Genomic DNA, 230,686 nt, shown 5'->3' with positions numbered 1-230,686 from the left:
CCAGCGCCTCCAGCCCGGCGCGCACGGTCTCGCGCGAGCCCACCAGGGAGCGCGCCAGCATCCGCGAGGCCTGCGCCTTCTCCGCCGGGCTCCAATAGGCCTCGATGTCGTCGATCGGCGGGGGCAGGAGGCCGCGGGTGCCGCGCACCAGCCGGGTGAATTGCTGCTGCGCCGTGGTGAACAGACGCCGCGCCTCCCCGTCGGTCTCGGCCGCGACGACGTTGATGCCGACCATGGCGTAGGGCCGCTGCAACTGCTCGGAGGGCTGGAAGCGGGCGCGGTAGGCCGCGAGCGCCGGCAGCAGCGCGTCCGGCGCGAAATGCGAGGCGAAGGCGTAGGGCAGGCCGAGCAGGCCGGCGAGTTCCGCCCCGAACAGGCTCGACCCGAGAATCCAGAGCGGCACCCTGAGGCCCGCGCCGGGCACGGCCTGCACCGACTGCCCCTCCCGCACCGGGCCGAAGAGGGCCTGCAATTCGAGCACGTCCTGCGGAAATCGCTCCGCCGAACCGTAGTCGCGGCGCAGCGCCCGCAGGGTCGCCCCGTCCGTGCCCGGCGCTCGGCCGAGCCCGAGATCGATCCGGCCCGGATACAGCGCCTCCAGCGTGCCGAACTGCTCGGCGATCACCAGCGGCGCGTGGTTGGGCAGCATGATCCCGCCGGCGCCGACGCGGATGCGGGTCGTGCCCGCCGCGACGTGGCCGATCACCACCGCCGTGGCGGCGCTGGCGATGCCGGTCATGTTGTGGTGCTCGGCGAGCCAGAAGCGGCGGTAGCCGAGCCCTTCGGCATGCCGGGCGAGATCGAGGCTGTTGGCAAGCGCCCGTCCCGGCGTGGCGCCCTCCGGGATGAAGGCGAGATCGAGGACGGAGAGAGGAGGCAGGGGAGAGGGCATCAGGGAACCGCGCACCTTCGCTTCGCGCCCGTTCGGGCGCAAAATTCTGTTTCCCCTCGATGCGGACAGATCGTGTGCGGGACGGCCCGGCGCAAGGAAAAAAGGGGCTTGCGCGCGGCGCGCAAACCGTCCTAGCCTCCCCTCATCGGCGCTGCGGCGCCGCCCTGAGACAAGGAGGTCGGCCATGAGACATCACGGCATCACCGTCTCCCCCGCGCGCACTGCCGACGCGGATCAGGACACGCCACCCAACCAGGATCAGCAGGGATAGTGGCTCTCTGAACGCTGCGGAAGGTCGAGTTCCCCCGCCGGTCCGAGGGCGGGGCGGCAGCTCCCACCGCGCGCGAGAGTGTGGCCCCTGCAAAAGCCCGTCGGCGAAAGCCGGCGGGCTTTTTCATGCCGAGAGAAGATCGTGCCTGCCCGATCGCTCGGCAGGCAAGCGAAATTTCCACCACATCGCGTTGTATCGGCCATCCCGGCTCAAGGCTTGCACGAGCGGCTCCGAACGAGGCTCGGAGGTCGGCGCCGGATGCCACTCTTTCATTTCGAGCTCTGCCGGAACGGCCGGACCATCGGTGAAACGGAGACGCGCGACTGTCCCGATTGCGGCATGGCCTTCCGCGCCGCCCGCGACATGATCCGCACCCTGCGCGAGGCCGACACCCTGCCCGACGAGGCCCGCGAGCACACCCTGCGGGTCAGCTACGTCGATCACTCGACGCTGTTCGACCTGCCGTTCAATCTGGGGATCTGAGGGTGACCGAGGGCGTCACCCCTTCCAGTTCTTCAGCGCGGCGAACGGGCTGCCGGAGAGGTCCGGGGGCGGGGGGTTGAGCACCGGCTCGACCTGGGCGATCGCGTCGTCCCTAGAATGTGCGCTGCCGTTCGGCAGCTTGCCGCCGGCGGCATCGCGGTGGCCGCCGCCGCGGAAAGCGCGGGCGCCGTCCAGCGCCGTGCCGTCGATGGAGCGGAACGAGAGCGTGCCCGCCCGCTGCACGTTGACCACCCGCTTGGCCCGGCCCGCCTCCATCACCTGATCGGAGACCCGCTGGAACGTGCCGGAATCGAGACCGAAGGAGAGCAGCGTGCCGTCCGAGAGCGGTTGGAACAGCACGTCCGAGCGGGCCAGCGCCCGGGCCAGGCGCTGGCGCGCGGTCAAGGCCCTGTCGTCACCCGGCTCGTCCGCGAGCAGGGCGTCGACCAGGCTGGCGCGGAGTTCGCCCGAGCGGCGCTCCAGCTCGGCCGGGGTGGCGCCCGCCCGCAGCCGGCCCGCCGCCGCCATCAGCAGGTCGGAGACGAAGCGATCGTGCCAGGGATGGCCCGCCGGCACCAGGGTCGAGACGCTGTCCCAGAACAGCTCGTCGAGCGCGAGGCCGCCGGCGAAGTTCGGCTCGCCCTTCTTCCACAGGTCGAGCGCCTCGACCGCCTCGATCAGCGCCGCAAGGTCGGCCGCCTGCGTCTCGGGCAGCGTCGTCTCGGGGGCGTAGAGGGCGCGCTGGTCGTACGCCATCCGCGTGGCGCAATGCGCCTCGTCGATGAGCACGAACACCTCAGGGTCGCCGAGATCCGCCCGCAGCAGCCCGGCGCGCTCGGGATCGGGTCCGATCTCGAGGTTCTGGCGCTTGAGCTGGTCGATCGAGGAGGCGTGGTGGTCGAGCACCACGAGACGGTGGCGCGCCTCCTCCGCCCGGCCGCGGTTCATCGCGGCGAAGCGGCGCAGGAAGGCGACCGTCGGCTCCTCCAGCCCGAGATCGGTCATCAGCAGCGTCTCGGAGGCCGCCGCGCCGCGCAGGCGCTTCAGCTCGTCCTCCACCACCGGGCCGACATCGGAATAGCGGGCGACGTGGACCACCCGCGACACCGCGGCGAAGGCGGCGGCGACAGTCGTGGCACCGTAGCCGTCGAGGTCGTGATGGGAGATCTGCGTGACGATCATCGGCAGAAATCTCGACTCAAGGCTGGACAGGAGGCTCGCGGGACGCGAGACGGCGGGCGCCGCGGATGCGGCGTGCGAGGTTCGAGCCTCTTACGCCGGCCGGCCCCGAAAGGTCCACGGGCCTTCGGTCCCGATTCCCGATGCGCCGCCCCGATGCGCTGCAACGACCGGGCAAGCCCGGCAACCTTAACGCCCGGTTCAGGCGTTGAGATCCTATCTGCGACCGTCCTTCACCCGAGAACACCGTGAGAACCGGCGAGGCATGACGCATCCGACCGACCTCTCGACCCGCGATGCGCAGCGGACCGGCCCCGCCCTCGGACGCGCCCTCGGCCCGTGTCTCGATCGCCGCCGGCTGATCGGCGGCGCCGCGGCCGGCGCCGCCCTGGCCCTGCTGCCGGGACGGGCGGACGCCCAGGCCGCGGCGCCGGCGCTGCCCGCTTCGGGCTCGCCCTTCTCGGATGCCACCGTGCCGGACCTCGCCCGGGCGCTCGGCAACCGGGCCTTCGTGGCGCCGACCGCGAACGACATGCCCGACCCGCTGAAGAACCTGTCGCGGGAAGCCTACGAGGCGATCCGCCTCCGGCCCGAGGCATTGCTGTGGGGCGGCGAACCGCACGGCTTCGCCGTCGAGCCGCTGCTGCGCGGCTTCTACTACACCGACCGGGTCGCGCTGTTCCTCGTCGAGGACGGCGTGGTCCGTCCCGTCACCTACGCGCGGGGGGAGTACGAGGCGGGATCGGAGGCGGGCGCGGCGGCCTTGCCGGAGACCGAGCCGGGCTTCTCCGGCCTGCGCATCCGCGCGCGGTTCGGCGAGCGGCACCAGGATTTCGCGCTGTTCCAGGGCGCCTGCTTCTACCGGCTGGTGGGGCAGGGCCAGGAATTCGGCGTCAACGGGCGCGCCCTGATGCTGCGCCCGGCCGACCCGCGCGGCGAGGAATTCCCGCGCTGGCGGGCCCTGTTCGTGGAGCGCCCGAAGACCCCGGACGGCCCGCTGGTGATCCATGCCCTGATCGATTCCGACTCGCTCGCCGCAGCGCTCCGCCTGGAACTGCGCCCCGGCGAAACCTCGACCGCCACGGTCACCGCCACCCTGGTCACCCGCAAGGCGGTCGAGCATCTGGGTCTCGGCGGCATGCAGGCGCCGTTCCTGTTCGGCCCGCACGATCGGCGCGGCGCTGACGATGCCCGCGCCGCGGTTTACGCCGCGGGCGGCCTGCAGATCCGCAACGGCGGTGGCGAGGCGATCTGGCGCCCGGTGCGCAACCCGGAGACGCTGCAGATCTCGGGCTTCCTCGACAACGGACCGCAGGGCTTCGGCCTGATCCAGCGGGACCGGTCTGCCGCGACCTTCGAGGACGACACCCACCCCTGGCAGCGCTGCCCCTCGCTCTGGGTCGAGCCGGGCGAATCGACCGGTGCCGACAACCTTTGGGGGGAGGGCGCCGTGACGCTCCTCGAGATCCCGAGCGACGCGGAGATCAACGAGAACGTCATCGCCTATTGGCGGCCGAAGGCGGCCCTGCCCGCCGGTCAGGAGATCCGCGTCGGCTACCGGCAGAACTGGGGCGGCGAGCCGCCGGTCGGTCCGCTCGCGCGGGTCACGGGCACCCGCAGCGGTCGCGGCGGCGCCAATCCCCGGCGCCTGTTCCTCGTCGATTTCACCGGCGACCTTCTGTTCACGCCGGCAGGCACGATGGTGCCCGTCGAGACGGTGCTGATCGCCGGCCCCGGCCGGATCGTCGAGGGGGCGACCCGCTGGATCGCCCATCCGGAGACCCGCACCGTGAGGGTCGCCTTCGAGCTGGATCCCGGCAGTGAGCGGGCGGTCGAACTGCGCCTTGCCCTCAAGACGGAAGGGCGGCAGATCACGGAAACGTGGCTTTACCGCTGGACGCCCTGACCCTCCCCCGAATTCTCGCCGGAGCGACGATGCCCGACCCCGCCGCCAGCGTCTCGACCGTGATGGACCGCCCCGCGCCGGTGCCCGCGCCGGCGGAACACCGTGCCGAGGCGGGCCTCGACCGGGCCGCCATGCCGAAGCGGGCGCTGCTGCCCATGCCGGTGCAGGACCTGCGCAACCGGCCGGCGACGCGCCGCAACGGCGGCGGCGGGCCGCTGGCGGCGCGGCTGTTCGTGTTCGGTGGGGCCGCCGCGCTCACCGCCTACGGCGCGTGGCAGATGTACGAGGTGATCTCGGTCTCCGGCGGTGCGACGTGGCTGCAGTACGTGCTGCTGGTCCTGTTCGTCCTGAACTTCTCCTGGATCGCCCTGGCCTTCACCGCCGCGCTCCTCGGCTTCGCGGCGCTGCTGCGGCGGACGCCGCCGGCGCCGCTGCCTGCAAGCCTCGCCACCCGCACCGCCATCGTCATGCCGGTCTACAACGAGGGCAGCGCCCGGGTCTTCGCCGGGCTCCAGGCCATGCACGAGGCCGTCGAGGCCACCGGCCTCGGGCGCCATTTCGACTGGTTTGTGCTGTCCGACTCGACGCAAGCCGATGCCTGGATCGCCGAGGAGCGCGCCTTCCTGGAGTTGCGCGAGGAACTTGGCCCTGAGGCGCGCCTCTATTACCGCCACCGGGCGAAGAACCATCACCGCAAGGCCGGCAACATCGCCGACTTCGTCACCGGCTGGGGCGGCGCCTACGACCACATGCTGGTGCTCGACGCCGACAGCCTGCTCACCGGCGACTGCATCGTGCGGCTGACGGCGGCGATGGAGGCCGACCCGCAGGCGGGCATCATCCAGAGCCTGCCGCTCATCATCAACCGCAACACGCTGTTCGCCCGGCTCCAGCAATTCGCCGCGCGCATCTACGGCCCCGTCATCGCCACCGGCCTCTCGGTCTGGTCGGGCCGCGACGGCAATTACTGGGGCCACAACGCGATCATCCGGATGCGGGCCTTCGCCGAGGCCGCGGGCCTGCCCGACCTCAAGGGCCGCCCGCCGTTTGGCGGCCACATCCTCAGCCACGACTTCGTCGAGGCGGCGCTGATCCGCCGCGCCGGCTGGGGCGTGACCATGCTGCCGCAATTGGAGGGCTCCTACGAGGAGAGCCCGCCCTCGCTGATCGACCTCGCCGTGCGCGACCGGCGCTGGGCGCAAGGGAACCTGCAGCATGCCCGCGTCATCGGCGCGTCAGGCCTCGCGCCGGCCTCGCGCCAGCATTTCGCCACGGGGATCGCCGGCTACGTCGCCTCGCCGCTCTGGCTCGCGCAGCTCGTGATCGGTATCATCATCGTGCTGCAGACCGCCTGGGTGCGGCCCGAATATTTTTCCGCCGAGTTCGGCCTCTACCCCGTCTGGCCGCGCTTCGACCCGGTGCGCGCGCTCCAGCTCTTCGCGCTCACCATGGGCATTCTGCTCGCCCCGAAGGTCCTGGGCCTGATCCTCGCGCTGCTCGATACCGAGACCCGGCGGGCGAGCGGCGGAGCGGGGCGGCTGACCCTGTCCTTCCTGATCGAGATCCTGCTCTCGGCGCTGATCGCGCCGATCGCGATGCTGATCCAGTCGGGCTCGGTGTTCCAGATCCTGGCCGGGCGCGACACCGGCTGGAACCCGCAGCGCCGCGACGACGGCTCGATTCCGGTCTCCGACATCGTGCGCCGCCACCGCTGGCACACCGGCCTCGGCCTGGTCACGGGGATTGCGGCATTTGCCATCGCCACCTCTCTGTTCCTGTGGATGTCGCCGACGATCCTCGGCCTCGTCCTGGCGATTCCGCTGTCCTGGGCGAGTGGCCAACTGGCGCTCGGCCTCGCCCTGAAGCACCGCGGCCTCCTGATCACCCCCGAGGAGCAGACGCCGCCGGCCATCGCGCTGCGCGCGGGCGAACTCGCCCGTCGCAACGCGGCGCGCGGCTTCGACGACGGGGACGCGCTGGCCGCCCTCCATGCCGACGCCGCCCTTGCCCAGGCGCACGCGGCGATGCTGCCCGAAGGTGCGCCTCGGCCGCGCGGAAACATCGACGCGGACCACACGCTCGCCCGCGCCAAGATCGTGGAGGCGGAGACTGTGGCCGAAGCGCAGGCTTGGCTCACCCCGAAAGAGCGCTTCGCCCTGCTCCACGACCGCGCGGCGCTCGACCAGCTCACCCGTCTGCGGCCCGCCTGAAACCCACAACCCTACAAACTTCCTCCGCGCCCGGGCCGCACAGGCCCAATCCACGCCTCGAACGTTGACGCTGATCCCCCGGCGGCCATAGACAAGCATCGACCGCAGAGCCGGACGCGATCGCGCGGCTCCGACGGGCAGGGAAGGGTGGCCGAGTGGTTTAAGGCAGCGGTCTTGAAAACCGCCGTGGGGGCAACTCCACCGTGGGTTCGAATCCCACCCCTTCCGCCAGTTTTTCGATCTGCATGGTCATGCGTGGTTTTCCGGGTTGTCGAACCCGTTGATGCAGCACCATATTCTCGGGTGACGTGGTCGCGTGGGGGTATGTCAGGACCGCCAAGGATACGCGTCATGCTTGGGCAAACGCTTGGGCACTCTCGTACCGGGATCGGACCATGCCCACCATCAACAAGCTGACCGCAAAGCAGATCGTGACCCTCCCCCTCGGCCTGCACAGCGACGGCGGAAACCTCTACCTGTCAGTGCGCCCGGGCGGATCACGCCAGTGGGTGATGCGCTATCGGTTCGGCGGGCGACAGCGCGAACTTGGCCTTGGAGGAGCTGGCTCCCATGCGCTCACGCTCGCTGCCGCGCGGACGGCGGCCGAGGAGATCCGCTCGCAAATCCGTCAGGGCGTCGATCCGTTGGCGAAGCGTGAAGCGGACGTGAAGGTGTTGCGCATTCCGACCTTCCGGGAGGCTATGGACGATTTCATCAAGCGTAGCGAGAGCACGTGGAAGAGTAAGAAGAGCGCCCCGCAGTGGCGGGCCAGCCTCGACACCCATGCTGCGGCTCTGATGAAGCGGCCTGTCGATCAAATCGACACGAGCGACGTTATCGCTGTCCTCGACCCGATCTGGAGCCGCTTGCCTGAGACCGCGAAGCGGGTTCGCGGACGGATCGAGGCGATCCTATCGATGGCTAAAACGTGCGGCTTCCGCTCCGGAGAGAACCCTGCCGCCTGGCGCGATAACCTCAAGAACGTGTTCCCGGCCAAGCCGAAGCTCGTGCGTGGCCACTTCAAGGCGATGGATCACGACGAGATCCCAGCCTTCATGACCCAACTACGCGCCACCGATTCGATGAGCGCACTGGCGCTGGAGTGGATCATCCTGACCGTCCTACGCCCAGGCGTCGGCGTAAGCGCGCGCTGGTCGGAAATCGACAGGAAAAGCGGAACCTGGACGATCAAGGCGGAGCGTATGAAGAGCCGTAAAGAAGCGGCTCTCGTCGGCGAAGATCATGTTGTGCCGCTCTGCGACCGCGCCCTCGACCTTCTCGATCGAGTAGAGGCACTCCGGCTCACGAACAAGGGCGATGAGCTTCTCTTTCCGAGCCAGAAGCTCAAGCCGCTCTCTTTGACGGCGCTCGAACACTGCCGTGAGCGGATGGGTGTTTACGTGACGACTCACGGCTTCCGCGCGACCTTCCGGACCTGGGCCAGTTCCGCCACGTTCCACGAGGTGGAACTGGCTGAGAAGGCGCTCGGCCATCTGGTCGGAGACGAGACCGAACGCGCCTACAACCGTGGCCACCTGCTCGAGAAGCGACGACGGCTGATGGCCGATTGGGCAGACCACTTGGCCGGCACCCTGACCCCGAAGAAGAACCCGTTCGTCATCCAGGGCAGCGCGATCCCACGGCAGGTCGTGGATGAGATGCGCAGACGCTGGGCACGTTGAGGCCGGCAGAAGCATCCACTCGGCAGGATCCGATGTCCCCCGGGACGACGAGATGCCGCTCGGCAGCGCGCATATCCTTCCTAGCTTGACAGTTAGCTAATGCGGCCTACCTTCGATTGCATGGAAGTGCACGCGGTGTTGTATCGGCGGCAGGGCAAAGCGGCTGGTACAACTTGGCGTCTGAGCCAAACCGTAAGCATGGCGGCCCCTCTGAGCGACTGTTCCGGACACGATTGCGGCTGACAGAACAACCCGCCGAGCAAACATAGAAGCGGACTGGACCTGCAACCAGGCGTGACCGGATCAAAGGGTGTCCTCGCCAAGGGCACCTGGTGGCAATTGAGGAAGAAATCGGCGGCGTGACCAAAGGCCTATGTCGCGCAGTCGAGGCAATTCTACGGGGCGGTCGGGCAGGACCGCAGCAGCCTTCCGTAGTCTGATGGCATTCACGCGACCGGAGCCCGTCTACGGGCAACGGCCGAACGCTATCGGACCGACAACATGCCCGAAATCAATTCCAGCACCATTTTGATCAAATTTGTGACTATCGACGAGCTCGCTTCAATTTTTGGAGTTTCACGTTCAACCGTGAAGAACTGGCGCGCTCGCCGAATTATCAAACCGTGTGTAGCGATTGGGAGCGTCGTTCGCTTCGATCCAGCCGAATGCAAGCGTAAACTTGCGGAATTTGGAGGGAAAAACCTCAAATCAGAGATTAAAAAGGGACGTAATCCAGACTAGTAAATTTATATCATTGAGCCAATATCGTATTATAGAATACATTTGGGGATAGGTCTAGAATCTCCCGAGAAAGGCCTCATGCGCTCCATCACCGAGAGAAGCATACATTTAACCTATCCAGAAGTGGTTCCGCGTTCCCGGGATTTTGGACCATGCTCATACCTGTGCGGCAGGGGCTCCGCCAACTGACTTCTTGGTATGATCGCACCGAGCCACCGCCGATGAACTCTCATCGGCGGTGGTGCTGTTTTCGTTACGCGCTACGGCCGCGCAACTCGGAGATCCGCGCGTTCAGTATGGCACGCAGCTCTTGCACCTCGGTATAGGCGGCTTCCACCTTCTCGAAGGAGGCCAGCCCATCACGGCGGATCTCATGGGTCAGCGCTTCGATGCGCTTGACCGCGGCCAGGAAGCTCGGGGTCTCGGGGGGATGTGACATGGTATCGGCGTCCTTGAGTGATGTCAGTGAGTGGTTGAAGTGAAGGGTTCGACCCGGACGGGTACGACGCCGTCCGGGAATTGCAGCAGCAGCGGCAGGCCCGCTGAGATATCCTGGGCGCTGGTGACGATGCAGCCCGTATCGGTCGCGATCACCAGCGCCAGGGCTTTGCTTAGGAGGACGTCGTCCTCGGTGTCATTGAGAGGACCCACCTCGACGGGATCGGCATCCGGTTCTTTCCGCGTGATCCCGCCGACTGCCGCGCTCAATCCCAGCAGTAGGCTCTGCTCGACGGCCCGATCGAGCTGTCGCAGTCGTGCTTCGGCCGCGGTGACAAGATCTTGCAGCGCCATGTCGAAGGCGGTCGTGGCTCGTGCCAGGGCGATGCGGCTGGCCGCCCCAAGATCCTCCTCGATCGCAGCCTCAAAAGCGGCGAGCGCGCGCTCGGCCCGGAGCCCGGTGCGCTCGACGAGGTGGCGCACCAGCATCGCCGCCGCCGTCGGAGTCGGCTCGGAGCGCGCCGCCACTGCATCGAGGGCGGTGCGCGGCGTGCCGGCATGGCCGAGGCCGACGATCAGGTTCGGCACCCGATCTGCTGTCGCAGCATGCGCGATCGCGTAGCTGTTGAGCGGACGGAATGCTTCGATCGGCCCACCGCCGCGGCAGACCAAGGTCGCCGACAGTCCATACTCGGCATGCAGGCTCCTGACGCGGGTAAACGCTTCGACCAACGTGCGCTCGGCCCCGGCACCCTCGAAGTTGGCCCACACCCGGTGGAGGCGGAGGAGGCCGGCCCCTTCGATTGACTGCAGCACGTGCTCGACGTCGCGCCGCGCCTCGCCATGCTCTGAGACGACGAGCGCAACATGATGGAGATCCTCCGGCTCGACCCAGTTGTCCGGCCCGAAGCGGCCCCCCTCGAGCCTCAGCCGCTGCAGCGTGCACTCGCGCTCAATGTCTGCTTCGAGCGGGATCTGCCCGAGCGAGAGCAGGGCCATGAGCTTGGCTTGGACGCCGGCTCCGCGGCCGAACCGCTGACGCAGGCCGGTGCGTAACTGAACCTCGATGGTACGGTTGACGAGGTCGGCCGGATCGAAGTCAACGCCATGCTCCGTTCGGATTAGGGCGAGCTCGGGGGCATCGAGACGGACCTTCAGGCGCGGTGGATCGTAGCTCAGGCTCGCCTGCGCTTCGCCGAGCAAGAGGAGATAGCTGTCGGGACCGGCGGCCTCGACCGTGAGGACGCAGGCCCGCACGCTGTGTTCGCCGCGCAGCCGCTGGCGCAGCCAGCCGATCACGTCGCGCAGTTCGTGCACCTCGGCGGAGAGTGAGTCGGGTTCGAGCGCGCTGCCGCGGTCGTGACGGGCGCGCGGTGGCGCGTCGCCGCCGGGATGAGGCTGGTGTGGCGGCGTGTCCCTCCAGGCGGGGAATCGGTGATGTCGCATCGTGTCCGTTCGTGTGTCGTCGTGTGAATGGCGGGGCGAGCGGCCCGGCGGCCGTCATGCGGTCGCCGGGACTGTGGACAGGAGCGCGTCAGTCGAAGAGCGCTGCCCCGTTGACTGGCCGATCTTCGGCCGCCGGTGCCGGTTCGAGCTCGCGGGCGATCGCCTCGAGGCGGGGCCGGTTGGCCTCACGCAGCTCGCGGTGCAGGATCTCGATCAGCAGCGCGGCGAGGTCGGGCGCAGTGTCGAAGCTGCGGAAGGCGAGCCCGTCGAGCAGCGTCACCGGCCGCGTCCGCCGAGTCAGGATGGGGACCGGGAACTCGCACAGCCGCTGCGCCAGGCCCGGGTCCGACAGGGACCGGAAGGCGAAGCCCGTGCCCGGTTCGACGATCACTGCGTCGAGCGTGCCCCACTCATATTGATCGAGGGCGGCATCGAGAGCGCGGTGAAGCGCTGCCACCGAACCCGGCTCCTCGAACGCGAGAGGATGCCGGATCAGCGCGATCATTCCGAGTTCGTGCCAGCGAGCGAGACCGTCCGCGATCGCGTGCGGCGCGCCATCGTCCGGCTCGATCAGGAATGCCCGGCGGAGCCGGCGCGGCATCGGCAATTCGCGCTGCCGTTCCCATACGCCATTAGCGTCGAGCGCCTCTCGCACCCGCGCGTCGCGCTCGGCCCAAGCCCTCAGCATTAGCCCGCGATCCAGGCCGATGATCCGCCCGGTCAAGCCGAGCAGCGGATCGACGGTGAGCGTCAGCAGAACGGTGTGATCGCCGAGGAGATCTTCCTCGTGCAGCTGAATGCCAGAGACCTGTTCGACCTGCTGGGTGAAGTCAGCGGACATGAAGGCGGTAAGCCGACCGCTGCGGGTGGGATCGAGCGCCTGGAGGTCGAACAACCAGCCGTCGCGGTGCCGCCGGGGTCGGCTCGCCGTGGCGCGTACCCACAAGCCGGTGGGCTCGAGCGGGCAAGCGGCCGCGTCCGCACCGGCGGACATGTCGTGATGTGTCATTTCTAGAGGCCCATTGTCGGAGAAGAGATCGAAGGAGCCTCGCCAATGCGAAGCGGACGCTGTCTCAGCGCCGCCCTGCCTCACCCGTCCTTTCCGGGATTTTCAGCCAAGGTGCCTTCGCCCTTTCCTCTCTCGATCCCTATTCTCCCAGCACCCAAGCAACGGCTTGGGTGCGCAGGTCTTTTCTCGTCTTTCGTGATATCCAATGCAGGCGCGCGTGCTGTCAGGGGCAACCTCTCGCGACCTGTCTGATGGCATCCCCAGCAGTCCCGGTCTCCCACATCCAGCCTGCTGCGAGCCTGAGCCTGAGCAGCATCCGGTGGCTTCCAGCAGCACGGGCATTGCGCAGAGCTCGGATGCCCAGGTTATTGTCATAGGATAATTCCGGGCTCGTGACGGCTTGCACCCCGTGCGGCCAGACGGACGCAAATCTCCAGGGCATGCGATCACGGACGGATTTGCGAAGATGTAGATCCTGGCGTGCCGCAATCTGACCACAGACTGCGATCATCTCTCAAATGATCTATCCCGCGCGCGAATTTTCTTGCCTGGACGCTTGGCGCCAACGATGCGCACTGTCTCAACCGCCGAAGTCGCTGCCGGAGAGACAGACGCGTGCGCTGCGGCGACTGGCTCTATATGCGGAACCGGACGTGTCGCACCCTCATCATTCACCGAATCCGCAAGGTTCGGAGGCATCGGTTCACCGCAGCCTTCAGCTTCGTCCGCTGGCCCACGGCCGACAAGTGACCCGACGATCCCCGACGATGAGGGGACCGATGGGCCGTTGGCAGTCAGTCCAGGCTGTAACCGCTCGTCTTCCGATCCGGTCGCAGCGCCGATGGTGACACTGGGTGATACAGATCCAACCCCTTCACCACCTGCGCGGGCGGTCGCCGACTCGGTCGGGCGCTGACCCCGGTCGAGCGCTAGCGGAGCCACGGAGCGAGCTGGATGCGAACCCCGGCGCTGTGGGGCTTCCGGCTGTTCTGGCGAAGCCCGACCACCGCCGGGGCCGGCATAGCTAGCTGTCGGGACGCGCGATTCGATCGCCTCTCTAGTGTGTGTATCCGTAGCGCGTGGTGCGCCGGGCGATGTTTCGATCGGCTGCCCGATCGTCACCGGGGTCTCGAGTTGTGCCAGACTTGGAGCGCCGAGCCGATTGCCCGGAGTTGTATCAAGCATGCCGGGAGGCCCAGCGTCGTCTGCTTGAGCGTCGATCGGGCCGTGGGAGACGCGCGGCATTCCGGAACTCGGTTGCTCGTCTCGCGCACATGTCTCCGGGTGCATCGGCGCCCCGGCGGTCGGACTATCGTGTCCGAAGCGGCCCCCGGTATGCGGGAGCCCCGGTTCGGCTTGGGGCGATGTGAAAGCCTGGTGCGTCCGCGACGTCTCTCGAGTCGGCTCTGGGGGACGCGGCGCACCCGTGCCGACGGTCGGCCGATGCAGGAAGCGGCCGAGATCGGCATGTTCGGGGCGCGGGCGGAACCCGGTTTGGCCGATCTGCGGAGCTGGGCCGTCCAGCCGACCGGGCGTGTAGCGCGGCTTTGTACGACCACCCGAGGGCTTCGCGAGCGGGCTGGAGACCGTCGGCGATGCTGTGGCGACAGGCCGCTCCTTCTGGGACGCTGCGGAGGGCGGCGCAGCAGCGGGCGCTGACTGTGCAGCCTGAGGCAAGGAACGGTGCGCGAGTTCGGCTTTCAAGGCACGGAGGATCTCGGCGCTTCGGCTCTCTACCGCCTCGCGGAAGCCCTCCTGCAGCGCACCTCTCGAGCTTTCACGCCGCTCCGTGCGTGCCGGATCGTCGAGGCTCTGCACGGCCTCGGGAGCATAGCGGCGCGCGACTTGCAGCGGGCGGGCAGGCTCGGCCATCCAGGCCTTCAACTCCTGGACGATGAGGCGCACGTTGTGGCGTGCCGTCTCCGTGCGGCGGGCGTTCTCAGCGTCGAGCCGCAAGGCCCCGTCGTAGATCGTCGTCAGGAACCGAACCACCTCGCTCTGGTGGCTGAGCCCGAACAAGCCAGCGCCAGCGACCGGGCGATCCTGCGGCGGCGCGTCGAGCGCCTCGCCTCTCTTCTTCCGGTTTTTTTGTTCCTCTTTGTCGGCGGCATTCATCATGAGCTTTGGTCGCGAGGTGATCCGGTCCGTAACCAAGCGGGTCAGATCCTGATTCAGCTCCAGCAGGGCCAGCTGGAAGCTCGCCTTCACCCCCATCTCCCCCAGTCGCTTCACCTCGGCGACCCGGTGCGACCCATAGGATTGCGGCGCGACGAGGCGAGCGGCGTGATCCGCCATGCCCGCGATCGATCCCTCCCGCTTCCTCGCCCGGTCCTCGTGCTCCTTGACCAAGCGGTCGTGGACGGTGTCCCACTGCCGCCGGGCCAGAACCGGCCCCTCCTCGGTCAGCTCGCCTTTCCGCTCCTTGTTGAAGGTCCGCGAGTTGATGTGCTTCAGCGGCTCAAGATCGATGCCCATGCTCTCGTAGGTGCCGAGGTTGTAGCGCTTCGACACCCCGGCCTCTTCCAGCACGCGGTTCGACACCGTCTCCCAGTGCTTGCGAAGCTCCGTGACCCAGTCCTGGTCATTCGTCTCGCGGAGACGGTTCTGCTGGTACGGGCGGACCAGATACTTGGTCCGATTCGGATACCGACGCTCCTCCTGGATCTCGAAATCCCAGACATCGCCTTTGCCGCTTGATCCTTGGATCTTGGCGGCCGGCCGGTCGTAGTAGGCGATGTGAACGTGGAAGTTCCGGGCGTCGTTGTTGGCATCCGGCGCGTGGATGACCGCCCAGTACGGGAACCCCTTCTCGGCGAGCTTCTGCGTGAAGTCGCGCACGATTTGCAGGCGCTCGCGGCCATCGATCTCGTGCGGCAGTTCCGCGATCACGCGCGTCTGCGTGCGCCCGCCGCGCCCCGGCGAGATCTCGAGCGGAGCCTCGGGGTCAAGACCCACCGCCCACTGATGCAGGGCGAACGCCTTGTCGATGGTCAGCTTGATGTCGAACGGATCGCCGTCGTCCCGCGCCAGTGCATCGCGGATCGGTTTTTGCGCGGCCGGCGGGGCCTGATCGACGTGTTCGGCGACCCTGGCCCACCAGGCCGGGTTCTCGGCCGGCTTGATCGTGACGCGATCGCCCTTAGGCGTCGCTTCGGCCTCCTCGACAGCGAGCCAGAACCGCGTGCGCTCTTCGACGGTCTCGCCGATCGTGCCGAACGAAGCCTCGTCGAGGGCGTCCAGTTCCTCGTCCGTGATGCGATGGCAGGGCTTGCGCTCCATGCCCTCCGCCGCGCCGGCACGTTCGATATAGGCCTGCTGCGCGACCGCGGAGCGGTCGAGGCCGCGCCGCTCGATCTCGGCGGTGAAGGCCTCGCCGGACAGGCGCTCCTGGCCCTTGCCACGGATCTGCTCGGGCGCGCCCTCGCGTTCGACGTAGAGCACATGCGCGGCCGCGCGCGATCCGGTCAGCCGGCGGCCGCCACGCGCCGCCTTGATCATCTCGCGGATCGGCGAGGTCTTCGAGACCGAGGTCTGCGAGAAGTGGCAGGTCGTCTCGCCGGCGGACGAGGTCGGCCGCGCGCCGCCGCGCACCCGGTCGCCGAAGCGCACACCCGGGTTGTCGTAGGCCCGGTCGATCGCGGGATGGACCCCGGGGCTGCGGCTGAAGGCCGAACCCTGCGCCCGCGGCGTCACGGTGATCGCGCCGTAGCGCACCTTCGCCGGCATCGACTGGCCGGTGCGTGCCATGGGCATCGCAAGTCCGCCGAAGGCGGGGGCCTCGCTGTGCCGCACGGCCAATCCGGAGACCCCGGGGCTGCGCGACAGGCTCGTCGACCGATCCAGAACCAGGGAGAGGTTCTGCAGCGTGCTCAAGACGAGCGGGCTCGGGTTGAACAGCGCGGTCATCGGTCCTCTCGTGAGAGGCCAAGCTTATCAGGTTCACCCGTGTGAACCCAACCGGGCGATTCGTCCGAATGTTTGTACGGCCGCGTCTCGGCGGCCCACTGCGACCTGTCTCGGTCGCGATCGGCGAAACCTTGGAGTTGAGTGAGTGCGTGTCGATGCGCGTCCCCTGACCGGTAGCGGTCGGGTGGCATCAGCTCCGGGGCTGTCTCCACCGTCCCTAAGTCGGATCCGAAGCGGCAGCTTGATCCGGCGGCCCTGCAAGGAAGAGCAAGCGCAGGCTTGCACGACCGATCCCGTTGCCAGTGGACCCAAGCTGGGTCTCACGAACTCCCATGCGCAGGCATGGCGAGGGGCAGGACGATCCGAAATGGGGACGCCCATTTGATCGGCCAGGGAGGCAGGGGTAGGGACCGAAATCGGCTCGAAGGAGCCGTCAGTTTTTGCTGCGCCCGGCAGGGTGCACAAAAACTGAGGAATTGAGCCATCGAGCTTGCGAGACCTGGATCGTCGGATCCAGGGTCCTTCTGGGTCTCTTCTGGGATCGTCGTTCTGGGAAGCTTCCGGGCCGTCCAGACCCTGGTTTGGGAGCCGGAATTGCCCGTCGGGTGGCCTCGATCGGGCCCTTTCAGAGGCCGGGAATGGCCCTCGGAGCGGGAGGGACGAGGTCCAGGCACCGGATCAGCGCCTCGAGACCCTCTCAGGGCGCAAAAATGAGGTGCGGATCGGTTTCGATCGCCACCTCGCCGGGGTCCGCTCTTGGTTCACCAGCGTGACACCTGCCCTGCTGGAACAGTTCGCCTCGGGGCGAAAATTTCCAGCACCTGGTTGTCTCGCAGAGGTCGGCCATCGGGCTGGAAATGACCGGTCTCGATCCGGTCGCGAGGAGCGCCAGGATCCACGACGGCCGTGTACGTACGCCGGCGGTGACGTCCTGGGATTTGGATGCGTGACCGTGCTGTTGCGCACGCCCAAAAACCCATGCAAAAACACAGGCTTGGGTTGGCAATGTAAATGATGCCTTCGGCGTCTTTAGCGCCGGTCGCGGCGCACCTTAGCCGGGCTCTCAAGGGTGCGCATCAGCGCTGTAAATGATTCCGTCAGATTGTCCCACGGTGGGCGTGAGAGGCGGAAATGACCATCCGCATCCGATTTGCGCTTGAAGGCCGACACCGCTGTAAATGAAGCACTGTTTCCCATGTGCGCTATAGCCCAAGAGGCGGCTGCGTCTGGTGTGAATGAAGCTCGATCTTCCATGTGCAGCGCGACGGCTGCCGGGTGGAAATGGATAAGACCCGATCATCTGCATGTCCGGCGTTGGTGCCGTCATGGCCTGGAAGGCCTCGGTGCAAACGACGGCACGCGCGATTTTTCGCGCAGGTCCTCTCCAGCGCGAGATGAGAGGGGGCGGCTTTTTCGGCAGACGGATGGAAATGACGTCGTCGCGCTCATGGCCATCGGCCTCATCGGGGGGGCTGAGCCGGTTGCCGCTCTGGGGTGGCAGGCGGAATTGGACGGTGCCAGAGCTGTGAATGACCCTGCGGGCGCTATGTGCGCCTGCGTTGACCGGACCTAAGCGTGACCGGTACAATTCGCTGGAAGTGAAGCGACGGGATTCATCGTCGCCCGGAGGGTCGCATGGCCGAGGTCAGACGTATCAGGGGATCGGGGCGGCTGAAGTCACGGCTGGAGCGTCTGCGTCAGGCGTGCGCAGCGGAGGCCGTGAGGCTCGCTCAAGCGGATCCGCGCTTTCGGGCGGTGCTCGTCTCGCCTGCGGGGGTGAAGCCGGAAGGCGAAAACCGCGAGATTAGCTTGTGATCGTCTTCCGCATTTCGAGTGCGGTGCGATCAACCGGGGCTGGTCCGCTCTGGGATCTGCCTAAAATGCGACACCTGCGGGAGCACGACAGGCTCTCCCGGGTGGAAATGATAGACCTCTTTGGGATGTCGTGATGGCTGAGGTCAACTACTGCTGGGGTTCGGAACGGCCGTCGGCGCGGCGCGTCCGGCTGGCCCGTCAGATCGAGGCGACGCAGGCCCTCAAGGCCGCGGCGGAGCTTGAGTATCAGCGCAAGCTGGCCGAGATCGAGGCTCTGGAGGCGGTGCGGGTCGCCGATCTCGAGGAGGTCGAGGTGATGACGCACGGCGGTGCGGCTCCTTACGACCGGTCCCTTGAGGCTGATCCTCAGATCGCGGGCCGGACGCGCGCCGAGAACACGCAGGCGCTCTATGGGCGTGGCGCGAAGCTGACGCGCTCGACGATGGCGACGCAGGTCATTGCGGTGGGCGATGGCTCGCTGGACATCCGCAAGGGCGCGAAGGCCAAGGGTCGGAAGCGGTCGGGCCAGGCGGCGCGTGTCGCACCCGGTGCGCGCAAGCCCCGGGCGAGCGAGGTCGTCGACAGGGTGGAAATGGTGCCGGCGGAGGCTTCGACATCGGCTCCGGTCGCGGTGGCACCCGTGAGCGAGATCCTGGTGCCGGAGCCGCAGGTGGAGGCTCGGGCCGAAGCGGTGCGGGAGCCGGAGGTGCTTGCGCCCCGGGTCATTCTCCCCGCGCTGTCTCGGGAGATGTCGGACGTCCTCGGTGATGTCGATCGTCCTGAGGAGGATCAGATGGGACAGGTCGAGGCCGGCACGATCACCGACAAGGTGCTCGACGTCTTCTCCCCGGAGATCCTGGCCGAGCGGGCGAAGCGGCGTGACCCCCGGCGTCTGCCGGCGGGCTACGATCCGTCCTGGGCGGATTCCTGGGTGCGGGATCCGATCGCGCCGTTACCGGAGATGGTGCGGGAGTTCATCACCTTCGGCACGGCCGTCGACAAGCGGCCGGAGGAACTGACCGACGAGGAGGCACGTCTTCTGGCCGGTCCGGGGATGTTCCCGATGCCGCTCGGTTTCAACCCGAACGATTACAAGGACCGTCGGCCGCCGCGTTTCTTCACCCGGGAGAAGGACGTTCCGTCCTTTGAGTGGGAGGCCGAGATCACCCGGGCGGGTGGCACGATGCAGAAGCTCGTTGCAAGCAATGCCCTCTACATCGACGAGTTTCGGGAGATCGAGCGCTCGCGGATCCGGATGTGGCCGTACGCGGTCGCGCGCCGGGATTTCATCAAGGGGCTGATGGACGGTCTCGCGGTGGGCGAGCTCACCTTTGAGCCTGTTTCGATGGCGGAGGACGACCTTCTGCGCAGCGTGCGCTGGCGGGTGTTTGCCTCGGCCGATCACAACTGGCTGCAGATGATTCCGAACGCGGATCTCGACCTCTACTACACCCGCATCCTGGACAAGCTGTCCTGGCCGGCGGGCCTGTCGCGGCTCGAGCTTCTGCAGCGGTTCGGTCAGGGGGACGACCTGACGAATCCGCCCAACATGTCCTCGCAGGGGCGGCCGCCGCGCTGGCTTCTGCCGGATCAGGACTGGATCGAGGGTGAAGGCTTCGGAATCCATGCGGCTGACGGGACGCTGATCGAGATCCCCAGTTCAGGGTTTGAGCTGGCGGAGGATTTCGGGACGACGGACGACATGGCTCCGGTGACGCGCGATCCGAGCATTGATCCGAAAGCGTGGGGGTGATGGTGCAGCGCTCCCTTGAGGAGCTGGCTGCGCCGCTGCGGGATGTGAGCCGGTGGAACCGGCTTCTCAGCCTGCCGTCGGATCGGCGAAGCGGGTATCTCGGCTTCGCCGAGTCGGCCCGCTCGGTTCGGGACGCGCTGTCCCGGAGTAAGCGGGTCGCATTTAGCGAGCCTGTCCTGACGCTGCGCAACGACTGGTCGAGCGCGGAGCCGGGGACGCTGGATGCCGACGAGGCGCTGAGGCGTATGGTGCGTCTCGACGGCTTAGCCCGTGACATCGACGAGGAGACGGGCGTGAGCCCGCTGATGCTCGGGCTGGGGCTCGTGCTGTGGCGGGATGGCGAGCGCGTGCGCATCGCCCCGCTGATGCTGTGCCCGGTCATCCTCGACGGCGTGCCGGAGGGGCCGGGCCTGCGTCGGGCCGGGGTGCCGGTGGCGAATCCGGTCCTGCTCGATCGCTTGGAGATCGACCCTGCGTGTCTGCCGTCCGACCCGTTGACCTGGAGGGCGGAGGATCTTGCCGGCCACGGGGTGGTGTCGGTGTCGCCGGTCGCCGTGCTCGGGATCTTCGACGTGGTGCGCTATCGGCAGTGGGAGCGGCTCGATGCGCGGCGCGATCCGCGGCTGGCGAAAGACCCGCGGGTCCAGGCCCTGCTGACCGGGGAGGGCGCGGGGGTCTGGTCGGGGGCGGCGAAGCGGGCCCTGTCGCGCGAGGCCCGCATGGCGACCTCGCTCGATCGCAGTCAGGCGGTGGTGCTCGAGGCCAGTCGCCAGGGTTCGGACCTTGCAGTCCAGGCGGGTCCGGGAACGGGCAAGACGCAGACGATCGTGCACATCCTCGGCAACGCGGTCCGGGATCGGCGCACGGTGTTGTTCTTGAGCGGGCGGCAGAGCGCGTTCCGGTCGGCGCTGGCGCGCCTGGACGGGCTGCTCTCCTACGGGTGCCCCTCGATCGGGCAGCCGCGCTGTAAGTTGTATCCGCATCGCACAAAACCCGCTCAATCTCAGCCCCGCCCAGCACTCGCCGCGCGGGGCTTCTTCGTTTCAGCGCCGTCCCGGGACTTCGGCCTCGGAGCTTTTTTCGTGCCCTTTGATGTTGCGCTTGAATGCATTCCAGCGATGCATCTTGCCCACATCCCGCGGTTTCAGCCAGAAGATATCGGGTTAACGAGTTATCTGCGGTCGAATCTTTTCCTGCTCGCATTGGACAGCCTGCTGTGAGTCGGCGTGCCAAGCGGAAGCAAGAAACGGAATACTTCCAATCAACAGGCAGCCGACAGCGCCCCATGTTTTGCCATGTCGGGCGAGCCGAAAAGCCATGACGAAGAACCAAAGCGTTCCAGTTACGACCCCTGACAACACAAAAATTTGGTTAGATACCATAGCTACAGGTAGCACCCCTATTGCTGAGCCCGGACTATAAATCGCTCCATTATGAGGCCAATTGTCAAAGCACCAAATATCCATCCGAATATATAAAGATAATCGATCTGAACGGCATACGATGGCTCATAGCCCAGCCGAATCCATTCGATTATTTGTGTTATTGGATTCCATTTCATGTAATAGTAAATCTCGTCAGGCATGAATGATGCCACGAAATAAACACCGCTAGTTAAATAAAGGCTCAATGTCACTAATATATACCCTAAAATCCATCCTGGAAATATAGAGCAAATACCTACGTTGATAAATCCAACCCCAATGCCAAGTCCTATCGCTGCTAGATAGCCAGTTACCGCCTGAAAGATATCTTTAGGCACAGGATCTATGCCGAAGCATATTAGAACCATTAAGACAAGCATCAAACCCAAGAAGCTACTTACTATCTCAACAAGACAACGAGCTATAACTGTATCAAACTTTTTAACCTGCGGAAAATAAGTCAACGGCTTGTGGATCATATAACCTTTCATCACCTCGCGTGAAATATATTGGAAGGCCAGGGCAGGAAGCGCTCCAGTCGCAACAAAAAGAGCAGTGTCGCCGATAATCGGCGGATTCATACCACGAAAGGCCATAACCCCCGTAATAATTCCAAGGTGCGCGCACGGCCAAAGCACCTGCACTAGGTAGCCCCAGTAATTTCCACCGAACCGGCTGCGCATATCACGAAGCATCAGAGCACTGAGAACGCGCAGATAAACATCGAGATGGTTCGGCGGCTGCGGTCTGCTTCGGAGGGGCTGGACGTGAGCGGTCATCGGAGTCGTCACCAATCATCGATTTGGATGCGTTCATTGGCCATAATCGCGGCAAAATCCAGGAGCAGGCCACTGGCCTGTTCCCATTCGGTGGCCCAGGTGCGAAGTTAGTGCATTGTCGGTCGCATGACGACGGTGGGGCGAGCGGAGGACGAGGCTGAACCGCTTGGCTCTCCTGGCCAGATGAGGATCTCTGGCGCAGGCGGCTGGTAGCCCAACGCGGAGTGCGGATGGGTGCTGCTGTAGTGCGTCCGCCACTGCTCGATCACGACGCCAGTCTCCTTGAGGGTGTAGAACACCTCGCCGTTAAGGAATTCATCCCGCAGCTTTGCGTTGAAGCTCTCGCAATAGCCGTTCTCCCAGGGACTGCCGGGCTCGATGTAAGCAGTCTGTGAGCCGACCGCCGCGCTCCAGTCTCGGACAGCTTTCGCGATGAACTCCGGGCCATTGTCCGAGCGGATATGGCCCGGCACTGCGAGCCAGTTCGTCACCGCAGCGGCTGACGTTGCCCTGGATGTCGGTCTCGCCCGACTGGTAGCGGGACGGGGTCAGGCCAAGGTGCGCCCCCACATCCCGGGAGTGTCGGAACCGCTCCGGCCGGTCGATAGTGGCGCGGAAGGCCAGCGTGGTGATCGGGCCGACGCCCGGCACGCTCATCAGCCGCCGGCAGACCGCCTCGCCGCGTACGATGACGAGAACCTGCAGCGTCAGCTGGTCGAGCTGCTCCAGCATGGTAGAAAGGATCGCCACGAGGGGCGTGACGAGCGGCAAGACCAGGGGATCGTCGCCAGCCAACTCTCGCACGCGCCCGGCAAAGGCGGCGCGGGCCGGGGTGCCGAGCTTGATCCCGCCCTCGCGCAGGATGGCCCGCACCACGTTCTCGATGGCGCGCATCTCGTTGAGCACGGTGCGCCGCGCCACCAGCAGCGAACGCCAGAGCCGGGACTGGCGCGACTTGACGTGAACCTGCCGGTACCAGCCGGTCCGCATGATCTGGGCGAGCGCACGGGCATCGTTGCGGTCGGTCTTGTTGGGCATCGTCTTCATGGCCGCGTTGGCGGACCGTGTCTCGATGCAGATTGCGGGCAAACCCGCGGCACGAAGCTCGTCGTGCAGCCAGGCCGTCAGCGAGCAGGCTTCCAGGCCGACACGCTCCAGCGGCAGGCCGACCTCGTCAGATCCGCGATGTGGGCGCAGGGCCCGCTCGCCGAGCGCATCTCCTTGAAGATCCGACCCGTCTCATCGACGACGCAGATCGCGGTCTCTTCCAGGGAGACGTCGAGTCCGGCAAAGTAGGTCATGGCTGCTCCTTCCTGATGCTGTGGCGATCCGACGTCGACCACGATCTCACATCTCGACAGGAGCAGCCGCCTTCAGACGGCCCGCGGCAGAACCCCAATCACCCCATCTGTCTCATGCTCAGCCAGAAGCGGCCTCCGTCGCACCCCAATCCACCGAACCTGGCGAACAGCCACTTTTCAGGGGGCAGGCCACTGCGGGGATGAGGCGAAAACATCATCCTGACATCAAGACAAAGGAACTTAAGATGCGCCACTATCGCGCAGCAGCGCGTGACTGATACACGCCACCCGCCTAACCGCAGATACCGCTTGTTCGTCAGCTAGACATTTGGCACTATGAAGCTACGCACTGCCGTATCTAGCCAACAGCCTACTGCCACACCAAATATAACTGGGAAATAAAATGAGATATGAAGCCGTGGAAAGTCACCAAGACGCACTTGATATGCTAGAGTCTGAATTGATAACTATAAATGACTATATAAATATCTGTAATTTGAGGAAATGGCCTATCGATGAAAATAACAATATCAAATATCATAATAAAGATGAAAATAGTTCAGAATCCAATATAATATATTTCAAATATTATGATTCGAACAATTGACCCTGCAAATCAAAACATCAACACATTAGCACAAAACTATTTTTCATAAAATCGTTCTCTATCAATCAGTTGCTGTTGCAATATTCACTGGCGAGGAAACATGACCACTGCCGATTACTCACCTAATCGCATCGCTAAGCTGCGCGAGGAAAAAAATCTTTCCCAACATGAGCTAGCAAAGTTAGCCGGCATGCATTGGTTGACTCTATCTCAACTAGAGTCCGGCAAATCAAAATTGACCAAAAAAAGAATCGCTCAGCTGGCCTCCGCCTTAAATATAAGCGCATCCTATCTTATTACGGGGGAAAAAATCGAGATATGCGATGATAAAACAGTACATGGGAGATTAAAGATAGCCAGAATTGCTGCAGGGTACGCGACCATGACTTCAGCTGTACGGAAATTTGAATGGAGCAATGCTTCGTATCGACAACATGAAAATGGCAACCGAGATATCAACCTAGCAGAGATAAAATTATATGCGATCGCTTTCGAAGCAGATCCTGCATGGATTGCATTCGGGGTCGGAACGCACCCCGACCAAAAAAATGATATCTACCCGAATAGAGGCGATATATTTTTATTTGAGTTGGCAAGCTCGAAAACAGTTGGCTCAAGAATAGCGGCCTACCGTAAATACCTGGGTATTACACAATTAGGACTAGCCAATAAGCTAAATATTTCGCAAACTACAGTATCAAAGTGGGAAAATGAATTGTCGCCGCCAGCCGAATCTTTGCCTGAAATCGCAGCTGTACTCAATATAGGAGTTCTAGATTTACTTGGTCTTGGCAGAGACCCGGAATCATCTCTGACTACCTGTTTAGGCCCTGCTCATACCGAAGCTTTTCAGCTGCTTCACGGCAGAATGGCCAATCTTAAGGGGTCAGGAACAGCGGAAAGAGAGCAGGCCAGAAATACTATCATTATTTTAGCGGAGCGCTTAAAATTCGAGGCAGCACGCGGCTTATGCTAGATGTTTGGTCCCGGCATTTGGTGGAGCGGGTTTGACCTGAAGCGACCGGGCTCGGCGGACCATGCTTTGCAGATGGCCTCGTAGGGCGTGAGACCGCGCAGGGTCTTCAGGCGGCGGCCAAAGTTGTAGGCACTGACGAAGTCGCCCAGGTGAGCGCGGAGTTTCTCGTGGCTGTCGTAGTGATAGCGCTTGACCGTGGCGTCCTTGATCGTGCGGTTCATTCGCTCGACTTGACCATTGGTCCAGGGGTGACGCGGCTTTGTCAGGCGATGATCGATATCGTTTCGGGCGCAAGCGGACTCGAAGCTGTGGGCCCGGAATGTCTCGCCGGCTGCAATCGCTTCCCTGATGATGGAGGCAGCTGAAGCGACGTTGCCCGGCGTGGTGAAGTGAGCACCGTGTGCACCTTGTAGGGCACGGCCTCGATGAGATGCCGTAGGAAGTCGCCGCGTCGCCTTCTCGTGCAATTTCACGAAGGCGAACTTGGTCGTACGATCGATGGCGACGAGCAGGTAGAGCCGGTCTTCGGCCGTGTGAACCTCGGCCAGATCGATATGGAAGTAGCCGAGCGGATAGGCCTTGAAGCGCGACCGCTTGGGTTTGTCGCCGTCGACCTCCGGCAATCGGCTGATCCCATGGCGCTGCAGGCAGCGATGCAGCGACGAGCGGGTCAGGTGCGGGATCGTGGCCTGCAGCGCGTAGAGGCAGTCGTCCAGCGACAGGAGCGTGTGACGCCGAAAGGCGACCACCACCGCTTCGTCTTCGGGTGACAGCACCGTCGAGTGCGGATCCTTTGGACCGGTGCGCTGGTCGGCGACCGAGGTCCGCTGGCGCCACTTGGCGACCTCTTCGGGTTGATCCCATAGCGCTTCGAGAGCGCCCTCAGGCTCGCTTGACTATGCTGGATCGCTCGACGGATCGTCTCAGTCGTCGTGGCGCTGCCGTGAAGAAGGGGATGATGAACGTCGAGCCAGTCCTCGGAAACATCGAGGCCGATGACGAGCTGCTGCATCACGATCCCTGCTCCTGTCCTGCGCGATCGGCCGAGGCTGTCCCGATCAACTGTTCAGGCTGATGATCCATGACGCGGACGGCTCCCGATCCGGGAACTGGGCTCGGACACCCTGGAGGCTCCGCGGGATACCGTTCGCAAGCCTAGAGTAGGCCGATCTCGACAGACAGGAGGCTCCAACTCTTGAGAGGATGGAGCCATGACGAAGCGCAGCACACCCTTTTTGCCTGAGGTCCGCGAACGCGCGGTCCGGATGGTGTTCGACCATCAGGGCGAGCACGGCTCGCAATATGGGGCGATCCGCTCGATCGCAGCCAAGATCGGTTGTTCGGGCGAGACGCTGCGAAACTGTGTCCGGCAAGCCGAGCGGGACCAGGGCCAGCGGCCCGGACCAACGACGGACGAGCGCGAGCGGATCAAAGCACTGGAGGGCGAGAACCGCGAGTTGCGCCAAGCCAACGAGATCCTGAGGAAGGCGTCGGCCTATTTCGCGATGGCGGAGCTCGACCGCCGGTCGCGGACATGATCGCCTTCATCGACGATCACCGGGAAGCCTACGGGGTCGAGCCGATCTGCCGCTTGCTGCCGATCGCCCCTCAACCTATCACGCCCATGCCGCGTGGCGGGCCAATCCCGGCAAGCTGCCGGCTCGGGCTCGCTCGGACGCGGCGCTCATGGTCGAGATCCGGCGCGTGGTCGAGGAGAACTTCCACGTCTACGGGGTGCGGAAGGTCTGGAGACAACTCGGTCGAGAAGGGATCGCGGTGGCTCGTTGCACGGTCGCCCGGCTGATACGGGTCATGGGGCCTCAGGGCATCGTGCGGGGCAAGAAGGTTCGCACCACCATCCCGGACCCGGCCGCGGCCTGCCCGCTCGACCGGGTGAACCGCCAGTTCAAGGCGCCGCGTCCCAACGCCTTGTGGGTCAACGATTCACCTACGTCGCGACCTGGGCCGGCTTTGTCTACGTGGCCTTCGTGATCGACGCCTATGCCCGGCGCATCGTCGGTTGGCGGGTCTCCCGCACGGCTCATGCCGCCTTCGTGCTCGACGCTCTGGAGCAGGCCCTGCACGAACGTCGTCCCCTCCAGGGCGGCGGGCTCGTGCACCATAGCGTCAGAGGCTCGCAATACCTCGCCCTACGCTACACGGAGCGGCTGGCGGAGGCGGGGGTCGAGCCCTCGGTCGGCAGCGTCGGGGACAGCTACGACAACGCCCTGGCCGAGACGATCAACGGTCTGTTCAAGGCCGAGGTCATCCATCGCCGTGGGCCGTGGCGATCCTTCGAGGCAGTCGAGTTCGCCACCCTCGAATGGTTCGATTGGTTCAACATCCGCCGCCTGCTCGAACCCATCGGCAACGTGACTCCCTCCGAGGCTGAGGCGCGCGACTTTGCTCGGGCCGAGGTACAAGCCTTGGTCGCCTGACCCAGACCGAACGGCCTCCGGGAAATCCGGAGCGGTTCAGGCCGTGGACCACAAACCGGAGCAACTCCAAAAGAAAATCGAAGTAACTTCGCACCCGGGCCACCGAATGGGGGCAGGTCACTCCCTTGCCGACCATCAGGCCGAATGTCTCGAGCGTGCTGCGGATCTAGTTGGACAGGCCGATCGCCACGCCCATGAGCTGAGCGCGCGCACCGACCTCAGGCATGGCAGCTCTCCAGTGCCGGTAGAGACGCGGTCATCAGACCGAATCGCGCTCCGCTTGGCAACCTTCCGACTCATTCTCAATCCGGGTCGCTATCAGCGCATGCCGAGCGTTCCTTTGCCCTGGGGTCCCCGCTTCCGCCGGCTCGTCAAAGACTATGAACGCTACTCCGCACGTTGAACGACGAGCACACTGTTATCTCGGCATGACTTGCCCTCAAATTATATTTTCACTGGCGATGAATGCATAACAGTGTCTATAAGCAACGCACTACTTATCCCACAAACAAGAAACGGATATACTAAATTAAACTGACAGCGCGTATATCTATCAATCTAAATAAAGAGCCTACATGCAATTGAATTATTTTAGTCGCGCCAGCACTGCATCAAGCTCATCTTGCATGTAATCAATAAACATTTCAAGATCTTCGATCTCGGATTGGGCATCTTTCAACCGAGATTGCAGCGCACCAATATTGACTTGATCAGATACGAAGGATTTGATTTTGTCCTCATAGGCAGTGTGGCGATTTAGCATCTGCGCAACCGTATTATAGCCGCTCTGCTTATCTATCAAAGACTTTCTACCACGAGAGTTAGGCCAGCTATGGATATCTGATAAATGATTATCAATATTTATTGCTTGCGGTATAATGCCGATCTCATCAAGACAGTAGTTGAGAGAAAGCTGATCGCGACGGGAATAGCGACAGACATGGGAAAACCAACGCTCTTGAAAGTCGATAACTAATCGAGATCTGCTATCTCTAACAATTAACCCACCCCAAAAAGGCTTTTGCATCATCACACCAGGACTGGACACATAGTAATGCCCCATCTGCTCCATGATTCTACTTACATCATCAAGACCGATACGAGATACTTCGATAAACTCGTCCAAGACCGTGGAGCGAAAACTATGGGGAGCCAGCATTAGTCCGCATTCAAGATCAAATTGCTCCAACAGATGGACTGGGTCGCGAAGCAATAAAATGCTATTGTCTATGTATATTGTTACATCATAATCACCTAAGTAAACTTGTGGTTTTATTTTGATATGACGCTGACTTCTTTGTGGGTCATTGTCGAATAATGGAGTTATAAATTTGACGTCCCAGGTCCCGCTTTCGAGGGACTCTGAGTCTGTGAAGCAAATAAAGTCAAAGTGGGATTCATTCGCTACTTTCTGCTCATTCAAATCTTCATAGCCGCCCATGAGGGCAGTATAGACGCAAACTTTAGGAGAGGCGGGCTTGGCTCTTCTATTCATCGTAGCCTCACGGAGAAACACAAAATTAGCAATTTGTTAGGCCTATGATGTAGAACCATTTGATCAGGTGATGCCCGATTTCCAAAGTCCGTACGATATTATCTAGGATTTTTTGGCGGTGATCGATCATGATTATCGGAGGACAATATTGTCTAAGATGGACTCGCGCTTCCACGAGCCCATCTAAAACCGATGCAAAGCACTTGGTCAAATATTAAAAATACGTCTCCGCAAAAGTCTTTGGCCTGGATGTAATTTCATTAACATTTGACCGCTGAGACAAATTGACATTGTAAAAAGGGTCGGATCCAACAACTTTTGACCACCTTTCATTAAATAAATCGAAGTCTCCAACTGGATTCTCGCCCTTGCTTACAGACTCATAATGATATATTTCAGCGTACGGAGTGTAGACAATCCGCCCCAATTCAATCAACCGAAGACAAAAATCGACATCATTATAGTTGATTCTAAAGGCTGTATCGAACCCTCCGATCGCGATGTAGTCCGATTTTCTCACCATCAGACACGCACCAGTCACTGCGGAATAATTCCTTACCAACGCAGCGCTTCCAGCAAGTCCAAGTTCTTTTCGATCCAGCCCGTAGTAGATGTGGGACGGTCCCTGGCCCAAAAGAACCACGCCAGCATGCTGGATCGTATTATCAGGAAATAATAGTTTTGCTCCGACTCCTGCAACGCCAGGGCGCTTTAACCACAGCAGCATTTCCCCAAGCCAATCAGAACTTATAATAGTCATGTCGTCATTTAGTAGGACAATATACTCTCCAGTCGCATGCTCGACTCCTAAATTAATTTTGGCTGCGATATTAAACTCATGAGCATCGTAGTGAACGTATGTTATCTTAAATTCTTCCAGCTCACTCTGCAGGTCAGACTCAATATCACCATTGTGTACAATGACGAGCTCGTAATTAAGATACTCAGTTTTTGAAATCGATTTTAACAAGTCAAGAAGATACCAACGCTCTTCGCCTGCCTCGATTCTACGAGCCGCGGTGGGTATAACAATACTAATCTTTGCTTTATCTGACGAAGATCCTTTAATCCGGTGTGAACCAGGAAACGGTCCTTCGATAACGGTCCCCTTGAAGTCCTGTGAATCGATTGCAGATTGTACCGCACGCTGAGCGGCCAAGGCAGCAGTCGGCTTAGCATCTGCTGAGCTTGCTGTGGAGGACTCCAGTGTCCTCCAATGATAAAGAACATCAGGGATATGGACGATTTTCCGGCTACGCGAACTTACGCGCAAAGCAAGATCATAATCCTGCGCAAAATCGAAGTCTGACCTGAACCCCCCCACCTCGTCGACTAAGGCTCTCCGATACACGCCTAGATGACATGTGTACATACAGGAAAGAAAATACTCAGGCGACCAATCAGGCTTGAAGAACGGGTTCGATCTTATATTTTTCAGATCAATTTTGTCTTCATCTGAATATATCATATCCGCTTGGGGATTATGGTTTATTGCCTGAGCAACAGCGAAGAAAGCATGCGGTGCAATTTCATCATCATGGTCGACAAGGGCAATGAATTCGCCTTCACACAGTTTCAATGCGATATTGCTGGCACGAGCGATGCCGCCATTATTTTGCTCAATCACTACTTTTATGCGCTCATCCTTTTCTCTCCAGCTGAGCAATGCTCGATTCAAATCCTCGGAGTTGGATCCATCGTCTACAATGACGAGCTCCCAATTGCTGTACATCTGCACAACGATCGACTCAATTGCTCGGTCAAGAAAGTATATATTAGATTTGAAGACTGGCATAATGACTGAAATTTTCGGACAAATAGGAAATTCGTCAATGGTAGATTGAATTAATTTACGATCATTATCGGTAATTTTCCGCTTTTCGATCCAATTTTCGTAGAATTGCGCGCTATCGAGCTCGCAATTAGAACAATGGCGCACAAACTTAGTAATATCTTGCGATGAAACTAGTTTGTGCCTGGGTAAAGATTGTGCATAGTCCTGATTTGATTTTTTCCGGTACTTTTCCGTTAAATCGGCTATCGCCTCAAAGACATCCATTGAATAAATTTCAACATACTCGATTTGGAAGGAACCTTTCGTATCAATCGGGTCAAGACGTATGTGCTCTATGTTGTATGGGTTGAACAAGACGTCATCAACTATGCATACATTATTTACTATATGATACTTCCAAGAATTTTCGCTACGAAATCCGTACTTGTCTCCAATAAAAATTTCTAGCGAACTCTGGTCTGCGAACTGCTCCAGTATATTGTTATAGGTTAAACGCATTTTTATTTTAAAGAACCCGGCTGGAATAAATTTTTTGATTACAAGCTGTGGATCACTCCCCATTGCTGTATAACCAAACGGAAGGTGATTTGGTTTCAGCTGGTGCTGCATCATGAATATTTTGACTTGTGCATCGCAGCTTTCCCTTCTCCCGAGAAATTCGACAACTCGCTCAATTTCACCCATTAAAACTTGATGCTCGTGACGCTTCCTATTTTCGTTCCGTCCATGCGAAATGTAATGACTTAGAGGATTCATACCAGATTCTCTGACGTCTTTATACTCACTCAAATACCATCTGGTCGAGAAGTTAGGGCCGGGATCTCGACCTTCTACAGCTCCATGTAGCATATAATGTGTGATAGGACTTATACGCTCTTCTGCAACGTCAGCGTAATTAGACAGGTACCATTGGCTATCAAAGAATTCGCAGGGATTTAGTCCTTGACTGATGCCGTGAGTGATAAAATGTCTGAATGGGTCGGTCTTGCTCGTTGTGCTGCTGAGGTAGGTATCAGCATACCATGATTCGTCAAAAATACTTCTGTAGAGCTCTTTAGAGTTTTTCCTATCTCTGATCCGCCTCAAATAATTCACGATATGCTCCTGGTATTTGCTGATGATATTGCGGTATACCGCAACAAAAATTTGCATTTTGCTGCGTCTACGTTGGCTTCAACGCCGTTAGGCCAATAAAACTCTAGTCGGCGCGGTGTCTCCCGCTGGCAAGGCGCAGCAGGTTCTGGCCGTAGCCGGTCTTGGCGAATAGCTCGCCGCGCGCCAGCAACTGCTCGCGGCCGATGAAGCCCTGCAGGTAGGCGATCTCTTCGAGGCAGGCGACCTGAAGCCCCTGCCGGCGCTGCAACACCCGCACGAACTCGCCCGCTTCCAGCAAGCTGTCATGCGTGCCGGTATCGAGCCACGCGTAGCCGCGGCTCATCCGCTCGACATGGAGCTGACCGCGCTCGAGATAGGCTTGGTTGACGGAGGTGATCTCGAGCTCGCCCCGCTCCGAGGGCTTCACCTCGGCGGCGATGTCGAGCACCCCATTGTCGTAGAAGTACAGGCCCGTCACCGCCCAGGGGCTCTCTGGCGTCTTGGGCTTCTCCACCAGCCGCAGGGGCCGGCCGGTCTCGTCGAGGGTGACGACGCCGTAGGCCTCCGGATGATCGACGTGGTAGGCGAACACCGTCGCCCCGCTCTTGCGGGCGCGAGCCTTGGCGAGCAGGTCGCTCATGCCGTTGCCGAAGAACAGGTTGTCACCGAGCACCAGCGCCACGTCGTCGGTGCCGACGAAGTCGCGGCCGATGATGAAGGCCTGGGCCAGCCCCTCGGGCCGCGGCTGCACCGCGTAGGAGAAAGTTAGGCCGAACTGCTCGCCGGTGCCGAGCAGGCGCTGGTAGTTGCCGAGGTGCTCAGGCGAGGAGATGATCAGGATCTCGCGGATGCCGGCGAGCATCAGCACCGAGATCGGATAGTAGATCATCGGCTTGTCGTAGACCGGCAGCAGCTGCTTGTTGATCGCCAGCGTGGCCGGGTGGAGCCTTGTGCCGGAGCCGCCGGCGAGCACGATGCCCTTCATGCGAAACACGTCCTGATCAGTGGGAGCGGACCGGCCCGACCAGCCGGTCGAGGATGTCGTCGAGCGCCTGCTCCCAGGGGCGGGGCGCGATGCCGTAGGCGTCGGTCAGGCTCTGGGTGGAGAGGCGCGAGTTCATCGGACGCCGGGCCGGCGTCGGGTAGGCTGAGGTCGGGATGCCCTCGACCGGCACGATGCGCCCGCCGCGCCGGGCCGAGCCCGCGACGATGGCGCGGAGGAAGTCGCATCATGTTGTCGCGCTATCTCGGTCGAGACATGGACGAGCGGGATGCCCCTCCGCTTCGTCTCGGCGGCCAGAATGGCCGGGGCCAACGCGTTGAGCAGCCATGCTGCCACGACCTCGCCCTCGGTCTTAGCGACGGCGGTGTAGGCCGCCGTGTTGATCACCGCCGGGTAGCTGCCCGCATCGAGTGCGGCGGCGACAGTCGCCTCGTCGGTGATGTCGAGGCTCTGGCGGTCGGGCCAGGGAAAGGCTTGAAGTTGCGTGCCGACCTGACCGGCCCCGCCGAGGATCAGGATATCCATGCTCAGGCGCTCTTGCCCGCGAGGCCGAGGCGCTCGCCGGAATAGCGGCCCTCGCGGATCGGGCGCCACCACGCCTCGTTGTCGAGGTACCAGCGCACGGTCTCCGTCAGCGCCTCCTCGAACACTTTGGTCGGCCGCCAGCCGACCTCGGCCTCCGCTTTGCCGGGGTCGATCGCGTAGCGGCGGTCGTGGCCGGGCCGGTCGGCGACGAAGGTGATCAGGCGCTCGTGCGGGCCGTTCTCGGGCCGGAGCCGGTCGAAGGCGGCGCAGAGCCCCTTCACGACCTCAAGGTTGTTTCGCACCGAGCGCCCGCCGAGCAGGTAGGTCTCACCGAGCCGGCCGCGCTCCAGCACCGCGACGAGGCCGCGGGCATGGTCCTCGACATGGATCCAGTCGCGCTCGTTCAGGCCGTCGCCGTAGACCGGCAGCGGCTTTCCTTCCAGCGCCGCCAGGATCATCAGTGGGATCAGCTTCTCGGGGAAGTGGCGCGGGCCGTAGTTGTTCGAGCAGTTCGTCACCAGGACCGGCAGGCCGTAGGTCTCGTGCCAGGCGCGGGCGAGATGGTCGGAGGCCGCCTTCGAGGCCGAGTAGGGCGAGCGCGGATCGTAGCGGCTCTCCTCCGTGAAGAAGGCGTCCGGCGGCAGCGAGCCGTAGACTTCGTCGGTCGAGACATGGAGGAAGCGGAACGTCGCCTTGGCTTCACCGGAGAGGCTCTCCCAGTGGGTGCGGGCGCCGTCGAGCATCACCTGGGTGCCGATCACGTTGGTGCGCACGAAGGCACCCGGATCGGTGATCGAGCGATCGACATGGCTCTCGGCAGCCAGATGCATCACCGCCTCGGGCCTGAAATCGGCGTAGAGGGCGTGGACGCTGGCCGGATCGCAGATGTCGGCCTGCTCCAGGCGGTGTCGAGGGTCGTCCGCCAGCGGCTGCAGCGAGATCGGATTGGCCGCGTAGGTCATGGCATCGAGGGTGAGCACCTCGTGGCCGATATCCTGCACCAGATGCAGCACCAGAGCGGAGCCGATGAAGCCACAGCCACCCGTCACCAGAATGCGCATGCTGACCCTGCTCTCTCGATCTTGGACCGGCCATCACTGTCCTCTAGGCCGTAAATGACCGGATGCGTTGCGGCTATGCGAAAACGGGCTGAGGATCAACACGCTCCGCAAATGTTCTCGGCGAGGTTATGCGGCAGATCCGGTGATGCGATGATCGTGATGGCAGCGTATCAAGCCTGCCAGAATCGCTTATCCGGAGCGATGCGCTATGGACAACCCTAGGGATGCAGACTGTTTGAGGTATCGATTTCAGGCGGGATGTTGAGGGCGTTGGCGGCGATAAAGCTGGCGACGCATCGTGGTAGAGTTCCTCCCACCGATCGACCACCGCGGCGCGTGCAAGCATTTCGGCGGGTGCACGCGGATAGGCTCTGATGCGCTGGGTCGAGGGCGCTGGCGCCGTGGTCGCCGGCAACAGCTTCAGGCGTGGGTGGACACGGGCGAGCCAGCGCTCGATCATCTGGCGGGTGTTGAGCAGGAGATGCCAGCGGTCGGCGACCTGCACGGCCGTCGGCGCGCCCAGCGTGGTGCTGCGGGCGTACTCGGTCGAACGATCGCGCGCCACGAGCCGGATCTGCGGCTCGCGGCGGAGCCATGCGGCCCACGTCTCGGCCGAGCGGTCGGGCAGCAGGTCGAGAGGTCGTCGGCGTTCGAGATCGACGACGACGGTGCCGTAGGTCCGCCCCTTGCGCAGCGCCCAGTCATCAATGCCGACGACGCAAGGTCCAGGTGGCTTCGGCAACGGCATTCTCCGGATCGTCCGCAACAGGGTCGTGGCACTGGACGGCATGGCCAGGTGAGTGAGCAAGCGGGCGGCGGGCTACCCACCAAGTGCGAGACCGGTCCGGGCCTGTGCCGCAGCCAGCCGGCGGGTGCGTTGGGCATGGCGGGCGAGCAGCTTCGGGAAGCGCTCGGCAAAAGTTTTGCGGTGGCAGGCTGGGTCGCGGCAGTAGAAGCGCCGAACCTCAAACTGCAGCCGGATGGCCTCGCCGCTGGCCGGCAGATTGGCGGGTCGTCGCCGATACCGGCTATGGACCGAGGCGCTGACCGCCCGACATGTCGGGCAGCGGGCGTAATCGCGCTTCGCTTCGGCGAGGAGGGTGATCGCGGTGGGGCCGTGCCGCACGACACGCACGAGGCGGCAGCTAGGCAGAGGGAAGAGCTGAGTCATACCCCGATTTGCGAGGCCAAACCCACCACGCCAAGACCCAGCTGTCACGCTCCTCGATCCACCAAACTCGCCGATGAACCACCCCGTGGGGGGCCGATCGCCCAGCCGCATCGGGGCAAACTCGCTCCACCAAATGCCGGGACCAAACAGCTGGCGCGCACTCACTCATTGATCCACCGCCCAACCAGCCAATCAAACCCCATTTATGGTAACTTTAGTTGCGGTGCTACGCCGCCTAGAGTAACCATGCCGGCGCAAATTTCCGTGCCCGCTCGCGCCTTGATCGGCGTGGTGTCGGCGTTTAATGCTGGCACTGGGTTCGGCCAATTCCACATCGGTTCGCTAGGGCGCATCGCTGAGATTTGATCGTTTTGCCAGCAGCCGGATGGCCGCTACTAGAAAAGACTGTGTCGGGATCTGTCATGAAAGCAGTTATTCTTGCCGGTGGATTGGGTACGCGTCTTTCTGAAGAAACTGAATCGCGGCCGAAACCAATGGTTGAGGTCGGCGGCCGCCCGATCATCTGGCATATCATGAAAATGTATTCTTCATTTGGCGTCAATGAATTTGTTGTTTGCCTAGGATATAAGGGCTACCAAATAACGGAGTTTTTTGCTAATTATTATCTTCATTTGAGCGATGTCACTATAGACATAAGAAACAATTCTGTTGATGTCCACAACAGCAGGGCAGAGGATTGGCGCGTAACTTTAGTCGACACTGGTCCAGAGACAATGACCGGGGGGCGCCTCAAGCGCGTGCGCGATCATGTGGCATCTGACGATTTTTGCATGACTTACGGCGATGGTGTTTCAGACGTTGATATCGGCGCACTCATCGACTTCCACAAGCGCGAAGGGCGGGATGCCACGGTTACTGCCGTGCGACCTCCAGGGCGCTTCGGCGCGCTTGCCATCGAGGAAGGCCGCGTCAATGGCTTCATTGAGAAGCCACAGGGCGACGGAAGCTGGATTAATGGCGGGTTCTTCGTGCTGTCTCCAAAGGTTTTGGATCGCATAGAATGCGATCAAACTACCTGGGAGCGGGAACCGCTTGAGGGGCTTGCACGAGACGGGCAACTGTCTGCATTTAATCATGAAGGTTTCTGGCAGCCGATGGATACGCTTCGCGACAAGCGATACCTTGAAGATCTCTGGGCGAATGGGCAGGCAAAGTGGAAGCGCTGGTGACTCCGACTGCAACGTTCTGGGCAGGAAAGCGCGTCCTACTGACAGGACACACCGGCTTCAAAGGTAGCTGGTGCGCGTTATGGCTGCAGCGTCTGGGCGCCCAAGTTTATGGGCTTGCTCTGGCGCCAGACGCCGGGATGACGTTATGGGACGAGCTTGGCAGGCCTGGAGGCGATCATATCGGCGATATACGCGATCCCGCCACAGTTGAGGAGGCGTTCAATGCATCGTCCCCCGAGATCGTCATCCATATGGCGGCTCAGGCCCTCGTCCATCCCTCTTACGAGGATCCGGCCGCCACGTTCGATACAAACGTTATGGGACTCATCAGAGTCCTAGATAGGGCACGTCAGTGTTCGTCAGTACGCGCCGTCGTCAATGTTACCAGCGACAAGTGTTACGAGAACCGCGAGCATATCTGGGCTTACCGCGAAACAGAGGCTATGGGCGGATCAGATCCGTATAGCGCAAGCAAGGGCTGCGCCGAACTTGTGACAGCCTCCTACCGCCGATCGTTCTACAAAGAAATAGATGGCCCGTTTCTTGCTTCAGGCCGCGCTGGCAATGTAATTGGAGGTGGCGACTGGTCGAATGCTCGGCTGCTGCCAGACTGCGTGCGAGCCTTCGAGCGAGGATCCCCAGTAATGATCCGTAATCCACTCGCTACACGCCCTTGGCAGCATGTGCTCGAACCGGTCTCAGGCTACCTCGTTCTAGCTGAAACTTTGCATCGGAAGGGTTCGGAAGCGGCGGAAGGCTGGAATTTTGGGCCGTCCGACGATGATACCTGGACAGTCGGCAGAGTAGTAGCCAAGGTAGTCAGCCTTTGGGGCGAAAGCGCTGCTTGGCAGCAGGACGACTCGTCCTGGGCTAAAGAGGCCATGCTGCTGAGGGTTGACGCCGCAAAGGCGCGAATGCGCCTCGGATGGCAGCCTCGCTTGCATGTCAATGATGCGTTGCTCTGGACCGTGGAGTGGTACAAAGCTGTGCGTGATGGTCGCCCTGCGCTGGATGTAACAATCGAGCAAATTAAACGTTACGAAAGCTTGGCGCGACAAGTTCTGCCCTGATAGCTCAGTCGGATGGCAAGCTTAGCAACATAGATGTAATGCTCGAAAGCCGCATTGCTAACAGCCCTCTATCTCGGCCATGAAAACTAGGGCCGGAAGGACATTGATATGAAAGGCCGTTGCCGCTTCTGCGACACACCGCTTCAGACCAGCTTCGCAAATCTCGGTATGTCGCCAATCTCTAACGACTTCGTGTCTCTGGAACATGCACAGGCAATGGAACCGTTCTACCCTCTGCATGCATACGTTTGCGAGGAATGTTTTCTTGTTCAGCTAATCGATTTCGAGAAAGCTGAAAATATGTTTTCAGACGAGTATTCATACTTCTCATCCTATTCCGAATCGTGGTTGAGGCATGCGAAAGCGTACGCTGAAAGTATGATCGAACGCGAAACCCTGGGTCCCGAATCGTTGGTAATTGAGATCGCCTCGAATGACGGGTACCTGTTACAATATTTTAAACAAGCCGGCATCCCAGTGCTTGGAATTGAGCCTACGGCTAATACTGCTAGAGTTGCATTGAAAGATCGAGGAATTCAAAGCGAAATAGCTTTTTTTGGTCGAGCGACTGCATCACGTCTCGTTGAGAAAGGCTTTCGAGCCGACTTGATGGCGGCGAACAACGTACTCGCGCATGTTCCTGACATCAACGACTTTGTTGCTGGTTACCAAATTCTCTTAAAGCCAGAGGGTATCGCGAACGTCGAATTTCCTCATCTACTCAGCCAAATCGAAAATCGACAGTTCGATACGATTTACCATGAGCACTTTAGCTACCTGTCCTTCACTATCGCTAGACGAATTTTTGCCACTCATGGCATGCGAGTGTTCGACGTAGAAGAGCTAACTACACATGGTGGATCACTGCGGCTATCCATCTGCCACAATACAAATGTCGCGCGGCCCGATACGCGGCGGGTTGAGAATATGTTGGAGAGAGAGCTTGCTGCAGGCCTGAGTGATATCGCCACTTATCGTCGCTTCGCCGATGAGGTGGTGAAAATAAAATGCGATCTATTAGATTTCCTAGTGACTGCACGTCGTCAAGGCAAATCTGTAGTCGGATACGGCGCACCGGCAAAAGGCAATACTCTATTCAACTATTGCGGTGTTGGCCCCGAGCTCGTCGAGTTCACAGTAGATCGTAGTCCCCACAAAATTGGCCGCTTGTTGCCGGGTGTAAGGATTCCTATTCGGCCGCCTGAGGCTATCTTCGAACGCCGTCCCGATTATGTCCTAATCATGCCTTGGAACCTTAAAGACGAAATTATGGAGCAGATGGCCGGTGTGCGAGAATGGGGGGGGCAATTTGTAACGCCAATCCCGACAGTGCAGGTCCACCCGTGATCTTCCGCGAGACTGCAATCGAGGGAGTCTGGCGGGTTTTACCCGAGCCTCGCCACGACTTGCGCGGTAGTTTCGTAAGAACGTTCTGCGCCGACGAGTTCGCTGTACACGGTCTGCCACATCTATTTGAGCAATCAAGCATCTCACACAATATCAAGGCTGGAACACTGCGAGGAATGCACTTCCAGCCGCACCCATATGCGGAGGCAAAGTTTGTGCGCTGCGTGCGGGGCGCGATCTTCGATGTGGCACTGGATTTGCGGGTTGGATCTCGGACACGCGGCCGTTGGATCGGTGAGGAGCTAAGCGCCGACAATTGTATCGGTCTATACATCGCTCCAGGCTTGGCCCATGGCTTTCAAACTCTTGCGGACAGGACTGATGTTCTTTACCAGATTACGCCCAGCTTCAAACAGGGACTAAGCGACGGAATTAGGTGGGACGATCCCGCTTTTAAAATCGATTGGCCCATTGCCGAACCGATTCTGTCTGAGCGTGATGCGAACTATGCGGATTGGTGCCTATGAGGGTGCTAGTGACTGGCGCATCAGGATTCATTGGCCGGAATGTTGTGGCACAACTCGAGCGCCAAGGCGTAGATGTTGTTGCTGCCAGTCGACGGCCACTCGTTAGTAATCCAGCTGTCCGCTTCGAACCCATAGATCTCTTGACGCCAGGGGCTTCGGCCGATTTGGTCAGTCGCGTTAGACCAACTCATCTCATCCACTTAGCATGGAACGCTATCCCTAGAAAATTTTGGAGCGCTTCAGACAACCTCGACTGGGCTGCGGCTACGTTCGCCCTGTCTCGCGCGTTCGTCGACGCTGGCGGTGTTCGCGCTGTGATGGCTGGAAGCTGCGCCGAGTATGATTGGACCGGTATCGGTCGATTACACGAGAATTCGGGGATCGCACCTGCTACTTTGTACGGCAAGGTTAAGGATGCGACACGCCGGGCTGTATGTGCCTTCGGCGAAGAGTCAGGTTTGCCCGTCGCTTGGGGGCGCGTCTTTTGGCTATATGGGCCGGGTGAAGCCGCCGATCGGTTAGTGTCGGACGTTGCATCAGCATTGGCGAGGAGGCACCAGATCAATACTACTGAAGGTCGACAGCAGCGTGATTTTCTTCATGTCGAGGACGTTGCAAGCGCATTCATAGCCGCTTTGCACCACACCCATTGCGGCCCATTTAATATCGGCTCAGGCTCTCCGGTAGCCGTGCGTCACCTGATCGAAATTCTTGCAGAAGAACTCGGTGGACTCGACCTTGTCAACTTCGGAGTACGTCCTTCTACTTTAGGCGAACCGTCGCTGCTGGTAGCCGATACAAAAATATTGCACGAGACAATCGGATTTACACCACGCTACGGCCTCGAGTCAGGTTTGAAGTCGACTGCCGATTGGTGGCGGAATCATGTAAGCTAGTGATCGACAGTAGGCTTTGGCTAAGCGTATGTCGATCTGAAGTCACACCATAGATTTATCGGCATAAAATAACTATCCTTTGTCGCCACTTGAATCTAATTCCTAATGCTTAGCTCCGACATACGCCTTTGGGTCCCGCCGCCCCTCGCTGGGGTCGGCTGGTCTGCTGCCGGCTTAACGGACACCCGGTTTAGGTGTGATGATGAAGACGGAGGTGCTCCATGCAGCGACGCAATTTTGGGAGTGAGTTCAAGATCAAAGCGGTTTGCTTGGTTCAGGAGCGCGGGGTCAACGTCACGCAGGCGGCAGGCGACTGATCGGCCCCCACGGGGTGGTTCATCGTCAAGTTTGGTGGATCACGCTGCGAGTAGGAAGCGGCGACGCAGAAGGTCGAGCTTGGCCCGGCCGTACATGGCGCGCTTGAGGAGCTTGAGCCGGTTGACCTGCCCCTTTGCCTGTCCGCTGCTACAGGGCAGGCGAAGGCCGGCACGAACAGCGGCTCCATCCTGAGCGAGGCTGGCGGCGAAGCTCTGGACCACCTGCACACCGCAGGCTCGGGCATCGCTCAGCCAAGCGTCGAAGGAGGGGGCGATGGCGGGCTTGGCCGGCCCGCCGCGGCAGCGGCTGCGGACAATCCGACAGAATCGTCGGCCGAGGTTGACGACCTTGGCAGCCTCGTCATCCTGCAGCACACGCGCGACCACAGCAGCGGTTTCAACATCGAGATCGTCCAGCTCGCGCAGGAGATGCCACGACAAATGTTTCGGCGAGAGTAGCGGCGGCGGTGCGGCGGGCGCCATGAGCCGCGACCTCTGGAGACGCCAGATCGTGGTCCTGGCCGGGCGCGTGCGCCGCTCGGACAGCCAGCGTCTGACCTGCTTGACGGTGCCGGCGAAGCCGCGGGACCGCAGCTCGCGCCAGAGCTGCATGGCGTTCTCGCACCCCGCGGCCTGGTGGGCGTGTAGGTGATGGAGATGAGGATCGTGGATGCTGCGCCCCGGCCCGCGTCGGCCATGACATGGGAAGCGCTCGGCGAAGGCGTACTTGCGCACCGTGGCCCGCACCAGGCCGGTCTCTCGGTTGATCTGGCGGAGCGACTGCCCGCCTGCACGGCGGCGACGCATCGTGGTAGAGTTCCTCCCACCGATCGACCACCGCGGCGCGTGCAAGCATTTCGGCGGGTGCACGCGGATAGGCTCTGATGCGCTGGGTCGAGGGCGCTGGCGCCGTGGTCGCCGGCAACAGCTTCAGGCGTGGGTGGACACGGGCGAGCCAGCGCTCGATCATCTGGCGGGTGTTGAGCAGGAGATGCCAGCGGTCGGCGACCTGCACGGCCGTCGGCGCGCCCAGCGTGGTGCTGCGGGCGTACTCGGTCGAACGATCGCGCGCCACGAGCCGGATCTGCGGCTCGCGGCGGAGCCATGCGGCCCACGTCTCGGCCGAGCGGTCGGGCAGCAGGTCGAGAGGTCGTCGGCGTTCGAGATCGACGACGACGGTGCCGTAGGTCCGCCCCTTGCGCAGCGCCCAGTCATCAATGCCGACGACGCAAGGTCCAGGTGGCTTCGGCAACGGCATTCTCCGGATCGTCCGCAACAGGGTCGTGGCACTGGACGGCATGGCCAGGTGAGTGAGCAAGCGGGCGGCGGGCTACCCACCAAGTGCGAGACCGGTCCGGGCCTGTGCCGCAGCCAGCCGGCGGGTGCGTTGGGCATGGCGGGCGAGCAGCTTCGGGAAGCGCTCGGCAAAAGTTTTGCGGTGGCAGGCTGGGTCGCGGCAGTAGAAGCGCCGAACCTCAAACTGCAGCCGGATGGCCTCGCCGCTGGCCGGCAGATTGGCGGGTCGTCGCCGATACCGGCTATGGACCGAGGCGCTGACCGCCCGACATGTCGGGCAGCGGGCGTAATCGCGCTTCGCTTCGGCGAGGAGGGTGATCGCGGTGGGGCCGTGCCGCACGACACGCACGAGGCGGCAGCTAGGCAGAGGGAAGAGCTGAGTCATACCCCGATTTGCGAGGCCAAACCCACCACGCCAAGACCCAGCTGTCACGCTCCTCGATCCACCAAACTCGCCGATGAACCACCCCGTGGGGGGCCGCATTTTTCCTGCCCACTGAATCATCTACCTGCACGAACAAAAGCGTGAACAACCCGCTTGGGCAAATGCTTGGGCACAGCCCCTGATACGGCGAAAAACCTAGCATGTTTAGTACCCTGCGTCGGACACCCCTTCCGCCAAACCGCCTCTAAGTACCTGATACGGCGAGAAGCGTTGACTTTCAGAGGGTTGGCAGGCACCTGTGCTACAGGTCCTTGCTACAGGTGCTCCTCTCTAATGGGCCTCGAAACCCGCCTCGTTCGCCGCCCTAACGGCACCTACTCGTTCCGCGCTTGGGTGCCTCCCGAGCTGCGTGAGGTGATCCCTGGCGGGCGCAGTGGGCAGAAGTGGATTGCCCTCGGGACATCCGACCGGGCCGAAGCGGTGCGCCGTGCGCGCCTCAAGTCCGTGGAGTTTGATCGGCAGTTAGACGCCGCGCGTCGCCTCGTGGACGGCCCATCGCATGAACTGTCCGTAGCGGAAGCCGAGCGGCTCGCCTCTATCTGGCTGGCATGGGTGCTGGAGGAGGATGAGGAAACCCGCCGTGAAGGGCTCTCGGAGCGCGCGTTACGGCAGAAGGTCGAAGCCGCAGACATCCTCGACATGGGCGGTGGGGCAGCCCTGGCACGCGGCGACCAAAGCCTCATGGCCTTCGAGATGGAGGAGGTGCTCCAATCTCAAGGTCTCAACGTGCGTCCTGGGACGGAGGCGTGGAGCCGCCTCTCCTACGCAATGCTCAAGGCTCAGAAACGCTTCTCCAAGGCCCTGCAGGAGCGCAACGTGGGTGAGGTGGTCGACACACCGGCGCTGCCCTCAGCAGCCTCTACGCCCGGTTCCTGCACCGTCGAGGAACTCATTACGGCCTATCTCGCGGACCCGACCCGCAGCCGCACTCCGGGGACGCTGAAGACCTATCAGACCGTCTTCCGCGCCATGAGGGAGCTGTTGGGCTCTGAGACCCCCGTGGACAGCATCCACCGCATGGACTGCGAGCGTATCCGCAACGTCATCATGCGGCTGCCCCGAAACGCCACTCAGCGGCTCCCGAAGCTGTCCCTTGGGGATGCCGCGAAGGTGGCCGATGCGGAGAAACTGGAGCGCCTCGGGGTCGCGGCGGTCAACAACTACTCCACAACCTCTCGGCCCTGTTCAAGTGGGGCGTGAAGAACTGGAGAGTGGTCCGCAACCCGGCCGAGGGGCTGGCCCTGCCTGATGACCGGGACCAGCGCGACCTTCGCCAGCCGTTCAGCACGGAGCAGCTCCAGGCCATCTTCAACGCGCCCCTCTATACGGGCTGCCAGAATGATGAGGAGGGCTACGCCAAGCCCGGCCCGAACGTGACCCGACGTGGGCGTTTTTGGGTGCCCCTCCTGTCGCTCTGGACGGGGATGCGGCTGGGCGAGTGCTGTCAGCTCCGCGTGGACGACGTGGCCGAGCTTGAGGGCGTGCCGGTCATCTTCATTGACGATGCTGGCGAGCCGGGAGCCGACGAAGCGGACAAGAAGCGGGTGAAGACCGAGGCCGGTAAGCGGTTCGTGCCGGTCCACCATGAGCTTCAGCGCATCGGGTTTCTGGCGTTCGCTGAGGAGATGCGAGGGAGGGGAGAGAAGCGCCTATTCCCCGAGCTGAAGCCCGATAGCCTGGGGTACCTGTCAGGCCCATTCTCGAAGTGGTTCAACGACAAGCGCCGCTTTCTCGGAAAGCTCGACATGGAGGTGAAAGGGGTCTCCTTCCACAGCTTCAGACACAACTATCGGGACGCGCTGAGGGAGGCCGAGATTGGCCTTGAACGGGTCCGTGCGCTGGGCGGGTGGCGCCGTGATAGCGACGGTGAGGAGGCCATCTACGGCAAGGGACTCAAGGCCGCGACGCTGTACCGGGAGATTGAGAAGGTGCGTTACGCGGGCTTGGACTTGGCCCATTTGCAAGCACGCAACTAAGAAACTCAGAGCCCTCGTAGAACGAGCAATGAGCGTGGTATTTTAGCGTCTACAGGTGTCCCTCCGCAGGGGCATCCGCCAAGCTATCAAGTCCCGTAAGAGCCTCATCAATCAGGTGCCACGCCCCCTCAAATCCGCCGCCCCGCAAGCGGCCGATGTCGAGAGTGGCCCGTGTCTCATACCAGCGGCCCCGCTCACGAACCTCGTTGGGCGGCAGGACGTAGTAGGTCGGCGCAACTCCAATTTCGTTGAGGACCACGCAGACGTAAAGCACTCGGTCGATGATCTTCGACTTGTCGAAGGGTAACGGCCAGCCAACATTACGCTTATGGGCAATGGCCTTCACCTGAACGCAGATAGCCCTGCCGTTCCGTTCGGCGAATAGGTCCACTGCCTTGGCATTTCCCATGGTGAGTGAGACCGAGTAACCGCGCTTCGCCAATTCAGCCGCGACGAACATCTCACCTGCCATGTGGGTGTTCCCCGCATTGGAGCGGGCAGGCGAGACCGCTTTGCGCTTTTCTTCCATGACGTTAGCTGTGAGCCTCCCTATCGTGACGCTCGCCTCGCGCCACCTCCTTCATCATTGTATCAGGCAGCGGACGTTGCAGCCTCAGCGCCTCATCTGTGGGCGCCTCCCCGCGGCACCTTGCGCTGCGTCGAGCGATGCTGCCCGAGCGCCCGACAGGCGCGGCGCTCGGAGACGTCTAGGACGTTCATGACATGCGCGATGCAGGCGCGTCGGCGCGCGGGGCTGGTCAGTTTCCCCGAGCCGCCTCCTGCAGGATCAGCTTGTCGAGGGTGAGATCCGCAATCGCCTTGCGCAGCCGCTGGTTCTCAACCTCCAAGTCCTTCATCCGTCGAACCTGATCGCTCTTCAGGCCGCCGTACTCCTTGCGCCAGCGGTAGTAGGTCACATCCGTCACGCCGATGGCCCGGATCGCCTCCACCACGCTCTGGCCCTGCGAGACCAGAACATCCCCCTGCCGCAGCTTGGCGACCACGTCTTCCGGCTTATGCCGCTTCGTTCCCATCTGCCCGTCCTCATCTGGCTCAAAAGCCATACCTCAGGGCGGACCACTTCAGTGGGGGCGGATCAACATGCTGCCGGCCGCGAACAAGACGCCTTCTCCGAGCGTGACATTACCGTTGATGCTCACGGTGAGCGCGGCGCGGCCGCCGTCATCCACGAGGCCGCGGCTGCAGAACTGCTCCATCAGGGCGCGCACTTCGCCGACGCGATTGAGCACAAGGAGCGACTGCGCGAGCGCCAGCCAGTGGCGCGGTTGCTCGGGTTCCGCTCTCAGGGCGGCGACGAAGTGCGGCACCGCCGGTCCGGGCCCGTCCGCCTTGCTGGTCAGGAGGCCGAGTTCATGGTGCGCCTCCGCATGCTGAGGCGCGGCGTCGAGCAGGCGCTGAAGGTTGCTGCGGGCCTTCTGGAAGCGCCCGGCCACCCGGTGCGCGACGGCCTTGGACAGGGTGCGCTCGAACGGGTCCGGCGCGCCGGCGTGCTCGATCGTGCGTGACTTGCGGTGCTCGAGCATAGCCGACATTCCCGTAACGGCGGGACGGTATCGGCGGGATGCCTAACAAGTGATTAATTCGCCCAGTCCGGCGGTCGCGAACGATTCCCGGCCGGCCGCGTTTACGGCCATGCTTTCGAAGATCTCGCGACATCCGATCCGTGCCCGAACCGCGGGACTGGTCAGCGGCCTCGAGGCCCTTGATGTCGCAACCGGCGTTTCGCTGGCGCGGACGAAGGATCACCCGGCCAATCGCGCCCTCGGATCCGTCGGCGAGGTCGGCAGCTGGCAGTCCCTTCTCGCCCTGTCGGTCACGGTTCTGGCGTGCGGTACGGCCGTCGGCGACCGCCGTCTTGCCGAGGCGGGACGCGACATGCTCGCGGCCGGCATCGCGGCCAGCATCGTCAAGACCACGATCAAGCGGACGGTCCACCGCACCCGTCCCAACGTCCTGATGGACGAGGGGCGCTACGCACGCGGCCGGCCCGGAACCGGCATCGGTCCCTGGCAATCCTTCCCGTCAGGGCACGCCGCCTTGAGCTTTGCCGTCGCCCGGTCGGTGGCCCGCGCCTATCCCGGCCTCGCAGCGGCGGCGGCGATCGCCGCTGCCGGCGTCGCGGCGATACAGGTCGTCCGGGGAGCCCATTTCCCGGTCGACGTCCTGGCCGGCGCCGCGATCGGTGTCGGAGCCGAAGCGGTCAGCCACCGCATTCTGCGCCCGAAGCCTGACGATGCGGGTCACGATCCGTCGGTGTCCTGAGGCAGGGCCCGCCCGCCGGTTCAGGCCTGGCGGGACGCAGGGTCCAGGCTCAGGTCCTTGCGCGCCCCACCTCGCTCGTACCAGCCCCGGCTGCGGTTCACGATCCACACGACCGAGAGCATCACCGGCACCTCGACGAGAACACCGACCACGGTGGCGAGCGCCGCGCCCGAGTGGAAGCCGAACAGGCTGATGGCGGCGGCCACCGCGAGTTCGAAGAAGTTCGAGGCACCGATCAGGGCCGACGGGCCGGCGACGCAGTGCGGCTCGCCCGCGACGCGGTTCAGCAGGTAGGCGAGCCCCGAATTCAGGTAGACTTGGATGAGAATCGGGACCGCCAGCAGGGCGATGACCGCCGGCTGGGCCAGGATCTGCTCGCCCTGGAAGCCGAACAGGAGGACCAGAGTGGCCAGGAGCGCCGCCAGCGAAACCGGTCCGAGTCGGCCGAGCAGCCGGCCGAGCGCGGCCGGGCCGCCGGAGGCGAGCAGGCTGCGGCGCAGGACCTGCGCGATGAGGACCGGAATCACGATGTAGAGCCCCACCGACAGGACCAGCGTGCCCCAAGGCACCGTGATGGCCGAGAGGCCCAGAAGCAGGCCGACGATGGGGGCGAAGGCCACCACCATGATGCTGTCGTTGAGCGCCACTTGGCTCAGGGTGAAGTGCGGCTCGCCCCGCGTCAGGTTCGACCACACGAACACCATGGCGGTGCAGGGCGCGGCCGCCAGGATGATGAGGCCCGCAATGTAGCTGTCGATCTGGTCCGCTGGCAGGGAGGACCGGAACAGGGTGCCCACGAACAGCCAGGCCAGCGCCGCCATCGAGAAGGGCTTGATCGCCCAGTTGATGAACAGCGTCACGCCGATGCCGCGCCAGTGCCGCCCGACCCCGCGCAACGCGGCGAAGTCGATCTTGAGCAGCATGGGAACGACCATCAGCCAGATCAGGACGGCGACGGGCAGGTTCACCCGGGCGATCTCGGCCGAGCCGACGGCGTGGAAGAAGCCGGGCATGACGTGGCCCAGCGCGATGCCGGCCACGATGCACAGGGCCACCCAGAGGGTGAGGTAGCGTTCGAACAGGGACACCGGCGGTTCCTCAAGCGGTGGCGACGCGACGGCCGTGCGCGTCGACGACGCGCTCGCCGTCCTCCTTCACGAATTCGCCCTGCTGGCCCGGCAGCAGGTCCAGCACCGCCTCGGACGGCCGGCACAGGCGCACGCCCCGCGGGCTCACCACCAGCGGCCGGTTGAGGAGGACCGGGTGGGCCGCGAGGGCGTCGAGGAGTTGCGCGTCGGTGAGCGCCGGATCAGCCAGGCCGAGCTCGGCATAGGGCGTCCCCTTCTCGCGCAGAACATCCCGAACCGAGAGGCCGGCACGCGCCAGCATTCGACGGACAAGCGCCCGGCTCGGCAGTGTCTTCAGGTACTCGACCACATGCGGCTCGATGCCAGCGTTGCGGATCATCGCCAGCGTGTTGCGCGAGGTGCCGCAGGCCGGGTTGTGGTAGATCACGACGTCGAACGGCTCGGACGCGGGCTCAGACATGGGCGGTGTCTCCGGTGGGGCAATCGCAGGCGGAGAGGGCGGCGAGCGCGGTGTCGCAGACCTCCGGCCGGCCCTGGCAGCAATCGCGCATCAGGAAGGCGATGAGGTCCGACAGGCCGGCATAGGCGGCGCTGTAGATGACGGATTTGCCCTCCCGCTGGGACGTGATCAGCCCGGCATGGGAAAGCTCCTTCAGGTGAAAGGAGAGGTTGGTGCTCGCGACCCCGACCACGGTCGCGAGCGCGCCGGCCGCTAGCCCCTCCGGCCCGGCGGTGACCAGGGCGCGCACGACCCGCAGGCGGTGCTCCTGACCGAGCGCGGCGAAGGCCGCGAGGGCTTGCCGTTCGTTCATGATCGATCCATCATTTCAACACACGTTGAAACGTATCGGGATCCAACGCCTTGGACAAGCCTCAGCCTTCCTTCTCCGACGGGATGCCGAACCTCTCAGCGGCCCATTTCGAGGTGCCGACCTCGGAAGCGCTGGAGGCGCCGGCACCGCTCTCCCACGCGCCGCGCTTCCTGATCCTCTACGGCTCGCTGCGGGAGCGCTCGTTCAGCCGCTTCCTGGCCTACGAGGCGGCGCGGCTGCTGGAGGCGATGGGCGGCGAGGTGCGCCTCTTCCACGCCCACGGCCTGCCGCTGCCCGACGACGGCACGGCCGACCATCCGAAGGTGAAGGAGTTGCGCGCCCTCTCGATCTGGTCCGAGGGCCAAGTTTGGGTCAGTCCCGAGCGGCACGGCAACCTGACCGGGGTCATGAAGAGCCAGATCGACTGGCTGCCCTTGAGCGAGGGCTCGGTGCGCCCGACGCAGGGGCGGACGCTGGCGGTGATGCAGGTCTCGGGCGGCTCGCAGAGCTTCAACGCCGTCAACAGCCTGCGGGTGCTCGGGCGCTGGATGCGGATGACCACCATCCCGAACCAGTCCTCGGTGCCGATGGCCTATAAGGAGTTCGACGAGGCCGGCCGGATGAAGGCCGGACCGCTCTACGACCGAGTGGTCGATGTCTGCGAGGAACTGATGAAGTTCACGCTTCTCACCCGCGGACGGGCCGGGTACCTCGTCGACCGCTATTCCGAGCGCAGGGAGCGCGAGCCGGAGCGGCTGAAGGCAGTAGCCGCCGATATCGGCTTCGCCAAGGAATAAGGGCTTGCGGTAGGGCTTGCATGCGGGGGCGAGGCGCAGCTCGCTCGGTTGAGGTGTGGACCATGACGGCCGATCCGTTTCTGGCGGGCTTCACGCTTCACGACATCGATGCGGACGGCCTGCGCATCCGCGCGTCCGTCGGCGGGTCCGGGCCGCCGGTCCTGCTGCTGCACGGGCATCCGCAGACCCACGCGACCTGGCACGCCGTCGCCCCACCTCTGGCCGAGCGCCACAGCGTCGTGGCGATGGATCTGCGCGGCTACGGCGATTCGCAGAAGCCGGAGGGCGGCGAACGCCACGCCAACTACGCCAAGCGTGCCATGGCCGCCGACGCGGTGGCGGTGATGCGACGCCTCGGCCACGACCGCTTTGCCGTGGTCGGGCACGACCGCGGCGGGCGCGTCGCCCACCGCCTCGCGCTCGATCATCCCGACGCCGTCACCCGGCTCGCCGTGCTCGACATCGCGCCGACCGCGACGATGTACGCGCGGACCGACAAGGCCTTCGCCACGGCCTATTTCTGGTGGTTCTTCCTGATCCAGCCGGCGCCCCTGCCGGAGCGCCTGATCGCGGCCGACCCGGAATTCTTCCTGCGCACCCATGTCGAGGGCCAGTCGAAGACACCGGGCAGCCCGAGCCCGGAGCTCTTCGCCGAATATCTGCGCGTCTACCGCGATCCGGCCACGCGCCACGCGATCTGCGAGGATTACCGGGCGGCGGCGGGAATCGACCTGGAACACGACGCGGCCGATGCCGAAAGGCGGATCGAGGCGCCCCTCCTGGCCCTCTGGGGCGCGCGGGGGACGGTGGGGCGGACCTACGACGTGCCGGCCACGTGGCGCGAGAAGGCCCACGAGGTGCGCGGCTTCGCGCTCGATTGCGGCCACACCCTGCAGGAGGAGCGGCCCGACCTCGTGCTCGCTGCCCTTCGCGATTTCCTGGCTTGAGCGCGCCGCGGTTTCGCGACCGCGCCGACCGTCACACGAACGGCTTCACCAGCACGCGGCGGCCGCTGAGGTCGTGCACGGTGACGTGCCATTCCGACCAATCCTCGCGGTCCGCGAGGCTGCTCATCACCTCTTGAACCACCTCGTCGGCGCGCCGCACGAGGCGCTCGGGGACACGGATCTCCTTGCCCTGCGCGTCGAACACGCACTCGTAGCCATTCGTCGCGTGGAAGCGGTAGCGTGCCATGGGCGCCCTTTTCCTCCTGATCGACCCTGAAAAGACTTTCGTTCGCCTTTCGTTCCATATGGGGACAAGGCGTGGAAAAGAGCAATGCGGCCTTCAGCGCCGGCAGGGACTTACACTCAGTTTTGATCGCCAGGGCGGCTTGGGGACAGGCCGGCGCCAAGGCCTCCCGGCCCAGCCGCCTCGCGTATGTCGCGGCCCCGCGGATGTCGCCCGCTGCGGCAGCCGCTCCCGGACCAAACGCATCGACGTGATGGGGGAAGCCTCGCGATCACCGCAACGCGCGCTGTGAGATCAGTCCTTTTCCGGGTCGAGAAAAGACCATCGCCGTCTTGATCAAGTTTCCACCGTCGAGGCCCGCGTTTCGAACACGGTTCACTCCGATGTTGTATTCCACGCCACCGAGCATAAGAGCGCCCGACCCCGCCAAGACGCGCTGACGGTCCAGCGCCCGGACGGCGGATACCTCCGCCGTATCGCCGCGCGGCGGCAGCCATGATGCCCAAAACTCGCACATATCTTGCAACTTTTCTGGACAGCGCTGCTCGGATTCGCGCCACACCCCTGCCGGACGCACACCATTGCAGCGATAAACTGCCGGGACGTCGTCCGGCGCCAATAAAACGTCGCAATACGACAAGCCGCCTTGAATGACTGAAAATAACCTTTGATCGTCCAAGATAAAACTATAAAAATTTCGATCGAGGACAATATCGCTCCAAATCGAAAGGCTTTCCCCATGGGCCGGATCAATCTTGAAGGTATCAGCAAGATATTCGGCTCGAACTCGTCCACGGCGCTCGATCTGATCGCTCAGGGGAAGCAGAAGAGCGACATCGCTGCCGCCTGCGGTGGCGTCGTCGGGTTGCGTGACATCTCGTTCGACATCGAGGAGGGCGAGATCCTTGTCCTGATGGGCCTGTCCGGCTCCGGCAAGTCGACGCTCCTGCGCTGCATGAACCGGCTGGTGGAGCCGTCCTGCGGACGGATCGTCGTGGACGGGGTGGACGTCACCCGGCTCGGGCGCAAGGAACTGCTCGCCTTCCGCCAGAAGACTTTCGGCATGGTCTTCCAGCACTTCGCCCTGCTGCCCAACCGGACCATCCTCGGGAATGTCGGATTCGGGCTCGAGATCAAGCAGGTCTCGGCCAAGGAGCGGGTCGAGCGGTCGATGCAGGCGATCGAACTCGTCGGCCTCAAGGGCTGGGAGTCGAAGTATCCCAGCCAATTGTCCGGCGGCATGCAGCAGCGCGCGGGTCTCGCGCGGGCGCTCGCGGCGGATGCGGACATTCTCCTCATGGATGAGGCGTTCAGCGCCCTCGATCCGCTGATCCGGCGCGACATGCAGGCGGAGCTGCGCGACCTTCAGCGCACGCTCAAGAAGACCATCGTCTTCGTCTCGCACGACCTCGACGAGGCCATCGCGCTCGGCGGTCGCATCGTCCTGATGAAGGACGGCGAGGTGGTCCAGATCGGGCAGCCCGAGGACATCGTGGCCCATCCGGCCACCGAGTATGTCGAGCGGTTCGTCGAGCATATCGACCTCGCTGCGGTTCTGCGGGCGGAACAGGTCGCGGACCGCTCCGCGCCCCGGCTGGCGCCCACGCAGACGGTGGCCGAGGCGCGCATTGCCCTCGGCGGGGCGAGCGCCGGCTCCTGGCTCGTCGCCGACGGGGACGGGCGACTCGTCGGCCGCATCTTCGCCGACAGGCTCGCCGCCGCGCGACCCGACGAGACCGTCGCCGGCCTGCTCGATCTCGGGCAGCCCGTCGTCGAGGCGGATCGCCGGCTGGACACCATCCTCGCCACGATCGCCGCCGAGGAGCGCGTGGCCGTCGTCGGCAGGGACGGGCGCCTGATCGGCTCCGTCACGAGCCGCGACGTGGTGCAGGCGCTGGCCGCACGCCCGGGCACACACGGCCTGTCGCAGACAGGTCAACAGATCCTCTCGAAGCCGTCAGGAGCACCGCGATGGAGTGGAGCGTCCCCAAATTTCCCCTCGACACGCTCAGCGACAACGGTCTCGACTGGCTCACCGAGCATGGCAGTTGGCTGACCCGCGCCGTCAGCCGCACCGTCTCCGACTGGATCGAGACGCTGACCACCGCGCTCGTCTCGATCCCGCCCTGGATCTGCATCGCGATCGCGGCACTCGCCGCCTATCGTGTCGGCGGCCGCAAGATCGGGCTCCTGACGCTGGCCGGCCTGCTGTTCCTGTGGAACCTGAGGCTGTGGCAGGCGACGGTCGAGACCCTGGTCCTCGTCAGCATCGCCACCGCCGCGGCGCTGGTGATCGGCGTTCCCGTCGGGATCTGGTTCGCGCTCAGCCGACGGGCTTGGCGGACCTTCTCGCCGGTGCTCGACATGATGCAGACCCTGCCGAGCTTCGTCTACCTGATCCCGGCTCTGCCCTTCTTCGGGCTCGGTGCCGTCTCGGCCTGTTTCGCGACGATCGTGTTCTCGGTGCCGCCGGTCATCCGGCTGACGGCGCTGGGCATCCGCAACGTGCCGAGTGAACTCGTCGAGGCCTCCGATGCCTTCGGCAGCTCGGCGACCCAGAAGCTGTTCAAGGTGCAATTGCCGCTCGCGCTGCCGACGATCATGGCCGGCGTCAACCAGACCATGATGCTCGCCCTCTCCATGGTCGTCATCGCGGCGATGATCGGTGCCGGTGGCCTCGGCCGCGCGGTTTGGCAATCGATCCAACGCCTTGAGGCGGGGGCCGGGTTTGAGGCGGGCATCGGCATCGTGATCGTGGCGGTCATCCTCGACCGCGTCACCCAGGCCCTCGCAGCCCGGGCCCGCCCCCACGGTGTTGCCTGAAGGTTACACCTTCGGCCGGAGCGCAAACAAAGATTGCACTCCGGACGAAATACCATCATATATTGCAAAACCTAAATCATCACCGAACAGCCTCGGCACCTGAACTTCAGGCCCAGCGCCCGAACAGCAAAAGCTCGGCCCAATAACGCCGCACATCCTCAAACTATCCTGAAAGGTCCGACCCATGCGCGCTCCGATACTTGGTGTGATGGCCTGCCTTGCCCTGGTCCACACGCCGGCCGAGGCGGCAGGCAAGCAGGTTCGGATCGCCTACGTGGAATGGGCCGACGCCGTGGTCGCCACCAACATCCTCAAGCTCGCGCTCGAGGAGAAGGGCTATCAGGTCAAGACGATCCCGCTCGCGGCCGCCGCCATGTGGCAGGCCGTGGCGACGGGCGATGCGGATGCGAGCGTCGCGGCTTGGCTCCCCGTCACGCAGGGCGCCTATTACGAAAAACTCAAGAACCGCATCGACCTGATCGGCCCGAACGTCACGGGCGCCAGGATCGGCTGGGCCGTGCCCGCCTACTCGTCGCTCAACTCGATCGAGGATCTGGCGACCAAGGCGTCCGAGGTCGACGGCAAGGTGGTCGGCATCGATCCCGGCGCCGGCGTCATGAAGAGTTCGGAGGCGGCGATCAAGGCCTACGGCCTGAAGGTCAAGCTGCTCGACGGCAGCGATGCCACGATGACCAGCGCGCTCAAGGACGCGGTGCGGCAGAAGAAGGACGTGGTCGTCACCGCCTGGACGCCGCACTGGATGTTCGCGCGCTACGACCTGAAATACCTCGCCGACCCCAAGAAGAGCTTCGGTGAAGCCGAGAGCGTGAACACGCTGGCCCGCAAGGGGCTCAAGGCGGACATGCCGGAGGTCTACGGAATCCTCGAGAAGTTCAAGCTCACCATCCAGGACGAAGAAGCCGTGATGGCGGAGAACGAGGAGAAGGGCGCCAAGCCCGAGGAGACCGCCGCGAAGTGGATCGCGCGGAACCGCGCGACGGTCGACGGCTGGCTGAAGTGATGCCGCCGCCCGCGAGCTGAAAACGACCGGAGACAGCTCGGAAGACGATTCGGGAATTCGGTGGAGGGGGATCGGGGAACATGACGGCGAACGGTTTGGCGGCGGCCCTAGTGGCCTGTGCCGCGGGGGTGATGCTGTGCCCGTCGGGGGCAGCGGCGCAGGCGCGAGGCCCCGTCGAGGTCGATGCCGAGCCCAGCCAGGTCAACCGCGAGCAGCCGGTCGCGGTCCCCGACCCCCGCGACGCGCCCGATTCCCTGAGCAATTTCGACCTGGGGCCGCCGAAGGGCAAGACCAACACCGGCACCTTCACCTTCGGCGGCGCCATCCGCGCCCGCTACGACTGGCGCTTCGACGATGCCAGCCGCGGCGGCGTCCGCAAGGCGCGGGAGAACTTCGACTTCGACACCCTCGCGCTCAAGGCGGCCTACGATTCCGACACCATCTTCGGCGCGGCACAGTACCGGTTCTACGGCGGCAGCTCGATCTACGGCCCACGCAACGGGTATCGCGGCAATCCGGGCGAAGTCCACTTCCCGATGTTCGCCTATATCGGCTACAAATTCACGCCCGAGGACAGCATCACCGTCGGCCTCAACCAGTCTCCGTTCGGCTTGACCCCGTATTACGGGACGAGCTTCCTCGAAACTCTCGGCTTCGCCATGGGGCTGGAGGAAGTCTACAATTTCGGCGTCAAGTTCTCGCATGTCGAGCCGGACTTCAATTATCAGGTCGGCTTCTATCCGGGCGCCAATCCCAACGCCTTCGGCCTCAGCCTCGATAGCGCGCGTTACTCGACCAACATCGTTCGCGCCGACCCCTATGTCACGAACGGCACCAGCAACGCCGAACAGAACATGTTCATCGGCCGGGCCGAGTACTTCGTTCTCAAGAACGACACCGCCTCGCTCGCCTTCGGCGCCTCGATCTGGCACTCGGACATCTACAACTTCGACACGCGTCAGACCGGCACCAAGCAGCTCGAAGGCCTGCACGCACTGGGCACCTACGGCCCTTGGGGCTTCAAGGCGATCTACGTCCGCCAGGACATCGACCCGAAGAACCCCTTCCGCAACGACCTCATCACGATCGGCGGCTTCGACTTCTCGTACAATCTCGCCACACGCGGCAACTTCGTCTCGGGCGAGGTGACCTACAAGGTGCCCGATCCGATCGGACCGTTCACGGTCGTGCCCTTCGTCGGCTACAGCGCCTTCTACAAGGACAAGGCGGCGTTCCGGGCCAGCGAGCGCTTCACACTCGGCGGGGCCTGGACGCTGACGGCCGACCCGAACCTGATCATCTACACCGAGGCCGCCATCGGCCGGAACGACCCCTATGTCGGCGTCGGCGAATTCAACAACGGCCTCGCCCAGGGCGGCGAGAACCGTTGGAAGTCGCGCTTCATCATGAATATCGGGTATTACTTCTAGAGCATCGTCCCGAAAGGTGGCCACCGGCCTTCAGACAAAGTCGATGCAAAAATAATAATCTCAAGCATCGTCCCGGATCCGATATCCAGGACGATGCCCTATAGCGTTTTCCGACGAGGCGGTCTCCGGCTCGTCGGGAGCACGCGCAACGATCCGGAGACGCCGGCCCGACGTTCGCAAGGCCAGCCTCTCCAGAATACGTCATCTTCGCGAACGACACGCCGGCTTCCGAGGGAGCCGGCGTTCTCGTTTTCAGGCCGTGAGCCTTGCCGTCGTGCAACGGCGGCAAACGCGCTGAGCCTGGCTCGGCCGAATGCGATCCTGCCGAAGCCCAGCCTCATTGGAGTCGGGGGAGGGGGACTCGAACGGACGGCCGCCGCGGCTCAGGCGCGTGCGCCCTGCGCCGGTCCGATCTTCCGCTCGGCGCTCGGCGGCTGGCCGAAACAGTCGAGATAGGCCTTCGAGAAGTGCGAGGCCGAGGTGAAGCCGCACTCGAAGGCCACCGAGAGCAGCGGCATCGCCGTCTGCCGGATCAGGGTGCGGGCGTGCTCGAGACGGATGCGCAGGTAGTGCTTGGCCGGAGAACGGCCGAGATACTTCAGGAACAACCGCTCGAGCTGGCGGGTCGAGAGCTGCACCGCGTCGGCGAGCTCCTGGCTGCCGAGCGGTTCGGCCAGTGAGGTCTCCATCAGCCCCACCACCCGCAACAGCTTCGGGTGCGAGACGCCGAGACGCATGCGCAGGTCCATCCGCTGGCGCTCGCCGGACTCGCGGATGCGGTGATGGATGAGTTGGTCGGCGACCTCCGAGGCCAAGCTCGGCCCGTGGTCGCGCATGATCAGCGACAGCATCATGTCGGCCGCCGCGGTGCCGCCCGCGCAGGTGAAGCGGTTGCGGTCGATCTCGAACAGATCCGAGCCGATCTCCAGCCCGTCATGCTCCGAGACGAGGCCCGGCAGATTCTCCCAGTGGATCGTCGCCCGGTATCCGTCGAGGAGGCCGGCCTTGGCCAGCACGTAGGTGCCCGTGCAGACCGCCCCGATCGCCGCACCGCGGGCACTGCACCGGCGCAGGGCCGAATGGAGGGCGCGGTGATCCGGGCGCTGGATGTCGACGCCGCCGCACACGACCATCATGTCGAAATCCTGGGCGTCGCAGAAACGGCCCGCGACCTTGACCTCGATCCCGTTCGAGGCGGTGCACTTGGCCCCATCCTCCGACCACAGCGAGAAACGGTAGAGATCGCGGCCAACCGCGCGGTTGGCGAGCCGCAGGGGCTCGATCGCCGAGGAGAAGGCGATCATCGAGAAGCGGTCGACCAGCATGAAGCCGACGGCGATGCCTCTCCCGGTGATCGCCTCGCTCGCGGCCACCGTATGAGCCGGGCCCGTCTCCCCGGCAGCTATCGTCATTTCCATCCCGACCACCGTTTGTCGGCCTATGCCGCGGCTTGATGGGCAATTCACGTGCCGCGCCGACCTTTCGCCGGCGAGGAAGCGATGCAGGATCGCTCCGGTTGCAACCGGCTCCGTCGATCAGGCGGCGGCACGTCCGCCGAGGCGGCGCCCATACCGGAACTTAATCTCCGATCGTCGGCCGAACGCAATAGAATAATTCTTGTTCGCCGCCCCGTTCACGGCGGCGTGACCAGACAAGAGGCCTGGATTGTCAGTCAACAGGCCGATCCGAGAGACTTGTCGGGCAAGCCGCGGAGCCGTCTCTCGAACCGGTCGATGGGGCCGCCCGAGCAGCGCGTTCTCGGAAAACGGCTGAAGTCGGGAATCCCAAACTCGCGGTCGCCGTCGATCAAGCCCCGGGGCGATGGGCGGACCATGATCCGTCAACACCGCAAGGTCGACCGATGCGCCGCTTCTCCCTCACGTCGCTGCTTTCCGAATCCCTGCGGGGCCATACCGGCTGGGGCCGCCAGTGGCGCGCGCCCGAACCGAAGCCCCGCTACGACGTCGTCATCGTCGGCGGCGGCGGACACGGGCTGGCGACGGCCTATTATCTCGCCACCGTGCACGGCATCACCAACGTGGCGGTGCTGGAGAAGGGTTGGATCGGCGGCGGCAATACCGGCCGCAACACCACGATCATCCGCTCCAACTACCTCTACGACGAGAGCGCGGCGATGTACGAGCACGCGCTCAAGCTTTGGGAGGGGCTCAGCCAGGAGCTGAACTACAACATCATGTTCTCCCAGCGCGGCGTCTTGATGCTCGCGCACAACATCCACGACGTCCAGAGCTTCAAGCGCCACGTCTACGCCAACCGCCTCAACGGCATCGACAACGAGTGGCTGTCGAAGGAAGAGTGCAAGGAGTTCTGCCCGCCGCTCGATATCTCGGGCTCCTTACGCTACCCCGTGCTCGGCGGCGCGCTCCAGCGCCGGGCTGGCACCGCCCGTCACGACGCCGTGGCCTGGGGCTATGCCCGCGGCGCCGATGCCCGCGGCGTCGACATCATCCAGAACTGCGAGGTGACCGGCATCCGCCGCGACGCCTCCGGCGCGGCGGTGGGTGTCGAGACCAGCCGCGGCTTCATCGGCGCCGGCCGGATCGGCGTGGTCGCCGCCGGCCACACCTCGACCCTGATGTCGATGGCCGGCGTGTCGATGCCGCTGGAAAGCTACCCGCTCCAGGCGCTGGTCTCCGAGCCGGTCAAGCCGTGCTTCCCCTGCGTGGTGATGTCGAACGCGGTCCATGCCTACCTGTCGCAATCCGACAAGGGCGAGCTGGTCATCGGCGCCGGCACCGACCAGTACACCTCCTACAGCCAGCAGGGCGGCCTCCACATCACCACTCACACGCTCGACGCGATCTGCGAGCTGTTTCCGCAATTCACCCGGATGCGGATGCTGCGCTCCTGGGGCGGCATCGTGGACGTGACGCCGGACCGGTCGCCGATCATCGGCAAGACCCCGGTTCAGAACCTGTTCGTCAATTGCGGCTGGGGCACCGGCGGCTTCAAGGCGACCCCCGGCTCGGGGCACGTCTTCGCCCACACGCTCGCGACCGGCACGCCGCACAAGATCAACGCGCCCTTCACCCTCGACCGGTTCCGCACCGGGCGCCTCATCGACGAAGCCGCCGCCGCGGCCGTCGCGCACTGATCCGGAGCCAGACCCATGCTGCTGATCGCCTGTCCCCATTGCGGCAAACGGCCCGAGACCGAGTTCCGGTGCGGCGGCCAAGCCCACATCGCCCGCCCGGCCGACCCGATGACCGTCGATGACGGCGGCTGGAGCGAGCACCTGTTCGTGCGCGCCAACCCCAAGGGCGTGCATGCCGAGCGCTGGTGCCACATCCACGGCTGCGGCCGCTGGTTCAACGCGCTGCGCGACACGATCAGCGACCGCTTCATCGAGACCTATCCGATCGGCGAGCCGTCGAAATCCGGCGTGAAACCCGGAACGATTCTCGGAACCGATTCCGCAACCCAGAGCGAGACGAGGGCGTGAGATGGCACAGCCGTTCAGATTGTCCCGCGGCGGACGCATCGACCGCACCCGCCCCATCGTCTTCGAATTCAACGGAAAGCCGGTTCACGGCTACGCCGGCGACACCGTCGCCTCGGCGCTCATCGCCAACGGCATCCACCTCGTCGGGCGCTCGTTCAAGTATCACCGCCCCCGCGGCATCCTGAGCCACGGCCCGGACGAACCGAGCGCGCTGCTCTCGGTCGATCGCGGGCCCGGCCGGACCGACCCGAACAACCGCGCCTCCGTGGTCGAGGCGCGCTCCGGGCTGCGCACGGCCTCGCAGAACCACTGGCCCTCGCTCGAATTCGATGTCGGCGCGGTCAACGATCTGCTGTCGCCGGTCTTCGTGGCGGGCTTCTACTACAAGACCTTCATGTGGCCGCGGAAGTTCTGGGACCGGGTCTACGAGCCGTTCATCCGCGCCGCGGCCGGTCTCGGCAAGGCCCCGACCCAGGCCGATCCCGACCGCTACGCCAACCGTCACGCCCATTGCGACGTGCTCGTCGTCGGCGCCGGTCCGGCCGGTCTCGCCGCCGCGCTCGCCGCCGCGCGCACCGGCAAGCGGGTCATCCTCGCCGACGAGGGCGCGGAGCCCGGCGGCTCGCTCCTGCACGACACGACCTCGCAGATCGACGGACGCCCCGCCGCAAGCTGGCTCGCCGAGACGCTGGCCGATCTCGACGCGCGGGAAAACGTAATCCTGCTCTCCCGCACCACCGCCTTCGGCTATTACAACCACAACCACGTCGCGATGACCGAGCGCGTCACCGACCACCTGCCGTCCGCCGCGGGGCAAGCCCCCCGCGAGCGCCTGTGGCAGGTGCGCGCCGAGCAGGTGGTGCTCGCCGGCGGATCGCACGAGCGTCCGCTCGTCTTCGCCGACAACGACCGGCCGGGCATCCTGCTCGCCGAGAGCGTACGGGTCTTCCTCAACCGCTACGGCGTGGCGCCGGGCCGCAAGCTCGTCTTCGCCACGAGCGGCGCCTCCGCCTACCAAGCCGCGCTCGATGCGCGGGCTGCGGGCCTCGACGTCACCCTCGTCGATCTGCGCCTGGAGGCGGATTGCGGGCCGGAGCTGGCGCAGCTGCGCGCGGCCGGGGCCGAAGTGTTGACCGGCCACACCGTGGTCGGATCGAAGGGCCGAAAGCGCGTCACGGGTCTAATCGTGGCGCCTGTCGGGAGCGACGGCCGGTGCGGCGGCCGTCGCATTCTTTCTTGCGACTGCGTCGGCATGTCCGGCGGCTGGACGCCCGCCGTCCACCTGTTCTCGCAGTCTCGCGGCAAGCTCCGCTACGACGATGCCATCGATGCCTTCGTGCCGAGCATCTCGGCCCAGGCCGAGCGCTCGGCGGGCGCCGCCCGCGGCACCTACGACCTCGCCGCCTGCCTCGGCGACGGCTTCGCCGCCGGTGCCGCCGCCGCGGGCTCGGACGAGCGCCGGGACTTCGCCGCGACGCCGACGCTGACCGGCTTCCAGCCGGTGCGGATCATGCCGACCGACGCCAACCCGACCAAGGTCCGCGCCTTCGTCGACTATCAGAACGACGTCACCGCCAAGGACATCAAGCTCGCGGTCCGCGAGGGCTTCCAGTCGATCGAGCACGTCAAGCGCTACACCACGACCGGCATGGCGACCGACCAGGGCAAGACCTCGAACATGAACGCCCTCGGCATCGTCGCCGGGCAACTCGACAAGGCCCTGCCGGCGGTGGGCACCACGACCTTCCGCCCGCCCTACACCCCGGTGACCTTCGGCGCGCTGGTGGGCCCGGCCCGCCACGCGCTGTTCGACCCGATCCGAACCACGCCGATCCATGAATGGGCCGAGGCCCACGGCGCCCTGTTCGAGAACGTCGCCCTGTGGCGGCGCGCCTGGTACTTCCCGAAGGCCGGCGAGGATCTGCACGCCGCGGTCGCCCGCGAGTGCAAGGCGGTGCGCGAGGGTGTGGGCATCTTCGACGCCTCGACGCTCGGCAAGATCGAGATCGTCGGCCGGGATGCGGCCGAGTTCATGAACCGCCTCTACATCAACCCCTGGACCAAGCTCGCGCCGGGCCGCTGCCGCTACGGGCTGATGCTGAAGGAGGATGGCTACATCCTCGACGACGGCGTCGTCGCCCGCGTCTCGGACGAGTGCTTCCACGTCACCACCACCACGGGCGGTGCCGCGCGGGTGCTCGGCCACATGGAGGATTACCTCCAGACCGAGTGGCCGGACCTCGAGGTGTTCCTCACCTCGACCACCGAGCAATGGGCGGTGATCGCGCTCCAGGGCCCGAAGGCCCGCGACGTGATCGCCCCGCTCGTCGACGGCATCGACCTGTCGCCCGAAGCCTTCCCGCACATGGCGATGCGCACGGGCACGATCTGCGGCGTGCCGACCCGGCTGTTCCGGGTGTCGTTCACCGGTGAGCTCGGCTTCGAGATCAACGTGCCCGCCGACCACGCCCGCGCGGTCTGGGAGGCGGTGTTCGAGGCCGGCCAGCGCTACGGCATCACGCCCTACGGCACCGAGACGATGCACGTGCTGCGCGCCGAGAAGGGCTACATCATCGTCGGCCAGGAGACCGACGGCACGGTGACCCCGGACGATGTCGGCATGGCCGGGATGATCCCGAAGGCGAAGAAGGACTTCGTCGGCAAGCGCTCGCTGGCGCGTCCCGATGTGGTGGCCACCGGCCGCAAGCAGCTCGTCGGGCTCATGACCGACGATTCCAAGTTCGTCCTCGACGAGGGCGCGCAGATCGTCGCCGACACCGGTCAGCCGATCCCGATGCACATGCTCGGCCACGTCACGTCGAGCTACTGGAGCGCCAATTGCGGCCGCTCCATCGCGCTGGCCCTGGTCGAGGGCGGGCGCGAGCGGATGGGCGGCCATCTCCACGTCACCACGCCGGACGGGTTCACCCGCGTCACCGTCTGCGAACCGGTCTTCTTCGACGTCCAGGGGGAGCGCATCAATGCTTGAGACCCGCTACCGCGCTGCCCGCGCCCTGCCGCTCGGCGCCGTGTCCCGTCCCGTCTCCTCGGGTTCGGGCGTGTCGGTCCGCCCCGTGGGCGCCGAATCGCGCTTCTCCCTGCGGGCACGGCTCGGTGCCGGCGCCGCGCCGAAGGTCGGCGGACTCGTGCTCGACGCGCCGATCAACACGGTCGGCACCGACGGCGAGGTCTGGATCGCCCGCCTCGGGCCCGACGAGTGGCTCGTCGGCGGTCCGGAGGCCGACGCCGACCTGCTGCAGGGCCGCATCCACGAGGCGCTGGCCGGGCTGCCCCACTCGCTGGTCGATGTCTCGCACCGCAATGTCGGCATCGACGTATCGGGCCGGCAGGCGGCGGTCGCGCTCAATGCCGGCTGCCCGATCGACCTGTCCGAGGCCGCCTTCCCGCCGGGCAGCGCCACCCGCACCCTGCTCGGCAAGGCCGAGATCGTGCTGATCCGGGCAACCGCCGCGCCGCTCTACCGCGTCGAGTGCTGGCGCTCGTTCTCGACCTACGTCCACGGCTTCCTCAATGAGGCCGTGTTCGGGGTCGAAGGGTCGGCCACGCATTGATGCGGGATTGATGCATGTGGGCGGCGAGCCCATCTCGTCGCCGATGCCCCCGCGCGGCCCCGGCCATCCTGTTGTGATGCGTGCCTCCCCCAAACGTGCATCCGCCTGAGGGCGAGGCGCCTTTTTAGAGAGCAACGGATCCGATGATCAGCACCTTCGATCTGTTCAAGATCGGGATCGGTCCGTCGAGTTCTCACACCGTCGGGCCGATGGTCGCCGCGCGCCGGTTCCGCGACACCGTGCTCGCCCGCGGCGGCGTCGCCCGCATCAGCGCCGAGATCTACGGCTCGCTCGCCTGGACCGGCCGCGGCCACGGCACCGACGTGGCGATCCTGCTCGGGCTGCTCGGCCACGCGCCCGCCACCATCGATCCCGACCGGACCGCTCCGCTCGCCGACGAACTGCGCCGCACCGGCGATCTCGGCATTCCGGGCGTCCACTTCGACACCGAGCGCGACCTCGTCTTCAACTTCAAGGACATCCTGCCGCTGCACACCAACGGCATGCGCTTCCGCGCCTACGATGCCGCCGGTGACGCGGTCGAGGACCAGATCTTCTACTCGGTCGGCGGCGGCTTCGTCGTCACGGCCGCGGAAGCCGAGGCCGCCTCGGCCGGGGAGGCCGGGCAGGAGCCGCCGCTGGCCTTCGGCAGCGGGCGCGAACTCCTCGACCTGACGCTGCGCACCGGGCTGACGATCCCCCAGATTCAGCTCGCCAACGAACTGACCCTGCGCTCGCGCGCGGACATCGATGCCGGCCTCGACGCGGTCCGCGACGCGATGTTCGCCTGCATCGAGCGCGGCCTGCGCATGGACGGCGAACTGCCCGGCGGCCTGCGGGTTCGGCGACGCGCCAAGCGGCTCTACGAGTCGCTGGAGGCGACCAAACTCGCCAACAGCCGCCCGGCCCACGAAATCATGGACTGGATCAGCCTCTACGCGCTCGCCGTCAACGAGGAGAACGCGTCCGGCGGCCGCGTCGTGACGGCGCCAACCAACGGCGCGGCCGGGATCGTGCCGGCGGTCCTGCGCTACACCCGCGACTTCTGTCCCGACTGGAACGACGAGCGCGGACGCGACTTTCTGCTCACCGCCGCCGCCATCGGCGGGCTGATCAAGGCCCGCGCCTCGATCTCGGGGGCGGAGGTCGGCTGCCAGGGCGAGGTCGGCTCGGCCGCGGCGATGGCGGCGGCAGGCCTCACCGCGGCGCTCGGCGGCTCGGCCTTCCAGATCGAGAATGCCGCCGAGATCGCCATGGAGCACCATCTTGGCATGACCTGCGATCCGATCGCCGGTCTCGTGCAGGTGCCCTGCATCGAGCGCAACGCCTTCGGTGCCAACAAGGCGGTGGTGGCCGCCTCCCTGTCGCTGCGCGGCGACGGCCAGCACCGGGTTAGCCTCGACGAGGTAATCGAGACCATGCGCCAGACCGGCCACGACATGCAGGCCAAGTACAAGGAAACTTCGCTCGGCGGGCTGGCCGTCAACGTCGCCGCCTGCTGACGCACCCCTGCGACGGAAGCGGGTGTTTCGCGACGCGGCCGATCCGTTCCGGCCTTCGACCGATCCCATCCCCTCTGCCGGCTCCGGCAGAGGGGTTTTTCGCGTTCAGGGCATCGTTCGAAAGGGGGGCCGGCCTCGGAAAGCGTGGCTCCGGTGGCCCGGCCGTCCACCGCAGATCACGGGCGACGACGGCCCGGCGGGCGGCCTCCATGCATAATAGGTAAGCAATCTGCTAAAACATGGTCTTTTCTGCACAATGCATGCGCATCAAGCAGAGCTGATCCCAAGCATCCGCGCTCCTCCGACGACTGAGAAAGGCCCATATCCGACGAAGCGCGAGCCGCCCTCGTCTTGATCAGGGCGGCGCGATCGAGGCCCATCCCATGTTCAGCAAAGTTTCCGAGAGTGTCCGCGCCTATCTTCGCGCCAGGGCCAATGAGGAGGCCTTGATGAACCTGAGCGACGCGGCGCTCGACGATATCGGCCTGACCCGTGGCGCGGTTTCAGAGCTGCGGACCGGCTCCGCGCCGGCCCGCCCGGAGGCCGTGAGCGTCGCGCCGCTCTTCGCGGCCCTTGCCTTCCCCAGCGCCCTCCAGACGGCCTGAACGCCGGTTCGACGCCGCGGGCCCGCGAACGAACGGAGCCGGCCGAGAGTGCGCCCTGCGGCCGCCCTCGGTTTCCTTAGAGCATCATCTTTGCCGAAAGCCGGCGGCCCCCTTTCGGGACGATGTCGTAGAGCTCCGCCGATACGGGCAGCGGCCCTCAGGCCGCCGCGCTCTCCGACAGGGTGATCGATGTGGGCTCGTGCCCTTCCGCCCTCAGCACCTCCACGAGGTCGGCCGGAACGAGGGAAAGGGTGCGCGTGCTGACGAGCGGGTGGATGTTGACCCGCGTCTCGTCCAGCAGGCTGTCCTGAAGAAACACCCGCACGCTGCCCGGCGCGGCGTTGAGCGCCGCCAGCGGCGAGACGGCCCCGCTCTCGACTCCGAGGATCTCGCGCAAGGCGTCGGGACTCGCGAAGGACAGGCCGCCGCGAGCGCCGAGCACGGCGCGGAATGCCTTGAGATCGACGGCGGCGTCGTGCTGGAGCGTGACGAGGAAGTAGGTCTTCTTCCCGTCGCGCAGGAACAGGTTCTTGGTGTGGGCGCCGGCGATATCGCCGCAGACCGCCATCATCGCCTCGACGGTGAGGACGGCTTCGTGCTCGTAGAGCTTGTAGGCGATGCCGCGCTCGCGCAGCCGCGTCAGCAGGTCGTCCGGGCTCAGGGGCATGGGATGTCGTTCCGCTCTGCTCAGGTCTTCGGTTCGGCCGATGCGGCGAGCACGCCGATCTGCCGCAGATAGGCCAGGATCGCGCGGGCGGCGTCCTCGGGATCAGGCTGGATCAGGAGCTGGCTGCTCGAGGCCGCGCCGCTCTCACCGGTGGCCGCCTTCAGCCGCTCCGCCGCCGAGCCGCCCGCGGGCGCGCCCTTCACGATCTTCGGCCGGCGACGATAGGGGCGCTCCTCCACCGCCGTGTCGACGGTCGCGCGTCCCGCCACGGGGGCCGCAGCCAGCGCCGCCACGCTTCCGCGGCGGGCTCGGCCGTAGGCGAAGGCCAGCGGGGCAGGGGCATCGGGATGACAGGTGACGACGGCCGATCCGCGGATCAGGACCCGGCGCAAGGCCCCACGGCCGAGGCTCTGGTCGAGCCGCAGGGTGCCATCCGGTTCGGCTGCCGCCGCGACCACGTTGGAGATCAGGGGCATCGAGAGGGCGCGGGCCAGGGCGTAGGGCACGAGGCCGCTCTCGTCGCCGCCCTGGCTGCGGCGCCCGGCCAGGATGAGATCGGGGGCGAGGGCGGCGAGCCGCGCGGCGAGCGCCGGCACGGGGTCGTCTCCGGCCGCGACCGGGATGTGCTCGATCCGGGGCAGGCCCTGACCGAGGGCCTCGGTGACGGCCCTGGTGTCCGGCCCGGCATGGAGGCCGACGACCTCGCCGCCGACATCGCCGAGTCCGGCGGCGATTCGGATCGCCTGCGCCTCGACCCGCGGCAGCACGGGCGCGCCGGAGACGGGATGCTGCCCGGCGGAGAGAAGGACCGCGATCTTCATGTCGGCTCCCCCGCCGTCGCGCCGGCCGCTTCCTGGGCGAGCAGCCGCAGCAGGGCCGGCATGACGGCCTGCGCATCCTGCACCACGGCAAGGCCCGCCCGCTCGATCATCGCCGCGTGGAGATCGGTGTTGACCGCCACCACGTGCTCGCAGCCGGCGATGCCCTGGAGGTGCTGCGGCGCCCCGGAGATGCCGAGCGCGAAGTAGCAGGTCGCGGCGAGCACGGTGCCCGAGGCGCCGACCTGGGTGTGGCGCGGCATCAAGCCGGCATCGCACAGCACGCGACTCGCGCCCGGCGTCGCGTGGAGCGCCGCAACCACTTCGCGGAAGGTGTCGAGATCGGTGAGGCCGTTGCCGGCCGAGACGACGAATTCGGCGAGCGACAGCGGCACGGCCGCAGGATCGGCCGGGATGCGCGTCGCCGAGACGATGCTGCCGTGAGGTTCGGGCGGCGCTCCCTCGAAGGGCAGGGCGCGGGCCTCCCGTGGCGGGCCGGCATAGTCGGCGACCGCATCCGGCGCCACGGTGGCGAGGCGGGGCGGGGCAAGGCTCTGCTCGACCCGCCGGCCCCGGGCCGGGCGGACGAGGCCCTTGGCGGCCACCACCTCGGCATTGGTGAACAGCGCCTCTCCGAGGCCCACCGCGACGCGGCGGGCGAGGTCGCCGCCGTCGAGCGATTCCGGGAACAGGGCGTGGCGCGCGCCCACGCCTGCCAGCGCAGCCTCGATGCGGGCGGCGCGGGCCGCCGGATCGTAGCCCTCCGCACCGTCGAGCCGGAGCACCCGGTCGGCGCCCGCCGCGCCGAGCCCCTCGCACGCGGCCTCCACGATGACAGCGACGGCGCCCTCGCGGCCAGCGAGCACCCGCGCGGCGCCGAGCACCTGCCGATCGTGACTCGATAGACGGCCGCCGGGGGCATCCGGCACCACCGCGACGAGGAAGGCGGGCGTCTCGACGATGACCGTCTTCGGCGCTTCCGCCACGGGCGCGGACCGGGGCGCGGCGGTGACGGCCTCGCCCCGCGGGCGGCCGACCTGGCTGAGGTCGTAGCGCAGCCGCGCAGCCCCGCCGATGCGCTGGGCCTCGCGCTCGGCCCGCGGATCGCGGCGGGGCCGGCCGGAACCGGCTGCGCGCCGGGTCCGGTCATAAAGCGGGCGAGGGCCGTCACCGGCGATGAAACCGGCTGCCCGCTCGGCCCTCGGATCGCGGCGCAGGCGGCTCATCGGCCCGCCTCCACCGCCTGGAGCAGCAATTCGGCCACGTCGCGGATCTCCGCCTTGCGGTCGGTCACGCCCTCCAGCATCGCCGTGCAGGAGGGGCAGGCCACCGCCACGATGCCGGCACCGGTCTCGGCGGCCTGGGCCATGCGGATGTCGGGAATGCGCCGCTCGCCCGGCACGTCGCTCACCGGCGCGCCGCCGCCGCCGCCGCAGCACATCGCCCGGCGCCCCGAACGGGCCATCTCGCTGCGGGCCACGCCGATCGCGTCGAGCACGGCGCGGGGCGCCTCGGTCTCCCCGTTGTAGCGGGCGAGGTAGCAGGGGTCGTGGTAGGTGACCGAGAGGTCCGGCAGACGGCCGGGATTGAGCTTTCCGGCCCGGATCAGTTCCAGCAGGAAGGCGGTGTGATGCACGACCGTGTAGCGCCCGCCGAAGGCCGGATACTCGTTACGCAGCGCGTGCAGTGCGTGCGGGTCGGCGGTGACGATCCGCGAGAAGCGGTATTGGGCCAACGTCGCGATGTTCTCCCGCGCCAGCGCCTGGAAGGTCGCCTCGTCGCCGAGCCGCCGGGCGAGGTCGCCGGTGTCGCGCTCCTCCGCCCCCAGCACCGCGAAATCGACGCCGGCCTCGCGTAAGAGCCGCACCAGGGCGCGCAAGGAGCGGCCGTAGCGCAGGTCGTAGGCGCCCTCGCCGAGCCAGAGCAGGATCTCGGCCCCGCCCCGATCGGCGATGCGCGGCAGCTCGACACCGGCGGCGAAGTCGGTGCGCGAGGCCAGCGGCCGGCCGCCGGGATCGCCGGCCTGGCGCAGTTCCGTCACCGGCACGACCGCCTTCTCGGGCAGCCCCCCCCGCTCCAGCGTTTCATGCCGACGTAAGGACACCACCGCATCGACATGCTCGATCATCATCGGGCATTCCTCGACGCAGGCGCGGCAGGTGGTGCAGGACCACAGGGTGTCGGGATGGATGCGCGCGTCCGGCCCGATCAGCCGGGCCAGCGCCCCGCGCTCGCCTTGCCCCGCCCGGCCGCCGGGATAGGGGTTGCTGGCATAGGCGGGTTCGGCAGGCGACAGGCCAGCGACGAGATCCTGGATCAGCTTCTTCGGGTTCAGCGGCTGTCCGGCGGCGAAGGCCGGGCAGGCGGTCTCGCAGCGCCCGCAGCTGACGCAGGAATCGTAGGACAGGAGCCGATTCCAGGTGAAGTCGGCCGGCATCTCCGAGCCGAGCCGAGGCGCGTCGAGGTCGAGGGGCTGGAGCGCGGTGTCGGGGCGGCCCTCGAACCGGCCGGGCCGGGGATGGGCGACGAGGTGGAGCGCGCCGGCCGCCGCGTGGCGCATCGGCCCGTGGCGCACCTCGAAGGCGAGGCCGAGCCCGCCGGCTGCGGCGAGGGCGAGGGCAACGGAACCGAACACGCCGCCGGCGCCGAAGGCCAGCACCAGCGCGGTGATCGTGCCGCCGAAGGCGTAGGCGAGGAGCAGGAACGGCAGGATCTGGAAGCGGCCGGCGGAGAGACGCTTCTGCTTGGCCGGATAGCGCCGGGCGCCGACGAGCAGCGAGCCGATCGCGGTCACTCCGAAGGCCAGCGCCACGAGGAACCAGTAGGGCCGGAAGTCGGCCAGCGGCGGCAGGATCGCCAGCGCGGTCAGGATCGAGGACGCGAGCAGGCCGCCGGCGACGACGGCGTGCATGCGCGAGGCGTAGGCGTCGCGCGCCACGACGTGGTGGACATCGACGAGATAGCGCCGGGGCAGCTTGGCGAGCCCGTCGAGCCACGCCACCGGCGCCGCCGTGCCGACGCGCCAGAGGGCGGCCCGGCGCGAGACCTGGACGAGGGCGAGCGCCGCCATCAACCAGACGAGGCCGGGAAACACCAGGGTTAGGGGGGCGGCGCTGGTCATGACGGTGAGCCTAAGGGCTTGGCGACAGCTTGGATTTCTTCGGTTTGAAGCAAGTCGTTCGCAGACCGGGCATCCCCCTCCCGCACGCGGGGAGAGGGGAAGATCGCCTCACAGGTCCTTGCACAGCCGCAGGGCGTCGTAGATCGCCGCGTGGATGTTGCGGCCCGAAACCGCGTCGCCGATGCGGTAGAGCGCGTAGCCCTGCGACAGGTCGTAGGGCTGCGGCTCGCCGCGCAGGACCGCGTCCTGATCGGTCTGGCCCCGGTTGACCGAGGCCTCCTTCAGGCCATGGTAGAGCCGGTCCACCGGCAGCGTGCCGTGATCGACGACGATGCGGTCGACGAGGCGCTCCTCCTCGGCATCGGTCATGGTGTTGCGCAAAGCCGCCACGAAGCGGTTGCCCTCCGGATAGATCTCGATCAGCTCCATGTTCGGGCTCATCACCACGCCGAGCTTGTAGAGTTCGCGCAGGTGGATCGGCTGGTTGGTGGTGCCGACTTCCTCCGCGACCATGCGGTCGTGCGTGGCGATCTCGACGAGGCAGCCGCGCTTGGCCAGCTGCTCGGCGACCGACGAGGCGTTGTGCTGGCCCATCTCGTCGTAGAGCAGGACCGAGCCGGTGGGCTCGACCGCACCGGTCAGCACCTCGGTGGTGGTGACCGCGTATTGCTCGGCGCCCTTGGCGTGGCCGCGGAACGGCGTGCCGCCGGTGGCGACGATGACGACGTCGGGCTTTTCCGCCAGCACGGCCTCTTCGGTCGCCTCGGTGTTGAGGCGCAGATCGACGCCGAGCTTGGTCACCTGCGAGACGAGCCAGCGGGTGATTCCCGACATCGCCTCGCGCCAGCCGGCCTTGGCGGCGATCGAGATCTGGCCCCCGGCCTGCCCGCTCTTCTCGAACAGCACCACCGAATGGCCGCGCTCGGCGCAGACGCGGGCCGCCTCGAGCCCGCCGGGACCGGCGCCGATCACCACCACGCGGCGGCGCAGGTCCGCCCGGCGGATCTCGTGCGGCATGCTCGCCTCGCGGCCGGTGGCGGCGTTCTGGATGCAGAGCGCGTCGCCGCCGACATAGATCCGGTCGATGCAGTAGCCCGCACCCACACATTGCCGGATGTCGTCGGCGCGGCCCTCGGACAGCTTCTTCACGAGATGCGGATCGGCGATGTGGGCGCGCGTCATCGCCACCATGTCGACATGGCCCTCGGCCACCGCGCGGGCGGCGGTGGCGAGATCGGTGACGCGCTGGGCGTGGAACACCGGCACGTCAACCTCGCGCTTGATCGCGCTCGGCAGGAACAGGAACGGCGCCACCGGGAAGGACATGTTCGGCAGCGAGATCGCGTGGGCGATGTGGTCGCGCGCCTGGCCACCGAGGATGTTGAGGAAGTCCACGAGCCCGCGCCGGGCGTACTCGGCGGCGATCGTCAGGCAATCCTCCTGGGAGAGGCCGTCGGCGATCATCTCGTCGCCGGACATGCGGATGCCGATGACGTAGTCGTCGCCGACTTCCGCGCGCATCGCCTCCAGCACCTCGATGCCGAAGCGCATCCGGTTCTCCAGGCTGCCGCCGTACTTGTCGGTGCGCTGATTGACGGAGGGCGACCAGAACTGATCGATCAGGTGGCCGTGGGCGGCCGAGACCTCGCAGCCGTCGAGGCCGCCCTCGCGGCAGCGCCGGGCGGCCTGGGCGAAGCTCTTGACGATGCGGGCGATGTCCTCCTCTTCCATCTCCTTCGGGATGGTGCGGGAGGCGGGCTCGCGCCGGGGCGAGGGCGAGACGGTGGGGAGCCAGTGCTCGGTGTCCCACTTGGTGCGCCGGCCCATATGGGTGAGCTGAATCATCAGCTTGCCGCCATGCGCGTGCACCCGGTCCGAGAACTGCTGGAAGAACGGGATCACCGAATCGTCGGCGACCGAGATCTGGTTCCAGGGCGCGGCGGGGCTGTCGACGGCCACCGAGGACGAGCCGCCGAACATGGTGAGCCCGATGCCGCCCTTGGCCTTCTCGGCGTGGTAGAGCTGGTAGCGCTCCTGCGGCTTGCCGTCCCGCCCGTAGCCGGGAGCGTGGCTCGTGGACATCACTCGGTTGCGGATGGTGAGGCCCTTGATGGTGAGCGGCTTCAGCAGCGCGTCGGCATTGGCGATCACGGGACGACTCCCGAAGGCGATGGGGGAGACTTGGGGACGCTGACAGCACCGGCCGCCGCGGCGGCCGGGGTTTCTCAGCGTTCGACGACGAGGTCGCTCGTCGGCTTGGAGCAGCACAGCAGCGCCATGCCGGCATCGATCTCGCGCTGGCGGATGCCGCCGGCGTGGGTCATGGCGACGGTGCCGGAGGTGAGCTTCGACTTGCAGGTGCCGCACAGGCCCTTGGCGCAGGACGAGGGCAGGCGGATGCCGGCCTTGCGGGCGGCGTCGAGCACCGTCTCGTTCTCAGGGCATTCGAGCACCCGGCGGGTCTTGGCGAACTCCACCCGGAAGGTGCGCACGCCCTCCGTGGGTGCGGCCTCGGCGTCGAGCTCCTGACCCGCCTCCGCTGCCGCCGCCTGCTCGGCCTCGGGCAATTCGCCGAAGTCGAAGCTCTCCTGATGGTGCCGGGCCATGTCGAAGCCGGCATCCTTCAGCATGGCCCGCACGGCGTCCATGTAGGGCTTCGGGCCGCAGACGAAGACCTCGCGCTCGAGGAAGTCCGGCACCGCTTGGCGCAGGATGTCGAGCGAGAGCCGGCCCTTCGGGCCTGCCCAGATCTCGTTCGGCGCATCGGTCTCGCAGACCGCGTGGAAGCGGAAGGCGGGATCGAGCCGGGCGATCGTCTCCAGCTCGCCCCGGAACACGATATCGGCGGGCGAGCGGGCGGAGTGGACGAAGGCCACGTCGCGAGCCTCGCCCAGATCGTGGAAGGTGCGCGCCATCGACATCATCGGCGTGACGCCGCTGCCGCCCGACAGGAGCAGGTACTTCTTCGCCGGATGGGTGAAGCAGGAGAACTCGCCCATCGGACCGAGCGCCCGAACGGTGTCGCCGCGCTTCAGGTTGTCGTGCAGCCAGTTCGAGACCGGGCCGCCGGGCACGCGCTTGACCGTGAACGAGACCGTGTTCGGCCGGGTCGGCGACGAGGAGATGGTGTAGCAGCGGTGGATCGTCTCGCCGCCGACCTCGAAGGAGAAGGTCAGAAACTGGCCCGGCGCATAGGCGAAGCGCCGGGGCTCCTTCGGGGCGAGCACGAAGGTCTTCACGTCGTGCGTCTCGTCGCGCACCGCGAGGCAGACCAGGCTGTCGTCGGCCTCCGCATCCCAGGGCGCGGAGGCCGCGAGCCGCGCGGCGGCCGGTTCGGAGGAGGCCGAAGTCACGGCTCAGCGCCCCAGATGCGCGGCCATGCGGCCGACATACCAGTTGCAGAACTTCTCCACGAGCATCTCGGTGTGCGGCGAGTAGGGGCCGGGCTCGTAGGCCGGGCTCGCCACGCCCTGCTGGCAGATGCCGACGAGCTCGCTGTCCTGGTCGTTGGTGGCCTCCCAGACGCCGGTGAGGTTGGCGAGGTCGTAATCGACGCCCTCGACCGCGTCCTTGTGAACGAGCCACTTGGTGCGCAGGAGCGAGCGCTCGGCATCGAGCGGCAACACCGAAAAGGTGACGATGTGGTCACCGAGGAAGTGGTGCCACGAATTCGGCTGCGTCCAGACCGAGAGGCCGCCGAGCTTGGCGTTGGTGAAGTTGCCGAGCAGCCGCTTGCAGGCGGCCTTGGTGTCGAGGGTGTGGGATTCGCCCTCGCCGTCGAGCGGCAGGCGCTCGGTGCGGAAGCCCGTCACCATCGTGTCGAGCTCGTCGATCTCCTTCGAGGGCAGCCCCTCCGCCTCCCACTCGCCGTGGCGGGTCTTGAGCAGGCAGCCGTAGCGCTCCGCGTTGACGCGGTCGTGCTCGTCCATCTCCTCCGGCGCGAAGCCGAAGCCGTAGGCGAAGAGCGGCACGGTCAGCTCGGGATGGTTGGCGCCGCAGTGATAGCACTCGCGGTTGTTCTCCATCGTGAGCTTCCAGTTGCCGGGCTCGATGATGTCCTTCTGGAAGGCGACCTTGGTCTCGCGCACGTTGTGCGGCTCGATGTAGGGCCCGAGGCGCGCCGCCATCTCGTCGAAATCGGCCGGAGGCTCGTCGGCGAGGCAGATGAACAGCAGGCCCGCCAGCGAACGGACATGCACCGGCTTGAGGCCGTGGCACTCCTTCTTGAAGTCCGGGCCCATATGCTCGGCGTGGATGAGGTTGCCTTCGAGGTTGTAGGTCCAGGAGTGATAGCGGCAGACGAGGTTGCCGACGGTGGACTTCTCCTCGTGGACGAGGCGGGCGCCGCGGTGGCGGCAGACATTGTGGAAGGCGCGGATCTCGTTGTCGTCGTCGCGCACGATCGCGACCGAGGTCTTGCCGATCTCGACGACCATGACGTCGCCGGCCTCCGGCACGTCGGGCTCGACGCCGACATAGATCCAGTGCCGCCCGAAGATGACCTCCATGTCGGCCTCGAACACCTCGGGGCTGAGGTAGAACGGGGCGGCGAGGGTGTAGCCGGGGCGACGCTCACGCAGCAGGCGCTGAAGCGGGGTCGGCGTCACATCGAGCATGGGGACCTCCCGAGCCGTATCTGGCTTTCGGGAATTATTGTGCGGCACGGGTCCGGTCGCTTCCATATCAGCGACATCCCCTTGGCAAACCGCGACGCGGGGAAACCACCGGTTCGCGGGCCTATCCCCGCAGGACCGCCAGCGCCTCGGCGTGCAGCTCCGGGGTCGCCGCCGCGAGCACCCGCCCGTCGGAGTGGAGGCTGAGGTCTTCGCCGTTCCAATCGGTGATGACCCCGCCCGCCGCCCGGATCACCGGCACCAGGGCCATGATGTCGTAGGGTTGCAGGCTGGTCTCGGCGATCAGGTCGCAATGGCCGGAGGCCAGCAGGCCGTAGGCGTAGCAATCGCCGCCGAAGCGGCGCAGGGCCGTTTGCGCGACGAGGCGGCGGTAGCGCACCGCGTCGGCGCCGACGAACCCGTCGGGCGCGGTGGTGAAGAAGCGCGCCGCCGACAGGCTCCGGCAGGCGCTGGTGCGGGCGGGCTCGGCCCCGAAGCACGCCTCCCCCGGAACCCCGGTCCAGCGCTCGCCGAGTGCGGGCATGTCGATCAGCCCGACGACGGGTACGCCGCCGTCGAGGAAGGCGATCAGGGTGCCGAACAGCGGCAGGCCGGTGACGAAGCTCTTGGTGCCGTCGATCGGATCGATCACCCAGACCGGGCCGTCGCCGGGCGCGGCGCCGGGCTTCACGCCCATCTCCTCGCCGAAGATGCCGTGATCGGGAAACCGCGCCTCGATCAGGCCGCGCAGGCGCGCCTCGATGGCGCGGTCGGCCAGCGTCACCGGGCTCTCGTCGGCCTTGGTCACGATGTCGAGCGGAGTGCGGAAATAGGCGCGCGCGATCGGGCGCGCCGCCTCGGCCAGTTCGGCCGCGAAGGCAAGGATCTCTTCCGGGGCGAGTGTGCCGGTCGTGGGCGGAGGCCGGTCCATCGCTCACAGCGCCTTCAGGAAGAGCGGCCAGCGCGGGTCGTTCATGATCGAGCGGGCGCGCATATGCTTCCAGATCCCGTACTTGTAAAAATCGAAGTCGAGGGTCGAAATCCGGTTCTGCACCATCGCCCAAGTCGACCATTTCACGTCGGCGAGCGCCTTGTGCACCATCAGACGCGCGAACAACGCGTCGTCGTAGCGGCCGAAATACTGCTCGATCAGCTCGCGATCGACGCTCTCGGGGAAGAACATCTCCCCGCTCCAGATCGCGATGTCGTAGAGCCGGTCGTTGTTCGAGGCGTATTCGAAATCGATCAGGAGGATCGAACCGTCCTCGCCGAGAAGGAAGTTGCCCGGCATCGGGTCGTTGAAGCAGGGCACGAGGTCGAGGCCCGAAGCTTCCAAGGCCGTCCGCGCCAGCCGGGTCTGGCGGGTGAGCCAGGCCTGATCGGGCGGCAGGAGCGCACCGAGTTCGGCCGCCTGCCGGTCGTGCTCGTCGATCATGTCGAACACGGTCTTGGTCAGCGGCAGGAGCGGGGCGGCGTGGAAGCGGCGATAGACGCGCATCGCCTCCGCCCGCAGGGCCGGGTCGGTGAAGTCGCGGTTGGTCGAGGGGCGGCGCCCGTCCACGAACTCGGCGATCTCGATGCCGTGCGCGTCGAGGTCGTCGAAGGTGCGGGGGCCGAGGCCGATCACCTCCGCCTGCCGGCTCGCGGCGCGGGCGGCGGCGCGGTCGATGAACATCTCGGTGCCGCGGCCCGGCATCTTGACGAAGTAGGGATGCGGCTCGCCCTCGATCTCGACGCGCCAGTTGACGTTGCTGATCCCGCCGAGCACCGGGCGGTAGCGCGTCGGGCGCCCCTGCCAGCGTGGGACGGTACGCAGGGCCGCTTCGAACGCGTGCTCGGCGTCCGTTGCAGCCTGACCCAGAGCGATCATGGTCCCCTCCTCACAAGGCCCTCAGGGTTTCCTCGAAGCCCGGACCGCCGACGCGCATCCGGCAGCGCAGGAAGCGCCAAGCCGCGAACTTGCGAAATTCGAGCCCGCGGCGCGGCGACAGCCGGTCCATGGCGAGCGCCCGCAGGGCCCAGTGCAGGTCGTCGGCGGCAGCGTAGGCGCGGGCGCGGTTGAAGACCTCCGGCCGGAAGGCGCCCTCCGCCATCTCGATGCCGGCCTTCATCGGCGTCTCGAAGGGGCAGGCCTCGTTGAGGAAGGCGCCGAGCTGGTAGTGGGGGTCGGTGTCGCAGGCCATGTCGAAATCGACGAGCTGCAGGGCGCCGCCGGGGCCGAACAGCAGGTTGGAGGCGTGCGGGTCGGCATGCGCCGGGCGGGTGTCGGTGCCGGCGGCAGCAAGTGCCGCCTCGATCGCCTCGGCCCAGTCGAACAGGAACCACGCATCGGGCGGCAGGGCGTCGCCCCCTTCGCCCAGCAGGGCGCGGAGGTGGCGGATCGCCTCGAACACGCTCCAGGGCCGGCCGAAGGCTTCGCCCGCGCCGATCCGGCGGAAGGCGTCGATCACCGTGGCCATGCTGTCGGGCTGCTGCAGCGTGTCGAGGGTGGCCGGGCGCCAATCCGGACCGAGGCAGCGGAACAGGATCGCGCCCTCTCGTTCGGCGAAGTGCAGCGGCTCCGGCGCGAGGCCCAGCGCAGCGATCTTTTGGGCCGCGCGGAAGGCGGCGGCGGGGTCGAGCAGCGCGGCGGCGCAGGGCTCGGAGACCTTGAGGAACAGGCTCGGTTCGGCGTCCCGGCCCTCCGCCACGCGGTAGGTCGCGGATTCGACCCCGTGATAGGAGGGCGAGGCGAGGCCCGGCACCGCCACCGCGTAATGCGGGGCCTTTCCCCGCAGCTCCGGCCGCGCGGAAAAAGCCTGCGCCAGGGCGACCTCGGCCAGCCGCTCCGACGCGTCCTCGGGAACCCCCAGCGCCTTCATCGCTCCTCCCCCCCGGTCTCGATGGCAGCCACGCCCTCGACCACCAGGATCATCAGCATGTCGGCGAGCAGCTGGGTGCCGAAGGCCTGATCCTCCGGGCTCGCGAACTCGGTCGGGTGATGCATCACGCCGCCGCGGCAGGGCACCGCCAGCACCACCGCGGGGCAGACCGCGGAGAGGCTGACGGCGTCGTGGCCGCCGATCGTGTCGAGGTGGCGGGTCGTCGTGCCCTTGGCGGCGGCCGCGCGTTCGGCGAGCCGCACGAGGCCCGGCGCCATCGGCCCGGCGGAGCGGCGGTCGATCGAGCGCACCTCGTAGCCGACCTCGGCGCGGGCGGCAGCAAAATCGATGGCGGCCTTCAGCCGGAGTTCGGCCTCCTCCAGGATCGCGGGCGAGCCGGAGCGCAGCTCGATGAACAGCACCGCCTCGCTCGGGACGGTGTTGGGCGAGTTCGGCCGCACTTCGAGCCGGCCGACGGAGGTGTGCAGATCGAGGCCGTAATCGGCCGTCATCGCCTTGAGGTCGGCGATCAGGTAGGCGGCGCCGAGGAGCGCGTCGCGGCGCTCGGCCATCGGCGTCGGGCCGGTATGGGCCTGGCGCCCGAGGAAGGCGAGGCGGTACTTGGTGGCGCCCCAGAAGCGGGTGAAGGCGCCAAAGTGCAGGCCCTCGCGCTCCAGCACCGGCCCGCCCTCGATATGCAGCTCGAGGAAGGCGTCGGGCACCGGCACGGCGTCGCTCCCGGCATAACCGATCCGCGACAGCGCCTCGGCCACCGTGACGCCGTCGCCGTCGCTTCGCGCCAGCGCCCAGTCGAGCCCGGCCGCGCCGGTGAAGACGCTGCTGCCGAGCAGGCTCGGCTGGAAGCGGGCCCCCTCCTCGTTGGTCCAGTTGGCGACCGTGAAGTTGCAGGCCGAAGCCGCACCCGCCGCTTCGAGCGCCGCGCGTACGGAAACAATCGCTTCGCAGGCGGCGAGCACGCCGAGCGTCCCGTCGAAGCGCCCGCCATTGGGCTGGCTATCGAGATGCGAGCCGACCATCACCGTCGGGGCGCCGGGTCCGGCGAGATCCACGACGCCGAACTGGTTGCCGATCGCATCGATCTTCTGCGTGAAGCCGTGCGCGGCAAACCACGCGGCGAGCCAGTCGCGCGCCTGCCCGTCCTCGGGCGACAGCGTCAGGCGGGTCAGGGCGCCGTCCGCGCCGCCGCCGAAGGCCGAGACCGCCTCCATCATCGCCTGGAGGCGGGCGGGGTCGATTCGCACGGGGAGCGGAGCCGTCATCTCGGCCGTCATGTCGGGCATGAAACTCATCGATGTCTCGGGAAGGAGCGGCATCAGGCGGCGCCCGCGAGCAGGGCGACGCCGGCGCCGGGCACGCGGTGGCAGGCGGCGAAGTCACGCGCGCCGCGCACGGTGAGGAACGGGGGATGCGTGACGCAGGCGTCAAAGGCCTGCGGGCAGCGCGAGCGGAAGGCGCAGCCCTGCGGCAGGTCGATCGGGCTCGGCGGCTCGCCCTCCATCAGGCAATCCTCCGGCCGGTAGCGCCGCGCCTCCAGGGCCGGCATCGCCGAGAGCAGGGCGCGGGTGTAGGGATGACCCGGATCGAAGAACAGGCGCTCGTTGTCGGCGAGTTCGACGACTTCGCCGAGATACATCACCGCGACGCGGTTGCAGGCTTTGCGCACCATCGCGAGGTCGTGGCTGATGTAGATGTAGGTCAGCCCGTGCGCGCGCTGGAGTTTCTCGAACAGGGCCAGCAGCTTGAACTGCTCGGTCTGGTCGAGGGCCGAGAGCGTCTCGTCCATGAGCAGGATCTCGGGCTCGAGCACCATGGCGCGGGCGACGTTGATCCGCTGGCGCTGCCCGGCCGAGAGCCCGAGCGGCAGGTCGTCGTAGAGCGCGACCGGCAGGCCGACATCGTCCATCACCGCGCGCACACGCTCGCGGATTGTTTTTGCGTCACGCCAGCCGTGGGTGCGAAGCGGCGCCTCCAGCATGGCGCCGATGCCGGTGCGCGGCGGCAGCGCGTTGAACGGGTCTTGGAGCACCAGCTGCAGCTTGCGGCGGAAGCCGAGGAGCTCCGATCCCGACAGGCCAGCGATGTCGCGGCCCTCGCACAGGACGCTGCCGCCGCTCGGGCGCTCCAGGCGGCTGAGCAACCGCATCAGGCTGGACTTGCCGCAGCCGGATTCGCCGACGACGGCGAAGCTGTCGCCCCTGGCGATGTCGAAGGTGACGTTGCGGACCGCGCGCAGGTCGCTGGTGCCGGCGAAGCTTCCGCGCCGTTTCACCCGGTAGGTCTGCGACACGTCCCGCAGGCTGATGATCACCTCGGGCGTCGGCGCGCCGGCGGCGCGTGGGACCGCGGGCAGGCGCGGGCGCTCGCCCCAGATCACTGGGATCTGCGCGACGAGATCGCGGGTATAGGCGTGGCGCGGAGCGGCGATCAGCGCCTCGGTCGGCTGCTCCTCGACCAGTCGGCCACCATCGATCACGAGGGTCCGGCTCGCCGCCTCGCGGGCCACGGGGAGCGAGGAGGAGACGAACAGGATCGCGGTGTCGAAGCGCTCGGTGAGTTCGCGCATCAGACGGATCACCTGGGCGGCCACGGTCACGTCGAGAGGCTGGGTGACGTTGTCGGCCACCAGCAAAGCCGGGTTCGAGACCATGGCGTCGACGATGAGCGCGCGCTGCATCATGCCGCCGGAGAATTGCGACGGGTAATCGTGGAAGCGCGATGCGGCGGAGGGGATGCGCACGGCGTCGAGCAGGGCGATCACGCGCGCCTGCGCCTCCCGGCGGCCCACTTCGGGCATGACGGCGCGCAGCTTCTCGACGATCTGGCGCCCGACCGGCAGGGTCGGGTCGAGGGCGCCCATCGGGTCGGCGCCGACATAGGCGATGTCGCGCCGCAAGCCCCGCATCATCCGCGGCGGCAGCGCCAGCAGGTCTTTTCCGCGGAAGCGGACCTCACCGGATCGGATCGCGAGCGGGGCCGCGATCCAGTTGACCACGGCCCGGGCCAGCACGGTCTTGCCGGCCCCCGAGGCGCCGACCACGCCGACGATCTCGCGGGGCGCGACGTCGAAGCCGATTGCGTCGAGGATCCTTCGCTCACGCCCCGGAAGGGTGAGATCGACGGAGAGGTCGCGAACGGAGAGCACCGGGTCCATCAGGCGCCCCCGTGGATCGTGTTGCGGGCGCGCTCGAAGGCGGCGCCGATCAGGTTGATGGCGGTGAGCGTGAGGCACAGGAACACGCCGGGCATGGTGGCGATCCACCACGCGTTGAGCAGGTATTTGCGCCCGTCGGCGATGATGGAGCCGAAGGTCGGCGTCGGGGGCTGCACGCCCAGCCCGAGGAAGCCGAGCGTCGACTCGAAGATCATCATCCGCGCCACGTCGAGCACCGAGGTGAAGAGCAGCGGCGGCACTAGGAGCGGCACGAGGAGGGTGAGGAGGATGCGCGGATGCGTGGCACCCGAGACCTGCGCGGCGCGCACATATTCGCGCCCGCGCTCGGCCATCGTCACCGAGCGCATCACGCGGGCATAGACCGGCCAGTTCGATAGCCCGAGCACAAGGATGATGGCGGGAATGGTCGGGCGGTCGGCCCCGAGAACGGCGATCGCCAGGATGATCATCGGGATCGAGAGCTGCGCGTCGGTGATCCGCATGATCACCGTGTCGGTGCGCCCGCCGAAATAGCCGGCGACCGTGCCGAGCGCGCAGCCGATGAGCACGGTGACGGCCACCGAGGCCACGCCGATCAGCAGCGAGTAGCGCAAGCCCACGAGGCAGCGCACCAGCATGTCGCGGCCGATCTGGTCGGTGCCGAGCGGATGGGCCCAGCTCCACTTGTCGCCGAGAAACAGCGGCGGCAGCAGGCGGGCGCGGATATCCCGCATCGCCGGGTCGATACCGCTGAGTTCGGGATAGAGCGCCGCGGCGAGCACGAGCCCGGCGAGCAGGACGGCCCCGATGCGAAAGCCCCCGGAGCGGGCGGCGCGCCCGAGGATGCGCCGGCCGATGGAGCGCGACGCCGTGACGTCGACGCGCGGCGGGGCGAGTGCGAGCGAGGAATCCACGGCATCCATCAGTATTCGAGCCTCGGATCGATGGAGGTCGCGGCGAGATCGACGAGGATGTTGATGAGGACGAAGATCGCGCTGGTGACGATCGCGATGCCCTGGATCAGCGGGAAGTCGCGCTGGAGCACGGCGTTGATGGTGAGCAGCCCGAGGCCGGGATAGTCGAAGATGTATTCGACGATGATCACGCCCCCGAGCAGCGAGGAGAACTGCACGCCGAGCAGGTTGAGGAGCGGCACGGAGGCGTTGCGCAGGGCATGCGCGGCGACGATGCGCGGGCGCGACAGGCCGCGCACATGCCCGACGGCGACGTAAGATTCGCTCATCTGCGCGGCGACCGCGCTCGACAGGGTCCGGATCAGCACCGGCGACAATTCGACGGCGAGCACCAGCGCCGGCAGCACGGTGTAGGAGAAGCCGCCGTAGCCGATTGCTGGCAGCCAGCCGAGCTTCACCGACAGGAGCAGGGCCAGCACGATGCCGAGCCAGAAGTTCGGGATCGAGATGAAGACCGATGAGACCGCGAAGGCGAGCCGGTCGAAGAACCCGCCGGGGCGCAGGCCCGCCGCGATCCCGAGCAGAGCCGAGAAGGCGAGCGCGATGGCAAGCGCCAGGGCGGCGAGTTGCAGGGTCATCGGCAGGGTGTCGAGGATGAGGTCGCCGACCCCGGCGCGCGCGCCGCGGGTCAGGTCGTCGAAATTCGCGCCGCCCGTCGCCGCGCCGTTGGCCGGCCGCACGAAGCTGCGGCCGAGGTCACCCTGGACGACTTGGGCAGCGTAGCGGCCGAACTGCACGAGGATCGGATCGCGCAGGCCCATCGTGGTGGCGATCTGCTCCACGAGGGAGTCGGGCGCCATCCCGCCCACCATCTGGCGCACGGGATTGCCCGACATCACCCGCAGCAGGGTGAAGATCAGCAGCGAGACGAGGAAGATGATGACCGCACCCTGCGCGAGGCGCCGGGCGAGGAAGCTGAGAACGAACATCGAAGGCTTCGGGTCCGGTGACGGAATCGGCGGGGCGGGGCCCGTCCGCCCGCGGAGGTGGGCCGGGTCACGCGCCGGGCGCGGCAGTCCTGGTCAGGCGGTTTTCGAAGCGTCGATGGAGCCGTCCGGGTAGATGTAGAGGCCCTTCAGTTCCCGCTGCATCGCGTGGATCATCACCGAGGTGAACAGCGACAGCGCCGGCATCTTGGCGGCCAGCAGCGGCATGGTCTCGTTCTGGAGGATGGCCTTGCGCTCCTCCAGCGTCGGCGCCGCGCGCTCCCGGTCGAGGCTCGCGTCGATCTGCGCATCCTCGATGCCGGTGATCCGGTGCGAGGAGGAGTGGAAGTGAGTGCGCAGCACCAGATCGGGTTCGGGCGAGGCGGTGGACCAGCCGCAATCGACCATGTGGCCGGGCCCGCCGCCGGGGCGGTGATAGAGCCGCTCGTTCCAGGCCGCCGGCTCAAGCACCGTGAGGCTCACCGGGAAGCCCTGCTCGTTGAGCATCGCGGTGATGACCTCGCCGTATTCCTTGGTCTTCGGGTAGAAGCCGACCGAGGTGATGTATTCGAGCGGCGGCAGCCCCTTGCCCTTGGGGAAGCCCGCCTCGGCGAGCAGCGCCTGGGCCTTGGCAGGGTCGTAGGCCGGGTAGTTCTTCAGATCGACGTAGCCGAACTTCACCGGCGAGATGAAGTTGGCCGAGGCATGGCCCGCCGCGCCGAGGATTTCCAGCAGCATCGCCCGGTCGATCGAGTGACAGGCGGCCAGGCGCAGCCGCACGTCGTTGAAGGGCGGCTTGGAGCAGCGGAACCAGAGATACTTGTTCTCGACCGAGACCACTTCGTTGATCGCGATCTTCGGGTTGCCCTTAACCGTCTCGACCTGTTCGGGTTCGAGCCGCTCGACGATCGAGGCCTGGCCGTTCATCAGCGACAGCATCCGCGTGGTCGAATCGCCGGTGAAGGTGAAGTTGATACCCGGCACCGCCGGCTTGCCGCGGAAATAGCCGTCATGGGCCTTGAGCACGGTGTCGTTGCCGCGCTGCTCGACGAAACGGAAAGGCCCGGTGCCGTTCAGGCGGCGGGTGAGGGCGCCGCCCGGCCCCTCGGCGACGTCCTTGGCCGACAGAATGGGGAGGAACGAGGCCAGGAAGATGAAGAGGTGGGCGGGGTAGCCGCCCTTGGAGGTGTCGACGATCACGGTCTCGTCGTCGGGCGTGGTGATCGTGAGCGTCTCGGTCGGGCCGGGATACCACTGCGCCGGCCGGTCCTTGCCCGCGCCGTACTCGAAGGTCGCCTTCACGTCCTCGGGCCCGAACGGCTTGCCGTCGTGGAAGTGCACGCCCTTGCGCAGCTTGATCTGCAGGCGGTGGGGATCGAGGAGCTGGATGTCGGTGGCGAGTTCGTAGACGACCTTGCCGGGGTCATCGAGGGTCATCGGCGTGCGGGTCAGGAAGCCCATCACGAAGCCCTCGATGTTCTTCTGCGAGAGCGTGGTGTGGGCGGTCGGGTCCCAGTTGCCGGTGATGTTCTCGGCCGAGAGGAAGACCAGCGGCTTGCCGGTCTGCGCGAAGGCCGAGGAGATCAGGAAGTCGGGATTGATCTGGGCAAATCCCACAGCGGCAGCACCGCCCTGCAAGGCTCCTTGCAGGAACCGTCTGCGATCCATCATTCCGTTCATGCGGCGCCCCGAGTTCCCACGCATCCATCAAAGCGGTCAAAAACCACACTGCAGGACGCGTGCCAGAAGCCACAAAAGGCACAGATCGGTCAGCTTGGCGGGAGCGGTGGGGCGGGCTGGTCAGGGGACGGGCAGGGCGCCCCGTCGATCTGCCCGTTTCAGCGGCAGACGGCACGGGTGCGAACGGGCGCCCCGGCACGATGCCGGGGCAGGGCGGGTATGGCTGGATCGAGCGGTCAGGCGCTTCAGAAATCGACCGAGGCGGACACGATGAAGGTGCGCGGCGCGCCGACGGCGAGGAAGCCGCGGGCGGCGGAGGCCCAGTACGAATCGTCGAGCAGGTTCTGGACGAGGGCGCGGAACACGACGGGTTTCCCGTTCACGCCCTCGGTCGTGTAGCGCAGGCCTGCATCGAAGCGGGTCCAGTCCGGGACCGATTGGGTGTTGGCCTGATCATAGAACATGCTGCTCGTGTAGATCGCCCGGCCGGTCAGGGTTAGGCCCGGCGCCAGCCACGGCGGCAGGTCGTACTCGGCGTAGAGGTTGAACGCCGTATCCGGCACGCCGGGCGCGGCCTTTCCGTTGAACTGCCCCCCTGGGGTGCTGACCAGTTCCGCGTCGATGAAGGTGACGCCGCCGAGCAGCCGCAGGCCCGGCACGACCTCGCCGAATACGTTCAGCTCGACGCCGCGGTTCCGCTGCCGGCCGCTGACCGAATAGATGCGGGTCCCGGGATCGGTGAAGGCGTTCGGCAGCTCGATCTCGAACAGGGCAGCCGTGGCGGCGATGGTGCCGAAATCATACTTGACGCCGATCTCCTTCTGCCGCCCGACGGCGGGCGGGAAGAGTTCGTTGCTGTTGATCGCCGTGAGGGGCGCAGCCGCCACCGGGTCGAGCGACTCGATGTAGTTGCCGTAGAACGACAGGTTCTCGAATGGGCTCAGCACGAAGGTGATGGCGGGGCTGAAGCGGCCCTCCTGATAATTCGAGGTCACCTGCCCCTGTGTCGGTCCTGGCCGAGTGGCGAAGCCCTGCTGGTCGATCTCCTGGTAGCGCCCGCCCAGCGTCAGCAGGAACCGGTCGCTGCCGAACAGCGACAGGGTGTCGGCGATCGCCACGCTGCGTGCGGAGAGCTGGGCGAAGAGCGGCTGCGCGGCGGAGCGGGGCAGTCCGATCGTTGGAATCGACCCAGTCGGCAGATAGACAGGATTATAGATGTTGATCGTGTAAGGGGTGAAGACAGGGGGCACGAAGCCGCTGCGGAAGTTCTTGTTGTTCGCCTCGACTGCGGAAATGTTCACCTGATGGTCGAGGAAGCCGGTGCTGAAGCGGGTGCGCAGGCCGACCTCGCCGGTCAGGCCCTGGATCTCCTGGGGCTGGATCGCGAGCGTATTGGTCGCCAGCCCGGTCGTGCTCGTCACGCGGTAGTTCGAGGTGAGGAAGTCCTCGTTGTAGCGGCTGGCGCCGCCGGCGATGTAGACCGTCGTGTCGGGCAGGACGTCGTACTCGGCCCGGCCCGCGATCATGCCGTAGCGGCTGTCGTTGTACTCAAAGGGGTTTGCGGTGTTGATCCGGTTATTCGGGGCCCGCGGAATCGCGATGCCCGGCGCGACCGCGTTGAACAGTGAGGTCGGCGCCGTGACGTTCTGCGTCGAGTGGGTCATGTCGAGCGAGGCGCGGAACCGGTCGCCGCGATAGTCGAGGCCGAGCGCGGCGACCCCCACCTCGATCGCGTTGTTGTCGAGCGGCGTGGCGCCGGTGCGGTAGGCGCCGTTGAAACGCACGCCCCATTCCTTGAACTCACCGAAGCGGCGGCCGAGATCGGCATGGGTCCAGATCTGGGCGTCGCTGAGATAGGTCGTGGTGAGTCGCGCGAACGGCTCGTCGTAGGCGCGCTTCGGGATGAGGTTGATCGTGCCGCCGACGCGGCCGGTGCCGCCGCTGAGAAGCGCGGAGGGGCCGAGCAGGATCTCGACGCGCTCCAGCCCCTCGGTGAAGGAGCGGCGCGGATTGGCGAGATAGAACAGGCCGTCGAAGGCGGTGTCGAGGTTGGTGACCGAGAAGCCGCGGATGAAGTAGGAATCGCGCTCGCTATAGGGCGGCGCATCGTTGCGCACCGATGAGTTGTTCAGCACGACGTCGGCGAGCGACACCGCCTGCTGATCCTCGATCAGCTTCTCGGTGTAGCCCGTGATGCTGAAGGGCGTCTTCAGGACGGAGCGGTTGCCCAGCAAGCCGACCCGGGTTCCTGAACCGACCTGGCCGCCGGCATAGGGCACGGGCGGCTGTCCGACGGTTCCCGTGGGCGGCGGCAGGCCGGCGACCGCGGCACGACCCTGACCTTGCCCCTGGACATGCAGCTCGTCGAGCTGCACCGCGCCCGCAGCCTCCGCGCCGAGTTGGACGTAGCGTGGGTTGACCAGGGTGATGGTCGAGGCGCCGGCCGGGCGGTAAGTGAGGCCCGTGCCCTCCAGGATCCTGGTCAGGGCCTCGATCGGCGCGAACTCGCCGGCGAGCCCTTGCGTCTCCAGCCGCGCCGTCAGCGCGGTCGGGTAGACCAGCTTGACCCCGGCCTGCTCGGTGAAGGCGACGAGACCGCTCTCCAGCGAGCCTTTCGGGATGGCGAGGCGAACCGGCTCGGCGGCCATCGGTGTCTCGGCCAGGATCGTGCGCGCCGCCGGGCCACGCGTGCGCTTCGCCTCGCCGGTGATCTCGCCGGCCTGGACAGCCGCCTGGGCCATCACCGCGACCGACACGCCGGCCAGCGCGAGCCCCGCCACCCGGCCCCGTGAAAACTTGCGCGCGCGCGACGCCATGCCAAAGCCCCATCGATCCATCGCGAGGGGCGGCACGCGTCGCGTCATCCGCGCCCTCGATGATGAAGATCAACGGGCCCGCGAACTCCTGACGTGGCGCGCGCGATTTTTTTCGGCCGCCCTCACAGGGGCGATCCGACTAGCACCAGCAGGGGCGAGAGGCGCCGGATGCGCGCGCCCATGGTCGCGGCGATCACGTCGAGGGCCTCGTCGGTGTTGCGGGCGTCGAAGGCGCCGGTCACCCGCCGTTCGCCGAGCCGGGGATCGAGCAGCACGATTCGCCCGCGGCGGTAGCGGTTCAGTTCCGCCAGGACCGCCGCCAGCGGCTGTCCTGCGAAGATCAGCCGGCCGTCGCGCCAAGCCAGGTCGCGCTCTACATCGGCCGCCGTCACCTGCAGGGCGCCGCCGCCGATACGGATTTCCTCTCCGGCCGAGACCACGGCGCGCCCGCTCGGCCCCGACACGTCGACACGCCCCTCCGCCACGCCCACGGGACGGAGTGCCCCATCCGCGCGCAGGAAGAAGCGGGTTCCGACCGCGCGCACACTCAGGCCGCCGCCGCGCACGACGAACGGGCGGTTGGGATCGGGCACGACATCGAAGCTGGCCTCGCCGCGCAGAAGCGCGATCCCGCGCTCCCGCTCGGTGAACTGCAGCGCGATCGCCGTGTCGGTGTTGAGCGCGACGCCGCTGCCGTCGGGAAGCGTCGCGTGCGCGATGGTGCCGACATCGCTCCACAGATCCGCGCGCAGCCGGTCGAGGAGCCCGACCTCGTATGCCAGGCCGCCTCCGAACAGGGCGAGGGCGGCCAAGCTCGCAAGCGTCTTCGGCGGCCGCTTGGGCGACCCCTTGGGAAGCCCCTCGCGGGGGCGGGGATCGGGAAGCTGCCCGAGCCTGCGCCACAGCGCATCCATCTCGGCGTAGGCCGCCGCGTGGGCCGGGTCGGCCCTGCGCCACGCCTCGAATTCCCGGCGGTCGGCCTCGGTGGCGTCGGAGGAGGAAAGCCGCGCGACCCAGGCCGCGGCCGCGCGTTCGACCGGATCGTCGCCGTCGTCGGTCTCGTCGGCCTCTGCCCCGTCGCTGCCGGCCACGTCTCATCCCCCGGGGGCCTCCGGCAGCCCGACATGGCGCCGCGCGGGTGTCCTATCCCCTTAGATCAACGAGGTCGCGGCCTCCTGATGCGACTCGTTCAAAAAAGATCGAGGCGGCTGCGGCGGCACTGCAGGAGGGCCTTGATGATGTGCTTCTCGACCATGTTGCGCGAGATGCCGAGGCGCAACGCGATCTCTCCGTTGGCAAGGCCGTCGAGGCGGCTGAGCAGGAACACCTCGCGGCAGCGGGGCGGCAACGCGTCGATCACCCCGGCGAGGCGCCGCAGCTCCTGACGGGCGATCGCCTGCCGCTCCGGGAGAGCGTAGCCGTCGGCCACCTCGGCCAGTTCCGCCTCGCATTTCGCCGCGAACAGGGTCCGTTCCAGCCGGCCGCGGTTGCGCATCCGCAGGGCGACGTTGGTGGCGATGCGAAACAGCAGGGCGGACGGGTGCTCGATGCTCGTGCGCGAGAGCGCGGCGACCATGCGCATATAGGTTTCCTGGCTCGCATCCGCGGCATCGGCCGGGTTGTCGAGCAGGCGGCCGAGGAAGCGCCGGAGCTTCAGGCCCTCGTGCCGGTACAGGGCGTCGATCGACACCCCCGCCGCCCCTCCCGTCATGACATCGGCCCCGTCGCTCACAGATGATCCCGCACCGTTCGATCAGTGAGGAGCGACCAGAACGAGAGGGGCGGACGATGCAAGTCCCGCAATAGCTTGTATAACTTCCAGTCTAGGCGCCGTCGCTTCCGCAACACGTTGGACTAACAACCGAAATGTCTGCCAGAAGCTGAAGACAAGAATTATTACAACTCAAGCATCGAAACCATTTCATCATCTCGTTGCAGATCCGCAACAGGCTGGTTCGCCGCCACGCTGCGGGTGCTCCCCCGCCGGGTCCATACCGCGGGGTCGAAACCGAAGTCGGGGGTCGAGCCCCGATCCGAATGAAGCCGGCGGCATGGTGGGCGCCGCGACGAGGCGGTGACGCGCCACAATCACCGATCGGGCGTCATACGCGCCGCTTCTCGAGGGGCGCCGTGGCAAGCGAGGGACCTCCAGGCGCAACTCGCAACAGGCAAGAATAAATCAAGGGCATCTGCACCGCCAAGCAACTGCAACGGAACAACAAACACCGTATCACCCTATATCAAGAACAATTCCAATCGGCTCAACTTCACTTGACGCGCACTTGAAGTTTGCGCAACACGCCCTCAGCTTTACGCGATTCGAGGGAGTCCTCAGTCCGATGAGCAAGTACAACGAAAAGCAATTTTCTTACTCTTACGCTTCTCCCAACATCTTCTTCCCACTTACGAAATCGCGCATCGATTTTTGCCCCTCTCCGCAACGGTGAGTTCGGCACGCCGTCGGCCCGCACGACGGCGGTGAGGCCCGCGCGCCGGCAAGCGGATGGCCGCCGTCATCCGCGTGCGGGGCCGCCGACGCGCCATGTGGGGCGCCGTCGATCGACAGAACGGCCGGGGCCGGCCCCGAAGGCTCCTTTCGAGGATGAGGTTTTGAGGATCATGCCACCATCGTCTCAAGCCGTGGCCGAGGCGGCCGCCTTCCGCAGCTTCGCCAACGGATATCTGCGCGAGATCGACCCCGGCATCCGGGTCCGCCACGCGCTGCCGGACGGCCCGCCCGCACGCTGCGTCGAGTGGAACCTGCGCAGCCGTCGCCTCGCGATCCGCGCCGAGATCCTGTCCCCGTCACTGTGCGGCGCGCACGCCTTCGGCCGTCTCTGGACGCGTCACCTGCACGAACCGCGCTGGCGGGCGGTGGCGCCGATGCGCGCGCTGCAGGAGCTTCTCGGCGAGGCCTATTCCCGCGCCGACGAGGGCCGGGGCGAGACCGCCCGCGAACGTGAACTGGAACTGCTCGGGCGCGTGCTCGACAGCTACCGCGAGACCGCACGCCTGCTTGATTTTGCGGAGCGGGAGGCGGACGCCACCGGCTTCATCGCCGCCGAGCGCGCCCTCGTCTTCGGCCACTGGCTGCACCCGACGCCCAAGAGCCGCCAGGGCCTCACCACCTGGCAGGCCCGCACCTACGCGCCGGAGGAGGGCGGCTCGTTCCGGCTCGCCGTGTTCGCGGCGCAGGCGAGCCTCGTGCGCCACGATTCGGCGGAGACCCGCGCCGCGCCCGACCTCGCCCTCGACCTCATCGGCTCGGATGACGCCCGCCTGGATCTGCGCGCGGGCGAGATCGCCCTGCCGATGCACCCGCTCCAGGCCGAGGCGCTGATGCTGGAGCCGCACGTCGCGGCGCTCGTCGAGGCGGGCCGCCTGCGGCCCCTCGGCGCCTTCGGCCCGCGCTTCACCGCGACCTCCTCGCTGCGCACCGTCTACGCCGCCGAGAGCCCGTGGATGGCGAAGTTCTCACTGCCCGTCACCCTCACCAACTCGTTGCGGGTGAACCGGCTCGCCGAACTCAAGGCCGGGGTCGCCATGGCGCGGCTGCTGGCGAAAAGCGGGTTCGGCGCGCGCCATCCGAATTTCCGGATCCTGGCCGACCCCGCCTATCTCACCCTGCACTGTCCCGGCCGCGAGGAGAGCGGCTTCGAGACGGTCCTGCGCGAAAACCCCTTCCGGAACGGCGCGGAGCGGGGGGTCGCCACCCTGGCGGCACTCACCGCCGAGCCGCTGCCCGGCCGCCCCTCGCGGCTGGAGGCGCTCCTGCGGCAGGTCTGCCCGGACGGCGCGGCCGCCCGCGCCCAGGCCGCCCGCACGTGGTTTAGCCGCTATCTCGACTGCATGCTGGAGCCCGTCGTCGCCCTCTACGACGGGCACGGCATCGCGCTTGAGGCCCACCAGCAGAACGCCCTGCTCGACGTCGCCTCCGGCTGGCCGGAGCGCGGCTTCTACCGCGACAACCAGGGCTTCTACCTCTCCGAGGCCGCCCGCCCGCGGCTCCTGCGCGACGCGCCCGAAACCGGTTCGATCGCCTCGCTCTACTTCGCCGACGGCGAGATCCGCCGACGCCTCGCCTACTATCTCGTGGTCAACCAGATCTTTTCCGTGATCGCCCGGATGGGCCATGACGGGCTGGCGCGCGAGGAAACGCTCCTCGACGATCTCGCCCGGCGCCTTGAAGCGATGGCGCACCGCCTGACGGGTGCGGGCTACGCCTTCGCCCGCTCGGTGCTCGACGGGCCGACGCTCTGCACCAAGGCCAACCTGCGGGTGCGCCTGTCCGACCGCGACGAACTCGCCTCGGGCGACGGCCGCGGCAACTACATCGACATGCCGAACCCGCTTCACGCGGCGGCTCGGGGCGAGGCCGGCCATGCCCTCGCTTCGTAACGACAGGGAGCCGCCGGAGGCACGCGTCCTGCGCCAGTTGGCGGAAGCCGTCCTGTTCGAGGGGCTGGCCGAGCGCGGACCTGTCGGCGCCTCCGGTCGGATCGAATGGCGCCTCGGCCCGCACCGCTTCCGCGCAACCGGCACGCTCGGCGCTTTCGGCCGCCCTCGCCTCGATCCCGGTTCGGTCGAGATGGCGGACGGGGAGGGGGGCTGGAAACCGGCCGATCTCGCCGCCCTCGTCGAGGCCCTGCCCGCCGCTCCCGAGCACCGGGCGCGGCTGCTGGCGGAGCTTGAACAGACGGTCGAACTCTGCCGCTGGAACGCCGAAAACCTGTCGCCGCCGGAGCGCCGCACTCTGCCCTTCGCCGCCCTGGATGCAGCGCTCTGGGAGGGTCATCCCTACCATCCGAGCTTCAAGGCCCGCACCGGCTTCAGCCTGGAGGATCACCGCCGCTACGGGCCCGAAGCCGCTGCGCCGTTCCGCCTCGAATGGCTGGCGATCCGCCGCGACACGATCGCCCTCGCCGGGCCGGGCGCGGAAGCCGCGTTCTGGCGGGCCGAACTCGGCGGGGAATGGGACGTGCTGGCGGAGCGTCTCGGCGCGACCGGGCACTCTCTCGACACGCACGCCCTTCTGCCGGTCCATCCCTGGCAGATGCGCCGGCTCGAAAAAGACGCCTTGCAGCCCTGGCTGGCGGAGGGCCGCGCCGTCGCCCTCGGCATCGCCGGCCCGCGCTACGTCGCCAGCCAATCCCTGCGCACGCTGCACAACCACGATGATCCGTCCGCCGCGAGCGTGAAGCTGGCGCTCGCCGTCGTCTCGACCTCCAGCCTGCGCATCCTCGACCCGCATTTCGTGCTGACCGGCCCGGCCCTGTCGGACTGGCTCGCGGACATCGTCGCCGCCGACCCCACACTGCGTAAGCACGTGACGGTGCTGCGTGAATACGCCGCCGCACTCGCCGACCGGGGCGGGCCGCTCGCCGGCCATCTCGCCGCGATCTGGCGGGAGAGCCCGCGCCTCGCGCCCGGCGAGGCGGCCGTGCCCTTCAACGCGCTGACCGTATGCGAAGCGGATGGCAGCCCCTTCGTTGCGCCCTGGCTCGAACGATACGGCCGCGACGCCTGGCTCGACCGCCTAGTCGCGGTCGCGGTGCTGCCGGTGTGGCACCTGCTCGCCGCCCACGGCGTCGCCCTGGAGGCGCACGGCCAGAACATGATCCTGGTCCACCGCGACGGCTGGCCGGAACGGGTGATCCTGCGCGACTTCCACGAGAGCGCGGAATACGCCCCCGACTTCGTGACCGACCCGGCAGGCGTGCCGGATTTCGGGGCGATCGACCCCGCCCATGCCGGCCCGGCGGAGGACCGCTTCCACGCCATGCGCTCGGCCGCGACGCTGGCCGAACTCGTCACCGACAGCCTGTTCGTCTTCAACCTCAGCGAGATCACCGCCGCTCTCGCGCGTCGGCATGGCCTCGATGAGGCGGGCTTCTGGCGCCGCCTCGGCCGGCAGTTGCGGCGCCACGCTGCGGAGTACGGGCTGGAGGCGCGCTTCGCCCGCCTCGCCGTCGAGGCGCCCCGGCTGCGGGTCGAGGCGCTTCTGTCGCGCAAGCTCGGGCTCGGCGAGGCGCAGGGCAGCCTCCACGCGCCCAACACCCTGTTCCACTCCCCCGACGCCCCTTCCGGAGACTGCATGATCGAGATCGACGGCCGCACCATCCCTGCCGACGAGATGGAGGCCGCCATCCGCCGCGCCGGGGACGCGGCGGCCTTCCGCGGCGGCAGCGGCGAGCGTGTCGCCGCGCGCTTTCGCGACACCGCCCAGAGCCTCGCCTTCATCCTCGCCGCCCGCCGGCATGGCGCGAGCCTGCTGCCGATCCATCCGGCGCTGCCCGATGAGGGCGCGCGCCGGCTCGCCGAGCGCGCCAGCTGCCACCGCCTGTTCCTCGACAGCCTGGAGGGCGAGGCCTTGGCTGGCGCCGCCCCGCCGGTGCCGGGAGAGGGCGAGTTGCTCCAGATGAGTTCCGGCACCACTGGCGAGCCCAAATGCATCGCCCGCCCCTGGGGCGCGGTCGAGCGCGAGATCGAGAGCTACGTCGGCGCCTTCACCGAGCCGGACGGGATGATTCCGGTCATCGCCTGCCCGATCACCCATTCCTACGGGCTGATCTGCGGGCTGTTCGTCGGCCTACGCCGCGGCCGCGTGCCGGTGATCGTCGACACCACGAATCCGAAATATCTTCTGCGCCGCCTGCGCGAGATCGAGCGCCCGGTGCTCTACACCGCGCCGGCCATGCTGCACACGCTGGCCCGGCTCCTGCCCGAGGGCGAGACAATCCACGCGGCGATGGTCTCGGGCACGCTCCTGCCCGCGCCCTGGTTTGCCGCCATCCGGGAGCGCGTCACCCACCTGTTCCAGCAATACGGCTGCTCGGAAGCCGGCTGCATCGCGATCAACCCGGATCTGCGCCGCGCCGACGCCATCGGCCGCCCGCTGCCGCATCACCGCGTCCGCGCGGGAACGGGTCCCGACGCTCCGGCAGAGATCGTGGTCGAGGGGGAGGGCGGCACGATCCGCACCGCCGATCTCGGCTACCTCCAACCCGACGGCATGCTGGTCTTCGTCGCGCGCCGGGACGACACGATCAACGTCTCGGGCCTCAACGTCTATCCCGGCGAGGTCGAGGACGTGGTCATGGCCCTGCCCGGCATCACCGACGCCGTCGCCTTCGCCCGGCCCGATCCGTTCGCGGGCGAGCGGGTGACGCTGCTGTTCAGCGCGGAAGGCCCCATGCCGCCCCGCACCCTTCAGGACTGGTGCCGCCGCTGGCTCGCCGGCCATCAGGTGCCGGTGGAGGCGGTGCAGGTCGGCGCGATCCCGCGGGAGGCCAACGGCAAGATTTCGCGACGCGCGGTCGCCGCGCAGTACCGGGACGGCGGCCTGGAGGCGGTGGCGTGAGCAACGAGACGTTGATCGCCGCGATCGGCACGGTGCTGCGCGAGGAAATGCGCCATCCCCATCTCGATGGGTTCGGGCCGGAGGCGCGGCTGAACGAGGATCTCTACCTCGATTCCGTGCAGTTGCTTCAGCTCATCCTGGCACTGGAGCTGACGCACGGCGTGTCGGTGCCGGAAGAGGCGATCAACCGGCAGGACGTCTCGACTGTGGCTGACCTCGCCCGCCTGCTGGCGCCGGGCGCGGAACCGGCCACACCGGCCGCCGAACCGGAGGCCCCCTCCGAGGGCGTCCACGGGGCGATGCCCTACGATCTGAAGATCCACTGCTTCGTCAGTTGCGTCTGCGACGGGCTGAAACGCCGCGGCATCGATCACCGTCCGTTCTACGCCCTGATCTGGGATGCCGAGTTCGCGATTACCGACGGGTCGAAGCTCGCCTACCACTCGGATGCGATGGATCACGAGTCGTTCCGCTACTGGTTCGAGCGGCTCTACGGCGTGCCGCTCGTGCCCTGGTACGACCATTCCCGCTCGAAGGAGGAGAACGTCGCCACCCTGCTCGACCTCATGGAGCGGCGGCAACCGGACGAATGCATCATGGTGATGCTCGACATGTTCCACCTCCCCGAGCGGGAGAACAAGTTCAACCAGAACCCCTTCCCGCACTACCTGCTGGTGTCGCTCTCCGACGATCCCGACCTCTGGCAGGTGCGCGACCCCGACTTCCGCTGGGAGGGCGAGATCGAGCGCGAGCGGATGCTCAACGCCATCCGCCAACCGAGCGTGGCCGGCGGCTACCGCTTCGATCCCTCGCTGGCCCACCCGCCGAGGGACACGGATCTGGCGGCCTTCTTCGATGCCTGCTTCCGGCTCGACGCCAACCCACTGATCGATGCGGCGCGCGCCATCGTGCTCGCCCATGCCGAGGGGCGCGGCGGCTTGAAGCTGACCGATCTCGGCGAGGCGTTGCGCGAACTGCCGGTGATCACCATCCGCAAATGGGCCTACGAGCACGGCTTCGCCTTCTTCTGGCGCGCCCTGCGCTGGCCGGACCCGGAGTTCCAGCGGATCTGCGACGAGATCGAGGCCCTGGTGAACGGCCTCACCGCCCTGCACTACGCCGTGCTGAAGCTTGCCCGGACCGGGGACGCGGCCGAACTCGCCCCCGTCCTCGCGCGGCTCGATGCCCTCGATGCGCAGGAATTCGCGATCAAGCGGCAGCTCGCCGCGGCCTACGCCGCGTGGCGGCAGAGAAGCCCGGACCTCGGACACGCCGCGCCGCCCTCCCGCGAAAGGCTCCCCGCATGAGAATCGCCCTCTGCACCATCAGCTTTCGCCACCATCTCGTCTCGATCGGCGAACTCGCTCGCTTCGCCCGCGGCCACGGCTTCGACGGGATCGAGTTGTGGGGGGTTCACGCCCGCAATCTCGGCCCCGGCGACCACGCCGAATGGCTCGCCGCCTACGGCCTGCACGTGCCGATGCTGAGCGACTACCTGCCCCTCGACGCACCGCCAAAAACCCTGACCGAGCGGACGGCCGAACTCGCCCGGCTCGCGGGCAGCTGGGGCGCGCCGCGCCTGCGCACCTTCGCCGGCACCAAGGGCAGTGCGGACGCCTCGGCGGAGGAGCGGGCGCACGTCGCGGCACGCCTGCGGATGGCGGCGGGCCAGCTCGCCGATCACGGCCTGCGGCTGGTGGTCGAGACGCATCCCGGCACGCTCGCCGACACCACCGACTCGCTCCTCGACCTGCTGGCTTCGGTCGATCACCCGAACCTCCGGGTGAATTTCGACACGCTCCACGTCTGGGAGGGCGGCGACGATCCGCTCGCGGCCCATGCCCGGCTGAGCCCCCATATCGACTATTACCACCTCAAGAACGTGCGCAGCCGGGCCGACCTGCCGGTGTTCGAGCCGGCCAACGTCTACGCCGCGGCCGGACGGCGCGAGGGCATGACCGCCCTGTTCGAGGGCGCGCTGGATTACGGCACCTTCCTGAAGACGCTGCCGCCACAGGCGGAAGCCTCGCTCGAATGGTTCGGCGACGCCTCGTTCGCGGTCCTGCCGACCGACCTTTTCCGCGTGCGCAGTGCCACCGCCGGCCGCCACGCCGCCAGCCCCCGCCACGCCGCGCGCTGAGCACGCCGCAGTTCAAGAGACCGCAGGAGACCGCCATGACCGAGAGCCACGCCGTGGTCAGCACCCCGCATGCCGGCCGTTATCTCCAGCAGCTCTGCAAGCACTGGGCCCACCGGTTCGAGACCGAGTTCAGCGACACGAACGCCCGGATCGCCCTGCCGCTCGGCGAGACGCGGCTGTCCGCCGACGCGGAGACCCTGACGATCGATCTGACCGCGCAGGATGCCGCCAGCCTGCCCGGTCTGCGCGACGTCGTGGTGCGCCACATCGAGCGCTTCGCCTTCCGCGAGACGCTGCGCTTCGACTGGACGTGAGCACCGTCGCACGAGCCGGCCGGCCTGCGTTGTTTTGGCGAGCGCAGCGTACCTCATGCTGAGGCGCCGGGCTGCAAGCTTGCCTCGAAGCACGCCTGAACGATCGCCCCGCGGCATCGGGTTGCCGGGAGAACCGTCGCGATGTGCTTCGAGGCTGCTGACGCAGCCCCTCAGCATGAGGAGCATTCAGATTGCCTGAGCAAAATAAGGCAACATCTTCCGACAACCTCTGAAATCAGCGGCACGAGGAACGATATGGACCTGACGATACGGGCCATGCGCGAGGACGATGCGCAGGATCTCTTCGAAATCTACAATCAGCCCGCCTTCCGCTTCGGCACCCTGGCACTTCCTTACGAATCCTTCGAGGCCGTGAAGAAGTGGGCCGAGCCGCGCTCGCCGCGCGATCTCCACCTCGCGGCGGAGCGGGAGGGACGCCTCGTCGGGGCGGCGGCCCTGCGCCCCTTCTACGGCCGGCGCGCCCACGCGGCGGAGTTCTGGATCGCGGTGCACGAGGATTTCGCCGGCAACGGCATCGGCTCGCGGCTCCTCGCGGCGGTGATCGACACGGCGGACAACTGGATCAATGTCTCGCGCATCGAGATGACGGTCTTCACCGACAACGCCCGCGCCATCGCACTCTACGAGAAATTCGGCTTCGTCATCGAGGGCACGCACCGGGCCGCCTCGTTCCGCAACGGCCGCCTCGACGACGTGCATTGCATGGCCCGCCTGCGCCCGACGAGCGGGCTCTGAATCCGGCACGGGTCGCCCGAGCGTCTTCGAGCGTCGAAGCCCCTGGATCACAGGAACATTGCTGATTTCGCGAAGGTTTTGCCCGTCAGACTCCGGCACCGCTCCAAGACAATCGGCGCCTGGCTGTCGTGTCCAGACCGGGAGATCCGATACCATGCATCGGCGCGATTTTCTGACGACTCTGCTGACCGCAACGGCCGCGCTGGCGGTGACCCGCACGGCGCTGGCCCAACCGGCGCCGGCCGGTGCCATGCCGACGCCCGTCTACCTCGCGATGGCGACGAAGGGCGGCCTGTTCCTCGAGAACACAGCGCGCGACGCCCACGCCAAGACCCGCAATCCGCGCATCAAGGCCTTCAGCCGGGCCGAGGTGACCGAGCAGGTCGACCTCGCCCGCAAGCTCGACCCGTATCTCGGTGCCGCGCCGATGACGGGCGGCGCACCCGCCGGTCCCGGCGGCCTCGTCGGCGGCTTGGTCGCCGCGCCGCTGGCGGTGGCCGGCGGTGTCGCGGGGGCGACCGTCGGCGCGGTGGGCGGGGTCGTCGGCGGCGCCCTGGGCGTGCCCGGCGGAGCCGGCCCCGGTGCCATGACCACGGACGAGCAGAAGGCCCAGATCCTGTCACAGCTCTCGGGGATGCAGCCCGGCCCCGACTACGACGCGATGTTCGTCAACGCCTCGCTCCAGGGCCATCAGGAGGCGTACCAGATCCACGGCTCCTACGCGCAGGCCGGCGAGGACCCAGCCCTGCGCCGCATCGCGGCGGGCGCGCTCCCGCTGATCCAGCGCCACATCGCCCAGCTCTCGCGGATGCAGGCAATGATGGGCGGCGCCCGGCAAGGGTAGGCCTGAACCTGCGGCGCACCGTCCCCGATCGCGTTCTCAGGGATGATGCGTCGCGATCGCGGCTCGTGATCACGGCCGGGCCGGCGTCACCCGCGCATCGACCGCCGCGGATCCTGCTCCGGCAGCATCCGGTCGAGCACGCCGTCGCGGCGGATCGCGACGTGCCAAACGGTGCCGGCAATGTGCAGCCCCACCAGGGCGTAGACGGCCCATTGCCCGGCGAGATGGACCGACTGGAAGAGGTTGCGCAGCGCCTCGTTCTTCTCGAAGCCGGGGATGGGGAAGAGATAGAAGAATTGCGTCGTGCTGCCGTTGAAGGCGCTGAGCAGGAAGCCGCTCACCGGCATCAGCAGGAACACCGCGTAGAGCAGCCAGTGGCTGATCTTCGCGATGAGGGCGAGGCCTGCCGGCTCGCTCACCTCGGGCGGCGGCGGGTTGAAGGCGCGCCACAGGATGCGGACGACCACCAGCGCGAGAATCGTGAGCCCGACCGATTTGTGAAACTGGAACAGCACCGGCTTGGACGCCGCCTCCTTGGCGAGGCTCGTGGCAACCCAGGCCAGCGGCAGGACGGCGAGGACGAGAACCGAGGTCAACCAGTGCAGCGCCTGCGCCGTGCGGGTGTAGCGCGGGAAGGCAGGAACGGGCTTCGGAGCGGCGCCGGGTGCGGCGGTTGACGTCATGGGCCAGAACCTCCCGTCGATACGGAGGATTCAGATAGGGCCCATCCCGGCCGCGCCCATCACAGATTGCATCGAACCGTCAGGACCAGCACAGGCGTTTTGTGCGGTCGTCGTACTGGCGGCGCGGCAACGAACGATCCCTGCAAGCTCATCACGGCCCGAACGGCGACCGAGCGCGCGATCGCGGCGTGAAGAACCGACGCGTCTTTGCCCTCGGCTGCCAGGGTTTGAACCGTCTCCCAGTACTGTTTCAACCACCGCCGGGCCTCGAGCACGCCGACGACGATTCCCGTCGTCGCACCGATCACGGCGCCGATGACGATCTTCGACGAATCCCAATGCAGCAGATACTCATCAGGGCCAGGTCCCGGCCGGATCATCATACCGATCCCCGAGGCCGCCCCCACCAGTGCGAAGAAAGCCATCTTCTCCGCTACGATCGATGCAAATTTTCGATACTTGGACTGCATGGGCGAGGCATCCCACCGAAGCGCTCTCTCTCAAGAAGCACAACCGCGGGATGAACCCGTTAAGATGGCATTCGTCGGTGGGGTTACACACAGCGCCGGGGAAGGCGGCACTCCGGCGCCGCCCCTCCCGCTCGAAAACCCGCGGCTCAGATCGCCGCGGCCGGGTCGCGATCCTCCGGATCACTGGCCGGCGGCGTCCGGTCGTTGCGGGATCGGCGCTCCATCAGGGCGCGGCCGAGGGCGCGCAGGGGCGCGGTGAGGCGGCGGGCGTCGTCGGCGCGCTCCATGATGGTCTCGCCGCGGCGGATCTCCCGGTCGAGCTTGGCCATGGTGCGGGCGAGCGCCGGGTCGTCGTCCTCCAGCCAGACCTCGACGGTGCGGGCGAAGGCGATCACGGTGCCCTGAAGCTTGAGCCGGCCGAGCGGCCCCTCCGTGTCGATGCCGGCGGCGGCCAGCATGTAGCGGTGCGAGTTGAGGGCGACCCCGTTGAGCGCCAGCATGGACAGCACGTCGCCGCGCAGCGCGAAGGCGATGCGGCGCAGGGCCGGCTTGTAGGGCGTCATCGCGTCGAGCCGGCGCATCAGCACGTCGAACAGGCGCTCGCGGGCAGGTTCGTCGGCGAGGTCGGCGGTGTCGACTTCCAGCACCTTGCGGTCGATGATCCGCGACAGGCCGCCGAGCACCGCCCCCTTCGAGGGGAAGAGATCGCGCAACTCGGCCAGACTCAGGCCCGCCTCACGGGCGATGTCGCCGACCTCGATGTCGTTCCAGGGCTGCTCGGCGGCGAGCCGCATCAGCGCCTCGACCGCGGCCTCGCGCGGGTTGGGCTTCGATGGGTTGGGCTTGGGCGGATTGGACGAGGCGCCGGATTGCGACGAACCGAACTTTGCATTGGTCTCGGACTTGCCACCGGCCTCGGACTCGCCGCCGGTGTTGGACTCGGGGGCCGTCGCCATGATCCGTGCTCCGTGTTCGGTTCGACGTCTCATGTAGGGGCGAAGTCGCCGGGTTGAACCCGCCACGGCGTCAGCCGGACAATTCGCCCGCCCGCCGCTTGGCCGCGGCGACCGCCTCCTGCATCAGCTCGGGCAGGGCGCCCTCGCGCATCAGCACGGCCAGCGCCGCCGCGGTGGTGCCGCCCGGCGAGGTCACGTCCCGGCGCAATTGCCCGGCCTCGCGGGGATCGGCATCGAGCAGGGCGCCGGCGCCCGCGACGGTGGCGCGGGCGAGCTGCGCCGACAGGTCCGGCGGCAGACCCGCCGCCACGCCGGCCTCGGCCAGCGCCTCCGCCAGCAGGAAGACGTAGGCCGGCCCCGAGCCCGAGACCGCGGTCACCGCATCGATCAGCGCTTCGTCGTCGAGCCACGCGATGAGGCCGGAGCTGGCGAGCAACGCCTCCGCCCCCGCCCGCGCCGACTCCCGGACCTCGGGGCTGCCGACGGCGCCGGTCGCGCCCCGGCCGATGCTGGCGGGAAGGTTGGGCATGACGCGCACCACGGCGCGGGCCGACGGCAGGCGGCGCTTCAGGTCGGCGATGGTCTTGCCCGCCAGGATCGAGACGACGAGGGTCTCGGGGCCGATCCAGGCCGAGAGCGCCGGGGCGGCCTCGTCGAGGACCTGCGGCTTGATGCCGAGCACCAGGGCTCCGGCCGGAGCGGCCGCTTCGGTGTTGAGGCGCAAGCCCCGCTCGGCGCAGAGCACGGCGATCTCCGGGGAGGGCTGCGGATCGATCACCGTCACGGCGGCGGGGTCGAGGCCACCCGCGAGCCAGCCCCGCAGCAGGGCCGCTCCCATCTTGCCGGCACCGGCCAGAACCAGGGGCGTGGGGAACGGGGGCGGGGCGTGGTCCTGCGTCATCGTTACTGATCCCGCGCGGCGCTCAGGCCTCGCCTTCGGTCTCGAACAGCACCGCGTCGAGGGCCTCGCGGGCGCTCTTGCCGGCCCAGAGCACGAACTGGAACGCCTGATAGTAGCGCTCGCAGGCATCGGCGGCGGTCTTCATCATCATGGCGCACTGGCCCTGCGTCGGCGCGATGCCGTCGGTGAGCAGCAGCGAGTGACGGAACATCACCACGCTGTCGGACGACCACAGGTCGAAATGGCCGATCCAGAGCTGCTCGTTCACCAGCGCCACGAGGCGCAGCATCTCGGCCCGGCGCCGCTCCGGCACCTTCAGGTCGAAGGCGGCGGCCACGTGCAGCGACTCGACTTCCTCGATCCAGGTGAAGGCAACGTGGTATTCGGCCCAGCGTCCCGAGACGGAGACCGACATCTCATCCGTCTCGATCCGATCGAAGATCCAGTCCCGCAGCGAGGCGAGGCGCTCGACGACATCGAGCGGGTGCTCCGGCCGGTCGCTGTCTTCGATGAGGCTAAGCTGGGTCATGGCGATCCAAGTTGTCGACCCGGTCGATGCGCTCGATCGGGCCGGCGGTCAAAGCAGGGCCGTGACGGGAATCGAGGCGACGCCCGTCGATCTCCGTCCTGCGGAGGGGTTCAATCCAGATTTCACCGCCCCAGGGTTTGGTTCCACCTTTCCGCCGGGGCGAATCAACTTCGGATCGTTTATAGCCCGCGCGGGCCGCGGGCTTCAAAGCGTCGCCCGGGCATCAGCGGTGGGCAACGCGGCTATCCACCGATGCTTCCTGTGCAAAGAAATCCGGATTCCGCGTTTTCCCCCAAGGGTGAGTCTTTGCTGAGCCTCCGGTGAGTCGGCGCCGGCGCTCAGACCGATTCCGTGCTGCCGGCGCTCCCCGCCTCGGCGCCGAGGCGGGCCTCCAGGGCGCTGACGCGGGCAGCCAGCGCGTCGTTCTGGCTGCGCAGGGCCGCGACGAGGTCGCGCAGCACGTCCACCTCCTCGCGGGTGGCAACGTCCATGTCGCGGATCAGGCGCTCGACCTGGCCCTTGAACATCGTCTCCGCCTCGCGGCGCACCCCTTGGGCCGCTCCGGCGGCATCGGTGAACAGGCGGGCGACATCGTCGAAAAGGCGGTTCGAGCCTTGCATGGGGATCTCCTCCCGCGCCCGGACCTGTTCGAGCACGTTCCCACGACATAAGAATCGGCGGCCGGCAGGGCAATCGAGGGGCGCTCACGAAACAGGGCGATCGCTCTGAGCGACAGCCCTGGAAAGCCGGACCGGATTGTTGCCGCAGGTGTCGGAGCCGGCAGCGGAAACGCGGGGTTACAATCTTCACCGTCGGCCATACTTCCGGGCCGAGCGCGTGCGGGCGTAAGACTGTCCCCGCCATGACCACGAACCAGCCGACGCCCCACATCCTCGTCGTTGAGGACGACCGCGAGATCAGCGCGCTCGTCGCGCGCTACCTGCGCGCCAACGAGTGCCGGGTGAGCCTGGCGGGCGACGGGCGCGAGATGGACCGGGTGCTGGCCGATGCCCGGGTCGACCTCATCGTCCTCGACCTGATGCTGCCGGGCGAGGACGGCCTGAGCCTGTGCCGGCGCCTTCGGGCCGCGTCGCAGGTGCCGATCCTGATGCTCACGGCGAAGTCCGAAGAGATCGACCGCATCGTCGGGCTGGAGATCGGCGCCGACGACTATCTCGGCAAGCCGTTCAACCCGCGCGAATTGCTGGCGCGCATCCGGGCGATCCTGCGGCGCAAGGGCGCCGAGCCGCAGGACGGGGACGGCGCGCGCCGCTTCCACTTCGCGGGCTGGACCCTCGATGTCGGCCTGCGGCAGGTGCTGAGCCCGGAGGGCGCGCGCATCGCCATGACGGGGGCCGAGTTCGACCTGCTCCACGCGCTCTGCCTGCGGCCCGGCCGGGTGCTCTCCCGCGACCAGCTCCTCGACCTGACCCAAGGGCGGGCGGCGGGTCCGTTCGAGCGAAGCATCGACGTGCTGGTCTCGCGCATCCGCCAGAAGATCGAGCGCGACCCGCGCAACCCCGAGATCATCCGCACGATCCGCTCGGGCGGCTACCTGTTCGCGCCGGAGATTGCCCGGACATGAGCCCCGCCAGAACCACGGCAGAGTCGGCGCAGGCCCCGCCCCCCGCCGCCGAACCGCGCCGTCCGCGACGGCCGGCCTGGCTGCACCGCCCCTGGCTGCACCGTCCTTGGCTGCACCGTCCTTGGCTGCACCGTCCTTGGCCGCGCCCGAGAAAGGCCGCCGGGCAGATCGCGCTCCTCGTCGTGACGGCCCTGCTCTGCACCCATGGGCTCGCGGCGGTCATGCTGGTGGCGCTCCGCGAGCCGTGGCGGCCGGACGAGCGGCCGGGGGTGGCCGCGACGCGGCTTTCCGTGGTCGCGCGGCTGCTCGATACCGCCGAGCCGGGCGAGCGTGACGGGATTCTCCGGGCGGCGGCGCGCAGCCTGCCGACCCTGCGCATCGCCCCCTGGGACGGCGCCGTGCCGCCGGCCGGCCAGGGCGACGAGGAGGACGAGATCGGGCGCCACCCGCTGATCGAGCGCCTGCGCGACGGCTTCGGCCGCGCGCTGCCGGTGACCGATCTCTCCCCCGGCCATGACCGGGGAAGGACGGGCCTGCTGCAGATCGGCATCACCACACCGGCCGGTGCCCGACTGCAGGCGGTGCTGCCCGACGACTTTCCCCGTCCGCCGGCGCAGGGGCTGATCATCTTCACCTTCGTCTCCCTCGGGGTGAGCCTCACGCTGCTCTCGTTCTGGGCGACGCGGGCACTCACCGCGCCGCTCGCCGGGCTCGCCGCGGCGGCGGAAGCCTTCGGCACGGCGGAGGAGCCGCCGCCCTTGCCTCAGCGCGGGCCGGAGGAGGTGCTGGCGCTCGCCCGCGCGCTCGACCGGATGCGCACCCGCCTGCTGCGCCTGCTCGATGACCGCACGCAGATGCTGGCCGCGATCAGCCACGATCTGCGCACCCCGATCACCCGCCTGCGGCTGCGCGCGGAGTTCATCGAGGACGAGCGCGCCCGCGAGATGACCCTGCGCGACCTCGACCAGATGAACGGGCTCGTGGAATCCGCGCTCTCCTATGTCCGGGACGGGCAGGGCGCGCCGGGCGAGGGCCAGACCACGCTGATCGACCTCGCCTCGGTGGTGCAGACGGTCTGCGACGGGTTCAGCGACGTCGGCGCGGCGGTGAGCCTGGAACGGACCCGCCACGTCCTCGTGCGCGGCCGCCCCGACGACCTCCAGCGGGCGATCACCAACCTCGTCGACAACGCCGTGAAGTATGGCGGCGGCGCCCGCCTCGTCATGGGGCCGGCGGGCTCCGGCGACCATCCCGGCGTGGCGGTGGAGGTGATCGACGACGGACCCGGCATCCCCGACGCCGAGCGCAGCGCCATGCTCCAGCCCTTCGTGCGCGGCGACCGCGCCCGCAATCTCGATGCGGCGAGCGGGTTCGGCCTCGGACTGTCGATCGTGGTCGCCATCGTCGAGGGGCATGGCGGGCAGCTGACCTTGGAGAACCGCCCCGGCGGCGGCTTCTGCGCCCGCATCGAGCTGCCGCTCGCCGCCGGGCGGACGGGGGAGGCGGGGGAGGCGGGGGCTGCCACCAAGTCGGCGTAGCCCTCGTCCGCGAGGAACGGCCAGGCAGTGCCGCGCCCTGCGACGCCCCCCCGACCTGTCCCGCTCCGTTCACGACCTCACATTGGCGTGGGCCGCCACTTCCGGCCGAGGGCATGTTTTCAGTTCAAGCTCATCCAGCGGAGAAGGTTAACCCGCGGATGATCAGTCCTGAAACGTCTTTGTAAGACTTCGGCAACCCCGTTGCTTTAGCCGTGAGCCGCCCAGAGCAGCTCGGTCCTCGCCTCGATGAGTCTTCCCCATTCCGGACCCATCGACGGTGAGTTCGCAAGCCTCAACCAACTGCGCTTCTCGCCCCCGATCGAGGCGCTGTTCGAGAAGGCAGGGCTCCCCCAACGCATCGAACTCGGCCGGACGACGCTCGCCGTCGCCATCCTCCTCTACGACGTCTTCCTTCTGGCCGATTGGGTGATCCTGCCGGACGTGTTGTGGCCGCTCACCGTGATGCGCCTGGGCATCGCCACGCCGCTGGCCCTTCTGACCATCTGGACCCTGCCGCGCAGCCGATGCGTCTGGCAGGTCGACGGCCTGCTCGTGGCGACCTCCGTCCTCTCGGTGCTGATGCCCTCGACGATCATCTCGCTCGGCACGTCGAACTATGTCGCGATCTATCAGTTCGGCGCGATTCTCATCATCATCTACCTGGTTCTGGTGCAGCGCGTCCGGTTCCGGCTGGCCGTCCTCGGACTGGTGCTCATCGTCCTCATCCAAGTCGCGACCATCGCGAGCCGGCCCGAGGTGGATGCCGCGACCTTCTGGTACATCGTGAGCTTCTACGTCCTCGCGTCGGTCATCCTCCTCCTGGGATCGTTCGTGCTGGAGCGGACGGAGCGCTACGGCTTCCTCCAGCGGCTCCGGGCCGATTCGATGATCGAGCACAACGAGGCGATGGCCCGGACGGATCAACTGACGGGCCTGTTCAACCGGCATCATCTCGCGACGATCGGCGCCGATCTCATCCCCAAGAGCGACGCCGAGCCTCTCGGGGCACTCCTGATCGACATCGACCACTTCAAGCGGTTCAACGACACCCAGGGGCATCTGGCGGGCGACCGCTGCATCCGTGCCATCAGCGATCTGGTGCGCGAGATGCTGGCTCCCGCCAACGAGAACACGCCCCCGCTGGGAACGGCCGTGCGCTTCGGCGGCGAGGAGATCCTCGTGCTGCTCCCAGGCATGTCGGCCGCGCAGGCCGCCGTGCTCGGGGACGCCATCCGCCGTCGCGTAGAGGGCGTGCGCATTCCCCATCCCGGTCTCGGGCCCGCGGGCGTGGTGACACTGTCGATCGGGGTCGCCGACTGGAAGAACGGCGACACGGAACTGGATGCGCTCGTGAACGCCGCCGACGCCGCCCTCTATCGAGCGAAAGACCTCGGCCGCAATCGCGTCATGGTGGCCTGATCCGTGCGCCGCCCGGCGCCGACGCTTCCCATCACCAGCCCCGCCGCCGGCCCGATGCGCGGGCCGGCGTCGCTCGGTGTCTCTCACGACACGCCCGCCGCGCTGTCCTCGCCCGAGCGAGAACGGTCGGTGACCGGGAGCTTTGTGAGGCACTCTAAAACTCCATGTCGAGTTCCTCGATCTCCTCCGGTTCGCTCTCGGCAAGGGCCGCCCACTCGTTCATCAGATCCCAGGCGAGGATCGTGTCGCGGTAGGTCGCGGCGGTGAAGGGGAGGGCGACGTCGTAGGTGCGGAAGCGGGTGCAGACGGGCGCGTACATCGCATCCGCCAGGGTCGGCCGCGCCCCGAACAGGTAGGGTCCGCCCGAGCGCGACAGGCAATCCTCGAAGATCGCGCAGATTCGCTCGATGTCGCCCTTGGCACCGTTGAAGATCTTGAAGCCGCGGTGGAGGCTGCGCAGGTTCATCGGCAGGGCCGAGCGCAGGTTGATGAAGCCGCCATGCATCTCGCCCGAGACCGCGCGGCAGCGGGCGCGCTCGGCGGGCGCCTCGGGCAGGAGGCCGGCCTCCGGCCGGATCTCGTTGAGATATTCGGCGATGGCGAGCACGTCCCACACCGTGATCGCGCCGTGTTCGAGCCGCGGCACCAGGAAGGACGGCGACAGGTGGAGCAGTTCGGCCCGCGTCGCCGCGTCCGAGCCGGACAGAATCGTCACCGAGAGATCGAGCCCGGCCATCCGGCACAGCAGCCAGCCGCGCAGGGACCAGGACGAGTAGTTGCGGCTGGAGATCGTGAGGGTCGCCTCGGCCATGACTCTTCTCCGGATTGCGCGTCCGCCCGAGCCTGCGGCTCAGGCCTCGGACCTCAAGGCGGCATCCAAGACTCGTGCCGAGCATCCCGCCTCGGCTTCCACTTTTCCGGCAAAAGAATTCCCCTTTTCCCGGCAGACGTGCAAAGTGATGCATTGGCATCACAGCCCTGCGCGATATACTTTTGTTCGGTTGCGCCCAACTCAGAACCGCTTAGCCTGTTCGTCCGGCATCAGCTCCTGAGGGCGGCAGGACGAGGCGGGAAGCGAAGCGGGCGAATCCGGGCCATTCGGGACGTTCGCGAGAGATTGGCGCGTGCAGGCACCTTGCGCGCTTGGAGTTCGGCCCGATGCTCTACCAAGCCTTCGATGTCCAATCGGACATCGCCCGGCAGACCCGCCAATGGGGCCGCCTCCTGCAGGAAGCCTCCGCGCCGTGGATGCGGACGCCCTGGCATGACGCCGCGAAATGGTGGTCGGCGGGGGCGCGCATGATGATGCGCGCCGGCCTCACTTTCACGCGGCCGGCCTACGGCATCCATTCCGCCATGGTCGGCAACCGCGAAGTGCCCGTGATCGAGGAGCCGGTGCTCGCCACGCCCTTCGGCACCCTGCTCCGCTTCCGCAAGGATATCGACACCGTTCAGCCCAAGGTGCTGGTGCTCGCCCCCCTCTCGGGCCACTTCGCCACGCTGCTGCGCAGCACCGTGCGCACCCTGTTGCCCGACCACGACGTCTACATCACCGACTGGCACAACGCCCGTGACGTGCCGGTCTCGGAAGGGCGCTTCGGCTTCGACGACTACGTCGATCACGTGGTGCGCTTTCTGGAGACCGTCGGCGAGGGCGCCCATCTCATGGCCGTGTGCCAGCCCGCCGTGCAGGCGCTCGCCGCCACGGCGCTGATGGCGCACACCAAGAACCCGGCGCAGCCGCGCAGCATGACCCTGATGGCCGGGCCGGTCGATTGCCGCGTCAGCCCGACCTCGGTGAACCGGCTCGCGACCTCGAAGCCGATCGAGTGGTTCGAGAAGAACCTGATCGAGACGGTGCCCGGCCGCCACAAGGGCGCGGGGCGGCGGGTCTATCCCGGCTTCACGCAGGTCTCGGCCTTCGTCTCGATGAACGCCAAGCGCCACAGGGACGCGCATACGGACCTGTTCTGGCACTATGTCGACGGCAGCGCCGACAAGGCGCAGGCGATCGAGACCTTCTACGACGAGTATTTCGCCGTCCTCGACCTCGCCGCCGAGTTCTACCTCGAGACGGTCAAGATCGTCTTCCAGGACTACACCCTCGCCCGCAACCAGCTCACCTATCGCGGCGAGCCCATCGACATGGGCGCCATCCGCCACACCGCCCTGATGACGGTGGAAGGCGAGCGCGACGATATCTGCGCGGTGGGACAGACCATGGCCGCCCACGACCTCTGCTCGGGTCTGCCGCCGCATATGAAGAGCCACCATCTTCAAGCGGGGGTGGGCCATTACGGCGTGTTCTCGGGGCGCAAGTGGGAAGCGCAGACCTACCCGATCGTGCGCAACTTCATCGCCTCGCACGCGTGAGACGCCTCCGTCCTTGCGAGCGGAGCGGCGCTCTCCAGCAGCGGCGCTCTCCAGCAGCGGCGCTCTCCAGCAGCGGCGCTCTCCAGCAGCGGCGCTCTCCAGCAGCGGCGCTCTCCAGCAGCGGCGCTCCATCCGGCAACGGCGCGCCCTGGATCGCTTGCGCCGAGCCTCGCGATGACGGCGTGGAGCGAAAACCGCTCGGTCCCGCGCTTGCAAGAGGCTTTCGCGCACTTCCAACACGAACCTGTTTCGTGTATGCCGCGCGCTCAGGTGCAATTCTTTCGCACCGATTCGGCTGCCGTCACGACGCCTCCTCCGGAACAAAACCGGGGCAGGGGCGCCTGACGGCTTTTTCCCGGTTCCGCCGGGAATCCGAGGCCGGTGCGGTTCGAAACAACAGATCCTAGGGGTTGATTCCGTTGCAGGTACTCGTTCGCGATAACAACGTCGATCAGGCGCTCCGCGTCCTCAAGAAGAAGATGCAGCGTGAGGGCATCTTCCGCGAGATGAAGCAGCGCAAGGCCTACGAGAAGCCCTCCGTGCGCAAGGCTCGCGAGAAGGCCGAGGCCGTCCGCCGCGCCCGCAAGCAGGCCCGCAAGACCGCGATCCGCGAGGGCCTGATCGCCGCGCCGAAGCCGAAGCCCCGGACCGGCGCCCCGCGCCGTCCCGGCATGCCGAGCTTCTCGCAGCAGCCGGCCGCCGTCCAGGCGCCCGCCGCCGCGTCCTGAGGCGAAACCCTTCGCGACGCGCCGGCCCCGCAACGGGCCGCGCGCGATCCGGATACGAAAAAGGCCCCTCCGGTTCGACCGGCGGGGCCTTTTTCGTGGGAAGCGAATCGCTTCAAGCGGCGCGCGCGGTGAGCGTGGCGCGTTCCGCCTGCCGCAGCAATTCCAGGGGCAGCCAGGGCTTACGCATGTAGACCGCGTGAGGCGGGATCTCGGTGCGGCCCTCCTCGCGGGCCTCGGAGGTCACCACGAGCCGCACCTCCGGCCAGCGGTCCTCGACGGTGCGCGCCAGCGCCGCCCCGTCCATTGCGCCCGAGAGATGCGTGTCGGCGATCACCATCGCCACCGTCACATCGCCGCGCTCCAGCACGGCGAGCGCGTCCTCGGCGCTCGAACAGGCGATGACGTCGAGGTCGGTCTCCTCGATCAGGGCGGTCGCGAGATCGCGGGCGGCCTCGTCGTCCTCGACGAGGAGCGCGACCGGGCTGTCTCCGGTGTGAGCCATGATGTCTCCCTGAAGCTGTGCGAGCGGTTCGGAGCGGCGGCCCGGCCAAGGGCACGTCGCGCAAGGGCAGACCGCGACGGAATCGGCGGCGGCGTCGATGCTTGCCCTGCGACAACAAGTTCGGGGATGATCGGTTCAGTGAAATTGTGCCGGTCTGAACCGCACGAACCGCGCCGCTCCTTAACGGGCTGTTCACCACACGAAGCGAATTGTTACAGTCCGGCGACGCGTGGCGGTCCGAACGGACCGATGCTTGCATGCGTCGCCCTGGACCGCAAAGGAGGCTCTTGTCCCACCATGTGCCGCTTCCTCGCCTATCTCGGTGAGCCGGTCCTCCTGAACGAGCTGGTCTGCGCCCCGACCCATTCGCTGGTCCATCAGTCGCTGCACGCCTCAGAGGCCAAGACCGAGACCAACGGCGACGGGTTCGGGATCGGCTGGTACGGCGAGCATGCCGAGCCCGGCCTCTACCGCGACATCTGCCCGGCCTGGTCGGACGAGAACCTGGTGAACCTCTGCCGTCAGGTGCGGGCGCGGACCTTCTTCGCCCATGTCCGTGCGGCGACCGGCACGGCGACGACGCGGGCCAACTGCCATCCCTTCGCCCATGGCCGGCACCTGTTCATGCATAACGGCCAGATCGGCGGCTATCACCGGATCAAGCGACGCCTGGAGGCGCTGATCCCGGACGAGCTCTACGACACCCGCCGCGGTTCGACCGATTCAGAAGCGCTCTTCCTGCTGGCGCTCGCCAACGGCCTCGACACCGATCCCGTCGCCGCGATGGAGGCGACCTGCGCCACCGTGCGCGGGCTGATGCAGGAGGCCCGGATCACGGAAGCCTTCCGCTTCACCGCGGTGCTCACCGACGGCGAGAGCCTCACCGCCTTCCGCTGGGCCTGCGACGGCCGCCCGCCGAGCCTGTACTACCGCGAGAGCGAGCGCGGCCTCACCGTCGTCTCCGAGCCGATCGACGGCTGCAAGGAGGGCTGGACGATCGTGCCCAAGGGCGGAACGCTGCGGGCCAGCCGCGGCCACCGCGCCACCGTCAGCCTGCCGCGCGCGGAGCGCGCCGCCGCCTGATGCAGGCTTGCCCTGAGCCCGCAGCCATGGTGAAGGTTTTGAAAGGACGAGTCCTTGTCAAAGGTGCAGGGCTAAAGCCCTGCAAACCGGTTTCGCCGGCTTCAGGGCTCTACCCTGACGACCCGCCAAAGGGCTTGAAGCCCTTTGGGATCCCCGATGAGTATCGAGCTTGAGACGGTCGCCGGTCTGTTCGGCGTGGCCGTGGTAGCGGGCGCCATCGACGCCATCGCCGGCGGGGGCGGGCTGATGACCCTGCCGGCCCTGCTGCTCGCCGGGCTCGATCCGGTGAGCGCGATCGCCACCAACAAGCTGCAGGGCAGCGCCGGCTCGGTCTCGGCCACGATCGCCTTCGCCCGGCGCGGGCTGATCCGCTGGCGCGAGGCCGCCCCCGCTGCGCTCGGGGCCGGCCTCGCCTCGGTCGCGGGCGCGCTCTGCGTCAGCCTGCTGCCGCGCCCGGTCCTCGACGCGCTGGTGCCGGTCATGCTCGTCGGCATCGCGCTCTATTTCGCCACCGCCCGGCGGATGAGCAACGAGGACGCGGCGGCGCGCATCACCCCCGGCCTGTTCGCCGTGACGCTGGCGCCCGCGGTCGGCTTCTACGACGGCGTGTTCGGGCCCGGTGCCGGCTCGTTCTACATGATCGGATTCGTCACCCTGCTCGGGCTCGGCGTGGTGCGCGCCACCGCCCACACCAAGCTGTCGAACGCCGCGAGCAATCTGGGCAGCCTCGCCCTGTTCACGCTCCAGGGGGCGGTGATCTGGCCGGTGGGGCTCACAATGGCGGCTGGCGCCTTCCTCGGTGCCCAGGTCGGCTCGGCGCTCGCCGTGCGCCTCGGCGCCCGGCTGATCCGTCCGCTTCTCGTGCTCATCGCCTGCGCGATGGCGCTGCGCCTTCTGTCGAACCCGGCCAACCCCCTGCGTCAGGCCGTGGCCGGGCTCTTTTCGTAAGCGTCTCAAGCCCCTTGCGGGCCGAGGCTTCAGCGCGGGATGAAGGCCCAGTAGTCGAGATCGAGGATCACCGACGGGTCGTAGCCCTCGCCCTGCCGGTCCGGATAAGCCCCACAGGGCTGGTTCTTGGCCGCCACCGTGCGCAGGCGCAGCGCACCGATATCGCTGCGGCCGGGCAGTTCGGCGGTCTCCAGCACCTCGGACCAAGCGTAGACCGTATCGCCGGCAAACAGTGGCGCCACGTGGCGGCCGGCATTGATGCCGCCGATGGCGAAGGCGTTGGCGAGCCCGTTGAAGCTCAGCGCGCGGGCGAGCGAGATGACGTGGCCGCCATAGATCAGGCGCTTGCCGAACTTGGTCTCCCGTGTCGCCACGGCGTCGAAATGGACCTTGGCGGTGTTCTGGAACAGGCGCGTGGCGATCTGGTGCTCGGCCTCCTCGACGGTCATGCCGTCGACGTGATCGATCTTCTCGCCGACCGCGTAATCGCCGAAGCGATGCGGGCTGCCGGCGAGCGCATCGTCGTAAGCCGCCGGATCGAACGGGGGCAGGGCGCCCGCGAGGTCGGCCGGGCTCACGACCTTGGCGAGCTGGGGTACATGCTCCTCGGCGATCTTGGCCTCGGGGTCGCGCTTGCGCACGAGCACCCAGCGGCAATAGCTCAGCACGGTCCGGCCCGAGGCATCCGAGCCGGTGGAGCGCACGTAGACCACGCCGGTCTGACGGTTGGAGCTCTCCTTCAGGCCGATCACCTCGGAGACGGTGGAGAGCGTCTCGCCGGGATAGACCGGGCGGTGGAAACCGCCCTCGGCGTAGCCGAGATTGGCCAGTGCGTTGAGGGAGATGTCCGGCACGGTCTTGCCGAACACCACGTGGAAGGTGAGCCAATCGTCGAGCGGGCTTGCCGGATATCCGATCGCACGCGCGAAGGCGTCCGAGGACTGCACGGCGAAGCGTGGGCCGTAGAGGGCGGTGTAGAGCGCCACGTCGCCCGTGGTGACGGTGCGCGGCGTGGCGTGGCGGATGGTCTCTCCGAGGCGGAAATCCTCGAAGAAGCGGCCCGGATTGGTCTTCATAGCTTGCGCGTCGCTCCCGTCACGGCTCTTCCTGGCCGGGGCGGTCCCGCCCTGAATACGATATTCAGTCGAGACCCTAACGTCCTGATTCTGCATCGGCTTTTCGGACGGGCCGGCGCCACTCCGCAAATCCGCTGCCCTCTCGCCTTAGCAACGGGTCCGGCCCGCGCGCAATGCCGCGCCGCGTGGCCGGGCCCGGCGGGTCAGAAGGCGATCTGGACGTAGAGGTCGGTGGCGAGCTTCTGCGCGAACAGCAGGAGCAGGATCAGGATGATCGGCGAGATGTCGACGCCGCCGAGATTGGGAAGCAGGTTACGGATCGGCCGCAGCACCGGCTCGGTGACGCGATAGAGGAACTCGCCGATCTGCGAGACGATCGGATTGCGCACGTTGACCACGTTGAAGGCCACGAGCCAGCTCAGCACGGCGCTCGCGATGAGGACGTAGATGTAGAGCTGGATGATGGTGTTGAAGAGCCAGAGCAGGGCATTCATGCGGGGGGTATCGGTCCTCGTCGCCCCGCACGGAGACCCGGCGTGAGGGACGCGGGCGCGGCGGGAAATTTCCGGAATTGACAGGCCGAAGCGGACAAGCCTACAAGGCCCTCGCCTCGGACGGGGCTGTAGCTCAGATGGGAGAGCGCCGCAATCGCACTGCGGAGGTCAGGGGTTCGAATCCCCTCAGCTCCACCACCGACTTTCGCTTGAAAATTGGTGTGTGGCATCAAGGACTTGGGGAGTGGCAGCTCCCGGATAAATCCCAATTCCTCCCACGCTTCCGTTTCGCTAAATCCCAGGCGTGGTCCGGTTTTCGACAGGATATCCACACCACCCCCGCGCAGCTACGGGGCAACCCTTGCTGTGCCTGACCCACGCCGTGCGCGTTGGTAGAGGGCGCGCCGGCCGGTGAATATCGAAGCCTGCACCGGCTTGGCGGGACCGCCGTCGTCCGGACCGGATGATCCAGGGATTCCGAGCGGCGGGGGCTACAAGGCCGCGCCGAGCCCGATTCGGAGGCGGTACTGCCACGTCAGCGAGAGGCAGACGCCTTCGAGGCTGGCCCAGATGTGGGCCGCATCCACGCCGAGCTGGAACAGGTTGCGCTGGAAGACCGCGCGGGTGTCCCGCGGGATCTCGAAGCTGTTCTCCGCCATGCCGGGCGGCGTCCACGCCGAGGCCGGATCGGGGTGGGCCGAGAACAGGCCCTTCTGGCTCGCGATGCGGGGCGCCAGGGCGGAGGGCAGCAGGAAGCCGACCTCGGCGATCTCGAAGGGGCCGGGACCCCGCTCGGGGTCGATCATGGAACTGCCGCCGAGCGGATGCGCGTACACGATGGCGTCCTCGTTCGCGGGCTGGCTGGCAACGGCGAAGAAGCAGGCGATGAGCGGATTGGTCGTCCAGTCGAGCAAGCGGGTCGGGAGACCGTAATGCTGACCCAGCGCCAGCCAGTCCCAATCCGTCGCCCCGGGCATCGCGACGTGCAGCCTGGCCTCGCGCTTGAAATCCTGGAACAGTTGCCGTTCGTGGCGCGGGTCGAACTCGGCGCCCCGGCCGGCGCTGGGCTTGCACTCGAAGGCCTTCGACGCGCAGCCGCGGAACACCCATCGTGAGTTCATGCGTGCCGCCAGGAAGGCGTGGAACGCCTGCCAGCGCTCCTGCGCCGGCCCGCCCTCTCCATCGCCGGACCCCGATGGTCCGGACGGGGACGGCGTGCGATCAGGCGCCCGCAGGCGCGCCGGAGCGGGTGGAAACCGTGGCGGCCTCAACGGGTGCCCTCCCGGCCGCCGATCACCGCAGGCATGCCACACACGTCCGGTAGAGCGCCGTGGCGAGATCGTGCGTCACCTCGCAGCCGCTTCCCGAGAACATCGTCAAATCCCCGCCGGAGGCCGTCTCGGCGAGCAGCACCACCGGCATGCCGTTGGCTTGCGCGTAGCCGACGTGAAGGTTCGTCCCGAGGTCGGCGACGTCGCCCAGGGCTAGGAGGGCTGAATGGGGCACGCGAGGCCGGGGCGGCCAATTCGCTCGCGTGGGTGAGCGGGGGCCGTCGTCCGCAAACGCCGTCTCCGTCCTGAACCCGAGCGCGTCGAGGTAAGCGGCCGCCTCGTCGAAGAGCCATCTTTGGGCCATGGTCCGGCGCGGTCCGGACAGGTAGACCCGGCAACCCGACGCGGGGCGCCCGGGCACCGCCTCCATCCCTTCGAGCTCGTCCGGCGGAGGCAGCGGCAACCGAGCCCCGTCGTTGAACCACGCCACGCAGCGGGACGCGAGGTCGGCCGCCCCCACGGCGTCGAAGCCACGCTCGCCCCAATAATGCGCGAAGGCCGCGCAGAAGACGTCGCCGGCCCCGATCCTGAACCAGCGGCGGGCGGCGTACGCCGGCACCGGGATGCCGGGGGCGTCGCCCCGGTACACCGTGGCACCGCCGAATGCGTGGCGCGACACGACGAGCGTGGCGCCCTCGCGGGCCATGACGCCGGTCGCGGCGTCGCGCGGGTCCGGGAGCGGCCCGAGCCGGACCAAGTCGGCATCCTGCACCACGTAGGCGAGTTGCTCCGTCGCCCGCGAGCCGGAACGCACGAAGGAGGACGCGGGGTCGGCGGAGCGCGGGTCGTAGACCGCCCGGCCGGCCGTGAGCCGGGCCGTGCCCTCCAGCATGCCGAACCCGAGCACGACGTCGCCGGTGACGGCCAGGTCGGCGTAGCGCCGGCCGGCCTCGGGAACCCAGCTCTTGCGAAGGGGATGCCAATACTCGAATTCGAGCCGCTCCCCGATGGCGACGATGTCCGTCTCGACCTCGAAGGCGGCCATGGTCGCCCGGAGGTCGCCGGCCGACTCGGCGTAAGCATACGTGCTCAGGCGGGTGCCCGGGGACAGCGCGCTCACCGCCATGGCGGCGCGCGCGCCCGAACCGAACAGGCCGGCCCAGGCGGGGAACGCGCAGCTCTCGAAATATGTGCCGCCGACGACGTTCACGCCTCGGCCCTCGTGACCGTAACGGTGCAGCGCGTCGCGCCGACATCCTCGATGAGGGCCTCGAACCGCACCCCCTGGTCGAGGCAGCCGAGCAGGCTCACGAGGCCGCGGAACGCGGCGAGGGCGCCGACGGTCGCCCCGTCGGCGGTGCGGCAGACTGCGGTGCTGGCGCCCGCGCCGGCCACGAGGTCCACCTCCAACACGTCTCCGGCCTGCAGGCCGCGCGTGGCGTCGCGGCGGACACCGATCAGGTCGACCGTGAAGGTCAGGTCGCACTCGTCGGACCCTGTCCGGACCTGTCCCATGCCGTACGGCATGCGGCGGCGTTTGGGTGGGAGCCCTCCGCCCATTCGTCAACCCTCCGCCCGCGCCGCGTCCGGTCGGTCCGGGGCCGCGCGGGATGCCTTCACGTCGGACCGCAGGCCGAACGACCGCAAGGTCTCGCGATGCTTCTCGCATCCGCGGCACTGCCCGCAGGCATATTCCATGACGTGACAGGAGAATGTCGCACCGAGCGCCGAGGCGGGAAGGCCGGACGCCGCGAGAAGGGCCGGCCCGCTCAGGTGCCGTGCGGGCGCCACGACGCGCACCCCACCCTCCTGGAGCCGCATCAGTCGGTCGAGCGTCCGCAGGAATGGGGCGCGTCCGTCGGCGTGGACATCGGTCGCCACCGTTCCGATGAGGATCTCCGACAGGCCTTCCGCGACGAAGCGCATGCCTGCGAGGGTGACCAGGATCTGGTTGCGGTAGGGCCACCATTCGGGGGCACGCGCGAGCGCGGCGGGCTCCCCGCCGGCCAGGGGCCCGAGGCCAAGCCCGGACAGGTCGACCTGAAGCGTTTCGAGCCGCAGCCCGAACTCGGCCGCGATGGACGTCGCAGCCGCCCTTTCGCCCGCCGCCGGCCGCTGGCCGTAATCGACGAACAGGCAGGCGTCCGGCCTCTGCCACCAAGCGAGGGCGGTCGAATCGAGGCCGCCGGAAAACAGCAGAACCCTCATCGCAGCGAGGCCCACACGACCCGATAGAGGGCGGAGGCGAAATCGTCGACGACCTCGCAGCCGGTGCCGGCCAGCATGGTCAGGTGATGCTCGTCGAGGCGTTCGGCCAGCACGACCACTGGGATGCCGCGCGCCCGCGCATGTCCAACCTCGAAGATCGAGCCCGGGTCCGCCCCGTCGAGCAGGGCGAGCACGGCTTGGCAGCCGTCGAGCCCCGCGAGGTCGGCGGTGGCGAGGGCGACGGCGCCGCCCCCCGTGCCCACGTCGTGCAACGGCGAGAAGACAGACGCGCCGAGGGCGTGCAGCCGGTCCCGTGCCTCCTCGACGAGCCAGCGTTGGGCGATGTGGAAGAACGGGGCCGCGAGGTAGACGCGGCCGGGCTCCCCGCCCACGGGTGCGAGCGCCTGGTCGGCGAGGTCGGCGGCCGCGGGCAGCGGCAGCGAGCGCGTGTCGACGAAATGGTGGACCGCGCGCGACGCCAGGTCGGCCGCCGCCGCGGCGTCGAGGCCGCGCTCGCCCCAGTGATGCGCGAAGGCGGCGCTGAAGACGTCGCCCGAGCCGATCTTGAACACGCGGGCGGATCGATAAGCGGGCACCGCGACGGGGTCGCGACCAGGCCGGTGGACGGTCGCGCCCGAGCAGCCACGCTTGACCACGACCACGTCGGCCGCGTGCAGGGCGAGAACGGCCTCGCCTGCGGCCGGCCCCTCCTCGCCCGTCGCCCCCTCCGCCTCCCCCTCGTTCAGGACTACGGCCAGGGCCTCGGCCCGGGACCCGTTGGCGCGGAACGGGACAACGTCGTCGCCCTGCGGGTCGTGGACCGCCCGCTCCGCGGACACGACCGCGTCGCCCTCCACGAAGCCGAAACGCAGCACGACCCGCCCGTCGACCGAGAGGGCCGGGTGTCGCGTCGGCACGCCGGGCCGCAGCGTGGCCGGCGACAGGGCATGGAAGTAGCCGAAGCTGATCTCCTCGGCGATGGGCATTACCGTCGCCGTCACCCCGCAGGCGTGCATCGAGCTCTCGACGTCGCGGGCCCAGCCTGCGAAGGCATAGGTGTGAAGGCTGCTGCCCGGCGAGAGCTGCCCGACCGCCGCGGCGGCACGGCCGCCCGAACCGAACAGCCGGCGCCAGCGCGGGATCTCGCAGATCTCCAGGTAGGACCCTCCGGCGACGATCAACCCAGCACCGGTGCGATGGCGACGCGACAGAGGAGGCGGCCGACCTGCGTCACGGTCGCCGCGTAGCGGTGGTGGGTGCGCAGGCAACCGAGAAGTTCGTCGAGGCCTTCGACGTTCGCCAGCGTGCCGACCACCTGCCCGGCGGGGCGGGTACGGCACACGGCGGTCTCGAACGCACCCGCCCTGTGCAGCGCGACGTCCAGGACGTCGCCGATGCGCACGACGGCGACGACGTCGGCCCGGACCCCGGTCAGTTCGACGTCGTAACTGAGGTCGCAGGGCGAGCCCGTCGGCGCATTCCCGCCCTCCGATCCGGCGGTCGAGCTCGGCGCGCCCGGCCCTGCACCGGCCGGCGCGACCAGGCGACGGCCCGAACTTTTCTTGCTGCCCCCCGACATCCCGCTTGCCCGGCCACTGGTGAAGGAGACCTGATTTCTTATCGGCCTCCGCCGTCGCCGGTCAAACCGGTCCCCGGCCGATGTTGCGCATCGCCCGCCACATGACGGCATCGACCAGCGACGGCTTCGCGTCCAGGGCCACGCAGAACTGCAGGAAGCGCCGTTCGAGCGCCTCGTAGTCCCGCGGGAGGCGGATCGGCCGCTCGAACAGGCCGATCAGGAGGCCTGCACGGATGATGTGAATGTCGAGGATGGCGACCTCGTCCGAGCCCAGCCAGTTCCGGGTGACCCACGAGGCGGTCTTCGGACCGACGCCGGGCAGGCGCATCAGGTGGCGTCGGAAGGCCAGGGCGTCGCTCGACGGCGGAGGATCGGTCTCGATGAGCGTCAGCGCGTCGGCGAGCCTGCCCGCCCTCTGCTTCGGGAAGCGGTAGCGCACCGACCTTTCGCCGATGCGGACCGGCCTGCGCAGGAGGGCCTCGATCTCATCGGCCCCGGGACGACGGCCCGGCTCGAAGATCCCATCCGCGGCGAGCGCGCGATGGACCGCGTGGTTGACCTCGGCCGTGATGCCGTAGCCCCCGAGCAGACAGAAGCCGATCTCGTGGGCCAGGCTGACCTCCCGCCCCACGAACCCGTCGACCGGCTCGCTGGCCCGACCGACCATGAAAGCCCAGAACGCGGCACTCGGCACCCATTCCGGGCGCCCCCACCGCACCCCCGGCATCAATTCGGCCTCCGGGTCCGCGGGAATCGTCGCGACCGACCGCGTCCTCCCGGACGTCTGAGCCTGCATCCTGCGCGCCTTGATTATTCGTTATCATTCGATTTTATTGACTTCATGAGCGGAAGCAAGCGGGCGGCTGACGGCGGGGATGCGCATGCGCTGGCGATTGCCCTCGGTCGCGTGCGTCGAGAGCGCGGGCTTACGCAGGCTGCCCTTGCCAAGATCCTCGGCGCGAGCCAGGCGACCATATCGAAGCTATTGGCAGGGCAACATAAGCCTAGACCCGCGCTGCATCTCGCCGCGGTTCGGTTCATCGGTGCGCACCCGTCGGAGGATCCCGCGGCTTTCTCGAACCTGACGCTGCGCGTGGAGGCGGCTGCACGGCAGTCGGTCGCGTTCCGAGCGCTCCTGGAGGCCGCGGTGGCGCTCTTGAATGAAAACGAATAGCCGCGCCGGGCGGTGCGGCAAGGTCGGGAACCGTCGTTCTCGGCGCCGGATGGAACGTGCCCCGGGACCAGGCCGAGGCGGCGCGCCCGGGCGGCGGGACCCGGCGCCTCGATGACGAGCGCGGGTGCCGCCCCCCCCGGGCCTGGTCGCTCAAACGAATGCATCCACGGCGGGTAGGCCCCGGCATGATCGCGGCGCCCGGGCGCCGGCGGCGCTCGGCCCCTTCGGCGTGGGATGACAATGGTCCGGCGTGCGGATACGGCGTCGGCCGAGGTGTTTGCCGACTTCGAACGGATCGGCTCGCCCTCGGCCTGCCCGACGCGACGTCGCCCGGGCTACGCCATCGCCTTCCCATCGGCAGGAGCATTTGTCTCGGGGTGCCCCACGCCTTTCGCATGTTCAAGGCCATGACGGATCTCGGCTTCGCCCAGGGCGAGGCGCTCGCCGTCGGCGGATTGATGGAGATTTCCCGGCATCCCGATACCCGCTTCGACGGCGAGGCTTGCCTCGACCGGCTGTGCGAGGGAGGCTTCGCCGAAGAGGCCGCGGAGGCGGTGGCCAGCGCGTTGCGCCACTGCTTCCTGTCGGAGAAGGCCACCGCGCAGTACGAGCGGACCAAGCTGAAGACGGCGCTGGTTCGCGGCGGCATCGCCGCCGCGAAGGCGGACGCGTTCCTGACGACGCTGGAAGGTTCGGTCGTCACGCGCCGCACGGCCGAGGTCAGGCGGCCGGTTCCGCACGCTCCGAGCCCCGGCCGGGTCGTGATGTGCGATTTCACCTACCTCGTGAAGCCGGAGATGCAGAAGGAACGGCGGGCGATCGTCGTGTCCTCGCGCTCGGCCGGCGCCGCCGGGCGCTGCACGGTGGTGCCGGTGAGCAAGAGCCCGCCCCGGGAGAACAACACCCATCATTTCCGGTTCGAGCCGGGCACGTATCCCTTCTTCCACCAGACCGACCCGGTTTGGGCCGTCTGCGACCACATCTATACCGTTTCCCTGGTCCGGCTGTGGCAGGTCAACGTGAACCGCCGCCCGGCGCTGCCGTCCATCTCGCCCGCCGAGCTCGCCGGCATCCGAGCGCTCCTCGGAACCGTGCTGGGCCTCGATCATTGACCCGGCGAGGCGGATATGCGATATCCCTCTCACTCGCTGGAGGCGGGTCACACCGTCTTTTCAGCTGACCGAAGATGCTCGCCATCGGAGGTCGGGGTTTGCCCGCGGGTATTCCCCTCAAACGAAAGCTCCGCTCAGGCGGGGCTTTTTCGTTGGCGGTATGCGCCTCGAACGCACAAGGACCGCCGTACACCCACGCTGCGCTCCTTCCTGGCACACGTCACGGCCCGAGAGGCGAGAGCTTAAGCTTGGCGAGGGCCGGCCCTGCATCCGGGCGTCGGCGCCATCGGCCGACGCCGGCTAGGGCCGATCCGAGGCGGCACCCTGGCAGAACCGAACGAGGTCTGCAGGATCGACATCGTCGGATACGGCCCAGAACCAATCCAACAACTCGGGCAGCCACTGGCGACCGATGCAGCAGCGCGTGCGCCCGGGCCGACTCAGGTCGAGGCGCGACAGGGTGCCGGCCATGACCAAGCGCCGCTCTCGATGGACCAGGACGTGAAGTTCGGCACCGCTGCACGCGATCCGAACTCGGGTCTCCGGCGTGCCGACGACGAGGGCGATCTCATCGCCGCGCATCGAGTCCTTCGCTCCTAGGGAAGCGGTGCACTCGGCGAGGAACCGAACGAGCTTCGGGCCCGTGAGGCGGGCTTGGCGCGCCGGGAACCGTGCGACGAAGGGTGAGCGCTCGGAATGCGACCGGCGCGGCGGTCCGAAGTTCCGCGGCGAGGTCTCGCCGGCGAACGCGCGCCATGGCGCAGCCAGTGCCTCCAGCACGGACAACCACTCTCCAACGAGGCAGTACCCGGTCGGCGGCGCCCCATCCCTCGCGGTCAAGGAGGCAACGAGCGTTCCCCGCACGATCAGGCGAAAGGCCCGCGCGCCCGCCGCGGTGACCAGGCCGCGGATGACCATGCCGGGAGCGATCTCGTGCTCGCTCATGGTTCCGTCGGCGGCCCGGCTGCGCGGCGGCGTCACGACCGAGAGCAGGGCGACGAGAGACAGGACGTGCAGGCGACGCGCGTCGCCGAACGAGGTGGTCATGTGCGCTCCGAGTCCATGTTTGCGTTGGATGGTCGAACGGGCGGTAGGCCGCGGGCTTGCCGGGTCTCGATCTCCGCCAGCGCCCTGCCTTCCTGCGCAGGGAGCCGATCTGCGAGGCGATGGATTGGCCTTGCCATGGGCGGGCGATCAGACCCGACCCGGCCCGGCGGGACCGGACCTGCCTTTGCTGCGGGGCCTCTTCGCCGACGGGCTGTAATGCGTCCCGTCGAAGTCGACCCAACCGGCCTTGCGAAGCCGCCGCATCGCGGCCAGAAGGGAATTGTCGCGCGCCTCGGTCCGCTCGCCCCCGTCCCAGTCCCTCAGCTGTCCGAGCAGCTCCCGGGATGTCAGGGGCTTGCCTGCGCGCTTGACGAGGTCGTACGCAGCGGCGCTCACCCCCTTGAGCGGGCGGGGGGACCTCTTGGGCCGAGGACCGGCTTGCGGTGCCGCGACCTCCTTGGCGCCGGGCGGCACCTGCTGCGCAGGCTCCGGGGGTGGAGGCGGCGTGACAGCCTCGGCACCGCGCCCGATGGGCGCCGAAGCCAGCCAGTTCGCCAAGGCAGGGGGCACGGCCGCCGTTCCGGACAGGAAGGCGTCGATGACGACGCGCTTGAGCACGGGCTCCGCGTGGAGCCGCCAGTATTCCTCCGCCCGCTCCGCCGCCCAATCCGAGTCGCCCATGGTGCCGTACCTCCGTTGCGCCACACTAACCTCCGACGGTTACACGTCCACATGGATATCTAAGCGGGGTTCGAGGCGACGCGATTTATCCACAGGGAGTTTCGCGTCACGGCGGAGGGATGGCCACAGCGAATTGCAGAGATCCTGGTGGACGTGGGTCGGCCGCCGCCGAGGAGCAGGCGACAACATACCCGACCGCTTCCGCGCTCGGCGACGGAACCGTCGCCCAGGTCGCGGACCAAGTCGCCGCCTGGGCGGCGGCGTTGAAGGGGCAAGGCGCCTTTCCAGCCGGACCTCGTCCTGGCCGGGGCGACCCGACGAAGCTTCCGACGCGGCGTTGCCTTGACCGCTCCGTAGCGAGCTGAATCCATTGGCTCACCGTACGCAGTCCCATGGTCCGCGATGTTCCGCCCGTCCTCGATCTTCTTCGCAAACCGCAAGGTGCACGCCCTGCGCGCGCAACTCGCCAATGTCCGGCAGCCTATCGCCGAGGCGACCGCTCGACAGGTCGTCGCGCTGGCGTGGGGGTGGCAGTCCTGGAGCGAGTTGCTTTCGGCGCTTGAGACGCCCGGCACGCCCACGCCGCTCGACGAGGAACTCGTCGGCCCGGATGCCCGGGCCGGGGCCATGGGCCTCCTCAACACGCGTATCGTGGGACAGCGCAGCAAGAGTTCCAGCTGCGCTCTCCAGACCGTCGTCGGCCTGCCGCCGCCGGTTTGCCTATCGCTGAGCGCCTTCCTGCGCCTGACCGGACGTCATCCCGTCGGCACTTGGCTGACACCTGAAGCATACCGTGAATTGTATGAGGCGTCCGTCGCGCCGAGGCCGGATTGGGCCCTGGATCTCCTGGACCATCAGCGACGGTCGCGGGAGGCGCCGCAGCGGTTTCCGCTTCCGCCGGATCGACCACGCTGATCGAAGGGCTCCGACGTGCCGGTCACGTCGCCCGGGGCGGGCCAGCGGTTTCGGGCGGAACGGTCACGACTTGGATCGAGTGGTCGAGCCATCGCCAGCCCCCCCGCGAGCCGCGGATCGTGGCAAGCTGCCGAGATGGCCGGCCGGTCTGCCGGGTTCCGCTCGCGACCGACCGTACGGGCGTGGCTCATGCGCTGCTATACCCATATCGACGCCTCGCTGGCTTGAGACCTGCGCATGCGTCGTCGGCGAGGACGACGGCATCATCAGCGAAGCCAATATCGCGCGTGCGCGGCGGCGTCGCTGGGTGGCCTCGGCCTGTCGCTGATCGGCTGCGGACAGGAGACGGGCGCTGGCGGGCCGGCCGTGCGGGCGGATGACCGAAGTCGCGGTGTTCCACGTCGTGTGCATGGACGTGCGTCGCGCCCGCGGGGCGATGGCCCATGAGGGCGCACGGGATCACACGGATGCTGCGCACTGGCTGGTTTCGGTAAGCGCTCGGCCGCGGTGCTCCGATTGCTGCGGTTAGCAGACTTGAACACCAATCTAGCGACAAGGCGGCGGCAGCCATGCATCACACGAAACTGCCGAGATGCCGTTCTTCGTTTCGGTTTCCGGGCCCGGGCGTAGGAGGCCAGTTATCTACTGCAGGATCCTGAGGACACATAAACACCCAACATCAAAAAAACGCGCATGTACAGATAGATATCGCAGAGAGCAGACATTTGGGCGACCGGTCTCCGCTGGCTCCCAAGCGGAGGCTCGGGAGCCAGCGGAGACCGTTCGCCCAATTGCGAGATGTCTGCCAAAAATTATTCAAAGATCAATGACATCGGGCGATTTGCGAGGACTTGCGGTCGCCAGAGGCCGACGTGGACGGATCATTGCCGCCAGGAGTGTGGTGCCGAACCGGCCACCTCATTTGGTCAACCCGGCATTCCGGTGCCGAGCACCATTATTCTGCACTGAAGCAACCTAGAGCGAAGAAGGGGGGCCGTTTCGAAGGCGGCCCTTCGGCTTGGCTGCTGAAGCGAAGCACCTGTTCTTCGAGCCCGCCTCGGCCTCGCCGGGGATGCCGACCGCTTCCGGTCGTGTGCCCCACAAGGCGCCTGCCAAACCGACGTTCGCGAGCGCGAGCACCGCCAGAAGGGCATAGGCCAAATCGGGGCCGCCGTAGGTGAGGACCGTGGCCCCCAGCGACGGAGCAAGAGCCTGGGCGATCAGGCTCGGCCGGGCGAGCCGCCCCGCCAGAACCGGGTAGCGTTCCGACCCGAACAGGGCGAGCGGCACCGTGCCTCTCGCGATCGAGTAGATCCCGTTGCCGGCACCGTAGAGCACCAAGGCGATGCCGACCGCAGGAATGCCCACTGCCAGGATTGCCAGCCCGAGCGCCACGAGGGCCATGGCCACGTTTAGCGTCCAGAGCGGGTGGTGCCGCCCCTTATTGGCCATCTCGATAACGCGGGCTCCGACCTGGGACGGCCCGATCAGGGCGCCGTAGGATACGGCGGCGGCAAAGGCCACGCCGCGTGCCTGCAGCAAGGTAATCAGGTGGACCGAGATCAACGTCATCACGGTGCCGCCGAAAACCAACACGCCGGCCATCAGCGCGAAGGCGCGCCGTTCCCGCGAGGTGAGCGGCGCTTCGCCAAGGTGTTTTACGTCCCCGCCGTTAGCCAAGGCAGGCGCCTCAGGGATCAGACCGAGCACCAGGGGAAGCGTGACGAAGAGGTGCAGCCCGGCATAGGCAAGACATGTCGAGCGCCAGCCGACCTGCTCGACGAGAAGGGCCGAGAGCGGCCAGCAGACGGTGCTGGCGAACCCACCCCATAGGGTCAGGGTGGTGATGGCCGGGCGCGCCTCGTCGCCGTAGAGCCGGCCGAGGGTGGCGAAGGCCGGGTCGTAGAGGCCGCAGCCCATCCCGAGCCCAATGACCAGCCAGCCGGACAGGAACACCGGAAGGTTCGGTGCCAGTCCGATCACCAAGTGGCCACCCGCTAGCAGCAAGGCCGCCGATACAAGGACCGGCCGACCCCCGTGCCGGTGGATGGCGATTCCGACCCGGGGCGAGGCGATTGCCGCCACCAGCAGCCGATGGACAGCCCCCCGACCACCCATGCGAGCGGCCAACCCGTGTCGGCGGCGATGGGCCCCGCCAGCACCGCCGGCAAGTAGAAGGACGAGCCCCAGGCGAGGATCTCCACCACGCCCAGGGCCGAGATGACGACGAGGCGGTTGTGGACCTCAGACCTCACGGGAGGCAGGCTTCAGCGCCGCTGCCTTGCCGGCCGCGCCACGCTCGTACCAGCCCTGCGAGCGGTTCACGATCCATACGACGGAAAGCATGACTGGGACCTCGATGAGGACGCCGACCACGGTGGCCAGCGCCGCGCCCGAGTTGAAGCCGAACAGGCTGATCGCGGCCGCCACCGCGAGCTCGAAGAAGTTCGAGGCGCCAATCAGTGCCGAGGGCCCGGCCACGCAGTGCTGCTCCCCGGCGACCCGGTTCAGGAGGTAGGCCAGCCCCGAGTTCAGGTAAACCTGGATGAGGATGGGGACCGCGAGCAGCCCGATGACCGCGGGCTGGGCCAGGATCTGCTCGCCCTGGAAGCCGAACAGCAGCACCAGGGTCGCCAGAAGTGCGGCGAGCGAGGTGGGCCCGAGCCTGGCGAGCAGCCGGTCGAGGGCGGCCCGCCCGCCGGAGGCCAGGAGGCCACGGCGGATCACTTGCGCGACGACGACCGGGATGACGATGTAGAGCGCCACCGACAACACCAGCGTCCCCCAAGGCACGGTGATGGCCGAGAGCCCGAGAAGCAGGCCAACGATGGGGGCGAAGGCCACCACCATGATGGTGTCGTTGAGCGCCACCTGGCTCAGGGTGAAGTACGGCTCGCCTCGGGTCAGGTTCGACCAGACGAACACCATGGCGGTGCAGGGGGCCGCCGCCAGGATGATGAGCCCGGCGATGTAGCTGTCGACCTGGTCGGCCGGCAGGTAGGGCCGGAACAGGGTGCCGATGAACAGCCAGCCGAGCGCGGCCATCGAGAAGGGCTTCACCGCCCAGTTGATGAACAGCGTCACGCCGATGCCGCGCCAGTGCCGCCCGACGTGGCGCAGCGAGGCGAAGTCGATCTTGAGCAGCATGGGGATGACCATGAGCCAGATCAGGACGGCGACCGGCAGGTTCACCTTGGCGACCTCGGCCGCGCCGACGGCGTGGAAGAAGCCCGGCATGACGTGGCCGAGCGCGATGCCGGCCACGATGCAGAGGGCGACCCAGAGGGTCAGGTAGCGTTCGAAGGTGCTCATGGTGTCCTCAAGCGGTGGCGACGCGGCGGCCGCGCTCGTCGACGACGCGCTCGCCGTCCTCCTTCACGAACTCCCCCTGCTGGTCCGGCAGGAGGTCGAGCACCGCCTCCGACGGCCGGCACAGGCGCACGCCCATCGGGCTCACCACCAACGGACGGTTGAGCAGGACGGGGTGCGCCTCGACCGCGTCGAGGAGTTGCTCGTCGGTCAGCGCCGGGTCGGCGAGGCCGAGCTCGGCGTAGGGCGTGCCCTTCTCGCGCAGGACATCCCGGACCGAGAGGCCCGCGCGGGCGAGCATCTGCTTGAGGAGCGCCCGGTTCGGTGGCGTCTTCAGGTACTCGACCACGTGCGGCTCGATGCCGGCGTTGCGGATCATCGCCAGGGTGTTGCGGGACGTGCCGCAGGCGGGGTTGTGGTAGATGACGACGTCCATCACGCGACCTCCGGGCGGGCCGAGGTCGCGCCGGCCATCTGGCCGATCTCGCGGACCTTCGACGACAGGGCGACCTGGTCGAGGCTGCCGAGCGGCAGGGCGACGAAGGCCGCGATCCGATTCTTGAGGTAGCGCTGGGCGGTGACGAAGGCGCGCTTGCGCTCCATCTCCGAGCCCTCCGCCGCGGCGGGGTCCTCGATGCCCCAGTGGGCCGTCACCGGCTGGCCCGGCCAGTACGGGCACGTCTCGCCGGCGGCGTTGTCACAGACGGTGAAGACGAAATCCATGACGGGGACTTCGGGACCGGCGAACTCGTCCCACGACTTCGAGCGCAGGCCCTCCGTCGGGTAGTCGCTTTCCCGCAGGACCTGCAGCGCCAGCGAGTGCGGCTCGCCCTTCGGTCGGCTGCCGGCCGAGAAGGCGCGGAAGCGCCCGCCGCCCTCCTTTTTGAGCATGGCCTCGGCCAGGATCGAGCGGGCCGAGTTGCCGGTGCAGAGGAACAGGACGTTGTAGACTGGCTCAGGCATGGAGGGTGTCCCCGGTGGTGCAGTCGCAGGCGGCGAGCGCGGCGACGGCCGGGGCGCACACCTCGGGGTGGCCCTGGCAGCAGTCACGCATGAGGAACTGGACGAGGTCGGACAGGCCGGCGTAGGCGGCGCTGTAGATGACCGACTTGCCCTCGCGCCGGGAGGTGATCAGCCCGGCGTGCGAGAGCTCCTTCAGGTGGAAGGACAGGTTGTTGCCGGCGACGTTCACCGTCTCGGCGAGGACGCCCGCGGCGAGGCCGCCCGGACCGGCGGTGACCAGGGCGCGCACGACCCGGAGCCTATGCTCCTGGCCGAGGGCGGCGAAGGCGGCGAGGGCTTGCCGTTCGTCCATCGAATGACCTACATATCAACTATCGTTGAAACATAGAGGAGTTAAGCGCCTTGGACAAGCCCCAGCAGCCGTTCGCCGACGGGGTGCCGAACCTCTCCGAGGCGCATTTCGAGGTGCCGACCGAGGAACGGATGGCGCCGCCGACGCCGCTCGACCATGCGCCTCGATTCCTCGTCCTCTACGGGTCGCTCCGGGATCGGTCCTTCAGCCGGTTCCTGGCCTACGAGGCGGCACGGCTGCTGGAGGCGATGGGCGGGGAGGTCCGCATATTCCACGCGGACGGGCTACCGCTGCCCGACGACGCGCCCGTCGAACATCCGAAGGTGCAGGAACTCCGGCAGCTCTCGATCTGGTCGGAGGGGCAGGTCTGGGTCAGCCCGGAGCGGCACGGCAACATGACCGGGGTGATGAAGGCCCAGGTCGACTGGCTGCCGCTGAGCGAGGGCTCGGTGCGCCCGACGCAGGGGCGGACGCTTGCGGTGATGCAGGTCTCGGGCGGATCGCAGAGTTTCAATGCGGTCAACAGCCTGCGGGTGCTGGGGCGCTGGATGCGGATGATCACCATCCCGAACCAGTCGTCGGTGCCGATGGCCTACAAGGAGTTCGATGACGCCGGCCGAATGAAGCCCGGGCCGCTCTACGACCGGGTGGTGGACGTCTGCGAGGAGCTGATGAAGTTCACTCTCCTGATGCGTGGACGGGCCGACTACCTCGTCGACCGCTACTCCGAGCGTAAGGAGCGCGAGCCCGAGCGCCTCAAGGGCGTCGCCGCCGACATCGGGTTCGTGAAGCGGTAGACGGACCGTTCCCCCGTGGAGCGAGCCTCGGTCCCGGCCTGCGGATTGCGCTGTCAGCCTCCCTTACGGGCGTAGCGGCCCTTGTCCCGCGGCTCGAAACACCGACGGTGGAAGACCCGCACATCCAACTGCCGAGGCTCCTAAGAGGACGGAGGCGCCGTGAGCAAGGAACCGCGGCGGCATCGACGCTTTCCGTTGGTATTCAGCGCAGCCGAGAGGTACCGGCTGCCTGGATCGAGTTTAGCCGCGAAAGTAATTGCATATGGATTGGTACGACCGCCGCGAACCATGGCAGGCCCAGGCCGACGACGCCCGCGATGGGGCCGCCACTGATTACAGCCGGGTCATCCACTCCGCGTCGTTCCGGCGTTTGCAGGGCAAGACGCAAATCCTGAACCTCGGCGACAGCGACTTCTACCGGACGAGGCTCACCCATTCGCTTGAGGTCGCGCAGATTGCCGGCGGGATCGCGCGGCGGTTCGAGAAGGTTTATGCCGACCATGCCGCCCGGCAATACATCCCGGACCTCAGCATGATCCAGGCCGTGGGCATGACCCACGACCTCGGCCACCCCCCGTTCGGCCACGGCGGCGAGGTTGCCCTGAATTTCTGCATGCGCGGTGCCGGCGGTTTCGAGGGCAACGGCCAGACCCTGCGCATCCTGTCCAGGCTGGAAAAGTTCTCCAAGGTCGCCGGCGCGAACCTGATGCGGCGCACCCTGCTCGGGGTTCTGAAGTATCCCGTGCCCTTCAGCCTCGCGATGAACGTGGACATCCGCCCCGCCCTCCACGTCGGCCCGGAGTCGATCCGGATCATCGACCGCGAGGCCTCCAAGCCGCCCAAGTGCTACCTGGATTGCGAGCAAGACGTCGTCGACTGGATCCTCGCCCCACTCAGCGAAAAGGACCGCAACGCCTTCACCGAGGCCCGCGATCAGGAGGGCAAGCACCGCAAGCCCCTCCACAAGTCGTTCGATTGCAGCATTATGGACGTCGCCGACGACATCGGCTTCGGCATCCATGACCTGGAGGATGCCCTCGCCCTTGGCCTGGTAACGCGGGTGGATTTCGAGGCGCACGTGACCGAGGAGAAGAGCTCAAGTTTCCTCAACAGTCTCAAGGAGAAATACCCGGAGGAGTTCGGCAACAACGTCTATGAGGGATTCCTTGATCGGCTGTTCGGTGCCGGCGATACCCGGAAGAGGTGCATCGGCCGGATGGTCCATCACCTGATCACGAACTGCGTGATCGAGACCAGGGAGGAGTTCGACGAGCCCCTCGTTCGATATCGGGCTGCCATCGAAGCCGGAGCGAACACCTTCCTGGAAGCGCTGAAGGAACTGGTCCGGGAGGTCGTCATTCGCAGCCCGGGGGTCCAGCACCTCGAATTCAAGGGTCAGGGTATGGTCGTCGCGGTGTTCGAGGCCCTCGCCTCGGAGCCGAAGTCGTTCCTGCCGCGGTCGACCTACGAGGCGTACGAAAAGGCGCCTGACGGTCGGCGCGTAATCTGCGACCACGTGGCCGGCATGACCGACGCCTTCCTCATGCGCACTTACGAGCGCTTGTTCAGCCCGAGGATGGGTTCCGTGTTCGACCGCCTCTGACCGACCCGCCGCCCGGTTTAAGCGAGCGACCCGTGTTTCCTTCCTGCTCCCGGTCCACGTCAACCCCAGATGCGTGAGGGCTTCACCGATGCCGAAGGGGCGGGCAGGCCGGGGCGACCTCCCTTCCGGCGCCGGCGGAATGCTGAGGCGGCAGCCTCGCCCCGCTCCATCTTGCCGGGGCGAGGCAGCGCCACGGCGCCGTGGGTCATCGGCATCCGCATAAGACCGTCGAACAGCGTTGCATGTTGCTCGGTTCGGCGGCTGCTCGTCACGACCCCTTTCGGTTCCGACTTTCGGAGATGCCCATGAAAGTCGTGCTGGCCTCCTGGCAGTTCTGGGCGTTGTTCTCGGCGGCATTTGCCGCGCTGACGGCGATCTTTGCCAAGATCGGGATAGAGAACATCAACTCGGACTTCGCCACATTCATCCGTACGGTGGTGATCCTGTGCGTCCTCGGCGCGCTTTTGGCCGGCACGGGCCAATGGAAACCACTCGATTCAGTTTCGGGACGAACATACCTGTTTCTTGTCCTATCGGGGCTCGCCAACGGTGGATCGTGGCTCTGCTACTTCCGCGCCCTGAAGCTCGGGGATGCCGCCCGCGTGGCGCCCATCGACAAGTTGAGCGTCGTCCTAGTGGCGGTCTTCGCGATCATGTTCCTCGGAGAACGCCTGACCGTCCCCAACTGGTTGGGCGTCGACCTGATAGCGGCCGGCACGATCCTGGTCGCCTACAGGAGCTGAAGGCTGGCCGCGTGCCCTTTCGCCCGGAGGCGTACGCAGGAGAGCGACCGGGACGCCGCGACCAGCACGCGCGTTGGCCGATCGCCATCGAGCGCTCTCTGCATTCGTTCCTGCGCCCAACGTCCAGGCCCTTGACGCTCGCCGTCCAAGAACACTGCTGGCGGCGACTAGGCCGCGTCCGTCTTCCGCCCGGCAGGCGACTTGCGTCGGCGCGCTCGATGGATGGCCGGGGCCACGCCGCCGTTCCTGGCGTAGCGCGAGCGCCTGGGTGACGGGCCCCGCCACTCTGCCGAGCCCCGGAGCATATTGGCCAAGCGCCCGACATCCAAGCCGTCGAGAAGCTCAGGGAAGCGCAGCGCCCATAGCTCCAACAACCGGTCCCAACTTCCGCTGCGGACCAGCCGGCGCACGGAATTCGTGAGGTTCCGTTCGTCGCCGAACCGCTCCGGCATCCTCCGCCATGAGAGGCCGGTCCGCAGCGCCAGGATCACCGCCTCCAGCAGCATCCGGCCGGGAATGCCCGGGGTGCCCTTGAACGAGATCTCGATGGACGAATGCAACAGCGGCTTCGAGGCCAGCCATTGCTCGTCGGTGAGCGCATCCTGGCCATCCAGGGCATGGAAGCGTGCGGCCGGCCCCCTGCGCTTGCGCCAATCATCACCGCCAACCTTCCAGCGCGCCCGCGCGGCCTCGACCGGGCCGAGGTCCAGTCCGGCCACGAAGGAAGGGTCCGCCTCGCGAAGGAGGTCAATCAGGATCTGGTCCCCCGCGGCATAGACGAACCGCGAGAGTGCACGCCGCATCTCCGGCGCGTCGCCGAACGCCGCCGACAGCAAAGGCAGGCCCGTCCGGAGCCGGAGCAGGAGGGCGTCGACAAGGGCCCGCGTCGGGATGTGGCGCGAGTCATTCCTGTGGCCCGTGACGTCCGGGAGGTGCTTGGCGACGAGGGCCCAACGCGCGTCGTCGATCCGATAACCTCCGCTTGCCATAAGCCGCTCGGCGTCTTCGCGAAGGCGGACGTGGCGGCCCATCGGCTGCTCGACATCGACATGGATCACGTCCAAGCCAACACCGGGCGAGCCGCAGCTCCCGTCCTCCTGTAGGAACGCCAAGAAGTCCAGGTGGATGGCCAGGCCCAAGGTCCCCGCCGGCCGGCCATCCCGCATGACCACCACCCGCTGGACGAGGCGGGCAAGGGCGGCGGAGACCTTCGCCTCCGCCTCCGTCAAGGCCCTGAATGGCACCCGCTCGATAAGGTGATCCAACGTGGCGGAAAGCGTTCGAAGCCTCTCACCGGCTTCGTCCACCTCGGGCAGCTCGGCGAGGTCCGCCGAACGGGCCTGAAGGTCTGCGAGCTCCCCCGTCAGGCGGCTCCTCTCCTCGGACAACAGGTCGGATGGGTAGGTCGATTCAAGCTCCTTGACGAGCGCCCGGCGAAGCTGTTCGCGGGTGACCGCAATCTTACGCTCAACATCCGCACGGGCGGCACGGCGGGCGGCGGAGGCTTCACGTAGCGAGCGGTCGACGGCAGCCGCGAAATCCTCCTCGCCGACGAAGGACCGCAGCTTGCCGCAAACGGCTGTGAGGACGGCGCGCTCCACGGTCTCGTGCATAACGGAGTGACGCCTCGCCGGGCAGCAGCCCCCGTCCGACCAGACGTTGCAGGTTAGCTGTCGACCACCCAAGGTGAACCGCTGGCCTTCGACCCCGGCGCAGTCGCACGTCGCCTTTCCGGCCAAGAAGTGGCTGTGCTCGAACTTCTGCTTCCCCCGGGGGCGTCGCTTCTCGTTGACAGCGAAAAACAGATCGTCTGGCACAATTCGAAGGTGATCGAAGTAGTTGCGCGTCATCTCGCTCGGATGCCGACGCTGGACGGCGACCTTCCCCGATTTGCGGTCGAACGTATTCAAGGTAAATGGATAGTACCATCTACCCGTATAGGCCAACTGGCCCAAAACGTTCGCAACGGTCGATTTCGTCCATCTGCAATCCTTCGTCGGTCCTGCAACCCCGCGTTCCTTCATGATCCGGCCGATGCTTCGGTAGGAAATTCCCGCGGCTGCCATTTCAAAGATTGAAAATATGGTCTTCTCTTCCTCGGGGTGACGCACGAGGAAGCCCCTTTCTTCGCCGTACCGATATCCGAAGAACGCACCGGAATGGGCGCCGCCCTGGGCAGCGTGCTGGAACCTGCCCATGCCCATGATCAGGGTGCGACGGTCCCGATCCGCCTCGGCCTTGAGTGCCGCTTCGATGACCTCCTTCTTGTTCAGTGCCTTGAAGTCGCCGGCGCTATGAAATTCCACGCCAAGCTCATTCAATTGCTCGCATACTTCGACCGCATCGTAAGTTTCGCGGGACCACCGGTCAAAGTCCTCAACCATGATGACTTTTATCTTGCCAGACCGACAGTCTTCGAGCAAACGCTGCAGGCTTTCACGATCACGCATTGATCGGGCACTTCGAGCAGGGTCGTCATACAGCACGTAAATCGCGTAACCAAGCTTCCTCATGTAAGCGGTTACAACCTTGACCTGACGCTCGATGCTCATCTCCTTCTGCTTATTAGACGAGTAGCGAGCGTAGAGGCCCACGGGCACAAGCTTGTCCGGTGGGCCGAAGCCGTCACGGCGTTCGACATCCAGGTTCCGTCGAAGGGCCAACCGGTCCAGAGGGCACAATGCCGTCGTATCGACCACCTGCCGCAGATCCACGGCGCCAGGCATCAGGTCGGTCGTCCGTTCACCGTGGGCCATCGCAACGCCGCTCCATGCGAAGAGAAGGAAGAATTGCTTGCCTGAGGACGCGATAGCCGGGACGTGCGCGGGTTCGCTTTACGTCCATCTCGGTGCGCCGGATGGCTTTCGTTTGACTCCGCCCGAGACCGTCACGTTCTCCTCGACGCACATGGCCGGGTCGCAAGCGGTCATCCTTCCAGGCATCCCGGTAGCGACCGGCGTTCGAATCCATGCCGCGCGGCGCAACGTACGCTTCGGCTAGCTCCCGCCGACAACCGACTTCGGGCGCTTGGCCGTGATTTTCGTCTCTCCCGTCCACGGGGCCGGGTCTCCGCTGCACCATCGCGACGTGAATTTCGCATCCTGGCCGGAGCATTTCGCGTCACGGCGACATCTAATTCCAGGTCGCCCGCGTACAAGTCCCGACCGGCAACTTTCCTATCCTGTCCGCGCGCGTCCAGCCTTTGGGCGTCCGACCGTTCGGCGGCCATCCCCACCAAGCCCTCGAACAATGCGTCTAAGACCGTGAGCGGCCGTCCTGAACTGGACGATTCGCCCCGAAACCTCTGGATGCCGAACGACATCGTTCGCTCCCCCTGTTCCATTGAAATTACCCCTGGATCGCGCATGGCGGCAGGCGTACGAGAAACGCGCGGCGGCCGCCCCTTCTGGGACGGCCGCGCCGCATCGACGAAACGTGGGTGAAGTCTCTAATTATACCGCAGGTATATATAACTGCAATACCGGAGGCCGATCCGGAACTCGTCGCCATGTGCGGCGACCGACGGGACGAAAGGGCATCGCGGCCGCACGCGGTGCCGAAGGTAGCCTGTCCAGTTTCAAGAGACCGTTCCCGTTCTCGATGAACCTCAAAGGTCGATGCGGAAGCGGTATGGCGCGTTACGACGCCGCGGAACCGCCACCCGACTTGCGATATCCGCGAGCGCCACCTCCGACCTTGTCGTCCCAGTCCCCGTTGCGAATGCTCCGTCGGTACGGGCAGGTGTCCAGGGCGTCGGCTTCGGTCCGTACCAAGCAGCCCGTGAAGGGCATTCACGACGTTTGCCGGGCGGCTAGGCTCGGAGCAATCGGCCTGCTCCTGAGGAGCAAAAGCACAGCCGCTGACCGAGATGACGTGGGAACCGATGGCCCCCAGGGCCATCCCGGAGAGCACTGACCCTATGCCTGTCGTCGGTGCTGCCGGGCCGTTGCCGAATTCCCCTTACCGAAGTTCCCGCAATCCACAGGTCGACACGACCATCCTGGTCCGGCGCGGCGAGGGTGATGGTCAAGCAGGCGGATCGGCGGTAGAATATACTGGCGATATAAATACGACGCTGGTGCCGCCAAGTGCCGATAGGGTTTGGCTGCCCCTGCGCCAGTGGTCGGACGGTATCGCGACGTCGAAGTCCCCCGGGCGGTAGGCTGCCCCGCCCTGCAGATCAACCGCACCGACCGCGAGCACATGGCCGCGACCGGTGTCAGACGATTTACGACTCCGGTTCCCCAGACACGAAGCGCACTCTAGCAACGGGAGTGAGACGATGAGGCACGCGAGTCCGCGCGACGTTGAGCAGGATAAGGCTCCGTCAAGCTCAACCGGAAGGGCCACACGCCGGCGCCTTCCGCCGACCAGGGAACGGTTGGGCAGGCTGAGGGCGGTATCAGATCGCGTCGTCGAATCCACCGAATACGATGAGGAGACCCAAGGAGCCTTCGTCGAGGTGATGGGTCCCGAACTGCTCGACGTCGCGTTCGACGAACTCGGGGACCTCGCCTTGGTCCGAGGCGAGCTATCGGACAGCTTGCGGCTGCATGTTTCGGCCCTGCAGCGTCTCGACGAGGAGGACCTTTGGTGACGCAGGGCCGAAGCTGCGCCAATCCTTCCTGAGGTCCAGGTGAGTTTAGCCCGCCGGCGCTCTCGGGAGGCGCCGGACACTTCGCCAACCCTACCCGGCGCGCGTCCGCTTGCCCAGCGCGCCGTCCCAGCCTGGGAGGCGCGCATAGGCGTCCTTGCCAACCCTCTGGAAGTATCGCTCGTATTCGACGCTGATCTCGATCTTCTTGCGCGGCATCCCCTCGGATAGCGCTTCCTTGACCAAGCGGCCGCCCTTCAGCGTCGTCATTCGCAGCCGAACCATGATGTCCGCAACCGACATGCTGCCTTGCGCAGGCAGGATCTCGTAGGCTTCGTGCATCACGCGATCCCAGAACTCCTCAGAACGCACGTGGTCCAAGCGCCGGCTAATACCAATCGGCATGGTTCATAACCGATAGGCCCATTCGCGCAGTCCGAGCGACATGATCATCCAAGGCTGTGCGACGAGCTTGTTCCAAGCCTCGCAGCATTGATCGAGGATGTCCTCGTAGGAGTCGAAGATCCGGTCGCCGAGCCAGTTCTCGCGCAGGAACTGCCAGACATTCTCGACCGGGTTGAGTTCGGGCGCATGAGACGGCAGCGTCAGCAAGGTGAAGTTGTCGGGGACGACGAGGTCGGCGGCGACGTGCCAGCCGGCGCCGTCGAGGATTTGGACGGCGTGCGCGCCGGGATCGACGGCGCGGCTGATTTCGGCCAGATGCGCGTTCATGGCCGGTGTGGCGCAGCGGGGCAGGACGAGACCGGCGTCCTTGCCCTTCTCGGGACAGATCGCCCCGAAGATGTAGGCGGACGCCGTGCGCTGATCCTTGGGCGCCGTGGGCCGGCTGCCCTTGCGCGCCCACCGGCGCGGGACCGTGTTCTTCTGACCGACGCGGGCTCTCATCCTGAGGCTCTCGAAGGACGTCCTGCCACCAGAGTTCGAGCGGCGTGTCGACTGGCAGTTGGGCGCGGATCGCGCTCACGCGGGCGGGGAGGTTTTTTTAAACGCCGTCAGCGCCGCCGGGTCCTGCTGATGATGGCGCGGACGGGCCGACAGCTTGGCATAGCCCATCCGCTTCACCTCCCGTCCGACACTGCTCTCGTCGAGGCTGACGCCGAAGCGCGCGAACAGCCAAGCCGCCAAGTCCTTCAGCCGCCAGCGCACCACGCCGTCCCGTTGCAGGTCCGGCCCTTCCTCGATGGCAACCGCGAGCGCCTGCCGCTGGGCCGCGTCGAGCTTGAACCGCGGGCCGGGCTTCTTGCGCTCGATCAGGCCGTCCGGCCCGGCCGCGTTGAAGGCCAGCACCCAGTCGCGCACCGTCTGCAGGCCGACCGCGCCGATCCGCGAGGCCTGCGTCCGGCTCCCACCCTCGTAGATCGCGGCCAGCGCGAGAAGCCGCCGGCTCTGACCGGCATCGCGGCTCTTCCGCGCCAGACGTCGCAGGGTATCCGCATCGAAATCCTCGCGCAGATCCACGGCCTTCGACATGGCAAACCTCCTAGCTTGCCACATCGAATCACATCCGCCGCTTCCGCGTAAACCCGCGAGTCCTCACCCGTACCGATTGGTATTATGGGTACGCTGATTGTGCAGCAGAGATGCGGGACAATTTAAGCGCAGCAATTCCTGGTTGCCTCGCTCGTCGCCGGCTTTGCGCCGAAAACGGCCGTTTGCGGATCATTTTGGAACGAGACTTCGACTTTTCCGTCCCGTCGAGCGTTACGTGCCTGTAGGAAATGCGCACCCGCCGCCGCTCGCTGTTCACATCGTCTTCGGCGGCGGTCGTTGAACCTGCCAAGGTCGCCACACGAAATCGATCCCCGTAATTGCGGAGTTTATTCCATGACACGTACGTCTAAATTCAGAGCCTCACTCATCGCTGGCTTTGCTGCGCTCGCACTAGGCTTTGGCTTGGCAACAATCCCCGAACCGGCAGCCGCCCAAGGCCATGGCTACGGTCATTCCCGCGGTCATGGTGGCGGCTACGGCGGTCACGGTGGCGGCGGTCGGCACGGCTATGGCGGCGGACATCGCAGATCGTACAGTGGGCACGGCGGCGGTCGGCGACATGGCTATTCCGGTGGGCACGGACGCTCGGGTGGCGGCGGTCATCACAGGGGTGGTGGCCACTAGGGACACAAACTAGAAGCTTGATCCCGCAAAGATTGTCTTGAGCCCAAGCATTAGGCGAGGTTGGCGGGACTCAGTCATCGGATGACGGCAAATAGTTCGTTACTCAGAATAATTCTCCGACGTAACGAAATCCGATCCGGAAGCAAAGCACAGCCATGTTTTTTCTTCCAAATCCGAGCACAGGAGAATGATGTCGTGATGAAAAAGTCAGCAAGAGCAATGATCGCTGCGGCCTTTGCCGTATCTCCAACAGCAGTCTTCGCTCAGCATATCGATGTCAATCCGGGCGGGGTTCGGGTGGAAGGCGATAGCCACGGACGACGCGTTGTCGAAGAGCGTAGCGAGGGCGGCCATCATGAACCTCGCAGAGAGCACCACGAAGAGCGTCGAGAGGGACACCATGGCGATGCCCCGCGGGAACGTCACTGACGCCTTGAGATAAAAAGAGCTGTGAATAAGCGACGGGTGGCCATTACAGGTCGCCCCTCGTCTACATTTCAACGATATTGTCTAGGCCGACTAGCACAGATCAATTCAGTTGCTTCTGAAGCTGACGTACAAACAAGGGGAATTTACAGCTTAGCTGTGGCTATAAAATATATTTTTATTACTGTATAACTCTTCACCTTATTTGCTTTCTTCGAAGTCATGTGATGGAACGCTCCTGCCAAGCGCGCGGGCGAGGTGGGATGAAAACACCATTCAGCAGAGCCTGCCGGATCGCACCCGTGCGTTCAGGCGTTGGGCAAGGCAGAGGGCCTTGACCCGCTCAAACGAGTCTTCGGGAAGGGACGCGCAACGCAAAGGAGAAATAGTTATGGCTCGTCTTGGTAGGGTGAAGACGGCACTGAGTGTCGGCCTTCTGACGGTCACGCTCGTCATCAGCCTCGTGGCCATTCCGAGTGCGGCCCAGGCTGAAGGCCATCATGGCGGCTATGGCGGAGGACATGGGTTTTATGGCGGCCATGGCGGAGGCCGCAGGTACTATGGCGGCCACGGTCGCACTTATGGGTATGGTGGTTTTGGCTATGGGCGCCGCTACTATAGCGGTCGCGGCTACCGCAGAGGACACGGACATTACGGCCATAGGCGGGGTTACTACGGGGTCCCCGTTGCAGCTGGATTGATCGGTGGCTTGGCGCTCGATGGGCTCGTGGCGCACAGCCCATACTACGGCCACTACGGTTGTGGTTACGCTCCGAGCTTTGATTACCACTACGGTTACTGAGCACGGTCGAGTGTGCCTGCTATACTATTATTTGTCGTCGGGGCCGGATGCTCAACGGTAGATCCGGTTTCGGCTCAGTCTGATATCGATTTTGCGATCTAGTTGCGTCATCATCTGCGAGGCGACTTCTCATAGTCTTCATTTGTTCGTCGTCAGTGTCGCCCGGCTGAGCTCGACCGCAATGCTCAAGGCTTCGGTTGTCTGAAGCTGGGTTTGCGCGGTGATCACGTCTGAGCGAGCAGCGACACAGGCAGCGTACTGGTTCTGAGTGATCACGAGGCTGCTGTCGCCGTTCCCGTCCAGGACCAGCATCACGCCGAGGTCCCTGGCGCTCGCGGCACGGTCGAACAGGATCATCTGCCGTGCCTTCGGGCTCGCTTCCGCGGTCTCGGGCGCGCGCAGGTTGTCGACGACGGCCCGCAGCGAAAGGTCGATGATCTCGACGTTGCGGGCGATGTCGCGTTCGATGACCTGCATGAGGTTCCTGGAGGTCTGCTCGGCCTTGTCCCAGGCATCGCGACGAAGATCGAGGAGCATCGACGCCGACACGATCAGCACGCCGATAGGTGCCAGGACCCCGAGCGCCACCCAAGCGCGGCTATATTCAAGTGGTCGCGAAAGGCGCGGCAGGGTCATCGGCTGTTCCCCCCTGGGCTTGCTGGCCGTTGCCCGATCCTTCGCACGCCAGCCATTACGGTCGATTTACCCCGATGGCTTTCGACGCCTTCGACTCACTCGTGGCTAACGCCCGGTTTTATCGCGGTCTCACGCCGGACCGGCGGATCCGGGCGCGGGACCTGCGTCCCGCCGCCCGCTCATGGGGCATCCCGAGGATTGGCTACTCCGCGACCCGGCCCTCAGGCCCCAAGCGAGCTCCGTCGAGCTCCGTGACAGGTGTCCGGACCAGCCACCACCGCACCCGACCCGGTCGTTCGACCCACATGCATCGGCGCGCGCGATCCAGTCCGTCGCCATTCCTGCGCGAAGGCCGCCAAGTGCGGGCGGGCCGGCCCCTCCGCATCGAGGTAGCGCAGGAATCCCTCCACGGCTGCATCGTGGCCCGCGGCATCCGTCCTGCCCGTCAGATGCGCCCAGCGCATGAAGATGACGTAGAGGTTCGCCACGTCGGTCTCGCAGTAGTCCCGCACCCGACCGAGTTCGTCGCGCGCGACCAATTCGGCGACGCAGGACCCGTGCTCGCCCATCTTGCCCGGTGCGCCGACCGCCGCCGCAGCCTCCTCCAGGGTGAGACGCGAGGCCGCCCCGAAGGCTGAGATCGCATCCATGAGGTCGAGGTGCCAGTCCTGGGCGTAGCGCTGCCCGTAATTGGCCCAGCGCGTTCCGCGAAGAAACCATGCGGGGGCCGCGAGACCGTGCATCAACGAGCGGGCGAGGACCACCGGCATGTCGAACGCCCTGCCGTTCCAGGTGACGAGCCTGTAGCGTCCCCCCTCGAAAAGCCGCCAGAAGGCGCGCAGCAGACGTGCCTCGTCCCATCCCGGTTCGCCGCCGCTGCGGCAGGACCGCAACTCGTAGGTCTCGACCCCCGTGCCCGGCTCCCGACCGACCCCCGCCTCGATCACCGAGATGGCGACGACCTGATGCCACATGGCCTTTGGAAACCGGTCGGCCGGCCAATCCGCGGGCGTTAGGATCGGGTCCGGAACGGTCTCGATGTCGAGCATCATCAACGTGTCCGGGCTGCCCTCGTCGAAGTCGCGGCGGCGCAAGGGATGTCGCATGGTGTCAGGGCGCGGCTCCGCCCCGGGTGAGGCGGCGTCGAACAACGTCCGTTCCGCGAGCGGGCGACGGGCGGGTGAGCGCGACGCGGACGGGTCCCGGCATGCAATCGGTCGGCGTACGAAGGACGTCATGGCCTCTCCACTTCAGATGTCGTGCGTGCGGTGGGCACCGCGGCCCGGACCGGCGCGGCGTCGGGGGGAGGCGGCCTTTCCCGAGAACAACGCCCGAATGGCCGCGTCGTCGAGGTAGGCCGTGCGGAACAGGGCCTCCGCGATCCGTTCGAGGGCGAGGCGCTCGGTCCGCATGAGGTCGCACGCGCGCTCGTAGGCCAGCCGGAGCCGCTCAAGGACCGGGCGCATCAGCCAGGGCATCCGGGCCAGGTCGATGTCCTGGGCGGGGGCCAGGGACAGCAGCGGGAAATCGGCCGAGAACCCCCACGACGCCTCCATCGCCGCGGCGCATCGGGTCGCCTCGGCGAGATCCGAGACCGCGCCGGCGGAGACGTCGCCCAGGAGCACCTCCTCGGCCGCGCGGCCCGACAGGATCATCACCAGGGACCGTTCGAAGTCGCCCTCGGTCAGGGCTCCGTAGGCATCGACGAGCGCATGCTCGGTCAGGCCGCCGGTCGGGGCGATGGTTAGCGTCACCGGTCCGCTCGCGCCGCTGGCCAGGAGCGCGACCGCATGCCCGGCCTCGTGGACGGCGCAGCGCATCCGGAGCCCATCCCCGAGCGCCGGCGTCCCATCCGAGGAGCCTGCCAGGATGTCGTCCACCGTGAGGGTGCGGCCGGCCCGTCGCGCGCTGCCACGCGCCCGCCGCACCAGCGCCTCGACGTCGGCACCCGTCATGCCCCGCAGCAGCGGGACCACCGGCGCAAGGTCGAGGTCATCGGCGTCGGTCCCGAGATACTGGACCAGCATGCCGGTCAGCGCGTCGAGACCGGGAAGCTCGATCCGAAAGTGCCGTTCAAGCCGCCCCGAGCGCAAGATCGCAGGATCGATCCTCGAAGGATGGTTGGTCGTGCCGACGACGACGACCCCTTCGCGGCCGACGGCGCCGTCGAGGTGTTCCAGGAGGGCGTTGACGACCTGGCTGGAGTAATCGCGATGATGTTCTGAGAAAGTATTCCTATCTCCAAAGGAATCGAGCTCGTCGATCAGGACCACGCAAGGCGACCGCCGCGCTTCCTCGAAGAACTGCCGCATGGCGCCCAGGGTATGGCCAAGATGTCCGTCACGGGAGCCCTGCCACTGCGCGAGGGAGCCCGGATGAAGCGGTAGGTTCGCGCTTCGGGCCAGGGCCGCCGCGAACCGTGTTTTGCCCGTGCCGGGCGGCCCGCTGACGAGGGCGGCCGATTCACAGGCGGCGAACGGGATGATCCCCTCGTGCCACGACCGTAGGTCCGCCACCAGGCCGAGCCCCCAATCCCGGGCGGCTCCGAGACCGAGCGAGTCCTCAAGGCGGGGCGCGTTCGCGGTGCGCTGCCTCTCTCGCAGGCGCGAACGCCCGAGGCGCTCCAGGGCCTCGGATGCCCCGCGACCCGGGCGGATACCGAGCCGAAGGTCGGCGGCGGCCCGGACCGCCACGCAGTCCCCGAGCGCGGCGAGGGGCGGAACCTCGCCGGTCACCGCCTCGATCACCAGGCTCAGCACCTCGGCGTCGAGCGGAGCGACGAGAACCTCCCGGTCGACGGCGCGCAGGAAGTCGCGCGGCAGCGTCCTGGCGGGATCCGACGCGACGCCGATGAGCGGGACGCCGGCGACCACGGCCGCGCCGACGGTTTCGTTGCCGCGGTCGGGCCTATGCTCGCGCGAGGCCCCGTCACGCGCGAACACGACGACCTCCCGCCGGCTGCGGTCGTTCCAGGCCCCGCGCCCGCCCTCGCCATCCCGAACCCTCCATCCCAGTCCGAGGAGGCAGGGTCCCACGACGCACCGCATCGGCTCCACCCAATCCGGAGAGGATACGCGCACCAGTAGGACGGGGAAGCCGTCATCGGCCGCGGGAGGTCCTGCCGGAGCGAACGCGCGCCCCAGCATGACCGCGGCGGCCACGACGTCGGCGGCCAGCCGGGGCATGAGTGATGCCTCCCGCCGGCCGAGCGCGAGCGCGTCGAGCTCGGCTTCGTCCAGGCACCATGATGGATCCGGGCTCGCGGCTTCCTTCCGCAACGCCTCGACGAAGGCGCGCGCCATCGCGCAGGCCGCCTCGTTCGGTTCGGGCATGGCATCCTCCGGCTTCGCACGGGACTTCGATGGTGGGGGGCCGATGGTTCAGCGGCGGCGAGACTTGCGCATCCTCGGTCGCGCCCATCGCGCCGCGAGCCGCATGAGCCGGCGCTCGTCGGCGCTGCGCCGTGCCAGCGCGCGCAGGGCGTAGGCGATGACCGCCGGCGCGGTCGCGTCGCCGCGCTCGGCCATCAGCAGGAGATTGCCCATCACGAGATCCGACGCGACCGAAGCCGCGCCGCACGTGCGGACGTGACGGATGGCGAGCGCCGTGGCCGCGGCCGCGTCCCCGTCCCTTGCCGCGGACCAGCGCGTTTCGCCGAGTATCGACGTCGTCGCCAGCAGCCGCGCGAGGGCCGTTGCTTCCGCCCGGTCGAGGCGTCCGGGCGGGTACGTACGCCAAGCCGCCACCACGCCGACTTCGACCACGGGCGGCACGCCGCGCCGCGGGGTTCGGATCGCGTGCCGCAAAACCGAAGTCGAAACCACTCGGCCAGGCTCCGATGCCATGTCCACCTCCAGCGGCCCCGCCCGTTCCAAGGCGGTCAGCGAATCCGTCACGCTTTCGAAAAACTTGGCCCGTGCCCCCACGGGGAGCCGGAACGACCCGATGGGCGAATAGGCGGTCGCCGCGCTGCGCACGGGCTCGGTTTCACAGCGCCCAGCCCGGTTGGCCCGGCTGTTGGAATGCCCACGACGTTCGAGAATGCTTATATTATACCTGCGGTATATAAGACGATCAAGCCATTGCTGTCTTTGGCGGCCGGGAAAAGTCGTGGCGGCGGCAGCCCGAGGCGGGAAGTCAGCGATGGGCGCCGTACCGGCCCAACCTTTCCCGGCTCCCGATGCCCGTCGGCCTGTCCGGGGAGCTTGGTGCGGGCGGCCCTGGGCCGTAGGTCGACGTTCCCATCTCAGGCCTCGACCACCAAGGCTGGGTCGAAGGCATCGGCCGCATCCCACCGCCGCAAGGGATTGGCGACGACCCTGGTCCGGCCGATGCGGTAATCCGCCGGGGCGACGGCCCGGCCGTGGACCCAGAGCGTCGGCGCCCCCCAGGCGTGCATGACATCCTCCAGGTCCGAGGCATGCGAGGCTGCCAGCCAGGCGTCCCCGAGCCATCCCGTCCAGGCGTCGGGCAGCGAACGGCGTGAAGGCGCGAAGTGGGTGAGCACGACGGCGCGGTCCCCGGGGCGAACACCGGGCACGAGCGTCCCGGGTCCCCTCGCGACGTTCAGCGATTGACACACGATGCTGGTGAGGGCGTCCTCGATGTATCCCCGCGACCTTGCATGGGCCCCGAGGGCGTCGAGCGGCGACCACGGGCGCCCCCGCCGAAGCAGGACGCGCCGGCAATCCGCCCAGCTGTGGCGGGCCGCGACCCTGGCTAGGCGGCCCTCGAAGCTCCCTTCGAGGCACCAGTCGGTCCACAGGGTCGCCCCGACCACCACGGTCCCGCCGCCGGCCTCGGGACCGATGCGTACCGCATCGTCGGCGAGCAGGTGGATGCCGAGGTCCCGGGCGAGGTCCCGGCCGCGGGCGACCGCCTCCACCATGGGCGTCTCGGACCACAGCTCCGCGCTGCCCGCCACCATCAGGACGGGCCTGTTTCCCTGTCTGCCGTCCAGGGCGCGCGCCAACCAGTTCAACGCGACGTCCAGCCCTATGGCCACTCCGCCCGCCACCAGCAGGACGTCGAACTCGGGAAGCGGATCGGGGAGCCGGAACCCGGGATTGCGGTCGATGAGCAGGTCGGACAGGATCCAGAACCTCGCGTTCTCCCTTCGGCTCCCGACGGAGGCCGGTCCTGGACAGGCCGTCCGCACCTCGGGCGTCGGGTCGATCCGCGCTCGGGGCCGAAACGGAAGCGGCAACGGCTCCGGGACCTCGGCGCCCGGAACACGACGAGGGGGGCGAACATGCCGCGTCATCGTAGGCCCCCGGCGGCCGCCGATCCCGTTCCGGTCGAGCCCTGGGAGCGGAACGGAATGGGATGCGGCGGAGGTGCTCCCCGGCATCCTAGCGCACGAGGCTCACGGGCGAAGTCCAGCAAGGGCGTCTCCATCGGTTCTCGGCTTGCGGGAGGCAGTCAGGGCGGGGCGGCCGCCCCGGGCGGTCTCAGACCTCGACGACCAGCCCGGGCTGGAAGCGCGGGTTCTCGCCGGGATATCCTCGCGGGTTGCAGAGCACGCGGGTCCCGCCGAGGCGGTAGTCGAACGGCGTATGGGTGTGCCCGTGGACCCAGAGCGAAGGCCGACCGGCCTCGATCAGGTCGTCCAACCGCGACGCGTAGGCGGCATTGAGCGGCTTGCCGAGGAACCGCGGCGCGACGCTCCCCGCCGCGGGAGCGTGATGCGTGACCACGACGTGCGCCCGCGTCGTCGCGTCCGCGGCGGACCGGAGCGCGGTTTCGAGGAAGCGGCGTGACGCGAGGTGCAGCGCGAGCGCCTCCTCCGGCCGGAACCGCCGCCACTCCGGCTTGCGGCTCCAGGCGATGAGGCGGTGATCGTTGAGGCCCACGCGTGCGTCCCGCATGGCGGGGACCCGCGTCGCCGGTCCGTCGAGCTCGTAATCCGTCCACAGGGTGCATCCCGAGACCACGACGTCGCCGAAGCGGACGGTGTCGTTCTCCAGGAGGTGAATTCCGGCCTCCATCGCGGCCGCGCGCCCCGCCTGCAACTCGTCCGGCAGGCATCGACGGTAGAATTCATGGTTTCCGGCCACGAACGCGACCGGCATATGCGGCCGGACCGTCGCGGCGAGCCACGCGATTGACTTGACGAGGCCCTCGCCGACGTCGCCGGCGACCACCGCGAGATCGGCCCCGGGGATCGAGGCTGGGGTCCATGGACTCCCGATGTCGATGTGCAGGTCCGAAAAGATCCATAGGCGCATCGGTTCTCCCTCGGTGTCGTCACCCGGAAGCCGCAGCCGGTCCGGCGCCCCGTCGTCGCTCCCGGCGGAGACGCCCGCCGGCTTAAGTTCCACCCGGGACCGCCACGCATAGGCGAACCGGGCATGGTGCGGTCCGCCCGTCCCGTCGGCGGCGAGACGGTCGAGCGCATCGGCGAGGAACGTCGCGGCAGCCTTTTCGCCGCGAAGCGCCAGCGCGAGCGCCGCGGTGGCGACCACGTCGACGTCGGGATGCGCCGGACCGCATCGTCCGAGGACCGCCCGGGCGTCGCGGAGCGCCGCCGGGGCGTCTTCCCATTCCGAGGCGGCCACGGAGGGACCGGACCCTTGGAGGGCAGCCGTCGCCGCAGCCAGCAACGGCTTGGCCAGATCGGGCGCGAGGGCGCCCGGTCCGACCGTCCGCCACAACCTGGTGAGGGACGTCGAACCGCCCGCCGCCGGCAGCGCCCAGCGACGTTCGCCTTGGGGGTGCACGGGCATCTCCTGACATCCTCGCATGGCCGCCCGGACAGGCGGCGAGGGCTCCCCCGCCCACATCTCGACGGGCGGGACCGGCTTCCGCCTTTCGAGCGAGGGAGGGGCGACCCGCCTCGACGGAAAGGGAGACGGTGCGCTACTGCAGGGAGGGACGCGGACCGGCGGGCCGTCCCAGGCGGTAGAGCCTGGAATAGGTGCGCGCCCAGGTACGACGGTCGGAAACGTAGACTTCCGAGGTTCGGACCCGGCGACCTGGGGGAAAGTCCGGATGGTGCGTGACGCGACCGACGAGCGCCGCGACCGGCCGCATCCCGAACTCCCATTCCTCAAGGACGGGGGCGGCGGCGAGTTCCTCCGCGGACGGGTATTCGCCGTCCTCCGCGGCGTCCAAGGCATCGGCAAGGTCCCGGAGCCGGTCCTGCGCGTCGCGGCGGTCCGCCTCGCCCATCCCGGCCAGGACGGGAGCGATGACGTCGCCGGGATGCCCCGGCATCGGGACCGCACCGGGTACGACCGCGTTCAGCACGCGAAGCGCAGCGCGAACGGACAGGGACGCGAGCAGGGATCCATGGGCCGGGGCGGCGGCGTCCCGCAGCGGAGCCGGCAGGCCGCGAGGGATCACGCGGATCGAGGTGTCGTCCAGGCCCGCGGCCGCCGCCGTGTCGCGCACGGTTCGGTCGGACGCTCCGAGTGAGGGGAAACCGCACCCCAGCAGCCAAGGGACGGCGGCATGCGCGGTCGCGCGCAGCATGGACACGGCCATGGCGCGTTCGAGGACGGACGGTCCGACGGCGATCACCCTGGGACATTCCCCGAGATCAACCGGGCAGTCCGCCGCCCACCCTGGCGGCAGGTCGAGCACCACGAGGCGTCGCGCGGGATCGGCGGCCGCTTCCCGCGGGAAGTCCTCTGCGAAGGAGGGACCGTCCCTGCAAAGCTCGACAACGCGCAGCGTGTCCGGCACGCTGTCGAGTCGAGGCAGCCGGGATTCGTGCGCGCCTACGACGCGCAGGAGCGTCGTGGCGGTGCCGACCGAGGCTGCGGCACGGGCAATCAGGAAGGCGGCGTGCGTGCCAACGGCACGGCCATCGCCGCCGAACAGCGCGATGATCATGGCGAAACCCCAAAGGCGGAAAGCGGCCCTCCCGCTCGACGATCAGTCGGGCGGGGGCGGGCAGTCGGCGGTGCTTGTTGAAGTTCCCAATTATACCTGTGCTATAAAAATCTTTCAAGCCTCGCCCGACGCGCCTCGGGGAGTGGACTTCGCCTCGGCTGCGGATTTCCCTCCGGACCGGACCGTGCCAGGATACCTATGCCAAGCCGCCCGCCTGCTGGTCGGTCTCACCCAGCAGGAGCTTCACCTGCTGGCGCGCGTTTCGAAGAAGTCGATCAACGACTACGAGAACGGCTTCATCGCGATCCGAGTCGCGCTTGCGAAGCGCTTGGTCGCGGCCCTTCGCGGCGCGGGCGCCCGTTTCATCGCGGGCGAGGGATACGTCGGCGTGATCGTGAGCGGGCGGAGAACGGAGGCGGGCGTCCCGGCGGCTCCCTTCGGACAGGGAGTCCAGGAAGCCGGGATCGTCTCCGACCCGGGTCCCTCGGGCGGTTCCGCCAAGCCGCGCCCCGCCCGCGGCAGGCGTGCGTCGCAGGGGGATTGAGGCTCGAAATCCCCCGGTGGCGGTTCTCGGCGCGTTCCAGGCTCACCCCGTCCTGCCTTCGAGCCTCGTCACACGACCTTGCCGACGAGGCTCCCGATGCCTGCGGTGACGCCCACGGCGAGTGATCCCCGGAACGTCACCTGTACTGTACCGTCGCCCGCGGCACTGCGGCACCACCCGCCTTCGCCCCGAGGGCGCCGAGAATGGCGAGGAACACCAGCGAGGCCGCTACCTCCGTGTATTCGGGCCCGCGCTCGACGTAGATGCGAGCGAGATTTTGGCGCTTCGCCAGGGGTCGTCGGTGAGTTCGAGCCGCTCGCGGTCGGCCCGCTCGGTCTCGGACCGGGAATTGACCGAAGGGCACTTCCCGACCGCCATCGACATCGCGCTAGCCATCAGGATCTCCCCGTTTGTGCGTGGCGGACACCGCGACGCCGACGCTGAGGCTCGCGGTCGATACGGGTCCATCGTTGGTGCTAAACGCCGCGACGCGAAGCCAGCCGGCACGGTCGATAAGGTGCTGTGCGGGTCCTATTTACGGCTACGGCGAGAACAGCGAGGGTCGGCAGGCCCAACGTGTTCATCCGAAAGACCTTTGACCGCAGCACGAGCTGAAACTTTCGTGGCGGATAAACCAGCGCTGCGTCATGGCCGACACGGCGCAAGCTTGCCCGGCTTTTCCTGAGCAGGTCCCGGATTCAGGAGATGCGGCCGTGCTCATGCGCGCACTGTCGATGGTCGGCCAGCGTCTCGATCACCCGACACTCCCCCACCCGACCGTGGCCACATGCCTCGACCATGCGCCGCAACTCTCCGCGCAAAGCCACGAGTTGCCCGATTCGACGCTCGACCTCGGCCATGTGTCGACGGGCGATGCCGTCCACCTCCGCGCAGGACCGGTCCGGCTCGGTGGACAGAGCCAGCAACTCGCGAATCGCCTGGATCTCGAATCCGAGTTCGCGCGCATGACGGATGAAATTGAGCCGGGATATCTCTGTCTCCAAATAGCGACGCTGCTTGCCCTCGGTGCGGGTCGGGGCCGGCATCAAGCCTGCTCCCTCGTAGTAGCGGATGGTTGGCACCTTCACGCCCGTGCGGCGCGACAGCTCTCCGATTGAAATGTTCATATCCCGGCCAAACCTCCAGTCCTTAGAGGTTGCACTCTCCTTCCTCCTCGATGGGAAGGGGGCACGAAAGCGGATGGCTCCGACGAACTGTCCGAACGCCATCCGTCACTCGACCGTTTTAAGCCGCCGCAGCCCATCCTTTTGACCTTGAAGCTTTGCGTGACGCTCTCCCGTTGATGACGTCGCACACGGATGGGACCTCCCATGGTGGGAACGTGAAGGGCCTCAGGCGCTCGATCTTCCCTCTCCAAGGAGCCGCAGCGCGTTTGCCGTCACCAGCACGGTTGCCCCGGTATCCGCCAGGATGGCAGGCCATAGGCCGGTGACCCCTAGAACCGTCGTGACCAGGAACACTGCCTTCAAGCCGAGCGCCAGGGCGATGTTCGTCCTGATGTTGAACAGCGTCCGGCGCGAAAGCTCGATCATCCGGGCGATGTCTGCGACGCGTCCGTGCAGGGCCGCCGCATCCGCCGTCTCAAGCGCCACGTCGGCGCCCCCACCCATCGCGATACCGACGTCCGCGGCCGCGAGCGCCGGCGCGTCGTTGATGCCGTCGCCGACCTTGGCCACCACGGCGCCAGTGGCTTGGCGCTCCCGCACGATCCGCTGCTTGTCCTCAGGCAGGAGCTCGGCCCACACCTCGATGCCGAGCGCGGCCGCCACGGCCCAGGCCGTCCGCGCGGTGTCGCCGGTCAGCATGATCGCGCCGACGCCGAGCGACGCAAGGCGGTCGACCCCCTCCCTCGCGTCGGACCTGGGCTCGTCTCGCATCGCGAGCAGCCCGGCTACCGCCCCGTTCGCGAGGAGCACGGACACGGTCTTACCCTCGCCCTGGAGCCCGGAGACCCGCTCCTCCTGATCGGGCGTGAACGGCACGCGCGCGCCGGCTTCCCTCGGCGAGCCAAGGAACAAGTCGAGCCCCCCGACCTTGCTGGCGATGCCCTTGCCGCCGAATGCCTGGGCCCCGAATGCCGGGGGCACCGGCGCTCCGGCCTCGGCGGCCTTGGCCAGCACGGCCCGGGCGAGCGGGTGCGAGGAGCCACCCTCAAGGGCGCCCGACAGCGACAGCACGTCCCGCTCGGACCTCCCGAATGCCACCACGTTCGTCACGACGGGCTTGCCCTCCGTCAGGGTTCCCGTCTTGTCGAAGGCGACCGTCGTCACCGAGGCCAGCCGCTCCAGGACGGCGCCGCCCTTGATGAGAAGCCCGCGCCGGGCCCCGGCCGAGAGGCCGGCCGCGATGGCCGCCGGCGTCGAGATGACGAGCGCGCAGGGGCAGCCGATCAGCAGGATCGCCAACCCCTTGTAGACCCAATCCCCCCACGCGCCGCCCGTGAGAAGCGGCGGGACCACCGCCACCAAGGTGGCCACCGCGACGACGGCGGGGGTGTAGACCCTGGAGAACCGGTCGATCAGGCGCTCGGTCGGCGCCTTCGCCTCCTGCGCTTCCTCCACCAGCTGCACCACCCGGGCGATGGTGTTGTCCTTGGCAGCCGCGGTCACCCGGACGCGGAGCGCCCCGTCGCCGTTGACCGTCCCGGCGAAGACTGCGTCGCCAGGCTCCTTGCGCCTCGGCACGCTCTCACCGGTGACCGACGCCTCGTCGACGTCGCTCCCGCCGTCGAGGATGGTCCCGTCCGCCGGGACGCGGTCACCCGGCCGCACCAGCACGGTGGCGCCGACCTTGAGGCTCGCGGCGGGCACAGATTCAGTCGTGCCGTCGCGTTCCAGCAGCGCCGTCTCCGGGACGAGACCGGTCAACCCACGGATGCTCGCCCGGGCTCGACCGGCAGCGACGCCCTCCAGAACTTCGCCGATCAGGAACAGGAAGACGACGGTCGCCGCCTCCTCGGTCGCCCCGATGACGGTCGCGCCGACGGCGGCGATCGTCATGAGCATCTCGATGGAGAAAGGCGTCCCATGCCGGGCGGCCAAGATAGCTCGTCGGGCAACCGGCACCAGCCCAACCGCCATGGCCGCGAGGAAAGCCCAGCGCTCGGTAATCGGCGCGACGTGCCCGAGCGCGTAGGCTGTCACCAGGGCCGCGCCGCAGGAAGCCGCCAGCAGGGCTTTCGGCGCCCTCCACCAAGGTGTCTCAGCGGTATCCCCCAACGCCACGGCGTCCGGGTCCTCGGCCCCGTAGCCGAGGCCGCGGACGGTGTCAGCGATCATTCTCGCATCGGTCCCGGGTCCGTGACGCACCGCGAGCGTCTCGGCGGCCACCGAGACCTGCACCTGCGCGATGTCGGGCAGGCGGCGCACGGCGGCCTCGACCTTCGCCGCGCAGGACGCGCAGTCCATGCCGGTCACCCGCAGGCGGGTCGTCGGGACGTCGGTCCTGTCCAGGGTCGCTGCTTCGGTCACGGCGGGTGCCTTCCTTGTGGTTAAGGCGACCCTACTTCCTCTAGCGACTAGAGGAGCAAATATCTTGAAGCCCATCGCAATCGGGGAATTGTCGCGGCAGGCAGCCGTGAAGGTGCCGACCATCCGATTCTACGAGGAGCGCGGACTCCTGCCGCGCGCGTCCCGAACGGAAGGCAACCGGCGGACCTACGGCGCGGCCGACGTCCGCAGGCTTCGGTTCATTCGGCACGCGCGTGAACTCGGATTTGAGATCGAGGACATCCGCGCGCTGCTCGATCTCGCCGAGCAGCCGGAACGCCCGTGCGGGGAGGTAGACGCAATCGCCCGCCGGCATCTCGCTGACATCGACGACCGGATTGCGCGGCTCACCGGGTTGAGGGTGGAGGTCCAGGCGATGCTGGATCAATGCTCGCGGGGCAGTGTCCGGGAATGCCGCATCGTCGAGGTGCTGGCCGATCACGGTGAATGCCTGCACGAGGTTCACTGATGCCTACGGCCACGCGGAATTGGATTTTATGCGCTCACCACGTTCGAAACCCCTTGCTCCTCCAGTCGCTAGAGGAATTAGGCGTGCCGCATATGTCGGACGCCCCGCCGAGGGCATGAAGCCGAGCGGATTTCCCAATGACCGGACACGCAGATCGCTCCGTCCGTGCCCTCCGTGACGGAGGTGGACACGAACACGGCCATTCCGGCAATGCTCAGGCATCCTTCGGTTTCGGAAGGGCCTTCGCCGTCGGCATCGGTCTGAACGTCGCCTTCGTGATCGTCGAGGCGGTCTACGGGTTCTTGAGCAATTCCCTCGCCCTCGTCGCCGACGCAGGCCACAACCTCTCGGACGTACTCGGGCTCGCCGTCGCCTGGGCCGCGGCCATTCTCGGGAAACGGGCGCCTAAGCCGCGCTACACCTACGGCATGAAGAGCTCCTCGATCCTGGCCGCCTTGTTCAACGCGGTCATCCTCCTCGTCGCCATGGGCGCCATCGCCTGGGAGGCCGTCCGGCGCTTCGGTGAGCCCGCACCGGTGGCCGGGACCACCGTGATGGTGGTCGCGGGCATCGGCATCCTGATCAACGGCATCAGCGCTTGGCTGTTCGCATCGGGGCGCGAAGGCGACCTCAACGTGAAGGGGGCCTTTCTGCACATGGCCGCCGATGCCGCCGTCTCGGCGGGCGTCGTCGTCGCCGGCCTGCTTATCGCCCTGACGGGTTGGCGTTGGCTCGATCCGGTGACCAGCCTACTCATCGCCGCGGCGGTCGTATGGAGCACTTGGGGACTCCTGCGCGACAGCGTGCGGATGTCGCTCGCCGCCGTGCCCCCCGGCATCGACCCTGACGCCGTGCGCGCGCATCTGCGGGGCTTGGAGGACGTCACGGCCGTCCACGACTATCACGTCTGGCCGATGAGCACGACCGAGGTCGCCCTGACGAGCCATCTCGTAAGGCCGGACGGCACGGACGACGCTTTCCTTATACGAGCCGCACGCGAATTGAGGGGCCGCTTCGGGATCGTCCACGTCACGTTGCAGGTCGAGACGAGCGAGACGACCGCCTGCGCCCTGGCCCCGGACGGCGTGGTCTGAACCTGCGATGCAAGCCTGGCTCTATACCCTCATCCCGGCAGCCGCCGCCGTCCTCGGCGCCGCGGTCGCCGTCAACATGCGGCCGGGACCCGTCTTGGTCAGCGCCATCCAGCACTTCGCCGCAGGCGTCGTATTCGCCGCGGCGGCGGGCGAGATCCTGCCTGACCTCAAGCATGCCGGATCGCCTTGGGCCACCCTGGTCGGCGGCGGCGTCGGTGTTGCCGCCATGCTCGCGGTCCGCACTCTGGAGCGTCGGGTGAAAGGACCAGTCGGTCTACTGACCGTCACCGGAATTGATATCTTGGTGGACGGGCTCGTCCTCGGCATCGCCTTCGCAGCGGGCGCCAAGGCCGGTTTCCTGCTTACGGTCGCCCTGACCATCGAGGTGCTGTTCCTCGGCCTGACCGTCGCGAACGAACTCGGCGAGGGCGGAACCTCGAAAGCCAGGGTGGTCGGCTTGACCGCCGCCCTCGTCGTCCTGCTGCCGCTCGGTGCGCTGCTCGGCGGCCCGGTCGCCACGCTGCCCGCGGCCATCCGCGGCGGCTTTCTCGCCTTCGGCCTGATTGCGCTCCTCTACCTCGTGACGGAGGAACTTTTGGTCGAGGCACACGAAACGGAGGACCGTCCATGGGTGACCGCGATGTTCTTCGCAGGCTTCCTGCTATTGCTCTTGCTCGATGAGCTTGTCGGTTGATGGCGCACGTGCCGGCCGCGTTTGATGCGTCATCACGAAAGGCTTTCGGGTCGATGACATCAGCTCTTCAGTAGCGCGAGCGTCTTTCCTTTCAGGTCGTCAAAGGTCGCGATAGTGCGCAGATTGGCCTCGTACGCTCGCATCGCAGAGCGAAGTTCGGACATCTCGACCGTAGGGCGGACATTGGGAAGCTTGAGGTTGCCGCCAGCATCGGCGGCGGGGTGTCCAGGACTATGAACCGTCGGGAATTCGGTCTTGTCGCGTACGATACGGATGGCCGGTGCCTCTTCGGTGTTGCCCGTGATCGGCTCGAACACTGCAATCTTGCGCCTATAGGGTTCGCCGTCTGGGGCGGACGCCGTGGAACGCGCGTTGGCAATATTCTCGACCGACACGCGCATGCGACCCTGATGTATGCGTAGGGCGGCAGACGCCAAGCTTGGCCCGGAAATGTCGTCCTTCATCGCCGCCAGCCTCCCTCTTGCCGGCATCCTGTCCCGGCGTGCACAAATTTGTTAATCAAATCTAATGAGTTAGAGTTAAAAAAAGGTTAATTCACGCCTCATGGTGTTAGAGTAATCCGAGCGCCGGCCCGTCCGAATTCAGGAGTATTCGGCGATGTCTTCGAACCACCGTTCAGCTCTTTTCCGGGAAATCGGGCGAACGAGCATCGGATCGCTCCATTCGCACCTCCGCGACAGCCGGATCCATAGGCCGATTTGTACTCACCCGGCATCGACCGCTTCTGACTTCAAAATTTTGATATCCTCGTAAATTACATTTAATTATGTATAGAGCATACTATCAAATCAAATTGGTCGTATTTTTGGTCGAGCAGTCGTATCGACAATATAAAATATGCAAAATTTATACAAGTGACTTCATTGACGTTCGTGGCCCACTCGATGAGAGTCCCCTGATGCGTTATCTGAATCTGACGGAGACTTTGTTCGCAATGGACCCCGCGGCGATGGATGAAACGGTGGCTGATGGAACGCGATGACAGGCCGGGAGCGGGCTGCGCACAGGAGCACATCCTCCTGATCGAAGACGACGACGGCATGCGGGTGTTGGTCACGCGACTCCTGAGGGAGAGCGGCTACCGCGTCACCGGTTGCCGCAGCGGCGCCGAGATGTGGTCGCTTCTGCCCGGGAAGTCGGTCGATCTCGTCTTGCTCGACGTGATGCTGCCCGGCGCCTCCGGCTTCGATCTGCTGCGGGCGCTGCGCAGCAAGGGCACCGTGCCGGTCATCATGCTCTCCGCCCGCAACGAGGAGGCGGACCGGGTACTCGGACTCGAACTCGGAGCCGACGACTACGTCGCCAAGCCGTTCGGCCGGCCGGAACTCCTTGCCCGCATCCGCGCGGTGCTGCGTCGGACCACCATCGCGCCGGCCGCCACCGCGGCGGAGAGGGCACAGGTTCTGACCTTCGCCGGCTGGCGGCTCGATTTGCGCAGCCGGCAGCTGACCGATCCCGGGGGGGCTGCCGTAGACCTCTCGGGGGCCGAGCACGACCTACTCATGGTGTTCCTAGAGCATCCCGGGCGCGTGCTCGGCCGCGAGCAGATCCTGGAGATGAGCCGCGGACGGCTCGCCGCCCCGTCCGACCGTAGCGTGGACACCCTGGTCAGCCGCCTGAGGCGCAAGCTCGAACCGCCCGAGGGCACGCTCCCCGTGATCAAGACGGTTCGCGGCTCCGGCTACATGATGGCCGCCAAGGTCGAGCGGGCGTGAAACAACTGGTCGATCTTGCCCGCAGCCTGGAGGGGCGCACCGTCGCCGTGCTGTTGCTGGCGGTACTCGTGGTCCACGGGGGCGCGTTGTTGCTGTACCGTCAGTCGGCGTCGGCCGCGGCCGACGAGGCGTTCGCGAACGAAGTGGCGCGACAGCTCGTCTTGGCGCGGGAAGCGGTACTGCGGCGACCGCCGGGGGAGCGCGGCATCGAGGCAAAAGCCCTCTCGTCGGGTCATTTCGAGATAGGCTGGGAGCGGGGGGAATCCGCCGAGACGGGCAAGACAGACCCCGCCTTGCGCGATCTGCGCGAACGCGTCCTGGAGATCGAGCCCGTGCTCGGCCCAGGTCTGGCGCTCGCCCTGGCGGCGCCGGACGAGCCGCTGCACCAACAGGACCTGCGCGGCGCCTTCCCGCTGCCGGACGGCAGTTTCCTGACCTTCCGGTCCGCCCATTCGCCTCACCTGGTCCACCTTGCACCCTGGGCGTACCTCGCCACCGCGATGGCGATCCTGGTCGGCGTCGCCGCCGTCGTGCTGGTGCACCGGATCGCCGGCCCGCTCAGGGAACTTACGCACGCCACCGTCCGGATCGGGCACGGTACGGTCGTGTCCGTGCCTGAGGTCGGACCGGACGAGACGCGCGGGATCGGTCGGGCGCTGAACGCGATGCAAGGGCGCATCCACCGCCTCGTCGCGGAACGGACGCAGGCTTTGGCGGCGGTCTCGCACGATCTGCGCACGCCGATCGCCCGGCTCCGTCTTCGCCTGGACAAGGTCGATGACCTTGCGGACCGCCGTGCCATGGCTGCCGACCTCGACGACATGCAGGCCATGATCGACGCGACGCTGTCGTACCTGCGTGGCGAAGCCGACCCGGAAGCACGGCAGGTCGTCAACGTGGCGAGCGTGCTGATGAGCGTCGCCGACGCCTCCGCGGACGTGGGCCGCGAGGTGGGCTACGACGGCCCCGGCCGGGCGCTGGCGTCGGTACGTCCCGTTGCCTTCCGCCGCGCGGTCGAGAACCTTGTCGACAACGGTGTGCGCTACGGGATCCGGGTCCGGGTCGGCATCGAGATCGAAGAGGCGACCCTGGTGGTGCGCATCGACGACGACGGCCCCGGCATCGCGCCGGAGGACGTCGCCCGGGCCTTCCAGCCCTTCACCAGGCTGGAGGGGTCGCGTAACCGCAACACGGGCGGGACGGGGCTCGGACTGACCATCGCCCGGCGCGCGGTCGAGGCGGACGGCGGCACGCTCGTCCTGTCGAACCGGCCAGAGGGCAGCCTGCGGGCCGAGATCCGCCTGCCGAGGGCGAAGGGACGCGATTGAGACGCGGCCTACCGGGCGGTCGCCGGTGCGTCGGGGTGCGCGTCCGGCTGCGCCGACCGCTCGTTCGAGACATAGCCGCTCCCAGGCAGTGCCACCGTGAGGATGATGCCTGCGACAGCCAGCGACGCGGACAGGGCCGCCGGAACGAGGAAGGCATCGGGACCAAGGGCCTTCTGGATGAAGCCGCCGGCGACCGCGCCAAGCGTCAGGCCCGCCCAAAGCGGTGCCTGGAGCCAGAACGACGGCGCGGGCTTGTGCAGGACCATGTTCGCCAAACCGGTCCCGAAACGTACGACGGTTCCGGTGACGTAGGTCAGGGCGAGGCTCCGCCCGGCCTCATCCTGCAGCGTCGCATTCAGCATGCCGAGGGCAAGGACGACGGGATAGGCATGAAGAGGAAACGCATCGGAAGCTTCCGGCAGGAGGTTGCCGATGGACAGCAGGACGGCCTGCGCGCCGAGCAGGACCGAAAGACGCCACCGCCCAGCCCAAGCCGCAACAAGGGTGCCGGCGAACGCACCGAAGCAGAACAGCGCGATGGTGCTGCCGAACCTGGTGACGCCCGACCAATCGAAGGAACTGGCCGCGACGCCGAACCGGGTCGTGTTCCCACTCATGAACGACATGAACAGTTGAGAGTGTTCCAGGAAGCCTATCGAGTCGGCCGAACCCGCCAGGAATGCCAGCGCGACGGCCAGGGGCACGCGGGTCTCGGGTCTCGACGGGAAAGATCTGTCCACTTGGCCACCTGTCGCTGCCGCGTCGGATCTCGCCGGGGTCGCGTTCGACCCGGCGTCCGGTCCTGCGGGGAGCCGGTAGGGATACGTCGACCCCATGGCCGAGGCTTTGCTCGACCTTGACGAAGTGTGTCGGCACGCGCGCCTGACACACTTCGTCACGAACGCGGCGAACGGCAGTCAAACGGGTCGGCTATCTCCACTCCTCAAGCGGCCGATGTGGCCGATGGAAGGGATACAGATCGATGAAGCGTACGCTTGCCGCCGTTCTCACCGCCGCGATGCTGGCCGGAGCGGCCACGCCCGCCCTCGCGGTCGACGGGCACGGCAACGCCTCCAATCCGGAGCGCAGCGTCCCGAACTCGGGCGACGTCTCCGGCGGACCCGCCCACCGTGACGATCCGCGGGTGCGGGAGGCGCAGGAGAAAGGCCCGGACGGCAAGCCCGCGCACCGCGAAGGCGACGGCCACGCGCACGGGCACAGCCAGGATAAGCCCGGCAAGAAGTAAGCTTCCCACGAGGTGACACGATGAGCGGGAGACGCGCGATGCGATTGCTGCCCCTGCTCGTCGTCTTCGCGCTCCTGGCAACGGGCCTCGGCTACGCGCTCGCGGCGTCCCCTTGCCCGGACGACTTTTCACGGTGCGATACAGCCCCCTCACGCATCGTGGAAACGCCCGCCTCGACGCAAGTCGGGGCGGGCGTCCGCCTTGGTTCGGTCGACCGAAACGTTCAGTCGTCGAACTCGCGGTGATCGTGGCGCTCAAAGCCGTGGCGGTTCTCGTCCCGGTCGTCGTGATGATGGCGACGAACCTCCACGTGGTCGTGGTCGCCGTGATGGTGGCGGCGCACCTCCTCATGATGGTGGGGAGGTGGTCCGTAGCCGTAATGTTGGGCCGACGCGGTCATGGGGACCGATGCGAGGGCAGCGGTCGTCAGGGTGATCAAGCGACGTTTCATGGACGAAAATTCCTTGCTGGTCGCACAAGGCTCTGCCGACGGCTTTGAACGGGGCGTGAAGCGACCATTCAGTATCCTCCGACCAGGGAAGCCTTCACCACAACGGGCGACCGCAGCTTGCGACACAGCCTCGGAATCGCAGATAAGGACGGTGATGACTTCGGCGCGGCGCCATATGAGCTTCGGAGCGATGACGGGGTGGTGGGCAACCGCCGCCCTCGCGCTCGTCCTGGCGCTGGCCATCGCGATGCCCGGCGCCGGTCTCATGGACGACCTTGTCTCTCACCAGGGCCGTCAAGGCCATGACAGGAGCGAACTCTCGCTCGTCCCGCATACGGTGTCTGGCCTGGATCATGCCTCCGACCCCGGGTCAGCCGACCACGTCCATTGCGGTTGCCACGTCGCCTTGAGCACGACCGTCGCCGGCGATGCCCCGCTCCCCGACGGAACGCGCCCCTCCTACGCCAGATTGTCCGAGAGGATGCCCTCGGTCTCTCCCGACCGCCTGCCAAGGCCGCCGCGCGCCTGAGGTGACGCCGCGAAGGCGGCGCGTCACGAACCCGGGTCCGACCGACCCGAGCCGTCTCCTCACGTCACCGACCGCGATTGTCCGGCATGTCCGTCATCGGCTTCCGGCACGCCCGAGCAGGCATCATGCGCATCATCCTGACCGCCCTCATCCTGGCCGTCGGCGTCCTCGTGGGCGCTGCGGTTCCCGCCGTCTCCGGCTTCGTCCAGGGGCTGTTGATATCGGCTGGCCTGCCGCCGACCGTCTTCAACCTCGCCAGCGGCCCCACCGCCGCGAATTCCGCCGAGGCTTCCCCCGGCGAGGCGGGCCACGCCGCGGGCGACGGACACGGTCACGGTCACGGCAAGCCGGCCAGTAAGCCCGGGGCCGAGCAGACCCAAGGCGAGCATGACCACTCCGAGGCCGAAGGCGAGGAAGGTCATGTCAAAATGACCGCCGAGCAGATCGAGAACCAGGACATCAAGGTGGCCAAAGCCGAGGGCGCCATGCTGTCTCGCCATATCCTGGTGCCCGGTACGATCACGCCCGACACCGACCGGATCGCGCGGGTCCCTGCCCGGGTCGTCGGCACCGTCGCCGAGATGCGCAAGCGCCTGGGCGACGCCGTCAAGAAGGACGAGGTCGTTGCCGTCCTGGATAGCCGCGAGGTCGCGGACTCCAAGAGCGAGTACCTCACCGCCTCGGTGAAGGCCGACCTGGAGAAGACCAATTTCGAACGGCAGCAGGCGCTCTGGGACAAGCGGATCTCGGCCGAGAGCGCCTTCTTGAATGCCAAGGCGGTCTATTCCGAGGCGACGCTGCGCCAGGATCTGGCGCGGCAGAAGCTGTCGGCGCTGGGGCTCGACGCGACGGCGGTGGCCAAGCTGGCCAAGCGCGACGAGACCACCCCGAACCTGTCGAGCCTGCGCCAGTACGAACTGCGCTCGCCGATGTCGGGGCGCATCGTCGAGCGAAAGGTCGACGTCGGCACCGCGGTGGGCAAGGAAGGCGACCCTTCCGACCTCTACACCGTCGCCGACCTCTCAACGGTGTGGATCGAACTTGCCGTTCCGACCTCGGAACTCGCCAAGGTCAAGGAAGGCGCGTCCGTCACGGTCGCGCCGGGCCAGGAGGGCGGCGTGCAGCACGAGAAGGGCAAGGTCGTCTTCGTCAGTCCTTTCCTCACCGCCGACACGCGTGCCGCCAAGGTCATCGTCGCCCTGCCGAACAAGGACATGGCCTGGCGTCCGGGCACCTACGTCACCGCCGAGGTCGAGATCTCGCGGGATGCCGTTCCGGTGAGCGTGCCCAAGGCGGCCCTCCAGACCGTCGAGGGCAAGCGCGTCGTCTTCGTCCGCACAGACGAGGGCTTCGAGAAGCGCGAGGTCGAACTCGGGCGCTCCGACGACGACGCCTACGAGGTCGCCTCGGGTCTCAAGCCCGGCGAGGCCATCGCCGTCGGCAACACCTTCCTCCTCAAGGCCGAGCTCGGAAAGAGCGAAGCCGACCACGCGCATTGAGGGGACGGGCCATGATTTCGAAGATCCTCGACTTCTCCGTCCACCAGCGCTGGCTCGTGCTGCTGCTGTCGCTGCTGGCGGCCGGATTCGGTGGCTATGCCGTGACCAAGCTGCCCATCGACGCCGTCCCGGACATCACCAACAACCAGGTCCAGATCAACACGACCGCGCCCTCGCTCTCGCCCGTCGACATCGAGAAGCAGGTCACCTACCCGGTCGAGACCGCGCTCGCGGGCATCAAGGGGCTGGAATACACCCGCTCGCTCTCGCGCAACGGCTTCTCGCAGGTCACCGCCGTCTTCGCGGAGAAGCTCGACATCTACTTCGCGCGCCAGCAGGTCGCCGAACGCCTCTCGCAGGTGAAGCAGGACCTGCCGCCCGGCGCCGAGCCCGCCATGGGCCCGATCTCGACCGGCCTGGGCGAGATCTACATGTGGTCGATCCACTACGCCAAGCCGGGCGAGCGCCAGGTCTCGGCCGCGGGTAAGCCCGGTTGGCAGCCGGACGGCAGCTACCTGACGCCGGAAGGTCAGAGCCTCAGGACGGAACTGGAGCAGACCGCCTACCTGCGCACGGTCCAGGACTGGATCATCCGCCCACAGATCAAGACGGTCCCGGGGGTCGCCGGCATCGACGGCATCGGCGGCTTCGAGAAGCAGTACCACGTCCAGCCGGACCCAACGAAGCTCGCCGCCCGCGACCTGTCCTTCGGTGACGTCGCCCGCGCCCTGGAGACGAACAACGCCAACCAGGGCGCCCGCTACCTGGAGGACAACGGCGAGGGCTACGTCGTTCGCGCCGCCGGGCGCCTGGAGAGCATGGACGAGATCGGCGACGTGGTCGTCGCCACCCGTGCCGGCGTCCCGGTGCGCATCCGGGACATCGCCGAGGTCCGCATCGGAAAGGACTTGCGCACCGGCTCCGGCAGCGAGAACGGCCAGGAGGTCGTGATCGGCACGGCCCTGATGTTGATCGGAGACAACAGCCGTAAGGTCGCCGCCGCGGTCGACGCACGCATGGAGCAGATCCGCAAGTCGCTGCCGCCGGGGGTCGAGGTGCAGACCGTCCTCGACCGTACCCGCCTCGTCGAAGCCACCATCAAGACCGTGGCCAAGAACCTGTCCGAGGGCGCCGCCCTCGTCATCGTCATCCTGTTCCTGCTGCTCGGCAACATCCGCGCGGCCATCATCACGGCGCTCGTCATCCCGGTCGCCATGCTGATGACCATGACCGGGATGGTCGAGGCGAAGATCTCGGCCAACCTGATGAGCCTCGGCGCGCTCGACTTCGGCCTGATCGTCGACGGGGCGGTCATCATCACCGAGAACGCCCTGCGGCACCTCGCCGAGAAGCAGCACGAACTCGGGCGGAGCCTCGACACCGAGGAGCGCCTGCAGACGGTGCGGGCCTCGGCCGAGGAGATGATCAAGCCCTCCCTCTACGGGCAGGCCATCATCATCCTGGTCTACGTCCCGCTCCTGACCTTCACCGGGGTGGAGGGCAAGATGTTCGAGCCGATGGCGCTGACAGTCATCATCGCGCTCGTGGCCGCCTTCGTCCTCTCGCTGACTTTCGTGCCCGCCCTGATTTCCATCGTCATCACCGGCAAGGTCACCGAGGAAGACAACTTCATCATCCGTGCGTTCAAGGCAGCCTACCGCCCGGTGCTGGCCGCTGCGGTCCGCGCGCCCGTCGCCTTCGTCGTCGGAGCGCTCCTGCTCCTCGTCGGTGCGGGAATCCTCTCCACACGCCTGGGCACCGAGTTCATCCCGCAGCTCGACGAGAAAAGCATCGCGCTCAACGCCACACGCATCCCCTCGACCTCGCTGACCCAGTCCCAAGCGATGCAGCTGAAGGTCGAGCAGGCCGTGTCAAAATTCCCGCAGGTTGCCTACGTCTTCTCGAAAACCGGCACGGCGGAGGTCGCATCGGACCCGATGCCGCCGAACTCGTCGGACACTTTCGTCATCCTGAAGCCTCAGGAGGAATGGCCCGACCCGAGCCTGTCCAAGGCGGACCTGCAGGAGCAGATCGAGAAGGCGGTCGGCGAACTCGCCGGCAACGTCTACGAGTTCTCCCAGCCGATCCAGCTGCGTTTCAACGAGCTCTTGGCCGGCACCCGCGGCGACCTCGCCGTGAAGGTGTTCGGCGAGGAGTTCGAGCCGATGCTCAAGGCGGCCAATCAGGTCGCCCAGGTGCTGCGCGGCATCACCGGGGCCGAGGACGTCAAGGTCGAGCAGACCGCCGGCCTGCCGTTCCTGGAAATCAAGATCAACAAGGCCGAGGCCGCCCGCTACGGGCTCAGCGTCGGCGCCATCCAGGAGGTCATCGGCGCGGCCATCGGCGGCAAGGATGCGGGCGTGGTGTTCGAGGGCGACCGGCGCTTCCCCATCGTCGTGCGCCTGAACGACAAGGTGCGCGAGGACCGCGAGGCATTGGAGAACATCCCGGTGCCGCTTCCTCCGGGGCTGAACGGACGGGCGAGTTCGGTCCTGCTCAAGCAGGTGGCGTCGTTCTCGGTGACCGAGGGGCCGAACCAGATCTCGCGCGAGAACGGCAAGCGTCGGGTCGTGGTGACGGCCAACGTGCGCGGCCGCGACATCGGCTCGCTGGTGGCGGAGGCGCAAGGAAAGGTCGCCGCACAGGTCCAGCTTCCGTCCGGTTACTACGTCACCTGGGGTGGCCAGTTCGAGAACCTCGCCTCCGCCAAGCAACGTCTCATGATCGTGGTGCCGGTCTGCTTCTTCCTCATCTTCCTGCTGCTCTACTCGGCGCTGGGCTCGCCCCGGGACGCCCTGCTGGTGTTCAGCGCGGTGCCCCTGGCCCTGACCGGCGGCATCGCGGCGCTGTGGCTGCGGGGCATGCCCATCTCGGTGCCGGCGGCGGTCGGGTTCATCGCGCTCTCGGGCGTGGCGGTGCTGAACGGCCTCGTGATGCTGACCTTCATCAAGCAACTCGTCGCCGAGGGACGGCCCAAGCGCGAGGCCATCCTCGAAGGCGCCATGATCCGGCTGCGGCCGGTGGCGATGACGGCGCTCGTCGCCTCGCTCGGCTTCGTGCCGATGGCCATCGCCACGGAAACCGGCGCCGAGATCCAGCGGCCGCTCGCGACCGTGGTCATCGGTGGCCTGATCAGCGCCACCTTGCTGACCTTGGTCGTCCTGCCGGCCCTGTACGCGCGCTTCGGCAGGGTCGAGACCACGGCAGCGGCTGAGCGCCCGGCGCCGTCGGTTCCTCGCCAACTCAAGGCGGCGGAGTAGCCCCGATGGGAAGGGTCCGGTCGGGCATGCTCGTGTGGTTCGGCTTGACCATGGCCGTTCAGGCCGAGCCGACCAAGATCGTCGGCATCGGTGCCGCCTCCTGTGCCCGGTTCGGCGCGGATGCCGCGGCGCAGCCAGCCATGGAGCGCGACTACTTCGCCTGGGCGCAGGGGTTCATGAGCGGCGCGCTGATCCGGGCGCCGGACGGGGTCGACGAGGGCTTGGACCTCGCGCCGCCCTCCATGCCCTTGGCCGCCCAGGCGGACTTCCTACGCACGTTCTGCGCGGCCAATCCGGCCACCGATTACTCGGACGCGGTTCGTGCCCTCTACCACCGACTGCGTGGACCCGCGTCCTAGGAACCGGGTCCGACGGGAGACCGAGCGATGAGGTGGCACCTGCGCGTCCTTCACGCGGCCGCATTCGCGGTCGTCCCGGCCCTCGCCGCCGATGCGGGCGAGGCGCCGTTCGGCCTTGCGTGGGGACCGCTCTCCGAAGTGCCCCGTCCGCTGAAGGTCGACCGCGAGGCGAACTTGACGGCCCTGTACTACCCGCAGGGTTGGCGGCCGGCCACGGGACCCGGGACGGCCGAGGTCATCCTGGTGATCTGCCGGACCGAGGGGCTGCAGCAGGTGGTCTGGGTCGGCGTGCCACTCTCCGGCGACGACCTCGCGAAAGCGCGTCGGGCCATCCACGACGAAGGCGTTCGCCGTTACGGCGAACCCGAGCCGGGACCGACGGCGGATGCGGAACTCTGGCCCGGTGGGCAGGCGCTGCTGGCCAGCCGCGAAACCGCGGACGGACGGCGCGAACTCGTCATGACGACGTTCGGCCCCGGATACCAGGCCTGTTCCGGGACGCACCACGTCGAGGCCGGGCATCCGGCTGGCGCACACGTGGCCGACCTGATCGGCGGAATCGCGCCCTGAAACCCGCGGTCGGACACATCATCGCAAACCTGGGATCGGCATATGGGACACGGACACGCACACGGCGGCGGCCATGGGCATTCGCACGGCGGCGGCATTCCCTCGGGCTCGGCTGCGGCCCGCAACAAGGGACGCCTCGCCTGGGCGCTCGGGCTGACCTTGACCTACATGTTCGCCGAGGTCGTCGGCGGCCTGCTCACCGGCAGCCTCGCGCTCCTGGCGGATGCCGCGCACATGGTCACGGACGCCGGCGGCCTCGCCCTGGCGTTGCTCGCCATTCACTACGCGGCCAAGGCGCCGACGGCGGGCAAGAGCTTCGGGTATATGCGCTTCGAGATCCTCGCGGCGCTCGCCAACGCCGTCGTGCTGCTCGGGGTCACCGCCTACATCCTCTACGAGGCCTATCGGCGCTTCGTGGAGCCGACCGAGATCCTCGGCTGGCCGATGATGCTGGTGGCGCTGGTTGGGCTGGGCGTGAACCTCGCCAGCATGAAGCTGCTGTCGGGCGGCTCGTCCGAGAGCCTCAACGTGAAGGGCGCCTACTTCGAAGTCTTTTCGGACATGCTGGGCTCGGTCGGCGTCATCCTCGCGGCCCTCGTGGTGATGGGCACGGGCTGGACCTGGGTCGATCCTCTCATCGGCGCCGGCATAGGCCTGTTCATCGTACCCCGGACCTGGCGACTGCTGAGCGAAGCCCTTCACATCCTGTTGGAGGGCACGCCTCCCGGCGTGGACCTCGCCGCCCTGAAGACCGAGATCGAGGCGATGCCGGGGGTGCGCCGCGCCTACGACCTGCATGCCTGGACGTTGACGTCGGGCTTCGACGCGATGAGCGGGCACGTGGTGGTCGACGACGTCGCCGGCGGGCCGGCGGTGATCCGTGCCGTGCGGGGCCTAATGAAGGAGCGGCACGGCATCGAGCACGTCACCGTCCAGGTCGAGGACGAGGCACTCTCCGCGGAGTTCCCGCACCTTCCCGTCTGAGGCGGCGCGGCCATGGTAGGCAAGAAGCTGGCCCGGGAAATCGAGAGATGGGAGTCCAAGCCGCGCGGCAGGCGTCGTGCCCGTCCGCACGTCAGAAGGCGGGCGGGACGCGACCTCGTCAAGGTGCTGGCGGTGTGCTTCCTGCTCCTGGGCTTCCTGGTGCTCCTGGGCCATTTGTCCTGACCCGGAGGTAGCCGGGCCGAGGCGGCCTGCGCGGAAGGAACCGCACGGGCCGCCCCACCGACGGCCCTACTGCTTCTCGAACCGCGCCTGGATGTTGTGCCCGTGCATCTTCGCGGACAGCACGACCTTCGCTCCCGCCGCCAGCGGGGCCTTAAGGTCGGCCATGAGCTTGTTCGGCGCCCCCGGCTTCAGGGTCAGCGTCTCCGTCTTGCCTCCGACCTGCACGAATGCCTTGGCCGAGAGGCCGGCGGTCTCGACCGGCTTGCCGTCCTCACCGGTCACGAAGAAGGTGATGCCGGTCTCGGTCGCGACGAACTCGACGGGATGTCCATCGGCGACCGTCGTCTGGCCGCCGTTCGGGCCGGCGGCGAGGCAGGGCGACGCGAGGGCGATGGCGACGGCAACGACGGCGAGGCGGAAGGGGGAGCGCATGACGATGTCCTTTCTCGGGGGTCGGGAAGGTCTCAGAACGCCTCGACGGGCGAACTTCTCGGTGCCTCGGGTGAAGCCTCGGGGCGGTGACGGGCCTCGTCCCGCAGCCGCTCCAGGGGCTTGCGGCCGAAGGTCAGGAACAGCACCGGGGTCAGCACGGTGTCGAGCAGCGTCGCACTGATCAGGCCGCCGAAGATCGTCACCGCCACGGGGTGCAGGATCTCCTTGCCCGGCGCGTCGGCGCCGATCATCAGCGGCACCAGGGCGACGCCCGCCGAGAGCGCCGTCATCAGGACCGGCGCCAGCCGCTCCAAGCTGCCGCGGATGACGAGGTCGCGCCCGAACGGCATGCCCTCGTGGATGGCAAGGTTCAGGTAGTGGCTGATCTTGAGGATGCCGTTGCGGGTGGCGATGCCGGTCAGCGTGATGAAGCCGATCATCGAGGCGACCGAGAGTGGTTGCCCGGCTATCCAAAGGGCGGCCACCGAGCCGATCAGGGCGAGCGGGATGCTGCCTAGGATGATCAGCGTGAAGACGACCGAGCGGTAACGGGAGTAGAGCAGCGCGAAGACCAGGGCGAGGGAGAGCAGCGACAGCAGGCCGATGGTCCGGCTCGCCTCTGCCTGGGCCTGGAAAGAGCCCTCCAGGCTCGTGGCGTACCCGTTGGGCAAGTTCGCCGCGGCGACCTTCTCCTGGATGGCCTGGACGATCTTTCCCATGTCGGAGCCGGGTTGGGTGTTGGCCTGCACGACGATGCGGCGCCGGGCGTTCTCGCGCAGGATCTGGTTCGGCCCGTCGGTCTCGCGGATGTCGGCGATCTGGCGGGCCGGCACCCAGCCGGACGGGGTCTCGATGAGGAGGTCGCCGAGGCGCTGGGTCGTGCGCATCGTGTCGGAGAGGCGCATCACCACGTCGAAGCGGCGGTAGCCGTCCACCACCCGCGAGACCACCTGCCCGTTCGACAGGCGGCTCAACTGCTCGACCAGGGCCGCGGGTTGGACGCCGTAGAGGGCCGCGCGGGCATAGTCGACGCGAATTTCCAACTGGGGGATGAGCACCTGCTTCTCGACCTGGAGGTCGGCGAGGCCGGGGATGTCCGAGAGCCGCGCCCTCGTGTCCTCGGCGAGCGCGCGCAGGGTGTCGAGATCCTCGCCGAAGATCTTGAGCGCGATCTCGGCGCGCACGCCCGAGAGCATGTGGTCGAGCCGGTGCGAGATCGGCTGGCCGACGTTGACGCTGACGGGCAGCACCGCGAGGCGCCCGCGGATGTCGGTGACGAGTTCGGGCTTGGGTCGCGACCCCGGCTTCAGGTCGATCTCAAGGTCGGAGGAGTGGACGCCTTCCGCGTGCTCGTCGAGCTCGGCCCGGCCGGTGCGGCGACCGATGGACTTCACGTCCTGCATCTCCAGGAGCAGCCGTTCCGCCACCAGTCCGATCCGGTTGCTCTCGGCCAGCGAGATGCCGGGGTTGAAGGTCATGTTGACCGTGAACGAGCCCTCGTTGAACGGCGGCAGGAAGGTGCGTGGCAGGAAGGTCGCCGCGAGCCCGGCCGCCGCCACCGCCAGACCGGCGACCGCCATGACCGGCCGGCCATGCCCGAGCAGGCCGCGCAGCAGGGCGGCGTTCCCGCGCTTAAGCCACTTGAGGAATTGGCTGTCATGCTCCTCCAGTCGCTTGAGGCCCGGCAGCAGGTAGTAGGCCAGCACCGGCGTCAGGGTGATGGAGACGAGGAGGCTCGCCAGGATCGAGACGATGTAGGCCTGACCCAGCGGGGCGAAGAGCCGGCCCTCGATGCCCGACAGGGCGAAGAGCGGCACGAACACCAGCACGATCACCATAGTGGCGTAGACGATGCCGGAGCGCACCTCGTTCGAGGCCTCTACCACGACTGTGAAGACGCTTTTGGGGTTACCCGCTTTACGGTTCTCGCCGAGTCTCCGAAAAATGTTTTCGACGTCGACCACCGCGTCGTCGACGAGTTCGCCGATGGCGATGGCGAGGCCGCCAAGGGTCATCGTATTGATCGACAGCCCGGCGAGGTGGAACACGACCGCGGTCGCCAGGATCGAGACCGGGATCGCCGTGAGCGAGATCGCGGTGGTGCGCACGTTCAAGAGGAAGGCGAACAGCACCACCGCGACGACGACGACGGCCTCCATCAGCACCGTCTCGACGTTGCGTATCGAGGTCTCGATGAAGTTCGCCTGCCGGAAGATGAGCTGGTCGGCGCGCACGCCCTTGAAGGCGCATGCCTCGCCGACGGGTTCGGCCACGGACGGACCCGTCCGATCCGAGCTGCCCTTGCCCGCGTCGGGGCCGCAGGCGTTCAGGCTGGCGGTGATCTCCGCGAGGGCCGTCTCGACCTCGCGGGTGAGCCGCACCGTGTCGACGGCCGGCTGCTTCTCGACCGAGACCACGACCGCGGGCGCGCCCATGTAACCGGCATCACCCCGCTTCACCCGGGCCGCGAAGGAGACCTCGGCCACCTGCCGCAGGTAGATCGGTCGGCCGTTGACGGTGGCGACGACCATGTTGCGCAGGTCGTCGAGGCTCATGCTCCGGCCGAGGTTCCGGATCAGGTACTCGCGGGCGTACTGGTCGGTGAAGCCGCCGCCGGTGTTGGTGCCGAACTGAGCCAGCGCCGTCTCCAGTTGGCCATGGGTGACGCCGAGCGCCCGCAGGGCCGTGGGCTGGGGCGCGACGCGGAACTGGCGCACCTCGCCGCCCATCGGGATCACCTGGGCGACGCCGGGGATCGAGAGCAGGCGTGGTCGGATGGTGAAGTCGGCGAGTTCCCGCAATTGCATCGGCGAGACCGTGCCGCCGTTGAGGGCGACCATCACGATCTGGCCCATGATCGAGGAGACCGGACCCATCATCGGGTTGACGTTTGGGGGTAGTTGCGGGCGCACCATCGCGAGGCGCTCGGCGACCTGCTGGCGGTTGCGGTAGATGTCGGTGCCCCAGTCGAACTCGACGTAGATCACCGAGAGGCCGACGCCGGACACGGAACGCACCCGGGTCACGCCCGGCAGGCCGTTCATCTGCGTCTCGACCGGGAACGTGACGAGCTGCTCGACCTCCTGGGGGGCGAGTCCCTCGGCCTCGGTCATGATCGTCACCGTCGGCCGATTGAGGTCCGGGAATACGTCGACCGGAAGCTTGGTCGCGGTGAAGGCACCGTAGATGACGAGCACCGCGGCAAGCGCCAGTACGAGGAGGCGGTTGCGCAGGGATTGCGTGACGAGGAGCGTGAACACGGGTTGGCCTCCTCAGCGGACCTGGTTGAGGAGTTCGGCGCCTTGGGTCACGATCCGCTTGCCCGCGGCGAGCCCGGAGACGACCAGCACCTGCCCCGCATCGAGCGGCTCGACCCGCACCTCGCGGGGCTCGAAGCGCTCCGGCGCGGTGTGCTCGTAGACGATGCTTTGGCCGTTGCCGCCACGCACCACGCTCATGCGCGGAAGCGCCAACCCCTTCTGCTGTGCGTCGGTTGCGGCCAGCACGGTGACGAACTGCCCGGTCCGCAGTTCCGACGGCGCGCCTTCGACGGCGAAGTGCATCGGCACGGCTTGGCTGCGGTCGGCGAGCCCTGCGCCCATGTAGGCGAGGCGCAGCATGCGACCGTCGGCAAGGCGGGCGGTGGCGTGCTGGCCGCCGGTGAGGGCGTCGAAGCTCAGCGCCTCGATCCAGAGGCGGGTCGGGTCGACGATCTGGAACACCTGCACGCCGGGGCTCGCCATCTGCCCGGCCACGGCGGTCGCCTCGGCGATCACGCCGTCGACCGGCGCCTTGAGTGCTTCGGGCTGCTGGCGGATTGTGTCGAGGGCGGCGCGGCGGTCGAGCAGACCCTTCAGCTCGGCCTGGGCGTCCTCCAGTTGCACCTGCGATACGGCGCCGCCCGGTGCGAGCTTGCGGTAACGTTCGACCCGTCGCTCCGTGACTGCGATCTGCTGGTCGAGTTCGCCCTGGCGTTGGCGCATGTCGGAGGCGTCGACCGCCTGCACCGGCGGCGTGACATAGGCCAGCACCTCGCCCTTGCGCACCCGCGTGCCGAGCCGCGGGAAGATCCCGGATTCCGGCGGCGAGAGCCGGCCGCCGACCGAGGACTGCACGACCCCGCTGGCACTCGGATCGGGCACGATGCGCCCCGGCAGCTCGACGGTGCGGCGCATGATGTCGGAGGATGTCACCACCGTGCGCACGGCCAGTACCCTCTGGGTGGGCTTGGGCACGAAGATCGACCCGTCCGGTTGACGTCGCGCCAAGTCCTGTCCCGCCGGCGCCGGGGCGGCCATGAGGGTGGTTTGCGATCCGGGGGCACTCCCGTGACCGTGCCCCTCGCCCGCGAAGGCGCGCGGCGCGAACGCGAGGGCGACGATGAGGGCGACGAGGGCAGTGGCCGGCAAGTAACGGCGCCCCTTCATCAGGAGCGTGACCGCGATGCCGAGAAGGAAGCCGGTGCCGCCGATGGCCAGCGGCAGCGGGTCGGCCTCCTTCAGGTGGCGCTGAAAGTCGTGGGCCGCGGCGAGGCCGGATGCCCACGCGGAGACACCCGCCTCAGACTTCGGCGGCGGTGCCTCCCGCACCGTCAACGTGACCGGAAACATGTCGGTTGAGCCTGCCGCGGTCACGGTGAAGAGCACCTCGTGCTCGCCGGGGTGCAGGCTCCAATGTGCATCGACCGCGTAGCTGCCGTCCGGCATGGGCGAGGCGGTGAGGGAGCCGTCCGGCGTCTCGGCTCGGACGACGGCGTCCGTCACAGGCTCGTTGGTGCCCACACGGTCGAGGAACACGGCCAAGCGGCCGCTTCGGACGATGGCGACCAATTCGAGCGCGTCGGTGCTCGACGTACTGCGCGGCGCTGTAGCCGCCGCCGGAGCCTGCGCCTCGTTGCCGTGGTCGTGCCCCTCATGGGCGACGGCGAGCGTCGGCGCACCGGCCCAGAGGCCAAACGCCAGGAGAGCCGTCCGCAGGGCGGAGGCGTAGAGAACACGCATGGGATGATCGAGCCTTCGCGTAAAGGAGGCTGGCGGCTGTCGTTCACGGACAGCCGCTCAGGGCGCGCGTTGGAGCGCGGACCTCAGGCGAAGGTTCGAGGGGGTTCAGGAAGCGTCTCAGGAACCACGCTGTCGAACGTGACTTTGCGGACGCCAGCCAACGTTCGCTCGGGCTTCCAGGCAACCACGACGGTCAAGCAGTCCCAGCGCGCGAACGACGCTGGGCAGCAAAGGCCGCAAGGACCAGCCACCGACTCTTCGGCGCTTCGGTCGGCATGGCCCACCATGTCGTCAACCTGACCTGGCCCTCCAGTCACTTGGTACCCGACCGAGACGGACGTGTCGTGTCCGACGTGAAGCTCCCCCGCGTGCGAGTGTCCCGCACCCGCCACCGAAAAGGCGGCAAGCGACACGATCTGGAAGACCGTGAGCAACGAACGCCAAAAGGACCGGGTGGCCGACATGATGCGGGGTGCATAGCACATCCACGCGGGCAGACCATGAGCTATTTGGCGCTCAACGAGTGGCGCCCCGACGAAAGTCCTTGGATGTATCCGCCCCAACCGTTCGGTCCGGTGAGCGAGGTTCAAATCCGGGCACCGGCGGGGCCGGCCGCCGGTAGGGGGTTAGGTCCCGGCCGCCATTCCGGCCGCCTTGGTGTCAGGGGTGAGGTTGTTCGCGTGCAGGGCGCGACTTCGCCCGCCGGGCTTCGTGCTCGGAGGCCATGGCCTCCGTCAGCGCGTACACTCTGGTCGCAGATTGGGAACAAACAAGGAACCTGGCGGTTGCGACTCCCGAAGCTGGGCTTAACCGGTCTGACTGGGCGTCGGACGCGATCCAGCCTCGCAAGATGGGCTCCATTCCAGGACCATCCCGGCTGCAGGAGGGGGGCGTGGCTAAGAACATCGTGGTCTTCTCGGATGGCACCGGCCAGGAAGGTGGCCTCCGCGAGGAACAGCGCCTCAGCAACGTCTACAAGCTCTACCGCGTCTGCCGGGTCGGGCCGGACAGCGGCATCGACCCGCGCGAGCAGGTCGCCTTCTACGACGCCGGCCTCGGCACGGACGGCTCGGCCCCGGGTTTCGTCGGTGCCTACCGCCGACTGCAGAAGCTGCTGTCCTCGGTGACCGGCCTGGGCATCACGAAGAACATCGCCGACTGCTACGAGTTCGCCATCAACCACTACGAGCCCGGCGACCGCATCTACCTGATCGGCTTCAGCCGAGGGGCCTACACGGCCCGTTGCGTGGCCAACGTTCTGTTCCTGTGCGGCGTCCCGACGAAAGTGCCGGGCGGAGACCTTCCACGCTTCCGCAAGGCGACGCGGGACATCGCGGATGAGGCGGTGATCAAGGTCTATGAGTACGGCGCGGGTTCACCCCGGGGCGGCGACTACGAGAAGGACCGGTTCGAGTTGGCGAGGCGATTCCGGCGCAAGTACAGGTCGGGTGACGACCTTTCCTCGAACGTGGCACCGCACTTCATCGGCGTGTTCGACACCGTCGCCTCGCTCGGCGCGACCGGACCCAAGTGGTGGGGCATCGCGGCCGGCCTGACGATCCTGGCCGTGCTGGTTGCAGCCGTGCCCGCCGTCCTGTCCGACCTAGCGTTCGGCACCGGCTACTGGCGCCCGTTCCTGGCCACCCTCTCGCTCACTGCGGCGTTCGTCCTCTGGCGTTGGCTGCCGACAGCGGTCAAGACCATCACCGACTCACCGGTGAACGGGAAGGCGCGCTGGCACATCGCGCAATGGCGCTCCGGGAACTACGACCAACTGCTGAGCGGCCATGTCGGCTATGCCCGGCATGCCCTCTCCATCGACGAGACCCGCGCCGACTTCCCGCGGGTCAGGTGGGGCAGCCGGGACGGGGTGCGGAAAAAGGTCCAGGGCGAGCCCGATCCGCTCATCCAGATGTGGTTCGCCGGCAACCACTCCGACATCGGCGGCAGCTACCCCGAAGCCGAGAGCCGGCTGTCCGACGTCGCCTTGCAGTGGATGGTGGAGCAGGCCACCAAGATCCCGGATCCGCTTCGGGTCGACGGGATGGTGTCCGGAGAGCCCGGTACCGGCCGGCTGCACCTGCATCCGGCGTCCGATGGCATGCAGCACTGCGAGGTCGCCGGCATGCACGACTCCATCGCCGGCATCCTTCCCCGCTGGCTGTCCCGTCGCATGGGATGGCTGGGATGGCCGGTGAAGGTCCGGGAGATCCCGGAGGATGCCCTGGTCCACCCGAGCGTCAGGGAAAGATTCGATCTGGCCGAGGTGACCCAATGTGATGGGAAAGGTCCCTATAGGCCGTTGGCGTTGGCGAACCACCGGGACTTCAGGACCGCTTATGCGCCGGGCTCGCCAAACCCAGGGGCAGCGAAATCCGGCATCGTCTAGCAGACCAATCTGCGATTGCAGTTGCTTGGCCATCCGCGAAGCTGCGGACCGACTACGAGGGATGGAATGAGGCTCGACAGTTTCAGGGTCACCAATTTTCGCAGCGTCGAGGATTCGGAAGAGGTCACGCTCGGCGACATGGTCTGTCTTGTCGGCAAGAACGAGGCTGGCAAGACCGCCCTCCTTCAAGCCTTGGCCGGCCTGAATCCCCACCCGGCGACACCAACGGTATTCGATAGGGAACGGGACTACCCCAGGCGGCACCTGAACGAGTACGACGCACGGCATCCGAAGGAGGAGGGCGAGGCAATCGTCATCACGTCCAAATGGTCCCTATCGCCCGAGGATGTGGCGACGCTGGCCGAAGCGTTGGGCCCCGACTGTCTCCGGTCGCGTCAGATCACCCTCTCGCGCCGCTACGACGACGAAACCTTCCGCATCGACGTTCCGCTGAACTACCCGGCCATCGCCGAGTACCTGATGGCCAGCCACGGCCTCGGCGAAACCGTCAGGGAACCGCTTGCGGAAGCCACAACCACGGACATGCTCCGAAAGGCGTTGGAGGCGTTGGCGGAGCCGACGCCGGACCAAGTCGCGCTCCTGGAAACGATCAGGTCGTTCCCCGGCCAGAACGCGGTGGGTTTCGTTGGGAGCTACATCCGCTCCGTGACGCCCCAGTTCATGTACTTTTCGTATTACGACCGCATGGCCGGGCAAATCCGGGTCGACGACATCGTACGCAACGGGGACGCACCGTACCACCATCCCGGACATCCGCATGGAAACACGCATTTGGACGTCGGCGAGAGGGTTTTCCTCGACTTCCTCGAATTCGCCGGGACCTCGGTGGAGGAGATCAAGGCGTCGACGACCTACGAGTCGCTGAACGCCAAGTGTGAATCCGCATCGAACGCCATCACCGACCAATTGCAGGAATACTGGACGTAGAACGCGTTCCTGGAGCTTGAGGTCAGGGTCACGAAGGCGGAAGCGGGCGACCCCGCCCCGTTCAACGCCGGCGCGATCGCCCGCGCCCGTGTCAGGAACACCCTTCACAGGGTGACGGTGCCGTTCTCGGAGCGTAGCGCCGGGTTCATCTGGTTCTTCTCGTTCCTGGTGAAGTTCGCGCAGGTAAGCAAGCGTGGGGGCAACCAGATACTCCTGCTGGACGAGCCGGGGCTGACCCTCCACGGCAAGGCCCAGGCCGATCTGCTGCGGTACTTCGCCGACCGACTCCTGCCGAAGCACCAAGTGGTCTTCTCCACGCATTCGCCCTTCATGGTGCCGCCCGACGACCTGACGCTCTCCCGGATCATCGAGGACCAGGTCGAGCAGAAGCGTCCAGGCTTCTGGACGACGAAGGGTACCAAGGTCAGGGGCGACGTGCTCGCCACGGACCCGGACACCCTCTTCCCCCTCCAGGCCGCCTTGGGCTACGACGTCACCCAGGCGCTGTTCATCGGCAAGCACACCCTGCTGGTCGAGGGACCGGGCGACATCCTGTTCCTCAAGGCCCTGTCGGCTCAGCTGAAGCGACGGCGACGGACCGCGCTCGACCCCCGCTGGACGATCTGTCCGGCCGGTGGGCTCGACAAGATCCAGTCGTTCGTCTCCCTGTTCAAGGGCGCGAACCTACACCTGGCGGTGATGTCCGACAGAGCCCAGGGCGACAAGCGCAAGCTTGAGCAGCTCAAGGCCGCCGGTGCCATACCAGAGAGCCGCATCATGAATTATCCCGACGTGCTCGGCATCGCCGAGGGCGACGTCGAGGACATATTCGAGCCCGAGACCTATGTCGGCATTGTCAACGGCGCCTTCGAGCTCAAGGGGCGTTCCGCACTGACCCTAGCCAAGCTTGACAAGGATGCACCGGGCCCCGGCCGGCTGGTGAAGCGCATGGAGACGGTGTTCAGGATCCTCCCGGCATCCACGCCGGAATTCGACCACTTCAGCCCGGCTGATTGGCTCATCCGCAATCCCAGTTTCCTGGACGGAAACGGCCCTGGCGTCGTGACGACCCTCGACAACGGTGAGAAGGTCATCGAGGCCATCAACGCTGCTTTGCCACGGTAACCGGTCAACCCGACGCTTTTCACCGCGACAGGCGACCCGAGCGCCTCGCCCGCACGAAGGGCCGGCAACAGTCGTCAGTGGACGCTCTATTGCACCGTATATCCCTGCCATAACTGTGCCCGGCACCTCGTCACCGCCGGGGTGAAGCGGGTCTATTACGTCGAGCCTTACGTGAAGAGCCTCGCGGTCGAGCTTCACTCCGACACCATCGTTACGGAACTTCCGCAACGGCCCAAGGACGGAAAGGCGCCGACCCAGGCCCAGATGGTCATCGTTCCATTCACCGGCGTCGGCGAGCGAATGCATGAGGATTTCTTCATCAAGAAAGGTGATCTGAAGGACGAGCACGGCACGTTCGTGCCTCCCGGCGGGGGCCTGCCCGAACATGCCGTCCGGCTGCGTGACTTGGCCTCCGTCGAGAGGCGTGCCGCCTCCTTGGTCCCGGAAGCCTGACGATGGCCGAACGCAAGATCCTCAGCTTCCCGACCCGGGCGCTGGCGCCGCATGCCGTCCCGTCCATGCCGGACCTGCAATACACCCTCTTCCCCGGCCAGGACGACTGAGAGGGCGCCGTCGCCTTCGTCGACATCGAGGGGCTGACGGAGGAGCCTCTGCTGCGCCTGATTGCGACCAACGCCGCGCGGGCACTCGTCGATCTGAGGCCGCGACCCGTCTTCCAGCGTCCCCGCTTCCGGCACAAGAACGTCGTCTTCTACCTGCACGACCGGGACATCCGGTACGTCGAGTTCGCGCTGATGGCGCGCTGGCCATCCCGGGACAAGGCCGTTGCCGCGATGCATTCCTCCGAGGCATACGCCAAGATCGAGCCGGTCCTCGAACACGGGCTGGCCATCTGCCTCTACGACCAGTCCGCCGAGGACCTCGGCTGGCTCGATGAGATGCGGCGCCTGCTCAGGCATTCGAAGGGATATCGGGCCGAGGTGAACCCGCGCTCCTTGACCGGCATGCCGGTCTGAGGGGGTCTTCGACTTCCAACCGCTCGGAGACATGGTTGCCTTGTCCGGGAATCGAGTAGTAGACGGGTATATCAGCCTGCCTTAGGGCAATTGCGAGCTTATGTTGTTTTAAACGACACAAGAGGTTATTATGTCGATATAAGCGACGGGGCTTCCGCCGCCCGGGGGCGTTAAGTGGCTACGACGCACGGTGATCTGATCCTCACGCGAGGCGACCCGCAACGCGACCGGTCCCTTCAGCGGCAGGCCGCCGCCGGCAAGCTCCGGCGGGTCGGCGACGGCATCTATGCGGTGTGCAACGGTCGTCCCGTCGAAGAGATTGTCTGCGGCGGATGGGCTCCCATCCTCGCTCGATACGCGCCTGGTGCCGTGCTCAGGGGCCGGACTGCCCTGCAGAGGAATCCCTGGCGTGAGCGCGGGCCGGACGGGCGCGTCGTCTTCCCGGGCTGGGTGTTCGCGACCGATCCGCACGGGAAGGCCCGCAGGCGGTTGTCACTGCCCGGCTTGGAAATCAGAACCTTCCCCGGTCCAGGGCCGTTGGAGGGGGACATGTCCTTCCTCGGGGTCTACCTTCCGAGCGACGCGCGCGCCCTGCTGGAGAACCTGCAGGCATCACGCGCACGGAGTGGGCCTAGCCGCACCGTCGGAAGGGAAGGCGTCGAACGAGAGGTCGAGCGGTTGCTGAAGACCGCCCATGAGGACGGTCTCCGGGAGATCCGGCAGCGGGCCGAGTGCATCGCAGGCTCGCTTGGGGCGGAACAGGAACTGCAGGTCCTCCTCGATATCATCGGGACCATCCTCGGAACGCGCAAAGCCGGTTTGGTCGCAAGGGACGTGGCCGCGCGGCGCCGGCCGGACGACCCCTACGACCCCGAGTGCATGGAGCGCCTCAAGGTCTTGGCGATGACCCTCGGGCGCGTCGCGCCCGACTTGGCCGACCCGCACGTCGGTCCCGGCGAGCGGGACTGCACGTCATTCGTCGAGGCGTACTTCACCAACTACATCGAGGGCACGCGCTTCCTCGTCGACAAGGCGCGGCGCATCGTGTTCGAGCACGAACCGGCCGATGGGCGGCCGCAGGACGGTCGCGACGTGACGCAAACCTTTGCCCAGGTCGCGAGCATCGTGCCGGGCGAGGCGCGCGCATCGTCCGTCGATGAGTTCATGGCCGAGATCCGCGAGCGGAACGCGCGGTTGCTCGACGCGCGCCCCGACAAGAAGCCGGGCGAGTTCAAGGAGGATGCCAACAGCGCCGGCAACACCGTCTTCGTGTTGCCTGACCTCGTCAAGGGGACTCTGCGCGAGGGTTTCGCCATGCTGCGCGACCTGCAGGCCCCGTTCGCCCGCGGCGTGTTCGCCCACACCCTCATCGTCCTCGTCCATCCCTTCAACGACGGCAACGGTCGGACCGCCCGCATCATGATGACGAAGGAATTGGTCGGCGGGGGGAAGTCGCGAATCGTGGTGCCGACCATCTACCGGTCGGACTACATCGGGGGGTTGCGGGCGCTTACCGCACCCGGCGCCGCTCAAGCCGCGCCCCTCGTGCGCGCGATGCTGCGGTGCCAGTCCGTCACGGCCCGCATCGCTTCGCCGGACCTCGACGAAACGTTGCGCCTTTGGGCCTCGACACACGCTTTTCTGGAAGACGAGAAGAACGCGAGGTTCACCGACCCGAACGTCAACGTGGACATCGTATGGCGGCGAGGCATCCCGGCCCCCGCCTCCTACTGGCAGGAACTCGACTTGACGGCCCAACTCCAGGACGATGTCACCGGCCTGATACCCCTTGAACATCAAGTCGTATAGAACGACGATGACGCACTTCCAACGACCAAAAACTACAAAGGCCGCGTGATGACGTTCATGATGGTAGGTCGTTGCGTCACTCGCCTGCAAGGCCAACTAGGGGCGAGGTGCCGGAACGGGCAGTATGTGGTTTTGGGTCCGGCCACCACCGGCGATTCGGCAACGCGCCATCCGCATTCATCCCGAGCCATTTGGTGTATCGCAAGCCCGACGGTGATCCGTGCTGTCCGCTCGGCGCCGTCATGACGGCTCGCCATATGCCCAGTGGCGGCAGGTCGGACGCAGACGTCGGCACGTGGCCGGAAATCTCCCGAAACCCGACACCGCCTCCGAGGCGCCGATCCAGGGCTGCTTTCCTCAAGTCCAAAGGAATGCTTACGCCTTTAGGGTAAGCGACTTCTCACGTCGCTGTTGTCTCGGCTGCAGGCTAGGACCGGTCCGTGGCGCGGCTCAGTTCCGGCTCCGGCTTGCGAGCGGTCACGGCCAGCACCGCGCCATGAATGCTCCGACCCGAACAAGGCGACCCATGCGCGTGCTGCTGATCGAGGACGACCGCATGATCGGCGAAGGGTTGTCGCACGGCCTTGCCGCCGAAGGCTACTCCGTCGATTGGGTACGCGACGGCCCCATGGCCGAAACGGCGCTGCGGGTCGGCGGCCACGCATTGGTCCTGCTGGACCTCGGCCTGCCGGGCGCCGACGGCCTGCAGGTTCTCAGGTCCGCGCGGACGGCGGGCAACGACATGTCGGTGCTCATCATCACGGCGCGGGACGGACTCGACAGCCGCGTCGCCGGCCTCGACCTCGGGGCCGACGACTACCTGGTCAAGCCGTTCGAGATGCGCGAGCTGCTCGCCCGGATGCGGGCGATCCTGCGGCGCCGGGCCGGGCGGGCGACCGCGCGGCTCGTGGCCGCCGAGACCGAACTCGACACGGAGAGCCATGTGCTATCCCACGCCGGAACCGTCGCGGTCCTGTCGGCGCGCGAATACGCCCTCATGCACGCGCTCATGGAGCGACCGGGGCGCATCCTCTCTCGGGCGCAGATCGAGGAACGCATCTACGGGTGGGGCGAGGAGGTCGAGAGCAACGCGGTGGACGCCCTGATCCTCACGGTCCGCCGCAAGGTCGGCAAGGGCGTGATCCTCAACGTCCGCGGCGCAGGCTGGATGGTGCCCAAGCCATGAGGGCCGCCTCCTTGCGCCGCACGACGCTCGGCTGGATGACCGCCCTGCTCGCCGGAATCGGCTTGGCCGCGATGGTCGCGGCCTATGCCCTCGCGCGGATCGAGGCGGCCGATTTCCTCGACGGGCAGTTGCGGCAGGTCGCCCTCAACGCCGGTCCCGGGCTCCCGGACGCGGACGCGCCGCCCGCCGCCGACCAGGACCCGGAGGACCAACTCGCCGTCACCATCTGGAAGGACGGGCAGGTCCTGCGCGACGACCGCGGCGTCGACGTCCGCCACCCCGGCCGCACGGGATACGCGAACGTCGTCATGGGCGGCGAGCTCTGGCGCACCTACACGACCGCCAACGGCACCACGACGGTCCGGGTCGCCCAGCGCGACGTCGTGAGGGCGGAGTTCGCACGCAATGCGGCGCTCGGCGCCGTGGCCCCGCTGCTGCTCCTCGTCCCGCTGTCGTGGATCGTCGTCGGCTGGGCGATGAACCGGGCGCTCGGGCGGCTCGACGGCTTGGTGCATGACCTCGCCGGGCGCGGCGCCGCCGCCCAAGGCCCCTTGCCGACGCGCGGCGTGCCGACGGAGGTGGCGCCCCTCGTCGAGGCCATGAACGGGCTCATCCTTCGCCTGCAGGCCGCTCTGGCCGCCCAGAAGCGGTTCGTGGCCGACGCGGCGCACGAACTGCGTACGCCGCTTGCCGCGATGCAGATCCAACTCGACTCCCTCGGCGGGCCTGCCGGTGGCGGGGGCGACGCGCGGCGTATGGCGCTGGCGGACGGCCTCCGGAGGGCGAACCGGCTGGTGGATCAACTGCTCCGTCTCGCCCGGCTCGACGACGGTGCCGAGGCCCGTCCTGCATCCGTCGACCTCGGCCAGCTCCTGCTCGACTGCGTCGCCGACCACGTCGTGCTCGCCGAGCGCAAGGACATCGACCTGGGCGTGCATATCGAGACACCCGCGACGCTTCACGCGTCGGAGGACGAGGTCCGCGTCCTGTTCGCCAACCTGGTCGACAACGCCCTGCGCTACACGCCGTCGGGAGGCCAGGTCGACGTCCGTCTGCTGAACCGGAACGGTGCGTGCGTCGTCACGGTTCGGGACACCGGCTGCGGGCTGCCGCCGGGAAGCGAGGGCCGCCTGTTCGACCGCTTCTTCCGGGCCGCGCCACCGGAAGTCGAAGGCACAGGGCTCGGGCTCGCCATCGCCCGCCGCATCGCGGAGCGCAACGACCTCGGCCTGACGGTCGAAAACCGACGTGACGGGCAGGGGACCCTCGCAACCGTCAGACTGCCGGCCTGAGGCCGAGCCTGCGGCTCCTCCGGACGAAGCTCATTCTGCCCTCATTCTGGCTCGCTATCACCGTGCCCGACCATGACGGACGGGAGACGGGGATGAGCGAGATCCAGCGCCAGGTCTTGAACAAGGTACCGGAGGTCACCGCGGCCTTCTGGGTCATCAAGATCCTGTCCACGACCGTCGGCGAGACCGGCGCGGACTACCTCGCGGTGAACGTCGGCCTGGGTGCCGCCGTCACCGCCACCCTCACGGCCGGCCTCCTCGCGGCCGTCCTCGCCCTGCAGGTGCGCGAGCGGCGCTACGTGCCCTGGACCTATTGGTCGACCGTCGTCCTCGTCAGCGTGGTCGGCACGCAGGTCACCGACATCCTGACCGACAAGCTCGGCGTGAGCCTCTTCGTCAGCACCGGCGTGTTCGCGGCCGCCCTCGCCGCCGTGTTCGCCCTCTGGTACGCGACCGAGCGGACGCTCTCGATCCACGCCATCGTGACCCGGCGCCGCGAGGCGTTCTACTGGCTCGCCATCCTCCTGACCTTCGCGCTCGGCACGGCCGCGGGCGACCTGGCTACCGAGGCGCTGGGGCTCGGCTTCAATCTCGGCGTCGTCATCTTCGGCACGATCCTGGCCGCCCTCGCCCTCGCCTGGCGCCTCGGCGCGAACCCGGTGACGACCTTCTGGCTCGCCTACATCGTCACGCGCCCCCTCGGCGCATCGCTGGGCGATCTGCTGTCGCAGGCACGGGAATACGGCGGCCTCGGCTTCGGCACGGCCTCCACCAGCCTCGCCTTCTTCTCCGTCATCGTCGCCCTGGTGACGTCCCTGAGCCTCGTCTCCGGACGCCCTGGCGAGCCGGCCGGACAGCGGCGGGCCTGACCGTCCGCCGCCTCCCGCATCCCCATCCTCCAGTCCTTCCAACGCCGCACGACACGGAGCGAACGACCATGCGAAACATCCTCCTCGCCGCCATCGCCGCGACGGTCATCGGTGCCACGGCCGCCCCCCTGGGCCTGCTGGCGATGCAGGACGCCGCCGTCGGAGCGACGCCCAAGGCGATGGCGGCCTCGAAGCTTGGCGACCTCTCCAAGTTCCGGACCATCGTCGTCGACGTGAAGGCGATGACCGACCGGGGCGACCTCGCCGCCGCCAAGACGCGCATCAAGGACCTGGAATTGTCCTGGGACGCGTCCGAGGCCGGCCTGAAGCCGCGAGCCGCCGCCGACTGGCACGTCGTGGACAAGGCCATCGACCGCGCCCTCGACGCGCTGCGGGCGTCGAACCCCGATCCGGCCGCCTGCCGTCGCGCGGTCGACGACCTGCTCGCCATCATCGACCAGACCCACACCGCGTGAGCCAGCCCTCGCTTTCCCACGGCAGCCCGATGCAACCGACCGAGCGACCCGGACACGTCGAACCCGCCAAGGTGCCTGAAGCCACCGCCGGGTTCTGGGCCATCAAGATCGTGGCCACGACCCTGGGCGAGGTCGGCGGGAACGCCGTCACGTTGACGCTCGGCCTCGGCTATCTCGCCGGCACGGCGATCTTCGGGGCCGCCCTGGCGGTGCTGCTGGCCGCACAGGTCCGGGCGGACCGCTTCCATCCGATCCTGTACTGGGCCGTGGTCACCGCGACGACGCTCGCAGGCACGACCCTCGCCGACTTCTGCGACAGGTCCCTCGGCATCGGCTACGCGGGCGGGTCCCTGGTGCTGCTCGGATCGGTCGTCGCGACCCTGATCCTGTGGAAGCGCACGCTCGGCACGGTCGCCGTGGAGACGGTGCGGTCCCCGCGGGCCGAAGGTTTCTACTGGGCCACGGTCATGTTCTCCCAGACGCTCGGCACCGCGTTGGGCGACTGGATGGCTGACAGCAGCGGGCTCGGGTACAACGGGAGCGCGCTCCTCATCCTCGTCGCGCTGGCCGTGGTCACGGCCCTCCATCTGCGAACGCGTGTTTCCAGGCCCATGCTGTTCTGGACGGCGTTCGTCCTGACGCGGCCGCTCGGCGCCACCCTCGCCAACTCGCTCGACAAGCCGGTCGCTTCCGGCGGCCTGGGCATCGACGACATCACGATCTCCGGCGTGCTCGCGCTCGTCATGGCCGGGGCTCGTCCTCCTCATCCCGCAGCGTGCCGGTCGCCGGGCGGCCTGCGCCGACGCGCCGTGAGGTTTTTCTCGAAGAAGGAGCAGGTCCGATGGACGACCGTTACGAACGCGCCCTGAGCAAGGTACCCGAGGTCACGCTGGGCTTCTGGATCATCAAGATCCTGGCCACGACGCTCGGGGAGACCGGCGGCGACACCGTCACCATGACCCTCAACTGGGGCTACCTCGCCGGCACCGCCCTGTTCGCCGTGCTGCTGGTCGCGCTCGTGGTCGCCCAGATCATATCGAAGCGGTTCCACCCGGTCCTGTACTGGTCCACGATCGTCGCCTCGACCACCTTCGGTACGACGATGGCGGACTTCGCCGACCGCTCGCTCGGCATCGGATACACCGGCGGGTCGACCCTGCTACTCGCCTGCCTCGCGGCCGTGCTCGGGCTTTGGTACGCGACCGAGGGCACCGTGTCGGTGGACACGGTTTCGACCCCGCGGGTCGAGGCGTTCTATTGGGGGGCGATCACCTTCTCGCAGACGTTGGGCACCGCGCTCGGCGACTGGCTCGCGGACACCGGCGGCCTCGGCTACGAGGGTGGCGCCCTCGTCTTCGCGGCGGCGCTCGCGGTCGTCATCGCCCTGTACTACCGGACCTCCGTTTCACGGGTCACGCTCTTCTGGGCGGCGTTCATCCTGACCCGCCCGCTCGGGGCCACGGTGGGCGATTTCCTCGACAAGCCGGTCGCCAACGGCGGGCTGAACCTGAGCCGGCCGCTCGCTTCCGCCGTGATCGCGGCCTTCATCGTGGCGCTCATCGTCCTGCTACCGCAGCGGGCCGGCCGTCATCCGGGCGCGGACGCGACGGCGTCATGAACCTGCGGTCGACACCGCATGGCGACGCGCCGGGGCCCCGCCCTTGTCCGGCGCCGCGGCGACTTCGTCCACGGGGCCGTGCGCGCGACCTGCCCCCGATCCGTGGAGTTCGCACGGATGCCGGCGGCCCGGGGACGGCGGCCGCGCGCATCCCGAGGCCGGGCCAGAAGCAGTCGCCGTGGGTCAGGGCCGCGGTCCATCGACGATCCTTGCATCCCCGGTCTGGCCGCCTCGCCCCACGGGCGACGCGCGTCAGACCTGGGGCGGCGTACCGAGGTCCGGCCGGGAGGCGAGGCGGATGAACGAATTGGGTGCCTGGGCAGCAGCCGTGACGCGCCTCGGGAAACGGGAGCTCGGCCTCGTGGCGACGCTGTTCTGCGTCGCCGCACTCCTCCTCGCGTTCGGCCTCCTCGCCGGCGAGGTGATGGAGGGTGATACCATGGCGTTCGACACCCGGGTCGCGCGCTTCTTCCGTCCACTCGGCGCCGCCGGCCCAATCGGGCCGGCCTGGGTGCATGAGATGGCGCGCGACGTGACCTCCCTTGGGAGCATGGTCGTCCTGTGCTTCCTGCTGGCTGCGACCGTGGGGTACCTGCTCCTGGTCCGCAGGCGTGGGACTGCCCTCCTGGTGGTGGGCTCGATGCTGGGCGGCACGGTCATCAGCTTCGGCCTGAAGCTGCTCTTCAACCGCCCTCGTCCCGACATTCCCGGCGGCATCCAAGTGTTCACAGCCAGCTTTCCCAGCAGCCACGCCATGCTCTCTGCGGTGACCTTCCTGACGCTGGGGGCGATCATGACGAGGGTCGCAGCGGGCGCACGGCTGAAGGCGTACTTCATGGGGCTCGCCGTCTTCCTCACCGTCGTCGTGGGGCTGAGCCGCGTCTACATCGGCGTCCACTACGCGACCGACGTGTTGGCGGGCTGGTGCGTCGGGTCGGCCTGGGCGGTGCTGTGCTGGATCGTGGCGCTGCGCCTCCAGCGGCGCGGCCAGGTCGAAGCGTCGGGGGCGGCCGGTGAGCCCGACCGTACGGCTCATGCGGATTCGAAGCTGTCCGTTCGGACCTTGCGTTAGCGTCGCCTTACGGCGCTCAAATGGCTCGGCCGTGCTGCCGGATCACCCGGTTCAGGGTGCGCCCGAGTTGGTCGGCGGCGTAGGGCTTGTGCAGCAGCTCGAAGCCGTCACCACCTCCCTGGGCCAGCGCATCGCTGTAGCCGGACGCCAGGACGACCGGCAGGCCGGGGAGCCGCCCGCGCAACAGCTTGGCCATGGCGAGGCCGCCCATGCCGGGCATGACCACGTCCGAGAACACGACGTGGAAGCCGGCGCCATCCGGGCCGAGCCGGTCGAGGGCCTCCTCGGCGTTCGCCGCCCAGTCCGTCGCGAAGCCCAAGTCCTGGAGGATCTGCGTGGCGAATCGCCCGACCTCGACGTTGTCCTCCACGACCAGCACGCGCCGCCCGGCTCCGGACGAGGTGGCCTCGTCTCCCGTTTCATGTCTGCCCGGCTCCGGGGCGACCTCGATCTCGGGCAGGTACAGCGTGAACGTGGTCCCACGCCCCGGAGCGCTCTCCACGTTCACGTCGCCGCCCGATTGCTTGGCGAAGCCGAACACCTGGCTCAGGCCCAACCCCGTTCCCTTGCCGACTTCCTTCGTGGTGTAGAACGGCTCGAAGATGCGTCCGAGGAGCTCCGGGGCGATGCCCGTGCCCGTGTCCGACAGCGAGACCGCCGCGAACGGCGCCGGGCTGCCGCCGTGACCGCGGATCGAAGGCATCCCCTGCGAGCAGGACAGCCGCAGCGTCAGCGTGCCCTCGCCGTCCATAGCGTCGCGGGCATTCACCGCCATGTTGATGACGGCCGTCTCGAACTGGCTCACGTCGGCCAGGACGTGACAGGGACGCTCGGGCAACTCGGTCAGCACGCGGATGCGCGAACCGGTCACCGTGTCGAGCATGTCGGCCACGCTTTTCAGACGGGCGCCGGCCTCGAACACCTCGGGCTTGAGCGCCTGCCTTCGGGCGAAGGCCAGGAGTTGCCCGGTCAGCTTGGTGGCGCGCTCCACCGTGTCCGAGACCGCGTCCATGTAGCGCCTTCGCCTGTCGTCCGGCAGGTCGGGTCGCCGCAGGAAGTCGACAGAGGACCGGATGATGGTCAGGAGGTTGTTGAAGTCGTGGGCCACGCCCCCGGTCAGCTGGCCGACCGCCTCCAGCTTCTGCGACTGCCGGAGCGCCGCCTCCGCCTCGCCCAGGCGGGCGGTGCGCTCCTCGACCCGCTGCTCAAGCGTCGCGTTCAGGGCCGCGAGCTGCCCCGCCGCCTCGCGCAGGGCGGCGTCGGCGCGCACGCGCTCGATATGCGCCCAGCAGCGCTCCGTCACCTCGCGGAGAACCGCAAGGTCGTCGCCCGACCAAGCCCGCGCCACCCGGTCGTGGATGGCCATCATGGCCGTCAGGCGCCCGTCCTTGACCAGGGGCATGCAGGCTACCGCCGCGACACCAACGGCCTGGAAGGAGGCAGCGTCCGCAGCCGGCAGTTCAGACCGGACGTCGCCGACGACGAGCAACTCGCCCGAACGAAGGCAGGTCGCGGCCAGCGTGCCGAAATCGGTGAGGCGGTAGCGCCCGACGATGCTCGGCGAGCCCTCCGCCGACCAATCCCCGCGGATGGTCAGGCCTTCCCCGTCCGGGTCCATGTCGGCGTAGGCGCAGTTCGAGAGACGCAGATGGCCCGCCACCATGCGCGTCGTCACCGACAGGATGCCCTCGGCATCTGTGTTCCCGGCGGTCTCCGTGCCGAGTGCGTCGAGGAAGCGCAGCCTTGCCTCGTTGGCTTGCCGGACCTCCTCGGCTCGCCGCCGCGCCGTGATGTCGATGGCCGTGCCGAGCGCCCGGACGCACGCTCCTCTCGCGTCGAACAGGCCCTTGCCCTTGGCCGCGACCCAGCGGACGACGCCATCCTCCTTTCCGACCGTGCGGTACTCGACGTCGTAGGTCGCGCGCCGCGCCGGGTCGAGCGCCGAGGCGAAGGCCGCGCTCGTCACCTCCAGGTCGTCCGGATGCAGCCCGGCATAGAAGTCGGCCATGCTGCAGGGCACGCCCGGCGAGATGCCGAACATCGCCTTGGTACGATCCGACCAGGTCAGCACGTCGGTGGTCAGGTCGAGGTCCCAGGTCCCCACCTCGGCGGCCTCGGTCGCGAGCCGCAGGGATTCCTCGCTGAAGGCCAGCCGCTCCAGGTTGGCCCGCCGCTCGGCCGTCAACGCCGCGTTCTCGTCCTCCAGCACGACGAGGCGCTCACGCTCGACCGTCACGTCCAACTGGCTGGCGAAGAAGTATGCGAGATCGCCGCCCGCGTCGTTGACCGGCGCCAGCAGCAGCCGGTTCCAGAACGGTGTTCCGTCCTTCTTGTGGTTGCGGATGTCGATCTCGATGGACCGGGGCGCGACGATGGCCTCGCGGATCAGGCGGACTGTCTCCGGGTCGGTCTCAGGGCCCTGCAGGAAGCGGCAATTGCGCCCGAGGATCTCCTCCCGCGCATAACCGGTCAGGCGGCAGAAGGCATCGTTGACGAAGACGATGGGATTGTCCGGCCGGCGCGGATTGGTGATGACCATCGGCATGCGCGTTGCCCGCACGGCAGCGGGGAACGGGTCGGTCCCGCCATCAATTCCGGCGAGTTCGGCCTCGATCCTGGCTTGGTCGCGTCGGAGCCGCTCAGGCGTCGCGCGGTATGGGGGTGGCTTGACCGTGTCGTCCATCAGGCTTCGGTTCTAGCAGCCGTTGCCACAATTCGCAGCGGGGTCGGGCGCGGCGGTCGCCGGACCCGCCAAGTCGCCCGGTGAAATTTTCACAACCGAGCGACCCCGAAGGCGAGGCGCCCGACCGGACTACGCCAGGACGGAGGCCGGCAGCCTTACCGTCACGGTCGTCCCGCCCGCGCCGCTTGCCATCGCGAGCGTTCCGTTGAGCTGGCGGACGAACGCCTCGACGAACCGGGATCCAAGGCCGGAACCCGGGCCGCTGGTCGCGTCCAGCCCGATGCCGTCGTCGGCGACCGTGAGCACCGCCTCACCGTCCCGGCGCCTGAACCCGAGGAGGATGCGGCCCCCTCCGGACGGAAACGCGTACTTCACCGCGTTGGTGGCGAGTTCGTTGACGATCAACCCGACCGTGACCGCCTGGTCGGCGACGATGGACAGCGGCTCCGCCTCGACGTCGACGGCGATGCGGGCCTCGGCGCCGAGCAGGCTGGAACGCAGGCTTCCGGCGATGCCCTCCAGATATGGCCCCATCGCCACCGGGCCGAGCGTCGAGGAGCGGGAGATCACGTCGTAGAGCTCGGCCACGGCGCCGATGCGGCCCTGCATCGCGCGGTAGCCCTCGACGCAGGGTTCGGCCGCCCGGCGGATTTCGTACGAGACGAACGAGGTGATGATCTGCAGGCTGTTCTTGATGCGATGGGCGAGCTCGGCGGCGAGAAGGTCGCGGTGCCTCTCCAGCATTCGCGCCTCGGTCACGTCCTCGAAGACCAGGAGCAGCCGAGTGATATGGTTGCCGGGACGGTGGACCTTGCGGGCGTTGAGCTTGAAGATGCGCCGACCGAGTCCCGGGAACTCGTCCTCGACCTCGAAGCCGTCGATGGCCATGTCGTCGGGCACGATCCGCCCGAGCAGATCCTGGAGCCGCCCGACCCGCCACTGGCCTTGCGACAGGTCGTAGAGCGACGTGCCGACCACAGTCCCAACGTCGAGGCCGAACATGCGCAGGAAGGAGCGGCTGGCACTGACCACTGTCATGTCGGCTTCGAGGACCACCAGCGGGTCTCGAACCGTGTCGACGATGCCCTGGGCGAGAAGTCGCTGTCGCTCGGCCTCGGCCCGGGCCTCGTGCTCGCCCGTGACGTCGTCGATGGCGAGGAGCAGGTATGGAACGTGGCCGTCCTCCCTGAACACCTTGCGGGCGTTGAGGCGCATGCACTTCACGCCGATGCCGGGAAAGTCGTGCCCGACCTCGTAGCCCTCGACGGTCCCGTCGCGCGGCACGATCTCGCCGAGCAGCGTGCGCAGTTCGGGGATCCCCCACTGGCCGTTGCCGAGCTCGAACAGCGGCCGTCCGACCGTCGCCTCGGGCTCGACCTTGAAGGTGTTGTAGAAGGCGCGGTTCGCCGACTTGACCCTAAGGTCCATGTCGAGAACCAGCAGGCTGGTCCGGACGGTGTCGACGATGTCTTGCGAGCTTACCGTGTCCATGCGTCCACCGTCGGGTTCGAAGCTACCCGTCCGCACGGTCCACGAACCCTAGCCGACCGGTGGGACGCGAGTCCGCGTAGTGGATGCGGGCGGGTTCACACGGCCGTCTCATTTCCCAGCCGTCCGCCACCGGAGCCGGGGGGGGGGGGGGGGGGGGGGGGGGGGGGGGGGGGAGGGCCCAAGATTATCCCGGGCAACCTAAAGGGGGGCCGCCGCTTGGGGCAAGGGCACAGGCTCCAAGCCATTGTGCCCCAGTCCCGACGACCGCGCCCCGATGCTTTGCGGGTGGCGGACCAGCATCCCAGGCGCCGTTGCCGGGGGTCCCTCTGGACGACGGCCTCGGCGAGGTTCGGCGCACGCTGGCGGCCACCAGCACCGCGAGCTCGATCACGCGCACGGCGTCGAGGACCGACATCAACACGACCGCACGGTGGTGCGCGAGTGTCACCGCCACGGCGACGCCCGCAAGCGCGCCATCGTGGAGGAGCACGGCCACCGTGTAGCGGAACGTCGACCCGGGGCCGGGACGGCGGCATCGGCGGGCGGCCCAGTCCCACGCTCCTCGAAAGGTCGGCGAACCCAGCGTGACGGTTGCCTGAACGGCGGTTTCAGAACGCATTCAACGGCGGCGGCGCAACCTGCCGTTATACGAATCCCCGGAGGATACAGCGATGCGGCGACACCTTGCAGGCTTGATGGCCGCGGCCATCGTCATCGCGCCGGCCGCGGCCTCGGCCCAATATTACGAGCGCGGCTATGGCGAACGGCGGCCGCACGATCATGTCGAGGTCTACCGTCACGGCGACCATGACGACGTCGTAGTCCGGCACCATCACACGCGCCGCGACGAATACGAGCCGCGCCGGTTCGAGCGGCACCATCACCACCACGACTTCGACGACTCAGGTCGCAGGCCGGAATTGGGGGCGGCGCATGGGGAGTAACGTGCGCGGGAGGCTTCGCGGGCGCGTACCCGATGCCCGCGGCCAGGCGCGAAAACCCGCGAGTTCGGGTAGCATCCGCATGTCCGCACCGCCTGCTTGGACGGGCCGCCCGGAGAACTCCTATCTCCTGCCGGGCATTTCGTGCCTGTACCCGTGCGCATGCCAGTCGTTGTCCGCGTGCGCGGGCTTGCCGTCGGGCACCTTCTCCCCCGCCGGAGCGCGAGCCGTTGCGGTGGGTTGGTCCGCCGGACACGGCTCCGGTGTTCAGGACCGTTCGCTTGAAGTTCGGGACGTTGCCATGCACGTCCAAGATGAAGGCAGGATCCTCGGCGGCCTCCTGCATCCCGGGGGAGAGCAGCCGCGACCGTCCGCTTCAACTGTCCGCCATCCGGCGGCAACCGCATCGGTCAATTCGAACAACGAGGTAACCACGCCGTTAGTGGCTGGATCGCTGGGTCCGCGACGAGATGTGTCCGCGACCGGACACCCGGCCGAGGAAGGTGGACATCGGCCGGCAATTCGCCCTCCGGGCCGGTCGCCAGGGCGACGCGCACTTACGAGTGTAGCGCGCGCCAACTCGGTGGTTCTCCAGCACGCGTCGGGGGGCGGCCAGGCGCACTGTCGCCAGCACCTGGTCGCCGCCCGTATGCGGCATCCCGAAAGGGAGCTTCGAAGCTGCGGAGTTCGAGCCTGACCTGAGTGGCCTGCCGCGTTCCGAGACGGGGCCGCCATAGGTCGGGGACGGACGGCGCAAGCTCCGTCGGAACGCCGGGTGGGACAAAACGGGAGACATCCCGACCAGCCAAACGTGTTAAGCCGCTGCCATGCCCGCCAAGCGCTCGCGTCATACCTCCCTGGTCGTGCCCGTCGCCGGATGGTCGAAAAGCCAAGCCACCCAAAGTAAGCACACCTCGGCCAGCGAGTTCACCCGCGCTTCGATGCGCGTGAAAGCCCGGCACGAGGCTCACACGGTAGGTCAGGTCCCGTGGTCGACACGGTCTCCGCTAGCGCAAGGGCAAGCCTGATCCGATGACCCAGGCTCCGGGCTTCCTGGCAGGAGGGGGCAACATGGGCGCGCGGATGCGCGCCCACGATTGGGCGTCGACGTTCCTCGGGCCGGCGGACCGGTGGCCGCAAGCCTTCGTGACGCTGTTGCGAGTGATGCTCAGCTCGCGCCAGCCGATGTTCCTGTGCTGGGGTCCCGAGCGTACGCTCGTCTACAACGACGCCTACGCCCCCATGCTCGGCGCCCGGCATCCCGATGCCCTCGGTCGCCCGTTCTTCGATGTCTGGCCCGAGGTCCGCATCGAGGTCGGGGTCCTGATGGATCGGGTGTATGCCGGCGACCCGGTGCACATGGACGACCTCCAGCTCACCTTGCACAGGAACGGCTACCCCGAGGAAACGCACTTCTCGTTCTCCTACACGCCCGTCCCGGACGACAGAAACACGGTCGCGGGGCTGTTCTGTGCCTGTACCGAGATCACCAAGCAGGTCCTGGCCGAGCGCCGCCTGTCGGCCGAGCGCGAGCGCTTCGCCAGCCTCTTCGAGCAGACCCCGACGTTCATGACCGTGCTGCGCGGCAGGGAGCATCGGTTCGAACTGGCCAATCCCCGCTACCTGAAGCTCGTCGGCCACCGGGACGTCGTAGGCAGGACGGTCGCGGAAGCCCTGCCCGACGCGGTCGAGCAAGGGTTCCTGGAAATTCTCGACCAGGTCTACGACAGCGGCGTGCCGCAGACGTTCCATGGCATCCGCTACGCCGTGCAGGCGGTGCCGGGCGGCCCGCATGACGAGCGCTTCGTCGACGTCGTCTACCAACCGATCCGGGATGTCGACGGTACGGTCGGGGGTATCTTCATCGAGGGCGCGGACGTCACCGACCGTGCGCGGGCGGAGACGCGGCGCGAGGCGCTGGTGCGGATCACCGACCGGTTCAATGAGCTCACGAGGGCGGACGACATCGCTTTCGCGGCCTCGCAGGTCCTCGGCGAGACGTTGGCGGTCAGCCGTGTGGGATACGGCACCATCGACCCCGACGCCGAGACGCTCCACGTCGAGCGCGACTGGAACGCACCGGGCGTCGAGACCCTCGCCGGCGTCGTGCCGCTGCGGACCTACGGGTCGTTCATCGACAGCCTGAAGCGCGGCGAGTTCGTCAGCATCGCGGACGTCGAGCGCGACGATAGGACGGCGGGCGCGGCGGAGGCCTCGAAGGGGCGCGGCGCGCACGCCTTCGTCAACGTGCCGGTGCTCGAACAGGGTCGGCTCGTGGCCGCCCTCTTCGTCAACCATGCCGAGGTGCGGGACTGGGCGCCGGACGACCTGGCCTTCATCCGGGAAGTCGCGGGCAGGACCCGCATCGCGGTTGAGCGGAGCCGTGTCGAGACGGCCTTGCGCGACCTCAACGCCGACCTCGAACGGCAGGTCGCCGAACGGTCACGCGAGTTGAGCCGGACTTGGCAGGTCTCCACGGACCTCCTGGGCATCGCCGACGACGCCGGATTCTTCGTCCGGACCAACCCGGCCTGGAAGTCGCTGCTGGGCTGGAGCGATGCGGAGGCCGCACGCATCCCCTTCGTCGAGCTGGTCCACCCCGACGACGTCAGGGCCACCCACGCCGCGCTGGATCGGCTACGGGCCGGGGAGGCGGTCCTCCGCTTCGAGAACCGCTGCCGCACCACCGCCGGTGGGTACCGCTGGCTAGCCTGGGTCGCGGTCCCCGAGGGCGGGCAATTCTACTGCAGCGCGCGGGACGTGACGGAGGAGAGGGAGCATGCCGCGACCCTCGCCGAGCGTACCGCCGAGCGCGACCGGCTCTGGAACCTGTCCGAGGACATGCTGGCCCGCGCCAACTACCAGGGGACGATGTCGGCGGTGAGTCCTGCCTGGACCCAGGTGCTAGGCTGGTCCGAGGCCGAGCTCCTGTCGCGGCCCTACGCGACCTTCATGCATCCCGACGACACGGACCAGACGCTTGCGGCCCTCGTCCGGATGGGCGACACGAAGCGGCCAACCCGGTTCGAGAACCGCATCGCCGCGAGCGACGGGTCGTGGAAGTCCATCGAATGGACCGTGGCGCCCGAGCCGGACGGGCTGCACTTCATCGCCGTCGGTCGCGACCTGAGCGTGGCGAAGGCGCGCGAGGCGGAACTCGCGGCGGCTCAGGAAGCCCTGAGGCAATCGCAGAAGATGGAGGCGGTCGGACAGTTGACCGGCGGCTTGGCGCACGACTTCAACAACCTGCTCGCCGGCATCTCCGGCTCGCTGGAACTGATGCAGACCCGGATGCAACAGGGACGGCTCAGCGATGTCGACCGCTACATGGCGGCCGCGCAGGGCGCCTCGAAGCGCGCGGCCGCCCTGACCCACCGCCTGCTCGCCTTCTCGCGCCGCCAGACCCTGGCCCCCAAGCCCACCGACGTGAACCGCCTCGTCTCCGGCATGCAGGAATTGATCCAGCGTACGGTCGGCCCGGCCATTCCCGTGGAGGTCGTCGGCGCATCCGGGCTGTGGCCTGCGCTGGTGGACCCACCGCAGCTTGAGAACGCGCTGCTCAACCTGTGCATCAACGCGCGTGACGCGATGCCGGACGGCGGGCGCATCACGGTCGAGACCGCCAACAAATGGCTCGACGAGCGGGCCGCACGCCAGCATGACATGCCCGAGGGGCAGTACCTCTCCCTCTGCGTCACCGACACCGGTACCGGCATGCCGCCGGACGTCGTCGCGCGGGTGTTCGAGCCGTTCTTCACCACCAAGCCGCTGGGCGAGGGCACTGGACTCGGCCTCTCGATGATCTACGGCTTCGCCCAGCAGTCCGGCGGGCAGGTGCGTATCTACTCGGAAGTCGGCAGGGGCACGACCGTGTGCGTCTACCTTCCGCGCCACTACGGCGAGATCGCCGAGGACACGGGTGACGAAGTCGCGACGACGCTACCCCGCTCCGAGCAGGGCGAGACCGTCCTCGTCGTGGACGACGAGCCGACGGTCCGCATGCTGGTCAACGACATCCTGGAGGATCTCGGCTACACCGCCATCGAGGCCGCCGACAGCGCCGCGGGCCTCAAGGTGCTGCAGTCGGACGTCCGTATCGACCTTCTGGTGACGGACGTGGGGCTGCCAGGCGGCATGAACGGCCGGCAGATGGCCGATGCCGGCCGCGTCACCCGTCCCGACCTCAAGGTGCTGTTCATCACCGGATACGCCGAGAATTCCATTCTCGGGAACGGCCATCTCGCACCGGGCATGGCGGTCCTGACCAAGCCCTTCGCCGTCGACACGATGTCTGCCCGCATCCGCTCCATGATCGAGGCGTCGGATGCAGGGCCGCTCGGGCGACGCCTGGTTCCCTAGGGCCTGACCCGGGACGACCGTAAGTCAGGCTGCCATCCTGGGCTTGACCTTCCCACCGTGGAAAGCCTTATCCAGGCCACCTGCAGGTCGCTGCGCGCGGGAAACCGGGAGGCTTCATGCGCGCCCTGAAAACTGGCATCCTCGATTCGTGACGTTTTGGCTCGCCCTTCGGCGGCTGCTCCCGCTCATGGCGGTTGTCAGCCTCGCCCTGACGCCGGTGACCGCTTCCGCGGCCGCCGTGGGCATGCGCGCCTCCATGACGGCGCAGGCGCAAGGGTCCCGCGAGGCCATGCCCGGCATGGGCCATGAAGCGATGGGAGGGACCGACATGGCCGGCATGGCCATGGACGACATGCGCTGCTGCCCGCCCGAGAAGCCACTGAACCCGGACTGCGCCAAGGCGGGTTGCCCCCTAAAGGCGCTCTGTAACGCCGGCGTCGCCTCGCTCCTGCCGACCGCGGTCCCCATCCCGAGGCCGGGGGCGACGTGCGCCGCGCCGGCTTGGCCCGAAGCGGCCTCGTTCGCCAGCGTGCACGGCCCCCCGCCGCCAGAGCCTCCCAGAGCCTGACCCGATGCCGCCGGCGCCTGCGCCGGCACGGTGACGCGCGTCCGCGCGTGGCCATCCATCGCATTCAGGAGACGACAAACGTGACCCGGAAATCCTTCTCGCGCGCCCTCTGGGCTGCGCTGTTCGCTGCCGCCCTGACGGGGCCAGCCGTCGCCGACATCAAGGACTACGCGTTCGAGCTCGTGCAGCGTGAGGCGAAGGTCGGCGAGGCCGTCCTGTCCGTCCGCCTCGTCGACAGGCGCACCGGCAAGCCGGTGACCGACGCCGTGATCTTCGCCAAGCGCATCGACATGGCCCCCGACAGCATGGAGGAGATGGTCTCGAAGATCGAGCAGGTCCCCTCGACCGAGCCGGGCGTCTACCGCTTCAGGGCGAAGCTCTCGATGGCGGGAGGCTGGCGCCTGTCGCTCGGGGCCAAGGTCCAGGGCGAGACGGGCACAGTCGAGAACAAGCTCGTCTTCCAGGCCGTCAAATGAGCCGGGCGGGCTGGACGGCCGGTGCCCTCGCCGCGCTGGTGGCAGGGAGCGCCGGCTACGTCGCCGGGCACGGTGGCAATCCCGTGCCGGCGCTCGTCGAGCGCGCGCGGAGCCGGCTCGCCCACCGCCCCCCCGGCGAGCCGGCTCCGGTCACCCCGTCCCCCGCGAAGGCGACCGGGCCGGTCGTCTACTATCGGGACCCGGACGGGAAGCCGGCCTACTCGCTCGCGCCGATGCTGACCGCCGACGGGCGCGTCTTCCGGGCCGTGCGTGCCAGCGAGGACGTGCGATTCGATGACCCGGAGGACGGCGAGGCCATGCCCGCCGACAGGGCCGCGAACGGCATTTCGGGGCAGGGTGCGGCGACGTCCGACGCCCGGCAAGTGCTGTACTACCGCAACCCGATGGGCTTGGCCGACACCTCGCCTGTGCCGAAGAAGGATTCGATGGGGATGGACTACATCCCCGTCTACGCGGGCGAGGACGAGGGCGGCGTCGTGAAGGTGGCGCCGGGCAAGGTCCAGCGCACGGGCGTGCGGACCGAGCTCGCGGAGCGCCGCGTCCTGTCTCTGCCGGTGCGGGCGCCGGGCAGCGTCGAGGAGGACGAGCGCCGCATCTCCGTCATCGCCATGCGCACGGACGCCTTCATCGAGAAGGTCGAGCCGGTCACCACCGGCGACCACGTCCACAAGGGGCAGCCGCTGCTGCGCCTGTTCGCGCCCGAGATCAATGCGGTCGCGGCCCAGTACCTGACCTCCATCGGCTACGAGGGGGGCCGCCGGCGGCTGGAGAACCTTGCCATCCCGCCGGAGGTCATCGACGAGATCGAGCGCACCCATAAGGTACCACCCTCCATCACCTGGTCCTCGCCCCGGGACGGCGTCGTGGTCGAGCGCAACGTCTCGGACGGGATGAAGGCCAAGTCCGGTGACGTCCTGTTCCGCATCGTCGACCACACGCGCGTCTGGGTGCTGGCCGACGTGACCGAGCGCGACCTCGCCGGGGTGGCGGAGGGACAGAGGGCGACGGTGCGGGTGCGGGCCTTCCCGGACCGGACCTTCACCGGGACGGTGACCCGGATCTACCCCCACCTCAACATGGAGACCCGGACCGCCCGCCTGCGCGTCGAGCTGCCGAACCCCGACGGCGCCCTGCGCCCGTCGATGTACGCGGACGTCGAGATCGCGACAGGCGACGCCAAGCCAGTGGTGGCGGTGCCCGACGACGCGGTCATCGACACCGGCGAGCGCCAGGTCGTGCTGCTCGACCACGGCGAGGGGCGCTTCGAGCCGAAGCCGGTGACGGTCGGCCTCCGCGGCCGGGGCTACGTCGAGATCCGCGAGGGGGTCACGGCCGGTGACCGCGTGGTTACCGCGGCGAACTTCCTGATTGACGCCGAGAGCAACCTGAAGGCGGCGCTGCAGGGCATGACCGCGCCCAAGGATGACCAGCAGGCGGCGAGCGCGGGAGGCACGCCGTGATCGCCCGCCTGATCGGCTGGTCGGCCCGCAACCTCGTCCTGGTGCTGATCGGGACCGTGTTCGCGGTGGCGACCGGCGTCCTGGCGCTCAAGACCCTGCCGCTCGACGCCATCCCCGACCTCTCGGACGTGCAGGCCATCGTCTACACCGAATACCCCGGGCAAAGTCCGACGACCGTCGAGGACGTCGTCACCTTCCCCCTCACGACCGCCATGCTGACGGTTCCGAAGGCGAAGGTGGTGCGCGGCTTCTCGTTCTTCGGGGTGTCCTTCGTCTACGTCATCTTCGAGGACGGCACCGACCCGTACTGGGCGCGCTCGCGCGTGCTGGAGTTCCTCAACGGTGCGGCGAGCCGCCTGCCGGTCGGCGTGACGCCGACCCTCGGACCCGACGCGACCGGTGTGGGCTGGGTCTACCAGTACGTCGTCGTCGCGAAGGAACGGACGCTCGCCGAGCTTCGGTCGCTGCAGGATTGGGTCATCCGGTTCGGGGCCTCGCGCGCGGAGGGCGTGGCCGAGGTCGCGGGCGTCGGCGGGTTCGTGAAGCAGTACAACGTCGTCGTGGACCCGAACCGGCTGCGCGCGCAGGGCATCAGCCTCAACAAGCTCCGGGACGCCATCCGGTCGAGCAACGCCGACGTCGGCGGGCGCACGGTCGAGCTGTCCGAGTTCGAGTTCATGGTGCGCGGGCGCGGTTACCTGAAGAGCGTCGCCGATATCGAGAACATCGTGCTCAAGACCGTGGGCGGCACGCCGCTGCGGCTCCGGGACGTCGCCCGGGTCGAGCTCGGGCCGGACGAGCGCCGCGGCATCACCGAGATGAACGGCGAGGGCGAGGTCGCCGGCGGCATCGTCCTGCAGCGCTTCGGCGCCAACGCACTCAACGTCATCGAGGGCGTCAAGGCGAAGCTCGCAGAGGTCGCGAAAAGCCTGCCGGCCGGCACCGAGATCCTGCCGGTCTACGACCGCTCGCAGCTCATCGACGCGGCCATCGACACCCTGCGCCACACGCTGGTCGAGGAGAGCATCGTCGTCTCTCTCGTCTGCATCGTGTTCCTGCTGCACGTGCGCAGCGCGCTCGTGGCCATCCTGATGCTGCCGGTCGGCATCCTGATGGCCTTCGCCGGCATGAGGGCGCTCGGAATCGGCGCCAACATCATGAGCCTGGGCGGCATCGCCATCGCGGTCGGCACCATGGTCGACGCCGCCATCGTGATGATCGAGAACGCCCACAAGCACCTGGAGCGGGCGCCCCCGGGCAAGCCGCGGGTCGAGGTCCTCGTCGAGGCCGCTGCGGAGGTCGGGCCGTCCCTGTTCTTCTCGCTCCTCGTCATCACGATGAGCTTCCTGCCGATCTTCACCCTGGAGAGCCAGGAGGGACGGCTGTTCGGGCCGCTCGCCTTCACCAAGACCTTCGCCATGGCGGCGGCGGCGCTCCTCTCGGTCACGCTGGTGCCGGCCCTGATGGTGCTGTTCGTGCGCGGGCGCATCGTCCCGGAGCACCGCAACCCGCTGAACCGGCTCCTCATCTGGCTGTACCTGCCTCTCATCGCCGGCGTTCTGCGAGCCCGACTCCTCACCATCCTGCTCGCCGTCGGCGTACTGGCCGCGACCGCTTGGCCGGCCCGGCAACTCGGATCCGAGTTCATGCCGGAGCTCGACGAAGGCACGCTGCTCTACATGCCGACGACCCTGCCGGGCATCTCGGTGACCAAGGCCGGCGAGCTCCTCGCCACCCAGGACCGCATCATCAAGAGCTTCCCCGAGGTGGCCTCGGTCTACGGCAAGGCTGGGCGCGCCAACACGGCCACCGACCCCGCGCCGATGGAGATGTTCGAGACGGTCATCGCCTTGAAGCCGAAGGCGGAGTGGCGCCCGGGCGTGACGCTCGCGAGCCTCAAGGCGGAGATGGACGCGGCCCTGCAGTTCCCGGGTGTGTCGAATGCCTGGACGCAGCCGATCCGCGCGCGCATCGACATGCTCTCGACGGGCATCCGCACCCCGGTGGGCGTGAAGGTGCTGGGCACCAACCTCAGGGCGATGGAGGGGGTCGCCCGCCAGGTGGAGACGGTGGTGCGGGCCGTGCCGGGCACGTCGAGCGCCTATGCCGAGCGGGTCATCGGGGGCTACTTCCTCGACATCACGCCGGACCGCGAAGCGCTCGGGCGCTACGGCCTGATGGTCGGGGACGTGCAGGACGTCGTCGCGACGGCCCTGGGTGGGCAGTCCGTGACGAACACGGTCGAGGGCCGCGAGCGCTACACCGTCAATGTGCGCTACCCGCGCGCCTTCCGCTCGGACCCAAGGGCCATCGCGACAGAGGTCCAGGTGCCGCTGCCGACCGGCGGCACGGTGCCGCTCGGTGAGGTGGCGAAGGTCGAGCTCACCCGAGGGCCGACCTCGATCCGCACCGAGAACGGGCATCTCGCGGTCTACCTCTTCGTCGACATCGCCGGGCGAGACCTCGGCGGCTACGTCGCCGAGGCGCGCAAGGCGGTGGCAGACGCGGTGCGGCTTCCCCAGGGCACGACCCTGCAGTGGAGCGGACAGTACGAGTACCTGGAGCGTGCGGAGGCGCGCCTCGCGGTCGTGGTGCCGCTGACGCTGCTGATCGTGTTCCTGCTGCTCTACCTGAACTTCCGGCGCCTGACCGAGACACTCATCGTGATGCTGTCGCTGCCTTTTGCCCTGGTCGGCGGGGTGTGGCTGCTCTGGTGGATGGGCTTCAACCTGTCGGTCGCTGTGGCGGTCGGCTTCATCGCCCTGGCTGGCGTCGCTGCCGAGACCGGGGTGATCATGCTGGTCTACCTCGACCACGCCCTCGACGAGGTCCGCGCCCAGTGCGAGCGCGAGGGACGCCCGCTCGCGCGCCCGGACCTGCGCCGGGCCATCATGGTCGGCGCGGTCGAGCGGGTCCGGCCCAAGATGATGACGGTCGTCGCCATCATGGCGGGCCTGCTGCCCATCCTCTGGAGTACCGGTTCAGGCTCCGAGGTCATGCAGCGCATCGCGGTGCCGATGATCGGCGGGATGGTCTCCTCGACCGTGCTGACCCTGGTGGTCATCCCGGCGGTCTACGCCCTGGTGAAGGGGCGGGGCCTGCCCCCGGCCGGCGCGGTCCGCGAGGGGACGGATGGTGAGGCGATGCGGCTGCCGCAGGCGGCCGAGTGAGAGCGAACGGTAGATGACGATGAGGAGCGATGCGATGCCATCCAGACGTACCGTGCTCGTGGGTTTGGCGGTGGGGCTGATGCTTGGACGGGGCGCCTTGGCGGAGGGGCCGCCGATGGTCGCGGTGACCAAGGACCCGAGCTGCGGCTGCTGCGAGAGATGGGTCACCCACCTGCGCGAGGCCGGCTTCACCGTCACCGTGACCGAGGGCCCGGTGAACCCGCTCAAGATCCGCCTGGGGGTGCCTCGCGAGCTTGCCTCCTGCCACACCGCCCAGGTCGGCGGCTACGTGATCGAGGGGCACGTCCCGGCCGGGGCGATCAAGCGGCTCCTCGCGGAGCGACCCGAGGGAATGGGTCTGGCCGTGCCAGGCATGCCGGTCGGTTCGCCCGGCATGGAGGTCGAGGACATGCAGCCTGATACCTACGACGTCGTCCTGTTTGGGAAGGACGGTCGGTCGACGTTCGCGCGGTACCGCGGCGGGGAACTAACCTGAGGCCACGGCGGATTCAGCGCTCGGGCATCGCCGCCGCCGGCGCGGCCGCCTTCGCCCCCGACTTGGGCGCGGGCTTCGGACGCTGGTCCCACATCACGTAGCCGGCCGGCGGGTCGTACTCGTGCGGGCGCATGACGGAGGCCTGCCCCTCCGCGGTGACGAGCCCCGGGAACAGCGCCCTCTCGATATGCTCCCGGTTAAGCGCGATCTTGTGCGGGGTGTGCGACAGGATGTGCTGCGAGTGGGTCCGGCCCGGGGGGCTGACGCTGACGAGCTTCTTGCCGGGAAAGCGCTTGGCGAACAGCTTGGCTGTCGCCGCCTGGTCCGTATCGGCGGTCAGGAGATATGCAGTATCCATGACGTCCTGTACTGCGTCGTCATAGACGCTAAGCGCGAGATTGATGTCCGTCGCCTTCTCGGTCGGCTTCTGCCAAGTGGAGCCACAGTCCCGGCACTTGGCGTCTTCATGGCTGAAGTGGCCGAGGACGGTCTCAACGCCGACCAGTTTGAGGGCGCGGACCAGGCGCTCGTGGCGGATTTTCTTGCTGTGATCGCCCGGGTAATAGGCCGTGCAGAACACGACGCGAACGAGCTCCTCCGACTGGCGCGAGATGATCGACTCCCCCAGCTTCCAGAAGTTGCACCACTTCAGAAAGGGCTCTCCTAAATCATTGACGGAATGATACAAATTGAAGCCATCGATGTAGAGTGCAGCCCGGATCCTGGATTTTCCCGCTTGACTATCCAGCTCCATGCACTCATATCCGATCCGTCAACGCTGAACGGTGCGCCGTCAGCAACCCATGGGTTCCGGCCCGTGTGAAGCCCACAGGTTCCAACCTGTGGGCTTCTTGGTTTCCGAGGCTGTTCTATCCTGAGTTCGCCTCGCGTAGTACTGTCTTTTTGTCTCTCGCGAGTTGACCGCGCCGGCCCTTCGGGCTTTGGCCGCCGGCATGTTATCCCCGGGCCTCTTAAGGTCGCGGTGGCAAGCCTGCGATGCTCGTCGGGCGGAACGGGGCGGTTCGCGTGGAACGCCATTCCTGGGGCCAGAGGAACGCGGGCCGCCGCCGTCGCATCAGGCCGCACGTCCGGACCGCCGCGCGCCGAGCCTTCGTCGCGATCACGGTCGCTGTCCTCGCCGTCGCGTGCTGCGGGTTCGCGGCCAAGGGGCTGTTCGAGAGCCGAGTGCTGATGATGCCCTACGTCGCTCGCTGACCCCCGCGCCCAGATCGCTCACGCGGGTTCACCCAACGGCGATAGCGCCTCGATGATGCGGCAGTCGGAGACCGACCCGCAGCCGCACTGGCCGATGACCTCGCGGAGTTCCGAGGCGAGCCGGGTCAGGTCGGCCAGCTTGCGCTCCACGTGGGCGAGATGGGCGCGGGCGATGGTGTCGACCTCGCCGCAGGAGCGATCCCGGTCGTCCGCCAAGGCGAGCAGGTCCCGGATCTGCTCCACGGTGAAGCCGAGGGCGCGACCGCGGCGGATGAAGCTCAGCCGGCGCAGGTGTTCGGGCCCGTAGAGCCGGTAGTTGCCGCTCGACCGCGCCGGCGGGGGCAGCAACCCGACCTTCTCGTACCACCGGACCGTTTCGACACGGGTCTGCGTGGCCTCCGCGAGGCTGCCGATGGTCATGGAAGAAGCGCTCCGCACGGCCTTGACCCTGTAGTGACTACAGGGTGCATGTAGGGGGCCTTCCCAGTCCGGACCAGGAGCCCGGCGAACGGAGCGCACCATGAGCCAGGCCGCCGGCGCGGACCGCACATCCTTCCCCACGAACGGTCCGCAGGCCCTGCGCTACAGGGTCAAGGGCATGGACTGCCCGACCTGCGCCGGGAAGATCGAGACCGCCGTCTCCCGGCTGCCGGGCGTCGCGGACGTGCGCGTGAACTACGGCAGCCAAGTCCTCGACCTCGCGCTCGATGAGGCTGCGACGCCGAGGACCGAATTGGAGGGGCGTATCGAGCGCCTGGGCTACGGCGTCGCGCTGCTCCCCACGGCCGCGGACTTAGCCATGGCCCAAGCCTCGGGCGGCGCCCCGCCCGCCGGGACCGCGGAGGAGCCTGAGCCGCCGCTCTGGCGGAGCCGGAAGGCGCGGCTGGGCATCCTGATCGGCGCCCTGTTCGCCGCCGGCTTCCTGGTCGAGCGGATCGCGCCGGGCCTGGCGGGCGAGTACGCCTACTGGCCAGGGGCGCTCGTCGGGCTCGCCTATTACGGCCGCCGCGCGGCCGTGGCGGCGTTGGCCGGCACGCCCTTCTCCATCGAGATGCTGATGTCGGTCGCCACCGCGGGGGCGCTCGCCATCCACGCCGCCGAGGAGGCCGCCATCGTCGTGCTGCTCTTCACGGTCGGCGAGATGCTGGAGGTCGTGGCGGCGGGCCGGGCGCGTGCCGGCATCAAGGCGCTCGCCGCCCTGGTGCCGAAGACCGCCCGCCTCGTCGACGAGGCCAATGGCACCATCCGCGAGGTGGCCGCTGCGTCGCTGGCCATCGGGCAAGTCGTGGTCGTGAGGCCGGGCGACCGTGTGCCTGCCGACGGGGTGATCACCGACGGCGCGTCGAGCCTGGACGAGTCCCCCATCACTGGCGAATCGGTCCCGAAGCCCAAGGAGGTCGGCGACCCGGTCTACGCCGGCAGCGTCAACGCCGATGGCGCGCTCCAGGTCCGGGTCACAAAGACGGCGGCCGACAACACAGTCGCCCGCATCCTGCACCTCGTCGAGGAGGCGCAGGCGTCGAAGTCGCCCACGGCGCGCTTCATCGACCGGTTCAGCGCGGTCTACACGCCCATCGCGTTCGCGTTCGCGGCCGCCGTTGCGGTCGTGCCGCCGCTGCTCGGCGCCGATTGGGGCACCTGGATCTACCGGGGCCTGGCGCTCCTCCTCATCGCCTGCCCCTGCGCGCTGGTGCTCTCGACCCCCGCGGCCATCGCCTCCGGACTGGCCGCCGGTGCGCGACGCGGGCTGCTCGTCAAGGGCGGCGCCGCACTGGAGGTCATCGGGCGGGTGCACACGGTCGCGTTCGACAAGACCGGGACGCTGACCGCCGGACGGCCGCGGGTCTCGGACATCCTGGTCTTCGCCCCGGACGCGTCGGAGCGCTCGCTTCTCGGGTTGGCTGCCGCGGTCGAGAGCGGAAGCGGCCACCCCATCGCCCGGGCCATCCTCGACCGGGCGAGCGCGGACGGGGTGCCGCTGCGCCCGACGCGGGACGCCCGCGCCATCCCCGGCAAGGCGGTGTCGGCCACGGTGATGGGTCAGACGGTGCTCGTCGCCTCCCCACGCCACGCCGCCGAGAGCGCGCGGCTCGGCCCCGAGGCCGAGCGCGCGGTCGCGGACCTGGAAGCCGGCGGCAAGACGGTGGTCATCGTCGTCCGCGGCGCCGAGGCCTTGGGCGCCATCTCGGTCCGGGACGAGCCCCGCGCCGACGCGGCGGCCGGCATCTCGGCCCTGCGGAAGCTCGGCGTCCGCAGCGTGATGCTGACCGGCGACAACCGGCGCACGGGCGAGGCGGTCGCGTCCGAACTCGGGCTCGACGTGAAGGCCGAGCTCCTGCCCCAGGACAAGCTCGCCGAGATCGCGGCCCTGAAGGCGGCGGCTCCGGTGGCGATGGTCGGCGACGGCATTAACGACGCGCCGGCGCTCGCCGCCGCCAGCGTCGGCATCGCGATGGGCGGCGGCACCGACGCGGCCCTGGAAACGGCGGACGCGGCGGTGCTGAACGACCGGGTGGGCGACGTGGCGGCGCTGGTCTCCCTCTCTCGGGCGACCCTGGGCAATATCCGCCAGAACGTCGCGATCGCCCTCGGCCTGAAGGCCGTGTTCCTAATGACGACCGTCGCAGGCATCACCGGCCTCTGGCCGGCCATCCTGGCCGACACCGGCGCGACCGTCCTGGTGACGGCCAACGCGCTCCGTCTCCTGAGGGCCTGATGATCTCCCTGTCAGGGTGGGCCGGCCGGGCGGCGACCGTGGCCGGGGTGGCGGGGGCCGCCGCGGCCATAGACCTCGTCGCCAAGGCGGTGGCCGAGGCGTGGCTGGAGGAAGGCGCCGTCAGGGGCGCACTGCCCTTCGTCGACCTGAGCCTGTCATTCAACTACGGCATCAGCTTCAGCCTGTTCCCGGCGCACGACCCGTCCTCCCTGGCACTGCTCCTCGCCATCCAGGGCACGCTCACCTGCCTCGTGGCCGGCTGGGCCCTGGCCGCGGGCGGCGGGCTCGAACGCCTCGGGCTCGCCGCGATAGCGGGCGGGGCCGCCGGCAACTTCGTCGACCGGCTCATGGACGGCGTCGTCACGGACTACCTCGACCTGCACACCGGCGGCATCCGCTGGTTCACCTTCAATTTGGCGGACGTCTGGATCTCGACAGGCGTGGTGCTGCTGCTCCTCGACGGACTTCCCCTGCGGCGGAGGCATCGCAGCGCCGGGGATCCGATCCCGTAAGCGGCCCGCTTCCGCCGAACCGCAGCCACGGCAACCTGTCATCAACCCTTCGAGCCCAGGCTCGGAGGCCGACCTCGGCGAGGCCGACATGCTGAAGACGACAACGCTCGGTCTGGCCCTCCTCCTGGCGCTGTCCGCCTGCCAGGACGGCCAGTACGCGGCCTCGACGCGCCACCTCGCGCCGATCCCGCCGGCGACCCTGGCCCTGATGTCGGCCAAGGGTGTCTCGCCGGCGGATCCGATCCTGATGCGGGCCTACAAGAAGGAGTCCGAGATCGAGCTCTGGAAGCGCGGCACGGACGGCAAGTACGCCCTCCTGAAGACCTACGCGATGTGCCGCTGGTCGGGTCAGCTGGGGCCCAAGACCCGGGAGGGGGACCGGCAGGCGCCGGAGGGCTTCTACGCGGTGACGCCCGCGTCCATGAACCCGAATTCGAGCCTCTATCTCTCGTTCAATCTCGGGTACCCGAACGAGTACGACCGCTCCCTGGGACGCACCGGCGCGCACCTGATGGTGCACGGCTCGTGCTCGTCGCGGGGCTGCTTCGCGATGACGGACGAGGTGATCTCGGAACTCTATGCCGTGGTGCGGGAGGCCTTCGCGGGCGGCCAGCGCGCCGTCCAGTTCCAGTCCTACCCGTTCCGCATGACGCCGGAGAACTTGGCCCGGCATCGCCAGGACCCGAACATCGCGTTCTGGAGGAACCTCAAGGAGGGGTCCGACCGGTTCGAGGTCACGGGGGCCGAGCAGGGCGTCGGCGTCGCCGATGGCCGATACGTGTTCGATGCCGGCGACGAGGCCACCGCTGGCGCGGTCGCGCGGAGGCAGGCGGATGACGAGCGGCAGGTCGCCGCCCTCGTGGCGAGCGGGACGCCCGCCGTCCGGCTGGTGTACGAGGACGGCGGCCAGCACCGGTCGTTCCGAGAGACCATGGTCGCGGCCGGAGGCGGTCTCGGCGAGGTGAGCCGCCCCGAGGCTCTGGCCGCAGGGCCGCGTGAGGTCGCCGTGCCGGCCGCGGGCCCGGTTGCTCTCGCCGGCAAGCGGGAGCCGGTCCGGGGTGCGGCGGCACGCAAGCCGGCGGGGCCCGGCGGGACCGAGGCGGAGCGCCAACGCCTTCTCAAGATCTTCGCCGCGGCCGGGGCCGGTCAGGAGTGACGATCCTGCGTCCATCATTCCGCCGGGGCTGAACCGATGGCCATCGACGCCTCAAGCGTGGGCTTCCTGGCGGCCTTCGCGGCCGGCGCCGTGTCGTTCCTATCGCCCTGCGTGCTGCCCCTCGTTCCGGGCTACGTGTCGTACGTCGCGGGGCAGTCGGCCGCCGGCGAGCGCGACAGCCTGCGCACGCTCGGCCTGAGCCTTTGCTTCGTGCTCGGGTTCACGACCGTCTTCGTCGCGTTCGGCGCGGGGGCGAGCGCGCTCGGCTTCGCCCTGCTCGCCCATCGCGAGGCGCTGAACCTCGCCTCGGGCTTGCTGGTGATCCTGTTCGGCCTGTTCACGGCCGGTCTGCTGCGGCCCGCCTGGCTGCAGCGTGAGCTGCGCTGGCACGGCGATCCGCCGGGTCAGGGGCCCGTCGCCGCCTATCTCCTCGGAACGGCCTTCGCCTTCGGATGGACCCCATGCATCGGTCCCGTCCTCGGTGCCATCCTGGCAGTCACGGCCTCCTCGGCCGCGGGCAAGGGCGTCGCCCTGCTCACCGTCTACTCGCTCGGGCTTGGCGTGCCGTTCGTGGCGGCGGCCCTTTTCCTGTCAGGCTTCGTCGCGCGCCTTCGGACCCTACGCTGGTTCGGTCGTGCGCTTCAGCTCGTCGGCGGGGGCGTGATGGTGGCGATGGGGCTGCTGATGGTGACCGACCGCATGAGCGCCGTGGCTTCCCTCCTCGTGGAGGCCTTCCCCGTGCTTGGGCGGATCGGTTGAGGCATGGTCCTCCGCAGGCGTGCTGTTGAGCATGCGACTGCAGGCTGCCACGAGCGTGAGCCGACCCTTGTTGAAGAACAAGATTCGGCACTATCCTGGGTAAGCCGCGCGCATCGCCGCGAGGGCCTCAGGGGCGTGGGCCGAACAGGATCACCGTCATGCCGACGAGGCAGATCGCACCGCCCGTAACGTCCCATCGGTCCGGACGGTAGCCTTCCGCACCCCATAGCCAGAGGATGGCCGCCACGATGTAGATGCCTCCGTAGGCCGCATAAGCCCTGCCTGCCGCCTCGCTCTCGACTAAGGTAAGCAGGTAGGCGAAGAGCGCAAGCGATGCCATGCCGGGGAGCAACCAGAGGGGTGATCTGTCCAGGCGCAGCCAGGCCCAGAACGCGAAGCATCCAACGATTTCGGCGAGGGCCGCGCCCGCATAGGCGAGGAAGGTCGTCATTTCTGAGTGGTCTCGTTGCTCTTGAAGTCTGTCAAGCTTGCAATGCGAGGTCCGCGATCCTGATAGGACTGCCGCTGGTTCGCGTGGTGCTCACGGATACTGTTCGGCGACCTGCCGGAACAGAGCGGCGCCACCGTCGTCCTCGTCATGGCTGACCGGCGCCGTGGCGCGGGCGCCGCCGAAGCGCGCATAGAGGGCCGGAAGTACGACCAGGGTCAGCATGGTGGCGCTGATCAAGCCGCGGATGAACACGGTCGCGAGCGGCTTCTGGACCTCCGTGCCGGTCCCCGCCGCCAGCGTCACCGGGACGAACCCGAGCGAGGGCAACAAGCGCGGTCATGGCGTCCTTCAGGATGGCGATCAGCGCCGGCACGAAGGTCAGCGACAGGACGAAGGCGGCAACGAGCGCGATGATGACGGTCGGCGCCATCGGCTCGAACATCTTGCCCTCGACCCTGGCCACGCCCGGCACGGTCTTGATCTGCGGCCGGACGATCCATTCCTGGAAGGTCCGCAGGTAGGCGGCCTTCTCCAGCTCCGTCCTCAGCCCCAGTCCCTCAGGTGTCAGGTATCTGTCGTCCGATTGCCAGCCCGGTTCGCCTAAACACGACGCCTTCCACGCGTCGGGCGCCGTGTAGCGCACGGTCCACATGAATATCTCGTCGAGGCCGGTCATGATCGGCCCCATATGAGGCTGGAATTCGGACGGCCGCCCCTCGCGCGCCTCGCCTAGGCGCTCCACCAACTGGCGGCGGGCGAAGTAGACCTTGACCTCGTCGGCGAAGACCGCCGTGACCTGGGAGAAGTCGTTACGCGAACGCAAACGGATGTATTCCGAACCCTTGATGCCGGCGAGCGTGGTCTCGACCGGTCAGGTCACCTGCTTCTCGATATCGAAGGGCGAGAGCGTGGGCGCGACGGTGTTGAACAGCACCTGGTTGCTGTTGATATCGGGCACGAAGTCGAGCCAGCCCTGTCGAACGGGGAAGGCGAGGATACGGGAGATCAGGTCCGGTCGCCCTCAGTCGTCGCCCGCTTCGGATTTGCGGAGCTCGGCCTTGAGGATGAAGGAGTTGGCAACCGCGATGGTGGCGCCCGACTTCAGTCCGGAGACGACCTCGTAGGAATCGTCGTCCGAGCGTCCGAGCTCGACCTCCCGCTTCTCGAAGCCCTCCTCAGTGCGCACGAAAACGACGCGCTCGCCCCCGACCGTCTGCAGGGCGGCCTTCGGGACGTGCACCTCGACCGCGTCGTTCGCGATCTCCACCCCGGCAGTGACGAAGGCGCCGGGGCGCCATGCAAGGTCAGGGTTCGGCAGGGCGACGATGACCCGCGCCGAGCGGGTGTCCGGGTTCAAGAACGGGCTGACGAAGACGACCTTGCCGTCGGCATGGCGGCCGCCGGCCTCATGGGCATGGGTGACAGCTACGGGTGCGCCCTCCCGAACCATGGCGAGCTCGTGTGTCGGCACCGACAGCTCGATCCATACGGTCGAGAGGTCGGCGACGGTGTAGATGTCGGCGGGGTCGCCCTTGCCGCCGACCGTCGTCCCGACCTCGACCTTGCGCTCGACGACCCGGCCGGCGAGCGACGAGCGGAGCTCGTACCGGCGCAGGGTGGATTGGTTCAGGGTGGCACCTTCTCGTTTCTGTACGGCTGCGACATCGGTCGCGCTCAGCCCGAGGGCGGACAGCTTCTGGCTGGCGAGGTCGACGCGCAAGGTGGCTTCCGTGTAGGTTGCCCTGGTCCGCAGGTAGACCTGCTCCGACGAGATGCGCTTGTCCCAGAGCGCCTGCTGCCGGTCGAAGTTGGTCTTCTCCAGCTCGGCGCGTACCGAGGCGATGAGGTACTCGCTCTTGGCGTCGGCGACGTCACGGCTTTCGAGGACGGCGACGATCTCGTCCTTGGCAACCCGGTCGCCGAGGCGCTTGCGCATCTCCGTGACGGTACCCACGACCCGGGCCGGGACGCGCGCGATCCGGTCGGTGTCGGGGGTGATGGCGCCGGGTACCAGGAGGTGCCGGGCGAGCGTGCCGCCCTCGACTTTCACGACCGAGATGTTGAGCGCCGCCACCTCCTCGGGTCCCATCCGGATTGCGCCCTTCTCGGGGTGCTCCTCGCCCGGCTCGTACCCGTGCTTCCCGATCTCGTGGCCGTTCGTGGCCTTGGGGGTTCCCGGCTTCTTGACGTCGTCATCTCCGTCGGGCGGCGTCCCAGCCTTCGAGGGTTCGTGGTTGGCGGTGATGGGTGGCACGGTGATGGTGAACAGGTCTTTCGGCAGCCCGGCGGCGGCCAGATTGTCCCTGACGAAGCGGGCGACGGCGGGGACGGCTGCGCCTATGGCGATGCCGGTGGCCAGGAGGACCGCGAACAGGAGGAGGCGCATGGGGGCCGCTCGACAAGGACGCCGGACGGCCTGCTTGGGCGGTCACGGTCGTTCCCGTTGGATCAGGTGATGGACGAACCGGCGCCGAGATGTGGGCCGGGCGAACGCGCTCTTGGGAGCGCGGCGTCACCTTACGCGCGGGGCGGTCTCGCCAGTCGGTCGGGAGTGACGGAGGTCGGAACCTCGGCCACCCAGGAAAAGCCCAGGCCGGCGAACTCCGTCGACGGCGTGACGTGGGAGGAGACTTGGAGAGGGGCCACCTGATGGCAGCCACAAAGGAGGCGGCAGGCCAAACCCGGATTGCCGGCCTCGGTGGGCATGGGCGTGACTAGCGTCCCCACACCGATTGCGTTTTGGTAGCGGCCGCCATGATCAGCAAGATCGTCGCCGGAGCCCGCAACGGTCGAAACGATGAACATGGCCAGGGCAAGCAAGAGCGCGCGGGCACCGAATGCGCACCACTCCTGCAACACGGCACAACGCCTATGCCAACCGCCGACACCCATCGAGGTTCTTATGCGCGATTTTGGTTTGTTCGCACAAGAACAACCATCACGCCCCGACCCTCCCAAATCGGGAAGCCCCACTACCCGCGGCACGTCATCAAAGAAAGCGCGTCCTGTTCCGTTACAAGATCGGATGCGGCGGCTGCACCAAGCCCATCACCTGCACCATCCAAGCCATCGAGCCGTGCGCTCAAGTCGGGATCAATTTGCGGGCCGATCTCGTGTCCGTGGCCGCGGATCCGGCTGAGCCGCTGCTCGCGGCAGCTTGAAATGCCGCAGCGGCAACCAAACCTTCATCCCCCCATTTTCGTTTCACATGCGGACATGGTCCCGCCACCGAAATCGGTGTAAGCCAGACCTCATAAGCCTCGACCGGCAAATCATGCGCCTGACGGCGGTGGTGATCCTCGCGATCATCGCCTACGTCGCGCCGTCTGCCGTCCAAGCCCACGACGGCCATGCCCACCACGGTCGTCATCAATCAACGACTCAGGCGAACGCAGCGCCTCCCGTCGCGACGAGGCCGATTACCCTCCCGTCCCGCATCGTCGGTGGCCCTGCCGAAACCCGGCTTGCGCTCGACGGACAATCCCCGGCAGCCGAGCCGCTGTCTTCGCTGCAGGCTGACGATGCCGGTGGGAGATGCTGCCCTGTCGGCTGCAGGGGCTCATGCTGCGGGACGATGGTATGCTGCCCGTCCGGCGTCGTCGCCGGCGCCGCGTCGCTTTCCAGGCCCCTGTCTGGGAACGTCGTGCTGATCCCGCACGACGTCGATGCCCGTTCAGGCGTCGACCCCGAGGCCCTGCCCGAGCCCCCACGAACCCTCGCGTGAAGTAGGGCGCGCCTGAGGCGCGCGACGCCCGGAATGCGCCCGCTATCGGCGCCGTCCGGACTTCCCGACGCGAGGATTCCTATTCATGTCGACCCGTTTTGCCGCCGCCTATGGCGTGGTGGCGCTGCTTGCTGCCGTCCTAACGGGGCCTGCGCTTGCCCACGAGGGCCACGACCACGGCGCCGTGCCGCCGCCCCTCTCGAAGACCATCGCGCCGCGCGGCGAGGCGCTTTCGGACGCCTTCGAACTCGTCGCCGTCCCGCGCGACGGCACCCTGACGCTGTTCCTCGACCGCTTCCGGACGAACGAGCCGGTGCCCGGCGCGACCATCGAGGTCGAGACGCCGGACGGTCCCAGGGTCGCGACCGCCACGACCGACGGCGGCTACGCGCTGCCGGTCCCGTGGCTGTCGAAGCCCGGCCGGCACGAGCTCCTCGCGACCGTCACGGCCGGGGACGCGGTCGATGTGCTGACCGTGGCGGTCACAGTGCCCGACCCGAAGGTCGCCGCGGCCGCGGCGCCTGCCAAGCCGGCCCCGGCTCAGGCTGCCCTGGCGCGCGTCTCCGAGGTCGCCCACGGCATCAGGGAACGGCTGATGGCCAAGGACCCGGCCCTGGTGGCCGCGGTCGCCGTCGCCTTCCTGCTCGGCGTGCTCGTGACGGCGCTCGCACGCGGGCGCCGTGGCGCGCCGGCGGTGGCGCTGGTCGCCATCGGCATCACCCTCGTCCTCGGCACCGCCGCCTTCGCGCACGGCGACGAGGACCACGGCTCAACCGTTGAGGGCGCCGCCCTGATCGAGCCGCGCCAGACGACGCCGGCCTCGTCGGACCTCGCGCAGCGCCTGCCCGACGGCTCCGTCTTCGTGCCGAAGCCGACGCAACGGCTGCTGGTCCTGCGCACCATCATGACCGAGCAGGGCAGCTTCCACCGCTCGGTCGAGTTGCCGGGCCGCATCATCCCGGACCCGAACGCCAGCGGCGTCGTCCAGTCCTCGGTCGGCGGACGGATCTCGCCACCGCCGTCCGGCGTCTTCCCTCGCCTCGGCACGAAGGTTCGCAAGGGCGACGTGCTCGCCACGGTGACGCCGCCGGTCCAGGCCGTCGACGTCTCCGACATGCGCCAGCGCCAGGGCGAACTCGACCAGCAGATCGCCATCGTCGAGCGCCGGGTCGAGCGCTACCGGAAGCTCGCCACGACCGGCGCCGTCGCCACGACCCAGCTCGACGACGCGGTCGCGGAGCTCAATGGCCTGCACGACCGCCGCGCGGCCCTCGACAAGATCCGCCAGCAGCCCGAGGCCCTGGTCTCGCCCGTCGACGGCGTGGTGGCGCAGGCGACCGCAGTGGCCGGGCAGATGGCGGCGCCCGGCGCCATGGTCTTCCAGATCGTCGATCCAAACCGCCTCTGGGTCGAGGCCCTCAGCTTCGACGCTCTGACCGCGGCGCAGAACGCTACGGCCCGTCTCGCCGACGGACGGACCCTGAAGCTCGCCTACCAGGGCACGGGGCTCGCCGACCGCAACCAGGCCATACCGGTCCAGTTCGCGGTCCAGGGCGACGCCTCCGGCCTGCGGGTCGGCCAGTTCGTCACGGTGCTGGCCGGGACCGACACCGAGCAGGCCGGCCTGGCGCTGCCGCGCTCTGCCGTGGTGCGCACCGGCAACGGGCAGGACGTCGTCTACGAGCACACCACCGCCGAGCGCTTCGAGGCGCGGCCCGTTCGGGTCGAGCCGCTCGACGGCGGCCGGGTGCTCGTGGCCGAGGGGATCGGGTCCGGTAAGCGGGTCGTGACCCAGGGCGCCGAACTCCTCGACCAGGTTCGCTGAGGAGGCCGCCCGATGTTCACCTTCCTCGTCAGCCAGTCGGTCCGCAACCGCCTGCTCGTCCTCGCGCTCGCCGCGGTGCTGGTACTGTACGGCGCCTTCACCGCGACCAAGCTGCCGGTCGACGTCTTTCCCGACCTCAACAGACCCACCGTCACGGTCATGACGGAGGCGGAAGGGTACGCCCCCCAGGAGGTCGAGCAACTCGTCACTTATCCCATCGAGACCCGGATGAACGGTCTCCCCGGCGTGACCCGCGTGCGCTCGGTCTCGGGCGTGGGCCTGTCCATCACCTACGTCGAGTTCGACTGGGGGACCGACATCTATCGGAACCGGCAGCAGGTCGCGGAGCGCCTGTCCCTCGTCCAGGACCAGCTGCCCCGCGGCGTCACCCCTGTGATGGGCCCTGTCTCCTCGATCATGGGCCAGATCCTGCTGGTGGCGGTCACCAGCGAGACCGCGACCCCCATGCAGGTGCGCGAGGTCGCCGACTTCACCATCCGGCCGCGCCTGCTGACCATTCCGGGCGTGGCGCAGGTCATCCCCATCGGCGGCGAGGTGCGCCAGTTCCGGGTCAGCCCCAACCCAGCGGCGATGCGCGCGCTCGGGGTGACCAATGCCCAGCTGGAGACGGCGCTGGCGCAGTTCGGCACCAACGCCGGCGGCGGCTTCACCGATCAGAACGCCCGCGAGTACCTGATCCGGAGCATCGGCCGGACCATGAGCCTCGACGACCTGCGCAACCTCGTGGTCGCGACGGTCGCCGACACGCCTGTATACCTGCGCCAGGTCGGGGAGGTGTCCTTTGCCGCGAAGGTGAAGCGGGGCGACGCCGGCTACATGGCCAAGCCAGCGGTCATCGTCTCGGTCGAGAAACAACCCGACGTCGACACCGTGCGGCTGACCCGCAGCATCGAGACCGCACTGAAGGAACTCAACCCGAACCTGCCCGGCGGCATCAAGGCCGACCAAGTGCTGTTCCGGCAGGCAGACTTCATCGAGACCTCGATCCGCAACGTCGAGCGCGTCCTCGTCGAGGCCGTGCTGGTCGTGGCGGTGGTGCTGTTCGCCTTCCTGCTGAACGTGCGCACCACGGCGATCTCGCTGCTCGCCATCCCGGTCTCGGTGCTGACGACCGCGGTGGTGTTCCACCTGTTCGGGCTGTCCATCAACACGATGACGCTCGGGGGCCTGGCCATCGCCATCGGCGAGCTCGTCGACGACGCGGTGGTCGATGTCGAGAACATCTACCGGCGGCTCGGCGAGAACCGAAAGGCCGGCAACCCGAAGAGCGTGTTCCAGGTGGTGGTGGAGGCCTCGAACGAGGTGCGCTCCGGCATCGTCTACGCGACGCTGATCATCATCCTGGTGTTCGTGCCGCTCTTCGCCCTCTCGGGCATCGAGGGCCGGCTCTTCGCACCCCTGGGGCAGGCCTACATCATCTCCATCCTGGCGAGCCTGCTCACCTCCATCACCCTGACGCCGGTGCTGGCGTCGCTGCTGCTCCCGGGGCTCAGGAACCTTGAGGAGCACGACAGCCGCTTCCTCAAGCTGCTCAAGCGGGGCAACGCCGCCCTGCTGCGGGTCGCCTTCCGGCACAAGGGCTGGCTCGTCGGAAGCGTCGCCGTGGCGGTCGCCGCCGCGGGCGTCGCCGCCTGGAACCTGCCCCGGGCCTTCCTGCCTCCGTTCAACGAGGGCTCGTTCACGGTCAGCATGACCTTCAACCCGGGCATCTCGCTCGCCGAGAGCAACCGGGTCGGGCTGATCGCCGAGAAGCTGCTCCTGGACATCCCGGGCGTGAAGGCGGTGGGCCGCCGGACCGGTCGGGCCGAACTCGACGAGCACGCCGAGGGCGTCCACTCCTCCGAGATCGACGTGGCGCTCGACGAAGGTACGAAGCGTCCGAAGGAGGCGCTGGTCGCCGACATCCGCGGGCGCCTCGCCGCCCTTCCGGTGGCGGTCAACGTCGGCCAGCCGATCTCGCACAGGCTCGACCACATGCTCTCGGGCGTGCGGGCCGAGATCGCGCTCAAGGTGTTCGGCGACGACCTCGACGCCCTGCGGCGGGTCGCGAACTCCCTGCGCGACCGCATGGCCTCGATCCCGGGTCTCGCGGACCTGCAAGTCGAGCGGCAGGTGCGCATCCCGCAGCTTGAGGTGCGCGTCGACTACACCCGGGCGGCCCTTTACGGCGTCCAGCCCGCGGCCGTCGTCGAGCAGATCAGCCGCCTCTCCAACGGTCGGGTGGTCTCGACGGTCGTCGACGGCGTGCGCCGCTTCGACGTGGTATTGCGCCTCGCCGAGAACCGCCGGACGACGACGGGGCTGGGCGACCTCCTCCTGGAGACGCCCTCGGGCTGGGTGCCGGCGCGCCAGGTCGCCGACATCCGCGAGACCGACGGGCCGAACCAGATCCTGCGCGAGAACGCCCGGCGCCGCATCGTGGTGCAGGCCAACACCACGGCCGGCACCGACATGGCGACCGTCGTGGCCGCCATCCGCGAGGCGGTGGCGAAGGAGCCGATGCCGCCCGGCTTCTTCACCAGCCTGGAAGGCACTTTCCAGGCGCAGGAGGAGGCGAGCCGGACCATCGCGGCGCTCTCGGCGCTCTCTCTGGCCCTGGTCTTCGCCATCCTGTTCAGCCGCTACCGCTCGGCCGCCCTGGCGCTCATCATCATGGGCAACGTGCCGCTCGCCCTGATCGGCTCGGTGGCCGCGCTCTGGCTGGTGGGGCAGCCGCTCTCGGTGGCGTCGATGATCGGCTTCATCACGCTGACCGGCATCGCCGCCCGCAACGGCATCCTGAAGATCAGCCACTACCTGAACCTGTCACTGCACGAGGGTATGCCGTTCGGGCCCGACCTCGTGGTGCGCGGCAGCCTGGAGCGGCTGACCCCGGTGCTGATGACGGCGCTCTCGGCGGGCGTGGCGCTGGTGCCGCTGCTCTACGACGCCGCGAGCCCGGGCAAGGAGATCCTGCACCCGGTGGCGGTGACGATCTTCGGCGGCCTCGTCAGCGCGACGCTGCTCGACACCTTCCTGACCCCCGTCCTGTTCCTGCGCTTCGGCCGCAAGCCGCTGGAGCGGCTGCACGCCCTGCACGCCGAGGCGCCGGCCGACCCGTCCCCGGACGGCGCGCGACCGCGCCCGGCCGAGGCCTACTGACCCCCGAGGAGAACCAGCATGATCCTGCACAGACTGACCCTCGTCGCCGGCCTGATGGCGGCGACCGCGGCGTACGCCCACGAAAGCGCCGGCCAGCACGGCGGCCGGGTAGCCGACGCCGGGAAGTTCCACGTCGAGCTCGCTACCAAGGGCGAGACCGTCGACGTCTTCCTGTCGGACGGCGGCCAGAAGCCGGTGCCGGCCACGGGCTTCAAGGGCACGGCCATCCTCGTCGTCGGCGGCAAGCCGACCCGGGTCCCCCTGCAGCCGGCCGACGGCAACCGACTGACAGGGACGGCCCCGGTGGCGCTCGGGGACAGCCCGAAGGGCGCCGTGCAGCTCACCGCGCCCGACGGTGCCACGGCCAGCGGCAAGTTCGACTGAACATCGCCCCCTGTCGCGAGCGCGACCGGAAGGGGGCCTGAAGATCCCACGCAGGGATGCAGGGGGAGCCGCCCGAGGCGGGTGCCCGTGCCGGAGCCATCGGTCGACGAGCTGCACGCCGGCGACCGGCCAACCTCAATGAGCCAAGGAGTTCACCACATGAAAATCGCCGCTCTCGCCACCCTTCTGATGGCCTTCGGTGCGGCATCGCCCGCCTTCGCCGACGACCAGGGCAACGCGAACGCCGAGCAGCAGACGCAGCCCACGCCGAGCCGCGGCGGCACGGCGGGAGGGCCTGCCCACGACATGCGTCTCGGGGACACGGCCCCCGCGAAGTCCGGCGAGCGGATGGACCACGGACGTTCCGACGGAACGGCCACCAAGCCTCCCCACGGTCACTGAACGCCGCCGCGCCTCACGACGCCCCGTCGCGCCGGAGCGGACGTCCGTTCCGGCGCGACGGCATCCCACGCCATCGAAAAAGGTAACGACCATGAAAATCCCGAACACGCTCGCCATCGCCGCCATTCTCGGTCTCGGTTTGGCCGGTACCGCCCACGCGCAGGACATGAAGGACCACGGTTCGATGTCCTCCATGAAGCCGGACCCGAAGGACGACGCCTCGACCAAGGACTTCAAGGCCGCCGACATGGCCATGATGAAGGACATGGCCGTCGCTTACACCGGCAACCCGGACGTCGATTTCCGCACCCACATGATTCCGCACCACAAGGGCGCGGTCGCGATGGCCAGGGTTGCCCTGAAGCACGCCAAGGACCCGTCCACCAAGGCTATGGCCCAGAAGATCATCGACGACCAGGAGAAGGAGATCGGCGAGATGGAGGCGTGGCTGAAGCAGCACGCCAAGTAGGTCGGCCGCGCCCCGATCCGGGGCACCCATCCCGACGGGGACGCCCGCCGTCCCCGTCACCTGTTCGACGTCCTTGGACAGCCTCGGCCTGCTTCCCGTCACCGGAAGCCGGTGACCGAAGGCGATGCGAACCCACGGGAGCCAGGTCATGCCGCATAGCGTCCCCCCCTCGCACGAGCGCCACGGCCATCATGCCGGGCACGACCATGCGCAACTTGGGCACGGTGATCACGAGACCCAGGCTTCCGGCACCGGGACGGTCAAGGATCCCGTCTGCGGGATGACGGTCGATCCGCACGCCGCGAAGCATCGGGCCGAGCACGCCGGGCACCCGTACTACTTCTGCTCGAACGGATGCCGGACCAAGTTCGAGGCCGATCCGGTCCGCTACCTCGATCCGGGGCAGGCGAGGGTGGAGCCGGTGCCGGAGGGTACGATCTACACCTGCCCGATGCACCCGGAGGTGCGGCAGGTCGGCCCGGGAGGCTGCCCCATCTGCGGGATGGCGCTTGAGCCGGCCGTGGTCGGCGCCGACACCGGCCCCAGCGAGGAGTTGGTCGACATGACCCGACGCTTTCGGGTCGGGCTCGTGCTGACGCTCCCCGTCTTCGTCCTGGAGATGGGTGGCCACCTGTTCGGGCTGGCGGAACGCCTCGGGCAGCAAACCTCGAACTGGATACAGTTCGTGCTCGCCGCGCCTGTGGTGCTCTGGGCGGGCTGGCCGTTCTTCGTGCGTGGCTATCGTTCCGTGGTCTCGCGCAACCTCAACATGTTCACGCTGGTTTCGCTGGGGACGGGCTGCGCCTTCCTCTACAGCGTCGTCGCCACAGCTGCCCCGGGCCTGTTCCCGCAGGCCCTGCGCGGGCATGGCGGGGCCGTGCCTGCCTACTTCGAGGCGGCGGCCGTCATCACGGTTCTGGTGCTCCTCGGGCAGGTACTGGAACTTCGCGCCCGCGAGAGCACCGGCGGCGCGATCCGTGCCCTGCTCGACCTGACGCCGAAGACGGCCCACCGCATTCGACCGGACGGCTCCGAGGAAGAGACGTCCCTCGACGCCATCGCGGCCGGCGACCGGTTGCGGGTGCGCCCGGGCGAGAAGGTGCCGGTCGACGGCTTCGTCGCCGAGGGGCGGAGCTCGGTGGACGAGAGCCTGGTGACGGGGGAATCGATGCCGGTCACCAAGGCGGCGGGCGCCCCCGTGGTCGGCGGCAGCCTGAACCAGTCCGGGGCCCTCGTGATCGAGGCCACGAAGGTCGGGCGCGACACCATGCTGGCCCGCATCGTCCAGATGGTGGCCGAGGCCCAGCGCTCGCGCGCACCCATCCAGCGCCTCGCCGACCAAGTGGCCGGCTGGTTCGTGCCCGCCGTCATCGGCGTGGCGGTCCTCGCGTTCCTCGCCTGGATGGTCTTCGGGCCGGAGCCGCGCTTCACCTTCGCGCTCTTGGCCGCCGTCGCGGTGCTCATCATTGCCTGCCCCTGCGCGCTCGGGCTCGCCACGCCGATGTCCATCATGGTCGGCGTCGGACGGGGTGCCGGGGCCGGCGTCCTGGTCAAGAACGCCGAGGCCCTGGAGCGCATGGAGCGGGTGGGCACCCTCCTGGTCGACAAGACAGGCACGCTGACCGAGGGCAAGCCGGCGGTCACCCGGATCGTGCCTTCAGCTAGCTTCGATGAGGCTACGGTGCTGCGCCTCGCGGCGAGCGTCGAGCGGGCGAGCGAGCACCCGCTGGCCACGGCGGTCGTGCGGGCCGCGGAGGAGCGCGGCGTCGCGACCGCCGCCGTCGCCGACTTCGAAAGCCCGACCGGCAAGGGCGCGTTCGGCACCGTGGAGGGGCGCCGGGTTGCGCTCGGCAACGCGGCCTTCCTGCGCGAGCATGGCGTGGACGTGTCGGCATATGCGGCAGGGGCGGACGAACTGAGGCGAGACGGCGCGACCGCGATCTTCGCCGCCGTCGACGGACGGGTGGCGGGCGTCATCGCCATCGCCGACCCCGTCAAGGCGACGACCGCGGAGGCGCTGGCGGCGCTCCGGACCGAGGGCATCCGGGTGGTGATGCTGACCGGCGACAACCGCACCACCGCCGAGGCCGTCGCCCGCCGCCTCGGCATCGAGGAGGTCGAGGCGGAGGTGCTGCCCGACCGGAAGGCCGCCGTGGTCGAGCGCTACAAGGCGGCCGGGCAGGTGGTCGCCATGGCGGGCGACGGCGTCAACGACGCCCCCGCGCTCGCCGCGGCGGACGTCGGCATCGCGATGGGCACCGGCACGGACGTGGCCATCGAGAGCGCCGGCCTGACGCTGCTCAAGGGCGACTTGATGGGGATCGTGCGGGCGCGGCGCCTTTCGAAGGCGGTGATGGGCAACATCCGCCAGAACCTGTTCTTCGCCTTCGTCTACAACGCCGCCGGCGTGCCGGTCGCGGCCGGGGTGCTGTACCCGTTCCTGGGTATCCTGCTCTCGCCCGTCATCGCCGCCGCTGCCATGGCGCTGTCCTCGGTCAGCGTCATCGGCAACGCCCTGCGCCTGCGGACGGCCCGGCTCGATCCTTGAGGCTACGTGTCGGCCGAGCAGGGTCTGCGCGTGAGCATGATCGCGGCAGCACCATGGGTCCGCAGACCCGGCATGTGAGCCGCGCACGGGCCCCCGCGGCCTCGGGACGAAGCACAGAAAGGTGATCGTCCCCTCGCTCGCACCGGCCGGGGTCAATCTTGAACGGCGTGTGAGGCCAGGCCACCTGACGGGCCGCGCCTGCGGATGGGCGCCCTACGGAGAAGATCATGCCGCACCACGACACGACGGCCCTCTCGGGGGTCATTCAGCACGTTTTTGCCCATCGCTTCACGGTGGAGGCCGGCGGCGGGACGCATCTGGCCGATCTCGGCCCTAAGGGAGCGGAGGCCTTCCCGCTCGTGGCGGGCCTGCATGTGGACATCGAGGGCGAGCGTCGCCCGTCCGAGATCAAGGTGACGCGGATCGCAGCCGAGAGCCGGGAACCCGTGCACATCCAGCATAAGAAGCCTTGTCACCCGCCTGGCGATAAGCGACCGGACATGCCGGCCGACCCATCGCGCGTGCTGGAGGCGGTGAAGGCCGCGGGCTGGACCCCGTCGGGGGACCTTCGCCGCAAGCCGAAGCACTTCGAAGTTCTCGCGCGCCAGGCTGGCGGGGCGTGGGCCGAGCTTCACGTGGATTTCGGCGGGACGATCTACAAGAACAAGTCACCCGATCCTACGAAGTGGGCCGCTGCCCTGGCCTAACGGCTTCGACGGGGCGGCGCACGTGCGCCGCCCCGTTCAGAGTTCGTCCTGCCGCCGACGGCCGGGGATCACGCGTTCGGGCGGGCGGCGCTTATCCGGCCCTCGGCTTGGTCCGGACCGCAACGATGGAAGCGACATCCCTCCGCCGGTCAATTTTTCCGGCGTGATATGGCCGAGGCAACGGCCTCCAAGCGGCACCGTTCGTCGCAACGAGGGCCTCCTGAACGGCCCCATGTCCGGAATTCACCCCAGTCCGGCCAGCGGCGACCTAGCTCCGGGTCGACCTCACCTCCGTTCACCGCGGCGGAATCCTCCCCGCTCCGGAGGCGACAGGTTCGGCGTCGGCGGAACCGGCGCCGCGGCGGGCGAAGGCGGTCAGCACCAGTCGGTCCGGCCCTTCCTCAGCCAGAAGTGACTCTGGCATCCCACTTGACGCCAGACGCTCGGCGTCAGCGACGCGGTCCCGTCCCAGTGTCGGCGGATGCGCCAGCCCGGCCGGTCGCCGGGAACGAGCGAGAGCTTGATCGTCTCGCCGCAGCCGCACGGGCACCCGAAGGCCGCGAACCACTGATGGCCATCCTCACCCACGACGTAGACCGTGCGAGGCGCGGGCGTATCGGGCTCCTCGTCGACGAAATCCACGGTGTGACGCCCGAGGCGGCGGGCGACCCAGGACAGGGACGCCCGGAGCAGCGTAACGGGAAGTCCCGCCATCACGCCGCCCTCATGAGCATGTCGAGATGCGGTCGGTTCAGGAACGGCCTCATGTCGCCTCGACCGAGGTATCGCGCGAGCGCGTCGTCCGTGCCCTCTTCCGGCGCGAACTGCCAGAACCCGGCCGTCAGGCTTAGGGTCTGGACGGCGAAATCGCCGTTCGGGTCGAGCCGCGACGGATGCAACCTCAGCAGCAACTCGACCACCGCGAGGCTGGAGAACAGGCCGTTCACCGCACCCACGGCCGGCCGCTCCTGCGGCACGCCGCGGATGTAGCCGCGCGCGAGGCGGTCCTCGTAGGCCGCGGGGTCCTGCCTCCTCAGGCTTTCGGCCTCAAGCATCCCGTCCGTGTAGAGACCGCGTCCCCGGAGGCTGGAGCGCCCCGGCTGCAGGTAGTGGACCGACCCGCAGATCTGGTCGATGCCACCCTCGCCATCGGCGTCGAGCATCACCCCGATGTCCAGGTAGGCCAGGACGTAGAACGTCGCGAGGCGATTCAGCAGGTCGCGGCCCTCGACCCCGTCCATGCACCCGAACACGACGTCGCAGGTCGAAACGGCCCTGAGCGCGTCCGGTCGGGACAGGTCGCAGGGAAAGGCCTCCACCCTCGCACCGAGCCCGAGGCGTTCGACGAAGGCCGCCAGAACCTCCACCTTCGGCCGACCCACGTCGGCGAGCGTCGTGTTGACGATGCGGTTGAGGTTCTTGTCCTCGACCAGGTCGGGGTCGACCAGCACGATCTCGCCGACGCCGAGGCGGGCGATCTGGTCAACGACCGGACCGCCGGTCCCGGAGCACCCCACGACCCCGACGCGGAGGTGCCGCATCGCCTCGAACGTCGCGCGTCCGAAGGCTTGGGCGTGCCGCCGCGCGAACTCGGGAACGGCCTGGGCGGCGTGAACGGGGGGCCGGTGGAAGCGGAGGTCATCGCCGACGACGCCGACGTGGTCGAGCGGCGCGTGCGTGCCGTCCTCGCCATGGGCCCGGGCGATCATCGTCCCGTCCGGGACCATCACCGCGCTGAGGTGCGGCTGGCCGTCGTCGACCCAGGCATGGACCCCGCCGAACAGGTCGGCATCCGCGGCGTCGTCCACCTCGCTGAAGCGCAGGTCGCCGCCCGGATGGCTGTGGACCTTGGCCACGGCCATGCCGCGCTTCGCCGCCTCCGCGAGCAGGGGCTCCAGGTAGGCGGTCGGCCAAGTCACGCGCCTGTCGGTGCGCTCGCAGGCATGGTGCGGGATCGGGACGATCCGGTTCACGACGAATTTCGTCCGTCCGGGCGAGGCGGCGCGCCCGCAGAGCATCAGGGCGACCGCCTCGCGGCCGTCGCCGGGGAAGAGGTGGGCGCAAAGCGCGGCGTGTTGCGCGCCGGTCAGGGCGAGGGTGGTGCGCATGTCAGGCGGCCCCCACTTCCTTGGCGAGGCAATGCTCGACCAGCGCGAGGTGCGTGCCGATGTCGTCGACGTCCGGGCGCCAGGGGTTCTCGCCGGTGCGGTGACGCGACCAACCCTGCCAGTGCTTGCCCTCGAAGGTGTCCCCGACCAGGGCGCGGATCGGAACCCCGTCGGCCCGGGCGAGCGGGGGGTGGAAGTAGAACATGTCGATCTGAGTCGAGGGATACCCCGGCAGCAGGCGCAGCATCAGGTCCGCCTTGGCCGGGGCGTACCCGGTGCGGACGGGATAGTCGCGGACGACGACGCGGGTGGCGCCCGCCTCCTGGATCGCCTCCCAGCGGTGGCCGGCCGCGTCGAGCGTCTCCTCGTCGCCTTCGGGAAGCGCGAAATCCCGGCGGCGGGGGAGCGGCTGCTCCCCCTCCGTCTGGTCGAGCGGCAGGGTGACGAAGCGCTCCTCGCCGCTGTCGCTCACGTGCACGACCTCGTCGAGGCCGATGCGCTTCAACTGGGCGCCGACCTTCTGGAAAATCTTCCAGCGATCCGGGTGCGCCTTGCCCGCGATAACGAGCAGGTCTCGGCCGGTGAGGTCCGGCAGCGGGTTCTCGTAGCTCTTCTTGTCGATGCGGAAGCCGTAGACCTTGACCGCGCGGACGCCGTCCTCGTCCGTGCGGGGGGCGTCGTCGTCGTGGTGGCCGTGGTTCTCGTTGGTGTTCATCCCGTTGCCTTTCGATCATCCCGGGAAGCCATCCTTCCCGGCCCGTCGAGGGGTTGATCGAAAGGGGCCGGCCAAGCCGGAAACGGCCGGGCCAAGTTTTTTTCGGCCGCGGGCCGAGCAGTCTGTTAGGGGCTCCGGGCCGCGCTACCGGCCCCACGCCAGGGGTCGCCGCACCACCGCCGAGCCGCCGGGAAGGCCGGGGCAGGCGAAGTGATGCGGGCAGCGCGGGCAGCGGGATCCCACGCTCGGGGCGAACAGTCCCGCCCCGATGCCGGACATGTGAGCGACGACGGCGGCACGAAGCTCGTCCCGCTTCTTCGGCGGGATCTCCACCGGTTGCCGGCTGCCGCCGGTGAGATGCACCGCCTCGACCACAACGGGTTCGCCGAACGTCACCTCCGCCGCGGCATCCAGGACGATGTACTCGATCTCCTTCAGCAGCGCCGACGGTGCCTTCCTCGTCGCGACGCGGCGCACGACGAGGCGTCCGTCCGCGTTGCGGACCACGTCGTGCGCCCTGGAAAGGACGCTTCCTCCCGCAACGGCCAGGCTCAAGGCCTCGGGAGGCAGCCTGCCTTCCTCGTCACGCAGGCCGAGGAGGAACCGCAGCATCTCGTCCGCGATGGTCCTGTAAGCCTCGGCGTGCCCGTGGTCGACCGGGCCGTGCTCGGTCCAGGCCGCGGCGAAGGCCTCGCCGAAGCCCTCCGGCTCAGCGCGCCCGGCGTCGAAGTTGCGGTCGAGCCAACGGACCGTCTCCGCCACGGCGTTGTGCATCCGCATGTACGGCGTCTCGTCGCGGCGTCCGCCCAGGCCGAGCAGGTAGGTGTAGAGGAAGCGCAGCCCGCATTTCCCGTAGGAATCGAGGTGCTGGTGGTCGAGCGCGAACGGCGTCTCCCATGTGATGGGAACGGCGGCCGGGCCGGATGGCGGCGGAGGCGACGGGAGCCGGACGAGTGCGGGCGGCCGGCCCAGCGTGGCGGCGATCCGGGCGTTGTAGTCGGACGGGTTCCGCTTCTTGGTCCCGCCGGCCATCATGGTGGACCGGTAGAGGCGCAGGTCGTCTCGCGCGCGGGAGAGCAGGACGAAGAAGAGGCAGGCCTCCTGCTCTTCGTGGCCCGTCAGGCAGGCCTGCGGGCCGGTGAGGCCGTCGCTGCCCTCGATCAGCGCGTCCGGCGGCGGGCAAGGCGGCGGCTTGGCCGTTCGCGGCAGGCCCGTCTTGATCATGCCGGGCGCATGGACGAGCTGGAACTCCAAGCCCTTGCAGGCGTGGATCGTCATGATGCGCACCGCGTCCAGTTCGAGGGCGGCGTCCGGGACGTGCCTGAGCGATTTCTCCTCGCCGAGGACGACCAGCCTCTTGATCCGGCGGAGCGCCTCGAAGGTCGGGAACTGACCCTCGACCGGCAATGACCGCAGGAAGTTCAGGAATTGCCAGATCGCAATGCCCGCCATCCGTTCGGGCAGGGTACCTGAGGCCGCGATCCTCCGGCCGATGCCGAGCCGGTCCAGCACCAGCGCGCTCGCGATGCGCCACGGAGGCGTCCGATCCGCGAAGCCCCCGCAGACCTCTCGCAGGCGCCGCAGCGGCGCCGTCGCCGAGGGGCCGAGGCCGGGGATGGCGTCGGCGGCGGCCAGCCAGTCGAGGGGCGGCCCTGAAGCGTCCCTCAGATGGGCGGCGACCGCGGCGACGTCGCCGAGCTCCATCTCGAACCCCGGCATCGTGGCGACGCGGACGAGCGTTGCGGCGCGGGGATCGTGGAAGAGTGCGAGCAGGCAGAGCAGCTCCTTCACCTCCGGCCGTTCGAACAGCGGCCCGAGGTAGAGGACCGGTACGTCCCGGGCGATCAGGCCTGCGGCGAACTCCGCGAGGCGGTCGTTGGTCGTGCACAGGACCGCCTGTTCGCGGTAGTCCACCCCCGCAGCCTTCGCCTGCGCCGCGGAGGCGGCCACCAGCGCGACCTCGTCGTCGGGGGTGCCGGCGTCGTGCAGCACCGGTTTGAGGCCGGACGCCCCCCTGTCGGGGGCTAGGCCGAGCGCGCCGAGCGGGCGGAAGGCGTCGACGCTCGCGGCGAAGCTCGTGAAGGTGTCGATGATCTCCTTGCGCGACCGGTAGTTGACGTCGAGCGCCCCGAGGGTCGCCCCGGGATAGTGCGCCCGGAACGCGGCCATGCTGGCCGAGGTGGCGCCCCGGAACCGGTAGATCGATTGGCGGGCGTCGCCGACGACCCACAGCCGCTCGCCCTCGTCGGCCGCCAGCGCCCGGATCAAGCGCACGGTGGCGAGGTTGACGTCCTGGTACTCGTCGACGAGCAGGTGGCGATGGCGGAGCGACAGCGCCTTGGCCACGTCGGGATGCTCGGCCGCAAGTCGCACGGGCCTCATGACGAGGTCACCGAAATCGAGGGCATCGGCCTCCGAGAGCAGCCTCTCGTAAGCCTCGTAGACGATGGCTTCCTCATGCGCCCGCGCCGCCCTCAGGCGCGTCGCGTCGTCCGTGGCGGCACGCTGCATCGCATCGGCCAATTCACGGTAGCGCACGTGGTCGACGAGTTCGTCCTTGGCGCGGGAAATGGCCGAGAGGATGTTCGAGAGATCCTGCACCGGGTCCCAGAGGTCCCGGTAATGCGCCAGCGGCAGGCTCGCCAGAACCCCCTCCAGCATCGTGATGGCCGTGGGCTTGTCGACGAGCTTCGGGCTCGCGCTTCGTCCGAGGCGTTCGTGGAAGCGGCGGATCACGTCCAGCCCGAACGCGTGGAAGGTGCCCGTCCAGACCGAGGCGGCCGCCTCGGGCCGCGACAGGGCGAGCCGATCCATCAGCTCGGCCGCCGCCTTGTTCGAGAAGGTCAGGACGAGGATTCCGTTCGGGTCGATCCCCTCGTCGACGAGGCTCTCGATCCTTCTGACCAACGTGCGGGTCTTGCCCGTCCCGGGCCCCGCCTGGAGCAGGTAGGGGCCGCCACGATGGGCGACCGCCGCATCCTGGCTCGGGTCCGGCCGCATCGTGGCCGCGGGGGCGGGGGCGGCGTCCGGCACGACGGGAAGCAGTAGCGCGTCCAGCAGTTGCTGGGTCACCACGTCCGGGCAGATGCCGAGCCGCCCGGCGATGTCGGCGACGCTCATCCCGTCTTGGTGATGGCGACGCGCGACGGCTCGCGGCAGCACCAGTTCGCGCGCGAACAGGTCGGCCTGGACCTCGCGGCGCTCCCCACGCCCGTAGTCGGCCAGCCGCTCGACGGCGATGCCGCTCTCGGAGGATCGGCTCGGGTCGGTATGCGTAGTGACGACGGGAGCGGTCCCGCCGTGCATCACCACGTGCCCGAGCTCATGTCCGAGCAGGAGCGCATCGCCTCCGGGGGTGCCCGTCTCGCCGTACAGGATGCCCTTCGACTTCGGGTCGAGCCGTGCCCGGCCTCCGTTCAGGGAGACGTCGCCCGCGTGGACGGGCTGGTGCCAGAGGCCGTGGCCCTCAATGGCCCGCACGGCAAGGTCGAACGGCTGCCAGGGATCGGCTCCCTCGGCGACCATCTCGGCATGGATGCGGGCGGCCTGCTTCCGCCCCGCCTCAATCGGATCCACGTTCGGCCTCTGCCATCGCGAGCAGACGCCGCCGTTGATCCGCCGTCAGGCCCGAGCTCGCCACCGCCTCCTCGAAAGTCTGCTTCACGCCGACCTCCGGCTTGCCGTCGGCCTTGGCCATCGTTCCGGCCGGCATGGATGCGGGGCGCTCCAACAGGGCGATGACCGTGTCGACGCCATGCCCGACCTCGTCCGCGATGTCCCTGGCCAGCGCCTTGGGGAAGGACGCGGCCTCGATAAGGCCATCCCGGACCTTGATCAGGAAGGCGGGTGTCACTCCGAGCCGGGCCGCGAGCCGTGGGAATGACGGGCCGGCGAAGCCCGCGAAGACGTCCGGCGAAGGCTCGACCACCGCGCCGGCCCGGGACTTCGCCGGGGGGCTGGCGATGCCTGCCTGGAAGCGAGCCCATGCCGACGACACGGTGCGCGCCGTCGCGGCGTCAGCCGCGGGGACCGGCCGCGAGGGTTCCAGCACCAACTCGACCGCAAGGTCGGTGAGCTCGCGGCGGAGGTCCGGGTACTCCTTCGTAAAGGCCTCCAACCGCTTCGGGGTGGGTTCGCCTTCCGCCGCGAAGGTCAGGAGGATTTCCTGCGCGCGGTGCGAGGGGCTGGTCGTCATCGTCTCTCTCCGAGTTCCCGACGCAGCGTCTCGTACGCATTCCTGAGGCGATAACGTACCGCCCGGTCCGAGACGCCGCAAAGCTTCGCTATGGTCTCCGTGTCCCCTCCCTCGATGCGGTGGCCTTCGAGGAAGAGGGCTACGGCTTCCCGCTGAAGGGGTGGCAGACGGTCGATCGCGCGAAGCAGCTCGTTCCGGAAATGTTCTTTTTCCTGTTCGGACCCGTCGGCGGCGAAGGCTTGGCTGATACGGTTCGTCAGGGCCGGGACGGCATCACCTTCACCGTCGCCCATGTCTTCGATGTGGTCGGTCCCCTCCGCCCGGCTTTCGGAACGCCGCAGCACGCCGATGCGCAAGGCGGTCATGGCGCGGGCGAACCGCACCTCGAAGAAATCCAGCTTGATGCCCGGAGACTGCCTGTCCTCGACGAGGAGATCGACGAGGCGGTTGACGACCTCGGTCCGCAACTCCTCCGCGTCGTAGCGGCGGCTGGTCCGGATCGAGCCCTTCAGGGAGCGCTCGACCCTCTCGATCAACACCTCGAACAGTCTCTGGAAACGGGTGTCCGTGTTGTCGTGGCGTGTCGAACGCAGCAGATGGACCAAGCATTCGCTCTCGACGTAGCCGGGCGCCTTGGGGTCCTCCGCCCGTGCCTCACGCACGATCCCATCCAGGTCGAGGGCGGCCAATCGGTCGAGGGCGGCTTCTATCGAAGGGGGGCGCACATACGACTCTCCCTTCTTGGTTCGTCGGTTGAGCGGGGGAGCCATCGCGAAGTCGGGATCAAGCCATGGAAACGGGGATCACCCAGCTCACGTGGCCACTTAGAGTGGCCGAAATTCGGCAGCGCCGACACGGTTGTGCAATGGCTTGGGGATCTTGCGCGCCGCCATGAACTCAATCGCCTTGGGATGTCGAGGAGCGGCATACCCGCTCCGGCGGGGACCGCGGGTTCGAGACGGCGGGCCTCGCATCGTCGGCACAAGACTCAGCCGATGATGGGCGCTCAAGGTGTCGCGGGCCGGCTCGGCGGAGTAGTCGCTTCCCCCATCCACATCAGGCTCATCCGAGGCGCGGGGGCACGGCGGCAACTCTCTTCCCCGAGCGCGACCGTGAGGCGTCCGCCTCATGCACGGGAGGGCGCAAACCGGCGCCCTCCCGACACGCGGTCTCCTACCGTCGCGGACTTGGCTCCCGCGGACCGCCGAGGGTGTGGACCCAAGGCCTTTCGGGTGGGCGCCGCGCCTTGGAGCCAACCAGCCTTTTGCGCTCCGACGGCGGCGGCAGGACCTTGACCGACGGGGGCCCGAAGAAGGCGAGTTGGACAGCCAGGGACGTGCCCATGGCGAGCTCCTGGTCGACCGCCGCCAGACGGAAGGTCCGCCCCGCCACCATCGCTTCGATCTGGCGCAGGTCGACGGGGTCGACCACTGCGGCGACCTCGAAACGGCCGCCGGAATCCTCGCCATCCAGGAACTCGATCCACTCGTCGGACCGGTAGGCGAGGCCGACGACCATCAGGTCGGCCCCGGCAATCTTCGTCGGCGGATACAAGGGTTCGGGCACCCCCGGGCCGACGGCCGACGCGCCCGCGTCACCGGGCGTCTCCCGCGCTTCGCGTGCGGGATCTCGATCATGCTTCGTGTTCAATGACAGCTCCGCGCTGGCGACGCACAGCCGGTCGATGCCTGGCGGCTGGCGTCGTTCGAGCCGGAGCGGAACGGGGACTCTTGCCAAGGGCGGTGGGAGATGCGAATCCACTGCCCATGCGCCGAAGCGCCCGTTTCCGCCCTCGGCGGTTCGGGGTTGCTGACCGGGGTGCCTTTGGCCTCGTGAGGGCGCACCCCGGTCGATGGATCGCAAGGAGGCGTGTGTGGGCGGCTACCCGCACACGCCTACCTGCGCGACGGCGGTTCCGGAACTTTCATTCCCTTACTCCTGGTCGGCTCGGGCCGACGCGGCCCGGGCAGCGCCTTGTACCGCGAGCACGGCCCTGGGAGTCAAGTCTGACCACCGCCTTTTACTGCAGGATCGGCCTGCGATCTGGCATGATCGCGAGATGATGCTCGATTGAAGCAGGATATCAGAGTGGCGTCGAAGCATTCCAAGGATTGAATAGCCTATTCTTTCGGATTTGATCTTGAAATATGAAAAAGCTCAATCCAGGCAGTCACTTATACAGAATGCCCGATCAAAGAGGCGACGGAAGGAGCAACGACGCAATCCTTGCCCCTGCTCCGGCAATCCTTCGCTGGCGGGTGGAGGAAACCGCGGGCAGGCTTGGCACCGCCGCGCCGACCTCAAGGGCGATCCGCGTGTCGGAAGCGGGGCGGCCCATGGTGCGCGATGTGGGTTGAGTCGGCCGCCGGTCCCATCCGGCCCAAGTATCGAGGCGGCCTGGGCGACGGTGGTACATAGCCGTCTCCGGAGCGGCCGGTGCCGCGCGAAAGCGTCATGTCCGGGTGGATGCCGGGCCCGCGCTTAGCCCTGCGGGCCGTCGACCGGGGGCATGCCTTCCCCGAGCGGGGATATTTTTTCCGCCTGGTGGTTGCCGGACACCGTCCCGGTAATGGCCGACGCAATATCTCCGCTTTCCCACCCCTTAGTACCGCACCGGAGCAATCCAGAGCAAACGTATGGCCCGCCCCGTCCGCAAGTGGCTCTGGTTCCGCTGGTCTGGGCAGTCTGCACAAACGTATCCGGCCTTCCGGCGAGCCGTTGGCCAAGATGGAGATCCGCGCG

Annotated in this window: 183 protein-coding genes, 2 tRNA genes, 15 pseudogenes and 1 other annotated feature (1 of these 201 cut by a window edge); of the genes and pseudogenes, 98 read left to right on the top strand and 102 right to left on the bottom strand. The window is 67.7% G+C overall.

What is annotated here, in order from left to right; genetic code table 11:
- On the bottom strand, positions 1 to 892 hold the 5' portion of the coding sequence (locus MFF24_RS11355; RefSeq protein WP_238224560.1) for an LLM class flavin-dependent oxidoreductase. It extends 140 nt beyond the left edge of the window; 892 of the gene's 1,032 nt are visible here — the first part of the coding sequence; the start codon lies at positions 890 to 892; its stop codon lies beyond the left edge, outside the window.
- 529 nt (positions 893 to 1,421) lie between these two features.
- Between MFF24_RS11355 and MFF24_RS11350 the strand changes: the two genes are divergently transcribed.
- The gene (locus MFF24_RS11350; protein WP_108941516.1) at positions 1,422 to 1,646 is read left to right on the top strand and encodes a DUF6894 family protein; all 225 of its coding nucleotides are present in this window, start codon (positions 1,422 to 1,424) and stop codon (positions 1,644 to 1,646) included.
- Between the two features lie 15 nt (positions 1,647 to 1,661).
- Here MFF24_RS11350 and MFF24_RS11345 read toward each other — a convergent pair whose 3' ends face one another.
- Positions 1,662 to 2,828: a dimethylmenaquinone methyltransferase gene (locus tag MFF24_RS11345; protein ID WP_238224528.1), complete on the bottom strand. Its 1,167-nt coding sequence runs from the start codon at positions 2,826 to 2,828 to the stop codon at positions 1,662 to 1,664.
- A 262-nt stretch (positions 2,829 to 3,090) separates the two neighbouring features.
- On the opposite strand from MFF24_RS11345, the gene MFF24_RS11340 reads away from it, so the two are divergent.
- The 5 genes from MFF24_RS11340 to MFF24_RS11320 all read left to right on the top strand — a co-directional run bounded on the left by MFF24_RS11340 (position 3,091) and on the right by MFF24_RS11320 (position 9,364).
- On the top strand, positions 3,091 to 4,731 hold the full coding sequence (locus tag MFF24_RS11340) for a glucan biosynthesis protein D (RefSeq protein ID WP_238224527.1): 1,641 nt from the start codon (positions 3,091 to 3,093) through the stop codon (positions 4,729 to 4,731).
- Between the two features lie 29 nt (positions 4,732 to 4,760).
- Complete coding sequence (gene mdoH, locus MFF24_RS11335) at positions 4,761 to 6,941, top strand: glucans biosynthesis glucosyltransferase MdoH (RefSeq protein WP_238224526.1); 2,181 nt, start codon at positions 4,761 to 4,763, stop codon at positions 6,939 to 6,941.
- A 141-nt stretch (positions 6,942 to 7,082) separates the two neighbouring features.
- A tRNA-Ser gene (locus MFF24_RS11330) sits at positions 7,083 to 7,172 on the top strand.
- 164 nt (positions 7,173 to 7,336) lie between these two features.
- The gene (locus MFF24_RS11325; RefSeq protein WP_238224525.1) at positions 7,337 to 8,623 is read left to right on the top strand and encodes a tyrosine-type recombinase/integrase; all 1,287 of its coding nucleotides are present in this window, start codon (positions 7,337 to 7,339) and stop codon (positions 8,621 to 8,623) included.
- A gap of 501 nt (positions 8,624 to 9,124) precedes the next feature.
- On the top strand, positions 9,125 to 9,364 hold the full coding sequence (locus MFF24_RS11320; RefSeq protein WP_238224524.1) for a helix-turn-helix domain-containing protein: 240 nt from the start codon (positions 9,125 to 9,127) through the stop codon (positions 9,362 to 9,364).
- Positions 9,365 to 9,617: 253 nt separating this feature from the next.
- Here the strand turns inward: MFF24_RS11320 and MFF24_RS11315 are convergent, their stop codons facing one another.
- The 4 genes from MFF24_RS11315 to MFF24_RS11300 all read right to left on the bottom strand — a co-directional run bounded on the left by MFF24_RS11315 (position 9,618) and on the right by MFF24_RS11300 (position 16,163).
- Positions 9,618 to 9,803, bottom strand: a complete 186-nt coding sequence (locus MFF24_RS11315) for a hypothetical protein (RefSeq protein ID WP_238224522.1) — start codon at positions 9,801 to 9,803, stop codon at positions 9,618 to 9,620.
- Between the two features lie 23 nt (positions 9,804 to 9,826).
- On the bottom strand, positions 9,827 to 11,248 hold the full coding sequence (locus MFF24_RS11310; protein ID WP_238224520.1) for an exodeoxyribonuclease VII large subunit: 1,422 nt from the start codon (positions 11,246 to 11,248) through the stop codon (positions 9,827 to 9,829).
- A gap of 88 nt (positions 11,249 to 11,336) precedes the next feature.
- Positions 11,337 to 12,242: a hypothetical protein gene (locus tag MFF24_RS11305; protein ID WP_238224517.1), complete on the bottom strand. Its 906-nt coding sequence runs from the start codon at positions 12,240 to 12,242 to the stop codon at positions 11,337 to 11,339.
- Positions 12,243 to 12,764: 522 nt separating this feature from the next.
- Positions 12,765 to 16,163, bottom strand: a complete 3,399-nt coding sequence (locus MFF24_RS11300; protein WP_238224515.1) for a MobA/MobL family protein — start codon at positions 16,161 to 16,163, stop codon at positions 12,765 to 12,767.
- Positions 16,164 to 18,261: 2,098 nt separating this feature from the next.
- Between MFF24_RS11300 and MFF24_RS11295 the strand changes: the two genes are divergently transcribed.
- Both MFF24_RS11295 and MFF24_RS11290 read left to right on the top strand, forming a co-directional pair.
- Positions 18,262 to 19,731: a hypothetical protein gene (locus tag MFF24_RS11295; RefSeq protein ID WP_238224514.1), complete on the top strand. Its 1,470-nt coding sequence runs from the start codon at positions 18,262 to 18,264 to the stop codon at positions 19,729 to 19,731.
- On the top strand, positions 19,731 to 20,951 hold the full coding sequence (locus tag MFF24_RS11290) for a DUF4011 domain-containing protein (protein ID WP_238224513.1): 1,221 nt from the start codon (positions 19,731 to 19,733) through the stop codon (positions 20,949 to 20,951). The genes MFF24_RS11295 and MFF24_RS11290 overlap by 1 nt, the downstream gene beginning before the upstream one ends.
- Before the next feature lie 179 nt (positions 20,952 to 21,130).
- Here the strand turns inward: MFF24_RS11290 and MFF24_RS11285 are convergent, their stop codons facing one another.
- From MFF24_RS11285 to MFF24_RS11275, 3 genes and pseudogenes are all read right to left on the bottom strand, one after another.
- Entirely contained in the window at positions 21,131 to 21,934 is an 804-nt protein-coding gene (locus tag MFF24_RS11285) for an ABC transporter permease (RefSeq protein WP_238224512.1), read from the bottom strand.
- A gap of 107 nt (positions 21,935 to 22,041) precedes the next feature.
- Positions 22,042 to 22,407, bottom strand: a pseudogene (locus MFF24_RS11280) (integrase core domain-containing protein); the annotation flags it as partial.
- A pseudogene (locus MFF24_RS11275) lies at positions 22,403 to 23,235 on the bottom strand (IS110 family RNA-guided transposase); the annotation flags it as partial. The pseudogenes MFF24_RS11275 and MFF24_RS11280, both read right to left, overlap by 5 nt.
- A gap of 707 nt (positions 23,236 to 23,942) precedes the next feature.
- Between MFF24_RS11275 and MFF24_RS11270 the strand changes: the two are divergent.
- Positions 23,943 to 24,818 (top strand): helix-turn-helix domain-containing protein, encoded by an 876-nt coding sequence (locus MFF24_RS11270; RefSeq protein WP_238224511.1) that lies wholly within the window; start codon positions 23,943 to 23,945, stop codon positions 24,816 to 24,818.
- On the opposite strand, the pseudogene MFF24_RS11265 reads toward MFF24_RS11270, so the two are convergent.
- A pseudogene (locus MFF24_RS11265) lies at positions 24,815 to 25,830 on the bottom strand (integrase core domain-containing protein). The gene MFF24_RS11270 and the pseudogene MFF24_RS11265 sit on opposite strands and share 4 nt — an antisense overlap.
- Positions 25,831 to 26,029: 199 nt before the next feature.
- Here MFF24_RS11265 and MFF24_RS11260 point away from each other — a divergent pair.
- Positions 26,030 to 27,256, top strand: a pseudogene (locus MFF24_RS11260) (IS3 family transposase).
- Positions 26,311 to 26,427 (top strand) — a sequence feature (AL1L pseudoknot). It overlaps the preceding pseudogene by 117 nt.
- Positions 27,257 to 27,842: 586 nt before the next feature.
- On the opposite strand, the gene MFF24_RS11255 reads toward MFF24_RS11260, so the two are convergent.
- The 6 genes and pseudogenes from MFF24_RS11255 to MFF24_RS11230 form a co-directional block, all read right to left on the bottom strand.
- Positions 27,843 to 28,751, bottom strand: coding sequence for a glycosyltransferase domain-containing protein (locus tag MFF24_RS11255; RefSeq protein ID WP_238224510.1), 909 nt, complete (start codon positions 28,749 to 28,751; stop codon positions 27,843 to 27,845).
- Between the two features lie 214 nt (positions 28,752 to 28,965).
- A complete protein-coding gene (locus tag MFF24_RS11250; RefSeq protein ID WP_238224509.1) occupies positions 28,966 to 31,641 on the bottom strand; it encodes a glycosyltransferase family 2 protein in 2,676 nt (891 codons plus the stop codon).
- 103 nt (positions 31,642 to 31,744) lie between these two features.
- The gene (rfbA, locus tag MFF24_RS11245; protein ID WP_238224507.1) at positions 31,745 to 32,626 is read right to left on the bottom strand and encodes a glucose-1-phosphate thymidylyltransferase RfbA; all 882 of its coding nucleotides are present in this window, start codon (positions 32,624 to 32,626) and stop codon (positions 31,745 to 31,747) included.
- A gap of 16 nt (positions 32,627 to 32,642) precedes the next feature.
- Positions 32,643 to 33,169: pseudogene (locus MFF24_RS11240) on the bottom strand (SDR family oxidoreductase).
- A gap of 2 nt (positions 33,170 to 33,171) precedes the next feature.
- A complete protein-coding gene (gene rfbB, locus MFF24_RS11235) occupies positions 33,172 to 34,230 on the bottom strand; it encodes a dTDP-glucose 4,6-dehydratase (protein ID WP_238224505.1) in 1,059 nt (352 codons plus the stop codon).
- Positions 34,231 to 34,525: 295 nt separating this feature from the next.
- Positions 34,526 to 35,401, bottom strand: a pseudogene (locus MFF24_RS11230) (ISL3 family transposase); the annotation flags it as partial.
- A gap of 422 nt (positions 35,402 to 35,823) precedes the next feature.
- On the opposite strand from MFF24_RS11230, the gene rfbF reads away from it, so the two are divergent.
- The 5 genes from rfbF to MFF24_RS11205 all read left to right on the top strand — a co-directional run bounded on the left by rfbF (position 35,824) and on the right by MFF24_RS11205 (position 40,431).
- A complete protein-coding gene (rfbF, locus tag MFF24_RS11225) occupies positions 35,824 to 36,591 on the top strand; it encodes a glucose-1-phosphate cytidylyltransferase (protein WP_238224503.1) in 768 nt (255 codons plus the stop codon).
- Positions 36,576 to 37,661 (top strand): CDP-glucose 4,6-dehydratase, encoded by a 1,086-nt coding sequence (gene rfbG, locus MFF24_RS11220; protein ID WP_238224501.1) that lies wholly within the window; start codon positions 36,576 to 36,578, stop codon positions 37,659 to 37,661. Before rfbF ends, rfbG begins: the two co-directional genes overlap by 16 nt.
- A gap of 108 nt (positions 37,662 to 37,769) precedes the next feature.
- Complete coding sequence (locus tag MFF24_RS11215) at positions 37,770 to 39,008, top strand: class I SAM-dependent methyltransferase (protein ID WP_238224498.1); 1,239 nt, start codon at positions 37,770 to 37,772, stop codon at positions 39,006 to 39,008.
- Positions 38,957 to 39,535: a dTDP-4-dehydrorhamnose 3,5-epimerase family protein gene (locus MFF24_RS11210; protein WP_308445598.1), complete on the top strand. Its 579-nt coding sequence runs from the start codon at positions 38,957 to 38,959 to the stop codon at positions 39,533 to 39,535. Before MFF24_RS11215 ends, MFF24_RS11210 begins: the two co-directional genes overlap by 52 nt.
- Complete coding sequence (locus MFF24_RS11205) at positions 39,532 to 40,431, top strand: NAD-dependent epimerase/dehydratase family protein (protein WP_238224495.1); 900 nt, start codon at positions 39,532 to 39,534, stop codon at positions 40,429 to 40,431. Before MFF24_RS11210 ends, MFF24_RS11205 begins: the two co-directional genes overlap by 4 nt.
- A gap of 356 nt (positions 40,432 to 40,787) precedes the next feature.
- Here MFF24_RS11205 and MFF24_RS11195 read toward each other — a convergent pair.
- Positions 40,788 to 42,429, bottom strand: a pseudogene (locus MFF24_RS11195) (ISL3 family transposase).
- A 333-nt stretch (positions 42,430 to 42,762) separates the two neighbouring features.
- Here MFF24_RS11195 and MFF24_RS11190 point away from each other — a divergent pair.
- Together MFF24_RS11190 and MFF24_RS11185 are read left to right on the top strand one after the other, a co-directional pair.
- Positions 42,763 to 43,689 (top strand): DUF6538 domain-containing protein, encoded by a 927-nt coding sequence (locus tag MFF24_RS11190; protein WP_238224494.1) that lies wholly within the window; start codon positions 42,763 to 42,765, stop codon positions 43,687 to 43,689.
- Between the two features lie 11 nt (positions 43,690 to 43,700).
- A complete protein-coding gene (locus MFF24_RS11185; RefSeq protein WP_238224493.1) occupies positions 43,701 to 44,465 on the top strand; it encodes a site-specific integrase in 765 nt (254 codons plus the stop codon).
- 49 nt (positions 44,466 to 44,514) lie between these two features.
- On the opposite strand, the gene MFF24_RS11180 is transcribed toward MFF24_RS11185, so the two are convergent.
- The 4 genes and pseudogenes from MFF24_RS11180 to MFF24_RS11165 all read right to left on the bottom strand — a co-directional run bounded on the left by MFF24_RS11180 (position 44,515) and on the right by MFF24_RS11165 (position 46,009).
- On the bottom strand, positions 44,515 to 44,994 hold the full coding sequence (locus MFF24_RS11180) for a PDDEXK-like family protein (protein ID WP_238224492.1): 480 nt from the start codon (positions 44,992 to 44,994) through the stop codon (positions 44,515 to 44,517).
- Between the two features lie 4 nt (positions 44,995 to 44,998).
- A pseudogene (locus tag MFF24_RS11175) lies at positions 44,999 to 45,103 on the bottom strand (SOS response-associated peptidase); the annotation flags it as partial.
- Positions 45,102 to 45,499: pseudogene (locus MFF24_RS11170) on the bottom strand (transposase); the annotation flags it as partial. The pseudogenes MFF24_RS11175 and MFF24_RS11170, both read right to left, overlap by 2 nt.
- Positions 45,500 to 45,547: 48 nt before the next feature.
- Positions 45,548 to 46,009, bottom strand: coding sequence for a tetratricopeptide repeat protein (locus MFF24_RS11165; protein WP_238224491.1), 462 nt, complete (start codon positions 46,007 to 46,009; stop codon positions 45,548 to 45,550).
- Positions 46,010 to 46,118: 109 nt separating this feature from the next.
- Between MFF24_RS11165 and MFF24_RS11160 the strand changes: the two genes are divergently transcribed.
- Positions 46,119 to 46,748: a phosphatase PAP2 family protein gene (locus tag MFF24_RS11160; protein ID WP_238224490.1), complete on the top strand. Its 630-nt coding sequence runs from the start codon at positions 46,119 to 46,121 to the stop codon at positions 46,746 to 46,748.
- Between the two features lie 20 nt (positions 46,749 to 46,768).
- Here MFF24_RS11160 and arsB (MFF24_RS11155) read toward each other — a convergent pair whose 3' ends face one another.
- The 3 genes from arsB (MFF24_RS11155) to MFF24_RS11145 are packed head-to-tail and all read right to left on the bottom strand — an operon-like array spanning position 46,769 to position 48,648.
- Positions 46,769 to 47,836, bottom strand: a complete 1,068-nt coding sequence (gene arsB, locus MFF24_RS11155; RefSeq protein WP_238224489.1) for an ACR3 family arsenite efflux transporter — start codon at positions 47,834 to 47,836, stop codon at positions 46,769 to 46,771.
- Between the two features lie 10 nt (positions 47,837 to 47,846).
- Positions 47,847 to 48,296: an arsenate reductase (glutaredoxin) gene (gene arsC, locus MFF24_RS11150; RefSeq protein ID WP_238224487.1), complete on the bottom strand. Its 450-nt coding sequence runs from the start codon at positions 48,294 to 48,296 to the stop codon at positions 47,847 to 47,849.
- On the bottom strand, positions 48,289 to 48,648 hold the full coding sequence (locus MFF24_RS11145) for an ArsR/SmtB family transcription factor (protein WP_238224485.1): 360 nt from the start codon (positions 48,646 to 48,648) through the stop codon (positions 48,289 to 48,291). The genes arsC (MFF24_RS11150) and MFF24_RS11145 overlap by 8 nt, the downstream gene beginning before the upstream one ends.
- A gap of 50 nt (positions 48,649 to 48,698) precedes the next feature.
- On the opposite strand from MFF24_RS11145, the gene arsH (MFF24_RS11140) reads away from it, so the two are divergent.
- The gene (arsH, locus tag MFF24_RS11140) at positions 48,699 to 49,445 is read left to right on the top strand and encodes an arsenical resistance protein ArsH (protein ID WP_283214492.1); all 747 of its coding nucleotides are present in this window, start codon (positions 48,699 to 48,701) and stop codon (positions 49,443 to 49,445) included.
- Between the two features lie 62 nt (positions 49,446 to 49,507).
- Positions 49,508 to 50,392, top strand: a complete 885-nt coding sequence (locus MFF24_RS11135; protein ID WP_238224483.1) for an alpha/beta fold hydrolase — start codon at positions 49,508 to 49,510, stop codon at positions 50,390 to 50,392.
- A 31-nt stretch (positions 50,393 to 50,423) separates the two neighbouring features.
- Here the strand turns inward: MFF24_RS11135 and MFF24_RS11130 are convergent, their stop codons facing one another.
- Together MFF24_RS11130 and MFF24_RS11125 are read right to left on the bottom strand one after the other, a co-directional pair.
- On the bottom strand, positions 50,424 to 50,639 hold the full coding sequence (locus tag MFF24_RS11130; RefSeq protein WP_108941525.1) for a DUF6894 family protein: 216 nt from the start codon (positions 50,637 to 50,639) through the stop codon (positions 50,424 to 50,426).
- A gap of 268 nt (positions 50,640 to 50,907) precedes the next feature.
- The gene (locus tag MFF24_RS11125; protein WP_238224481.1) at positions 50,908 to 51,315 is read right to left on the bottom strand and encodes a hypothetical protein; all 408 of its coding nucleotides are present in this window, start codon (positions 51,313 to 51,315) and stop codon (positions 50,908 to 50,910) included.
- A 60-nt stretch (positions 51,316 to 51,375) separates the two neighbouring features.
- Between MFF24_RS11125 and MFF24_RS11120 the strand changes: the two genes are divergently transcribed.
- The 4 genes from MFF24_RS11120 (at position 51,376) to MFF24_RS11105 (ending at position 55,910) form a co-directional block, all read left to right on the top strand.
- Positions 51,376 to 52,692, top strand: coding sequence for a quaternary amine ABC transporter ATP-binding protein (locus tag MFF24_RS11120; RefSeq protein WP_238224479.1), 1,317 nt, complete (start codon positions 51,376 to 51,378; stop codon positions 52,690 to 52,692).
- Positions 52,608 to 53,459, top strand: a complete 852-nt coding sequence (locus MFF24_RS11115; protein ID WP_238224477.1) for an ABC transporter permease — start codon at positions 52,608 to 52,610, stop codon at positions 53,457 to 53,459. Before MFF24_RS11120 ends, MFF24_RS11115 begins: the two co-directional genes overlap by 85 nt.
- A 184-nt stretch (positions 53,460 to 53,643) precedes the next feature.
- Entirely contained in the window at positions 53,644 to 54,480 is an 837-nt protein-coding gene (locus MFF24_RS11110) for a glycine betaine ABC transporter substrate-binding protein (RefSeq protein ID WP_108941528.1), read from the top strand.
- 80 nt (positions 54,481 to 54,560) lie between these two features.
- Positions 54,561 to 55,910, top strand: coding sequence for a putative porin (locus MFF24_RS11105; protein WP_238224475.1), 1,350 nt, complete (start codon positions 54,561 to 54,563; stop codon positions 55,908 to 55,910).
- A gap of 383 nt (positions 55,911 to 56,293) precedes the next feature.
- Here MFF24_RS11105 and MFF24_RS11100 read toward each other — a convergent pair whose 3' ends face one another.
- Entirely contained in the window at positions 56,294 to 57,322 is a 1,029-nt protein-coding gene (locus MFF24_RS11100) for a GlxA family transcriptional regulator (protein WP_133090058.1), read from the bottom strand.
- Positions 57,323 to 57,771: 449 nt separating this feature from the next.
- On the opposite strand from MFF24_RS11100, the gene MFF24_RS11095 reads away from it, so the two are divergent.
- From MFF24_RS11095 to MFF24_RS11070, 6 genes are all read left to right on the top strand, one after another.
- On the top strand, positions 57,772 to 59,025 hold the full coding sequence (locus MFF24_RS11095; protein WP_231343898.1) for a sarcosine oxidase subunit beta family protein: 1,254 nt from the start codon (positions 57,772 to 57,774) through the stop codon (positions 59,023 to 59,025).
- Between the two features lie 15 nt (positions 59,026 to 59,040).
- A complete protein-coding gene (locus MFF24_RS11090) occupies positions 59,041 to 59,373 on the top strand; it encodes a sarcosine oxidase subunit delta (protein WP_133090060.1) in 333 nt (110 codons plus the stop codon).
- 1 nt (position 59,374) lies between these two features.
- Entirely contained in the window at positions 59,375 to 62,362 is a 2,988-nt protein-coding gene (locus MFF24_RS11085) for a sarcosine oxidase subunit alpha family protein (RefSeq protein ID WP_238224474.1), read from the top strand.
- The gene (locus MFF24_RS11080) at positions 62,355 to 62,945 is read left to right on the top strand and encodes a sarcosine oxidase subunit gamma (protein ID WP_133090062.1); all 591 of its coding nucleotides are present in this window, start codon (positions 62,355 to 62,357) and stop codon (positions 62,943 to 62,945) included. The genes MFF24_RS11085 and MFF24_RS11080 overlap by 8 nt, the downstream gene beginning before the upstream one ends.
- A gap of 143 nt (positions 62,946 to 63,088) precedes the next feature.
- Positions 63,089 to 64,447 (top strand): L-serine ammonia-lyase, encoded by a 1,359-nt coding sequence (locus MFF24_RS11075; RefSeq protein ID WP_133090063.1) that lies wholly within the window; start codon positions 63,089 to 63,091, stop codon positions 64,445 to 64,447.
- 383 nt (positions 64,448 to 64,830) lie between these two features.
- Positions 64,831 to 65,052 (top strand): YjiS-like domain-containing protein, encoded by a 222-nt coding sequence (locus MFF24_RS11070; protein ID WP_133090064.1) that lies wholly within the window; start codon positions 64,831 to 64,833, stop codon positions 65,050 to 65,052.
- 157 nt (positions 65,053 to 65,209) lie between these two features.
- Here the strand turns inward: MFF24_RS11070 and MFF24_RS11065 are convergent, their stop codons facing one another.
- From MFF24_RS11065 to MFF24_RS10980, 18 genes are all read right to left on the bottom strand, one after another.
- Positions 65,210 to 65,719 (bottom strand): prolyl-tRNA synthetase associated domain-containing protein, encoded by a 510-nt coding sequence (locus MFF24_RS11065; protein ID WP_108941536.1) that lies wholly within the window; start codon positions 65,717 to 65,719, stop codon positions 65,210 to 65,212.
- A 20-nt stretch (positions 65,720 to 65,739) separates the two neighbouring features.
- A complete protein-coding gene (locus tag MFF24_RS11060) occupies positions 65,740 to 66,540 on the bottom strand; it encodes an adenine nucleotide alpha hydrolase family protein (RefSeq protein ID WP_238224473.1) in 801 nt (266 codons plus the stop codon).
- The gene (locus MFF24_RS11055) at positions 66,537 to 67,763 is read right to left on the bottom strand and encodes an electron transfer flavoprotein subunit alpha/FixB family protein (protein ID WP_238224472.1); all 1,227 of its coding nucleotides are present in this window, start codon (positions 67,761 to 67,763) and stop codon (positions 66,537 to 66,539) included. The genes MFF24_RS11060 and MFF24_RS11055 overlap by 4 nt, the downstream gene beginning before the upstream one ends.
- Positions 67,760 to 69,658, bottom strand: a complete 1,899-nt coding sequence (locus MFF24_RS11050; RefSeq protein WP_238224471.1) for a (Fe-S)-binding protein — start codon at positions 69,656 to 69,658, stop codon at positions 67,760 to 67,762. Before MFF24_RS11050 ends, MFF24_RS11055 begins: the two co-directional genes overlap by 4 nt.
- A 108-nt stretch (positions 69,659 to 69,766) precedes the next feature.
- Entirely contained in the window at positions 69,767 to 71,809 is a 2,043-nt protein-coding gene (locus MFF24_RS11045; RefSeq protein ID WP_238224470.1) for an NADH:flavin oxidoreductase, read from the bottom strand.
- A 74-nt stretch (positions 71,810 to 71,883) separates the two neighbouring features.
- Complete coding sequence (locus tag MFF24_RS11040) at positions 71,884 to 73,011, bottom strand: FAD-binding oxidoreductase (protein WP_238224469.1); 1,128 nt, start codon at positions 73,009 to 73,011, stop codon at positions 71,884 to 71,886.
- 3 nt (positions 73,012 to 73,014) lie between these two features.
- The gene (locus tag MFF24_RS11035) at positions 73,015 to 74,274 is read right to left on the bottom strand and encodes an aromatic ring-hydroxylating oxygenase subunit alpha (RefSeq protein WP_133090070.1); all 1,260 of its coding nucleotides are present in this window, start codon (positions 74,272 to 74,274) and stop codon (positions 73,015 to 73,017) included.
- Positions 74,275 to 74,395: 121 nt separating this feature from the next.
- Positions 74,396 to 75,202: an inositol monophosphatase family protein gene (locus tag MFF24_RS11030; protein ID WP_238224467.1), complete on the bottom strand. Its 807-nt coding sequence runs from the start codon at positions 75,200 to 75,202 to the stop codon at positions 74,396 to 74,398.
- A 3-nt stretch (positions 75,203 to 75,205) separates the two neighbouring features.
- Complete coding sequence (locus MFF24_RS11025; protein WP_238224465.1) at positions 75,206 to 76,141, bottom strand: phosphotransferase; 936 nt, start codon at positions 76,139 to 76,141, stop codon at positions 75,206 to 75,208.
- A gap of 10 nt (positions 76,142 to 76,151) precedes the next feature.
- Entirely contained in the window at positions 76,152 to 77,132 is a 981-nt protein-coding gene (locus MFF24_RS11020; protein ID WP_238224463.1) for a phosphotransferase, read from the bottom strand.
- Complete coding sequence (locus tag MFF24_RS11015) at positions 77,129 to 78,433, bottom strand: Zn-dependent hydrolase (protein WP_238224558.1); 1,305 nt, start codon at positions 78,431 to 78,433, stop codon at positions 77,129 to 77,131. The genes MFF24_RS11020 and MFF24_RS11015 overlap by 4 nt, the downstream gene beginning before the upstream one ends.
- Before the next feature lie 32 nt (positions 78,434 to 78,465).
- Positions 78,466 to 80,304, bottom strand: coding sequence for a dipeptide ABC transporter ATP-binding protein (locus MFF24_RS11010; protein ID WP_238224461.1), 1,839 nt, complete (start codon positions 80,302 to 80,304; stop codon positions 78,466 to 78,468).
- A complete protein-coding gene (locus MFF24_RS11005; protein WP_108941547.1) occupies positions 80,304 to 81,227 on the bottom strand; it encodes an ABC transporter permease in 924 nt (307 codons plus the stop codon). The genes MFF24_RS11010 and MFF24_RS11005 overlap by 1 nt, the downstream gene beginning before the upstream one ends.
- A complete protein-coding gene (locus MFF24_RS11000) occupies positions 81,227 to 82,207 on the bottom strand; it encodes an ABC transporter permease (RefSeq protein WP_133090076.1) in 981 nt (326 codons plus the stop codon). Before MFF24_RS11000 ends, MFF24_RS11005 begins: the two co-directional genes overlap by 1 nt.
- A gap of 93 nt (positions 82,208 to 82,300) precedes the next feature.
- On the bottom strand, positions 82,301 to 83,884 hold the full coding sequence (locus MFF24_RS10995; protein ID WP_238224459.1) for an ABC transporter substrate-binding protein: 1,584 nt from the start codon (positions 83,882 to 83,884) through the stop codon (positions 82,301 to 82,303).
- A gap of 245 nt (positions 83,885 to 84,129) precedes the next feature.
- The gene (locus MFF24_RS10990; RefSeq protein ID WP_238224556.1) at positions 84,130 to 86,664 is read right to left on the bottom strand and encodes a TonB-dependent receptor; all 2,535 of its coding nucleotides are present in this window, start codon (positions 86,662 to 86,664) and stop codon (positions 84,130 to 84,132) included.
- Between the two features lie 158 nt (positions 86,665 to 86,822).
- Positions 86,823 to 87,791 (bottom strand): FecR family protein, encoded by a 969-nt coding sequence (locus MFF24_RS10985; protein ID WP_238224457.1) that lies wholly within the window; start codon positions 87,789 to 87,791, stop codon positions 86,823 to 86,825.
- Positions 87,792 to 87,889: 98 nt separating this feature from the next.
- Positions 87,890 to 88,411, bottom strand: a complete 522-nt coding sequence (locus MFF24_RS10980) for an RNA polymerase sigma factor (RefSeq protein ID WP_108943037.1) — start codon at positions 88,409 to 88,411, stop codon at positions 87,890 to 87,892.
- A 908-nt stretch (positions 88,412 to 89,319) separates the two neighbouring features.
- Between MFF24_RS10980 and MFF24_RS10975 the strand changes: the two genes are divergently transcribed.
- The 7 genes from MFF24_RS10975 to MFF24_RS10945 all read left to right on the top strand — a co-directional run bounded on the left by MFF24_RS10975 (position 89,320) and on the right by MFF24_RS10945 (position 98,114).
- A complete protein-coding gene (locus MFF24_RS10975; RefSeq protein ID WP_238224455.1) occupies positions 89,320 to 91,098 on the top strand; it encodes an IucA/IucC family protein in 1,779 nt (592 codons plus the stop codon).
- A complete protein-coding gene (locus tag MFF24_RS10970; RefSeq protein ID WP_238224454.1) occupies positions 91,082 to 94,060 on the top strand; it encodes an IucA/IucC family protein in 2,979 nt (992 codons plus the stop codon). Before MFF24_RS10975 ends, MFF24_RS10970 begins: the two co-directional genes overlap by 17 nt.
- Positions 94,057 to 95,367: a DUF6005 family protein gene (locus MFF24_RS10965; protein WP_238224452.1), complete on the top strand. Its 1,311-nt coding sequence runs from the start codon at positions 94,057 to 94,059 to the stop codon at positions 95,365 to 95,367. Before MFF24_RS10970 ends, MFF24_RS10965 begins: the two co-directional genes overlap by 4 nt.
- Entirely contained in the window at positions 95,364 to 96,200 is an 837-nt protein-coding gene (locus tag MFF24_RS10960) for a sugar phosphate isomerase/epimerase family protein (protein ID WP_238224451.1), read from the top strand. The genes MFF24_RS10965 and MFF24_RS10960 overlap by 4 nt, the downstream gene beginning before the upstream one ends.
- Before the next feature lie 35 nt (positions 96,201 to 96,235).
- Entirely contained in the window at positions 96,236 to 96,514 is a 279-nt protein-coding gene (locus MFF24_RS10955; protein WP_133090082.1) for a DUF2218 domain-containing protein, read from the top strand.
- Positions 96,515 to 96,769: 255 nt separating this feature from the next.
- The gene (locus MFF24_RS10950) at positions 96,770 to 97,270 is read left to right on the top strand and encodes a GNAT family N-acetyltransferase (protein ID WP_238224449.1); all 501 of its coding nucleotides are present in this window, start codon (positions 96,770 to 96,772) and stop codon (positions 97,268 to 97,270) included.
- Positions 97,271 to 97,424: 154 nt separating this feature from the next.
- Positions 97,425 to 98,114 (top strand): DUF4142 domain-containing protein, encoded by a 690-nt coding sequence (locus MFF24_RS10945; RefSeq protein ID WP_238224447.1) that lies wholly within the window; start codon positions 97,425 to 97,427, stop codon positions 98,112 to 98,114.
- A gap of 86 nt (positions 98,115 to 98,200) precedes the next feature.
- Here the strand turns inward: MFF24_RS10945 and MFF24_RS10940 are convergent, their stop codons facing one another.
- The 6 genes from MFF24_RS10940 to MFF24_RS10915 form a co-directional block, all read right to left on the bottom strand.
- Positions 98,201 to 98,797, bottom strand: coding sequence for a cytochrome b (locus MFF24_RS10940; RefSeq protein ID WP_133090085.1), 597 nt, complete (start codon positions 98,795 to 98,797; stop codon positions 98,201 to 98,203).
- Between the two features lie 59 nt (positions 98,798 to 98,856).
- Positions 98,857 to 99,267 carry a hypothetical protein gene (locus MFF24_RS10935; protein ID WP_238224445.1) on the bottom strand — a complete coding sequence of 137 codons (411 nt, stop codon included), beginning with the start codon at positions 99,265 to 99,267 and terminating at the stop codon, positions 98,857 to 98,859.
- Positions 99,268 to 99,413: 146 nt separating this feature from the next.
- Entirely contained in the window at positions 99,414 to 100,223 is an 810-nt protein-coding gene (locus tag MFF24_RS10930; RefSeq protein WP_238224443.1) for a TetR/AcrR family transcriptional regulator, read from the bottom strand.
- A 70-nt stretch (positions 100,224 to 100,293) separates the two neighbouring features.
- The gene (gene proC / locus MFF24_RS10925; RefSeq protein ID WP_238224442.1) at positions 100,294 to 101,124 is read right to left on the bottom strand and encodes a pyrroline-5-carboxylate reductase; all 831 of its coding nucleotides are present in this window, start codon (positions 101,122 to 101,124) and stop codon (positions 100,294 to 100,296) included.
- A 22-nt stretch (positions 101,125 to 101,146) separates the two neighbouring features.
- Positions 101,147 to 101,653 carry a type III secretion system chaperone family protein gene (locus MFF24_RS10920; protein WP_003607101.1) on the bottom strand — a complete coding sequence of 169 codons (507 nt, stop codon included), beginning with the start codon at positions 101,651 to 101,653 and terminating at the stop codon, positions 101,147 to 101,149.
- A 338-nt stretch (positions 101,654 to 101,991) separates the two neighbouring features.
- Positions 101,992 to 102,273 carry an accessory factor UbiK family protein gene (locus MFF24_RS10915; RefSeq protein ID WP_026105500.1) on the bottom strand — a complete coding sequence of 94 codons (282 nt, stop codon included), beginning with the start codon at positions 102,271 to 102,273 and terminating at the stop codon, positions 101,992 to 101,994.
- 242 nt (positions 102,274 to 102,515) lie between these two features.
- Here MFF24_RS10915 and MFF24_RS10910 point away from each other — a divergent pair, with 242 nt between their 5' ends.
- The 3 genes from MFF24_RS10910 to MFF24_RS10900 all read left to right on the top strand — a co-directional run bounded on the left by MFF24_RS10910 (position 102,516) and on the right by MFF24_RS10900 (position 106,195).
- Entirely contained in the window at positions 102,516 to 103,238 is a 723-nt protein-coding gene (locus tag MFF24_RS10910) for a response regulator (protein WP_133090089.1), read from the top strand.
- On the top strand, positions 103,235 to 104,776 hold the full coding sequence (locus MFF24_RS10905; RefSeq protein WP_238224441.1) for an ATP-binding protein: 1,542 nt from the start codon (positions 103,235 to 103,237) through the stop codon (positions 104,774 to 104,776). Before MFF24_RS10910 ends, MFF24_RS10905 begins: the two co-directional genes overlap by 4 nt.
- Positions 104,777 to 105,022: 246 nt before the next feature.
- Positions 105,023 to 106,195 carry a GGDEF domain-containing protein gene (locus MFF24_RS10900; protein WP_238224440.1) on the top strand — a complete coding sequence of 391 codons (1,173 nt, stop codon included), beginning with the start codon at positions 105,023 to 105,025 and terminating at the stop codon, positions 106,193 to 106,195.
- A gap of 154 nt (positions 106,196 to 106,349) precedes the next feature.
- Here MFF24_RS10900 and MFF24_RS10895 read toward each other — a convergent pair whose 3' ends face one another.
- The gene (locus tag MFF24_RS10895) at positions 106,350 to 107,006 is read right to left on the bottom strand and encodes a glutathione S-transferase family protein (protein WP_238224439.1); all 657 of its coding nucleotides are present in this window, start codon (positions 107,004 to 107,006) and stop codon (positions 106,350 to 106,352) included.
- Positions 107,007 to 107,353: 347 nt separating this feature from the next.
- Between MFF24_RS10895 and MFF24_RS10890 the strand changes: the two genes are divergently transcribed.
- Positions 107,354 to 108,568 (top strand): polyhydroxyalkanoate depolymerase, encoded by a 1,215-nt coding sequence (locus MFF24_RS10890; RefSeq protein ID WP_238224438.1) that lies wholly within the window; start codon positions 107,354 to 107,356, stop codon positions 108,566 to 108,568.
- Between the two features lie 419 nt (positions 108,569 to 108,987).
- Positions 108,988 to 109,296: a 30S ribosomal protein S21 gene (rpsU, locus tag MFF24_RS10885; protein WP_108941567.1), complete on the top strand. Its 309-nt coding sequence runs from the start codon at positions 108,988 to 108,990 to the stop codon at positions 109,294 to 109,296.
- Between the two features lie 112 nt (positions 109,297 to 109,408).
- Here the strand turns inward: rpsU and MFF24_RS10880 are convergent, their stop codons facing one another.
- A complete protein-coding gene (locus tag MFF24_RS10880) occupies positions 109,409 to 109,798 on the bottom strand; it encodes a response regulator (protein ID WP_108941568.1) in 390 nt (129 codons plus the stop codon).
- Positions 109,799 to 110,095: 297 nt separating this feature from the next.
- Between MFF24_RS10880 and MFF24_RS10875 the strand changes: the two genes are divergently transcribed.
- Together MFF24_RS10875 and MFF24_RS10870 are read left to right on the top strand one after the other, a co-directional pair.
- Positions 110,096 to 110,881: a class II glutamine amidotransferase gene (locus MFF24_RS10875; RefSeq protein WP_108941569.1), complete on the top strand. Its 786-nt coding sequence runs from the start codon at positions 110,096 to 110,098 to the stop codon at positions 110,879 to 110,881.
- A gap of 156 nt (positions 110,882 to 111,037) precedes the next feature.
- The gene (locus tag MFF24_RS10870; protein WP_238224437.1) at positions 111,038 to 111,829 is read left to right on the top strand and encodes a TSUP family transporter; all 792 of its coding nucleotides are present in this window, start codon (positions 111,038 to 111,040) and stop codon (positions 111,827 to 111,829) included.
- 29 nt (positions 111,830 to 111,858) lie between these two features.
- On the opposite strand, the gene MFF24_RS10865 is transcribed toward MFF24_RS10870, so the two are convergent.
- The gene (locus tag MFF24_RS10865; RefSeq protein WP_238224435.1) at positions 111,859 to 112,905 is read right to left on the bottom strand and encodes a MaoC family dehydratase; all 1,047 of its coding nucleotides are present in this window, start codon (positions 112,903 to 112,905) and stop codon (positions 111,859 to 111,861) included.
- A 203-nt stretch (positions 112,906 to 113,108) separates the two neighbouring features.
- Positions 113,109 to 113,399 carry a YggT family protein gene (locus MFF24_RS10860; protein ID WP_108941572.1) on the bottom strand — a complete coding sequence of 97 codons (291 nt, stop codon included), beginning with the start codon at positions 113,397 to 113,399 and terminating at the stop codon, positions 113,109 to 113,111.
- 122 nt (positions 113,400 to 113,521) lie between these two features.
- Here MFF24_RS10860 and MFF24_RS10855 point away from each other — a divergent pair.
- Positions 113,522 to 113,597: transfer RNA gene (locus MFF24_RS10855), tRNA-Ala, on the top strand.
- A 293-nt stretch (positions 113,598 to 113,890) separates the two neighbouring features.
- On the opposite strand, the gene MFF24_RS10850 is transcribed toward MFF24_RS10855, so the two are convergent.
- The 7 genes from MFF24_RS10850 to MFF24_RS10820 all read right to left on the bottom strand — a co-directional run bounded on the left by MFF24_RS10850 (position 113,891) and on the right by MFF24_RS10820 (position 119,184).
- A complete protein-coding gene (locus MFF24_RS10850; RefSeq protein ID WP_003604313.1) occupies positions 113,891 to 114,520 on the bottom strand; it encodes an FRG domain-containing protein in 630 nt (209 codons plus the stop codon).
- A 172-nt stretch (positions 114,521 to 114,692) separates the two neighbouring features.
- Positions 114,693 to 115,880, bottom strand: a complete 1,188-nt coding sequence (locus MFF24_RS10845) for a carbohydrate kinase family protein (protein ID WP_012455858.1) — start codon at positions 115,878 to 115,880, stop codon at positions 114,693 to 114,695.
- Positions 115,877 to 116,230 (bottom strand): hypothetical protein, encoded by a 354-nt coding sequence (locus tag MFF24_RS10840; RefSeq protein ID WP_003604315.1) that lies wholly within the window; start codon positions 116,228 to 116,230, stop codon positions 115,877 to 115,879. Before MFF24_RS10840 ends, MFF24_RS10845 begins: the two co-directional genes overlap by 4 nt.
- A 3-nt stretch (positions 116,231 to 116,233) precedes the next feature.
- Complete coding sequence (locus tag MFF24_RS10835; RefSeq protein ID WP_003604316.1) at positions 116,234 to 116,878, bottom strand: 7-cyano-7-deazaguanine synthase; 645 nt, start codon at positions 116,876 to 116,878, stop codon at positions 116,234 to 116,236.
- Positions 116,875 to 118,059 (bottom strand): nucleoside 2-deoxyribosyltransferase, encoded by a 1,185-nt coding sequence (locus tag MFF24_RS10830; protein WP_003604317.1) that lies wholly within the window; start codon positions 118,057 to 118,059, stop codon positions 116,875 to 116,877. The genes MFF24_RS10835 and MFF24_RS10830 overlap by 4 nt, the downstream gene beginning before the upstream one ends.
- On the bottom strand, positions 118,056 to 118,457 hold the full coding sequence (locus MFF24_RS10825; protein ID WP_003604318.1) for a hypothetical protein: 402 nt from the start codon (positions 118,455 to 118,457) through the stop codon (positions 118,056 to 118,058). Before MFF24_RS10825 ends, MFF24_RS10830 begins: the two co-directional genes overlap by 4 nt.
- Positions 118,458 to 118,518: 61 nt before the next feature.
- Positions 118,519 to 119,184, bottom strand: coding sequence for an 8-oxoguanine DNA glycosylase (locus MFF24_RS10820; RefSeq protein WP_012455859.1), 666 nt, complete (start codon positions 119,182 to 119,184; stop codon positions 118,519 to 118,521).
- Between the two features lie 114 nt (positions 119,185 to 119,298).
- On the opposite strand from MFF24_RS10820, the gene MFF24_RS10815 reads away from it, so the two are divergent.
- A complete protein-coding gene (locus MFF24_RS10815) occupies positions 119,299 to 119,631 on the top strand; it encodes a helix-turn-helix domain-containing protein (RefSeq protein WP_003604320.1) in 333 nt (110 codons plus the stop codon).
- A gap of 377 nt (positions 119,632 to 120,008) precedes the next feature.
- Positions 120,009 to 120,743, top strand: a complete 735-nt coding sequence (locus MFF24_RS10810) for a type II toxin-antitoxin system PemK/MazF family toxin (protein WP_003596782.1) — start codon at positions 120,009 to 120,011, stop codon at positions 120,741 to 120,743.
- Positions 120,744 to 121,043: 300 nt separating this feature from the next.
- On the opposite strand, the gene MFF24_RS10805 is transcribed toward MFF24_RS10810, so the two are convergent.
- Positions 121,044 to 121,790: a hypothetical protein gene (locus tag MFF24_RS10805; RefSeq protein ID WP_012455861.1), complete on the bottom strand. Its 747-nt coding sequence runs from the start codon at positions 121,788 to 121,790 to the stop codon at positions 121,044 to 121,046.
- A 147-nt stretch (positions 121,791 to 121,937) separates the two neighbouring features.
- Positions 121,938 to 122,495: a hypothetical protein gene (locus MFF24_RS10800; RefSeq protein WP_238224433.1), complete on the bottom strand. Its 558-nt coding sequence runs from the start codon at positions 122,493 to 122,495 to the stop codon at positions 121,938 to 121,940.
- Positions 122,496 to 122,873: 378 nt separating this feature from the next.
- Here MFF24_RS10800 and MFF24_RS10795 point away from each other — a divergent pair, with 378 nt between their 5' ends.
- Positions 122,874 to 123,386 (top strand): hypothetical protein, encoded by a 513-nt coding sequence (locus MFF24_RS10795; protein ID WP_012455863.1) that lies wholly within the window; start codon positions 122,874 to 122,876, stop codon positions 123,384 to 123,386.
- Positions 123,387 to 124,361: 975 nt separating this feature from the next.
- Here the strand turns inward: MFF24_RS10795 and MFF24_RS10790 are convergent.
- The 5 genes and pseudogenes from MFF24_RS10790 to MFF24_RS10770 form a co-directional block, all read right to left on the bottom strand.
- A pseudogene (locus MFF24_RS10790) lies at positions 124,362 to 125,641 on the bottom strand (MFS transporter).
- Positions 125,631 to 126,698, bottom strand: a complete 1,068-nt coding sequence (arsB, locus tag MFF24_RS10785) for an ACR3 family arsenite efflux transporter (protein ID WP_012455865.1) — start codon at positions 126,696 to 126,698, stop codon at positions 125,631 to 125,633. The pseudogene MFF24_RS10790 and the gene arsB (MFF24_RS10785) overlap by 11 nt, the downstream one beginning before the upstream one ends.
- Positions 126,699 to 126,705: 7 nt before the next feature.
- Positions 126,706 to 127,131 (bottom strand): arsenate reductase (glutaredoxin), encoded by a 426-nt coding sequence (gene arsC, locus MFF24_RS10780; protein ID WP_012455866.1) that lies wholly within the window; start codon positions 127,129 to 127,131, stop codon positions 126,706 to 126,708.
- Positions 127,131 to 127,658, bottom strand: coding sequence for an arsenate reductase ArsC (locus MFF24_RS10775; RefSeq protein ID WP_003596792.1), 528 nt, complete (start codon positions 127,656 to 127,658; stop codon positions 127,131 to 127,133). The genes arsC (MFF24_RS10780) and MFF24_RS10775 overlap by 1 nt, the downstream gene beginning before the upstream one ends.
- A complete protein-coding gene (locus MFF24_RS10770; RefSeq protein WP_003596793.1) occupies positions 127,651 to 128,010 on the bottom strand; it encodes an ArsR/SmtB family transcription factor in 360 nt (119 codons plus the stop codon). Before MFF24_RS10770 ends, MFF24_RS10775 begins: the two co-directional genes overlap by 8 nt.
- Before the next feature lie 50 nt (positions 128,011 to 128,060).
- On the opposite strand from MFF24_RS10770, the gene arsH (MFF24_RS10765) reads away from it, so the two are divergent.
- The 3 genes from arsH (MFF24_RS10765) (at position 128,061) to MFF24_RS10755 (ending at position 131,153) form a co-directional block, all read left to right on the top strand.
- Positions 128,061 to 128,807, top strand: coding sequence for an arsenical resistance protein ArsH (gene arsH / locus MFF24_RS10765; protein ID WP_012455867.1), 747 nt, complete (start codon positions 128,061 to 128,063; stop codon positions 128,805 to 128,807).
- A gap of 262 nt (positions 128,808 to 129,069) precedes the next feature.
- A complete protein-coding gene (locus tag MFF24_RS10760) occupies positions 129,070 to 130,410 on the top strand; it encodes an anti-phage deoxyguanosine triphosphatase (RefSeq protein WP_012455868.1) in 1,341 nt (446 codons plus the stop codon).
- A 305-nt stretch (positions 130,411 to 130,715) separates the two neighbouring features.
- Positions 130,716 to 131,153 (top strand): EamA family transporter, encoded by a 438-nt coding sequence (locus tag MFF24_RS10755; protein ID WP_012455869.1) that lies wholly within the window; start codon positions 130,716 to 130,718, stop codon positions 131,151 to 131,153.
- A gap of 167 nt (positions 131,154 to 131,320) precedes the next feature.
- Here the strand turns inward: MFF24_RS10755 and MFF24_RS10750 are convergent, their stop codons facing one another.
- Positions 131,321 to 133,909: a recombinase family protein gene (locus MFF24_RS10750; protein ID WP_012455870.1), complete on the bottom strand. Its 2,589-nt coding sequence runs from the start codon at positions 133,907 to 133,909 to the stop codon at positions 131,321 to 131,323.
- Positions 133,910 to 135,618: 1,709 nt separating this feature from the next.
- On the opposite strand from MFF24_RS10750, the gene MFF24_RS28825 reads away from it, so the two are divergent.
- A complete protein-coding gene (locus MFF24_RS28825) occupies positions 135,619 to 135,750 on the top strand; it encodes a hypothetical protein (RefSeq protein WP_276518062.1) in 132 nt (43 codons plus the stop codon).
- Positions 135,751 to 135,840: 90 nt separating this feature from the next.
- Here MFF24_RS28825 and MFF24_RS10745 read toward each other — a convergent pair whose 3' ends face one another.
- The 9 genes and pseudogenes from MFF24_RS10745 to MFF24_RS10705 form a co-directional block, all read right to left on the bottom strand.
- The gene (locus tag MFF24_RS10745) at positions 135,841 to 136,089 is read right to left on the bottom strand and encodes a hypothetical protein (protein ID WP_003596801.1); all 249 of its coding nucleotides are present in this window, start codon (positions 136,087 to 136,089) and stop codon (positions 135,841 to 135,843) included.
- Positions 136,090 to 136,155: 66 nt separating this feature from the next.
- Positions 136,156 to 137,238, bottom strand: a pseudogene (locus MFF24_RS10740) (IS630 family transposase).
- Positions 137,239 to 139,267: 2,029 nt separating this feature from the next.
- Positions 139,268 to 139,747 (bottom strand): annotated as a pseudogene (locus tag MFF24_RS10735) (hypothetical protein); the annotation flags it as partial.
- A gap of 221 nt (positions 139,748 to 139,968) precedes the next feature.
- The gene (locus tag MFF24_RS10730; protein ID WP_231343940.1) at positions 139,969 to 140,853 is read right to left on the bottom strand and encodes a 3'-5' exonuclease; all 885 of its coding nucleotides are present in this window, start codon (positions 140,851 to 140,853) and stop codon (positions 139,969 to 139,971) included.
- A 144-nt stretch (positions 140,854 to 140,997) separates the two neighbouring features.
- The gene (locus tag MFF24_RS10725) at positions 140,998 to 143,079 is read right to left on the bottom strand and encodes an AAA family ATPase (RefSeq protein ID WP_003596813.1); all 2,082 of its coding nucleotides are present in this window, start codon (positions 143,077 to 143,079) and stop codon (positions 140,998 to 141,000) included.
- A gap of 48 nt (positions 143,080 to 143,127) precedes the next feature.
- Positions 143,128 to 143,724 (bottom strand): hypothetical protein, encoded by a 597-nt coding sequence (locus MFF24_RS10720; protein WP_012455871.1) that lies wholly within the window; start codon positions 143,722 to 143,724, stop codon positions 143,128 to 143,130.
- Positions 143,725 to 143,993: 269 nt separating this feature from the next.
- Entirely contained in the window at positions 143,994 to 144,953 is a 960-nt protein-coding gene (locus MFF24_RS10715; protein ID WP_238224432.1) for a metallophosphoesterase family protein, read from the bottom strand.
- 244 nt (positions 144,954 to 145,197) lie between these two features.
- On the bottom strand, positions 145,198 to 146,472 hold the full coding sequence (locus MFF24_RS10710) for a metallophosphoesterase (protein WP_003596816.1): 1,275 nt from the start codon (positions 146,470 to 146,472) through the stop codon (positions 145,198 to 145,200).
- Positions 146,473 to 146,605: 133 nt separating this feature from the next.
- The gene (locus MFF24_RS10705; protein WP_003596818.1) at positions 146,606 to 147,583 is read right to left on the bottom strand and encodes a DUF6634 family protein; all 978 of its coding nucleotides are present in this window, start codon (positions 147,581 to 147,583) and stop codon (positions 146,606 to 146,608) included.
- Positions 147,584 to 147,767: 184 nt separating this feature from the next.
- On the opposite strand from MFF24_RS10705, the gene MFF24_RS10700 reads away from it, so the two are divergent.
- A complete protein-coding gene (locus MFF24_RS10700) occupies positions 147,768 to 148,127 on the top strand; it encodes a helix-turn-helix transcriptional regulator (RefSeq protein WP_003596819.1) in 360 nt (119 codons plus the stop codon).
- A gap of 68 nt (positions 148,128 to 148,195) precedes the next feature.
- Here the strand turns inward: MFF24_RS10700 and MFF24_RS10695 are convergent.
- The 3 genes and pseudogenes from MFF24_RS10695 to MFF24_RS10685 all read right to left on the bottom strand — a co-directional run bounded on the left by MFF24_RS10695 (position 148,196) and on the right by MFF24_RS10685 (position 151,618).
- Positions 148,196 to 148,662 (bottom strand): annotated as a pseudogene (locus tag MFF24_RS10695) (VIT1/CCC1 transporter family protein).
- 163 nt (positions 148,663 to 148,825) lie between these two features.
- The gene (locus tag MFF24_RS10690; protein ID WP_026105497.1) at positions 148,826 to 149,254 is read right to left on the bottom strand and encodes a MerR family transcriptional regulator; all 429 of its coding nucleotides are present in this window, start codon (positions 149,252 to 149,254) and stop codon (positions 148,826 to 148,828) included.
- Positions 149,255 to 149,479: 225 nt separating this feature from the next.
- The gene (locus tag MFF24_RS10685; RefSeq protein WP_003596824.1) at positions 149,480 to 151,618 is read right to left on the bottom strand and encodes a heavy metal translocating P-type ATPase; all 2,139 of its coding nucleotides are present in this window, start codon (positions 151,616 to 151,618) and stop codon (positions 149,480 to 149,482) included.
- 64 nt (positions 151,619 to 151,682) lie between these two features.
- Here MFF24_RS10685 and MFF24_RS10680 point away from each other — a divergent pair, with 64 nt between their 5' ends.
- The 3 genes from MFF24_RS10680 (at position 151,683) to MFF24_RS10670 (ending at position 153,893) form a co-directional block, all read left to right on the top strand.
- On the top strand, positions 151,683 to 152,105 hold the full coding sequence (locus MFF24_RS10680) for a MerR family transcriptional regulator (RefSeq protein WP_003596825.1): 423 nt from the start codon (positions 151,683 to 151,685) through the stop codon (positions 152,103 to 152,105).
- A gap of 137 nt (positions 152,106 to 152,242) precedes the next feature.
- Complete coding sequence (locus MFF24_RS10675) at positions 152,243 to 153,199, top strand: cation diffusion facilitator family transporter (RefSeq protein WP_003596826.1); 957 nt, start codon at positions 152,243 to 152,245, stop codon at positions 153,197 to 153,199.
- Positions 153,200 to 153,206: 7 nt separating this feature from the next.
- Complete coding sequence (locus MFF24_RS10670) at positions 153,207 to 153,893, top strand: ZIP family metal transporter (protein WP_003596827.1); 687 nt, start codon at positions 153,207 to 153,209, stop codon at positions 153,891 to 153,893.
- Positions 153,894 to 153,952: 59 nt separating this feature from the next.
- On the opposite strand, the gene MFF24_RS10665 is transcribed toward MFF24_RS10670, so the two are convergent.
- Positions 153,953 to 154,357, bottom strand: coding sequence for a flagellar basal body rod C-terminal domain-containing protein (locus tag MFF24_RS10665; RefSeq protein ID WP_003596828.1), 405 nt, complete (start codon positions 154,355 to 154,357; stop codon positions 153,953 to 153,955).
- A 525-nt stretch (positions 154,358 to 154,882) separates the two neighbouring features.
- Between MFF24_RS10665 and MFF24_RS10660 the strand changes: the two genes are divergently transcribed.
- Together MFF24_RS10660 and MFF24_RS10655 are read left to right on the top strand one after the other, a co-directional pair.
- Entirely contained in the window at positions 154,883 to 155,629 is a 747-nt protein-coding gene (locus tag MFF24_RS10660) for a response regulator transcription factor (protein WP_017484348.1), read from the top strand.
- Positions 155,626 to 156,957 (top strand): ATP-binding protein, encoded by a 1,332-nt coding sequence (locus MFF24_RS10655; RefSeq protein WP_003596830.1) that lies wholly within the window; start codon positions 155,626 to 155,628, stop codon positions 156,955 to 156,957. Before MFF24_RS10660 ends, MFF24_RS10655 begins: the two co-directional genes overlap by 4 nt.
- Positions 156,958 to 156,965: 8 nt before the next feature.
- Here the strand turns inward: MFF24_RS10655 and MFF24_RS10650 are convergent, their stop codons facing one another.
- The gene (locus MFF24_RS10650; RefSeq protein ID WP_012455875.1) at positions 156,966 to 157,661 is read right to left on the bottom strand and encodes a YoaK family protein; all 696 of its coding nucleotides are present in this window, start codon (positions 157,659 to 157,661) and stop codon (positions 156,966 to 156,968) included.
- Between the two features lie 278 nt (positions 157,662 to 157,939).
- Here MFF24_RS10650 and MFF24_RS10645 point away from each other — a divergent pair, with 278 nt between their 5' ends.
- The gene (locus MFF24_RS10645) at positions 157,940 to 158,203 is read left to right on the top strand and encodes a hypothetical protein (RefSeq protein ID WP_003596834.1); all 264 of its coding nucleotides are present in this window, start codon (positions 157,940 to 157,942) and stop codon (positions 158,201 to 158,203) included.
- Positions 158,204 to 158,426: 223 nt separating this feature from the next.
- Here MFF24_RS10645 and MFF24_RS10640 read toward each other — a convergent pair whose 3' ends face one another.
- Positions 158,427 to 158,654 (bottom strand): hypothetical protein, encoded by a 228-nt coding sequence (locus MFF24_RS10640; RefSeq protein WP_003596837.1) that lies wholly within the window; start codon positions 158,652 to 158,654, stop codon positions 158,427 to 158,429.
- Positions 158,655 to 159,308: 654 nt separating this feature from the next.
- On the opposite strand from MFF24_RS10640, the gene MFF24_RS10635 reads away from it, so the two are divergent.
- From MFF24_RS10635 to MFF24_RS10615, 5 genes are read left to right on the top strand one after another with little or no spacing between them, the layout of a single operon-like run.
- Positions 159,309 to 160,682 (top strand): efflux RND transporter periplasmic adaptor subunit, encoded by a 1,374-nt coding sequence (locus MFF24_RS10635; RefSeq protein ID WP_003596839.1) that lies wholly within the window; start codon positions 159,309 to 159,311, stop codon positions 160,680 to 160,682.
- An 11-nt stretch (positions 160,683 to 160,693) separates the two neighbouring features.
- On the top strand, positions 160,694 to 163,942 hold the full coding sequence (locus MFF24_RS10630) for an efflux RND transporter permease subunit (RefSeq protein WP_003596840.1): 3,249 nt from the start codon (positions 160,694 to 160,696) through the stop codon (positions 163,940 to 163,942).
- A 5-nt stretch (positions 163,943 to 163,947) separates the two neighbouring features.
- Complete coding sequence (locus tag MFF24_RS10625; protein WP_003596841.1) at positions 163,948 to 164,301, top strand: hypothetical protein; 354 nt, start codon at positions 163,948 to 163,950, stop codon at positions 164,299 to 164,301.
- Between the two features lie 27 nt (positions 164,302 to 164,328).
- Positions 164,329 to 164,871: a hypothetical protein gene (locus MFF24_RS10620; RefSeq protein WP_003596842.1), complete on the top strand. Its 543-nt coding sequence runs from the start codon at positions 164,329 to 164,331 to the stop codon at positions 164,869 to 164,871.
- A 42-nt stretch (positions 164,872 to 164,913) separates the two neighbouring features.
- Positions 164,914 to 165,855: a cation diffusion facilitator family transporter gene (locus MFF24_RS10615; protein WP_003596846.1), complete on the top strand. Its 942-nt coding sequence runs from the start codon at positions 164,914 to 164,916 to the stop codon at positions 165,853 to 165,855.
- Between the two features lie 249 nt (positions 165,856 to 166,104).
- Here the strand turns inward: MFF24_RS10615 and MFF24_RS10610 are convergent, their stop codons facing one another.
- Genes MFF24_RS10610 through MFF24_RS10600 form a run of 3 tightly spaced genes read right to left on the bottom strand, consistent with a single transcriptional unit; the run spans position 166,105 to position 171,470 of the window.
- Positions 166,105 to 166,470 (bottom strand): hypothetical protein, encoded by a 366-nt coding sequence (locus MFF24_RS10610; RefSeq protein WP_003596849.1) that lies wholly within the window; start codon positions 166,468 to 166,470, stop codon positions 166,105 to 166,107.
- Positions 166,471 to 166,502: 32 nt separating this feature from the next.
- Positions 166,503 to 169,730, bottom strand: coding sequence for an efflux RND transporter permease subunit (locus tag MFF24_RS10605; protein ID WP_003596851.1), 3,228 nt, complete (start codon positions 169,728 to 169,730; stop codon positions 166,503 to 166,505).
- Positions 169,731 to 169,742: 12 nt separating this feature from the next.
- Positions 169,743 to 171,470 (bottom strand): efflux RND transporter periplasmic adaptor subunit, encoded by a 1,728-nt coding sequence (locus MFF24_RS10600; RefSeq protein ID WP_012455876.1) that lies wholly within the window; start codon positions 171,468 to 171,470, stop codon positions 169,743 to 169,745.
- 892 nt (positions 171,471 to 172,362) lie between these two features.
- Here MFF24_RS10600 and MFF24_RS10595 point away from each other — a divergent pair.
- The 14 genes and pseudogenes from MFF24_RS10595 (at position 172,363) to MFF24_RS10530 (ending at position 185,231) form a co-directional block, all read left to right on the top strand.
- Positions 172,363 to 173,859, top strand: a complete 1,497-nt coding sequence (locus tag MFF24_RS10595; protein WP_012455877.1) for a T6SS phospholipase effector Tle1-like catalytic domain-containing protein — start codon at positions 172,363 to 172,365, stop codon at positions 173,857 to 173,859.
- 66 nt (positions 173,860 to 173,925) lie between these two features.
- Positions 173,926 to 174,807 (top strand): AAA family ATPase, encoded by an 882-nt coding sequence (locus MFF24_RS10590; protein WP_003596854.1) that lies wholly within the window; start codon positions 173,926 to 173,928, stop codon positions 174,805 to 174,807.
- A gap of 111 nt (positions 174,808 to 174,918) precedes the next feature.
- Positions 174,919 to 175,932, top strand: a complete 1,014-nt coding sequence (locus MFF24_RS10585) for an ATP-dependent nuclease (protein ID WP_017484342.1) — start codon at positions 174,919 to 174,921, stop codon at positions 175,930 to 175,932.
- An 84-nt stretch (positions 175,933 to 176,016) separates the two neighbouring features.
- Positions 176,017 to 176,103 (top strand): annotated as a pseudogene (locus MFF24_RS29150) (hypothetical protein); the annotation flags it as partial.
- On the top strand, positions 176,104 to 176,385 hold the full coding sequence (locus tag MFF24_RS10575; protein ID WP_231343942.1) for a hypothetical protein: 282 nt from the start codon (positions 176,104 to 176,106) through the stop codon (positions 176,383 to 176,385).
- A gap of 302 nt (positions 176,386 to 176,687) precedes the next feature.
- Positions 176,688 to 176,909, top strand: coding sequence for a hypothetical protein (locus MFF24_RS10570; protein WP_003596862.1), 222 nt, complete (start codon positions 176,688 to 176,690; stop codon positions 176,907 to 176,909).
- Between the two features lie 549 nt (positions 176,910 to 177,458).
- Positions 177,459 to 178,718: a Fic family protein gene (locus tag MFF24_RS10565; protein ID WP_017484341.1), complete on the top strand. Its 1,260-nt coding sequence runs from the start codon at positions 177,459 to 177,461 to the stop codon at positions 178,716 to 178,718.
- Positions 178,719 to 179,244: 526 nt separating this feature from the next.
- Positions 179,245 to 179,904 carry a response regulator transcription factor gene (locus MFF24_RS10560; RefSeq protein ID WP_003596865.1) on the top strand — a complete coding sequence of 220 codons (660 nt, stop codon included), beginning with the start codon at positions 179,245 to 179,247 and terminating at the stop codon, positions 179,902 to 179,904.
- Positions 179,901 to 181,196, top strand: a complete 1,296-nt coding sequence (locus MFF24_RS10555; protein WP_003596867.1) for a sensor histidine kinase — start codon at positions 179,901 to 179,903, stop codon at positions 181,194 to 181,196. The genes MFF24_RS10560 and MFF24_RS10555 overlap by 4 nt, the downstream gene beginning before the upstream one ends.
- Positions 181,197 to 181,288: 92 nt before the next feature.
- Positions 181,289 to 182,065, top strand: a complete 777-nt coding sequence (locus tag MFF24_RS10550; protein WP_003596870.1) for a COG4705 family protein — start codon at positions 181,289 to 181,291, stop codon at positions 182,063 to 182,065.
- A 68-nt stretch (positions 182,066 to 182,133) separates the two neighbouring features.
- Entirely contained in the window at positions 182,134 to 182,541 is a 408-nt protein-coding gene (locus MFF24_RS10545) for a hypothetical protein (protein ID WP_003596871.1), read from the top strand.
- On the top strand, positions 182,538 to 183,410 hold the full coding sequence (locus tag MFF24_RS10540; RefSeq protein WP_003596874.1) for a COG4705 family protein: 873 nt from the start codon (positions 182,538 to 182,540) through the stop codon (positions 183,408 to 183,410). The genes MFF24_RS10545 and MFF24_RS10540 overlap by 4 nt, the downstream gene beginning before the upstream one ends.
- A complete protein-coding gene (locus tag MFF24_RS10535) occupies positions 183,383 to 184,159 on the top strand; it encodes a COG4705 family protein (protein WP_003596877.1) in 777 nt (258 codons plus the stop codon). Before MFF24_RS10540 ends, MFF24_RS10535 begins: the two co-directional genes overlap by 28 nt.
- A gap of 298 nt (positions 184,160 to 184,457) precedes the next feature.
- Complete coding sequence (locus MFF24_RS10530) at positions 184,458 to 185,231, top strand: phosphatase PAP2 family protein (protein ID WP_003596879.1); 774 nt, start codon at positions 184,458 to 184,460, stop codon at positions 185,229 to 185,231.
- Between the two features lie 16 nt (positions 185,232 to 185,247).
- Here the strand turns inward: MFF24_RS10530 and MFF24_RS10525 are convergent, their stop codons facing one another.
- Positions 185,248 to 187,914: a PAS domain S-box protein gene (locus MFF24_RS10525; RefSeq protein ID WP_238224431.1), complete on the bottom strand. Its 2,667-nt coding sequence runs from the start codon at positions 187,912 to 187,914 to the stop codon at positions 185,248 to 185,250.
- A 129-nt stretch (positions 187,915 to 188,043) separates the two neighbouring features.
- Complete coding sequence (locus tag MFF24_RS10520; RefSeq protein ID WP_012455880.1) at positions 188,044 to 189,405, bottom strand: sensor histidine kinase; 1,362 nt, start codon at positions 189,403 to 189,405, stop codon at positions 188,044 to 188,046.
- Positions 189,406 to 190,076: 671 nt separating this feature from the next.
- Here MFF24_RS10520 and MFF24_RS10515 point away from each other — a divergent pair.
- The 7 genes from MFF24_RS10515 (at position 190,077) to MFF24_RS10485 (ending at position 200,896) form a co-directional block, all read left to right on the top strand.
- Positions 190,077 to 190,349: a hypothetical protein gene (locus MFF24_RS10515; RefSeq protein ID WP_238224430.1), complete on the top strand. Its 273-nt coding sequence runs from the start codon at positions 190,077 to 190,079 to the stop codon at positions 190,347 to 190,349.
- Positions 190,350 to 191,417: 1,068 nt separating this feature from the next.
- Positions 191,418 to 194,705: a PAS domain-containing protein gene (locus MFF24_RS10510; RefSeq protein WP_003602906.1), complete on the top strand. Its 3,288-nt coding sequence runs from the start codon at positions 191,418 to 191,420 to the stop codon at positions 194,703 to 194,705.
- A gap of 148 nt (positions 194,706 to 194,853) precedes the next feature.
- Positions 194,854 to 195,273 (top strand): hypothetical protein, encoded by a 420-nt coding sequence (locus MFF24_RS10505; RefSeq protein WP_003602905.1) that lies wholly within the window; start codon positions 194,854 to 194,856, stop codon positions 195,271 to 195,273.
- 80 nt (positions 195,274 to 195,353) lie between these two features.
- On the top strand, positions 195,354 to 195,749 hold the full coding sequence (locus tag MFF24_RS10500) for a FixH family protein (protein ID WP_003602904.1): 396 nt from the start codon (positions 195,354 to 195,356) through the stop codon (positions 195,747 to 195,749).
- Positions 195,746 to 197,230, top strand: coding sequence for an efflux RND transporter periplasmic adaptor subunit (locus tag MFF24_RS10495; protein ID WP_003602903.1), 1,485 nt, complete (start codon positions 195,746 to 195,748; stop codon positions 197,228 to 197,230). Before MFF24_RS10500 ends, MFF24_RS10495 begins: the two co-directional genes overlap by 4 nt.
- Positions 197,227 to 200,400 carry an efflux RND transporter permease subunit gene (locus MFF24_RS10490; RefSeq protein ID WP_003602902.1) on the top strand — a complete coding sequence of 1,058 codons (3,174 nt, stop codon included), beginning with the start codon at positions 197,227 to 197,229 and terminating at the stop codon, positions 200,398 to 200,400. Before MFF24_RS10495 ends, MFF24_RS10490 begins: the two co-directional genes overlap by 4 nt.
- Positions 200,401 to 200,419: 19 nt before the next feature.
- Complete coding sequence (locus tag MFF24_RS10485; protein ID WP_026105495.1) at positions 200,420 to 200,896, top strand: DUF411 domain-containing protein; 477 nt, start codon at positions 200,420 to 200,422, stop codon at positions 200,894 to 200,896.
- 13 nt (positions 200,897 to 200,909) lie between these two features.
- On the opposite strand, the gene MFF24_RS10480 is transcribed toward MFF24_RS10485, so the two are convergent.
- The gene (locus tag MFF24_RS10480; RefSeq protein ID WP_003602898.1) at positions 200,910 to 201,650 is read right to left on the bottom strand and encodes an NYN domain-containing protein; all 741 of its coding nucleotides are present in this window, start codon (positions 201,648 to 201,650) and stop codon (positions 200,910 to 200,912) included.
- A gap of 272 nt (positions 201,651 to 201,922) precedes the next feature.
- On the opposite strand from MFF24_RS10480, the gene MFF24_RS10475 reads away from it, so the two are divergent.
- Entirely contained in the window at positions 201,923 to 202,111 is a 189-nt protein-coding gene (locus MFF24_RS10475) for a hypothetical protein (protein WP_231343946.1), read from the top strand.
- A gap of 18 nt (positions 202,112 to 202,129) precedes the next feature.
- Here the strand turns inward: MFF24_RS10475 and MFF24_RS10470 are convergent, their stop codons facing one another.
- Entirely contained in the window at positions 202,130 to 202,531 is a 402-nt protein-coding gene (locus tag MFF24_RS10470) for a MerR family transcriptional regulator (protein WP_003602894.1), read from the bottom strand.
- 100 nt (positions 202,532 to 202,631) lie between these two features.
- Here MFF24_RS10470 and MFF24_RS10465 point away from each other — a divergent pair, with 100 nt between their 5' ends.
- The 4 genes from MFF24_RS10465 (at position 202,632) to MFF24_RS10450 (ending at position 207,254) form a co-directional block, all read left to right on the top strand.
- On the top strand, positions 202,632 to 204,827 hold the full coding sequence (locus MFF24_RS10465; RefSeq protein ID WP_012455882.1) for a heavy metal translocating P-type ATPase: 2,196 nt from the start codon (positions 202,632 to 202,634) through the stop codon (positions 204,825 to 204,827).
- On the top strand, positions 204,827 to 205,339 hold the full coding sequence (gene lspA, locus MFF24_RS10460) for a signal peptidase II (protein ID WP_012455883.1): 513 nt from the start codon (positions 204,827 to 204,829) through the stop codon (positions 205,337 to 205,339). Before MFF24_RS10465 ends, lspA begins: the two co-directional genes overlap by 1 nt.
- Positions 205,340 to 205,427: 88 nt before the next feature.
- On the top strand, positions 205,428 to 206,495 hold the full coding sequence (locus MFF24_RS10455; RefSeq protein WP_012455884.1) for a L,D-transpeptidase family protein: 1,068 nt from the start codon (positions 205,428 to 205,430) through the stop codon (positions 206,493 to 206,495).
- Between the two features lie 36 nt (positions 206,496 to 206,531).
- Positions 206,532 to 207,254 (top strand): cytochrome c biogenesis CcdA family protein, encoded by a 723-nt coding sequence (locus MFF24_RS10450; protein ID WP_003596964.1) that lies wholly within the window; start codon positions 206,532 to 206,534, stop codon positions 207,252 to 207,254.
- Positions 207,255 to 207,381: 127 nt separating this feature from the next.
- On the opposite strand, the gene MFF24_RS10445 is transcribed toward MFF24_RS10450, so the two are convergent.
- From MFF24_RS10445 to MFF24_RS10425, 3 genes and pseudogenes are all read right to left on the bottom strand, one after another.
- On the bottom strand, positions 207,382 to 207,705 hold the full coding sequence (locus tag MFF24_RS10445; RefSeq protein WP_003596966.1) for a YnfA family protein: 324 nt from the start codon (positions 207,703 to 207,705) through the stop codon (positions 207,382 to 207,384).
- Between the two features lie 90 nt (positions 207,706 to 207,795).
- Positions 207,796 to 208,714, bottom strand: a pseudogene (locus MFF24_RS29050) (efflux RND transporter permease subunit).
- 12 nt (positions 208,715 to 208,726) lie between these two features.
- Positions 208,727 to 210,091, bottom strand: coding sequence for an efflux RND transporter periplasmic adaptor subunit (locus tag MFF24_RS10425; protein ID WP_238224429.1), 1,365 nt, complete (start codon positions 210,089 to 210,091; stop codon positions 208,727 to 208,729).
- Between the two features lie 888 nt (positions 210,092 to 210,979).
- Between MFF24_RS10425 and MFF24_RS10420 the strand changes: the two genes are divergently transcribed.
- The 8 genes from MFF24_RS10420 (at position 210,980) to MFF24_RS10385 (ending at position 220,926) form a co-directional block, all read left to right on the top strand.
- Positions 210,980 to 211,429 carry a hypothetical protein gene (locus MFF24_RS10420; RefSeq protein WP_238224428.1) on the top strand — a complete coding sequence of 150 codons (450 nt, stop codon included), beginning with the start codon at positions 210,980 to 210,982 and terminating at the stop codon, positions 211,427 to 211,429.
- A gap of 85 nt (positions 211,430 to 211,514) precedes the next feature.
- A complete protein-coding gene (locus tag MFF24_RS10415) occupies positions 211,515 to 213,254 on the top strand; it encodes an efflux RND transporter periplasmic adaptor subunit (RefSeq protein ID WP_012455885.1) in 1,740 nt (579 codons plus the stop codon).
- A gap of 12 nt (positions 213,255 to 213,266) precedes the next feature.
- Positions 213,267 to 216,416: an efflux RND transporter permease subunit gene (locus tag MFF24_RS10410; RefSeq protein WP_003596977.1), complete on the top strand. Its 3,150-nt coding sequence runs from the start codon at positions 213,267 to 213,269 to the stop codon at positions 216,414 to 216,416.
- 18 nt (positions 216,417 to 216,434) lie between these two features.
- Positions 216,435 to 216,800 (top strand): hypothetical protein, encoded by a 366-nt coding sequence (locus MFF24_RS10405; RefSeq protein WP_003596978.1) that lies wholly within the window; start codon positions 216,435 to 216,437, stop codon positions 216,798 to 216,800.
- Positions 216,801 to 216,959: 159 nt separating this feature from the next.
- Positions 216,960 to 217,202, top strand: coding sequence for a hypothetical protein (locus MFF24_RS10400; RefSeq protein WP_003596981.1), 243 nt, complete (start codon positions 216,960 to 216,962; stop codon positions 217,200 to 217,202).
- 91 nt (positions 217,203 to 217,293) lie between these two features.
- Positions 217,294 to 217,671 carry a CopM family metallochaperone gene (gene copM / locus MFF24_RS10395; protein WP_003596982.1) on the top strand — a complete coding sequence of 126 codons (378 nt, stop codon included), beginning with the start codon at positions 217,294 to 217,296 and terminating at the stop codon, positions 217,669 to 217,671.
- A gap of 148 nt (positions 217,672 to 217,819) precedes the next feature.
- Positions 217,820 to 220,219: a heavy metal translocating P-type ATPase gene (locus MFF24_RS10390; RefSeq protein ID WP_003596983.1), complete on the top strand. Its 2,400-nt coding sequence runs from the start codon at positions 217,820 to 217,822 to the stop codon at positions 220,217 to 220,219.
- A 227-nt stretch (positions 220,220 to 220,446) separates the two neighbouring features.
- Positions 220,447 to 220,926: a hypothetical protein gene (locus MFF24_RS10385; protein WP_003596984.1), complete on the top strand. Its 480-nt coding sequence runs from the start codon at positions 220,447 to 220,449 to the stop codon at positions 220,924 to 220,926.
- Positions 220,927 to 221,301: 375 nt separating this feature from the next.
- Here MFF24_RS10385 and MFF24_RS10380 read toward each other — a convergent pair whose 3' ends face one another.
- The 7 genes from MFF24_RS10380 to MFF24_RS10350 form a co-directional block, all read right to left on the bottom strand.
- Entirely contained in the window at positions 221,302 to 221,640 is a 339-nt protein-coding gene (locus MFF24_RS10380; protein WP_003596985.1) for a ubiquitination-like system serine protease family protein, read from the bottom strand.
- Entirely contained in the window at positions 221,640 to 223,034 is a 1,395-nt protein-coding gene (locus tag MFF24_RS10375; protein WP_003596986.1) for a ThiF family adenylyltransferase, read from the bottom strand. Before MFF24_RS10375 ends, MFF24_RS10380 begins: the two co-directional genes overlap by 1 nt.
- Position 223,035: 1 nt before the next feature.
- Entirely contained in the window at positions 223,036 to 223,749 is a 714-nt protein-coding gene (locus tag MFF24_RS10370; protein ID WP_003596987.1) for a multiubiquitin domain-containing protein, read from the bottom strand.
- 144 nt (positions 223,750 to 223,893) lie between these two features.
- Positions 223,894 to 227,325, bottom strand: coding sequence for an ATP-dependent helicase (locus MFF24_RS10365; protein WP_012455886.1), 3,432 nt, complete (start codon positions 227,323 to 227,325; stop codon positions 223,894 to 223,896).
- A complete protein-coding gene (locus tag MFF24_RS10360) occupies positions 227,312 to 227,944 on the bottom strand; it encodes a hypothetical protein (protein WP_012455887.1) in 633 nt (210 codons plus the stop codon). Before MFF24_RS10360 ends, MFF24_RS10365 begins: the two co-directional genes overlap by 14 nt.
- A complete protein-coding gene (locus MFF24_RS10355; RefSeq protein WP_238224427.1) occupies positions 227,941 to 228,669 on the bottom strand; it encodes a sigma factor-like helix-turn-helix DNA-binding protein in 729 nt (242 codons plus the stop codon). Before MFF24_RS10355 ends, MFF24_RS10360 begins: the two co-directional genes overlap by 4 nt.
- Before the next feature lie 448 nt (positions 228,670 to 229,117).
- Positions 229,118 to 229,705, bottom strand: a complete 588-nt coding sequence (locus tag MFF24_RS10350) for a hypothetical protein (protein ID WP_238224426.1) — start codon at positions 229,703 to 229,705, stop codon at positions 229,118 to 229,120.
- Positions 229,706 to 230,686: the final 981 nt, after the last annotated feature.

The organism is Methylorubrum aminovorans (genome assembly GCF_022179725.1).
GTDB lineage: Bacteria > Pseudomonadota > Alphaproteobacteria > Rhizobiales > Beijerinckiaceae > Methylobacterium > Methylobacterium aminovorans.
This window is presented reverse-complemented; position numbering and strand designations above follow the sequence as displayed.

Excerpts from the sequence above, each read along its gene's own strand:
- MFF24_RS11350 (WP_108941516.1), top strand. The coding sequence starts at position 1,422 with ATGCCACTCTTTCATTTCGAGCTCTGCCGGAACGGCCGGACCATCGGT.
- MFF24_RS11345 (WP_238224528.1), bottom strand. The coding sequence starts at position 2,828 with ATGATCGTCACGCAGATCTCCCATCACGACCTCGACGGCTACGGTGCC.
- MFF24_RS11340 (WP_238224527.1), top strand. The coding sequence starts at position 3,091 with ATGACGCATCCGACCGACCTCTCGACCCGCGATGCGCAGCGGACCGGC.
- mdoH (WP_238224526.1), top strand. The coding sequence starts at position 4,761 with ATGCCCGACCCCGCCGCCAGCGTCTCGACCGTGATGGACCGCCCCGCG.
- MFF24_RS11325 (WP_238224525.1), top strand. The coding sequence starts at position 7,337 with ATGCCCACCATCAACAAGCTGACCGCAAAGCAGATCGTGACCCTCCCC.
- MFF24_RS11320 (WP_238224524.1), top strand. The coding sequence starts at position 9,125 with ATGCCCGAAATCAATTCCAGCACCATTTTGATCAAATTTGTGACTATC.
- MFF24_RS11315 (WP_238224522.1), bottom strand. The coding sequence starts at position 9,803 with ATGTCACATCCCCCCGAGACCCCGAGCTTCCTGGCCGCGGTCAAGCGC.
- MFF24_RS11310 (WP_238224520.1), bottom strand. The coding sequence starts at position 11,248 with ATGCGACATCACCGATTCCCCGCCTGGAGGGACACGCCGCCACACCAG.
- MFF24_RS11305 (WP_238224517.1), bottom strand. The coding sequence starts at position 12,242 with ATGTCCGCCGGTGCGGACGCGGCCGCTTGCCCGCTCGAGCCCACCGGC.
- MFF24_RS11300 (WP_238224515.1), bottom strand. The coding sequence starts at position 16,163 with ATGACCGCGCTGTTCAACCCGAGCCCGCTCGTCTTGAGCACGCTGCAG.
- MFF24_RS11290 (WP_238224513.1), top strand. The coding sequence starts at position 19,731 with ATGGTGCAGCGCTCCCTTGAGGAGCTGGCTGCGCCGCTGCGGGATGTG.
- MFF24_RS11285 (WP_238224512.1), bottom strand. The coding sequence starts at position 21,934 with ATGACCGCTCACGTCCAGCCCCTCCGAAGCAGACCGCAGCCGCCGAAC.
- MFF24_RS11270 (WP_238224511.1), top strand. The coding sequence starts at position 23,943 with ATGACCACTGCCGATTACTCACCTAATCGCATCGCTAAGCTGCGCGAG.
- MFF24_RS11255 (WP_238224510.1), bottom strand. The coding sequence starts at position 28,751 with ATGAATAGAAGAGCCAAGCCCGCCTCTCCTAAAGTTTGCGTCTATACT.
- rfbA (WP_238224507.1), bottom strand. The coding sequence starts at position 32,626 with ATGAAGGGCATCGTGCTCGCCGGCGGCTCCGGCACAAGGCTCCACCCG.
- rfbB (WP_238224505.1), bottom strand. The coding sequence starts at position 34,230 with ATGCGCATTCTGGTGACGGGTGGCTGTGGCTTCATCGGCTCCGCTCTG.
- rfbF (WP_238224503.1), top strand. The coding sequence starts at position 35,824 with ATGAAAGCAGTTATTCTTGCCGGTGGATTGGGTACGCGTCTTTCTGAA.
- MFF24_RS11215 (WP_238224498.1), top strand. The coding sequence starts at position 37,770 with ATGAAAGGCCGTTGCCGCTTCTGCGACACACCGCTTCAGACCAGCTTC.
- MFF24_RS11210 (WP_308445598.1), top strand. The coding sequence starts at position 38,957 with ATGGGGGGGGCAATTTGTAACGCCAATCCCGACAGTGCAGGTCCACCC.
- MFF24_RS11205 (WP_238224495.1), top strand. The coding sequence starts at position 39,532 with ATGAGGGTGCTAGTGACTGGCGCATCAGGATTCATTGGCCGGAATGTT.
- MFF24_RS11190 (WP_238224494.1), top strand. The coding sequence starts at position 42,763 with ATGGGCCTCGAAACCCGCCTCGTTCGCCGCCCTAACGGCACCTACTCG.
- MFF24_RS11180 (WP_238224492.1), bottom strand. The coding sequence starts at position 44,994 with ATGGAAGAAAAGCGCAAAGCGGTCTCGCCTGCCCGCTCCAATGCGGGG.
- MFF24_RS11165 (WP_238224491.1), bottom strand. The coding sequence starts at position 46,009 with ATGCTCGAGCACCGCAAGTCACGCACGATCGAGCACGCCGGCGCGCCG.
- MFF24_RS11160 (WP_238224490.1), top strand. The coding sequence starts at position 46,119 with ATGCTTTCGAAGATCTCGCGACATCCGATCCGTGCCCGAACCGCGGGA.
- arsC (WP_238224487.1), bottom strand. The coding sequence starts at position 48,296 with ATGTCTGAGCCCGCGTCCGAGCCGTTCGACGTCGTGATCTACCACAAC.
- MFF24_RS11145 (WP_238224485.1), bottom strand. The coding sequence starts at position 48,648 with ATGAACGAACGGCAAGCCCTCGCGGCCTTCGCCGCGCTCGGTCAGGAG.
- MFF24_RS11135 (WP_238224483.1), top strand. The coding sequence starts at position 49,508 with ATGACGGCCGATCCGTTTCTGGCGGGCTTCACGCTTCACGACATCGAT.
- MFF24_RS11130 (WP_108941525.1), bottom strand. The coding sequence starts at position 50,639 with ATGGCACGCTACCGCTTCCACGCGACGAATGGCTACGAGTGCGTGTTC.
- MFF24_RS11120 (WP_238224479.1), top strand. The coding sequence starts at position 51,376 with ATGGGCCGGATCAATCTTGAAGGTATCAGCAAGATATTCGGCTCGAAC.
- MFF24_RS11115 (WP_238224477.1), top strand. The coding sequence starts at position 52,608 with ATGGAGTGGAGCGTCCCCAAATTTCCCCTCGACACGCTCAGCGACAAC.
- MFF24_RS11110 (WP_108941528.1), top strand. The coding sequence starts at position 53,644 with ATGCGCGCTCCGATACTTGGTGTGATGGCCTGCCTTGCCCTGGTCCAC.
- MFF24_RS11105 (WP_238224475.1), top strand. The coding sequence starts at position 54,561 with ATGACGGCGAACGGTTTGGCGGCGGCCCTAGTGGCCTGTGCCGCGGGG.
- MFF24_RS11100 (WP_133090058.1), bottom strand. The coding sequence starts at position 57,322 with ATGACGATAGCTGCCGGGGAGACGGGCCCGGCTCATACGGTGGCCGCG.
- MFF24_RS11095 (WP_231343898.1), top strand. The coding sequence starts at position 57,772 with ATGCGCCGCTTCTCCCTCACGTCGCTGCTTTCCGAATCCCTGCGGGGC.
- MFF24_RS11090 (WP_133090060.1), top strand. The coding sequence starts at position 59,041 with ATGCTGCTGATCGCCTGTCCCCATTGCGGCAAACGGCCCGAGACCGAG.
- MFF24_RS11085 (WP_238224474.1), top strand. The coding sequence starts at position 59,375 with ATGGCACAGCCGTTCAGATTGTCCCGCGGCGGACGCATCGACCGCACC.
- MFF24_RS11080 (WP_133090062.1), top strand. The coding sequence starts at position 62,355 with ATGCTTGAGACCCGCTACCGCGCTGCCCGCGCCCTGCCGCTCGGCGCC.
- MFF24_RS11075 (WP_133090063.1), top strand. The coding sequence starts at position 63,089 with ATGATCAGCACCTTCGATCTGTTCAAGATCGGGATCGGTCCGTCGAGT.
- MFF24_RS11070 (WP_133090064.1), top strand. The coding sequence starts at position 64,831 with ATGTTCAGCAAAGTTTCCGAGAGTGTCCGCGCCTATCTTCGCGCCAGG.
- MFF24_RS11065 (WP_108941536.1), bottom strand. The coding sequence starts at position 65,719 with ATGCCCCTGAGCCCGGACGACCTGCTGACGCGGCTGCGCGAGCGCGGC.
- MFF24_RS11060 (WP_238224473.1), bottom strand. The coding sequence starts at position 66,540 with ATGAAGATCGCGGTCCTTCTCTCCGCCGGGCAGCATCCCGTCTCCGGC.
- MFF24_RS11055 (WP_238224472.1), bottom strand. The coding sequence starts at position 67,763 with ATGAGCCGCCTGCGCCGCGATCCGAGGGCCGAGCGGGCAGCCGGTTTC.
- MFF24_RS11050 (WP_238224471.1), bottom strand. The coding sequence starts at position 69,658 with ATGACCAGCGCCGCCCCCCTAACCCTGGTGTTTCCCGGCCTCGTCTGG.
- MFF24_RS11035 (WP_133090070.1), bottom strand. The coding sequence starts at position 74,274 with ATGCTCGATGTGACGCCGACCCCGCTTCAGCGCCTGCTGCGTGAGCGT.
- MFF24_RS11030 (WP_238224467.1), bottom strand. The coding sequence starts at position 75,202 with ATGGACCGGCCTCCGCCCACGACCGGCACACTCGCCCCGGAAGAGATC.
- MFF24_RS11025 (WP_238224465.1), bottom strand. The coding sequence starts at position 76,141 with ATGATCGCTCTGGGTCAGGCTGCAACGGACGCCGAGCACGCGTTCGAA.
- MFF24_RS11020 (WP_238224463.1), bottom strand. The coding sequence starts at position 77,132 with ATGAAGGCGCTGGGGGTTCCCGAGGACGCGTCGGAGCGGCTGGCCGAG.
- MFF24_RS11015 (WP_238224558.1), bottom strand. The coding sequence starts at position 78,433 with ATGCCCGACATGACGGCCGAGATGACGGCTCCGCTCCCCGTGCGAATC.
- MFF24_RS11010 (WP_238224461.1), bottom strand. The coding sequence starts at position 80,304 with ATGGACCCGGTGCTCTCCGTTCGCGACCTCTCCGTCGATCTCACCCTT.
- MFF24_RS11005 (WP_108941547.1), bottom strand. The coding sequence starts at position 81,227 with ATGGATGCCGTGGATTCCTCGCTCGCACTCGCCCCGCCGCGCGTCGAC.
- MFF24_RS11000 (WP_133090076.1), bottom strand. The coding sequence starts at position 82,207 with ATGTTCGTTCTCAGCTTCCTCGCCCGGCGCCTCGCGCAGGGTGCGGTC.
- MFF24_RS10995 (WP_238224459.1), bottom strand. The coding sequence starts at position 83,884 with ATGAACGGAATGATGGATCGCAGACGGTTCCTGCAAGGAGCCTTGCAG.
- MFF24_RS10980 (WP_108943037.1), bottom strand. The coding sequence starts at position 88,411 with ATGACGGGAGGGGCGGCGGGGGTGTCGATCGACGCCCTGTACCGGCAC.
- MFF24_RS10975 (WP_238224455.1), top strand. The coding sequence starts at position 89,320 with ATGCCACCATCGTCTCAAGCCGTGGCCGAGGCGGCCGCCTTCCGCAGC.
- MFF24_RS10970 (WP_238224454.1), top strand. The coding sequence starts at position 91,082 with ATGCCCTCGCTTCGTAACGACAGGGAGCCGCCGGAGGCACGCGTCCTG.
- MFF24_RS10960 (WP_238224451.1), top strand. The coding sequence starts at position 95,364 with ATGAGAATCGCCCTCTGCACCATCAGCTTTCGCCACCATCTCGTCTCG.
- MFF24_RS10955 (WP_133090082.1), top strand. The coding sequence starts at position 96,236 with ATGACCGAGAGCCACGCCGTGGTCAGCACCCCGCATGCCGGCCGTTAT.
- MFF24_RS10950 (WP_238224449.1), top strand. The coding sequence starts at position 96,770 with ATGGACCTGACGATACGGGCCATGCGCGAGGACGATGCGCAGGATCTC.
- MFF24_RS10945 (WP_238224447.1), top strand. The coding sequence starts at position 97,425 with ATGCATCGGCGCGATTTTCTGACGACTCTGCTGACCGCAACGGCCGCG.
- MFF24_RS10940 (WP_133090085.1), bottom strand. The coding sequence starts at position 98,797 with ATGACGTCAACCGCCGCACCCGGCGCCGCTCCGAAGCCCGTTCCTGCC.
- MFF24_RS10935 (WP_238224445.1), bottom strand. The coding sequence starts at position 99,267 with ATGCAGTCCAAGTATCGAAAATTTGCATCGATCGTAGCGGAGAAGATG.
- MFF24_RS10930 (WP_238224443.1), bottom strand. The coding sequence starts at position 100,223 with ATGGCGACGGCCCCCGAGTCCAACACCGGCGGCGAGTCCGAGGCCGGT.
- proC (WP_238224442.1), bottom strand. The coding sequence starts at position 101,124 with ATGACGCAGGACCACGCCCCGCCCCCGTTCCCCACGCCCCTGGTTCTG.
- MFF24_RS10920 (WP_003607101.1), bottom strand. The coding sequence starts at position 101,653 with ATGACCCAGCTTAGCCTCATCGAAGACAGCGACCGGCCGGAGCACCCG.
- MFF24_RS10915 (WP_026105500.1), bottom strand. The coding sequence starts at position 102,273 with ATGCAAGGCTCGAACCGCCTTTTCGACGATGTCGCCCGCCTGTTCACC.
- MFF24_RS10910 (WP_133090089.1), top strand. The coding sequence starts at position 102,516 with ATGACCACGAACCAGCCGACGCCCCACATCCTCGTCGTTGAGGACGAC.
- MFF24_RS10905 (WP_238224441.1), top strand. The coding sequence starts at position 103,235 with ATGAGCCCCGCCAGAACCACGGCAGAGTCGGCGCAGGCCCCGCCCCCC.
- MFF24_RS10900 (WP_238224440.1), top strand. The coding sequence starts at position 105,023 with ATGAGTCTTCCCCATTCCGGACCCATCGACGGTGAGTTCGCAAGCCTC.
- MFF24_RS10895 (WP_238224439.1), bottom strand. The coding sequence starts at position 107,006 with ATGGCCGAGGCGACCCTCACGATCTCCAGCCGCAACTACTCGTCCTGG.
- MFF24_RS10890 (WP_238224438.1), top strand. The coding sequence starts at position 107,354 with ATGCTCTACCAAGCCTTCGATGTCCAATCGGACATCGCCCGGCAGACC.
- MFF24_RS10880 (WP_108941568.1), bottom strand. The coding sequence starts at position 109,798 with ATGGCTCACACCGGAGACAGCCCGGTCGCGCTCCTCGTCGAGGACGAC.
- MFF24_RS10875 (WP_108941569.1), top strand. The coding sequence starts at position 110,096 with ATGTGCCGCTTCCTCGCCTATCTCGGTGAGCCGGTCCTCCTGAACGAG.
- MFF24_RS10870 (WP_238224437.1), top strand. The coding sequence starts at position 111,038 with ATGAGTATCGAGCTTGAGACGGTCGCCGGTCTGTTCGGCGTGGCCGTG.
- MFF24_RS10865 (WP_238224435.1), bottom strand. The coding sequence starts at position 112,905 with ATGAAGACCAATCCGGGCCGCTTCTTCGAGGATTTCCGCCTCGGAGAG.
- MFF24_RS10860 (WP_108941572.1), bottom strand. The coding sequence starts at position 113,399 with ATGAATGCCCTGCTCTGGCTCTTCAACACCATCATCCAGCTCTACATC.
- MFF24_RS10850 (WP_003604313.1), bottom strand. The coding sequence starts at position 114,520 with ATGAACTCACGATGGGTGTTCCGCGGCTGCGCGTCGAAGGCCTTCGAG.
- MFF24_RS10840 (WP_003604315.1), bottom strand. The coding sequence starts at position 116,230 with ATGGGCGGAGGGCTCCCACCCAAACGCCGCCGCATGCCGTACGGCATG.
- MFF24_RS10835 (WP_003604316.1), bottom strand. The coding sequence starts at position 116,878 with ATGAGGGTTCTGCTGTTTTCCGGCGGCCTCGATTCGACCGCCCTCGCT.
- MFF24_RS10825 (WP_003604318.1), bottom strand. The coding sequence starts at position 118,457 with ATGTCGGGGGGCAGCAAGAAAAGTTCGGGCCGTCGCCTGGTCGCGCCG.
- MFF24_RS10820 (WP_012455859.1), bottom strand. The coding sequence starts at position 119,184 with ATGCCGGGGGTGCGGTGGGGGCGCCCGGAATGGGTGCCGAGTGCCGCG.
- MFF24_RS10815 (WP_003604320.1), top strand. The coding sequence starts at position 119,299 with ATGAGCGGAAGCAAGCGGGCGGCTGACGGCGGGGATGCGCATGCGCTG.
- MFF24_RS10805 (WP_012455861.1), bottom strand. The coding sequence starts at position 121,790 with ATGACCACCTCGTTCGGCGACGCGCGTCGCCTGCACGTCCTGTCTCTC.
- MFF24_RS10795 (WP_012455863.1), top strand. The coding sequence starts at position 122,874 with ATGTTCCGCCCGTCCTCGATCTTCTTCGCAAACCGCAAGGTGCACGCC.
- arsB (WP_012455865.1), bottom strand. The coding sequence starts at position 126,698 with ATGAGCACCTTCGAACGCTACCTGACCCTCTGGGTCGCCCTCTGCATC.
- arsC (WP_012455866.1), bottom strand. The coding sequence starts at position 127,131 with ATGGACGTCGTCATCTACCACAACCCCGCCTGCGGCACGTCCCGCAAC.
- MFF24_RS10775 (WP_003596792.1), bottom strand. The coding sequence starts at position 127,658 with ATGCCTGAGCCAGTCTACAACGTCCTGTTCCTCTGCACCGGCAACTCG.
- MFF24_RS10770 (WP_003596793.1), bottom strand. The coding sequence starts at position 128,010 with ATGGACGAACGGCAAGCCCTCGCCGCCTTCGCCGCCCTCGGCCAGGAG.
- MFF24_RS10760 (WP_012455868.1), top strand. The coding sequence starts at position 129,070 with ATGGATTGGTACGACCGCCGCGAACCATGGCAGGCCCAGGCCGACGAC.
- MFF24_RS10755 (WP_012455869.1), top strand. The coding sequence starts at position 130,716 with ATGAAAGTCGTGCTGGCCTCCTGGCAGTTCTGGGCGTTGTTCTCGGCG.
- MFF24_RS10750 (WP_012455870.1), bottom strand. The coding sequence starts at position 133,909 with ATGGCCCACGGTGAACGGACGACCGACCTGATGCCTGGCGCCGTGGAT.
- MFF24_RS28825 (WP_276518062.1), top strand. The coding sequence starts at position 135,619 with ATGGGTCCCGAACTGCTCGACGTCGCGTTCGACGAACTCGGGGACCTC.
- MFF24_RS10745 (WP_003596801.1), bottom strand. The coding sequence starts at position 136,089 with ATGCACGAAGCCTACGAGATCCTGCCTGCGCAAGGCAGCATGTCGGTT.
- MFF24_RS10730 (WP_231343940.1), bottom strand. The coding sequence starts at position 140,853 with ATGCGACATCCCTTGCGCCGCCGCGACTTCGACGAGGGCAGCCCGGAC.
- MFF24_RS10725 (WP_003596813.1), bottom strand. The coding sequence starts at position 143,079 with ATGCCCGAACCGAACGAGGCGGCCTGCGCGATGGCGCGCGCCTTCGTC.
- MFF24_RS10710 (WP_003596816.1), bottom strand. The coding sequence starts at position 146,472 with ATGCCCGTGCACCCCCAAGGCGAACGTCGCTGGGCGCTGCCGGCGGCG.
- MFF24_RS10705 (WP_003596818.1), bottom strand. The coding sequence starts at position 147,583 with ATGATCATCGCGCTGTTCGGCGGCGATGGCCGTGCCGTTGGCACGCAC.
- MFF24_RS10690 (WP_026105497.1), bottom strand. The coding sequence starts at position 149,254 with ATGAACATTTCAATCGGAGAGCTGTCGCGCCGCACGGGCGTGAAGGTG.
- MFF24_RS10675 (WP_003596826.1), top strand. The coding sequence starts at position 152,243 with ATGACCGGACACGCAGATCGCTCCGTCCGTGCCCTCCGTGACGGAGGT.
- MFF24_RS10670 (WP_003596827.1), top strand. The coding sequence starts at position 153,207 with ATGCAAGCCTGGCTCTATACCCTCATCCCGGCAGCCGCCGCCGTCCTC.
- MFF24_RS10665 (WP_003596828.1), bottom strand. The coding sequence starts at position 154,357 with ATGAAGGACGACATTTCCGGGCCAAGCTTGGCGTCTGCCGCCCTACGC.
- MFF24_RS10660 (WP_017484348.1), top strand. The coding sequence starts at position 154,883 with ATGGAACGCGATGACAGGCCGGGAGCGGGCTGCGCACAGGAGCACATC.
- MFF24_RS10645 (WP_003596834.1), top strand. The coding sequence starts at position 157,940 with ATGAAGCGTACGCTTGCCGCCGTTCTCACCGCCGCGATGCTGGCCGGA.
- MFF24_RS10640 (WP_003596837.1), bottom strand. The coding sequence starts at position 158,654 with ATGAAACGTCGCTTGATCACCCTGACGACCGCTGCCCTCGCATCGGTC.
- MFF24_RS10635 (WP_003596839.1), top strand. The coding sequence starts at position 159,309 with ATGCGCATCATCCTGACCGCCCTCATCCTGGCCGTCGGCGTCCTCGTG.
- MFF24_RS10630 (WP_003596840.1), top strand. The coding sequence starts at position 160,694 with ATGATTTCGAAGATCCTCGACTTCTCCGTCCACCAGCGCTGGCTCGTG.
- MFF24_RS10625 (WP_003596841.1), top strand. The coding sequence starts at position 163,948 with ATGGGAAGGGTCCGGTCGGGCATGCTCGTGTGGTTCGGCTTGACCATG.
- MFF24_RS10620 (WP_003596842.1), top strand. The coding sequence starts at position 164,329 with ATGAGGTGGCACCTGCGCGTCCTTCACGCGGCCGCATTCGCGGTCGTC.
- MFF24_RS10615 (WP_003596846.1), top strand. The coding sequence starts at position 164,914 with ATGGGACACGGACACGCACACGGCGGCGGCCATGGGCATTCGCACGGC.
- MFF24_RS10610 (WP_003596849.1), bottom strand. The coding sequence starts at position 166,470 with ATGCGCTCCCCCTTCCGCCTCGCCGTCGTTGCCGTCGCCATCGCCCTC.
- MFF24_RS10600 (WP_012455876.1), bottom strand. The coding sequence starts at position 171,470 with ATGCGTGTTCTCTACGCCTCCGCCCTGCGGACGGCTCTCCTGGCGTTT.
- MFF24_RS10590 (WP_003596854.1), top strand. The coding sequence starts at position 173,926 with ATGAGGCTCGACAGTTTCAGGGTCACCAATTTTCGCAGCGTCGAGGAT.
- MFF24_RS10570 (WP_003596862.1), top strand. The coding sequence starts at position 176,688 with ATGGCGCGCTGGCCATCCCGGGACAAGGCCGTTGCCGCGATGCATTCC.
- MFF24_RS10565 (WP_017484341.1), top strand. The coding sequence starts at position 177,459 with ATGTCCTTCCTCGGGGTCTACCTTCCGAGCGACGCGCGCGCCCTGCTG.
- MFF24_RS10560 (WP_003596865.1), top strand. The coding sequence starts at position 179,245 with ATGCGCGTGCTGCTGATCGAGGACGACCGCATGATCGGCGAAGGGTTG.
- MFF24_RS10555 (WP_003596867.1), top strand. The coding sequence starts at position 179,901 with ATGAGGGCCGCCTCCTTGCGCCGCACGACGCTCGGCTGGATGACCGCC.
- MFF24_RS10550 (WP_003596870.1), top strand. The coding sequence starts at position 181,289 with ATGAGCGAGATCCAGCGCCAGGTCTTGAACAAGGTACCGGAGGTCACC.
- MFF24_RS10545 (WP_003596871.1), top strand. The coding sequence starts at position 182,134 with ATGCGAAACATCCTCCTCGCCGCCATCGCCGCGACGGTCATCGGTGCC.
- MFF24_RS10535 (WP_003596877.1), top strand. The coding sequence starts at position 183,383 with ATGGACGACCGTTACGAACGCGCCCTGAGCAAGGTACCCGAGGTCACG.
- MFF24_RS10530 (WP_003596879.1), top strand. The coding sequence starts at position 184,458 with ATGAACGAATTGGGTGCCTGGGCAGCAGCCGTGACGCGCCTCGGGAAA.
- MFF24_RS10525 (WP_238224431.1), bottom strand. The coding sequence starts at position 187,914 with ATGGACGACACGGTCAAGCCACCCCCATACCGCGCGACGCCTGAGCGG.
- MFF24_RS10520 (WP_012455880.1), bottom strand. The coding sequence starts at position 189,405 with ATGGACACGGTAAGCTCGCAAGACATCGTCGACACCGTCCGGACCAGC.
- MFF24_RS10515 (WP_238224430.1), top strand. The coding sequence starts at position 190,077 with ATGCGGCGACACCTTGCAGGCTTGATGGCCGCGGCCATCGTCATCGCG.
- MFF24_RS10510 (WP_003602906.1), top strand. The coding sequence starts at position 191,418 with ATGGGCGCGCGGATGCGCGCCCACGATTGGGCGTCGACGTTCCTCGGG.
- MFF24_RS10495 (WP_003602903.1), top strand. The coding sequence starts at position 195,746 with ATGAGCCGGGCGGGCTGGACGGCCGGTGCCCTCGCCGCGCTGGTGGCA.
- MFF24_RS10485 (WP_026105495.1), top strand. The coding sequence starts at position 200,420 with ATGAGGAGCGATGCGATGCCATCCAGACGTACCGTGCTCGTGGGTTTG.
- MFF24_RS10480 (WP_003602898.1), bottom strand. The coding sequence starts at position 201,650 with ATGGAGCTGGATAGTCAAGCGGGAAAATCCAGGATCCGGGCTGCACTC.
- MFF24_RS10470 (WP_003602894.1), bottom strand. The coding sequence starts at position 202,531 with ATGACCATCGGCAGCCTCGCGGAGGCCACGCAGACCCGTGTCGAAACG.
- MFF24_RS10465 (WP_012455882.1), top strand. The coding sequence starts at position 202,632 with ATGAGCCAGGCCGCCGGCGCGGACCGCACATCCTTCCCCACGAACGGT.
- lspA (WP_012455883.1), top strand. The coding sequence starts at position 204,827 with ATGATCTCCCTGTCAGGGTGGGCCGGCCGGGCGGCGACCGTGGCCGGG.
- MFF24_RS10455 (WP_012455884.1), top strand. The coding sequence starts at position 205,428 with ATGCTGAAGACGACAACGCTCGGTCTGGCCCTCCTCCTGGCGCTGTCC.
- MFF24_RS10450 (WP_003596964.1), top strand. The coding sequence starts at position 206,532 with ATGGCCATCGACGCCTCAAGCGTGGGCTTCCTGGCGGCCTTCGCGGCC.
- MFF24_RS10445 (WP_003596966.1), bottom strand. The coding sequence starts at position 207,705 with ATGACGACCTTCCTCGCCTATGCGGGCGCGGCCCTCGCCGAAATCGTT.
- MFF24_RS10425 (WP_238224429.1), bottom strand. The coding sequence starts at position 210,091 with ATGCGCCTCCTCCTGTTCGCGGTCCTCCTGGCCACCGGCATCGCCATA.
- MFF24_RS10420 (WP_238224428.1), top strand. The coding sequence starts at position 210,980 with ATGCGCCTGACGGCGGTGGTGATCCTCGCGATCATCGCCTACGTCGCG.
- MFF24_RS10415 (WP_012455885.1), top strand. The coding sequence starts at position 211,515 with ATGTCGACCCGTTTTGCCGCCGCCTATGGCGTGGTGGCGCTGCTTGCT.
- MFF24_RS10410 (WP_003596977.1), top strand. The coding sequence starts at position 213,267 with ATGTTCACCTTCCTCGTCAGCCAGTCGGTCCGCAACCGCCTGCTCGTC.
- MFF24_RS10405 (WP_003596978.1), top strand. The coding sequence starts at position 216,435 with ATGATCCTGCACAGACTGACCCTCGTCGCCGGCCTGATGGCGGCGACC.
- MFF24_RS10400 (WP_003596981.1), top strand. The coding sequence starts at position 216,960 with ATGAAAATCGCCGCTCTCGCCACCCTTCTGATGGCCTTCGGTGCGGCA.
- copM (WP_003596982.1), top strand. The coding sequence starts at position 217,294 with ATGAAAATCCCGAACACGCTCGCCATCGCCGCCATTCTCGGTCTCGGT.
- MFF24_RS10390 (WP_003596983.1), top strand. The coding sequence starts at position 217,820 with ATGCCGCATAGCGTCCCCCCCTCGCACGAGCGCCACGGCCATCATGCC.
- MFF24_RS10385 (WP_003596984.1), top strand. The coding sequence starts at position 220,447 with ATGCCGCACCACGACACGACGGCCCTCTCGGGGGTCATTCAGCACGTT.
- MFF24_RS10380 (WP_003596985.1), bottom strand. The coding sequence starts at position 221,640 with ATGGCGGGACTTCCCGTTACGCTGCTCCGGGCGTCCCTGTCCTGGGTC.
- MFF24_RS10375 (WP_003596986.1), bottom strand. The coding sequence starts at position 223,034 with ATGCGCACCACCCTCGCCCTGACCGGCGCGCAACACGCCGCGCTTTGC.
- MFF24_RS10370 (WP_003596987.1), bottom strand. The coding sequence starts at position 223,749 with ATGAACACCAACGAGAACCACGGCCACCACGACGACGACGCCCCCCGC.
- MFF24_RS10360 (WP_012455887.1), bottom strand. The coding sequence starts at position 227,944 with ATGACGACCAGCCCCTCGCACCGCGCGCAGGAAATCCTCCTGACCTTC.